The organism is Virgibacillus salexigens (assembly GCF_014905415.1).
GTDB lineage: Bacteria > Bacillota > Bacilli > Bacillales > Amphibacillaceae > Virgibacillus > Virgibacillus salexigens.
On record NZ_BNEO01000002.1, the window covers coordinates 230,686 to 461,371 of the forward strand.

The 230,686-nt window shown below is 36.7% G+C and carries 235 protein-coding genes and 1 other annotated feature (2 of these 236 running past the window's edge); of the genes, 214 read left to right on the top strand and 21 right to left on the bottom strand.

Annotated features, from left to right (window positions below; genetic code table 11):
• The 3 genes from JKP73_RS08695 to JKP73_RS08705 form a co-directional block, all read left to right on the top strand.
• A protein-coding gene (locus tag JKP73_RS08695) for an ABC transporter ATP-binding protein (RefSeq protein ID WP_021291734.1) crosses the window boundary here: on the top strand, positions 1-577 show its final stretch. 1,175 nt of this gene lie to the left of the window's left edge; 577 of the gene's 1,752 nt are visible here — the last part of the coding sequence; its start codon lies off the left edge, out of view; it ends in the stop codon at positions 575-577.
• Between the two features lie 14 nt (positions 578-591).
• Positions 592-2,430 (top strand): ABC transporter ATP-binding protein, encoded by a 1,839-nt coding sequence (locus JKP73_RS08700; RefSeq protein ID WP_021291733.1) that lies wholly within the window; start codon positions 592-594, stop codon positions 2,428-2,430.
• 103 nt (positions 2,431-2,533) lie between these two features.
• Positions 2,534-3,199, top strand: coding sequence for a potassium channel family protein (locus JKP73_RS08705; RefSeq protein WP_021291732.1), 666 nt, complete (start codon positions 2,534-2,536; stop codon positions 3,197-3,199).
• A gap of 36 nt (positions 3,200-3,235) precedes the next feature.
• Here JKP73_RS08705 and rnjA read toward each other — a convergent pair whose 3' ends face one another.
• The gene (gene rnjA / locus JKP73_RS08710) at positions 3,236-4,903 is read right to left on the bottom strand and encodes a ribonuclease J1 (RefSeq protein ID WP_021291731.1); all 1,668 of its coding nucleotides are present in this window, start codon (positions 4,901-4,903) and stop codon (positions 3,236-3,238) included.
• Positions 4,904-4,906: 3 nt separating this feature from the next.
• A complete protein-coding gene (locus JKP73_RS08715) occupies positions 4,907-5,116 on the bottom strand; it encodes a DNA-dependent RNA polymerase subunit epsilon (RefSeq protein WP_021291730.1) in 210 nt (69 codons plus the stop codon).
• Between the two features lie 507 nt (positions 5,117-5,623).
• On the opposite strand from JKP73_RS08715, the gene JKP73_RS08720 reads away from it, so the two are divergent.
• Positions 5,624-6,397, top strand: coding sequence for a Cof-type HAD-IIB family hydrolase (locus JKP73_RS08720; protein WP_160807237.1), 774 nt, complete (start codon positions 5,624-5,626; stop codon positions 6,395-6,397).
• A 198-nt stretch (positions 6,398-6,595) separates the two neighbouring features.
• On the opposite strand, the gene def is transcribed toward JKP73_RS08720, so the two are convergent.
• Positions 6,596-7,147 carry a peptide deformylase gene (def, locus tag JKP73_RS08725; RefSeq protein WP_021291728.1) on the bottom strand — a complete coding sequence of 184 codons (552 nt, stop codon included), beginning with the start codon at positions 7,145-7,147 and terminating at the stop codon, positions 6,596-6,598.
• Between the two features lie 185 nt (positions 7,148-7,332).
• On the opposite strand from def, the gene JKP73_RS08730 reads away from it, so the two are divergent.
• The 5 genes from JKP73_RS08730 (at position 7,333) to lpdA (ending at position 13,245) form a co-directional block, all read left to right on the top strand.
• Positions 7,333-8,022 carry a YkyA family protein gene (locus JKP73_RS08730; protein WP_021291727.1) on the top strand — a complete coding sequence of 230 codons (690 nt, stop codon included), beginning with the start codon at positions 7,333-7,335 and terminating at the stop codon, positions 8,020-8,022.
• A gap of 479 nt (positions 8,023-8,501) precedes the next feature.
• On the top strand, positions 8,502-9,545 hold the full coding sequence (gene pdhA, locus JKP73_RS08735; protein WP_231378701.1) for a pyruvate dehydrogenase (acetyl-transferring) E1 component subunit alpha: 1,044 nt from the start codon (positions 8,502-8,504) through the stop codon (positions 9,543-9,545).
• A gap of 3 nt (positions 9,546-9,548) precedes the next feature.
• A complete protein-coding gene (locus JKP73_RS08740) occupies positions 9,549-10,526 on the top strand; it encodes an alpha-ketoacid dehydrogenase subunit beta (RefSeq protein ID WP_021291725.1) in 978 nt (325 codons plus the stop codon).
• Positions 10,527-10,550: 24 nt separating this feature from the next.
• A complete protein-coding gene (locus JKP73_RS08745) occupies positions 10,551-11,834 on the top strand; it encodes a dihydrolipoamide acetyltransferase family protein (RefSeq protein ID WP_038244524.1) in 1,284 nt (427 codons plus the stop codon).
• A 4-nt stretch (positions 11,835-11,838) separates the two neighbouring features.
• Complete coding sequence (gene lpdA / locus JKP73_RS08750; protein ID WP_160807236.1) at positions 11,839-13,245, top strand: dihydrolipoyl dehydrogenase; 1,407 nt, start codon at positions 11,839-11,841, stop codon at positions 13,243-13,245.
• Positions 13,246-13,486: 241 nt separating this feature from the next.
• Here lpdA and JKP73_RS08755 read toward each other — a convergent pair whose 3' ends face one another.
• Positions 13,487-13,861 carry a hypothetical protein gene (locus JKP73_RS08755; protein WP_160807235.1) on the bottom strand — a complete coding sequence of 125 codons (375 nt, stop codon included), beginning with the start codon at positions 13,859-13,861 and terminating at the stop codon, positions 13,487-13,489.
• A 162-nt stretch (positions 13,862-14,023) separates the two neighbouring features.
• Complete coding sequence (locus tag JKP73_RS08760; RefSeq protein WP_021291721.1) at positions 14,024-15,553, bottom strand: glycine betaine uptake BCCT transporter; 1,530 nt, start codon at positions 15,551-15,553, stop codon at positions 14,024-14,026.
• A gap of 265 nt (positions 15,554-15,818) precedes the next feature.
• Here JKP73_RS08760 and JKP73_RS08765 point away from each other — a divergent pair, with 265 nt between their 5' ends.
• The 3 genes from JKP73_RS08765 to JKP73_RS08775 all read left to right on the top strand — a co-directional run bounded on the left by JKP73_RS08765 (position 15,819) and on the right by JKP73_RS08775 (position 17,586).
• Complete coding sequence (locus JKP73_RS08765) at positions 15,819-16,667, top strand: polysaccharide deacetylase family protein (protein WP_234447089.1); 849 nt, start codon at positions 15,819-15,821, stop codon at positions 16,665-16,667.
• A gap of 196 nt (positions 16,668-16,863) precedes the next feature.
• Entirely contained in the window at positions 16,864-16,977 is a 114-nt protein-coding gene (locus tag JKP73_RS08770) for a GapA-binding peptide SR1P (protein WP_021291719.1), read from the top strand.
• 339 nt (positions 16,978-17,316) lie between these two features.
• Complete coding sequence (locus tag JKP73_RS08775) at positions 17,317-17,586, top strand: UPF0223 family protein (RefSeq protein WP_021291717.1); 270 nt, start codon at positions 17,317-17,319, stop codon at positions 17,584-17,586.
• A 42-nt stretch (positions 17,587-17,628) separates the two neighbouring features.
• On the opposite strand, the gene JKP73_RS08780 is transcribed toward JKP73_RS08775, so the two are convergent.
• The gene (locus tag JKP73_RS08780) at positions 17,629-18,246 is read right to left on the bottom strand and encodes a YktB family protein (RefSeq protein ID WP_038244516.1); all 618 of its coding nucleotides are present in this window, start codon (positions 18,244-18,246) and stop codon (positions 17,629-17,631) included.
• Between the two features lie 235 nt (positions 18,247-18,481).
• Here JKP73_RS08780 and JKP73_RS08785 point away from each other — a divergent pair, with 235 nt between their 5' ends.
• Both JKP73_RS08785 and JKP73_RS08790 read left to right on the top strand, forming a co-directional pair.
• Entirely contained in the window at positions 18,482-18,661 is a 180-nt protein-coding gene (locus JKP73_RS08785) for a YkzI domain-containing protein (protein ID WP_498370533.1), read from the top strand.
• A gap of 237 nt (positions 18,662-18,898) precedes the next feature.
• Positions 18,899-19,708 carry an inositol monophosphatase family protein gene (locus tag JKP73_RS08790; protein ID WP_200411128.1) on the top strand — a complete coding sequence of 270 codons (810 nt, stop codon included), beginning with the start codon at positions 18,899-18,901 and terminating at the stop codon, positions 19,706-19,708.
• 156 nt (positions 19,709-19,864) lie between these two features.
• Here JKP73_RS08790 and JKP73_RS08795 read toward each other — a convergent pair whose 3' ends face one another.
• On the bottom strand, positions 19,865-20,035 hold the full coding sequence (locus tag JKP73_RS08795) for a DUF5325 family protein (RefSeq protein ID WP_021291713.1): 171 nt from the start codon (positions 20,033-20,035) through the stop codon (positions 19,865-19,867).
• 169 nt (positions 20,036-20,204) lie between these two features.
• On the opposite strand from JKP73_RS08795, the gene JKP73_RS08800 reads away from it, so the two are divergent.
• Positions 20,205-20,513, top strand: coding sequence for a YlaH-like family protein (locus JKP73_RS08800; protein ID WP_021291712.1), 309 nt, complete (start codon positions 20,205-20,207; stop codon positions 20,511-20,513).
• Between the two features lie 48 nt (positions 20,514-20,561).
• On the opposite strand, the gene JKP73_RS08805 is transcribed toward JKP73_RS08800, so the two are convergent.
• Positions 20,562-20,765 (bottom strand): YlaI family protein, encoded by a 204-nt coding sequence (locus JKP73_RS08805; protein ID WP_021291711.1) that lies wholly within the window; start codon positions 20,763-20,765, stop codon positions 20,562-20,564.
• Positions 20,766-20,947: 182 nt separating this feature from the next.
• On the opposite strand from JKP73_RS08805, the gene JKP73_RS08810 reads away from it, so the two are divergent.
• Positions 20,948-21,235, top strand: coding sequence for a YbyB family protein (locus tag JKP73_RS08810; RefSeq protein WP_038244510.1), 288 nt, complete (start codon positions 20,948-20,950; stop codon positions 21,233-21,235).
• Positions 21,236-21,268: 33 nt separating this feature from the next.
• Here the strand turns inward: JKP73_RS08810 and JKP73_RS08815 are convergent, their stop codons facing one another.
• On the bottom strand, positions 21,269-21,871 hold the full coding sequence (locus tag JKP73_RS08815) for a YhcN/YlaJ family sporulation lipoprotein (protein ID WP_234447090.1): 603 nt from the start codon (positions 21,869-21,871) through the stop codon (positions 21,269-21,271).
• Between the two features lie 123 nt (positions 21,872-21,994).
• Positions 21,995-22,480: a hypothetical protein gene (locus tag JKP73_RS08820; protein ID WP_021291708.1), complete on the bottom strand. Its 486-nt coding sequence runs from the start codon at positions 22,478-22,480 to the stop codon at positions 21,995-21,997.
• 161 nt (positions 22,481-22,641) lie between these two features.
• Here JKP73_RS08820 and JKP73_RS08825 point away from each other — a divergent pair, with 161 nt between their 5' ends.
• The 3 genes from JKP73_RS08825 to pyc all read left to right on the top strand — a co-directional run bounded on the left by JKP73_RS08825 (position 22,642) and on the right by pyc (position 27,678).
• The gene (locus JKP73_RS08825) at positions 22,642-22,923 is read left to right on the top strand and encodes an Fpa/YlaN family protein (protein ID WP_031335609.1); all 282 of its coding nucleotides are present in this window, start codon (positions 22,642-22,644) and stop codon (positions 22,921-22,923) included.
• Between the two features lie 148 nt (positions 22,924-23,071).
• Positions 23,072-24,256 (top strand): putative lipid II flippase FtsW, encoded by a 1,185-nt coding sequence (gene ftsW / locus JKP73_RS08830; protein ID WP_021291706.1) that lies wholly within the window; start codon positions 23,072-23,074, stop codon positions 24,254-24,256.
• Positions 24,235-27,678, top strand: a complete 3,444-nt coding sequence (pyc, locus tag JKP73_RS08835) for a pyruvate carboxylase (protein ID WP_160807233.1) — start codon at positions 24,235-24,237, stop codon at positions 27,676-27,678. Before ftsW ends, pyc begins: the two co-directional genes overlap by 22 nt.
• A 36-nt stretch (positions 27,679-27,714) precedes the next feature.
• Here pyc and JKP73_RS08840 read toward each other — a convergent pair whose 3' ends face one another.
• Positions 27,715-28,677: a COX15/CtaA family protein gene (locus JKP73_RS08840; RefSeq protein ID WP_021291704.1), complete on the bottom strand. Its 963-nt coding sequence runs from the start codon at positions 28,675-28,677 to the stop codon at positions 27,715-27,717.
• A 482-nt stretch (positions 28,678-29,159) separates the two neighbouring features.
• Between JKP73_RS08840 and cyoE the strand changes: the two genes are divergently transcribed.
• The 7 genes from cyoE (at position 29,160) to JKP73_RS08875 (ending at position 35,716) form a co-directional block, all read left to right on the top strand.
• Positions 29,160-30,104 carry a heme o synthase gene (cyoE, locus tag JKP73_RS08845; RefSeq protein ID WP_160807232.1) on the top strand — a complete coding sequence of 315 codons (945 nt, stop codon included), beginning with the start codon at positions 29,160-29,162 and terminating at the stop codon, positions 30,102-30,104.
• A gap of 63 nt (positions 30,105-30,167) precedes the next feature.
• Complete coding sequence (gene coxB, locus JKP73_RS08850; protein WP_021291702.1) at positions 30,168-31,220, top strand: cytochrome c oxidase subunit II; 1,053 nt, start codon at positions 30,168-30,170, stop codon at positions 31,218-31,220.
• A 40-nt stretch (positions 31,221-31,260) separates the two neighbouring features.
• A complete protein-coding gene (gene ctaD / locus JKP73_RS08855) occupies positions 31,261-33,114 on the top strand; it encodes a cytochrome c oxidase subunit I (protein WP_021291701.1) in 1,854 nt (617 codons plus the stop codon).
• A gap of 1 nt (position 33,115) precedes the next feature.
• Entirely contained in the window at positions 33,116-33,739 is a 624-nt protein-coding gene (locus tag JKP73_RS08860) for a cytochrome (ubi)quinol oxidase subunit III (protein WP_021291700.1), read from the top strand.
• Positions 33,740-33,742: 3 nt separating this feature from the next.
• A complete protein-coding gene (ctaF, locus tag JKP73_RS08865) occupies positions 33,743-34,057 on the top strand; it encodes a cytochrome c oxidase subunit IVB (protein ID WP_021291699.1) in 315 nt (104 codons plus the stop codon).
• Between the two features lie 197 nt (positions 34,058-34,254).
• The gene (gene ctaG, locus JKP73_RS08870) at positions 34,255-35,163 is read left to right on the top strand and encodes a cytochrome c oxidase assembly factor CtaG (protein ID WP_160807231.1); all 909 of its coding nucleotides are present in this window, start codon (positions 34,255-34,257) and stop codon (positions 35,161-35,163) included.
• Positions 35,164-35,260: 97 nt separating this feature from the next.
• Entirely contained in the window at positions 35,261-35,716 is a 456-nt protein-coding gene (locus tag JKP73_RS08875; RefSeq protein ID WP_021291697.1) for a DUF420 domain-containing protein, read from the top strand.
• 32 nt (positions 35,717-35,748) lie between these two features.
• Here JKP73_RS08875 and ytvI read toward each other — a convergent pair whose 3' ends face one another.
• Complete coding sequence (ytvI, locus tag JKP73_RS08880; protein ID WP_160807230.1) at positions 35,749-36,807, bottom strand: sporulation integral membrane protein YtvI; 1,059 nt, start codon at positions 36,805-36,807, stop codon at positions 35,749-35,751.
• A 210-nt stretch (positions 36,808-37,017) separates the two neighbouring features.
• Complete coding sequence (locus JKP73_RS08885; protein WP_021291695.1) at positions 37,018-37,383, bottom strand: YugN family protein; 366 nt, start codon at positions 37,381-37,383, stop codon at positions 37,018-37,020.
• Between the two features lie 200 nt (positions 37,384-37,583).
• Here JKP73_RS08885 and JKP73_RS08890 point away from each other — a divergent pair, with 200 nt between their 5' ends.
• The 7 genes from JKP73_RS08890 (at position 37,584) to coaD (ending at position 41,628) form a co-directional block, all read left to right on the top strand.
• Entirely contained in the window at positions 37,584-38,651 is a 1,068-nt protein-coding gene (locus JKP73_RS08890) for a CAP domain-containing protein (protein WP_160807229.1), read from the top strand.
• 60 nt (positions 38,652-38,711) lie between these two features.
• Positions 38,712-39,167 carry a spore coat protein YlbD gene (ylbD, locus tag JKP73_RS08895; RefSeq protein ID WP_234447091.1) on the top strand — a complete coding sequence of 152 codons (456 nt, stop codon included), beginning with the start codon at positions 38,712-38,714 and terminating at the stop codon, positions 39,165-39,167.
• Positions 39,168-39,178: 11 nt separating this feature from the next.
• Positions 39,179-39,412 (top strand): YlbE-like family protein, encoded by a 234-nt coding sequence (locus JKP73_RS08900; RefSeq protein ID WP_021291692.1) that lies wholly within the window; start codon positions 39,179-39,181, stop codon positions 39,410-39,412.
• Between the two features lie 51 nt (positions 39,413-39,463).
• Entirely contained in the window at positions 39,464-39,901 is a 438-nt protein-coding gene (locus JKP73_RS08905) for a YlbF/YmcA family competence regulator (protein WP_021291691.1), read from the top strand.
• Positions 39,902-39,938: 37 nt separating this feature from the next.
• Positions 39,939-40,214 carry a YlbG family protein gene (locus tag JKP73_RS08910; protein ID WP_038244490.1) on the top strand — a complete coding sequence of 92 codons (276 nt, stop codon included), beginning with the start codon at positions 39,939-39,941 and terminating at the stop codon, positions 40,212-40,214.
• 352 nt (positions 40,215-40,566) lie between these two features.
• Entirely contained in the window at positions 40,567-41,127 is a 561-nt protein-coding gene (gene rsmD, locus JKP73_RS08915; protein ID WP_021291689.1) for a 16S rRNA (guanine(966)-N(2))-methyltransferase RsmD, read from the top strand.
• 15 nt (positions 41,128-41,142) lie between these two features.
• Positions 41,143-41,628, top strand: coding sequence for a pantetheine-phosphate adenylyltransferase (coaD, locus tag JKP73_RS08920; RefSeq protein WP_031335607.1), 486 nt, complete (start codon positions 41,143-41,145; stop codon positions 41,626-41,628).
• Positions 41,629-41,660: 32 nt separating this feature from the next.
• Here the strand turns inward: coaD and spoVV are convergent, their stop codons facing one another.
• The gene (gene spoVV, locus JKP73_RS08925; RefSeq protein WP_021291687.1) at positions 41,661-42,866 is read right to left on the bottom strand and encodes a dipicolinic acid transporter SpoVV; all 1,206 of its coding nucleotides are present in this window, start codon (positions 42,864-42,866) and stop codon (positions 41,661-41,663) included.
• Positions 42,867-43,054: 188 nt separating this feature from the next.
• On the opposite strand from spoVV, the gene JKP73_RS08930 reads away from it, so the two are divergent.
• The gene (locus JKP73_RS08930) at positions 43,055-44,065 is read left to right on the top strand and encodes a SepM family pheromone-processing serine protease (RefSeq protein ID WP_200411129.1); all 1,011 of its coding nucleotides are present in this window, start codon (positions 43,055-43,057) and stop codon (positions 44,063-44,065) included.
• A 33-nt stretch (positions 44,066-44,098) separates the two neighbouring features.
• Here JKP73_RS08930 and JKP73_RS08935 read toward each other — a convergent pair whose 3' ends face one another.
• A complete protein-coding gene (locus JKP73_RS08935) occupies positions 44,099-45,313 on the bottom strand; it encodes a nucleotidyltransferase (RefSeq protein ID WP_021291685.1) in 1,215 nt (404 codons plus the stop codon).
• A 211-nt stretch (positions 45,314-45,524) separates the two neighbouring features.
• Here JKP73_RS08935 and JKP73_RS08940 point away from each other — a divergent pair, with 211 nt between their 5' ends.
• The 3 genes from JKP73_RS08940 (at position 45,525) to JKP73_RS08950 (ending at position 47,010) form a co-directional block, all read left to right on the top strand.
• Positions 45,525-46,055: a YceD family protein gene (locus tag JKP73_RS08940; protein WP_021291684.1), complete on the top strand. Its 531-nt coding sequence runs from the start codon at positions 45,525-45,527 to the stop codon at positions 46,053-46,055.
• Between the two features lie 42 nt (positions 46,056-46,097).
• Positions 46,098-46,271 carry a 50S ribosomal protein L32 gene (gene rpmF, locus JKP73_RS08945; RefSeq protein WP_021291683.1) on the top strand — a complete coding sequence of 58 codons (174 nt, stop codon included), beginning with the start codon at positions 46,098-46,100 and terminating at the stop codon, positions 46,269-46,271.
• A 238-nt stretch (positions 46,272-46,509) separates the two neighbouring features.
• Positions 46,510-47,010 (top strand): RsfA family transcriptional regulator, encoded by a 501-nt coding sequence (locus JKP73_RS08950; protein ID WP_160807227.1) that lies wholly within the window; start codon positions 46,510-46,512, stop codon positions 47,008-47,010.
• 230 nt (positions 47,011-47,240) lie between these two features.
• Here the strand turns inward: JKP73_RS08950 and JKP73_RS08955 are convergent, their stop codons facing one another.
• Positions 47,241-47,723, bottom strand: coding sequence for an N-acetyltransferase (locus JKP73_RS08955; RefSeq protein ID WP_021291681.1), 483 nt, complete (start codon positions 47,721-47,723; stop codon positions 47,241-47,243).
• A gap of 143 nt (positions 47,724-47,866) precedes the next feature.
• On the opposite strand from JKP73_RS08955, the gene JKP73_RS08960 reads away from it, so the two are divergent.
• The 40 genes from JKP73_RS08960 (at position 47,867) to pyrE (ending at position 90,896) form a co-directional block, all read left to right on the top strand.
• The gene (locus JKP73_RS08960) at positions 47,867-48,247 is read left to right on the top strand and encodes a DUF3397 domain-containing protein (RefSeq protein WP_021291680.1); all 381 of its coding nucleotides are present in this window, start codon (positions 47,867-47,869) and stop codon (positions 48,245-48,247) included.
• Between the two features lie 80 nt (positions 48,248-48,327).
• A complete protein-coding gene (gene bshC, locus JKP73_RS08965) occupies positions 48,328-49,956 on the top strand; it encodes a bacillithiol biosynthesis cysteine-adding enzyme BshC (protein ID WP_234447092.1) in 1,629 nt (542 codons plus the stop codon).
• A gap of 195 nt (positions 49,957-50,151) precedes the next feature.
• A complete protein-coding gene (gene mraZ, locus JKP73_RS08970) occupies positions 50,152-50,583 on the top strand; it encodes a division/cell wall cluster transcriptional repressor MraZ (protein WP_021291678.1) in 432 nt (143 codons plus the stop codon).
• 86 nt (positions 50,584-50,669) lie between these two features.
• Complete coding sequence (rsmH, locus tag JKP73_RS08975) at positions 50,670-51,647, top strand: 16S rRNA (cytosine(1402)-N(4))-methyltransferase RsmH (RefSeq protein ID WP_200411130.1); 978 nt, start codon at positions 50,670-50,672, stop codon at positions 51,645-51,647.
• Positions 51,647-52,021, top strand: coding sequence for a cell division protein FtsL (ftsL, locus tag JKP73_RS08980; protein ID WP_021291676.1), 375 nt, complete (start codon positions 51,647-51,649; stop codon positions 52,019-52,021). The genes rsmH and ftsL overlap by 1 nt, the downstream gene beginning before the upstream one ends.
• Positions 52,022-52,049: 28 nt before the next feature.
• The gene (locus tag JKP73_RS08985; RefSeq protein ID WP_021291675.1) at positions 52,050-54,281 is read left to right on the top strand and encodes a penicillin-binding protein; all 2,232 of its coding nucleotides are present in this window, start codon (positions 52,050-52,052) and stop codon (positions 54,279-54,281) included.
• 82 nt (positions 54,282-54,363) lie between these two features.
• Positions 54,364-56,295 carry a stage V sporulation protein D gene (locus JKP73_RS08990; protein ID WP_021291674.1) on the top strand — a complete coding sequence of 644 codons (1,932 nt, stop codon included), beginning with the start codon at positions 54,364-54,366 and terminating at the stop codon, positions 56,293-56,295.
• A 122-nt stretch (positions 56,296-56,417) separates the two neighbouring features.
• Positions 56,418-57,890: a UDP-N-acetylmuramoyl-L-alanyl-D-glutamate--2,6-diaminopimelate ligase gene (locus tag JKP73_RS08995; RefSeq protein ID WP_021291673.1), complete on the top strand. Its 1,473-nt coding sequence runs from the start codon at positions 56,418-56,420 to the stop codon at positions 57,888-57,890.
• Entirely contained in the window at positions 57,887-59,254 is a 1,368-nt protein-coding gene (locus JKP73_RS09000; protein WP_308436490.1) for a UDP-N-acetylmuramoyl-tripeptide--D-alanyl-D-alanine ligase, read from the top strand. The genes JKP73_RS08995 and JKP73_RS09000 overlap by 4 nt, the downstream gene beginning before the upstream one ends.
• Positions 59,255-59,284: 30 nt before the next feature.
• A complete protein-coding gene (gene mraY / locus JKP73_RS09005; RefSeq protein ID WP_021291671.1) occupies positions 59,285-60,271 on the top strand; it encodes a phospho-N-acetylmuramoyl-pentapeptide-transferase in 987 nt (328 codons plus the stop codon).
• A complete protein-coding gene (gene murD, locus JKP73_RS09010; RefSeq protein ID WP_021291670.1) occupies positions 60,268-61,617 on the top strand; it encodes a UDP-N-acetylmuramoyl-L-alanine--D-glutamate ligase in 1,350 nt (449 codons plus the stop codon). Before mraY ends, murD begins: the two co-directional genes overlap by 4 nt.
• 80 nt (positions 61,618-61,697) lie before the next feature.
• A complete protein-coding gene (gene spoVE, locus JKP73_RS09015; RefSeq protein WP_021291669.1) occupies positions 61,698-62,816 on the top strand; it encodes a stage V sporulation protein E in 1,119 nt (372 codons plus the stop codon).
• Between the two features lie 186 nt (positions 62,817-63,002).
• The gene (locus JKP73_RS09020; protein WP_021291668.1) at positions 63,003-63,812 is read left to right on the top strand and encodes a cell division protein FtsQ/DivIB; all 810 of its coding nucleotides are present in this window, start codon (positions 63,003-63,005) and stop codon (positions 63,810-63,812) included.
• 295 nt (positions 63,813-64,107) lie between these two features.
• Positions 64,108-65,394, top strand: a complete 1,287-nt coding sequence (gene ftsA / locus JKP73_RS09025; RefSeq protein WP_021291667.1) for a cell division protein FtsA — start codon at positions 64,108-64,110, stop codon at positions 65,392-65,394.
• A gap of 105 nt (positions 65,395-65,499) precedes the next feature.
• Positions 65,500-66,666 carry a cell division protein FtsZ gene (gene ftsZ, locus JKP73_RS09030; RefSeq protein ID WP_021291666.1) on the top strand — a complete coding sequence of 389 codons (1,167 nt, stop codon included), beginning with the start codon at positions 65,500-65,502 and terminating at the stop codon, positions 66,664-66,666.
• Between the two features lie 660 nt (positions 66,667-67,326).
• A complete protein-coding gene (gene spoIIGA / locus JKP73_RS09035) occupies positions 67,327-68,247 on the top strand; it encodes a sigma-E processing peptidase SpoIIGA (protein WP_021291665.1) in 921 nt (306 codons plus the stop codon).
• A 13-nt stretch (positions 68,248-68,260) separates the two neighbouring features.
• Positions 68,261-68,980 (top strand): RNA polymerase sporulation sigma factor SigE, encoded by a 720-nt coding sequence (gene sigE / locus JKP73_RS09040; RefSeq protein ID WP_021291664.1) that lies wholly within the window; start codon positions 68,261-68,263, stop codon positions 68,978-68,980.
• A gap of 124 nt (positions 68,981-69,104) precedes the next feature.
• A complete protein-coding gene (sigG, locus tag JKP73_RS09045) occupies positions 69,105-69,890 on the top strand; it encodes an RNA polymerase sporulation sigma factor SigG (RefSeq protein WP_038244470.1) in 786 nt (261 codons plus the stop codon).
• A 121-nt stretch (positions 69,891-70,011) separates the two neighbouring features.
• Entirely contained in the window at positions 70,012-70,290 is a 279-nt protein-coding gene (locus JKP73_RS09050; protein WP_021291662.1) for a YlmC/YmxH family sporulation protein, read from the top strand.
• A gap of 56 nt (positions 70,291-70,346) precedes the next feature.
• Positions 70,347-71,156: a peptidoglycan editing factor PgeF gene (pgeF, locus tag JKP73_RS09055; protein ID WP_021291661.1), complete on the top strand. Its 810-nt coding sequence runs from the start codon at positions 70,347-70,349 to the stop codon at positions 71,154-71,156.
• Between the two features lie 27 nt (positions 71,157-71,183).
• On the top strand, positions 71,184-71,852 hold the full coding sequence (locus JKP73_RS09060; RefSeq protein ID WP_021291660.1) for a YggS family pyridoxal phosphate-dependent enzyme: 669 nt from the start codon (positions 71,184-71,186) through the stop codon (positions 71,850-71,852).
• A 10-nt stretch (positions 71,853-71,862) separates the two neighbouring features.
• Positions 71,863-72,297: a cell division protein SepF gene (locus JKP73_RS09065; RefSeq protein WP_021291659.1), complete on the top strand. Its 435-nt coding sequence runs from the start codon at positions 71,863-71,865 to the stop codon at positions 72,295-72,297.
• Positions 72,298-72,303: 6 nt separating this feature from the next.
• Entirely contained in the window at positions 72,304-72,570 is a 267-nt protein-coding gene (locus tag JKP73_RS09070) for a YggT family protein (protein WP_021291658.1), read from the top strand.
• Positions 72,571-72,582: 12 nt separating this feature from the next.
• Positions 72,583-73,359 (top strand): YlmH family RNA-binding protein, encoded by a 777-nt coding sequence (locus JKP73_RS09075; protein WP_038244469.1) that lies wholly within the window; start codon positions 72,583-72,585, stop codon positions 73,357-73,359.
• 90 nt (positions 73,360-73,449) lie between these two features.
• Positions 73,450-73,953, top strand: coding sequence for a DivIVA domain-containing protein (locus tag JKP73_RS09080; RefSeq protein WP_021291656.1), 504 nt, complete (start codon positions 73,450-73,452; stop codon positions 73,951-73,953).
• 66 nt (positions 73,954-74,019) lie between these two features.
• Positions 74,020-74,236, top strand: a binding site (T-box leader).
• A 46-nt stretch (positions 74,237-74,282) separates the two neighbouring features.
• Positions 74,283-77,039, top strand: coding sequence for an isoleucine--tRNA ligase (ileS, locus tag JKP73_RS09085; protein WP_038244466.1), 2,757 nt, complete (start codon positions 74,283-74,285; stop codon positions 77,037-77,039).
• 264 nt (positions 77,040-77,303) lie between these two features.
• Positions 77,304-77,783 carry a DUF2975 domain-containing protein gene (locus JKP73_RS09090; protein WP_021291654.1) on the top strand — a complete coding sequence of 160 codons (480 nt, stop codon included), beginning with the start codon at positions 77,304-77,306 and terminating at the stop codon, positions 77,781-77,783.
• 10 nt (positions 77,784-77,793) lie between these two features.
• Positions 77,794-78,015 (top strand): helix-turn-helix domain-containing protein, encoded by a 222-nt coding sequence (locus JKP73_RS09095; RefSeq protein WP_021291653.1) that lies wholly within the window; start codon positions 77,794-77,796, stop codon positions 78,013-78,015.
• Positions 78,008-78,820, top strand: a complete 813-nt coding sequence (locus JKP73_RS09100) for a DUF817 domain-containing protein (protein WP_234447093.1) — start codon at positions 78,008-78,010, stop codon at positions 78,818-78,820. Before JKP73_RS09095 ends, JKP73_RS09100 begins: the two co-directional genes overlap by 8 nt.
• Before the next feature lie 337 nt (positions 78,821-79,157).
• Positions 79,158-79,628 carry a signal peptidase II gene (gene lspA / locus JKP73_RS09105; RefSeq protein ID WP_021291651.1) on the top strand — a complete coding sequence of 157 codons (471 nt, stop codon included), beginning with the start codon at positions 79,158-79,160 and terminating at the stop codon, positions 79,626-79,628.
• Positions 79,625-80,536 (top strand): RluA family pseudouridine synthase, encoded by a 912-nt coding sequence (locus tag JKP73_RS09110; protein ID WP_021291650.1) that lies wholly within the window; start codon positions 79,625-79,627, stop codon positions 80,534-80,536. The genes lspA and JKP73_RS09110 overlap by 4 nt, the downstream gene beginning before the upstream one ends.
• A gap of 196 nt (positions 80,537-80,732) precedes the next feature.
• Positions 80,733-81,284, top strand: coding sequence for a bifunctional pyr operon transcriptional regulator/uracil phosphoribosyltransferase PyrR (gene pyrR / locus JKP73_RS09115; protein ID WP_021291649.1), 552 nt, complete (start codon positions 80,733-80,735; stop codon positions 81,282-81,284).
• A gap of 190 nt (positions 81,285-81,474) precedes the next feature.
• Entirely contained in the window at positions 81,475-82,404 is a 930-nt protein-coding gene (locus tag JKP73_RS09120; RefSeq protein ID WP_160807222.1) for an aspartate carbamoyltransferase catalytic subunit, read from the top strand.
• Positions 82,358-83,641: a dihydroorotase gene (gene pyrC, locus JKP73_RS09125; RefSeq protein ID WP_200411132.1), complete on the top strand. Its 1,284-nt coding sequence runs from the start codon at positions 82,358-82,360 to the stop codon at positions 83,639-83,641. The genes JKP73_RS09120 and pyrC overlap by 47 nt, the downstream gene beginning before the upstream one ends.
• Positions 83,638-84,729 carry a carbamoyl phosphate synthase small subunit gene (locus JKP73_RS09130; protein WP_021291646.1) on the top strand — a complete coding sequence of 364 codons (1,092 nt, stop codon included), beginning with the start codon at positions 83,638-83,640 and terminating at the stop codon, positions 84,727-84,729. Before pyrC ends, JKP73_RS09130 begins: the two co-directional genes overlap by 4 nt.
• Positions 84,722-87,922: a carbamoyl-phosphate synthase large subunit gene (carB, locus tag JKP73_RS09135; RefSeq protein ID WP_200411133.1), complete on the top strand. Its 3,201-nt coding sequence runs from the start codon at positions 84,722-84,724 to the stop codon at positions 87,920-87,922. The genes JKP73_RS09130 and carB overlap by 8 nt, the downstream gene beginning before the upstream one ends.
• Complete coding sequence (locus JKP73_RS09140) at positions 87,919-88,677, top strand: dihydroorotate dehydrogenase electron transfer subunit (RefSeq protein WP_021291644.1); 759 nt, start codon at positions 87,919-87,921, stop codon at positions 88,675-88,677. The genes carB and JKP73_RS09140 overlap by 4 nt, the downstream gene beginning before the upstream one ends.
• Positions 88,674-89,582: a dihydroorotate dehydrogenase gene (locus JKP73_RS09145; RefSeq protein ID WP_188941874.1), complete on the top strand. Its 909-nt coding sequence runs from the start codon at positions 88,674-88,676 to the stop codon at positions 89,580-89,582. The genes JKP73_RS09140 and JKP73_RS09145 overlap by 4 nt, the downstream gene beginning before the upstream one ends.
• Complete coding sequence (gene pyrF, locus JKP73_RS09150; protein WP_308436491.1) at positions 89,579-90,286, top strand: orotidine-5'-phosphate decarboxylase; 708 nt, start codon at positions 89,579-89,581, stop codon at positions 90,284-90,286. Before JKP73_RS09145 ends, pyrF begins: the two co-directional genes overlap by 4 nt.
• On the top strand, positions 90,279-90,896 hold the full coding sequence (gene pyrE / locus JKP73_RS09155; protein ID WP_021291641.1) for an orotate phosphoribosyltransferase: 618 nt from the start codon (positions 90,279-90,281) through the stop codon (positions 90,894-90,896). Before pyrF ends, pyrE begins: the two co-directional genes overlap by 8 nt.
• Positions 90,897-90,949: 53 nt before the next feature.
• On the opposite strand, the gene JKP73_RS09160 is transcribed toward pyrE, so the two are convergent.
• Positions 90,950-91,717, bottom strand: coding sequence for a class I SAM-dependent methyltransferase (locus JKP73_RS09160; RefSeq protein ID WP_200411134.1), 768 nt, complete (start codon positions 91,715-91,717; stop codon positions 90,950-90,952).
• A 161-nt stretch (positions 91,718-91,878) separates the two neighbouring features.
• Here JKP73_RS09160 and JKP73_RS09165 point away from each other — a divergent pair, with 161 nt between their 5' ends.
• Positions 91,879-92,739 carry a LysR family transcriptional regulator gene (locus JKP73_RS09165; RefSeq protein ID WP_021291639.1) on the top strand — a complete coding sequence of 287 codons (861 nt, stop codon included), beginning with the start codon at positions 91,879-91,881 and terminating at the stop codon, positions 92,737-92,739.
• Between the two features lie 69 nt (positions 92,740-92,808).
• Positions 92,809-93,228, top strand: a complete 420-nt coding sequence (locus JKP73_RS09170) for an organic hydroperoxide resistance protein (protein ID WP_188941882.1) — start codon at positions 92,809-92,811, stop codon at positions 93,226-93,228.
• A 36-nt stretch (positions 93,229-93,264) separates the two neighbouring features.
• On the opposite strand, the gene JKP73_RS09175 is transcribed toward JKP73_RS09170, so the two are convergent.
• Positions 93,265-94,980 (bottom strand): Rqc2 family fibronectin-binding protein, encoded by a 1,716-nt coding sequence (locus JKP73_RS09175; protein ID WP_200411135.1) that lies wholly within the window; start codon positions 94,978-94,980, stop codon positions 93,265-93,267.
• Between the two features lie 121 nt (positions 94,981-95,101).
• On the opposite strand from JKP73_RS09175, the gene JKP73_RS09180 reads away from it, so the two are divergent.
• The 15 genes from JKP73_RS09180 (at position 95,102) to spoVM (ending at position 111,261) form a co-directional block, all read left to right on the top strand.
• On the top strand, positions 95,102-97,756 hold the full coding sequence (locus JKP73_RS09180) for a calcium-translocating P-type ATPase, SERCA-type (protein ID WP_200411136.1): 2,655 nt from the start codon (positions 95,102-95,104) through the stop codon (positions 97,754-97,756).
• Positions 97,757-97,920: 164 nt separating this feature from the next.
• Positions 97,921-98,805 carry a YicC/YloC family endoribonuclease gene (locus JKP73_RS09185; protein WP_021291635.1) on the top strand — a complete coding sequence of 295 codons (885 nt, stop codon included), beginning with the start codon at positions 97,921-97,923 and terminating at the stop codon, positions 98,803-98,805.
• A gap of 73 nt (positions 98,806-98,878) precedes the next feature.
• Positions 98,879-99,142, top strand: coding sequence for an extracellular matrix/biofilm regulator RemA (gene remA, locus JKP73_RS09190; RefSeq protein WP_021291634.1), 264 nt, complete (start codon positions 98,879-98,881; stop codon positions 99,140-99,142).
• 11 nt (positions 99,143-99,153) lie between these two features.
• The gene (gene gmk / locus JKP73_RS09195; RefSeq protein ID WP_021291633.1) at positions 99,154-99,771 is read left to right on the top strand and encodes a guanylate kinase; all 618 of its coding nucleotides are present in this window, start codon (positions 99,154-99,156) and stop codon (positions 99,769-99,771) included.
• Positions 99,771-99,974: a DNA-directed RNA polymerase subunit omega gene (gene rpoZ / locus JKP73_RS09200; protein ID WP_021291632.1), complete on the top strand. Its 204-nt coding sequence runs from the start codon at positions 99,771-99,773 to the stop codon at positions 99,972-99,974. Before gmk ends, rpoZ begins: the two co-directional genes overlap by 1 nt.
• 126 nt (positions 99,975-100,100) lie before the next feature.
• Positions 100,101-101,339, top strand: a complete 1,239-nt coding sequence (gene coaBC, locus JKP73_RS09205; protein WP_200411137.1) for a bifunctional phosphopantothenoylcysteine decarboxylase/phosphopantothenate--cysteine ligase CoaBC — start codon at positions 100,101-100,103, stop codon at positions 101,337-101,339.
• On the top strand, positions 101,336-103,744 hold the full coding sequence (gene priA / locus JKP73_RS09210; protein ID WP_021291630.1) for a primosomal protein N': 2,409 nt from the start codon (positions 101,336-101,338) through the stop codon (positions 103,742-103,744). The genes coaBC and priA overlap by 4 nt, the downstream gene beginning before the upstream one ends.
• 31 nt (positions 103,745-103,775) lie before the next feature.
• On the top strand, positions 103,776-104,720 hold the full coding sequence (gene fmt, locus JKP73_RS09215; protein ID WP_021291629.1) for a methionyl-tRNA formyltransferase: 945 nt from the start codon (positions 103,776-103,778) through the stop codon (positions 104,718-104,720).
• A gap of 5 nt (positions 104,721-104,725) precedes the next feature.
• On the top strand, positions 104,726-106,081 hold the full coding sequence (rsmB, locus tag JKP73_RS09220; RefSeq protein ID WP_200411138.1) for a 16S rRNA (cytosine(967)-C(5))-methyltransferase RsmB: 1,356 nt from the start codon (positions 104,726-104,728) through the stop codon (positions 106,079-106,081).
• Positions 106,082-106,154: 73 nt separating this feature from the next.
• On the top strand, positions 106,155-106,916 hold the full coding sequence (locus JKP73_RS09225) for a Stp1/IreP family PP2C-type Ser/Thr phosphatase (protein ID WP_021291627.1): 762 nt from the start codon (positions 106,155-106,157) through the stop codon (positions 106,914-106,916).
• Positions 106,910-108,943 (top strand): Stk1 family PASTA domain-containing Ser/Thr kinase, encoded by a 2,034-nt coding sequence (gene pknB, locus JKP73_RS09230; RefSeq protein WP_200411440.1) that lies wholly within the window; start codon positions 106,910-106,912, stop codon positions 108,941-108,943. Before JKP73_RS09225 ends, pknB begins: the two co-directional genes overlap by 7 nt.
• Entirely contained in the window at positions 108,944-109,825 is an 882-nt protein-coding gene (gene rsgA / locus JKP73_RS09235) for a ribosome small subunit-dependent GTPase A (RefSeq protein ID WP_200411139.1), read from the top strand.
• 2 nt (positions 109,826-109,827) lie between these two features.
• Positions 109,828-110,484, top strand: coding sequence for a ribulose-phosphate 3-epimerase (gene rpe / locus JKP73_RS09240; RefSeq protein WP_021291624.1), 657 nt, complete (start codon positions 109,828-109,830; stop codon positions 110,482-110,484).
• A 9-nt stretch (positions 110,485-110,493) separates the two neighbouring features.
• On the top strand, positions 110,494-111,147 hold the full coding sequence (locus JKP73_RS09245; RefSeq protein WP_031335598.1) for a thiamine diphosphokinase: 654 nt from the start codon (positions 110,494-110,496) through the stop codon (positions 111,145-111,147).
• 30 nt (positions 111,148-111,177) lie between these two features.
• Positions 111,178-111,261 (top strand): stage V sporulation protein SpoVM, encoded by an 84-nt coding sequence (spoVM, locus tag JKP73_RS09250; RefSeq protein ID WP_021291622.1) that lies wholly within the window; start codon positions 111,178-111,180, stop codon positions 111,259-111,261.
• Between the two features lie 121 nt (positions 111,262-111,382).
• Here the strand turns inward: spoVM and rpmB are convergent, their stop codons facing one another.
• Positions 111,383-111,571, bottom strand: coding sequence for a 50S ribosomal protein L28 (gene rpmB / locus JKP73_RS09255; RefSeq protein WP_021291621.1), 189 nt, complete (start codon positions 111,569-111,571; stop codon positions 111,383-111,385).
• 269 nt (positions 111,572-111,840) lie between these two features.
• Here rpmB and JKP73_RS09260 point away from each other — a divergent pair, with 269 nt between their 5' ends.
• Positions 111,841-112,203 carry an Asp23/Gls24 family envelope stress response protein gene (locus JKP73_RS09260; RefSeq protein ID WP_021291620.1) on the top strand — a complete coding sequence of 121 codons (363 nt, stop codon included), beginning with the start codon at positions 111,841-111,843 and terminating at the stop codon, positions 112,201-112,203.
• Between the two features lie 111 nt (positions 112,204-112,314).
• A complete protein-coding gene (locus JKP73_RS09265; RefSeq protein WP_038244419.1) occupies positions 112,315-113,976 on the top strand; it encodes a DAK2 domain-containing protein in 1,662 nt (553 codons plus the stop codon).
• A 351-nt stretch (positions 113,977-114,327) separates the two neighbouring features.
• Here the strand turns inward: JKP73_RS09265 and JKP73_RS09270 are convergent, their stop codons facing one another.
• On the bottom strand, positions 114,328-115,605 hold the full coding sequence (locus JKP73_RS09270) for an NCS2 family permease (RefSeq protein WP_021291618.1): 1,278 nt from the start codon (positions 115,603-115,605) through the stop codon (positions 114,328-114,330).
• A 286-nt stretch (positions 115,606-115,891) separates the two neighbouring features.
• Between JKP73_RS09270 and sdaAB the strand changes: the two genes are divergently transcribed.
• From sdaAB to rnc, 9 genes are all read left to right on the top strand, one after another.
• Positions 115,892-116,554: an L-serine ammonia-lyase, iron-sulfur-dependent subunit beta gene (gene sdaAB / locus JKP73_RS09275; protein WP_038244418.1), complete on the top strand. Its 663-nt coding sequence runs from the start codon at positions 115,892-115,894 to the stop codon at positions 116,552-116,554.
• 26 nt (positions 116,555-116,580) lie between these two features.
• Entirely contained in the window at positions 116,581-117,456 is an 876-nt protein-coding gene (gene sdaAA, locus JKP73_RS09280; RefSeq protein ID WP_021291616.1) for an L-serine ammonia-lyase, iron-sulfur-dependent, subunit alpha, read from the top strand.
• Positions 117,457-117,479: 23 nt separating this feature from the next.
• Positions 117,480-119,510 (top strand): ATP-dependent DNA helicase RecG, encoded by a 2,031-nt coding sequence (recG, locus tag JKP73_RS09285; RefSeq protein WP_200411140.1) that lies wholly within the window; start codon positions 117,480-117,482, stop codon positions 119,508-119,510.
• 81 nt (positions 119,511-119,591) lie between these two features.
• On the top strand, positions 119,592-120,164 hold the full coding sequence (gene fapR, locus JKP73_RS09290; RefSeq protein ID WP_021291614.1) for a transcription factor FapR: 573 nt from the start codon (positions 119,592-119,594) through the stop codon (positions 120,162-120,164).
• Positions 120,165-121,166, top strand: a complete 1,002-nt coding sequence (gene plsX / locus JKP73_RS09295) for a phosphate acyltransferase PlsX (protein ID WP_021291613.1) — start codon at positions 120,165-120,167, stop codon at positions 121,164-121,166. It abuts the gene before it with no gap.
• 2 nt (positions 121,167-121,168) lie between these two features.
• A complete protein-coding gene (gene fabD, locus JKP73_RS09300) occupies positions 121,169-122,107 on the top strand; it encodes an ACP S-malonyltransferase (protein ID WP_021291612.1) in 939 nt (312 codons plus the stop codon).
• Complete coding sequence (fabG, locus tag JKP73_RS09305) at positions 122,107-122,847, top strand: 3-oxoacyl-[acyl-carrier-protein] reductase (RefSeq protein WP_021291611.1); 741 nt, start codon at positions 122,107-122,109, stop codon at positions 122,845-122,847. Before fabD ends, fabG begins: the two co-directional genes overlap by 1 nt.
• Positions 122,848-122,882: 35 nt before the next feature.
• The gene (acpP, locus tag JKP73_RS09310; RefSeq protein ID WP_021291610.1) at positions 122,883-123,119 is read left to right on the top strand and encodes an acyl carrier protein; all 237 of its coding nucleotides are present in this window, start codon (positions 122,883-122,885) and stop codon (positions 123,117-123,119) included.
• Positions 123,120-123,184: 65 nt separating this feature from the next.
• Positions 123,185-123,868, top strand: a complete 684-nt coding sequence (gene rnc / locus JKP73_RS09315; RefSeq protein ID WP_021291609.1) for a ribonuclease III — start codon at positions 123,185-123,187, stop codon at positions 123,866-123,868.
• A 37-nt stretch (positions 123,869-123,905) separates the two neighbouring features.
• Here the strand turns inward: rnc and JKP73_RS09320 are convergent, their stop codons facing one another.
• On the bottom strand, positions 123,906-124,136 hold the full coding sequence (locus JKP73_RS09320) for a DUF1128 domain-containing protein (protein ID WP_021291608.1): 231 nt from the start codon (positions 124,134-124,136) through the stop codon (positions 123,906-123,908).
• Between the two features lie 197 nt (positions 124,137-124,333).
• Between JKP73_RS09320 and smc the strand changes: the two genes are divergently transcribed.
• From smc to mutL, 109 genes are all read left to right on the top strand, one after another.
• The gene (smc, locus tag JKP73_RS09325) at positions 124,334-127,900 is read left to right on the top strand and encodes a chromosome segregation protein SMC (protein ID WP_200411141.1); all 3,567 of its coding nucleotides are present in this window, start codon (positions 124,334-124,336) and stop codon (positions 127,898-127,900) included.
• A gap of 12 nt (positions 127,901-127,912) precedes the next feature.
• Complete coding sequence (gene ftsY, locus JKP73_RS09330; RefSeq protein WP_021291606.1) at positions 127,913-128,911, top strand: signal recognition particle-docking protein FtsY; 999 nt, start codon at positions 127,913-127,915, stop codon at positions 128,909-128,911.
• Between the two features lie 76 nt (positions 128,912-128,987).
• Complete coding sequence (locus JKP73_RS09335) at positions 128,988-129,311, top strand: putative DNA-binding protein (RefSeq protein ID WP_021291605.1); 324 nt, start codon at positions 128,988-128,990, stop codon at positions 129,309-129,311.
• Between the two features lie 13 nt (positions 129,312-129,324).
• Positions 129,325-130,668, top strand: a complete 1,344-nt coding sequence (ffh, locus tag JKP73_RS09340) for a signal recognition particle protein (protein WP_021291604.1) — start codon at positions 129,325-129,327, stop codon at positions 130,666-130,668.
• Positions 130,669-130,808: 140 nt separating this feature from the next.
• Positions 130,809-131,087: a 30S ribosomal protein S16 gene (rpsP, locus tag JKP73_RS09345; protein ID WP_021291603.1), complete on the top strand. Its 279-nt coding sequence runs from the start codon at positions 130,809-130,811 to the stop codon at positions 131,085-131,087.
• 9 nt (positions 131,088-131,096) lie between these two features.
• Entirely contained in the window at positions 131,097-131,324 is a 228-nt protein-coding gene (locus tag JKP73_RS09350; RefSeq protein ID WP_021291602.1) for a KH domain-containing protein, read from the top strand.
• A 78-nt stretch (positions 131,325-131,402) separates the two neighbouring features.
• Positions 131,403-131,792 (top strand): YlqD family protein, encoded by a 390-nt coding sequence (locus JKP73_RS09355; RefSeq protein ID WP_021291601.1) that lies wholly within the window; start codon positions 131,403-131,405, stop codon positions 131,790-131,792.
• A 12-nt stretch (positions 131,793-131,804) separates the two neighbouring features.
• Positions 131,805-132,320 (top strand): ribosome maturation factor RimM, encoded by a 516-nt coding sequence (rimM, locus tag JKP73_RS09360; protein ID WP_200411142.1) that lies wholly within the window; start codon positions 131,805-131,807, stop codon positions 132,318-132,320.
• The gene (gene trmD, locus JKP73_RS09365; protein WP_200411143.1) at positions 132,320-133,054 is read left to right on the top strand and encodes a tRNA (guanosine(37)-N1)-methyltransferase TrmD; all 735 of its coding nucleotides are present in this window, start codon (positions 132,320-132,322) and stop codon (positions 133,052-133,054) included. The genes rimM and trmD overlap by 1 nt, the downstream gene beginning before the upstream one ends.
• 125 nt (positions 133,055-133,179) lie before the next feature.
• On the top strand, positions 133,180-133,524 hold the full coding sequence (gene rplS / locus JKP73_RS09370; protein WP_021291598.1) for a 50S ribosomal protein L19: 345 nt from the start codon (positions 133,180-133,182) through the stop codon (positions 133,522-133,524).
• A gap of 160 nt (positions 133,525-133,684) precedes the next feature.
• Entirely contained in the window at positions 133,685-134,257 is a 573-nt protein-coding gene (gene lepB / locus JKP73_RS09375; protein WP_200411144.1) for a signal peptidase I, read from the top strand.
• A gap of 8 nt (positions 134,258-134,265) precedes the next feature.
• Positions 134,266-135,117, top strand: a complete 852-nt coding sequence (ylqF, locus tag JKP73_RS09380; protein WP_038244388.1) for a ribosome biogenesis GTPase YlqF — start codon at positions 134,266-134,268, stop codon at positions 135,115-135,117.
• A 132-nt stretch (positions 135,118-135,249) separates the two neighbouring features.
• The gene (gene rnhB, locus JKP73_RS09385) at positions 135,250-136,020 is read left to right on the top strand and encodes a ribonuclease HII (protein WP_200411441.1); all 771 of its coding nucleotides are present in this window, start codon (positions 135,250-135,252) and stop codon (positions 136,018-136,020) included.
• A 21-nt stretch (positions 136,021-136,041) separates the two neighbouring features.
• Positions 136,042-137,691, top strand: a complete 1,650-nt coding sequence (locus JKP73_RS09390; RefSeq protein WP_200411145.1) for a TP0910 N-terminal domain-containing protein — start codon at positions 136,042-136,044, stop codon at positions 137,689-137,691.
• Positions 137,688-137,957, top strand: coding sequence for an EscU/YscU/HrcU family type III secretion system export apparatus switch protein (locus tag JKP73_RS09395; RefSeq protein ID WP_021291593.1), 270 nt, complete (start codon positions 137,688-137,690; stop codon positions 137,955-137,957). The genes JKP73_RS09390 and JKP73_RS09395 overlap by 4 nt, the downstream gene beginning before the upstream one ends.
• A 119-nt stretch (positions 137,958-138,076) precedes the next feature.
• Positions 138,077-139,237, top strand: coding sequence for an ADP-forming succinate--CoA ligase subunit beta (gene sucC / locus JKP73_RS09400; RefSeq protein ID WP_200411146.1), 1,161 nt, complete (start codon positions 138,077-138,079; stop codon positions 139,235-139,237).
• Between the two features lie 54 nt (positions 139,238-139,291).
• A complete protein-coding gene (gene sucD, locus JKP73_RS09405) occupies positions 139,292-140,194 on the top strand; it encodes a succinate--CoA ligase subunit alpha (protein ID WP_021291591.1) in 903 nt (300 codons plus the stop codon).
• Positions 140,195-140,259: 65 nt separating this feature from the next.
• Positions 140,260-141,147 (top strand): DNA-processing protein DprA, encoded by an 888-nt coding sequence (gene dprA, locus JKP73_RS09410; protein ID WP_038244334.1) that lies wholly within the window; start codon positions 140,260-140,262, stop codon positions 141,145-141,147.
• Between the two features lie 318 nt (positions 141,148-141,465).
• Positions 141,466-143,544, top strand: coding sequence for a type I DNA topoisomerase (gene topA / locus JKP73_RS09415; RefSeq protein WP_021291589.1), 2,079 nt, complete (start codon positions 141,466-141,468; stop codon positions 143,542-143,544).
• A gap of 109 nt (positions 143,545-143,653) precedes the next feature.
• Positions 143,654-143,968 carry a hypothetical protein gene (locus JKP73_RS09420; RefSeq protein WP_021291588.1) on the top strand — a complete coding sequence of 105 codons (315 nt, stop codon included), beginning with the start codon at positions 143,654-143,656 and terminating at the stop codon, positions 143,966-143,968.
• 297 nt (positions 143,969-144,265) lie between these two features.
• Entirely contained in the window at positions 144,266-145,162 is an 897-nt protein-coding gene (gene xerC / locus JKP73_RS09425; protein ID WP_200411442.1) for a tyrosine recombinase XerC, read from the top strand.
• 26 nt (positions 145,163-145,188) lie between these two features.
• Positions 145,189-145,734, top strand: coding sequence for an ATP-dependent protease subunit HslV (gene hslV / locus JKP73_RS09430; RefSeq protein WP_308436493.1), 546 nt, complete (start codon positions 145,189-145,191; stop codon positions 145,732-145,734).
• An 18-nt stretch (positions 145,735-145,752) separates the two neighbouring features.
• Positions 145,753-147,147, top strand: coding sequence for an ATP-dependent protease ATPase subunit HslU (hslU, locus tag JKP73_RS09435; protein WP_021291585.1), 1,395 nt, complete (start codon positions 145,753-145,755; stop codon positions 147,145-147,147).
• Between the two features lie 26 nt (positions 147,148-147,173).
• Positions 147,174-147,953, top strand: a complete 780-nt coding sequence (gene codY / locus JKP73_RS09440) for a GTP-sensing pleiotropic transcriptional regulator CodY (RefSeq protein ID WP_021291584.1) — start codon at positions 147,174-147,176, stop codon at positions 147,951-147,953.
• A gap of 405 nt (positions 147,954-148,358) precedes the next feature.
• Entirely contained in the window at positions 148,359-148,754 is a 396-nt protein-coding gene (gene flgB, locus JKP73_RS09445) for a flagellar basal body rod protein FlgB (RefSeq protein ID WP_021291583.1), read from the top strand.
• 1 nt (position 148,755) lies between these two features.
• On the top strand, positions 148,756-149,205 hold the full coding sequence (flgC, locus tag JKP73_RS09450) for a flagellar basal body rod protein FlgC (protein ID WP_200411147.1): 450 nt from the start codon (positions 148,756-148,758) through the stop codon (positions 149,203-149,205).
• An 18-nt stretch (positions 149,206-149,223) separates the two neighbouring features.
• Positions 149,224-149,529, top strand: coding sequence for a flagellar hook-basal body complex protein FliE (fliE, locus tag JKP73_RS09455; RefSeq protein WP_200411148.1), 306 nt, complete (start codon positions 149,224-149,226; stop codon positions 149,527-149,529).
• 56 nt (positions 149,530-149,585) lie between these two features.
• Positions 149,586-151,160: a flagellar basal-body MS-ring/collar protein FliF gene (gene fliF / locus JKP73_RS09460; protein ID WP_200411149.1), complete on the top strand. Its 1,575-nt coding sequence runs from the start codon at positions 149,586-149,588 to the stop codon at positions 151,158-151,160.
• 12 nt (positions 151,161-151,172) lie between these two features.
• Complete coding sequence (gene fliG, locus JKP73_RS09465) at positions 151,173-152,186, top strand: flagellar motor switch protein FliG (RefSeq protein ID WP_200411150.1); 1,014 nt, start codon at positions 151,173-151,175, stop codon at positions 152,184-152,186.
• Positions 152,179-152,925: a flagellar assembly protein FliH gene (gene fliH / locus JKP73_RS09470; protein ID WP_021291578.1), complete on the top strand. Its 747-nt coding sequence runs from the start codon at positions 152,179-152,181 to the stop codon at positions 152,923-152,925. The genes fliG and fliH overlap by 8 nt, the downstream gene beginning before the upstream one ends.
• Positions 152,922-154,235 (top strand): flagellar protein export ATPase FliI, encoded by a 1,314-nt coding sequence (gene fliI, locus JKP73_RS09475; protein ID WP_021291577.1) that lies wholly within the window; start codon positions 152,922-152,924, stop codon positions 154,233-154,235. The genes fliH and fliI overlap by 4 nt, the downstream gene beginning before the upstream one ends.
• Positions 154,236-154,241: 6 nt before the next feature.
• The gene (fliJ, locus tag JKP73_RS09480; RefSeq protein WP_021291576.1) at positions 154,242-154,688 is read left to right on the top strand and encodes a flagellar export protein FliJ; all 447 of its coding nucleotides are present in this window, start codon (positions 154,242-154,244) and stop codon (positions 154,686-154,688) included.
• A 5-nt stretch (positions 154,689-154,693) separates the two neighbouring features.
• The gene (locus tag JKP73_RS09485) at positions 154,694-155,287 is read left to right on the top strand and encodes a MotE family protein (protein WP_021291575.1); all 594 of its coding nucleotides are present in this window, start codon (positions 154,694-154,696) and stop codon (positions 155,285-155,287) included.
• Positions 155,288-155,317: 30 nt separating this feature from the next.
• Positions 155,318-156,553: a flagellar hook-length control protein FliK gene (locus JKP73_RS09490; RefSeq protein ID WP_200411151.1), complete on the top strand. Its 1,236-nt coding sequence runs from the start codon at positions 155,318-155,320 to the stop codon at positions 156,551-156,553.
• A 12-nt stretch (positions 156,554-156,565) separates the two neighbouring features.
• A complete protein-coding gene (gene flgD, locus JKP73_RS09495; protein WP_038244301.1) occupies positions 156,566-157,042 on the top strand; it encodes a flagellar hook assembly protein FlgD in 477 nt (158 codons plus the stop codon).
• Entirely contained in the window at positions 157,035-157,421 is a 387-nt protein-coding gene (locus tag JKP73_RS09500; protein WP_021291572.1) for a TIGR02530 family flagellar biosynthesis protein, read from the top strand. The genes flgD and JKP73_RS09500 overlap by 8 nt, the downstream gene beginning before the upstream one ends.
• A gap of 81 nt (positions 157,422-157,502) precedes the next feature.
• Positions 157,503-158,294, top strand: a complete 792-nt coding sequence (gene flgG / locus JKP73_RS09505; protein WP_021291571.1) for a flagellar basal body rod protein FlgG — start codon at positions 157,503-157,505, stop codon at positions 158,292-158,294.
• Positions 158,295-158,337: 43 nt separating this feature from the next.
• Complete coding sequence (locus JKP73_RS09510) at positions 158,338-158,556, top strand: flagellar FlbD family protein (protein ID WP_021291570.1); 219 nt, start codon at positions 158,338-158,340, stop codon at positions 158,554-158,556.
• Positions 158,540-158,968: a flagellar basal body-associated protein FliL gene (fliL, locus tag JKP73_RS09515; protein WP_232620904.1), complete on the top strand. Its 429-nt coding sequence runs from the start codon at positions 158,540-158,542 to the stop codon at positions 158,966-158,968. Before JKP73_RS09510 ends, fliL begins: the two co-directional genes overlap by 17 nt.
• A gap of 38 nt (positions 158,969-159,006) precedes the next feature.
• Complete coding sequence (gene fliM / locus JKP73_RS09520) at positions 159,007-160,005, top strand: flagellar motor switch protein FliM (RefSeq protein ID WP_021291568.1); 999 nt, start codon at positions 159,007-159,009, stop codon at positions 160,003-160,005.
• On the top strand, positions 159,998-161,122 hold the full coding sequence (gene fliY, locus JKP73_RS09525) for a flagellar motor switch phosphatase FliY (RefSeq protein WP_021291567.1): 1,125 nt from the start codon (positions 159,998-160,000) through the stop codon (positions 161,120-161,122). The genes fliM and fliY overlap by 8 nt, the downstream gene beginning before the upstream one ends.
• A 31-nt stretch (positions 161,123-161,153) precedes the next feature.
• On the top strand, positions 161,154-161,519 hold the full coding sequence (locus JKP73_RS09530) for a response regulator (RefSeq protein ID WP_021291566.1): 366 nt from the start codon (positions 161,154-161,156) through the stop codon (positions 161,517-161,519).
• Positions 161,520-161,534: 15 nt separating this feature from the next.
• On the top strand, positions 161,535-162,182 hold the full coding sequence (locus JKP73_RS09535) for a flagellar biosynthetic protein FliO (protein ID WP_021291565.1): 648 nt from the start codon (positions 161,535-161,537) through the stop codon (positions 162,180-162,182).
• Positions 162,175-162,840: a flagellar type III secretion system pore protein FliP gene (fliP, locus tag JKP73_RS09540; RefSeq protein ID WP_021291564.1), complete on the top strand. Its 666-nt coding sequence runs from the start codon at positions 162,175-162,177 to the stop codon at positions 162,838-162,840. The genes JKP73_RS09535 and fliP overlap by 8 nt, the downstream gene beginning before the upstream one ends.
• 26 nt (positions 162,841-162,866) lie before the next feature.
• Positions 162,867-163,136 carry a flagellar biosynthesis protein FliQ gene (fliQ, locus tag JKP73_RS09545; protein ID WP_021291563.1) on the top strand — a complete coding sequence of 90 codons (270 nt, stop codon included), beginning with the start codon at positions 162,867-162,869 and terminating at the stop codon, positions 163,134-163,136.
• 3 nt (positions 163,137-163,139) lie between these two features.
• Positions 163,140-163,919 carry a flagellar biosynthetic protein FliR gene (gene fliR, locus JKP73_RS09550; RefSeq protein ID WP_200411152.1) on the top strand — a complete coding sequence of 260 codons (780 nt, stop codon included), beginning with the start codon at positions 163,140-163,142 and terminating at the stop codon, positions 163,917-163,919.
• Between the two features lies 1 nt (position 163,920).
• On the top strand, positions 163,921-165,000 hold the full coding sequence (gene flhB / locus JKP73_RS09555) for a flagellar biosynthesis protein FlhB (protein ID WP_021291561.1): 1,080 nt from the start codon (positions 163,921-163,923) through the stop codon (positions 164,998-165,000).
• A gap of 19 nt (positions 165,001-165,019) precedes the next feature.
• Positions 165,020-167,053, top strand: a complete 2,034-nt coding sequence (gene flhA / locus JKP73_RS09560) for a flagellar biosynthesis protein FlhA (RefSeq protein WP_200411153.1) — start codon at positions 165,020-165,022, stop codon at positions 167,051-167,053.
• A gap of 2 nt (positions 167,054-167,055) precedes the next feature.
• On the top strand, positions 167,056-168,171 hold the full coding sequence (gene flhF, locus JKP73_RS09565; protein WP_234447115.1) for a flagellar biosynthesis GTPase FlhF: 1,116 nt from the start codon (positions 167,056-167,058) through the stop codon (positions 168,169-168,171).
• Positions 168,161-169,027 (top strand): MinD/ParA family protein, encoded by an 867-nt coding sequence (locus JKP73_RS09570; protein WP_200411154.1) that lies wholly within the window; start codon positions 168,161-168,163, stop codon positions 169,025-169,027. Before flhF ends, JKP73_RS09570 begins: the two co-directional genes overlap by 11 nt.
• A 6-nt stretch (positions 169,028-169,033) precedes the next feature.
• A complete protein-coding gene (locus JKP73_RS09575; RefSeq protein WP_200411155.1) occupies positions 169,034-170,080 on the top strand; it encodes a protein-glutamate methylesterase/protein-glutamine glutaminase in 1,047 nt (348 codons plus the stop codon).
• A gap of 15 nt (positions 170,081-170,095) precedes the next feature.
• On the top strand, positions 170,096-172,102 hold the full coding sequence (locus JKP73_RS09580; RefSeq protein WP_200411156.1) for a chemotaxis protein CheA: 2,007 nt from the start codon (positions 170,096-170,098) through the stop codon (positions 172,100-172,102).
• A gap of 15 nt (positions 172,103-172,117) precedes the next feature.
• The gene (locus JKP73_RS09585) at positions 172,118-172,588 is read left to right on the top strand and encodes a chemotaxis protein CheW (protein WP_021291555.1); all 471 of its coding nucleotides are present in this window, start codon (positions 172,118-172,120) and stop codon (positions 172,586-172,588) included.
• Between the two features lie 5 nt (positions 172,589-172,593).
• Entirely contained in the window at positions 172,594-173,226 is a 633-nt protein-coding gene (locus tag JKP73_RS09590; RefSeq protein ID WP_021291554.1) for a chemotaxis protein CheC, read from the top strand.
• A complete protein-coding gene (locus JKP73_RS09595; protein ID WP_021291553.1) occupies positions 173,219-173,716 on the top strand; it encodes a chemotaxis protein CheD in 498 nt (165 codons plus the stop codon). Before JKP73_RS09590 ends, JKP73_RS09595 begins: the two co-directional genes overlap by 8 nt.
• Before the next feature lie 32 nt (positions 173,717-173,748).
• Positions 173,749-174,528, top strand: coding sequence for a FliA/WhiG family RNA polymerase sigma factor (locus JKP73_RS09600; RefSeq protein WP_021291552.1), 780 nt, complete (start codon positions 173,749-173,751; stop codon positions 174,526-174,528).
• Positions 174,529-174,591: 63 nt separating this feature from the next.
• Positions 174,592-175,029, top strand: coding sequence for a DUF6115 domain-containing protein (locus tag JKP73_RS09605; RefSeq protein ID WP_021291551.1), 438 nt, complete (start codon positions 174,592-174,594; stop codon positions 175,027-175,029).
• 214 nt (positions 175,030-175,243) lie between these two features.
• Positions 175,244-175,996, top strand: a complete 753-nt coding sequence (rpsB, locus tag JKP73_RS09610) for a 30S ribosomal protein S2 (RefSeq protein WP_021291550.1) — start codon at positions 175,244-175,246, stop codon at positions 175,994-175,996.
• 92 nt (positions 175,997-176,088) lie between these two features.
• Positions 176,089-176,973 (top strand): translation elongation factor Ts, encoded by an 885-nt coding sequence (gene tsf / locus JKP73_RS09615; RefSeq protein WP_021291549.1) that lies wholly within the window; start codon positions 176,089-176,091, stop codon positions 176,971-176,973.
• A gap of 101 nt (positions 176,974-177,074) precedes the next feature.
• Positions 177,075-177,797 carry a UMP kinase gene (gene pyrH / locus JKP73_RS09620; RefSeq protein WP_021291548.1) on the top strand — a complete coding sequence of 241 codons (723 nt, stop codon included), beginning with the start codon at positions 177,075-177,077 and terminating at the stop codon, positions 177,795-177,797.
• Positions 177,798-177,799: 2 nt separating this feature from the next.
• Entirely contained in the window at positions 177,800-178,348 is a 549-nt protein-coding gene (frr, locus tag JKP73_RS09625) for a ribosome recycling factor (protein WP_031335588.1), read from the top strand.
• A 202-nt stretch (positions 178,349-178,550) separates the two neighbouring features.
• Positions 178,551-179,318, top strand: a complete 768-nt coding sequence (gene uppS / locus JKP73_RS09630) for an undecaprenyl pyrophosphate synthase (protein WP_021291546.1) — start codon at positions 178,551-178,553, stop codon at positions 179,316-179,318.
• A gap of 11 nt (positions 179,319-179,329) precedes the next feature.
• On the top strand, positions 179,330-180,118 hold the full coding sequence (locus tag JKP73_RS09635) for a phosphatidate cytidylyltransferase (RefSeq protein ID WP_021291545.1): 789 nt from the start codon (positions 179,330-179,332) through the stop codon (positions 180,116-180,118).
• 87 nt (positions 180,119-180,205) lie between these two features.
• Positions 180,206-181,471, top strand: a complete 1,266-nt coding sequence (gene rseP, locus JKP73_RS09640) for an RIP metalloprotease RseP (RefSeq protein ID WP_021291544.1) — start codon at positions 180,206-180,208, stop codon at positions 181,469-181,471.
• A gap of 121 nt (positions 181,472-181,592) precedes the next feature.
• Positions 181,593-185,879 carry a PolC-type DNA polymerase III gene (locus JKP73_RS09645; RefSeq protein WP_038244255.1) on the top strand — a complete coding sequence of 1,429 codons (4,287 nt, stop codon included), beginning with the start codon at positions 181,593-181,595 and terminating at the stop codon, positions 185,877-185,879.
• A gap of 309 nt (positions 185,880-186,188) precedes the next feature.
• Positions 186,189-186,659, top strand: a complete 471-nt coding sequence (gene rimP, locus JKP73_RS09650; protein ID WP_038244251.1) for a ribosome maturation factor RimP — start codon at positions 186,189-186,191, stop codon at positions 186,657-186,659.
• A gap of 15 nt (positions 186,660-186,674) precedes the next feature.
• On the top strand, positions 186,675-187,769 hold the full coding sequence (gene nusA / locus JKP73_RS09655; protein WP_021291541.1) for a transcription termination factor NusA: 1,095 nt from the start codon (positions 186,675-186,677) through the stop codon (positions 187,767-187,769).
• Between the two features lie 12 nt (positions 187,770-187,781).
• Positions 187,782-188,063, top strand: a complete 282-nt coding sequence (gene rnpM / locus JKP73_RS09660; protein ID WP_038244245.1) for an RNase P modulator RnpM — start codon at positions 187,782-187,784, stop codon at positions 188,061-188,063.
• Positions 188,050-188,352: a L7Ae/L30e/S12e/Gadd45 family ribosomal protein gene (locus JKP73_RS09665; protein ID WP_021291539.1), complete on the top strand. Its 303-nt coding sequence runs from the start codon at positions 188,050-188,052 to the stop codon at positions 188,350-188,352. Before rnpM ends, JKP73_RS09665 begins: the two co-directional genes overlap by 14 nt.
• A 19-nt stretch (positions 188,353-188,371) precedes the next feature.
• Positions 188,372-190,522: a translation initiation factor IF-2 gene (gene infB / locus JKP73_RS09670; protein ID WP_038244239.1), complete on the top strand. Its 2,151-nt coding sequence runs from the start codon at positions 188,372-188,374 to the stop codon at positions 190,520-190,522.
• Positions 190,519-190,797 carry a DUF503 domain-containing protein gene (locus JKP73_RS09675; RefSeq protein WP_021291537.1) on the top strand — a complete coding sequence of 93 codons (279 nt, stop codon included), beginning with the start codon at positions 190,519-190,521 and terminating at the stop codon, positions 190,795-190,797. The genes infB and JKP73_RS09675 overlap by 4 nt, the downstream gene beginning before the upstream one ends.
• A gap of 48 nt (positions 190,798-190,845) precedes the next feature.
• On the top strand, positions 190,846-191,187 hold the full coding sequence (rbfA, locus tag JKP73_RS09680; RefSeq protein WP_031335584.1) for a 30S ribosome-binding factor RbfA: 342 nt from the start codon (positions 190,846-190,848) through the stop codon (positions 191,185-191,187).
• A 77-nt stretch (positions 191,188-191,264) separates the two neighbouring features.
• Positions 191,265-192,155, top strand: a complete 891-nt coding sequence (truB, locus tag JKP73_RS09685) for a tRNA pseudouridine(55) synthase TruB (protein ID WP_021291535.1) — start codon at positions 191,265-191,267, stop codon at positions 192,153-192,155.
• A 21-nt stretch (positions 192,156-192,176) separates the two neighbouring features.
• The gene (locus JKP73_RS09690; RefSeq protein ID WP_038244229.1) at positions 192,177-193,121 is read left to right on the top strand and encodes a bifunctional riboflavin kinase/FAD synthetase; all 945 of its coding nucleotides are present in this window, start codon (positions 192,177-192,179) and stop codon (positions 193,119-193,121) included.
• 126 nt (positions 193,122-193,247) lie between these two features.
• Entirely contained in the window at positions 193,248-193,517 is a 270-nt protein-coding gene (rpsO, locus tag JKP73_RS09695; protein WP_021291533.1) for a 30S ribosomal protein S15, read from the top strand.
• Positions 193,518-193,854: 337 nt separating this feature from the next.
• Complete coding sequence (pnp, locus tag JKP73_RS09700) at positions 193,855-195,975, top strand: polyribonucleotide nucleotidyltransferase (RefSeq protein ID WP_021291532.1); 2,121 nt, start codon at positions 193,855-193,857, stop codon at positions 195,973-195,975.
• Between the two features lie 133 nt (positions 195,976-196,108).
• Positions 196,109-197,056 (top strand): polysaccharide deacetylase family protein, encoded by a 948-nt coding sequence (locus JKP73_RS09705; protein WP_200411157.1) that lies wholly within the window; start codon positions 196,109-196,111, stop codon positions 197,054-197,056.
• A gap of 30 nt (positions 197,057-197,086) precedes the next feature.
• A complete protein-coding gene (locus JKP73_RS09710) occupies positions 197,087-198,304 on the top strand; it encodes a M16 family metallopeptidase (protein ID WP_200411158.1) in 1,218 nt (405 codons plus the stop codon).
• A 79-nt stretch (positions 198,305-198,383) separates the two neighbouring features.
• Positions 198,384-198,626: a YlmC/YmxH family sporulation protein gene (locus tag JKP73_RS09715; RefSeq protein WP_021291529.1), complete on the top strand. Its 243-nt coding sequence runs from the start codon at positions 198,384-198,386 to the stop codon at positions 198,624-198,626.
• Positions 198,627-198,792: 166 nt separating this feature from the next.
• Positions 198,793-199,662 carry a dipicolinic acid synthetase subunit A gene (gene dpaA / locus JKP73_RS09720; protein ID WP_021291528.1) on the top strand — a complete coding sequence of 290 codons (870 nt, stop codon included), beginning with the start codon at positions 198,793-198,795 and terminating at the stop codon, positions 199,660-199,662.
• A 123-nt stretch (positions 199,663-199,785) separates the two neighbouring features.
• Positions 199,786-200,376 (top strand): dipicolinate synthase subunit B, encoded by a 591-nt coding sequence (dpaB, locus tag JKP73_RS09725; protein WP_021291527.1) that lies wholly within the window; start codon positions 199,786-199,788, stop codon positions 200,374-200,376.
• Between the two features lie 63 nt (positions 200,377-200,439).
• Complete coding sequence (locus JKP73_RS09730; RefSeq protein WP_021291526.1) at positions 200,440-201,492, top strand: aspartate-semialdehyde dehydrogenase; 1,053 nt, start codon at positions 200,440-200,442, stop codon at positions 201,490-201,492.
• Positions 201,493-201,502: 10 nt separating this feature from the next.
• A complete protein-coding gene (gene dapG / locus JKP73_RS09735; RefSeq protein WP_021291525.1) occupies positions 201,503-202,729 on the top strand; it encodes an aspartate kinase in 1,227 nt (408 codons plus the stop codon).
• Between the two features lie 19 nt (positions 202,730-202,748).
• Complete coding sequence (gene dapA / locus JKP73_RS09740) at positions 202,749-203,621, top strand: 4-hydroxy-tetrahydrodipicolinate synthase (RefSeq protein ID WP_038244208.1); 873 nt, start codon at positions 202,749-202,751, stop codon at positions 203,619-203,621.
• A gap of 122 nt (positions 203,622-203,743) precedes the next feature.
• On the top strand, positions 203,744-204,478 hold the full coding sequence (locus JKP73_RS09745; protein WP_021291523.1) for a ClpP family protease: 735 nt from the start codon (positions 203,744-203,746) through the stop codon (positions 204,476-204,478).
• Positions 204,475-204,678 carry a YlzJ-like family protein gene (locus tag JKP73_RS09750; protein ID WP_021291522.1) on the top strand — a complete coding sequence of 68 codons (204 nt, stop codon included), beginning with the start codon at positions 204,475-204,477 and terminating at the stop codon, positions 204,676-204,678. Before JKP73_RS09745 ends, JKP73_RS09750 begins: the two co-directional genes overlap by 4 nt.
• Positions 204,679-204,812: 134 nt before the next feature.
• Positions 204,813-207,092, top strand: a complete 2,280-nt coding sequence (locus JKP73_RS09755) for an FtsK/SpoIIIE family DNA translocase (protein WP_021291521.1) — start codon at positions 204,813-204,815, stop codon at positions 207,090-207,092.
• 243 nt (positions 207,093-207,335) lie between these two features.
• Entirely contained in the window at positions 207,336-208,064 is a 729-nt protein-coding gene (locus tag JKP73_RS09760; protein ID WP_200411159.1) for a GntR family transcriptional regulator, read from the top strand.
• A gap of 167 nt (positions 208,065-208,231) precedes the next feature.
• Positions 208,232-209,326, top strand: coding sequence for a BMP family lipoprotein (locus tag JKP73_RS09765; protein ID WP_160807207.1), 1,095 nt, complete (start codon positions 208,232-208,234; stop codon positions 209,324-209,326).
• Positions 209,327-209,422: 96 nt separating this feature from the next.
• Positions 209,423-210,961, top strand: coding sequence for an ABC transporter ATP-binding protein (locus JKP73_RS09770; RefSeq protein WP_200411160.1), 1,539 nt, complete (start codon positions 209,423-209,425; stop codon positions 210,959-210,961).
• The gene (locus JKP73_RS09775) at positions 210,948-211,994 is read left to right on the top strand and encodes an ABC transporter permease (protein ID WP_021291517.1); all 1,047 of its coding nucleotides are present in this window, start codon (positions 210,948-210,950) and stop codon (positions 211,992-211,994) included. The genes JKP73_RS09770 and JKP73_RS09775 overlap by 14 nt, the downstream gene beginning before the upstream one ends.
• Positions 211,995-212,954, top strand: coding sequence for an ABC transporter permease (locus JKP73_RS09780; RefSeq protein WP_021291516.1), 960 nt, complete (start codon positions 211,995-211,997; stop codon positions 212,952-212,954).
• A 127-nt stretch (positions 212,955-213,081) separates the two neighbouring features.
• The gene (gene yfmF, locus JKP73_RS09785; RefSeq protein WP_021291515.1) at positions 213,082-214,377 is read left to right on the top strand and encodes an EF-P 5-aminopentanol modification-associated protein YfmF; all 1,296 of its coding nucleotides are present in this window, start codon (positions 213,082-213,084) and stop codon (positions 214,375-214,377) included.
• Positions 214,370-215,653, top strand: a complete 1,284-nt coding sequence (gene yfmH / locus JKP73_RS09790) for an EF-P 5-aminopentanol modification-associated protein YfmH (RefSeq protein ID WP_021291514.1) — start codon at positions 214,370-214,372, stop codon at positions 215,651-215,653. The genes yfmF and yfmH overlap by 8 nt, the downstream gene beginning before the upstream one ends.
• 6 nt (positions 215,654-215,659) lie before the next feature.
• Positions 215,660-216,373 (top strand): elongation factor P 5-aminopentanone reductase, encoded by a 714-nt coding sequence (gene ymfI, locus JKP73_RS09795; RefSeq protein ID WP_038244203.1) that lies wholly within the window; start codon positions 215,660-215,662, stop codon positions 216,371-216,373.
• Between the two features lie 78 nt (positions 216,374-216,451).
• The gene (locus JKP73_RS09800; protein ID WP_021291512.1) at positions 216,452-216,712 is read left to right on the top strand and encodes a DUF3243 domain-containing protein; all 261 of its coding nucleotides are present in this window, start codon (positions 216,452-216,454) and stop codon (positions 216,710-216,712) included.
• A gap of 156 nt (positions 216,713-216,868) precedes the next feature.
• A complete protein-coding gene (locus tag JKP73_RS09805) occupies positions 216,869-217,660 on the top strand; it encodes a DUF3388 domain-containing protein (protein WP_021291511.1) in 792 nt (263 codons plus the stop codon).
• 5 nt (positions 217,661-217,665) lie between these two features.
• Positions 217,666-218,610 (top strand): helix-turn-helix domain-containing protein, encoded by a 945-nt coding sequence (locus tag JKP73_RS09810; protein WP_234447094.1) that lies wholly within the window; start codon positions 217,666-217,668, stop codon positions 218,608-218,610.
• A 75-nt stretch (positions 218,611-218,685) separates the two neighbouring features.
• Complete coding sequence (pgsA, locus tag JKP73_RS09815) at positions 218,686-219,264, top strand: CDP-diacylglycerol--glycerol-3-phosphate 3-phosphatidyltransferase (protein ID WP_021291509.1); 579 nt, start codon at positions 218,686-218,688, stop codon at positions 219,262-219,264.
• The gene (locus JKP73_RS09820) at positions 219,261-220,508 is read left to right on the top strand and encodes a competence/damage-inducible protein A (RefSeq protein ID WP_308436494.1); all 1,248 of its coding nucleotides are present in this window, start codon (positions 219,261-219,263) and stop codon (positions 220,506-220,508) included. Before pgsA ends, JKP73_RS09820 begins: the two co-directional genes overlap by 4 nt.
• Positions 220,509-220,681: 173 nt before the next feature.
• Positions 220,682-221,719, top strand: a complete 1,038-nt coding sequence (recA, locus tag JKP73_RS09825) for a recombinase RecA (RefSeq protein WP_021291507.1) — start codon at positions 220,682-220,684, stop codon at positions 221,717-221,719.
• A 249-nt stretch (positions 221,720-221,968) separates the two neighbouring features.
• On the top strand, positions 221,969-223,531 hold the full coding sequence (rny, locus tag JKP73_RS09830; RefSeq protein ID WP_021291506.1) for a ribonuclease Y: 1,563 nt from the start codon (positions 221,969-221,971) through the stop codon (positions 223,529-223,531).
• A 112-nt stretch (positions 223,532-223,643) separates the two neighbouring features.
• Complete coding sequence (gene ymdB, locus JKP73_RS09835; RefSeq protein WP_021291505.1) at positions 223,644-224,441, top strand: 2',3'-cyclic-nucleotide 2'-phosphodiesterase; 798 nt, start codon at positions 223,644-223,646, stop codon at positions 224,439-224,441.
• 106 nt (positions 224,442-224,547) lie between these two features.
• Positions 224,548-224,808: a stage V sporulation protein S gene (locus JKP73_RS09840; protein WP_021291504.1), complete on the top strand. Its 261-nt coding sequence runs from the start codon at positions 224,548-224,550 to the stop codon at positions 224,806-224,808.
• Positions 224,809-225,003: 195 nt separating this feature from the next.
• Positions 225,004-226,572, top strand: coding sequence for a tRNA (N6-isopentenyl adenosine(37)-C2)-methylthiotransferase MiaB (gene miaB / locus JKP73_RS09845; RefSeq protein WP_038244181.1), 1,569 nt, complete (start codon positions 225,004-225,006; stop codon positions 226,570-226,572).
• A gap of 1 nt (position 226,573) precedes the next feature.
• Positions 226,574-227,002 (top strand): YlbF/YmcA family competence regulator, encoded by a 429-nt coding sequence (locus JKP73_RS09850; protein WP_021291502.1) that lies wholly within the window; start codon positions 226,574-226,576, stop codon positions 227,000-227,002.
• Positions 227,003-227,129: 127 nt separating this feature from the next.
• A complete protein-coding gene (gene cotE, locus JKP73_RS09855; RefSeq protein ID WP_021291501.1) occupies positions 227,130-227,693 on the top strand; it encodes an outer spore coat protein CotE in 564 nt (187 codons plus the stop codon).
• Between the two features lie 141 nt (positions 227,694-227,834).
• A complete protein-coding gene (gene mutS, locus JKP73_RS09860) occupies positions 227,835-230,423 on the top strand; it encodes a DNA mismatch repair protein MutS (RefSeq protein WP_200411161.1) in 2,589 nt (862 codons plus the stop codon).
• A gap of 14 nt (positions 230,424-230,437) precedes the next feature.
• Positions 230,438-230,686 carry the 5' portion of a DNA mismatch repair endonuclease MutL gene (gene mutL, locus JKP73_RS09865; protein WP_200411162.1) on the top strand. 1,626 nt of this gene lie beyond the right edge of the window, so the window shows 249 of its 1,875 coding nt (coding positions 1-249); the start codon lies at positions 230,438-230,440; its stop codon lies beyond the right edge, outside the window.

Below are 230,686 nucleotides of genomic sequence, written 5' to 3' on the forward strand. Positions count from 1 at the left end.
TCGTATTGATGGTAGGCCGGTATCAGATTACCAACTAAAGACGTTACGAAAAGCAATTGGCTTCGTACTACAGGAACCTTTTTTGTTTTCAACCTCGATAAAGGCTAATATAGCTTACGGTGCTCCGGATGTATCTGAAGAACAGATAATTGATGCAGCAAAACGAGCGCAAGCTCATGACTTTATTATGAAAATGCCGAATGGCTATGAAACAATGCTAGGTGAGAGAGGGATGGGATTATCAGGTGGTCAGAAGCAGCGAATTGCTATCGCAAGAGCAATCTGTATAAATCCAAGCATTTTAGTTTTAGACGATGCAACCTCTGCTGTAGATATGGAGACGGAATTCAAAATTCAACAAGCATTAAAAGAAGTAATGAAGGGGAGAACTTCTTTTATCATTGCACATCGTATTTCTTCTTTAAAACATGCAGATGAAATTCTAGTGTTGGAAGACGGCGAAGTAATTGAACGAGGGACACATGATTTTCTCGTGGAAAATCAAGGAACATATCAGCGAATATATAATATCCAATATCGGGATCGGGAAGAAATTATGAAGCGACAACGTGCTTAAAAAGGGGGATTGTTATGGCTAAAGGATCCAATGAAGTAGAAAGTAAGCATTTGCAGCGCTTTCATTATACGTTAGATCAAGCGATTGAGAAGCCATTTAATTGGAAACAGATGTGGCGATTATTAGTTTATTTAAAGCCTTATTCCAAAAATTATTTACCTGCTGCAGTAATAGCTATGCTTATATCGACTGCGGTGAGACTAATTGTTCCAATCTTAATTGGTAAGGTAGCAATTGATGTGGCAATTGCTGATAAGGATATAACCATGTTAACCTACCTAGTTATTGGTATCGGGGTATTGTATTTATTAAGTTATGTAGGAAATGTATATCGAATCAAGTGGGTAAATATTTTAGGACAAAACGTGATTTATGATATAAGGCAGCATCTATTTTCTCATATTCAACGATTGTCTCATCGCTTTTTTGATTCAAGATCAGCTGGATCGATCTTGGTCAGGATTATGAATGATATTAATTCTCTTCAAGAGTTATTTACAAACGGTATTATAAACTTACTTATGGATGTGGTCACACTTGTTGGGATTATTGTAATTCTATTTGTATTGAGCCCTAAACTAGCATTAGCCATTATGGTAATCTTACCGTTGATGTTTTATCTAACTACAAAATTGAGACGAATGATTCGACGGTCATGGCAATCGGTGCGCATCCAACAATCTCGTATGAACTCTCATTTAAATGAAGGATTACAGGGGATGCGTATCACGCAATCATTTTCTCAGGAAGCAGAGAATGGTGAATATTTTCATGGGGTAAATACCGATAATTTCAATAGTTGGAAAGATGCTACTAAAAAAAGCGCTATGTTTCGCCCTTTTGTAGAAATGAGTAATGCGATTGGCACAATTATTTTAATAGCTTATGGATCTTATTTAATTTTAGTAGGAGTTGAAAACGGAGGAATTGAAATCGGTGATTTTGTCACTTTCGCCTTTTTTATTGGAATGTTTTGGGACCCTATTTCTAGATTAGGCCAGATGTATAATCAAATGTTAATGGCAATGGCAGCATCTGAACGGATTTTTGAATTTCTCGATGAACGTCCGAATGTGAAAGAGCAAGAGGGGGCTCATGAGTTTATAGATATGATTGGGGATATCGAATTCGATAAAGTCGAATTCTCTTATGACCAAGAACGCATCGCATTACATGAAATTTCGATTCATATTCAAGCTGGTCAAACTATTGCATTAGTTGGACATACGGGAAGTGGGAAGTCTACCATTGCTAACTTAATAAGCCGGTTTTATGATCCTACAAAAGGAACGGTAAAAATAGATGGCTATGATTTAAAACAAGTAACGCTAGCGAGTTTACGTAGCAAAATAAGTGTTGTACTGCAAGACACATTTATATTTTCAGGTACGATTATGGAAAATATTCGTTTTGGAAACCCCAATGCTACGAATGAAGAAGTCATTCAGGCAGCAAAGGTAGTAGGAGCAGATGAGTTTATACAGCGATTGGCAAACGGGTATGAAACAGAAGTAGAAGAAAGAGGGAATATATTATCGGCAGGAGAGAGGCAACTCTTATCATTTGCTAGAGCATTGTTAGCAAATCCGAGCATTCTAATATTAGATGAAGCAACGGCAAGTATTGATACAGAAACAGAAGTGAAAATTCAGGAAGCATTGGGACGGTTACTGAAGGGGAGGACTGCAATTATCATTGCACATCGTCTATCTACTATACGTGAAGCAGACACAATATTTGTTTTAGAGCAGGGGCGTGTTTTAGAAAGTGGAAGTCATGAAGAATTAATGGATAAACGTGAAGAGTATTTCAGTCTTGTGAAGTCACAATTTCAAATGTTGGATGCGATGTAGTAAATAGAAAGGGAGCTTGTAAAGTAAAGCTCCCTTTCTTGCTTTTAACTTTCGTTAAAACTATGGTAAGCTATGGATATAGCTAAGTGATGGAGGAACTAGAATGAAACGAGAATTTGCAGTTATTGGACTAGGGAGATTTGGTGGAAGTATTTGTCGGGAGTTAAGTATGGAGGGAATGGAAGTTCTCGCTATTGATAATAATGAAGATCGAATAAATGAATTTAAGAACATTGCTTCACACGCCGTTATTGCTGATTCGACCGATGAAGCATCTCTTAAAGAATTAGGCATTAAGAATATTGATCATGTGATTGTTGCCATTGGTGATGATATTCAAGCAAGTATTCTTACCACGGTTATATTAACAGATCTTGGCATTAAAAAGATTACGGTAAAGGCACAAAATGATTATCATGAAAAGATACTTAATAAAATTGGGGCGAATCAAGTAGTTCATCCTGAACGAGATATGGGGAAACGCATTGCGCATAATATCATTTCCAATAATATTTTAGATTACTTAGAATTATCAGATGATCATAGTATCGTTGAAGTTAAAGTCGGAAATAAAATGCTTGGGAGAACGCTTGCAGATTTAGATATTCGTGCTAATTATGGTTGTAACGTTGTCGCTGTAAAACAAGGGAAGGATATTAACGTTTCTCCAAGTGCTGACCACAGTTTTTCAGAAGGGGATGTTTTGATTGTAATAGGCGCTGATAAGGACATTTCCAGATTTGAAAAACATTTAGTTATCGAGGATTAAAAAAACAGCCAGATGTAAGCCATCTGGCTGTTTTTTTTAAACTTCCATAATGATAGGTAGTACCATCGGTCTCCGTTTTGTTTTTTCATAAAGAAATGGTGCAATTGTGTCTGTAATTTCATTTTTAATTTCTGACCACTGGGACGTTTTGCGTTCCATTACTTTATCTAAATGATTGGAGACAAGTTTTTGTGCTTCGTTAATTAGATCTTCAGATTCTCTCATATAAACAAATCCACGAGAGATAATATCTGGACCTGCAGATATTTTAAATTCTTTCATGTTGATGCTAACAACAACGATTACCAATCCTTCTTCAGATAGAATTCGGCGATCGCGAAGCACAATATTTCCAATATCGCCAATTCCGCTTCCATCTACATAAATAGATCCAGAAGGTATTTTGCCTGCGATAATAGCGGTATCTTTTCCAAGTGCCAGCACATCACCGTTATCCATTATAAATGAATTTGCTGGTTCAACATCACAGGATTCTGCTAATTTCATATGCTCTTTCAGCATACGATATTCACCATGAATCGGCATGAAATGTTTAGGCTTAATTAGTCTTAACATTAATTTTTGTTCTTCTTGGCTACCATGGCCAGAAGTATGAATATTGCTTAATTTTCCATGAATGACATCTGCACCTGCACGATACAATTTATTGATTGTACGACCGACGCTAATTGTATTTCCAGGGATTGGAGAAGAAGAAAATACAACTGTATCACCAGGGATAATTTGGATTTGCCGATGTGTCCCATTTGCAATTCGAGAAAGAGCTGCCATTGGCTCACCTTGTGAACCCGTACAAAGTATGGTTACCTCTTGTGCAGGCAATCGATTGATTTGATTCGCATCGATAAATGTGTTTTTAGGAGCCTGAATATAACCTAACTCTTGTCCAAGGTTGATAGCTGATTCCATACTCCTGCCAAAAACAGCAATCTTTCTATTGTTTTTAACAGCTGCTTCTACAACTTGTTGAAGTCGGTAGATATTCGATGCAAATGTAGCAAAAATTACTCTACCATCTACTCTGCTGAAAATATCCTTTATGTTGCTTCCAACTACTTTCTCAGACATAGTAAAACCTGGAACTTCACTATTGGTACTGTCTGATAATAAACAGAGGACACCTTCATTGCCGATTTCTGCCATTTTAGATAAATTAGCAGGTTCACCAACAGGAGTAAAATCAAACTTGAAATCACCTGTATGCACTATATTTCCAGGGGGTGTTTTTACAACAATACCATAAGCATCGGGAATACTGTGTGTCGTTAAGAAAAAGCTTACGGAAGTTTTACGGAATTTAATAATATCGTCTTCTTGAATGGTATTTAATTTAGCATTTCTTAATAGACCGTGTTCGTCTAATTTGTTTCGAATTAATCCGATCGCAAGTTTACCAGCATAAATTGGCACATTAATTTCACGCAGAAGATATGGGATTCCCCCAATATGGTCTTCGTGTCCATGAGTGATAAATAATCCTTTGATTTTATCTTGGTTCTGCACGAGATACGTATAATCAGGAATGACATAGTCAATTCCGAGTAATTCATCTTCAGGGAATTTAATTCCTGCATCAATTAAGATGATTTCATCCTGAAATTGCACCCCGTACGTGTTTTTACCGATTTCACCAAGGCCGCCTAACGCAAATACAGCAGCCTGGTCATTCTTTACAAATTTCATTGGTTAGATATTCTCCACAGTAAAATCGTCGGATAGCTTTTCATAGTCTAAATGTGCGTCATTCACTTCTTGGATAAATTCGATATTATACTTGCGTTCGTTTAATTTTGTTCTTACTTGTCTTACGGATTCGCCTTCTACATAAACACTTTTTGTACGTTCACGAACTGGAATTTCATCAGGCAGTTCTTGATATAATACTTTATAAATCATCTCATCTCTCCTTGAATATTCACTCTTATTTTTCTTTCTTAATAACACGATTTTGATTTGCTAAATTATTGATATACCTTCAAACAAGAAATCACGAGTGAAAAGGTATTCCGTCAGTTTCCGATATTCCGCTTTATTCGATTTCCGATATTATGATACCTTTATTGTTGTGATTGGTAATATCAATGGTAGTCTTTCTTACAAGTTGTAGGTACACGTCCTTGGCCTAAAAAGTCTTTCCAGCGTTTCTTGAGCTTTTCTTTTAGGCGTTTCAACATGACGTTACAGCTCCTTTCACATAGTTAAGAAAAGCAAGAAAAACGTTCTACCGATCCAATCCCTCTTATCTATAGTATAGTATGAGTAGAGGAATATTGAAATAAAAATACTTTATTTCTTTAAAAAAATATTTATTATTGCTTCACAGACTTCTTTCTGATACACTGCTATACTTAGTTTTAACAGAGAATGAATTCTTATACATCAAGATATAAAGGAGAGTATATTATGCATAACAAAATCGTATTTTTTGATATTGACGGCACTATTTTAGATCACGATAAGCAAATCCCGCTGTCTACAAAAAAATCAATCCAAAAATTGAAGGAGAATGGTGTTTATGTTGCTATAGCTACTGGCAGAGCGCCATTTATGTTTGAAGATATTCGAAAAGAACTTCAAATCGAATCCTATGTTAGTTTTAATGGTCAATATGTTGTGTTTGAAGGAGAAACAGTTTACGAAAATCCAATTGCTAAAGAGGAGTTAACAAATTTATACCGAAAAACGGCACAGATGGAATATCCGATCGTCTTCATGAATAACCAGGAAATGCGTGCTTCTGTCGGAAATCATCCATTTATCACGGAGAGTATGGGTAGTTTGAAATTTGATTACCCAAAAGTTGACCCTGAATTTTATCAATCAAATAAAATACACCAAGCATTGTTGTTCTGTGAAAAAGAGGAAGAAGCACCGTTTGTTCAAAGCCATGATCAACTTCACTTTTTACGCTGGCATGATTATTCATGTGATATTCTACCTAGCGGTGGTTCAAAAGCAGTCGGGGTAGAGAAGTTAATTCAGGCCAGTGGATTAGATATAAAAGATACGTTTGCATTTGGTGATGGACTAAATGATATTGAAATGATAAAAGAAACTGGAACAGGTATTGCAATGGGGAATGCTGTACCGGAATTGAAAAAGGTTGCTGATTTCACAACAGATTCAGTTGATCTTGACGGTATTCAAAAAGGATTAGCGTATTTCCAGTTAGTCTAAAATGGCGCTGAAATATTATGAAACCGAATATTCTAATAGAGGAGGTTTTCTCCAGCAGGGTCTTGGCAAATGGGCAAGGGGCTAATTTGTTAAACAACAAATTTATAAATCCGAACTATTCGTACGAGGTATTTGGTATCCTCAGATGATAGTTCGGATCCTTTTCTAAACTATTTTGCGTTAACAGAGTACAAGAGGTTATTCAACTGGTGTTGCATTTTCAGGAACTGCGAACGGCTGCTCTTGATTAATATGATCATAAAACATAATTCCATTTAGGTGATCAATCTCATGTTGAAATACAACAGCCGCATACCCTTTTAATCGCAGTTTCAACGGATTGCCTTCTTTATCAAAAGCTTTAACTGTAACTCTGGCATGTCTAGGAACATAGCCTTCAACTGGACGGTCAACAGATAAGCATCCCTCACCAGTTGATAAATATGACTTTTCAACCGAATGGCTAATGATTTTAGGGTTGACTAGTCCGTAACTATAATGTTTCCCATTCGGGTCTTCAAAATGTACTGCAACGAGCCGTTTGTTTAATCCAAGTTGCGGTGCAGCAAGGCCTACCCCAGCGCGTAGCTGATACTTTTCTGCAATCTCTTCATCTTGACTATTTTTTAAAAACATCAACATATCTTCAATTAACTGTTTATCCGACTCATTTAATGGAATATCTACTTCGTCAGCTACTTCTGTCAAGGAAGGATGTCCTTCTCTGACAATATCTTTCATGGTTATCATGAGTACCACTCCTAATCATTATTACTCTATTTCTATGTTACAATTTCATATTTTATCATATTTACGTTATATTAATCATAGCTTGACTATATAAACTAGTATAGTTTTTTATAATCCAATAGAGTTCGCTTTGTGTTATACTAAAACTCGTACGTATGATGCAATGATGTAGGAGGTAGAAAATCATGCCGATGAAAAAGTCTGTCCTTATTGTAATCAGCTTTTTGCTTTTTATGATGGCAGCATGCAGTAGCGAAACGACGGAAGAACAGATACAAGGGCATTTAGAAGAAGCTGTTTCATTAGAAAAGGATTTTGAAGAGCAACAAAGTAAGATTACTGAATTAGAAAAACAAGAACAGGAATTATACAGTAAAATTATAAATCTTGGAATGGATGAAATGGATAAGATTAAAGAACTTTCCGGACAAGCAATTGATTCAATTGAAAAACGTTCAGAAGCAATAAAAACGGAGAAAGCAAGTATTGAAAAAGCAGAAGAAGAGTTCGCTGAAACAGAAGATTTAATAGCCGAAATAGAAGATGAGAAATTAAAAGAAACAGCAACATCAATGACTGAAGTGATGCAACAGCGATATGAAACATATCATCAATTAAATGATGCGTACAAAAACGCACTAGCCTTAGAAAAGGAAATGTACAACATGTTGCAAAAAGAAGATTTAGAACAAGAAACCTTGACTCAGCAAATAAACGAAATTAATGAAAGTTACCAAAAGGTAATTGATTTAAATAATTCGTTTAATGAGCATACCGTTGATTACAATGAACAGAAAAAAGCTTTCTATGAACAAGCAGGTATGGAAGTGAATTACGAGAAAAATCCTACCGGAAATAAATCAAAAGAAGAATAATTAGGTTGAGTAAAATACAGCGCCTTGGAGCAACCCTAACTACAGGGGGAGGATCCATAGGCGTTTTTTTGTTTGAAGATAGGTAACTGAAAGATTGATTACGGAATGATGTTAATAATACAGTTTGCAAAAACGATTATAACAGAATAATAAGAAGCAACATATTTTGTTAGCCAAGCCTCGTTCAAATTAAAATAATTAAATGAGAACAAAGTGTTTGACCAATAGAAATAATTAAGCTAGAATTTACATGAAAAGAAATTGTACTAGTGATTTTTGCTTTATTTATGTAACAGTTTATATACATCATTTTTTGATTAATAGCAAATAAAAAAGGGAACATAGGGTAAGAGCAAAAAGTACAGATTTTTTTCTTATTTTGGGTAGGCTAGAAATGACAATACTATTAAGGATATAAAGAAAGGAAGAGGTGAACTATTTTGAAACACGTACTAGAAAGTGTTGAAAGTCAGTTCGAAATGTTCCAAATTCTTAACGAAGATGGAAAGATTGTCAATAAAGATGATATGCCCGATCTTTCAGATGACGAATTAAAAGAGCTTATGCGCCGAATGGTTTACACACGCGTATTGGACCAGCGCTCTATTGCTCTAAATAGACAAGGACGTCTAGGGTTTTATGCACCTACAGCAGGTCAAGAAGCTTCTCAATTAGGAAGTCAGTTCGCACTTGAAGAAGAGGACTTCTTATTACCTGGATATCGTGATGTTCCACAGCTAATTTGGCAGGGACTTCCATTATACCAAGCATTCCTATTCTCAAGAGGTCATTTCCATGGGAACCAAATGCCTGAGGGTGTTCATGCAGTAAGTCCACAGATTATTATTGGAGCACAGTACGTACAAACCGCCGGTGTAGCATTAGGAATTAAAAAACGCGGCAAAAAGGCTGTAGCTGTAACTTATACTGGTGACGGTGGTACTTCGCAAGGAGATTTTTATGAAGGAATCAACTTTGCAGGTGCATATAAAGCACCAGCACTTTTCTTTGTTCAAAATAACTACTTTGCGATTTCTGTACCAGTTGAAAAACAAACAAATGCTAAGACTTTGGCTCAAAAAGCTGTAGCGGCTGGTATTGAAGGAGTACAAGTTGACGGAATGGATGTACTTGCTGTTTATGCTGTTACAAAAGCTGCCCGTGAACGCGCAATTAACGGGGAAGGCCCAATGCTAATTGAAACGTTAACGTATCGTTATGGACCTCATACAATGGCTGGTGATGATCCTACTCGTTACCGTACGGATGACCTTGACAATGAATGGGAGAAAAAAGACCCACTTGTTCGTTTCCGTAAATTCTTAGAAGAGAAAGATCTATGGTCTGAAGAAGACGAAAACAAAGTTATTGAAGAAGCAAAAGATGAAATCAAAAAAGCAATAAAACAAGCGGATGAATATCCAAAACAAAAAGTAACGGATTTCATTGGCAACATGTTTGAAGAACTTCCATCTCACTTGCAAGAACAAATGGAAGAATATAAAGAAAAGGAGTCGAAGTAAATCATGGCACAAATGACAATGATTCAAGCCATCACAGACGCATTGCGCACGGAATTAAAAAATGATGAAAATGTGCTTGTATTTGGGGAAGACGTTGGTCAAAATGGTGGCGTATTCCGTGCTACTGAAGGACTGCAAGATGAATTCGGTGAAGAGCGTGTATTTGATACGCCCTTAGCTGAATCTGGCATCGGTGGTCTTTCTATCGGTCTTGGATTACAAGGCTATCGACCAGTACCGGAAATTCAATTCTTCGGCTTCGTTTATGAAGTAATGGATTCCATTAGTGGACAAATGGCTCGTATGCGTTACCGTTCTGGAGGTTCACACCATTCTCCAATCACGATTCGTTCACCTTTTGGTGGTGGTGTTCATACACCAGAACTTCATGCTGATTCATTAGAAGGATTAATTGCTCAGCAACCAGGAATAAAAGTAGTTATTCCTTCATCACCATATGATGCAAAAGGATTGCTTATCTCTGCTATTCGTGATAACGATCCAGTATTATTCCTAGAACATATGAAACTTTATCGTTCTTTCCGTGGGGAAGTGCCAGAAGAAGATTATACCATTGAGCTAGGAAAAGCAGAGGTTAAACGTGAGGGTACGGATGTAACGCTTATCTCTTATGGTGCAATGGTTCATGCTTCACTAAAAGCAGCAGAAGAACTGGAAGAAAAAGGAGTAAGTGCAGAAGTTGTTGACTTACGTACAGTATCTCCATTAGATGTGGACACAATTATCGAATCGGTTAAGAAAACAAATCGTGTTGTTGTAGTTCAAGAAGCTCAACGCCAAGCTGGGATAGCTGCTAATGTGATTTCTGAAATACAAGAGCGTGCCATCTTACACTTGGAAGCTCCTGTATTACGTGTTACAGCGCCAGATACGGTTTATTCATTCTCAGCAGCAGAAGAAGTATGGTTACCAAACCATCAAGACATCATTGAGAAAGTGGATCAAGTAATAAACTTTTAATTAAGAAGATAGGAGGTCATTCGTATGGCATTTAATTTTAAGTTGCCAGACATCGGTGAAGGAATTCACGAAGGCGAAATTGTTAAATGGTTTGTTAAAGAAGGCGACGAAATCAAAGAAGATGATGTATTGTGTGAAGTCCAAAACGATAAAGCAGTCGTGGAAATCCCATCTCCAGTTGATGGCACCGTAGAAAAAGTACATGTGGAAGAAGGCACTGTTGCAGTCGTAGGAGACACTATTATTACATTCGATGCAGAAGGTTATGAATCGAATGATGATGAAGAAGAGGCTCAAGACGATAAGGAAGCTGAAAAAGAAGAAGCTTCTAAATCTGAAGACAAGCAAGTAGAGGAAAAATCACAACCAGCAAGTGATTCTGGTGATAATAAACGCGTTATTGCTATGCCATCTGTAAGAAAATATGCACGAGACAATGATGTGAATATTTCAGAAGTTACTGGTTCGGGTAAAAATGGTCGTATTCTAAAAGAGGATATCGATAGCTTTAAAAATGGTGGCCAAGCAACTACGGAAACATCTGAAGCGACTGAGGAAAAAGCAGAACCTAAGAAAGGGACGACTGCGCCTGTATCAGAAGGTGATTTCCCTGAATCTCGTGAAGCAATGAGTGGCATTCGTAAATCAATTGCAAAAGCAATGGTTAATTCGAAAACAAAAGCACCTCATGTTACACTCTTAGATGAAGTTGATGTAACGGATCTTGTTGCACATCGTAAGAAATTTAAAGCAGTAGCTGCAGAACAAGAAATTAAATTAACCTATTTGCCATATGTAGCTAAAGCGCTAGTATCAGCTTCTAAGAAATTCCCGATTTTAAATGCTGCAGTGGATGATGAAACAAACGAAATTATTCACAAGCATTATTATAACATTGGAATTGCTGCTGACACAGACAAAGGACTACTTGTCCCAGTAGTTAAAAATGCTGATCGTAAATCGATTTTTGCAATTTCTCAAGAAATTAATGAATTGGCAGATAAAGCTAGAAGTGGTAAACTATCACCTGAAGAGATGAAGGGTGCTTCCAATACAATTACAAATATTGGATCTGCAGGTGGCCAATGGTTTACACCAGTATTAAATTATCCTGAAGCTGTTATTTTAGGAATTGGCCGTATCGCAGAGAAGCCAATTGTTCGCGATGGAGAGATTGTAATTGCACCGGTACTCGCATTATCATTAAGCTTTGATCATCGTATTGTTGATGGTGCTACTGCACAGTTAGCTCTAAATCAAATCAAGCGATTATTAAGCGATCCACAATTAATTATGATGGAGGCGTAGGTTTATGGTAGTAGGAGATTTCCCAATTGAAGTAGATACACTTGTTGTTGGAGCTGGACCTGGTGGTTATGTAGCCGCTATTCGTGCTGCACAACTAGGACAAAAAGTAACAATTGTAGATAAAGGAGCACTTGGGGGAGTTTGTTTAAATGTTGGATGTATTCCATCCAAAGCGTTAATTCAAGCTGGACATTTAACAGAACATGCTCACGGTAATGAAGAACTTGGAATAAAAACCGAAAATGTTACTGTAGATTTCACTAAGGTTCAAGAATGGAAAGGAAGCGTAGTTAAAAAGCTAACTTCCGGCGTAGAAGGTTTATTAAAAGGAAACAAAGTCGATATTGTAAAAGGTGAAGTTTATTTCGTTGATAATAAAACGGTTAAAATTATGGATGATAAAAACTCTCAAACCTATACTTTTAACAACTGTATTATTGCAACGGGTTCTACACCAATTGAAATCCCTAGCTTTAAGTTCTCTGACCGTGTACTTGATTCTACAGGAGCATTAAATCTAAAAGAGATTCCTGGAAAAATGGTTGTTATCGGTGGAGGATATATTGGTACTGAATTAGGAACTGCATACGCTAATTTCGGTACGGAGGTAACAGTTCTTGAAGGAACAAAAGATATTCTTGGCGGATTCGAAAAGCAAATGAAACAAGTTGTTAAGAAGCGTCTGAAAAACAAAGGTGTTAACATCATCACGGAAGCAATGGCAAAAGGTGTAGAAGAATCAAAAGACGGCGTAAAAGTTTCTTATGAAGTAAACGGTAAAGAAGAAACAATTGAAGCTGATTATGTATTAGTAACAGTCGGTCGTCGTCCTAATACGGAAGAACTTGGTCTAGAACAAGTTGGTATTGAAAAAGATGACCGTGGATTAATTAAAATCAATAAACAATGCCGTACAAACGTAGAAAATATCTATGCAATTGGCGATATCGTAGAAGGTATGCCACTAGCTCATAAAGCTTCTTATGAAGGAAAGGTTGCTGCTGAAGCAATTAGTGGAGAGAAAGCAGAAATCGACTACGTAGGTATGCCAGCAGTAGTATTCTCTGATCCTGAATTAGCGACAGTTGGATATACAGAACAAGAAGCTAAGGATGCTGGATATGACGTAAAAGCAGCTAAATTCCCATTTGCTGCAAATGGTCGTGCACTTTCATTAAATGATAGTGATGGTTTCATGAAGCTGATCACACGCAAAGACGATGGACTCGTTATTGGTGCCCAAATTGCAGGTCCAAATGCGAGCGATATGATTGCTGAAATCGGCTTAGCAATTGAAGCAGGGATGACTGCTGAGGACATCGCGCTTACCATTCATGCACATCCTAGCTTAGGAGAAATTACAATGGAAGCTGCGGAAGTTGCGTTAGGTACTCCTATTCACATGATGTAAGCTAGTAATCGTCTAGTGTAGCATAATGAAAATTAGTCCGGATATTGATGTTTAAGTCAATATTCGGGCTTTAATTTGTAAAAGGACTTATTTTACACAAAAAAACAATGGCTTATAATGGCCATTGTTTTTTTATATAAAAATACGTGCGTAGACTTATTATCCCTAGTTAGCCGGATAGTAATCCTTTATGAGAAGACGTTTGCGGTACAAAGAAGAAGACTGCCTAGCGGTTAAAAAATTACTTTATAATCCCTTCAAGCTTTTCCTTGATTTCATCTTTCTCCATCTCACCAGATAGGCTTTCAATTGTTCTACCATCTTTGGTAATTAATAATGCAGGTGTTTCTTGCTCCGTTACATTTTCTATATCTTCTATCGTTGTTTCGTTTGTTTGTACTTCACTAAAAGCATGCGGATATTCTGCCTTCACTTCGATAATTGCATCATAATAGATATTTTCTAACGCACTATTTGTTTTATCAGTAAGAAACATAACATCATATTCTTTTGGCTGAAAAGTAATAACGTCAATCAATGGTGACGATTGACAGGCACTTAGTAGCAAAATCATTATGCTAATTAGAGGGATGATTGCGCGTTTAATTTTACTCACCTTCCTGCTAATTATCAGTGTATACTCATAGTTTAACAAAAAGATGCGTGCAAAGTCGGGATGTTATAGAACTGTTAATGGTTTGAAATAGTTATGTTGGATTAGTAATATAGTTACAAATGAAAAGTTATGAACTGTAAAAAAGGTTAGAGCAAATGAGCTCTAACCTTTTCTTCTACTACTTAAGTCCACCTCTTTGGCCTCTTGTTTAAATGATTTAATTAAGGAGAATACGACAAGTATCATGATAATCGCAAATGGAAATGCTGCAATAATAGATGCCGTCTGCAATGCATTTAATCCTCCTTGCCAAAGTAACACTGCTGCTGCACCTGATTGAATAACTCCCCATACAAACTTAACCGAATTCGGTGGATACAAGCTACCGCCAGTCGTTTGCATTCCTAATACGAAAGTCGCTGAGTCAGCCGATGTGATAAAGAAAGTGCAAATAAGCAAGATCGCTATAATAGAAATAAATCCGCCAATTGGGAAATTCTCTAATAAGGCAAACAATGCTACTTCCTCACCAGTATTATTAATATGTTGCATAATATTGACGCCTTCAAAGCTTTCCAGGTGAATAGCTGAACCTCCAAAGACTGCGAACCAAAGCGCACCAAAGATTGTTGGTACAAGTAGTACACCTAAAACAAATTCACGAATTGTTCTACCTCTAGAGACCCGGGCAATAAACGTACCAACAAATGGTGCCCATGCAATCCACCATGCCCAATAGAATATAGTCCAACCATTAATCCATCCAGCATTATCTTCGCTAAACGGAGTCATACGTAAACTCATACTAGGCAAGTTTTGTAGGTAGCTTCCGAAAGACGTTGTAAAAAAGTTCATAATAAAGTTCGTCGGTCCAAGAATAAGAACAAATACTAGAAGTAAGAAAGCTAATATAAGATTGGTATTACTTAAATACTTTATTCCTCTATTAAGACCGGTCATTGCCGATGTCATATATAGAACGGTAACAATAGCAATAATAATTAGTTGTAAAGTGATCGTTGATTCCATTCCTGTTACAAAGGATAAACCACCACTTATTTGAATGGCACCTAAACCAAGTGAGGTTGAGACGCCGAAAATAGTAGCAAATACAACGATGAAATCAACAACCGTTCCCCATGTACCCTTGATTCGATCACCAAACAATGGCTCAAGGATTGCACTTACAACACCAGGTGCCTGTTTACGGAATTTGAAGTAAGCTAGTGCTAAAGCGATCGTTGCGTAGATAGCCCATGGATGGAGACCCCAATGAAAGAAGCTATATTGCATTGCTGTTTTAGCTGCCTCATTCGTTTCAGCATCTCCATACGGAGGAGTATGGAAGTGAGATAATGGTTCTGCGGCCCCCCAGAACACAAGTCCAATTCCCATACCAGCACTGAATAACATAGCAAACCAAGTTAAATAACTATATTCTGGCTTATCACCAGGCTTACCTAATTTAATATTTCCATATTTGGAAAAAATAAGATAGATTGCAAAAATGACAAATGCAGTTGCACTAATTAAATAAAACCAGCCAAATTTATCTACCAAAAAACCTTGAACAATCGTGGTTACATTATCTAAATTTGCATTTGGCCATACATCTTTAGGGATGATCCCCCAAATAATAAATAGTACTGCTATAAATGCAGAAATATAAAAGACTCGTGTTACTTTTTTCACATAAATTATCCTTTCTTTAATTATTTTCAGGCATTATATATGTAGGCACACTTATTGTATTAAAACATAATGAAATAATTTGTTCAAATCTCAACGCTTGATTTTACTATTCCCGAGGCATAGAAATATCATACTATTTATTTTACTACCCATTCTAGAGCGAGTTTAAACAATTGTCTTTTTTTGTTTAAATTTGTATTGCCAGTTAATTTCCAGGAACTTATAATAGACTTGATAGAATGAATGGTAACTGGGGAGGGGTAGCTTGAAAAAAGTAATTACTATTCTAATGTTGATCTTAGTGCTAGCTGCTTGTGGGGAAAGTGCTCAACCTGTCAGCGAAAAGCAATCTGAAAATGAAAATCAAACACCGGAACAAACATCTGGAGAAGAGAGAGAACAACAACCGAATCAACAGGATACTGAATCAAAGCCAACTGAAAAAATGGAAGAACCGAAATATAAAGTTTCAGATGATGCAACCATTGTACCTTTGAAGGAAGGGATAAATGAAAAAGTCGTACTTTTAACGATTGATGACGTGCCAGATAAATATGCTGTTGAAATGGCTAAAACATTAAAAAAGTTAAATGTACAGGCGATTTTCTTTGCCAATGGGCATTTTTTAGAAACGCCTGAGCAAAAAAAACAATTAAAAGAAATACATGAGATGGGCTTTATAATCGGAAACCATACATATAGCCATGCGAATCTAACAACATTGTCTGAAAAAGAGCAAACAGAAGAGATTGTAAAAGTTAGTGATCAAATAGAAGAAATCATCGGAGAACGGCCAAAATTTTTTCGAGCACCACATGGTATGAATACCGATCATTCAAAACAAGTGGCGAAAGAAGAGAATATGGTGCTAATGAATTGGACGTATGGCTATGATTACTTTGAGCCATATATGAATGTAGAAAAATTAACCAATGCTATGATAACAGGAGAAGGACCAGAGGTAGATATAGACTATTCTCTATTAAAGCCTGGTGCAAATCTGTTAATGCATGATAGAGAATGGACAAATAAAGCATTGGCAGATATCGTAAACGGGTTAAGAGATAAAGGTTATGAAATGGTAGACCCACATCAAATTAAGACAATTGATTAGCGCTACAAACTAAGGCATGTCTTTACAACAAGCACATGCCTTAGTTTTTTATTTTTGATCATTTCAAGTGAGACAGGTCCATGCAAATAACAAATAAAATAAATATGACATACTAAATAGGGTTGATTTTTCCAATGTGTTATATTATAATGTGAATACGCTATCATAAAATATCATCACAAAGGAGTTGGGCCAGATGGGCACCATTGTTTGTCAGGATTGTCAAAAAGTTATTGAACAGTTTGATGATGAAAAAGTCACTACCCTATACGGTACTTGTCCGACTTGTCGTGAAATAATAAATAAATAACTATAAGGTAATCATAAAGCTGCCGTCCAACTTGAAACGGCAGCTTTATTTGCATATGATACGTTTATTACTTGTAACGATTCTGAAGATTCATCTATCAATCCTATACAAGTACCCCCCCAATTTTTTGTGAATGTATTGCTAACCTCCTCCGTCATACAATAGGATGAATCCTCATTGATTCAGTTTACCGATGCATCCTTATAAGCATCTTACTTGAAGTCGATCTTACGTACGATCAAAAAGAGTCAACAAATACGAGATAACATGATATCATTAAAATGCTGTTTGTGGATCGTTAAACGTAGGGAAAAATGATCTTGAAGGGAGGAGTTATAAGTGAATTATCATTATCCTATTGATGAAACATGGTCGAAAGAAGAAGTTATTCAGGTTGTGCAATTTTTTTCCTTGGTTGAACAGGCGTATGAAAAAAAGATAGATCGTGATGTCTTTCTAGCTGCATATCGTGAATTTAAAAGAATTGTACCGTCTAAAAGTGAAGAAAAGAAATTATTTAGTTCGTTTGAACAGGGTTCTGGTTATTCTAGTTTTCAAGTTGTTAAACAGGCTAGAAATTCCAACGATACGAGCATTTCTATTGGATAAAAAAAGCAGCACACTTCGATCTCTGTGCTGCTTTTATCTATATTATTTACTATTCAACGCTTTATTATAAAACGGTAGTAATTGATTCATTGTCTCCTTTGCAGTATGAAGGAATGCTTCTCCATCAAAAACTCGCGCATCATTCTTTGGTAAATGTTGACCGATCAGAAATTCGGCCTTTTTAACATCACGGAATCGTTCTAAATCTTTTAATTCAAGTTCGTTTAATTGTTTCGCTTCCTTTTTCATATGATCAAGGGAAACAACAAAATTCGACGGCAATTGCTTGATTTCGTCATAGCTATCGATAAAGGTATTGGCAATTTCCGTTTTGTGATCCAATTCATAAATTAATGCTAACCAAATAAAAACATGGTCATCGAATAAGCCTACTTGAAAGTGAGGGTGCTTTTTATATCCACGTTTATTATCAGCTATTGCTAACCAAGTATCTTTAGGAGGATTAACCGTTCTCCTAGCATGTTTAGCAATATGTACAAAAACTTCATTACCTAATTCCATGGATAAATAATCTGCTAAGTAATTACCAATTTCCTGAAATTTAGGTTGAATTCTTGTTTGGATTGCTTCCATCCGAGCATCTAACCCGTTAATTAAGAATGTATCAAAATCACTTTTCTTAAAGCCATTAAACGTCATTATATCAACCTTTCTCTTGATGATAATTAATTATTATTTATAATAATTATTAATTATGGTTATACGGAAGTCAAGTTAAAAACATAATGCATAAAAATAATGTTTAAACAAGCAATTTTTTGGGGAATGTAATACAATAATTCGCGGATTTTTAAGAATTATTGAACCAAATTGTAAGAGAGCTCATAAATATATTAAAAGCGATCGAAAGGTTGTGTACAATTTGAAATACGTGATGGAGGCATTACGTCGTAAAGAAGCACTGGAAAAGCTGCCTGTTATTCGTATGGAAATTGATTATGAACTTGTAACGCTTTATGATGCTATGAAAAACGAGGATACTGTTGGAATAATAAAAAGCAAGGAACGACTTAAACAATTAAGAAGACAATGGTTAGAGATTGATCATGCATAAAATAAAACCTTCATTAAAGCGTTGCTTTAATGAAGGTTCTTTTTTAGTAAGTAACTTACATTTAAAGAATGATGCATATAGGGTATCTAAAAGATATTCGCCCAACCCACTTTAGAACAATGTGACACTTTCTATGAACAATGTATAAAGTACTGTCAAAGAAGTACGAATCCAATGACTTGCTATTATTAATTTGGTAGTATAGGTGATATACAGAACATATTGGAGGGTATACAAATGAATACAGAGGTGCGTGAAACGATTTTTCAGCATGCTTTGGAATGGGTATTGGAAGCTGGTAAAATGATTAGAGCTCATATGAATGACCCTTTAACCATTAATACGAAATCAAATGCAAATGATCTAGTAACCACAATGGATAGAGATATAGAAGCCTTTTTTACTAGTAATATCAAGCAAATATTTCCCGACCATTTTATTTTAAGTGAAGAAGGATTTGGAGATCAGCTTGATACAATGGATGGAACGGTTTGGATTATTGATCCAATTGATGGGACGATGAATTTCGTACATCAAAAACGTAATTTTGCAATATCTGTGGGAATATATCAGGATGGTATCGGTGAAATTGGGTTCATTTATAACGTGATGGAAGATGTTTTATATAGTGCGAAACGTGGAGAAGGAGCATATAAAGGAAATAAGAAACTCCCTGCATTAAATGACAATCTTAACTTTCATGAGTCGATTATAGGGTTAAACCACTTTTGGTTATGCGAGAATCGTTTAGTTGATGAAAGGGTCATGCAACAATTAGTGAAAGATGTAAGAGGTACGAGAACGTATGGTTCTGCAGCGTTAGAATTTGCTTCTGTGGCTGAAGGGATTTTAGATGGATATTTGACACTTAGTCTCTCTCCCTGGGACTTAGCTGCAGGGATGGTAATCGTTAATGAAGTAGGAGGAATGACGACCACCATAGATGGAGAGAAGATTAATATGTTGGGTAATAACTCTGTTTTTACATGTAATTCCAAGATTCATCAAAGAATACTAGAAAGCTATTTACAAGAAGCGAGAAAATGACGGTGCAGATGAAATGAAAAAACATTTCTTCTATGAAGCGCCTACATAGAAATAGCCAGCTACAAGAACGCGCTTAATGAAGAGGCATAAAAAAAGCGAAACGAAGCTACCGTTAATCTAAGTTGACTTCTACAGACATAGCAAGTGACAAGGTTGTCACTTGCTTTTTTTCTTTAATCCAATGCCGTAACCCATAAAACCGAAACCTAATATTAAAAATAATAGGACAAGCCAGATATTTCGGTATGCAATAGAAATACCGATACCAGCAAACATTAGTATAACTAAAGTAGCTAATAAAAGCATTGGGAAGTTTATATTTTTCATGATCTCCACCTCTTTTGCCTTAATTCTAGTATATAAGAAAGCGCTAAATTGATCAAAGAATTGTTTCTAGTTATCCCTGTAATTTAGCTGGCGATATGGGAAAATATTTAGTATGATAAGACAAGAGTTTATGAAAAGGATTTATTATAGAAGGTAGTGGGGGATATACATGGAGAACACTAATTTCACGTTGATTTTTGACTTTGTACTCGATCAATTTGGAACAGATGTAAATATTTTTTGGGTTTTTTATATCTTAAATTTAATTTTTAGTATCATTGCTTATAAACTTGGGTTTGCTCGTAAACTTCCAATGTTAAAGTCAATTGTCGTTTATATTTTATTAGCCATTGGTGTCTATATATTAACGATTTTTAGCATTTTCCAAATGCCGATAACGGAAAGTTTGGTTGTTATTTCTATTGTTCTTGGCATTTATCGGTTTCGATTACATAGAGAAAGAAGCTCACAAGAATAAAGCAAAGCGCCTAGAGGTAAATACTTTGGGCGCTTTTTTATGTGCAGATTAAATATAATCATCTGTAGGTTTTTTTTCTTCATATAGTTGAAACTTCCCTGTTGCATGTCGTTGCTTTGTTTTATATTCGATACGATCATAACAGGATTTACATAAATACATATGAATTCTTCGGTTTCGTAATCGTTTTGCTTCAAAGGAGTCGTCCTCTATGCTTTCTATATTGTCACAAATCGTGCACTTGACCTGCATAATTTCACCTCAATATCAAAAAATAAATATATCTAAAAAACAATATATGCTATCTTTGGCTTTCATGAATCTGTCTCTAGTGTATCATAAGATAGTTCCATTCAAGAAATATCTGCCATGTTTATTTTAAATTATATAGGGGAAAACTTCACTAAACAACAATCCAAAGAAAGGGCGATTCGATGAAAAGACGATATTTATATTCTGCTGGTGCAGCAAGTGTGATTGGTGCTACCGTAGCCGGGTTTTTTTTGAAAGATAAGGATAATCGAGACAAGGTAAAACAAAAAATAAAAAATTATCAAGACGGTATTCGATCAACATTTGAAGATGCAGGGGTACCAGATCAGTCTGCAAATCAAGATTTAGCTCAATTAGAAAATGCTAAAATGGTTTCAGAAGGTTCTCAATTTGGAGTGCAATATTATACGGAAAATAAAGAAAAAAATACGAGCGAACAGCAACAATAAGAAAAGCGTTTCCGCAAAACGGAAACGCTTTTCTTATTCGTTATTATGTTGATTGGATTGTTTTTCTTCCGTATCTTCTAACTTTTGTTTATCTTCTTTTGGTATTACTTCTTTGTTTTGGTCTGGTTCTTGTGGGCGGTTTTCGCTAATAGGAAAATCGGGCATATAACGACCGACAATTGCAGCTACTTCGTCTACAACCGCATGAACTGGATGTCCTTGGCTAATCTTATCAGCCATTCCTCTAATTCTTTCATTACCATCTGCATCAGCCACTACGACGGCAGTTTTGCCATATGGATCATGATATAAAGCCTCTAATACACTGTATTTAATGGTGCCAACTCGTGATCGATCAAGGTCTTTGTCGACATCAATACCGACAACTGCATAAGGACCTGCAACGACGGAAGTAGCACTGTTAACATTTGGTACATTACTAGCTATATTGGCCAAATGATCAGCAATTTCATTATTTGAAAGATTTTTTTGTTGGGTAGGGTCTGAATTTTTAACTTGAATCATTTGATTATTCTTTTCTTCATCGGATAATGGTTTCTCTTGACTTTGCAGTTGGCATCCTGCAAATATAACAATACTTACCAACATAATTGTATATAACGGTATCTTGTTCACCTAAAATTCCTCCATCCTATTTAAGCCGATTACTTTTATTTTGGATGAAAAAATATAAATTATGCAGAAGTTATAGCGGATGTGATTTAACTAAAAAAAGAGCTTGTTTGTAAACAAGCATCTTTATTGAAACCTTACAGCCGTAATGTGTTTAATTGGATTTTCGCGGTTGGAACCATCTTTATAATATAAATGGACCGGGCCGTCTGCATGTAATGGTTTGCCCTCTTTAGAAAAAAGAAAATAACTATTATATAAATCCGAAATAGGGATCGTTATATCTCCTTCTTTTGTTACGAGGATAGCTGAAGTAGCCTCATCTTCAATCTCTGCATTATTCAGAAAATCATCTAAAGGGATTACATACGAACTTTTTAGCATTTTCTCACGCTCAAATTTCTTTATACTCCGATTTACAGGTGGTTTGCTAAGCTGGGAAACTTCTCTATCCCATCTTTCAGAGACACGCTTTAATTCATCGGATTCTTCAGAATGAGATGCTTCAGATTCAAACGCTTTCTCAAATTCGATTTTTCTGTCATCAAAAATCCATACGGTTGGATCTAGTGTAATGGGATAAGTAACTTTCCCGGTAATTGGTACGATCATTTATATCACCTCTTAATAGTTGTCCTAGTCAAGGATAGCAGAACTAGAATTTTTTTTCACTTCTAATAAATAATATTTTATTTTAATTTTATTTGCATTTTATCGATGCTAACGATAATATAATATAGAAAGAAGTCTTTTACTCGGAGGGGATAGATTTGATTCATGAGGTGACAGTAAATCATCGCGAAAAAGCCCATGCCCTTCTTAAGGCTGATGCTGAAAAAATTTTGCGACTAATTGAAGTTCAGATAGATAACCTCACTATGCCACAATGTCCATTATATGAAGAGGTATTAGATACACAAATGTTCGGGCTTTCAAGAGAAATTGATTTTGCTGTTCGTTTGAACTTAATCAACGAAGATGAAGGTAAAGCACTCCTTGAAAACTTGGAGAGGCAGCTAAATATACTGCATGAAGCAGCGCAAAATTCCGTTTGATTCAACCTTGATCGGCCTTTGCGGTTGAACGAAGAAGCAAAAACTTTGCCTACATACCATCATGGCAAGGTTTTTTTGTTTCATCATTCGATTTATATAGAGAAAATAGAAAAAACCGCTTGTATCACATGAAGTAGGGAGAAGGACAATGTTACAAAAATTAAAAAATTACGATTTTACATTAATGATTACACCAATCCTATTAGCCGCATTTGGATTAGTCATGATCTATAGTGCAAGTATGGTATTCGCGGTAGTTCAAGAGTACTCAGCGACACATTATTTAACCCAGCAATCGATTCGGTTCGCAATGGGACTTGCCGGTTTTATCATATGCTGTTTATTTCCATATAAATATTATCAAAAATTGATGAAGCCATTAATTTTGGGTGTTATTCTATTATTAATAGGTGTGTTACTATTTGGATCGAGTGTTAATAATGCTCAGTCGTGGTTTTTGGGAATCCAGCCCGCAGAATTTGCTAAATTAGCACTAATTTTGTATTTAGCTTCGGTTTATTCTAAAAAACAAGATTACATAAATGAGTTTAGTAAAGGTGTTCTACCACCGCTTATTTTAACAGGGATTATTTTAGGTTTAATTGTGATGCAACCAGATATCGGTACAGCTTCGATTATCTTCTTCATTGCTTGTTCTGTCATTTTTAGTTCTGGCATCCGTTTCAAACATTTATTTATTTTAATTGGAATAGGTGTAGCTTTACTGTTATTAGCAACGCCTTATATGATTACGGATGAGCGGCTATCGCGTTTTACAGGCGCCTATCAGCCATTTCAAACACCAGATTCTGATGGATATCAACTAATACAATCCTATGTAGCTATTGGAAATGGCGGTTTACTAGGAGAAGGGTTAGGGCAGAGTGTACAAAAACTTGGTTATTTAACTGAAGCTCACACCGATTTCATTATGGCTGTTGTGGCTGAGGAGCTTGGTTTTGTTGGAGTTGTAATTGTTATAGGAATGTTAGCCATTATCGTGATAAGAGGAATTGTTATTTCCAGAAAAGCACAAGACAGCTTTGCTGCATTGTTGGCTATTGGAATTTCTTCGATGGTAGGCTTACAAGCATTCATTAATCTAGGGGCAATTAGTGGCTTACTTCCGATTACAGGGGTACCACTTCCATTTGTTAGTTATGGCGGTTCATCTCTTTTGGTGCTAATGATATCAATGGGGATTTTAAATAATATAGCAATGCATGTGAAGAAAAGAGAGTTAGAACCAGCAGAAGAAAAACAAGAAGACAAAGAAAACAGAGTACTACAAACCTATCGAGGAGGAAAAACATGGAAGAACACAAGCAGATAAATAAAATATTAGTTGCGAACCGTGGGGAAATAGCAATACGCGTTTTTCGAGCTTGTACTGAATTAAATATCCGTACCGTTGCAATTTATTCAAAAGAAGACTCAAGCTCTTATCATCGCTATAAAGCAGATGAGTCTTATCTGATTGGGGAAGGAAAAAAACCCATTGATGCATATCTTGATATAGAAGGAATCATTTCACTTGCTAAACGAGTAGGGGTAGATGCGATTCACCCGGGGTATGGTTTTCTATCTGAAAATATCTTGTTTGCTAAACGTTGCGAAGAAGAAGGAATTACTTTTATTGGACCAACAAGTAGACATTTAGATATGTTTGGGGATAAAGTGAAGGCTAGGACCCAAGCTATTCATGCAGGGATTCCCGTAATTCCAGGAAGTGATGGTCCAGTACATTCACTAGATGAGATTGAAACGTTTGCTGAAAAGCATGGGTTTCCGTTGATGATCAAAGCTTCACTTGGCGGAGGCGGCCGTGGTATGCGGATTGTCCGCAGTAAAGAGGGCTTAGCCGAAGCTTATGATCGAGCGAAATCCGAAGCAAGAGCTGCATTTGGTAATGATGAAATTTATATAGAGAAGTTAATTGAAAATCCTAAGCATATTGAAGTACAAATACTTGGTGATCATGCAGGAAATACCGTACATTTATTCGAACGGGACTGTTCTGTTCAACGAAGACATCAGAAAGTAGTAGAAGTAGCACCAAGTACCTCGCTACCCGAAGAATTAAGAATGAGAATTTGTGAGGCCGCTGTTAATTTAATGGCCAATGTAGAATATGTGAATGCAGGAACGGTGGAGTTCCTTGTGACAGATAATGAATTTTTCTTTATTGAAGTCAATCCACGAGTTCAAGTTGAGCATACGATAACAGAAATGATTACAGGGATTGATATTGTACAAACACAAATTAAAATCGCTGAAGGCCAAAAGTTACATGACCGATCCATCGGGATCCCCATTCAAGAACAAATTGTCACAAATGGATTTGCCATTCAATCTCGAGTAACGACGGAAGATCCTTTAAATAACTTTATGCCGGATACTGGGCGCATTATGGCTTATCGTACTGGTGGAGGGTTTGGAGTTCGATTAGATGCTGGTAATGGCTTTCAAGGAGCAGTTATATCCCCGCATTATGATTCACTCTTAGTAAAAGTTTCTACATGGGCACTTACATTTGAGCAAGCTGTACAAAAAATGGTCAGAAACTTAAAAGAATTTCGGATACGTGGAATAAAAACAAATATCCCATTTTTAGAAAATGTTATCTTGCATGAGCAGTTTTTATCTGGTGTCTATAACACTACGTTTATTGATCATACACCGGAATTATTTGTTTTTCCGAAGCGTAAAGACCGTGGAACAAAAATGTTGACTTATATTGGTCATACGACTATCAATGGTTTAGATAAAAACGGCAAGAAGGAAAAACCGGAGTTTCCTAAACTGCAAATTCCGAATTTTGATGCAACAGAAAAAATTCCGGCAGGAACCAAGCAGATCCTCGATGAGAGAGGCCCTGAGGGACTTGCGAATTGGATGAAAGAACAAAAAGAAGTTTTATTGACAGATACCACTTTTCGGGATGCACATCAATCGTTACTTGCAACCCGAGTAAGAACAAAAGATTTAAACCAAATAGCTGAACCAACAGCGAGATTACTACCTAATTTATTTTCAGTAGAAATGTGGGGAGGAGCTACGTTTGATGTTGCGTATCGTTTCTTAAAAGAGGATCCATGGGAACGTCTATTAAAGCTTCGTGAAAAAATGCCAAATGTTCTTTTTCAAATGCTATTGCGAGCAAGTAATGCCGTAGGATATAAAAATTATCCTGATAATTTAATCAAAGAATTTGTTGAGAAAAGTGCGACTGCGGGAATTGACGTTTTCCGAATTTTTGATAGCTTAAATTGGGTTGAGGGAATGCAATTAGCAATTGAATCAGTGAGAGAAAATAATAAAATCGCTGAAGCTGCTATGTGTTATACAGGAGACATTCTTGATGTTGGACGCTCGAAATATGATTTAGACTATTATAAGAATTTAGCGAAAGATCTTGAGCGTTCTGGAGCCCACGTTTTGGGTATTAAAGATATGGCAGGCCTATTAAAACCAGAGGCTGCTTATCAGCTTATAACAACGTTAAAAGAAACAATAAGTTTACCGATTCATTTGCATACCCATGATACCAGTGGTAATGGAATTTACCTTTATGCTAGAGCCATCGATGCAGGTGTAGATGTAGTAGATGTAGCGGCTGGCCCCATGGCTGGTATGACATCACAACCGAGCGCACAAACGTTATATCATGCGTTAGAGACACATGAAAGACAACCGAAAATAAATGCAGCTTCCTATGAAAAACTATCCCATTATTGGGAAGGTATCCGTAATTACTATCGTGATTTTGAAAGTGGTATGAAGGCGCCACATACAGAAATATATATGCACGAAATGCCTGGGGGACAATATAGTAATTTGAAACAACAAGCAAAGGCAGTTGGGTTAGAAGAAAGATGGAATGAAGTTAAGTCCATGTTCCGAAAAGTGAATGATATGTTTGGTGATATTGTTAAAGTAACGCCTTCTTCAAAAGTAATCGGAGATATGACATTGTTTATGGTTCAAAATAATCTGACAGAAGATGATGTCTATGAGCAAGGGGAATCCATTGATTTTCCTGACTCGGTTATTGAATTTGCGCAGGGCTATATTGGTCAACCATATCAGGGATTTCCTCAAGAATTACAACGAATTATTTTAAAAGGGAAAGAACCATTAAAAGTTCGGCCAGGAGAATTACTTGATCCAATTGATTTTACACAGCTAAAAGAAACATTATTTAAAACATTGGATCGGCCAGTTACGAGTTTTGATATGATTGCTTACGCTCTTTATCCTAAAGTATATATGGATTATCATAGGTTCTATGATACGTATGGAGACATGTCTGTCTTAGATACACCTACCTTTTTCTATGGTATGAATTTAGGAGAAGAAATAGAAGTAGAAATTGAACAAGGAAAGACATTAATTGTAAGACTAGTATCCATATCAGAAGCTCGCGCAGATGGTACACGAGTAATCTACTTTGAATTGAATGGACAAACTCGAGAAATTGTTGTAAAGGATGAAAGCATCCAGTCTGAAATAGAGGTACGTCCAAAAGCTGATAAAACAAATGAAAAACATATAGCTGCAACGATGCCGGGAACGGTAGTTAAAGTGCTTCGTAATGTTGGAGATAAGGTAGATAAGGGAGATTATCTATTGATTACCGAGGCGATGAAAATGGAAACAACTGTCCAGGCACCGTTTAGTGGAACAATTAAAGGCATCCAAGTCTCAGACGGAGATACGATTGCTGTGGATGATTTATTAATCGAATTTGAATAATAAAAAACCGAGCAGTTTATCGAACTGCTCGGTTTTTTACTTACTGCTGTGTTGTACAGAAGTAGCTTGACTTGTAGTATGTATCTGTTTTGCATATCTTCCACTTCGATTGGCTAATAGGACAAAATATGTAATCATAGCAAAATAAAGGGAGATAACTAATGCATGCATTAATGCAGTTCCAAGGTGTAATCTCGTAAAGATAATCATAGCTCCAAAGAATACTTGTAATGATATAAGCAATAAGACTGTGATCCAGCCCCAATACATAACTTTATTGCTACGATAATGCAGTAACATTTTAAAGACTAAGGTAACTGTCCAAATAAACAATAAACCAGCTGCAAGACGATGCCCCATTTGAATCCACTGAGGGAAGGTATAGGCTGAGAAACCAAAAGGTTCATTGTTATTACAAAATGGCCATCCACCGCAAACTAGATTAGATTCTGTGTGCCGAACTAAAGCTCCTGTATATACAACCAACATGGTGTAAATGGTCAATGCATAAATTTCAAAACGATGTGCCTTTTTTATAAATAAAGCCTTTGCATCATATTTTTTATCGACTTCAAAAACAAGTAACATCAATAGAAAGACAGATGCAAACGAAATAAGTGAGATGCCAAAGTGTGCAGCCAATATAAAATCAGATTGTCCCCACATCACTGCCGCAGCTCCAATCAGTGCTTGTAGCACAAGAAATAAGACAGATAAGACAGATAAGAATTTTACTTCCCTAATATAGCCGATTTTCTTCCACGCTAAAATGGCTAATCCTACTACTGCAAATCCAACAATACCAGTAACCATCCGATGGCTTAATTCGATAATAAGCTCAGGTGTTATCGTGGATGGTACAAATTCCCCTTCACATAGTGGCCAACTGTCACCGCAACCATCGCCTGACCCCGTTTTGGTAACAAGTGCTCCGCCCAGCAATACAAACATCATTCCAACCGTTGCAATTACAGAAAGCCACTTTAAGATTTTGATCATAAGTATAGCCTCACTTTATTTACGTTAAAAATAGTATGTTTACAAATCCGCTAGATTCATCATAATATTAATACCTAACAAAAAGCAATGGGATGTCCTCAAAATAGATTGAGTTGACACACAATTGTTATAGTATCATGTTTTCATTGCATTTTCACTATGGAAATACAAAAAACGCTTGCATTGTTCCCTGTTGTTTGCTAGAAATAGTGTAGAGACTTTGCATTGATGTGTTTTCGAATAACTACTACATACATAATGGATGAAAAAATTGTAATCATTTTGATTTTGTGACAATTAATTCACAAAATCGTCACAAAAAGAAATAGGAATTACAGTAAAATAAAACTGAGTAGTTATTAGATTGTAAAACAATTCCATGATACAATGAACGCTGGGGATACTTTGAAAAGGTTTTATTTTTAATAGGTATACCTTTGTCTTATTATGCCTTGGAGGTATTTGAAGGGGGGGATATAAGCATGGATAAAGTAGAAACAGCTACTTCTCAAGTAGTCGGTAATGCGAATGTTGCTGATGAACAACGGTCAGCTTCTCTGTTAACAGATATAAAATCATTGATAAAAGTAGGAATTATAAACTCTAATTTAATTACTGTATTTGCAGGGTTTTGGCTTGCATTATACTTTACTGGTTTATCGTTTGTAGCTAATATTGGAACATTTGCATTAACGATGGTTGGAAGCGCTCTTGTTATTGCTGGCGGCTGTATGTTAAATAATTGGTATGATGCCGATATAGACCCAATCATGACAAGGACAAAATCACGTCCTACTGTTACTGGTACGATCTCGCTTCAAACCGTTTTGACACTTGGCATATTAATATCTGTGCTAGGATTTGGTCTATTACTATTCACATCTGTACAAGCGGCATTATTTGCCTTTATGGGCTGGTTTGTATATGTCGTTTTATATACGATGTGGTCGAAAAGAAAGTATACGCTTAACACCGCAATTGGAAGTTTTTCTGGAGCAGCACCGCCATTAATTGGTTGGTCAGCCGTCGAGCCTAATTTTCATATTGTTCCGTTTATATTATTTCTAGTTATGTTTATTTGGCAAACACCTCATTTCCTTGCATTAGCCATGCGGAAAAGTAAAGAATATAAAGCAGCAGGTATACCAATGCTACCAGTAGTACATGGTTTTGAATTTACAAAGCGACAAATTGTAGTATATATCGCTTGTTTATTGCCTTTGCCATTTTATTTGGCATCACTAGGTACTACTTTTGTTGTCATAGCTTCCATACTAAATGTTGGATGGCTGATAATAGGGCTTAGCGGCTTTTTTATGAAAAATGATTTGAAATGGGCAAATTTCATATTTATCTATTCCTTAAACTACCTAACGATCTTTTTCTTAATGATGGTAGTAGTTACATGGAATACAACATTTAGTTAACTTATGTCCTTAATTAAATTTAAATATAAGGAGCATCAAGAAAAGAAAGAGAGGTATGGATACATGAAAGGTTGGATGGGAAAAGTCAAATCTGTATTCCTTTTAAGTTTACTTGCGCTAGTGTTAGCTGGTTGCGGTAAGGAAAACTTAACTGCCTTTGTACCTAAAGGGTATGGTGCAGAGTCTTCCATGAATTTAATCATTTTATCTTCACTTATTATGTTGTTTGTTTTTATTATCGTATTTTTGGTTTACGTTATTACCCTTGTCCGTTTTCGCAAGAAGAAAGGACAAGAAGATTTCGTTCCAAAGCAGGTAGAAGGTAATAAAACACTTGAAACAGTATGGACAGTAATTCCAATTATATTAGTACTTGTCCTTGCAGTACCAACAGTTGCTGCTACATTTGATTTGGCAGATGAATCTGGGGCAAAAGACGGTATTAATATCGACGTCACTGGTAACCAATATTGGTGGCACTTCAGTTATGCAGGTGAAGAAATTCAAACAAGTCAGGATTTATACATTCCAACAGGAGAAAAAGTTTACTTAAACATGCAATCATCTGATGTGATCCATTCATTATGGGTTCCAAGTATTTCTGGTAAGATGGATGTCAGTCCTGAAAATGAAAACACCATGTATATTGAGGCAAATGAAGAAGGGGTTTATTGGGGAAAATGTGCAGAGCTATGTGGTCCTTCGCATTCTCTAATGGATTTCAAAGTGGTAGCAGTTAGCCCAGAGGAGTATGAACAATGGGTGGAAGAAATGAAAAAGGTTGATCCAGAAGCTCAACCACAAGATGCTGTAGCCCAAGATGGTAAAGCAGCATTTGAAGAAAATAATTGTATGAGTTGTCACGCAATTGGATCATCACCTGCAGCAGTTGGACCCAACTTAACTAATTTTGGAGATCGCTCGAAAATCGCAGGTATATTAGAACCTACGAAAGAAAACTTAGTTCAATGGATTAGAGATCCTGAATCCATTAAGCCCGGAAATAAGATGACGGGGAATTATCCTGAGCTATCTGAAGAAGAAGCAAGTAATATCGCAGAGTATTTGCTGCAATTGCAGCCATCTGAGATAACACCAGAGAGTGCAGGTAACTAATAAACTAAAGGGTGGAAGATGTAAAAGGGAGGTTTGAAATTTGAGTATTGCAGCTGCTCAAAAAAAGGGCTTCGGAGCTTTCATTTGGGATTACTTAACCACGGTTGACCACAAAAAAATAGCGCATTTGTATTTAGTTGGTGGTGGTTTTTTCTTCCTACTTGGTGGTTTGGAAGCAATGTTTATTCGTATTCAACTTATTAAACCTGAAAATGATTTTTTAAGTGCAGGTTTATACAATGAAATGATTACCATGCATGGTACAACGATGATATTTCTGGCAGCCATGCCGCTATTAATTGGTTTAATGAATGCCATCATGCCATTACAAATTGGGGCTCGTGATGTAGCGTTTCCATTTTTGAATTCACTTGGCTTTTGGTTATTTATGTTTGGAGGAATTTTACTAAATTGTAGTTGGTTCTTAGGAGGAGCACCTGATGCAGGGTGGACGTCTTATACACCATTGTCTACACAATCTCCAGGTCATGGAGTTGACTTTTATGTTCTAGGTCTACAGATTTCAGGGGCAGGTACCCTCATGGGGGGCATAAACTTCTTAGTAACGATTGTTACAATGCGTGCACCAGGTATGACCTACATGCGCATGCCGCTATTCACCTGGACAACATTTGTTACAAGTGTACTCATCCTTTTCGCGTTTCCAGCTTTAACTGTTGGATTGTTCTTATTAATGTTTGATCGGATGTTCGGCTCTGCATTTTTTGATGTGGCATTAGGTGGTAACGCCGTTATCTGGCAGCATTTATTCTGGATATTCGGTCACCCAGAAGTATACATACTGATCTTACCTGCATTTGGGGTATTCAGTGATATCTTATCAACCTTCTCTAAAAAACGTTTATTCGGATACACAGCAATGGTATTTGCAACCATTCTAATTGCGTTTTTAGGATTTATGGTATGGGCGCACCATATGTTTACCGTGGGATTAGGGCCTGTCGCCAATGCTATTTTCGCCATTGCAACAATGGCCATTGCCGTACCAACGGGTATTAAAATATTTAACTGGTTAGCAACCATGTGGGGCGGAAGTATAACAATAAATTCAGCAATGCTTTGGTCGCTAGCATTTATTCCTTCCTTTACTATAGGTGGAATGACAGGGGTAATGCTTGCTTCAGCAGTTGCCGATTATCAGTATCACGATACGTATTTCGTTGTTGCGCATTTCCATTATGTCATTGTAGGTGGGGTTGTATTTGGTATCCTAGCAGCGCTTCATTATTGGTGGCCAAAACTTTTTGGGAAAATTCTTAATGAAGCAATGGGTAAATGGGCATTCTGGTTATTCTTTATTGGATTCCATTTAACGTTCTTTATTCAACATTTCCTAGGTTTAATGGGGATGCCACGTCGTTATTGGGTATTCTTAGAAGACCAAGGGCTTGATACCGGTAACTTGGTTAGTACGATTGGCGCTCTACTAATGGGTCTAGGTGGTTTAATCTTTGTTATTAATATTATTTATACGGCATTTAAAGGAGAGAATGCATCTGGAGATCCTTGGGATGGTCGTACGTTAGAATGGGCGATTCCTTCACCACCTCCATTCTATAACTTTAAACAGACGCCACTTGTTCGTGGTTTAGATCCATTATGGATTGAGAAAACAGAAGGAAAAGGTGAAATGACTGGTGCTGAACCGATTGGTGATATCCACATGCCAGATGGATCGATTTTACCATTTATTATGTCGATTGGTTTCTTTATCGCTGGTTTCGGGTTTATTTATCAAACGGATCAAAAAGCATGGTTACTGGCAGTATTTGCTGGAATGGGGATAGCACTACTATGTATGCTTATTCGCTCATTAAAAGATTACCATGGCTATCATATCACCAAAGAAGAACTAGAAAGGGAGGCTGACTAAGATGAGTCACGATCATTCCTTAAATCCAGAAACAATGCCTCAAGAACCAGAAAAAGCTACCCTGGAAGGCAAGAATAAATTTCTTGGGTTATGGTTTTTCTTAGGCGGTGAAACAGTCCTATTCGCAAGCTTATTCGGTACCTATCTCGCGCTTAGGAATTCAACCGCAAATGGTCCAACTGCACAAGATTTATTTGGACTTGAGCTTGTTTTCATCATGACAATGTTACTTTTAACTAGTTCATTGACCAGTGTATATGCAATGTATCATATGAAGAACAACGATTTTAAAAAAATGCAATTATGGCTAGGAATAACTGCTTTCCTTGGTATAGGTTTCTTAGCCTGTGAGATCTATGAATTTTATCACTATATCCATGAATATGAATTCACTTTTCGATCATCCGCATTTGGTTCAGCTTTCTATACACTAGTTGGCTTCCACGGTGGACACGTGGCATTCGGGTTAAGCTGGTTAATTGCTATTATGGTAAGAAATGCAAAACGAGGATTAAATCTTTACAATGCACCTAAATACTACACATTTAGTTTATACTGGCACTTCATCGATGTGGTATGGGTATTTATCTTTACAGTCGTATATCTAATGGGAAAGGTGGGTTAATTCATGCCGGATAACACCAATACCAACTCATTTCAAAAGCAGAAAAATAAAGATGAAATGAAGAAACAATTAATTTCGTTTGCTTTAATGATTGGTTTTACCATTATTGCATTCGCGATTGTAGCTGCAGAAGTAATGGATAAAATGTTTGCTGTACCTTTACTGCTAGTACTGGCGGTAGTGCAAGTAGCATTTCAATTTTATTATTTTATGCATATGAAAGATCGGGGACATGAGTTTCCTGCTATGATGATTTACGGTGGTGTTTGGGCAGCTGTATTAACAATAGCGGCCCTTGTAGCTATCGTATGGTGGTAGATAGAATAAAGAAAGGTCGGGGGCATTGATTTCCCGACCTTTTTAAATGGTTTTTGGAAGGGATTAGCGGTTCAGTTACCGAATCTATATTCATATTTGTTGCTTTGTTTCTAAAAGTCGTCACATTATACACGTGTGTTATTGTTTCTTATAAGTTATAATGGTGGGGACAATCCTTTGATTTGAGGTGAATCGAGATGTGGTTAGAGTTGCAGATCTTTGGGTTTCGTGGGTTATGGAGTCCATACTTTCTATTATTTATCATCGGATTAAGTGTTGCCTATTTTCTAATAACAGGACCATATCGGCATAAAATTGGCGGAACAGATAAGCCAACAAATAAACAACAGGTAATGTTCTATACAGGGATGGTTCTTCTTTACGCAGTCAAAGGGTCGCCAATTGATTTATTATCCCATATCATGTTGTCGGCACATATGATTCAAATGGCGATTTATTACTTAGTTTTTCCGATATTATTAATTCAAGGTATTCCTGTTTGGATTTGGAAAAAGGTGATTTACGCACCAATTATTCAACCAATATTTAAATTAGTTACAAAACCATTAATTTCATTATTATTATTTAATGCATTATTTTCTATTTACCATATTCCTGCCGTATTCGATTTTGCAAAATCAAACACGGTGGCACATACATCGATTTCTTTAACTATTCTAATCACCGCGTTTATTGTATGGTGGCCAATTTTATCACCAATTAAAGAGCTAGATACAATGCGGCCGCTTGTCAAAATTGGTTATATCTTTGCAAATGGTGTATTAATTACACCTGCATGTGTTCTAATCATCTTTGCAGACCATCCGTTATTTGCTGCTTATAGCCAAGACGGTGCATGGTTACAAGCCTTAGCTTTGTGTGTACCTGGAGAAGTTCTACAAGGAATTTCTTTTAGTATATCAGGACCAGAAATGTTCTCACCAATGAGTACACTGGAAGATCAGCAACTAGGTGGAATTATTATGAAAATTATGCAGGAAATAACATATGGGATTTTGTTGGGAAGAATATTCTTTAAGTGGTTTAATAACGAAAGTTTGAAAGTCGATCCATTACCAAAAGATGTACAGCATGAACTTCGCTAAAGAAAAAATTCCCGTTTTTCTTTACATAAACGGGAATTTTTTCTATGAAGTGTAATTGCATTTTTGTTACTATGCTATAGAGAAGGGAGTTAGCAAGATGCCTATCTTACCATCAATCAGTACATTCTTTATTGTACTAAGTGGTATCTTAGTAGCTATCGGGTGGCGTTATATTGTAAAAGGTAATGCCAAAAAACATAAGAAGACAATGATAGCTGCTGCTATTAGTGCTTTGATCTTTTTTATCATTTATGTATCACGCACGATTTTTATTGGTAATACTAGTTTTGGAGGACCTGATGATTTAAAAATATACTATACCATTTTTCTAATCTTTCATATCACATTAGCAACAACGGGTGCTATTTTTGGAATTGTAACGTTAACGTTAGCTTTTAAGCGAAAAATTAGGATACATAGAAAGATTGGGCCAGTAACTAGTATCATTTGGTTTTTTACAGCAGCAACGGGTACCGTTGTTTACCTTCTTTTATATATTTTGTATGAGGGTGGAGAAACAACGAGTTTAATTAAAGCGATACTAGGAACATAATAAAAGGGTTGGAGTTCAAAACTCCAACCCTTTTATATTTTAACGTTCCAAGTAATAATACCTGCTTCTTTTGCAGAATTAAATGCGATAACTAATAATGGACCAAGAATGAAACCAAACAGTCCTAATAACTTTAGACCGATAAACATGGATATTAGTGTCGCTAATGGGGATAACCCAATGTGTTGCCCCATTACCTTTGGTTCAACAGTTCGTCTGATCGCTAATAAGATAATAGCCAGTACTGCTAATTGTATCCCCATGTTCGTATCTCCTGCTAAAAACATAAAAATAGACCATGGTCCGAGAATTGCTATGGAGCCAATTATTGGGATGAGGTCAACAATCCAAATAATCAGTGACATAATAATGGCAACTTCAGGTGCAATGAAGAAAAGTCCAATTAGGGTCACGGCTAATATTATTAAGCTTACTAGGAACTGAGCCTTAAAGAATCCGAGAAATACACTTGTCAGTCTTGCATTCATAAAGGAAACTTTTTCGGCTGTTTCTTTTGTCATTAAGTGGTACATCTTTGCTTTAAGTATTGGTAATTCAAGCATAAATAAGAATAAAGCAATTAAATAGACGATGAAGCTAATCAAGTATTGAGGCACTTTTGCAAATACTTGAGCAATATTTTCTAATGTAATGGTTTCTTGAGCAGTTCTACTAAGAGCATTGAGATTTGATTCAATACTATTGGATACTTGGTCGACAAATTCTTTGGGTAAGTTATCCGTATATTGTTGAATATCTGATTCCCAATTTTCATAGATACGATTTAATTCATTAAAATGGGAAGGAACATCTTCAACAAAATTGACAACTTGTGTTACTGCCCTAGTAACTGTAAATGTCCCAGCTACTGCTAAAACTACAAGAAAAAGTAAAAAAACAATCGTTACCGATATTTTACGATTTAATCTCAGTTTTCGCTGTATCATCCGTACAATTGGATTTAGGAAAAGGGCTGTAAAAAAAGCAACGATTAATGGGATTGAAATCGGTAAAATAAAGATGAAAAGCAGGATGGCAATGATACATAATAAGATGATGGTCCAATGGCGTTTTGTAATATTACGAAACAACGTATTACGATGGCTCCTTTCCTCATAAACAAACAGATTCATATACTATACAAAATATAGCATTTCTTTACTTATTTGAACAGAATTACGGATGCGATAGATAATAGAGGGGTAATCTATATTGGACTCATAACCGTGCAACCATAAGAAAAATCATGATAAGTGTAAAAAACCGGCTACTTTTTCCATGGAAGTAGTCGGCTATCGTATTCAAGCATTAAATTGATCGATTTCTGTTTTTACTTTGCTAACTAAATCATTTGCCCGTTCTACTAAGTTCTCCGGGAATATTTCTTCTTCTCCATATTCTACACCATGTGGGTAGTAGTGTTTCCCTAACAATGGGGTCATTAATTTAATGACTGCGTTTCCACGATCAACATCGCCTTCAATTGCATATCCTTGGATCCGGATATAGTATGTAATGTTTTTTTCTTTCGAGTCCATTCGATAATCATACGTAACACGTTCATAATCCCATTGCCCAGCCCGAATAAATGCGTGTTTTGCAGTTAAATGGTCCAGTGGTTTTAAATCAATAACCTTGTCTTCTAATCCAGTATTTTCTAATCTCATTTTATCCACCTCACCTAAAGAGTCCTCATTATCTTATATTAGTATGAATTCCAAAAACTTGCAATCGAAAAGGCTACCAAAGTGTATTGTTTGCTGTGCTACTTTATTTTTATTATGATACGTATAAATAATAGAGAAGATAGCATTGTTTATCTATGTTTTGCATATACATACGATAAAAACGATAAGGAGACCAAGTGATGCGATTTATTCGAAATCTAATTCTTTTATCTCTAGTAGCAGTCGTAGGATTTTATTTTTTGGAACGAAATGATGTGTCTCCAGAAGCTACCATTCAATCCATTAGTCAGACTGTAAAAGAGAAGAAACAAATGCTTGAATCAAAAGTTGTTCCAGAACGAGAGGAAGAAGTGCCTTTAGAAGGGGAATTATTTCAATGGTTTGGAAAATCGTCCGATGACTTAGAACAACAGTTAGGAGATCCAAATAGAAAAGATCCCAGTGCATATGGATATACTTGGTGGGTTTATACAGATCAATCAGAACAATATGTACAATTTGGTGTACAGAACGGTGAAATAAAAACGATCTATGCTACAGGGAATCAATTAAATATGAAACCTGTATCCATTGGTGATTCATATGAAGAAATTGGTAAGGAGTTTTCATTTACGGAAGAAGTGAATTATCGAAATGGTCTGGCTTCTTATACATTCAAGCTGAAAGAAGAAGACCAAAATATGCGTCCACTTGTAAAAATATCAGATTCGATTTTTATGCAACTCTATTTCGATACATTTACAAATAAGTTATCCTCTGTACGTGTATTAGACGCTGATACACTATTAAAGCATCAGCCATATGAACTAAAGTATCGTGGAGATATGCCGTCAAAACCAGATTTATCTAATGAAGAATGGCAGAAAGTTGAAGAGGGAATGGAAAAGCAGATTTTCGATATAACGAATGTTATGCGGAACCAGTATGAGAAAGACCAATTAAAATGGGAAGCATCCGTTGGCGAAGTTGCATTTTTGCATAGTAAGGACATGGAGAACAATAATTATTTCTCTCATTCAAGCCAGGATGGAAGAGGATTAAAGGAACGACTAGATGCAGGAGACGTTTCTTTTACTTCAGCTGGAGAAAATATCGCGGCGCAGTATCCAGATGCTGCAGCTGCAATGGAAGGATGGCTTAATAGCGAAGGTCATCGGGAAGCATTGTTAAGCGATAAATTCACGCATTTGGGTGTGGGGGTATATCGGCTATATTATACACAGAATTTCCTAGCGAAGCCTTTTTAAGTAGATGGAGAGGAAAAGCTTACCACATAAAAAACGTGGTAAGCTTTTTTCACATCTATCATGATGGAACATAAAATGAATAGTACAGATGACCATATAAAAGAGGTGATGAGGATGAATGATACGAACTTGCATCCTTCAGTTAGTGAATTTAAACAGTTTATTAATCAACATCCCAAGCTGATTAAGCATATTAGAAAAAATGGCAGGCCGTGGCAAGAAATGTATGAAAAATGGGTGTTATTAGGAGAGGACGACCCATATTGGGAATCATTTAAAAGCGATAGTGAAGACAACAAAGAAGAAAAGAAAGAAAGTAAAAAAGATAAAAACTCGGAACTGTTTAGTCAGTTAGTGAAAATGACGGAGTCCATGGATTTGGATAAATTTCAAAAACAAATGGATCAATTCAGCTCGTCATTAGGAACAATTCAAGAATTGATAGGGCAATTTCAGAAGACAAAAGAAAACAAACAACCCCCAATTAATGAACGCATGGGCTGGTTCCGTGATTAAGGAGATAAATAATGGATCGAATGTGTTATGAATATTTACAGCGTAACCCGGAATTAAAACAGTTTGTTCGACTAAATCCTGTATGGTATCGTTATTTATCCAGAGATCCAAGTCTAATACCTGAGATGAAAAAAGAAGCAAAACGGTATTATGGAAAGACATTTCCCCAACAAGTTGAAAAGGTGAATAACCAAGTGCAAATGATTGGAATGCTTATGCAGTTCGCTGGTGCGATGAAAGATTAGTTATTTCCAGATCTAACAAAAGATGATAAGATGAAAGTGGAGGTGTATAGGATGATAGCGACAATGGAGTATGTAGATATTCTAGATCGTTCTGAGGAATTAGGAAGAATGGTATTGGATTCAGACGTTATGGAAGCCTATAATCAATCCCAAAAAGAACTTAATCAGGACCCTAAAGCACAAGAGCTAATTCAAGCGTTTAGTGATATAAAAACTCATTATGAAGATGTACAGAGATTTGGCAGGTATCATCCGGATTACAATTCAATTATGAAAGAAGTACGCAAAGCGAAAAGAGAAATGGATATGAATGATAAAGTAGCTTCTTTCAAAATAGCTGAACGTAATCTGCAGCAATTATTGGATGAAATCAGTAATTATGTTGCACATAGTGTCAGCGAACAAATTAAAGCACCTAAAGACGGCGCAGCATTGACTGATAGTGGTTGTGGCTGTGGAAGCGGTGGAGGCTGTGGATGTGCCTCTTAAGTTAAAATCTTAATTGTTGTTAGTGAGGATAAATGATATGCGGACAAAACGTCAAGGAATTATCGTTTGGTTTCAACATATGAAGAATCTGAAACAAATTAAACGTTATGGTCATTACCTATATAGTTCAAAGAAAATGAAGTATGCTGTCTTGTATATTGATCAGGATCAGATAGAAGTGATAGAAGCTAAACTATTAAAGCTTTCTTTTGTTTCGAAAGTCGATCGTTCGTATAAGCCTTTTATAAGAATAGATTTTGAAAATGCGAAACCAGACAAGGCTAAACAATATGATTATAAGATGGGCATTTAATCGATAAAAGCTGCGATATCACTCGCAGCTTTTATCGTGTACATGAATTTTACTTAAAAAAAGAAAAAACCTGCAGAAATAAATTATCTACAGGTCCCTTTGTTTTCCTGTTAGAAAACAAAAAGGCAAAGGGAGAGGAGAAACCGGAAGAAGAACTTATGGGGAAGAGTAAGTCTTCTCCGTGTTTGAAACAGCTAAGCTAATATATTAGCTGTTACATTAACCTAGTATGTACGTTGAAAAGAAATTTATACGCTTTCAAATAATATTTTTCTGAAGAATAATTCTTATTTTAGTTTCTTAACTTTTGTGGTAGGATAAATGTCGAATAGTAGTTAATTGAGGTGGAGTTATGCGCATAATTGCAGGAGAGCATAAGGGGAGACAACTAAAGTCTGTCCCCGGAAAGATGACCAGACCAACTACTGATAAAGTAAAAGAGGCTGTTTTCCAAGTGATTGGCCCATTTTTTCAAGGTGGGATAGTTTTAGATCTTTTTGCAGGTAGTGGAGGGCTAGGAATAGAAGCTTTGAGTCGGGGAATGGACAAGGCAGTATTTGTAGATAAACAGCCAAAAGCGATACATACGATTTATGAGAATATTAAACAATTTGGACTCGAAGAGAGAGTGGAAGTATTTAGAGCGGACGCATATCGTGCGATGCAAGCTGCTGCTAAACGTAATCTACAATTTGATTTGGTTTTGCTTGATCCTCCCTATAAAAAAGTTCATTATGAAAACCTACTACATGAACTTATCAAGCTCGATCTATTGAAACCAGAAGCTAGGATCTATTGTGAGCATGATCTATCCGAAAAGCTACCAACAGATTTGAGAGAGCAACACTTAGAGATTGTTAAACAGTCGAATTATGGTGGAACGATAGGAATCACGATTTATAAAAAGAATTAGAAGGGAGCACTTATCTTGACCAGACTGGCAATATGTCCTGGGAGTTTTGACCCGGTGACTTATGGACACTTGGATATCATTCAACGAGGCGCAAAGATATTTGACCATGTGATTGTAGCTGTATTTAATAATCAATCGAAATCACCTTTATTTACGGTAGAAGAACGAATTGATTTATTGGAAAAGTGTACTACTGATTTACCAAATGTTACGATTGATTCTTCTAATGGTTTATTGATGGATTATGCCAAATCGAAAAACGCCCAAGCAGTTATTCGGGGGCTTCGGGCTGTAAGTGATTTTGAATATGAAATGCAAATAACATCGATGAACCGAAAGTTAAATAAAGATATTGAAACCTTTTTTATGATGACCAATAACCAGTATTCGTTTCTAAGTTCGAGTATTGTGAAGGAGATCGCCAAATATCGTGGTAATGTAAGTGATCTAGTACCTGATGCAGTAGAAGCAGCACTAGAAAGGAAATTTAAACAGCTTTAAAGTAAAAGAGTCGAACAGACATTTTGTGTACTTCATCTAATGTCTGTTCTTTTTCTATAGGCAATAATTAGCGCTGCGCATAGAGATAGAATAGTTACCATAGGTCCTATTTCTGCTAATTGATTCAAAATTGTAACCCATAAACTATCACTTGTGCTTATCGATACTGGGATATCATTTGTATCAAAAGCTTGCTTATCTAAATACAATGGTTTGTAAAGAATGATTGTTAGAATGCTTGCAATAACACCATGAAGAATACGAGCAAAGAAGTAGGGAGCAAATCGTATATCCGTTTTTGCTAACACACTAGCAACCTGTGCTTGGACACTAAAACCATTAAACCCTAAAATAAAGCTAACAAGGATAGCTTGTATGAGTAATGTATCATTAACATGGGAAATGCTTTGTGCTCCAATTGTAATTTCAAATAGCCCGGAAAGTAATGGTAAAGCAAAGTCAGGGGACATTGAAAATAGCTGTAAAAGCTGTTCAAAGAAGATGCCGATAATAGAAGATAGTCCTACTAAAAAGAACAGTTTCGTTAAAACTGAAAATAAAACAATGAATCCTCCTACGGTTACTAGTGTTTTAACCGAATTAATCACTGAATCGCCTAAGATCTCGCCCAGTGGGCGTTTATCGCCTAACCTGGTTTGATGCATTTCGTGAAAAGCGGCAGTTAGCGACACTTTTCCTTTATGTTTTTTACTAAGCTTGTCTTGCTTTCTACCATAAAATCGCATGCATATCCCAACGATTGCATTACTGATATAATGACAGGCAGCTAATAAAATTCCGAGTTTTGTATCATGAAAAAAACCGACGGAAATGGCTGCAAAAATAAACAAAGGACTAGAAGCATTTGTAAAGGATACAAGCCTTTCTGCCTCGATTTGAGATAACTGTTGTTCTTCTCTTAACCGACTAGCAATTTTAGCCCCAGTCGGATAACCGCTGGCCATCCCCATCATCCAGCCAAAACTGCCAACTCCTGGTAGGTTAAACAGCGGGCGCATGATTGGTTCAAATAACACACCAATAAACTTCACAACACCAAAACTGATTAAAAGTTCTGCGGTTATGAAAAAAGGCAATAACGAAGGGAAAACAACTTCCCACCAGATATTTAAGCCACGAATGCTTGCTTCCAGTGCTTGATCTGGAAATTTTATTAAGGAAAATGCAATAAATGCAGTAATACTAGAAAATAAAATGGTTTTTAGTATTTGTGTCAATGTTGCGCCTCCTAAATCATTAGCCTTACTCTGTACTTATTCGGATGATAGTAGTAGAATTGGAATATCGTTGTTAGGGCTTTCTTTAATAAATGTACAAGTCTATTTAAATATACGCACATACATATTAATTTTATGCCATACACTTTTTAAACAGGGATGTTAATGGTGGTAGTGGAGGGTAAGAAATGACAAAAAAAAATTTAGCTAGCTTGCTACTGGTAATCGTCGCTGTCTATTTTTTGGCAGTTTATCAGCTCCCGTATTATATTTATAAACCGGGCGGAGCAGATGCTCTAAACCCAATTGTCGAAGTTGAACAAGGTTATGACAGTAAGGGAGACATGCATCTCGTGACAGTCAGTGGTGGACAAGCTACGGTTACGCAATACATATTAGCAAAGGTACTACCACATCATCAGGTAGTTCCAATAGAAGATGTATTCCCAGAAGGGGTTACGGATGATGAATATATGCATGTACAATTACAAATGATGGAAAATTCCCAAGAGGCTTCGACCGTTGTTGCTTACGAAGCAGCAGAAAAAGATATTACCATTGATTATAATGGAGTTTATGTTGTTTCTGTAGTGGAAGGAATGCCGGCTGAAGGCAAGCTTGCAATGGGTGACAGGATTAATGGTATTGATGGTAAAGAAATAAATGAAGCAGATGATTTAATAGAATATGTTGAAGGAAAGAAAGCAAATGATACCATTACCGTTGAATTTGTTAGAGATGATAAACAAATGACAGAAGAAATCGTCCTGAAAAAATTATCCGATTTAGGAAATAAACCAGGGATCGGAATTCAATTGGTAACCGACCGTGCTGTATCAGTGAATCCAGAGGTTCATTTTTCTAGCGGTAATATCGGAGGACCAAGTGCTGGCTTAATGTTTTCTTTAGAAATTTATGATCAATTAACAGAAGCGGATTTGACGCATGGATATGAAATTGCCGGTACTGGCGAAATTGACTATGATGGGAATGTACATCGAATTGGAGGAATTGATAAAAAGGTAGTAGCTGCCGATAAAGAAGGCGCAGATGTCTTTTTTGCTCCAAATGAAGAAGCTGGTGAAGAATCAAATTATCAAGTAGCTCGTAAGAAAGCAGAAGAAATTGATACCGATATGAAAATCGTTCCAATAAGAACATTTGACGATGCATTGCAATATTTACAGGATTTAAATTAAATAATAACAGGCCCTCCTTCTCTAGGGGGCCTGTTATTTCGTTTGTATTGGTGGATTTATTTCCTGTCTACGCAAGGTAATTTTATTTGTTGGTGGTAGAATGCTATAATAAGCATTACTTGCGCGTTCTTCGATTTCTAGCATCGGATGCATATGACGGCCGATTTTTTGAATAATTGGAACTTCCATCTGTTTCTTTTGTTGATGGATATAGGCTTGACCTGTTCTGTTAAAGCCAAGAATGCGTACATAAGGCAACTTTGATGGAGTGGATAAAATATCAATTTCCTTCTTTTTGGTATTGGTAAGAATATGTACAAACATGCGCTGTAATCTTGTCCAAGTATAACGCTTGGTTTTTAACTTCTCCATCCATTCGTTAAAGGAGCATACATTTCTGGCTGTTTTTTTAAGGCGATGTTCGAGCCCCTCATCAACTCCTTGAATCAGGGAAAGCTCTTGCAAGGATAATGTCAACACACGGTAATGAATATAAGAGAAATAATGATCCCAAGAATGCCATAACGATGCCTTGCTTTTATATTCCTCTATTTGCAATTTGGTAGCGTCAGGTATCGCATTCGTAATTGATGTTGTCAGTCTATTTTTATTTGAAAGTGTTTTTCGAATACTTGTTGCACTAGCGATCGTACCTGTTATGGATTGATCATGATAGCCACTTTGGCTTCGCTTGATGGTTAGAGGTGTAATTGACAAATTATAATCTAATATTGTCTTAACATAACTGAACCCTAGGATATTATTGGGTTTCGTCAAATCCATTTCTTCAGTGGAGATGTTGGTCTGCTGATAGGCTAAGCTGCTCGCTTCTGGAAATGACGCTCCATCTGCTAAATGACGCTTTAGTGTTTGTTGGTATTGATTTCGTTTTTCTTTAAAAAGGTGATAACTTCGAATAAAATGGGAAGTATCTCCAGATTCACTGCCAAAGCATAAACTTGTAATTCCAAGTTCTTTTAGTGTTAATATAGACCCTTTGGCAAATAAATCACTACTTTGCACCGCAAATGGATAAGGGAGTTCTACAACAATGTCAACCCCATTGCTAAGTGCCGCCTTTGTTCGAGAAAACTTATCAATAATAGCCGGTTCGCCGCGTTGTAAAAACGGACCGCTCATGACTGCAATTATACAGTCTGCCTGTGATGCTTTTTTTGCTTGCTCCACATGATATACATGACCATTATGGAACGGGTTATATTCAACTATTACTCCACATGCTTTCATTTCACCATCTCCCTGTAAGTATGTGTTTTATTGTAGCAGAAAGTTTAGACATTCGCATTATCAAGGTGTAGGATGACTATTGTAAAGAATTAAGGGAAGACTTTTTAAAGATAGAATGAAGTATTGATAAGGTTAAAATCTGTAAAGAAAATATGTTGACAAAAGACGTGTTTTCTTTTAAAATTACTCTTGTTGCCTTGAGGTGATTAAAATGAAATTTGCATTGGCTCAGTTGAAAAAAAGTGCTTACAATGAACCATTCACTTTTAATGAAAAAGTAGATGTTTCTGAACTGGAAAAAATGAATAATGATATTCGTCAGATTAAACCTGTGGACGTCTATGGACAGTGTTTTTTCCAAGGAGATAAAATTATCTTTTCCTTTCATATTACAGGAGAAATGATTCTCCCTTGTGCACGGACATTAGTAGATGTACCATATCCGTTTGATATACAAGCTGATGAAGTCTTTACGACATCATCCTTTATTACAAAAGAAGAGGCGGAAGATGAAATTCATCCAGTTGAGGGGGAAGTGCTTGACTTAGCCCCGCATATAAAGGAAAATGTTCTATTAGAGGTTCCGTATCGAGTATTTTCTAATGAAACAAATAACCAGCAGAATCCTCCTTCCGAAGGGGAAGGCTGGGAATTTATTTCGCAAGAAAAGAACGAAAAGACGATAGATAAGCGTTTTAAAAAATTGGAATCATTACTGAAAGATGACGAGACGGAAAAGTAATAACGCTCGGTTTTCTTATCTTCTATGAAGGAGGTGTAAGTCATGGCAGTACCTAAAAGAAGAACTTCTAAAAAAGTAAAAAATCAACGTCGTACTCATAAAAAATTACACGTACCTGGCATGGTAGAATGTTCAAATTGTGGGGAATTGACAAAACCACATCATGTATGTAAATCATGCGGACAATATGACGGGAAAGAAGTAGTAAGTAAGTAATTTGGAATAATTTAAAATTACGAGTAAACAGGTCACAGTAAGTGATCTGTTTTTATTTTTGTTAAAATATAGTTTGTCTATTTGCTGTAGGGAAAAACTAATAGTTGCTACTTGTATTGACGAAGAATGGGCATGAAAACGGCACGAAATTATTTAAAAATGAAAAAACTGTTAAAAATACATTCTATCACTCCTAGTTTTCGCATACATTGATAGCAAATGTATAAGGAGGGATGATATGAATGCAACGCGACAAGATGCCTGGACAAAGGATGAAGATATTTTACTTGCTGATACAGTCTTACGCTATATAAGAGACGGGAAGACACAATTAGAGGCCTTTAAAGAAGTAGCTAATAAGCTATCAAGAACTGCTGCTGCTTGTGGGTTTCGATGGAATGCTTCTATTCGCAAGCAATATCAGGATGCTATACAAACAGCGAAAGAAGAAAGAAAACAAGGAAATCGAAAAGATATTTGGAGTTTTTCTGAACCGCATGATCATGAAAGAGAAACAATAGAGACAGCTATTTTGTTATTGGAGCGCATGAAGTCCAACTTTGGAATTACGAATGAAAATCATCTAAAAGCACATCAAGAGAAGACAGAACAATTAGAAAAAGAAAATGCCCAATTAAAGGAAGTATTGGCTCGTTATGAAAATGCCTGGGAAGAAATGGGGAAACTTTGGAACTGGGTAAAACTAGAACCAGAAAAGGATTTACAAAAGTTGAAGTGAAAATAGAATGTGGAATTATTTATAGAACTTTTCTTCACGTTTATACATCCATTTACTAAATCAGTGTAAAGAAGACAATCTCTCGTATTTAAACACATCACTTTAAATAGACAATTAGTGTCTATACTGTTAAGAGGGATGATTTTCTTTTAAAACAAAACCTTGCCTGTTAAAAAAAGACATGAATGCATTCACACATTCATGTCTTTAGTTGTATATGGACGCCATATTTAATTAGTGTGTTCTTGTTCTTTAACACCTTCAGGTAGCCAAATTAACGGATTTTCCCCTAAATCCCTTTCCATTTCATAGTGAGCTTTTTGGAAGCCCATTTTTTCCCAAAAACCATGAGAATTAATGCGTGGATTTGTTTTAATTGGTATATTGTATCCTTTGGCAAAATCGACAAGTACTTTACCGTAGCCTTCCCCTTGATATTCAGGTAAGACTTCTAATTTCCACAGAGTTAAATAATCTTGGGCTGGCTCAAAGTAAAAATCGTATTTTTTGTTTATTTTATAAAGACTCATGCGGGCAATTAGACTGTCACCAATATAAATTCCGTAAAATGGTGAATCGTTTTGATTCTCGATCATATTGTTTTCAAGATCTTCAAGCATCGATAATTCTTGATTTCCATACTCCTTAAAATGTTTAAACTTTTCAAGTGTTTTATAATTGATCATGAGTTTTTCCACTTTCACAGCTTGCATAATAACTCCCCCTCGTATCTGTGGTGTATGGTTTTGTGAAATTATTTTTGCTTTTCTATATATTTATTATAATATAAAAAGAGGACAGATGAAATAAAAGAATGATAAAAGACCAATAATGGCATTTTTGTGGAGGGATTAGAATGGGGAATGGTCTTATCTATATTTTCGCATTTTTTATTACAGCTCCAATCGTAATTACATTTATTATTTATGTGATTGCTTATATGGCAAGCAATTACCGATTGAAAGCCTTCCATCATGCAGTAAATTGGACAACATGGTTATACATTATTTCCGTGATTGTTTTAACAAAAATGATCTTCGGAGTGCAAATGGTTGGTATCGTCATTGTATTATTGCTAATCATACTAGGTGCTATTATGTTTTCGCAATGGAAAATACAAACAGAAATCATACTGAGAAAAGCTTTGAAAATTATGTGGCGATTTTCTTTTTTATTGTTTGCATTTCTATATATTGGACTTATTTTGATTGGTGTTATTCAAAAGATAGTCAGTTAGCATTTGCTTATAAACAGATGACATGAAATTTTCGTTTTTTTTATGTACAATACATGAAGGACATTACATATAGAAGGAGCATGGGATCTATGCAGGTCGACCCTATCGTTTTGGAAAAACAAAACAAACTAGTAAAAGATTATCGAGATAATGCGGGGCAAATCACCGCTTTTTTTGACTATCCAATACCAAATAAGTTTTATCAGAGGTATCAAGATCTCAAAGAACGATGTTTTAAGCGAGAAGCGCTAAGCCAAGTACTACGTACGATTAATAAGCAGTGGGGTGCTCCGTCATCTACATATCATAATATCGATCGACTTGAAAGAGAAGATAGTGTTGTGGTTATTGGTGGACAGCAAGCTGGATTATTAACTGGTCCAATGTATACCATTAATAAAGTGATATCGATTATCCAACTTGCGAAAGAACAGGAAGAAAAATTGCAAGTTCCGGTGATTCCTGTTTTTTGGATTGCCGGAGAGGACCACGATTTTGAAGAAGTAAACCATGTATTTTTACCACATGAACAACAGATGAAAAAATTCAAGTTGCATGATCAAAATTGGGAAAAACGATCGTTGTCTGAAAAGGCAATCGATCACAACAAAATGGAAGAATGGCTCGACTCCTTGTTTGTTCAATTATCAGAAACAGATCATACGAAGGGTTTGCATGAACGAATTAAACAGTGTTTGTCTCAGTCTAATACCTATGTAGATTTCTTTTCAACGTTAATTTATCAACTATTTCCTGATCATGGATTAGTATTGATCGACTCAGGAAACCATCTCGTGCGTAAACTAGAAAGCGAGTATTTTATTCAATTAATCGAAAATCAACCCAAAATTAGTGAAGGGGTATGCAATGCGTTAATGGGTTTAGATCAATATGGTTATTCAGTATCGTTAGAAGTTGAAAAATCAGATGCGCATCTATTCTTTCATAAAGATAATGAACGAATCCTACTCCGACGAACAGCAGATGGACAGTGGCAGGGAAAACAAAATGAAGTGCTATTATCGACAGAGGAAATAATCTCAGTTGCCAAAGAAAATCCAGAGAGTTTAAGTAATAATGTAGTAACAAGGCCAGTAATGCAAGAGTTAGTCTTCCCCACTCTAGCTTTCATTGGTGGTCCGGGTGAGATAAGTTATTGGTCTGCTTTAAAACCAGCTTTTCATGCACTGGAAATAAATATGCCACCAGTATTACCACGTCTTTCCTTTACTATTATTGAGCGGCAAGTGGAAAAGTTATTAAAGGAATATCATATTTCTGCCCACTATGCAATCAACTATGGGACAATGGATGAGAAAAAGCAGTGGTTTGAAGAAAAGAATCAACCTGCCGTTGACAAAGTAGCGCAGCAAGTTAAAAAAGCTGTTGAAGAAGCACATGTACCGTTAAAAGAATTGGCTAAAGGCATGGGTAATGATTTAGGTGATTTAGCTGATAAAAACTTATATTACTTGAAAGATACGATAAACTTTTTAGAAGATCGGTTGATAAAAGCGTTAGAAGAAGAGCATTCAGAAGAGTTAGCAGCATTTAATTCCCTACACTGTACACTACAACCAGAAGATGGGTTGCAAGAACGAATATGGAATCCACTACCTTGGCTAAATCGTTATGGTTTAGAAATTATAAAAGAAATTACTGATCACTCTTTCCCACTTGAGAATGAACACTATGCTATTTATTTGTAATAATAGGGATAATCCCCCACTTTCATTTTATTTTATAAATTAAAGCCGTTATACCTTGGTATAACGGCTTTTTTGTTTGTTTTAAATTAGTGCTTAATGGTTAATTTTATGGCAGAAATAAATAAATTTAAAAAACTAGTGGTGAATAGTGGGGCAATGTGGTAATATAGATTGTACGAAGGTGGGGCGGACTATATGTTCATGGGTGAATACCAACATAACATTGATACTAAAGGTAGAATCATTGTCCCTTCTAAGTTCCGTGAAGAGCTTGGAGAAAACTTTGTTGTGACTCGTGGACTGGATAAATGTCTGTTTGCTTATCCAATGGAAGAATGGAAATTATTGGAAGAAAAGTTAAAAAAACTCCCACTTACAAAAAAAGATGCAAGAGCTTTTACACGGTTTTTCTTCTCTGGGGCTATTGAATGTGAAATAGACAAACAGGGAAGGATAAACATTCCACAAACTTTACGAAACTATGCTGCTTTAGAAAAGGAATGTGTCGTGATTGGAGTATCAAATCGAATTGAAATTTGGTCCAATGAAAATTGGGAAACGTATTTTTCTGACTCAGAGGAATCTTTCACAGAAATTGCTGAAAACCTCATGGACTTTGACATTTAAGTGATGAATTTTCATTTCAACTCAGATTACCGATTATGGATAACAAATGCAATCAAAAGCGGCAAGGGTAGAAATGGGTGTATGACATGTTTGAACATTATAGTGTCTTAAAAGAAGAGACGATTAAAGGGCTGAATATTCAACCGAACGGTATATATATTGACTGTACGGTTGGTGGAGGCGGTCATTCTGAAGCAATCGCATCACAATTAGGTGAGAATGGGTTATTGATTGCTTTTGATCAAGACCTAGAAGCTTTAGAGGCGGCAAAACATCGATTAGCTGCTTACCAAGGTCGCATTTTATTTATTCATTCCAATTTTAGCCAACTTGAAGAAGCATTGACTAAACAACAAATTAAACATATTGACGGTATTTTATTTGATTTAGGCGTATCTTCTCCTCAATTGGATAGAGGAGAGAGAGGTTTTAGCTATCAACATGATGCGAAGCTTGATATGCGAATGGATCAAACAAAAGACTTAGATGCATATCAAATCGTAAACCATTGGGAATATAACGACTTAGTGAAAATTTTCTTTCGTTATGGAGAAGAAAAGTTTTCAAAGCAAATCGCCAGGAAAATTGAAGCATTCCGTAAAAACAAACCAATTCAGACAACACATGAGTTAGTAGAAATTATTAAAGAAAGTATACCTGCGCCAGCAAGACGAAAAGGCGGACATCCTGCGAAGCGCATCTTTCAGGCGATACGAATTGCTGTTAATGATGAACTAGGTGTTTTTAATGAAGCTCTTCATCAAGCAGCACGATCGATTGCTGTTGGAGGAAGAATTACGGTAATAACCTTTCATTCTTTGGAGGACAGGCTATGCAAACAAGCCTTTAAGAAATGGAGTACTCCGAAAGAGACACCAAGGAATTTGCCTATTTTGCCTAAAGAAAATCAAGCACCATTTCGTCTAATTACAAGAAAACCAATTGTTGCAAACGATGAGGAGTTAGAAGAGAATCGTAGATCACGGTCTGCAAAGCTGCGTATCATTGAAAAAGTGACGGACTGGAACGAACAATTTACGTATGAGGAAGGGTGGAGAAAATAATGAGTGCAAATCATGCAAGAACTTGGGAACCGACAAAACCGCAGCAAACGCCAAGCCAAGAACAATCTACAACTGTAAGGGTTCATAGACAGGGGTGGATAACGAAAGGAGAAAAATTAATATATTCCATTGTAGCAGTCTGTATTATTATAGCAGGTATATACATGGTTTCTTTTTCTTCGTCAACGGACACGGTAAATCGTGAAATGCAGCAATTAGAAACTCAAGTAAACACACAAAAATCAGTCAATGAACAGTTAAGCTTTGAAAAAAAAGAATTAAGCCGTCCTGAACGTATAACAAAAATCGCAAAAGAAAATGGGTTGAAAATCCAAGATGCTAAAGTAAAACAAGCACACGAGATGAACAACTAAATAACTAATTACTCAAGGAGAACATGTTATGAGGAAAAATAAAACTACTCACTTCATGGCAGGGATTCTAATTATCTTTTTTGTTGGTATATTCTTGACGTTGACAGGGCGTTTTCTTTATATACAAGCAACCGGAGAAATTAATGATGTTTCATTGGAGGAATGGGCAGATAAAAAACGAACAGCTTCTTATACATTACCTGCTGAACGTGGAAAAATATATGATAGTAATGGAATGACTTTGGCGTATGATCGGCCAACATATCGTTTATACGCCATTGTTGATGAAGCTTATTCCGAAGATTTAGAGGAGCCAAAGCATGTTAAAGATCCGGAGAAAACTGCGGAAATGCTGGCTCCTCTATTAGATATGGAAGAAAGTGATATTCTTAAGCGTTTAAAGACAGGAATTGAAGAAGATAGGTTCCAAGTGGAATTCGGTACGAATGCGAGAGAACTTTCACAACAAAAGAAAGATGAAATTGCTGCCTTAGACCTGCCAGGAATTAATTTTGAGGAAGAAGCAGTGCGATTTTATCCAAATGGGATGTTTGCTTCACAAATCATTGGTTTTGCTAGGGAACTTGAGCAAGAAAATGAGAATGGTGGCACAACACAGGAAATCAAAGGAATTGCCGGTATGGAAAACCAGATGAATGCCTTGTTAAGTGGAAAAGATGGTCGTATTTCTTACCAACGTGACAATTATAATACAAAGCTACTTCATCCTGAAGAAGTGGTTACAGAACCAGAGGATGGAGATGATGTTTACTTAACAATTGATCAAAAAATACAGATGTTGTTAGAGGATACCTTAACACAAGTGGATGAAGAATATAATCCAGAAAGAATTTCAGCTGTAGTTATGGACCCGAAGACTGGAGAAGTTGTAGCTATGAGTAACCGTCCTAGTTACAATCCAAATAATCCTGAGGATGTAGAAAATTGGTATAATGATGTTGTCTCTACACCGTTTGAACCAGGTTCAACCGTTAAGATGTTTACTTGGGCGGCGGCAATTGAAGAAGGTGTCTATAATGGGAATGACACGTTTAAATCCGGAAGTTATCAACCGAATGAACAAATAAAGCCAGTACATGATCATAATGGTGGTGAAGGATGGGGGACGATCACGTATGATGAAGGTTTTCAACGGTCGTCTAACGTCGCTGCTTCTAAATTAGCATGGGAAAAGATCGGTCCAGATAAGTACTTAGAATATCTAAAGGCATTTCAACTGGATCAAAAAACCGATATTGATTTACCGAATGAAACGGCTGGCGAGATATTATATAAATGGCCTGCTGAAAAGCTGACAACCGCTTTTGGGCAAGGTACAACATTAACACCGATTCAACAAATGAAGGCAGCGACAGCTATTGCAAATGATGGTAAAATGTTACAACCCTATGTGATAGATAAAATAGTTGATTCTAACTCTGGAGAAATATTAAAAGAGAAATCACCAAATGTGGTAGGTCAACCTATTTCAAAAGATACTTCTGAACAAGTGTTAAAACTCCTAGAATCTGTAGTAAATGGTGAAAAAGGTACCGGAAAAATGTATAAACTAGATGATTATACTGTCGGAGGTAAAACAGGTACTGCGCAAATTCCAAATCCAGAGGGTGGTTATCTAACAGGCAATGAAAATCATATCTTTTCATTCCTAGGTATGGCACCAATAGATGATCCACAGTTAATGATGTATGTATCTGTGAAACAACCAAAGCTTGAGCCAAAAGAAGACGGTACGATACCAACAGGTTCCGAACCCGTATCCTTTATATTTAAAAATGTAATGGAAAATGGTTTGCATTACTTAAATATAAATCCGGATAAAGAGAAGACGGAAGGTGTGAATAGAGTTGAAATTCCTTCCCTTATTGGAAAGAATGCAAAAGATATTGAAAAAGAATTATCTGAGAAGGGATTACAAGTAACAGTAGCTGGTAAAGGGGAAATTACTGCAAGTAATGTAACGGAAGGGGATAGTGTATTACCAAATGATCATATTATTTTGGTAACAGAAAATCCAAAGATGCCTAAAATTATTGGCTGGTCATTAAGAGATGCTTTACAACTAGCTAATCTATTGGAATTAAAAACAGAGACATTTGGTAATGGTTATGTTGTAACACAGAATATAGAATCAGGAAAAGCAGTCAAAAAAGGTGATTATTTAGGAATTGAGTTAGAGCTCCCTAATCAAGAACAACAAAGTGAGGAAGAAGCAGAAGAAGAAAATAATGAAAGTTAAAACCAGTAGAGAAACAGTGTTCTAATCCAGTTTCTTTGTTCATATAGTGGATACAAGCATGTCTACGAAAAGGAGATGTACTATGAAACGTGTATCCGCTGTAACGACGAAGAAAAGGATAGTCGCTGTTTTTCTTATTGGCGTATTAATTTTTACGGTTATTGATATTCGCTTGGGCTATGTCCAATTTATGATAGGTGATAAATTAATGGGACAGGCTACTGAACTATGGACAAGAGATATCGAATTTGAGCCGGAAAGAGGAAATATCTTAGATAGGAATGGTGAAGTACTTGCAGAAAATGTTACAGCTCCTTCTGTAGTCGTCGTACCAAGACAAATTGTGAATCCAAAACAAACTGCTGAAAACTTAGCGTCTATTCTAGACATATCTTATGATAAAGCATATGCGTATGTCACTAGGGATGCTTCGAGTGTCAACATCCATCCAGAGGGACGAAAGATTAATGAAAAACAAGAAAAAGCTATACGTACACTAGATATGAGTGGTGTTTACTTAGCAAAAGATTCGAAGCGACATTATCCATACGGAGACGATCTTTCTCATGTATTGGGTTTTGCCGGGATCGACAATCAAGGATTAATGGGCCTGGAGCTATATTATGATGAAAAATTAAGTGGAGAGAAAGGCAGCCTTTCGTTTTATTCCGATGCTAAAGGGAGAAGATTAGATCGATTAGCAGACGACTATTCCCCGCCAGAAGATGGATTAGACTTAAAAACAACAATTAATACGAAGGTCCAAACAATTATGGAACGTGAATTAGACTTGGCTGTATCTAAGTATAATCCAGATGGCGCGTTAGCAATTGCTGTTAACCCTAAAACAGGTGGTGTATTAGGGATGACAACAAGACCCAATTTTTATCCAGAAAATTATCAAGAAGTAGATTCCGATATCTTTGATCGAAATTTACCAATTTGGAGCACATATGAACCAGGTTCCACATTTAAAATTATTACGCTAGCGGCTGCTCTGGAAGAGGATGTAGTAGATTTAGAAAACGACCATTTTCATGATGATGGGGATATTTCTGTTGGTGGTGCCGAACTACATTGCTGGAAAAGCGGTGGGCATGGACATCAAAGCTACTTAGAAGTAGTACAAAATTCATGTAACCCTGGCTTTGTAAGTCTAGGACAAATGTTAGGTACAGAAAAGCTATTCTCTTATATTCATAATTTTGGGTTCGGCCAAAAAACCGGAATTGATTTGCAGGGCGAAGGTAATGGGATACTATTCAAACCAGAAAATGTGGGTCCAGTAGAATTAGCTACAACAGCATTTGGCCAAGGGGTATCTGTAACACCGATTCAGCAAGTTATGGCTGTAGCGGCTGCTGTAAATGGAGGCTATCTATATGAGCCTTATATAGCAAAAGAATGGGTTAACTCAAAAACTAATCAAGTTACTGAAAAAATAGAACCAACACTCAAGGAGCGTGTGATCTCAGAATCCACTTCAAAAGAAATTCGAAATGCCTTAGAGAGTGTTGTCGCAAAAGGAACAGGTCGTCCGGCTTATGTTGATGGTTACCGAGTAGGCGGAAAAACTGGAACCGCCCAGAAAGTTGGACCGGATGGAAGATACATGGAAAATAATTATATTGTATCATTTATCGGATTCGCACCTGCAGATGACCCGGAAATTGTGGTATATGTTGCAGTAGATAATCCGAAAAATACCGTGCAATTCGGTGGTACTGTCGCAGCACCAATTGTAGGAAACATTATTGGAGATAGTTTACCAGCTATGGGAGTTGAACCTCGAACTGGAGGGTTGGATAAAGAGTATCAATGGCCAGAACAACCTAAGGTCGAAGTACCAGATTTAATGGGGCTAGAAAAGAAAGAGTTATCCGAATACATGACGAACTTATCTATTCAAACAAGTGGTCAAGGCGATTATATTGTGGATCAAGAACCGAGTCCTGGTACAAAAGTGGAACAGGGCTCAAAAATCAGGATATATTTATCGGAAAATAATCGTTAAACAAGTGGAAATTTGCTATAATAGATAAGCAGAAATCAATAAGAGGGTGATACCACCCTCTTAAAAATTGTTATCTATGAGAATACATATGTGGGATATTATTTTAGAATGGGATGTTACGAATGAATTTAGCAGAATTAATAAGCGCATTACCTTTTTATGAAACGAATGCAAGACTGGATCAAATTGAAATTTCGAATATTGTCATGGATTCACGTGCTGTAAAACCAGGCAATTTATTTGTATGTATTAATGGTTATACCGTGGATGGGCATGACTTTATAGTGCAAGCAGTACAAAATGGAGCACAAGCGATTATTGCTGAAAGACCTGTAGAGGCGGAGGTACCAACCATTGTTGTACCTGATACACAACGTGCCTTATCTATGATAGCAGTGAAATTTTACCACAATCCTTCCACGAAACTTCCATTAATTGGTATTACTGGTACGAATGGGAAAACGACAGTTACTTATATATTAGAAAAGATTTTTAATGAATTTAAAAGAAAGACAGCAGTTATTGGAACCATTCAAATGAAAATAGGTAGTGAAACATATCCGGTTACAAATACAACTCCTGATGCGTTACTACTACAGCAATCTTTTAAAAAAATGCTTGATAAAGGTGTAAACCAAGTAATGATGGAAGTGTCTTCCCATGCGTTAGTCCAAGGCCGTGTCTATGGTTGTGATTATGACATTGCAATTTTTACGAACTTATCGCAGGACCATCTAGATTTTCATAAGGATTTGGATGATTATTTACGAGCAAAGAGTCTGTTATTTGCTCAATTAGGAAATACCTATAGCGAAGAAAATCAAAAGTATGCTGTAATTAATCAGGACGATGATGCTAGTACGCTTCTTAAAAGCAGTACTGCCCAACATGTTATCACCTATGGAGTGAAGCATGCTTCACAAGTCATGGCAAATAATATTACCCTTGGTTCAGGTGGAACAACTTTTCAATTACAGACACCTATTGGTGAAATAATGATTCAGAGTAAATTAATTGGAATGTTTAATGTCTATAATATGCTAGCTGCTAGTGCAGCTGCAGTTTGTTCGAATGTTCCGTTGTCCGTTATCCAAGCCGCGTTAGCGAAGATATCTGGTGTAGATGGTAGGTTTGAGCCAGTAGATGCAGGTCAATCATTTGCAGTCATCGTCGATTATGCACATACTCCAGATTCGTTGGATAATGTTCTGCAAACCGTTAAAGAATTTGCTGAGAATAATGTATTTGTGATTGTTGGTTGTGGAGGAGATCGTGATCGATCGAAGCGTCCTATCATGGCAGAAATTGCTTTGAAATATGCAGATCAAGCAATCTTTACATCCGATAATCCACGTACAGAAAATCCACAGGCAATTTTAGATGACATGACAAACGGTCTGCATCAAGATGAAAATTACCAAGTTATTGTTGATAGGAAAGAGGCGATCCATGTTGCAGTATCGCAGGCAAAAGCCGGTGATGTAATTCTTATTGCTGGTAAAGGCCATGAAACATATCAGCAAGTTGGAAATACGAAATATGATTTTGACGATCGCGAGGTCGCTAAAGAAGCGATTCAAATTAAGGAGAAATGATGATGTTTACGTTAGAATGGCTAGCTAGTTTTTTACAAGAATTCACTGGACAGTTAAAGAACCGATCTATCGACCATGTGTACACAGATAGCAGACTAGAGAAGCAGAATGGGTTATTTATACCAATTATTGGAGAGAACTTTGATGGTCATGACTTTGCAGAACAAGCAATTGACAATGGAGCAACCGCCATTCTATGGGATACAACGAAGAAGCTTCCAGCGAATATACCGAGTACCTTTCCTGTATTTAAGGTGGATAACACCATAAATGCGCTCCAACAAATTGCATTTCACTACCGACATGAGGTTAACCCAACTGTGATTGGAATAACTGGTTCTAATGGTAAAACATCAACAAAAGATATTGTAGCTGCAGTTATGAATAGGAAATATCGTACACATTTTACAGATGGTAATCTAAACAACCATATTGGACTGCCGTTGACTATTTTAACGATGCCTACAAATACGGAAGTGTTAGTATTAGAAATGGGAATGAATAATTTTGGAGAAATACAAACACTTTCTGAGATAGCAAATCCGGATTATGCGGTCATTACAAATATTGGTGAATCACATATTGAGTTTCTTGGTTCTCGCGAAGGAATAGCTAAAGCAAAACTCGAGATTACCAGTGGACTTGCGGAGGAAGGTCAGCTAATTGTTGATGGTGATGAAGCATTATTACAACATGTTCATCACAAGCGGAATGTTCAAACATGTGGTTTTCATAAAAATAACCAAAAGCGAATATCGTCTGTACAATTAAAGCATCAGCAAACGATCTTTAAATTAAATGACGAACCATACACGATTCCTTTTTTAGGAGAACATCATGCCAAGAATGCTGCTTTTGCAATACTATTGGGTGAACTTCTTCATATAGAGAAAGAGGAAATACAAACTGCTTTTTCTAACATGGAAAAAACGGCTATGCGTTTTGAGTGGATTACAGGTAGAAATGAAGCTACACTAATTAATGATGCCTATAATGCATCACCCACATCAATGAAAGCAGCCATTCGAGTTGTAAAGCAGTTAGCTCACTTTCAGGAAAAGATTCTTGTACTTGGGGATGTATTAGAGTTAGGTGAACAATCTGAAAGCTATCATCGTTCCATCGCTGAGGAGATTACTAAACCAATTACGAAAGTATTCACATTTGGTAACGATGCGAAATATATTACAGAAGCACTGAAAGCAAAGCAGATGACAGATGAAATTTTGGCAATGCATTATACTAGTCAGGATGCATTAGTGACAGATTTGAACCCATATTTAAATCAAAACACGGTAATATTATTTAAAGCTTCAAGAGGGTTAAGGTTAGAAGCAATTATCAATCAATTAATTGAATATTAGTTGGACGGTTTTGAACAAGGAGGAGAAATAATGAATATTTCCGTTTTATTAATAACTATAGCAATAGCGTTTCTAATTACCGTCCTTTTCTCTCCAATTTTTATTCCATTTTTACGACGATTAAAGTTTGGACAAAGCATTAGGGAAGAAGGACCACAATCTCATATGAAAAAGACTGGGACTCCAACGATGGGCGGCCTAATGATAGTGTTTAGTGTTATCATTACTTCAATTATAATGGCTGCTAAAACTAGTCCGGATGGTATTGGCTATGAGCTGTGGGTATTACTTCTGGTATTAATCGGCTACGGCCTTTTAGGGTTTTTAGATGATTTTATAAAGGTTGCAATGAAGCGCAACCTTGGCCTTACTTCAAAACAAAAAATGCTGGGCCAATTAATTATTGCACTCATTGTTTATTTCATTTTAAGAGACCAGGGCTTTCCTACTTATATTTCTATACCTGGAACTTCTGTTCAATTAGAATTAGGCTGGGGGTATGCTTTATTAATCATTTTCATGCTTGTTGGTGCATCAAATGCTGTTAACCTAACCGATGGTTTAGATGGATTGCTCGCAGGAACTGCCGCAATTGCATTTGGAGCTTTTGGTATATTAGCATGGTACGGTTTCCCTCAAAATGAAGTTACCATTTTTTCATTAGCTGTAGTCGGTGCATTATTAGGTTTCTTAGTCTTTAATGCACACCCTGCGAAAGTCTTCATGGGAGATACTGGTTCACTGGCACTAGGTGGGGCAATTGCAGCCATTGCAATTTTAACCAAATTAGAGATATTATTAGTTATTATTGGCGGTGTTTTCGTCATAGAGACATTATCAGTAATTATTCAAGTAATTTCTTTTAAAACAACAGGAAAAAGGGTGTTTAAAATGAGCCCACTTCATCATCATTATGAATTATTAGGATGGTCAGAATGGCGTGTAGTTACTACTTTTTGGCTAGTTGGTCTCATTTTTGCAGCTTTAGGTATTTATATTGAGGTGGGCTTAAATTGAGGAAACTTAAAAACTTTCCCTATCAACATGTATTAGTTTTGGGGTTAGCCAAAAGTGGTACAGCTGCTGCAGAAGCTTTATTGAAGAATGGGAAAACAGTACGAATAAATGATAAAAAGGCAACGAAAAATGATCCAGAAGTTATTCGATTGGAAGAGATGGGCGCAGAGGTAGTTATTGGCTCCCATCCTATTGATGTGCTTGACGGCATAGACATTCTTGTCAAGAACCCAGGAATATCTTATGAGAATATTATTGTTGATGGAGCAGTCCAACGTGGAATTCCAGTGATTACTGAAATAGAAATTGCTGCCCAATTAACGGATGCCAATATTATTGGAATCACTGGTTCAAATGGAAAAACGACAACAACAACCTTAACAGCAGAGATGCTAACACAAAGCAAGCAGCCTGTAAAAGTTGCTGGAAACATAGGAATTGTTGCCACTGAGGTAGCTCAAACCATAAACGAAACAGATAACCTCGTGCTAGAACTATCTTCATTTCAATTAATGGGAATTCAAAACTTTAAACCAAATATTGCTGTGCTATTGAATATATTCGAAGCACATTTAGATTATCATAAGACACTTGAAAATTATAAACAAGCGAAGTTTAATATCTTTAAAAATCAAACAAGTGATGATTACTTGGTGTACAATGCGAATGATGAAAGTATCATAGAAGCTGTAAAAGCGTCTTACGCAATAAAAATTCCATTTTCCGTTAAAGAAAAGGTAGCAGATGGGGCATGGATGGATGAGAATTCCTTGTATTTTCAAAATGAAAAAATAATTGACCGATTGGATATCGCTTTATTAGGAGAACATAATTATGAAAATATCCTAGCATCGATTGCTGCTGCAAAATTAAGTGGTGCAACGAATGAAGGGATACAAAATGTCTTATCTATTTTTACTGGTGTAAAGCACCGACTTCAATTTGTAGGTAAGCACAAAGAACGGATGTTTTATAATGATTCAAAAGCAACAAACATTTTAGCTACTCAGAAGGCGTTATCTGCTTTTGAAAAACCAGTTATTTTGTTAGCTGGCGGTTTAGATAGAGGCAATGAATTTTCTGAGTTATTACCATACTTAAATCGCGTGAAAGCAATGGTATTATTTGGCGAGACGGCTGAAAAAATTAAAATGTTAGGGGAAGAGGCAGGGATTTCATCCATTTGTTTAACGGATAATGTACAGACTGCTGTACAAGAAGCATATAATATATCGGAAGAAAAAGATATCATTCTTTTGTCACCAGCATGCGCTAGCTGGGATCAGTATCGAACATTCGAGGAAAGAGGAGACATGTTTATACAAGCCGTGCATACATTAGTATAGGGGCTTGTTTAAAGACATGATAAAAATGAATAACACTTTAAACAACACCCCTAGTTTCAATTATGAAGAGGGGTGTTATTTTGCTGGAAAAATTAAAGAATTCCAAATCACATGCCTCACCTGATTATTTCTTATTAGGTGTTATTATTAGTTTACTTTTAATAGGAGTTATTATGGTTTACAGTTCGTCTTATGTTTGGGCGGAATACAAATTCGGGGATGCTTGGTACTATGTGAAAAGACAAGTATTGTTTGCTGGTGCAGGAATAATAGCAATGCTCTTTACGATGCAAGTACCTTATACCACATGGAAAAAATACGCAAAGCTAATTCTACTGGCATGTTTTGTTTTGTTATTCTTAGTACTTATTCCTGGTATAGGAATGGTTCGTGGCGGTGCACAAAGCTGGATAGGGATTGGAGCCTTTAGTATTCAACCATCTGAGTTTATGAAATTAGGATTGATTATTTTTCTGGCTACTTATCTAGCAGCTAACCAAAAATATATCACTTCGTTCAAAAAAGGTTTCATTCCCTCTATTTTATTAATATTTACTGCATTTGGCCTAATCATGCTACAGCCGGATTTAGGTACTGGTATGGTACTCGTACTCACTTGTATGATTATGGTATTTACTGCTGGTGCTCGTTTATCTCATTTTTTTGGACTAGCAGCATTAGGGTTAATCGGTTTTATTGGTCTAATTGCTTCTGCTCCTTATCGGATTAGTCGGATAACGGCTTTTTTGAATCCTTGGGAAGATCCATTAGGGGATGGATTCCAAATTATACAGTCTTTATATGCGATTGGACCGGGTGGTTTAATGGGTCTAGGATTCGGGAATAGTTTACAGAAGTATTTCTATTTACCTGAACCACAAACTGATTTTATTTTTGCTATATTAGGAGAGGAACTAGGCTTCATTGGAGGTACTATTGTATTGTTGCTTTTTTTACTCCTTTTATGGCGTGGTATCAAGGTTTCACTTGAAGCACCTGATAATTTTTCCAGATTTTTAGCATTAGGTATTGTCTCTATGCTTGCGATTCAAGCAATGATTAATATCAGTGTTGTAATCGGCTTAATTCCTGTTACAGGTATTACGTTGCCGTTTTTGAGTTATGGCGGCTCCTCTTTAACACTAATCCTGTGCTCTGTTGGGATATTGTTAAATATTAGTAAGTATACCAAATTATAAGCAAATACAAGCGAATAAAAGCCGTTTTCTGGTAGAGTAAGATTTCAGTGAGATTAAAATCTTGTTTTTACCTTAACTCTACTACATCAAGTAAGGGATAATGTGATATACTCTTTATAACAGTGAAGAAATGGCATTTTTTGTGCCATTTCTTATTGTTAATTTAGTACAAAGGAAGAAATGGAGATGGCTAAAAAAAAGATTGTTTCGATAGAAGATCGTATTCCGAAGTTGAAACAGGCAAGGAAGAAAAAAGCAAATCGACGATTAATATTTTATCTTTCAATTTTTTTCTTTTTAATTTCCATCATTGTTTATCTGCAATCTCCATTAAGTCAGGTGCGAACGATTGAAATAAAAGGAAATATTTTCCTGACAGATGAACAAGTGCGAGAACAAAGTGAAATAACGGAAGGTATGAATATTTGGACGATGGATAAATCTGCAAATGAAAAAGCCTTAAGTAATAATCCTATCGTTGCTTCCGTTGACATCAATCGCCATTTACCCTGGACAGTATCTATAGAAGTGGAAGAGTATCATCGTGTTGGATATATACAAAAAGATACGAGTTATTATCCAATTTTGGGAAATGGAACAATGCTTCAAAGTATGGAAACAGGAACGTTCTATGGGGACGCTCCATTAATTACCAATTTTGAAGAGGAAAGTTATTTACATAGGATGACAAGTGAGCTTGAGAAGTTACCAAAAAGCCTTCTTAAATTAATTTCAGAGATTCATTGGGCACCAACAGATGATAATAAAAATAAAGTCGTATTATACATGAACGATGGTTTTATGGTAGATGCAACGATACGTAACTTTGCTGAAAGAATGGAAGTGTATCCTTCTATCGTTGCTCAACTAGATGAAGAAAGTAGAGGAATTATCCATATTGGCGTAGGTGCCTACTTTGAATCATTTGATAAGGGTACTAGTTCAGAAGAATCAGAAGCGGAAGTTAATGGAGAAACAGAGGAAAATCAAGAATAGGTAATTAAATTACCGACGAAAGTCATAAGTTCCGCTTTGTTTACGAAATAGTTTAATAGAAGTGGCATGCTTATCGACTTCCTGATTAATAGGATGATTCTCTACGAATTGAGAAATTTGCTTCATTTTTTTAAAAAAATACCGAAAAATAAAGGGAATCCTTTGTTTTATGTGGAATAACCTATATATATTTTATTTTTAGGGAAAGTCTATACTATTATCATATCAGGATAATTACAGAAATGGATAGAGAGAAGTTTGCATGAAGCAACTTCTGAAATAGGGGGTGCCTTACTTGAACAACAATGAAATATTAGTAAGTCTTGATATAGGTACATCAAAAATCAAAGTAATTATAGGTGAAGTGTTAAATGATTCACTAAATATTATTGGAGTCGGTTCTGCAAAATCAAACGGCATGAAAAAAGGTGCTATTATTGATATTGATCAGACGGTCCAATCGATTAGAAATGCGGTTGAACAAGCCGAAAGAATGGTCGGTATGCAAATTGATCGTGTTGTAGTGGGAATTAATGGTAGTCATATACAACTACAACCTTGCCATGGAATAGTAGCGGTTCAAAGTGAAAACCGCGAGATCGATGATGAAGATATAAATCGAGTTATTGATGGAGCACAAGTTATGTCTATTCCTCCGGAGCGAGAAATTATTGATGTGATACCTAAACAGTTCATCGTAGACGGGTTAGATGAAATCAATGATCCTAGAGGGATGATCGGTGTACGATTAGAAATGGAAGGTACGATAATTACTTGTTCCAAGACAATCTTACATAACATTTTAAAATGTGTAGAACGAGCAAACCTACAAATAGCTGACATTTGCTTACAACCGCTTGCTGCCGGTACAATTGCATTATCCAAAGATGAAAGGAATATGGGAGTTGCACTGATCGATGTTGGAGGCGGCTGTTCAACGGTCTCTGTATTTGAGAATGATCAGTTAGTCTCTACAAGTGTCATTCAGCTTGGTGGCGACAATATAACAAAAGACCTTTCAATTGGACTCAGAACATCAACTGAAGAAGCCGAAGATGTTAAATTAAATCATGGACATGCTTTTTATGATTATGCATTAGAGGATGAAGTTTTTGATGTGTCAATTATTGGAAGCAATTCGAAACAAACGTATAACCAACTAGAAATTGCAGACATGATTGAAGCACGAATGGAAGAAATTTATGCATATGCAGAGCGTGAAATCAGGAAAATGGGATATCAGGGACTGCCAGGCGGGTATGTGCTAACTGGTGGTACAATGGCAATGCCAGGAGTACTAGAATTGGCAGAGGATTTATTCCATTCCAATGTACGTATTGCTATACCTGATTACATTGGGGTAAGAGAACCACAATTCACTGCTGGTGTAGGAATCTTGCAATTTGCCTATCGTAATGCGAAAATACAAGGAAAAGAGTTATTTCCTACAGTTATAAGACAAGATCATCAAGAAAATCAACAACCAAAACGAGTGAAAAAGCAACAGAAATCTAATGAACCGAAAGAGAATAAGAAAAAGGAATCTGGGATTGCTAATTTGTTTAAGTACTTTTTTGATTAATTACTTATTCTACGTAAACTAGTTTTAGATATGAAGGTTTATAGTAGATTTAAATGATTAGCTATCTAGAACGCTTGTAATTTTGCATATTAGGAGGAACGAGATATGTTGGATTTTGATACAAACATGGAAGAATTAGCTACAATAAAAGTAATCGGAGTTGGCGGTGGCGGGAATAATGCCGTTAACCGTATGATTGAACATGGTGTTGAAGGCGTTGAATTTATTGCTGTTAACACAGATGCTCAAGCGTTGAATCTATCAAAAGCAGAATTAAAAATACAAATTGGCGGTAAATTAACACGTGGTCTTGGTGCGGGTGCGAACCCGGAAGTCGGGAAAAAAGCTGCGGAAGAAAGTAAAGAGCAATTAGAAGAAGTGCTACAAGGAGCAGATATGATCTTTGTTACTGCCGGAATGGGTGGAGGCACAGGAACGGGTGCTGCACCAGTTATTGCACAAATTGCTAAAGATCTTGGTGCTTTAACGGTTGGTGTCGTTACACGTCCTTTTTCATTTGAAGGAAGGAGACGTTCTACACAAGCTATCTCTGGAATCGAATCATTAAAAGGTGCAGTAGATACATTGATTGTCATTCCAAACGATCGGCTATTAGAAATTGTAGATAAAAACACTCCGATGTTAGAAGCCTTCCGTGAAGCGGATAATGTTCTACGCCAGGGTGTTCAAGGGATTTCTGATCTAATTGCTAAGCCAGGTTTAATTAATGTGGACTTTGCCGATGTAAAAACAATCATGTTTGATAAAGGTTCAGCTCTTATGGGGATTGGGGTTGCTACTGGTGAAACAAGAGCAACGGAAGCTGCTAAAAAGGCAATTTCCTCACCATTACTAGAGACATCAATCGATGGTGCACATGGTATTTTAATGAATATTACTGGTGGTACTAATCTAAGTCTCTATGAAGTTCAAGAAGCAGCTGATTTGGTAACATCAGCTGCTGATAATGAGGTAAATGTCATCTTTGGTTCGGTTATTAATGAGAATCTAAAAGATGAGATCGTGGTTACTGTGATAGCTACAGGTTTTGATGAAACGAATAAACAAATGGAGCAACAAGCCAAACAGCAACGTCCTGTAATTAATCATAAGCAGCATGCTGCAACTCGTATGAATGATGATTTACCAACACGAGATAATAGAGAGCGTGAAACAGAAGTGCCTCAACAACAGAACCGTCCACGTCAAGAAGAAGATGGGTTGGATATTCCGACTTTCCTTCGAAATCGAAACCGAAATCGGAATCGTTAATTCGATGATGGATTTAAAAGCAAGTGTCTATATGGACATTTGCTTTTTTATGGAAAATTTTTTCTAATTGTTTCATGGTAATCAGGCAAGCGCCTTTCCCAATTGCAATTTTCAACATAGTTTAAGTAGTAGGTATTAGTACACTCTTCGTCCGTACCCACCAATTCGGTTGCGCCAGATCCAGTTCCAGGGGCCAAACCTAAATGATGTTTGCTACTTTCTAAATAGTACTTGTTCGTCAATGGATTTACAGATGAAGAGTCACCACGGTTTAGGGAATGTCCCAAGAGATTAATCATTGTTGAGCCAAGAAATTTAGTTTATGTAAGGCTTAGTGATGGCACCATTGTGGTGATTAATGAAAGCAATTATGAAGTTTTAGGGACAATAATCTTGGAAACTACCTACTGAAATTGATGTTTTGCCATAGTTTTTAAAACGACTACCTTTACCTTTTCGGTTTCTAGAAGCCACTTGCTGGCTTCTTTTTTTATTTCAATTTTACCCGACAATCTTTCTAATAACTCGGTAAAATTAGTCAAGTAGTTCGTACAGGAAATGACAGACTTTGCTTATTTGCTCCGTTATACTTTAGACACTATAAATTGAATAAAATATCTAATCTTTCAAATGACAGAATACGTGAAAGGAAGGAAAGGTGTGACTATTTATCTGGATGCTGTTTGGGCATTAAATTTTTTAATTGATTTAATGCTTATCATGCTAACTCAGGCTTTAGCAAGAGATAGTACACGAAAGCGTCGGCTAATTAGTGGAGGATTTGTAGCCTCTTTACTTGTGCCGATTTCTATTTATTTTCCTGACTCGTTTTTGACAACTGTAATAGGAAAATTGTTATTTTCCTGTTTAATTATTTATACGGCATTCGGATTTAAAAATTTTTACCGTTGGAGCAAGCTTGTATTCATATTCTATTTCGTCACCTTTGCTATTGGAGGTGGATTAATCGGTATTCATTTTTTATTCCAACAACCATTTAATATTGACAATAATGGTTTTTTAACCTTTCATAGTGGGTTTGGCGATCCAGTTAGTTGGATGTTTGTATTTATTGGATTTCCAATTGTTTGGCTTTTTACAAAATCCCGTATGGACAAGCATGCTGTGGAAAAAATACGCTATGACCAATTATACCCAGTTTCCATCGTATTAAATGGCAACAGTTTTTCTACTACTGGTTATATAGATAGTGGAAATCAATTGACCGATCCGATAACGAAGAAACCAGTTATTCTTTGTGATGAGCCCTTTTTAAAACAATGGTTTTCAGAAGACGAGTGGGAACAATTAAAAAAATGTAACGAATCATTGCAAATAGAAAATCTACCAACGAAATGGGAGAGCTCTATACAACTGGTACCCTATCAAGGAGTTCAAGGTAGCAGCATGTTTTTACTTACCTTACGTCCTGACAAATTAATTGTCTATTATGGCGAACAAAGAATTGAGACATCGAAAGTATTAATTGGAATACAATTTGCGGAACTAACGAAAGACAGAAGTTATCATTGTTTATTGCATCCACAAATTATAAACCTAGCCACAATCCATTCTGCATAAAGGGGAGATAGTATTGAAATTAATAAAATTACGGTTACGTCTGTGGTGGTATAAGGTATTAATTAAATTAGGTATCAAATCAGAAGAAATCTATTACATTGGAGGAAGTGAAGCTCTTCCACCACCCTTATCAAAAGAAGAGGAACAAGAACTTCTTGCGTTACTACCAAAAGGTGATAAATCAGCACGAGCTATATTAATTGAACGTAACTTACGATTGGTTGTTTATATTGCTCGTAAATTTGAGAATACAGGTATTAATATTGAGGACTTAATAAGTATTGGAACAATTGGGCTTATAAAGGCTGTAAATACATTTAATCCCGAGAAAAAAATAAAATTAGCAACTTATGCCTCACGCTGTATTGAAAATGAGATATTAATGTACTTAAGACGAAATAATAAATTAAAATCCGAGGTTTCTTTTGATGAACCATTAAATATTGATTGGGATGGCAATGAATTGCTTTTATCCGATGTGCTGGGAACAGATGAAGATATTATTACCAGAGATTTAGAATCAAGTGTAGATAAAAGTTTATTAAAAAATGCGCTTTCGCAGTTAAATGCACGCGAAAAACAGATTATGGAATTGCGGTTCGGGCTTATTGGCGAAGAAGAGAAGACACAGAAAGATGTTGCTGATATGTTAGGTATTTCTCAATCATATATTTCACGGTTAGAGAAGAAAATAATTCGGCGACTAAAAAAAGAATTTAATAAAATGGTCTAGCCTTGTGGCTCTAAGTTAAATCGATTATTATTGCTTCTTTAAGAAAAAGGATTCTGCATAAAAATCTTTCCAGTCGGAGATACTGTCCATGAACAGCATCACCAACTGGGAGGGTTGAACGTAGATGACAAGACATAAAGTTGAAATATGTGGTGTTGATACATCGAAGCTACCTGTACTAAAGAATGAAGAAATGCGGGAATTATTTAAAAAATTGCAGCAGGAGGATGGAGATTCATCTGCGCGGGAAGAACTGGTCAATGGTAACCTAAGACTTGTTTTAAGTGTAATTCAGCGCTTTAATAATCGCGGAGAATATGTCGATGACCTGTTTCAAGTAGGTTGTATCGGACTAATGAAATCCATAGATAATTTTGATTTATCCCATAATGTGAGATTTTCCACTTATGCTGTTCCAATGATTATTGGGGAAATCAGAAGGTACCTGAGAGATAATAATCCAATTCGAGTCTCTAGATCTCTACGAGACATTGCTTATAAAGCTTTACAAGTTAGAGAAAAACTTATAAGCAAAACATCAAAAGAACCAACACCAATGGAAATAGCTGAAGAAATGGGAATCCCTCATTCAGATATTGTATTTGCATTGGATGCTATTCAAGATCCAGTATCTTTATTTGAACCCATTTATAATGATGGCGGCGACCCTATTTATGTAATGGATCAGATAAGTGATGATAAGGATAAAGATTCAACATGGCTTGATAAACTATCATTAAAAGAAGGGATGTATCAATTAAACGAACGTGAAAAAGATATATTAAATAAACGGTTTTTTCAAGGGAAGACACAAATGGAAGTTGCCGATGAAATTGGTATCTCCCAAGCGCAAGTATCTCGTTTAGAAAAAGCCGCAATTAAACAAATGAATAAGCAAATGTTCGAATAACACTTATTTTATAAGTACGAGACAATAGGGAAGAAAATTCACTCTTTCCTATTGTTTTTTTGTGTTCCATGAAAGATTGACTTTCAAGCGCATATATATAAAGTAAGGTGAGGTGAATAACATGATAAAATTATCCGAGTTACAAATTAAAGAGGTTATTATTATCGATAGTGGCAGAAGGCTAGGTCATATTAGCGATTTAGAGATTGATACGAATAATGGTAGAATCCTTGCTATCGTAATTATTCCTAAGGATAAGAAAAGTGGTTTATTTGGTAAGTCAGAGGAGTTCGTTATCCATTGGAATCAAATTGTTCGAATTGGTTCAGATGTTATCCTCGTAAAGGATGTAGAGAAACCGAAATTATATAATGAGCCAATCGTACAAGAAAGAAAATAAAAATACCTAAATCTGTGGTAAAATAGATCAATAAGTAACTTCAGGGAGGAATAACGTTGAAAGATGCCTTTATTAGACAACATGAGACATGTTTACATATCGAAAAATGGCAGCAATTACATCCCAAATTAGTTGCTGGTTTTACCACAAGAAACGGTGGTGTCAGCTCCGCCCCTTATCAATCTTTAAATGGAGGGTTACATGTCAATGATGATCCGTATCATGTCCTGACCAATCGAGAACGTGTAGGTGAACATTTAGGCTTTCCACTAGATAAGTGGGTTTGCGGGGAACAGGTACACCAAACAAATATTAAAGTTATTGAAGACACGGATAAAGGAAAAGGAGCCTCTGAACTATCGACCGCAATTCAAGGAGTAGATGGGTTAATTACAAATAAGACAGATATACTATGCACAGCTTTCTTTGCTGATTGCGTTCCTTTGTTCTTTTATGATCCAAAAACGTCCTTTGTTGGTATTGCTCATGCTGGTTGGAAAGGGACAGTCAATCAAATTGGAGTTGAAATGGTAAGCGCGTTAAAACAGCAAGGTGTGATATCCAGTAATTTAATGGTGGCAATTGGACCATGTATAACGAAGAATTATTATGAAGTAGATCAACACGTCATTAATCATATTCCGCTAGAGTGGAGAGAGAATGCTGTTTCTTCTAGAGAAGGAGGTCGATATTTGCTTGATTTAAAACAGTTAAATATAGATATCCTTTTACAAGCTGGGGTTTTACGTAATAATATAGATGTAACCAATTACTGCACATTTCGTGATGAAGACTTATTTTTTTCACATCGAAGAGATCATGGAAGAACAGGTCGAATGTTAGGATTTATTGGCTTTTCTTCATGATTATACGAGGGAGGAGAATTGGGAACAATGGATGTAGCAACAAATCTAGAACAAATCCAGCAGAAAATTAGACAGGCATGTCTGAATACTAGCCGAAATCCAGAAGATATTACAATAATTGGTGTGACAAAATATGTTACAATAGAGCGAACAAGAGAAGCAATTGAGGCTGGGGTTACGAATCTTGGTGAAAATCGTCTAGAAGGTTTTCAGCAAAAATACGATTCTTTTCAAGATAAAGCCATTTGGCATTTTATTGGGACATTACAATCTAGAAAAGTAAAAGATGTTATTCAGCAAATTGATGTATTGCATTCCTTAGATCGTATTTCCTTAGCAAAAGAAATCAATAAACGAGCAGAACGCAAAATCGACTGTTTTGTACAAGTGAATGTAAGTGGTGAATCATCAAAGCATGGACTTGCACCAGACGAAGTAGCTAATTTTATTAAGGAAATCGAAAAATATCCTCACGTACGCGTCATTGGTTTGATGACAATGGCACCTCATATTAAAGATGAAGATCGCTTGCGTTCGATATTCAAACAACTAAAAAAGTTACAATTACACATTCAGGATAAACAGCATGCTCACGCACCTTGTATGTATTTATCGATGGGAATGAGTAATGACTATCAGTTGGCAATTGAAGAAGGTGCCACTCATGTTCGAATTGGAACAAATTTAGTAGGGTGAGGTGAACGAAATGAGTATTAAAAATAAGATTAAGAATTATTTTACGATGGATGATGAGTATGAATATGAATATGTTGATGTAGATGAATTTGATAACGAGCAACAGCAGTCTTCATCAAAAGAGAAGCATAGAAATGTCGTCAACTTGACCAGTATGCAAAATCCTACATCTAAAGTCGTACTGTGCGAACCAAGAACGTATAATGAAGCTCAAGAAATTGCAGATAACATTGTTAATCGCCGAGCGGTAGTCATTAATTTACAACGCCTTGACAGTAATCAAGCAAAACGAATCGTGGATTTTCTTAGTGGTACCGTATATGCTGTAAATGGAGATATCCAGAAACTTGGAGCACAAACGTTTCTTTGTACTCCGGATAATGTGAATGTTTCTGGTACCATTACAGATGCATTCTCAGAAGATGAATATGAAAAAGGATGGTAGCAGCAGATGTTTGAATTATACCGTATATTAGATTTAGCGTTTGTGATTTATAGTTACGCGTTAATTGTTTATATTTTTATGTCTTGGTTCCCTGGAGCACGTGAGTCCTCATTTGGAGAAATGTTAGGCAAAATATGTGAACCATATTTAGAGCAATTCCGTAAGTTTATTCCACCACTTGGTATGATTGATTTATCTCCAATTGTAGCGATATTTGTATTGTATTTAGCTAGAATGGGGTTAGGTCAATTTTTCCAAATGTTTGTTTTCTAGAGGGTACATAGGATGGATATATATCAGCATTTTAGAAAAGATGAAGAAGCTTTCATAGACCAGGTTTTTTCTTGGCGAGAGCAAGTATCGAAATCTTTTCAGCTTAAACTAACCGACTTTCTTGATCCACGTGAACAGCAGATTGTGGACATGCTGATGGGGACAAAGGAATCAGATATTCAGGTCATGTTTTTCGGTGGAAATCCACATACCGAAAGAAAACGTGCAATTATTGCTCCCTTTTATGAACAGATTGCAGAAAAAGATTTTCAATTGACGATGTTACAGACCAAGTTTCAAAGTAAATTTGTTAGTCTGACCCATCGCGATGCAATGGGAGCTTTTCTATCTTTAGGAATAAAACGAAAAAAGCTTGGTGATATTTTAGTAGAAGATGGTATTATCCAAATTGTTGTAGCTGAAGAAATTGCAGCTTATGTGATGGCAAATCTAAATGCAATAAAAAAAGCAACGTTACAATTAGAGGAAAAACCTTTAGACTTCCTACAGGTTAAGCAGCTAAATTGGGAAGAAACGGAAAGTACGGTTTCTTCTTTGCGATTGGATACTATCGTTAAAGAAATTTATCGTATTTCTAGAAAAGATGCTGCGGAATATATAAAAAAAATGTATGTAAAAGTGAATTTTAAAGTTGTAGAAGATGGGAAATTCCAATTGCAAGAAGGGGATTTAATTTCATTAAGAGGAAAAGGAAGAAGTAAGGTCGTAGAAGTGAGAGGAAAAACAAAAAAGGACAAGCTAAAACTTACAACTGCAATCTTAAAATAAATTGCAGGACTTAGCAGATATTTGTCGAATAGACATGGTAGGATGTGATGATTCGTTCTTTGATCTAAATTAAAATAGGAGGTGGCTATCGTGCCATTAACACCATTAGATATTCACAATAAAGAATTCACAAGAAGCTTTCGTGGATATGATGAAGATGAAGTAAATGAATTTTTGGATCAAGTAATTAAGGATTATGAAATGGTCATTCGCGAGAAAAAAGACCTACAAGAACAAGTCGATCATTTAAATGAAAAGCTTGGTCATTTTACTAATATTGAGGAAACATTGAATAAATCCATATTAATTGCTCAAGAGACTGCTGAGGAATTAAAAGGAAGTGCCTCAAAAGAATCGAAATTAATCATTAAAGAAGCAGAAAAAAATGCAGACCGTATTATTAATGAGGCATTAACCAAATCGCGTCGGATATCGATGGATGTAGAGGAATTAAAAAAGCAAGCAAAAGTATTCCGTACACGATTAAAAATGCTTGTTGAAGCCCAATTAGACATGATCGATACGGACGATTGGGACCAGCTATTTGATACTGAGCTTGGTGAGGACTTAGATTTAGTTGAAAATGAGTCATAAGCCTTGACGGTTGTTGATATTTTACATATAATTCATAAACAGATAGCTTTACTAAAACAAAATTGTTTAAAAGCAAAGATAGAGCCAGTATAGAAGTGTTAAACTGTTAAGCGAGCTAGGGTATGGTGAAAGCCTGGTACAGATACGCTTTTAGAATATCACTCTTGAGCTTTCATTATGAAAGTAGTAGTAATGAACGGTTATTCACGTTACGAATGCTAAGTGGATTTGACAGGTATGTCAAATTTATAAGGGTGGTACCGCGAGCCTTCTCGTCCCTTTTGGGGATGAAGAGGGCTTTTTTTGTTTAATTCAAAGGAGGAATTAATATGGAGTATAAAGATACATTACTTATGCCAAAAACAGGCTTCCCTATGCGAGGGAATCTGCCGAATAAAGAACCGATACGACAGGCTGCATGGGAAGAAAATAATATTTATGAAAAAAGTTTAAATCGAACAAAAGGCCGTCCGCTATTTATTCTTCACGATGGACCACCATATGCAAATGGAGATTTGCACATTGGTCATGCATTGAATAAAATTTTAAAAGACTTTATTACCCGTTATAAATCAATGAGTGGTTATTATGCTCCATATGTTCCAGGATGGGATACACATGGACTGCCAATTGAAACGGCATTAACGAAGAATAAAAAAATTAAACGTAAGGAATTGAGTATTGCTGAATTTCGTAAGTTATGTGCGGAGTATGCATTAAGTCAAGTAGATAATCAACGAGAACAATTCAAAAAATTAGGTGTCCGCGCAGATTGGGATAACCCATATATTACGCTTACCAAAGATTATGAAGCTGCCCAAATTAAGGTTTTCGGGGAAATGGCTAAGAAAGGATATATTTATAAAGGCTTAAAACCGGTATATTGGTCTCCTTCTTCTGAATCAGCACTTGCTGAAGCAGAAATCGAGTACCATGATAAACGGTCCCCTTCTATTTATGTTTCCTTTGAAGTAACCGAAGGAAAAGGATTACTAGAAGATGGAGAAAAATTCATTATTTGGACAACAACGCCATGGACGATCCCTGCAAATTTAGGTATAAGTGTTCATCCTGATTTGGATTATGCAGTAGTTGCAGTTGGAAGCGAAAAGTATGTTATTGCTCAAGCACTCATAGAAACGGTAGCAGAAACGCTCGAATGGCAAAATCCTGAAGTAGTTAAAACATTTAAAGGTGAAGAAGCAGAGAAAATTGTGGCAAAACATCCATTTTACGATCGAGAATCTCTTGTTATGTTAGGAGACCATGTAACTACAGATGCAGGTACAGGTTGTGTACACACAGCACCAGGGCATGGGGAAGATGACTTTTATGTATCGAAGCGCTATGGGATTGATGCATTATGTCCAGTGGATGAAAAAGGTGTATTTACCGACGAGGCACCAGGTTTTGAAGGTCTATTCTATGATACCGCAAATAAAAATGTATCAGAAAAACTAGAAGAAGCAGGTGCATTACTAAAGCTTGCATTTATTACACACTCTTATCCACATGATTGGCGTACCAAGAAACCAACCATATTCCGAGCAACATCGCAATGGTTTGCCTCTATAAAGGATTTTAGACAAACCATTTTGGATGAAATTAAAGCAATTAATTGGTACCCGCAATGGGGAGAGACACGGCTATATAATATGGTAAGAGATCGAGAAGATTGGTGTATTTCTCGTCAGCGTACGTGGGGAGTACCAATCCCAGTATTTTATGCAGAGGATAAAACACCAATTATTACAGATGAAACGATTACGCATGTGTCCAACTTGTTTAAGGAACATGGATCTAATATTTGGTTTGAATGGGAAGCAAAGGATCTGTTGCCAAAAGGATATACTTCCGAGCATAGTCCAAACGGCAACTTCACAAAAGAAACAGATATTATGGATGTATGGTTTGATTCTGGCTCTTCACATGAAGCAGTATTGTTAGGTAGGGAGGATCACTATCGACCAGCGGATGTGTATCTAGAAGGTAGTGACCAATATCGTGGATGGTTTAATTCTTCTCTGTCTACATCAGTAGCTGTAACAGGAAAATCACCTTATAAAACGGTTATAAGTCATGGGTTTACCCTGGACGGTAATGGTCGAAAAATGAGTAAATCATTAGGGAACGTTATTCGTCCTGCAAAGGTTCAAAAGCAACTTGGTGCTGATATTTTACGTTTATGGGTCTCTTCTGTAGACTATCAAGCAGATGTTCGGATTTCGGATGATATATTAAAGCAAATTTCAGAAGCTTATCGAAAAATTCGTAACACAATCAGGTTTATGCTAGCAAACTTGGCAGATTTTGATCCGAAGCAGGATCGTGTTCCAAATGAAGAATTAGAAGAAGTAGATAAATATATGCTTCATCGCCTGAAGAAATTAGTAACAGAGGTTCGTAACAACTATGATAATTATGAGTTCTCACCTATCTTTCACCAAATTCATAATTTCTGTGCGGTTGATCTTAGTTCATTCTATTTAGACTTTGCAAAAGATATTTTATATATTGAGGCTGCGAATAACCAGCGTAGACGTAGTATTCAAACAGGATACTTTGAAATCGTTACTGCGCTTGTAAAATTATTAACACCGATTATTCCTCATACAACTGAAGAAATATGGGAATATATTCCAGGTGCAGAAGCTGAAAGTGTTCAATTAACGGATATTCCGAACCCTGAAGAAATGTCAACGTTTAATGATACAGCTGAAAACTGGGATCATTTCATGCAAGTTCGTGACGATATCTTAAAAGCGTTGGAAGAAGCTAGAAATGAAAAGGTAATTGGAAAATCTCTTGAAGCAAAATTAACCATTGTTCCAAAAGATGAACAAACGAAAACCATCTTATCATCGATGGATCAGCTTCATCAGTATCTCATTGTTTCACAAGCAGATATTAGTGAAAATGCATCTAATACGAAAGCTTATGAATATGTTGATGTAGCTGTTGAAAAGCATCCTGGTGAAACCTGTGAACGTTGCTGGGTATCTTCTAATACCGTTGGGGAGGATGAAGCACATCCTACCTTATGTACGCGTTGTGCAACAGTTGTAAAAGAGCATTATCAACAATAAATCTTCTGATCTAGGATCATGAATTGCGATACAAAAAGCCCCCTGAATTATTGTTTTACAGGGGGCTTTTTATGTTTCGTTGATACATACGCAAGTAATAAGTGGCATCGAACAGTTTTAGTTATGAACAATGCTTTTCGATTTATTGAATGCAATAAATATAAGTAAAGCAATAAAATAATAATGAATTTAGATAATTATTTATTGTAAAACGATAAATATATTGGTAAAATTGAATTGACGATAACTAAGCGAGGTGCTTTTATGAAACGAGAAACACTCTTCTTAAGGGTAGTTGTATTTATTCTTGGAATTCCGATTCTTGGTTTGTGTATAGTTGGATTACCTAGATTAGCCCAAATATATAATTCATGGCTCCCTGAGTTGGCTTATCTACAATATCCTTTGCTTATTGTTTTGTATGCTACGGCAATTCCTTTTTTCTTTGCTCTGTATCAGACATTAAAACTTTTAACTTACATTGATAAGAACAAAGCATTTTCGGAATTATCGGTGATGGCCTTGAAGAATATAAAGCACTGTGCAACTACAATCAGTGCCTTGTATGTATTAATTATCCCAATTTTATATCTAATGGCAGAGATAGATGACGCTCCAGGTATTGTTTTGCTCGGCTTGGTGATCATTTTTGCTTCCATTGTTATTGCGGTCTTTGCTGCTGTTCTTCAGAAGTTGTTAAAGAATGCCATAGAAATAAAATCAGAAAATGATTTAACGGTCTGAGGTGAATAACATGGCGATTATAATTAATATTGATGTGATGTTGGCGAAACGAAAAATGAGTGTAACAGAACTATCTGAACGGGTTGGTATTACAATGGCTAATCTTTCTATTTTGAAAAATGGAAAGGCAAAAGCGGTTCGAATATCAACTTTAGACGCAATTTGTAAGGCATTAGAATGTCAGCCTGGAGATATTTTAGAATACCGAAGAGATGAAGATAGTCATGATTAATAAAATTGGGACACTTAACATGAAAAGAAAGGGAAAAATCGTTATAGCTCTACAGCAACTTATTCGTTTTGGGTGGCAACAGGCCATGTCTTGTTTATTTCCTGTCGTTATCTTTGCCTCTTTAGCTTTGACGCAAGTCATTCCACTTCCTTTTCTCCCAAGGTATGACTGGTTACTCCTGATCTGTTTACTAATGCAGTGGTGGATGGTGTATTCCGGGCTAGAAACCAAGGATGAACTAAAGGTGATTACATTGTTTCACGTTATTGGACTTGCGCTTGAACTTTTTAAGGTGCATATGGGTTCCTGGTCTTATCCAGAGGAGGGGTATGCCAAGATTTTGGGGGTGCCTTTGTACAGTGGATTTATGTACGCAAGTGTAGCAAGTTATCTTTGTCAGGCATGGAGGAGGCTAGAGGTTGAACTGGTTAGATGGCCATCGTTTTTGATAGTTGTACCGCTGGCAGCTGCGATTTATTTGAATTTTTTTACCCATCATTATTGGTTTGATATTCGTTGGGTTCTATCTGGTCTTATAATTATCGTTTTTTGGAAATCATGGGTTATATACGAAATTAATGGGACTCAATATCGTATGCCAATCGTATTTTCTTTTACCCTCATCGGATTTTTTATATGGGTAGCTGAAAATATTGCAACGTTTTTTGGAGCCTGGGAATATCCCAATCAGGCCGATGCATGGAGTATCGTTCATCTAGGGAAGGTGAGTTCCTGGCTGTTATTGGTTATTGTTAGTTTTCTTATTGTAGCGACATTAAAGCAGGTGAAAAAAATAAGCAATTAAACAATAGGCCTGCCATTGGGGATCTTACGTTTATTTTGGGATACTCTAATTCTTTAAACACGCATAAAATATTTTCAATATACACTTATGCGTGTATTATATTTTATAGAATGAAGAGGGGCGTAACTATCTATCTTCTTCATACCTTTTATTTTCTAGTAGTTATTTTTATTCTCTCTATTTCTAGGAATGAATGTAGGTTATGAATCATATTTAAGAATTGGTAGCAACTATGAAAGATGCTTGTGCTTTTGCTTGATTGTGATATATTGAAAATACTTGATGAAACCATTATGCTATTAAGGGATACAAATTAGAATAAATCGGGGGAAAAACAATGTATTGGTACTACTTGATTGCACTAATAATGATATCCATTGATCAACTAACGAAATGGATAATTGTTAAAACAATGGAGCTTGGTGATCAAATTACGATTATTGATAACTTTTTTTACATAACCTCACATCGAAATACAGGAGCAGCATGGGGAATATTAGAAGGTCAGATGACATTTTTCTATATCGTAACCGCTATTGTGGTCATCGTCGTTATCTATTATATGCAAATGTATGCAAAAGAGAGTAAATGGCTTGCAATCGCGTTAAGCTTGGTGTTAGGAGGAGCCATTGGTAATTTCATTGATCGTTTATTTCGTCAGGAAGTAGTTGATTTCTTTGATTTTATTATATTCGGTTATGATTTTCCGATATTTAATGTAGCTGATTCAAGTCTCGTTATTGGTGCATGCCTGATTATCTTGGCAATGATTATGGATGAAGTAAAGAAAGGAAAAGTCAAATCATGACAACATTTGAACATACTGTAACTGAAGAGCAGCATCGTACCCGGATTGACAAAGTATTAGCTGATTTAAATAAAGATATATCTCGATCACAAGTGCAGACGTGGATTGCTCAACAATTCGTTTATGTAAATCATGAAGTCACGAAGGCTAATTATAAATGTCAATCAGGTGATATTATTCAATGGTCGATTCCAGAAGTTGAACCGTTAAATCTTACACCAGAAGCAATCGACTTAGATATTGTGTTTGAAGATAGCGATTTATTAGTCGTTAATAAACAAAAAGGAATGGTTGTTCATCCATCTCCTGGTCATCAACATGGTACACTTGTACATGCCTTATTGTATCACTGTGATGATTTATCTGGAATAAATGGTGTGGAACGTCCTGGGATCGTACATCGAATCGATAAAGATACAAGCGGTTTATTGGTTGTTGCTAAAAATGACCAAGCACATCAGCGTTTAGCAGAACAATTGGCAAATAAGGATATAAAACGAACCTATCAAGCAATGGTTCATGGTGAAATTCCACATGAAAAAGGAATGATTGATGCCCCTATTGGGCGGGATCCTAAAGACCGTCAAAAAATGGCAGTTGTGGACAATGGGAAAGCAGCGATAACCCATTTTCAAATACTAGATCGATTCCCGGGTTATACACATGTCGAATGTCAACTAGAGACGGGAAGAACCCATCAGATTCGTGTTCATATGAAATATATTAATCATCCATTAGTAGGTGACCCAAAATACGGTCCAAGAAAAACAATTGATGTAAACGGACAAGCATTACATGCAAAAGAGATAGCATTTACCCATCCAACCACGAAGGAATATATGCACTTTGAAGTAGACTTACCAGATTATTTTCAGGAATTAATTGCCTATCTTCATAAAAAATATTGACATTCGAATTATCTTTTGTAATAATTAAACAGATGAATTGATAAGGCCCTTTAATAATAGTCCCGTGAGGCTAGAAAGGATACGGAAATGATTCGAGTAAAGAATCCTAATCCCTTTTTTCCTCATGGAAAAGAGGGATATTTTTGTAAGTAGAGGGCCTGTAGGAAAAGTTTTCAAACGATTGGTTGGTGGCAGAATGAAGAAAAAAACGGATATCTTAGATAAGCCGTCAATAAACAGAGCATTGACAAGAATTGCGCATGAAATACTGGAAAAGAATAAAGGTGGGGACGATCTAGTACTTGTTGGAATTAAAACAAGAGGAGTTCCGCTTACCAAACGATTACAGGAAAAGATAAAGCAAATAGAAAATATGGATGTGCCAATCGGTGAATTAGATATAACTTTATATCGTGACGACTTGGATAAGGCTACAGATGGAGAAGATCCAAAATTAAAAGAGACGAATATTCCTGCAGATTTGACTGGGAAGAAAGTCGTTTTGCTAGATGATGTTCTATTTACCGGTCGTACAGTTCGAGCTGCTATGGACGCAGTAATGGATATTGGCAGACCTTCACAAATTCAACTTGGTGTATTAGTAGATAGAGGTCATCGAGAATTGCCAATTCGGGCAGATTATGTAGGTAAGAATATCCCAACTTCTGATAAAGAAATTATTATGGTGAAGCTGGAAGAAATTGATGGCATGGAAGACACTGTTTCAATATATGAAAAGAATCAATAAGATAATACTAAACCTTTAATTAGGTCCGAGAGATCTGAAAGGTTGCCCAGACATACGTGTATCGTTTTACATGTATACCTCTTTGCGACCTCTAGGCAAAGAGGTTTTTTTATGGATTTATATCTTACAATCATTTGCACGTTTCTTTTACAACATCAGTTAGTCAAAATTATTCACTTAAGGAGGATCTATGCGACATTTCTTTTCTGTAAATCAGTTAGATGAAGTTGAAATTATGGAGATATTACGTATGGCAGAACAATTGCAGCAAAAGCAGTGTGCAATTGAACAGCAGAGGTTTGCTGCGAATTTATTCTTTGAACCTAGTACCAGGACAAAAATGAGTTTTTTGGTAGCTGAACGTAAATTAGGAATGGAAGTACTTGATTTTCATCAAGAAACCTCTAGTACGCAAAAGGGGGAATCATTATATGATACGGCAAAAACCTTTCAAGCTATTGGAGCTGACCTATTAGTAATTCGTCATCCGGCGGATGATTGGTTTCATGAACTAAAAGATCAACTCTCCATTCCGATTATCAATGCTGGTGCAGGTAAAGAAGAACATCCGACTCAGTGTATGCTTGATCTATTAACGATCTATCAAGAATTCCAACAATTCAATGGAATTAATGTTGTTATCTCAGGTGATATCTTGCATAGTCGGGTTGCAAAATCAAACGCTCAAACTTTAAAAAGACTGGGAGCAAACGTATATTTATCCACTGTTGATGGTTGTAAGGATGAAACGCTTGATTTTCCTTATATAACCATGGATGAAGCTGTAGAGATCTGCGATGTTTTAATGCTATTAAGAATTCAACATGAGAGACATCAAGAAGTCGCCATAGATCAAAGTAGTTATTTAAGGAAATTTGGTTTAACGAAAGAAAGGGAAAGAAATATGAATCCTAGTGCTATTCTTCTACACCCAGCTCCAATTAACCGAGGGGTAGAAATAGATTCGGATCTCGTAGAATGTGAACGTTCTAGAATATTTAAACAAATGAATAATGGTGTATATATACGTATGGCTATTATCACAAAACTATTACGAGCATGGGGGATATCGTATGAAGCAAATACTCAAAAACGTGAAAAAGTTGTCATCAACGGGTGATTTTGAAGCATGTGAATTATTCATAGATGGTAAGTACATCTCAAAGGTAGATACAAAGATTTCAGAACCGGCTGATCAAATAATTGATGGCAATGGACATCTTCTTGTTCCAGGATTTATCGACGTACATGTTCATTTACGTGAACCTGGAGGGGAGCATAAGGAAACAATTCGAACAGGCACCATGGCAGCAGCAAAGGGTGGCTATACAACCATTTGTGCAATGCCAAACACCAATCCAGTTCCAGATACTAACGATACGATAGAAAGTTTATTCGGGAAAATTGAAACAAATGCACATATTCGAGTATTGCCTTATGCAGCAATCACGAAAAATTTGCAGGGAAAAGAATTAACAGATATGGAGGAATTATCGAGAAAAAATTTATTTGCCTTTACAGATGATGGAGTTGGGGTTCAAACAGCTGATCAAATGCTTCAGGCTATGAAGCTAGCAAAAGCAGGGAATAAAGCAATTGTGGCCCATTGTGAGGATAATTCCATAGTTTATGAAGGGGTCCTGCATCACGGCGAAGTAAGTGAGCGGATGCAAATGCCTGGGATACCTTCTTTGAGTGAATCTGTCCAAATTGCTAGGGATGTCTTATTAGCAGAAGCAACTGGTTGCCATTATCATGTATGTCATGTTAGTACGAAAGAATCTGTCAGGGTTATACGAGATGCCAAACGAGCAGGGATTCATGTATCAGCAGAAGTTACACCACATCATTTAATACTGAATGAAACGGCGATACAGACAGATGATGCAAATTATAAAATGAATCCGCCTTTACGTGCAAAAGAGGATCAGCAAGCATTACTGGAAGGATTATTAGATGGCACCATTGATTTTATTGCGACAGATCATGCGCCACATGCAACAAATGAGAAAGAACAGGGGTTTTTAAAAGCACCCTTTGGTATCGTTGGACTGGAAAATGCTTTTTCATTGCTTTATACACATCTTGTTCAACCAGGTAAGATAACGCTTCAACAACTTATTAATTGGATGACGGTAAAACCTGCAGAAACATTCCAATTGCCATATGGCAAGATGGAAGCTGGCTGCATAGCCGATCTAACTTTGATTGATTTGCATGCAACTGCTTCAATTAATAAGCATGATTTTTATTCAAAAGGAAAAAATACACCTTTCCATCAATGGGAAGTAACTGGATTGCCAGTGTTAACGATGACAGAAGGTAATATTGTTTATGAAGGGGAGCTGATCGGATGAAAAGACAACTCGTATTAGAAGATGGCACCGTGTTTGTTGGCAATAGTTTTGGAAGTGAAAAAGAGACCGTTGGTGAATTAGTATTCAATACTGGAATGACTGGCTACCAAGAAATCATTACAGACCCTTCTTATTGTGGGCAGATTGTCATGATGACCTATCCGTTATCAGGTAATTACGGTATTAATCGGGATGATTTTGAAACAGTTACCCCATTTATACATGGATTTATTGTTAAAGAAGTAGCAGAACATCCTTCTAATTTCCGTAATGAAGAAACACTTGATCACTATTTGCGAGCAAATGACATTCCTGGTATTTATGGAATTGATACACGCCAGTTAACAAAAATTATTCGAAGATATGGAACGATGAAGGCAAAGATCGTGGATGCTGCTATCCCTGCTAAGGAAGTAGTAAATCAGCTAAATGAAAGTAAATTAGCTACAAATCAAGTATCCCAAACTTCAACCATTAAACCATATGTAGTTCCTGGAAGGGGAAAACGAGTGGTCGTTGTTGATTGCGGTATGAAGCATGGGATTTTGCGAGAACTAACCAAGCGAGATTGTCACATCACGGTTGTTCCCTATAACTACAGCGCAGAAAATATGTTGCGGTTAAAAGCGGATGGTATCATGCTGACAAACGGACCAGGAGATCCAAAGGATGTCCCAGAAACGATTGAAATGATTAAGCAAGTGTTAGGGAAAGTACCGATCTTTGGTATTTGTTTAGGCCATCAACTATTAGCACTGGCTTGTGGTGCAGATACGGAAAAGATGAAGTTTGGTCATCGTGGTTCGAATCATCCAGTAAAAGATCTTCAGACAGATCGAACCTATATTACGTCACAAAATCATAGTTATGCTGTAAAACAAGCTTCATTATCAGGAACAGAGCTAAAATTAACTCAAATAGCTTTGAATGATCATACCGTTGAAGGAATTGAACACGCAAGATATCCTGCATTTTCTGTACAGTATCATCCAGAGAGTTCACCGGGGCCTGAAGATACCAGTCATTTATTTGATTCATTTTTAACAATGATGGAACAGGGGAAAAAGGAGGAAGTAGTCTATGCCTAAAAACACAAACATAAATAAAATATTAGTAATTGGTTCAGGGCCTATTGTCATAGGACAGGCAGCAGAGTTTGACTACTCAGGGACACAAGCATGCCAAGCACTTAAGGAAGAAGGATATACGGTAATATTGGCAAATTCAAATCCAGCTACAATTATGACAGATCATACCGTAGCGGATAAGGTATATATGGAACCATTGACAGTAGAATTTCTAACAAAAATAATTCGTACCGAGCAGCCGGATGCTTTGTTACCTACACTTGGTGGACAGACAGGGCTAAATCTCGCTGTCGCTTTAAATAATACAGGTATATTACAAGAATACCATGTCGAATTATTAGGAACTTCTTTAGAAGCTATTCAAAAAGCAGAGGATAGGGAAAAGTTTAGAAATTTAATGAATGAATTAAATGAACCCGTTCCAGCAAGTCAAATTATCAATACGGTGGAGCAAGCCTGTAATTTTGCCGATTCCATTGGTTATCCAGTAATTGTTCGACCAGCCTATACACTTGGTGGAACTGGCGGCGGAATGTGTAACAACGAAACCGAACTAAGAGAGATTGCTCGTAATGGCTTGTCACTATCTCCTGTTACTCAATGCTTAATAGAGAAGAATATTGCTGGATATAAAGAGATTGAATATGAAGTTATGCGAGATAAGAATGATCAAGCTATTGTTGTTTGTAACATGGAGAATATTGATCCTGTAGGTATTCATACAGGAGATTCGATGGTTGTTGCTCCTTCCCAAACATTAAGTGACCGAGAATATCAATTATTACGAAATGCGTCGTTAAAAATTATTCGAGCACTGGAAATTGAAGGAGGATGTAATGTTCAACTTGCAATCGATCCAGATAGCTTCCAATATTACATTATTGAAGTAAATCCTAGAGTAAGCAGGTCGTCAGCACTTGCCTCAAAGGCAACAGGTTATCCAATTGCTAAAATGGCAGCAAAGATTGCTATTGGTCTAACCCTAGATGAAATAATCAATCCGATTACTGGCAAAACATACGCTTGCTTCGAGCCTGCGCTTGATTATGTTGTAACCAAAATACCTCGCTTCCCGTTTGATAAATTTACTGCAGGAGATCGCAATTTAGGAACGCAAATGAAGGCAACGGGAGAGGTAATGGCAATTGGACGAAATTTTGAGGAATCTTTATTAAAAGGGATTCGATCTCTTGATATAGGAACGGATCAACTATGGATTAGTAGTTTACAAGATGTCAATAATTCAATTCTGTTCGAGCGAATGCAAAAAGCAGATGATGAGCGGATCTTTGTTTTAGCAGAAGCTTTACGACGAAATATATCCGTGGAACGTATTTTTGAACATACGAAAATTGACCGCTTCTTCTTAATGAAGTTAAAGAAACTAATCGATATGGAAGAGCAGCTGAAATATAATAAGCAGGATAGTGAAATTGCCTTAGCTGCTAAGCGACTGGGATTTTCAGATGCACATATTGCCCGACTTTGGGAACAGTCAGAAGATGCTGTTTACAACTATCGCATTAATAACGATATTTCTCCCGTTTATAAAATGGTAGATACATGTGCAGCAGAATTCGAATCCGAAACACCTTATTTTTATAGTACGTATGAATCTGAAAATGAATCCATCCCGTCTAGCCGAAAAAAAGTTCTTGTCCTTGGCTCAGGTCCAATCCGTATTGGCCAGGGAATTGAATTTGATTATGCTACTGTTCACTCTGTATTAGCAATTAAAGAAATGGGCTATGAAGCAATTATTATGAATAATAACCCAGAAACTGTCTCTACTGATTTTAGCATCTCTGATAAGTTATACTTCGAACCCTTAACATTGGAAGATGTTATGCATGTTATTGACTTAGAAGATCCAGTAGGTGTCATTGTTCAATTTGGTGGTCAAACTGCTATTAATTTAGCAGCTGGGCTGGAACGTCGTGGTGTTAAAATTTTAGGCACCAATTTAGAGGCGATTGATCGGGCTGAAGATCGTGACAAGTTTGAAGTGCTGGTTGATGACTTACAATTGTTACGACCAGATGGCAAGACGGTTTTGAATATGCGAAAAGCGAGAGAAGTAGCAGATTCAATTGGTTATCCCGTTCTTGTTCGACCTTCCTATGTTATTGGTGGAAGTCGAATGGAGATTGTTTATAACGAGGATGAATTGGAAACGTATCTTGCTAAAACAAATCACGTGTCCGATGCGCATCCAATTTTAATCGATAAATATATCACTGGTATGGAAGTAGAAGTAGATGCTATTAGTGATGGTGAGACAGTAATTATTCCTGGAATTATGGAGCATATTGAGCGGGCAGGAGTTCATTCAGGTGATTCCATTGCTGTATATCCGCCACAGCGAATAAGTAAAGTAGTCAAGCAAAAATGTTTAGAAGCTGCGACACGTATTGCTCATGCGTTACAGGTCAAAGGACTTATTAATATCCAGTTTATTGTTTGTGATCAAGAAGTATATGTACTAGAGGTGAATCCTAGAGCAAGTAGAACGATTCCATTTTTAAGTAAAATTACTGGAGTAACAATGGCAAATATAGCTACAAAATGTATACTTGGGCAAAAATTAAGTGATCTAGGGTATACTACTGGCATTCTTCCTGAAGATAATCAAGTTTCTGTTAAAGTTCCAGTATTTTCATTTGAAAAATTACGAAGTGTAGACACCATTTTGGGACCGGAAATGAAATCTACCGGAGAAGCCATTGGCTATGATAAGACATTAGAAAAAGCATTATACAAAGGGTTAATTGCATCAGGCATTAAACTGCCGCAAGAAGGAGCGGTTCTATTAACAGTTGCCGATAAAGATAAGGAAGAAATGCTTGGTAATGCAGCAAGATTCCATCAATTAGGCTTCCAGTTATACGCTACAGAAGGAACGGCAGCATATATAAGGGATGCTGGAATACCAGTAACCAAAGTTGAAAAAATTGGAGTTGCAGAACCAAATGTACTGTCCATTATTGAAAATGGTGATGTACAGTATGTTATTAATACATTGACTTCCGGTCAGCAGCCGCGGTCGGATGGCTTCCGTATTCGTAGAGAGTCCGTAGAACACGGGATTGCTTGCTTAACTAACTTAGACACAGCGAATGCAATCCTAAATGTAATTGATTCCATGACGTTTCAAGCTAAACCAATGGTGGATAAAGAGGTAGCCAGCTTATGATGCGAAAAGAAAACATGATCATTAAACACACTAGAATAATCGCATTAGATACAATAGAAATGGTGTTAGAAAATGAATATATAAGTCAGAATGCTGTTCCGGGACAATTTTTACATCTTCTATTAACAGGACATATGTTAAGGCGGCCAATATCAATTGCACAAGTGAATAAACAAGAAAATACGGTGACAATTCTTTTTAAAGTTGTCGGTGAAGGAACAAGGACATTAGCTTCAAATTCCATAGGAAGCACAATTAATGCATTAGGACCAAGCGGAAATGGGTTTCCGCTTGAACCTAATGCTCATTCAACAGCACTTATTATAGGTGGTGGTATTGGTATACCTCCACTCTATTATCTGGCCAATGAGTTAACGAAAAAAAAGATTAATATTGTATCCGTGTTAGGTTTTCAATCCAAAGATTATGTTTTCTATGAGAATAAATTCAAGCAGCTAGGTCGCTCAATAATTGTAACAAATGATGGATCTTACGGGGAAAAAGGGTTTGTAACTAACGTGCTGGATCAGATCGGAGCATTTGATTGTTTTTATTCGTGTGGACCTTTACCGATGTTAAAAGCTATAACGACACAACTCAAGGACATACCTGGATATATCTCTTTGGAAGAACGAATGGGATGTGGTGTAGGTGCTTGCTTTGCTTGTGTTATCCCTGCAGTTCCATCTGGAGGTTATAAAAAGATATGTCATGATGGACCTGTCTTCCATACGAAGGAGGTACAGTTATCGTGAGTTTAGCAGTAGAACTACCAGGTCTATCATTAAAAAATCCAATCATGCCTGCCTCTGGATGTTTTGGATTCGGTAGAGAATATAGCGAATTCTATGATTTAAATAGATTAGGTGCGATTATTATGAAAGCTGCCACCAAACAAGCTCGATTCGGAAATCAAACTCCCCGAGTCGCGGAAACTGCTGCTGGTATGTTAAATGCTATTGGTTTGCAGAATCCAGGGGTAGATAAAATTATAGAAAACGAAGTACCATTTCTAGCAAACTATGCTACTCCGATAATTGCGAACATTGCTGGCAGCACATTAGAAGAATACAAAGAGGTAGCATCAGCGTTTAATGCAGTAAAGGAAGTGGCAGCCTTAGAATTAAATATCTCTTGTCCAAACGTAAAAGAAGGTGGTATTCAGTTTGGTACAGATCCAGAAATGGCTGCAAAGGTAACCAGCGTTGTAAAGGAGTCAAGTAATTTACCGGTCTATGTAAAGCTTTCCCCAAATGTAGTAGATATCGTAGCCATGGCTAAAGCTGTGGAGCAAGCAGGAGCGGATGGTTTATCTATGATTAATACGGTAACTGGGATGCAAATTCACTTACCATCAAAACAACCATTACTTGCTAATCAAACGGGGGGGTTGTCTGGACCCGCTATTAAGCCAATAGCCATTCGAATGATTTATGAAGTCAAACAATGCGTTAGCCTTCCAATTATAGGAATGGGAGGTATTACTACTGCAATTGATGTTCTCGAATTTTTACTGGCAGGGGCTAGTGCTGTAGCTGTTGGAACAGCAAACTTTCAAAATCCGTTTGCTTGTACAGAGATCATTGAAGAATTACCAAATACATTGCAAACATATGGTTTTGCATCGGTGAAAGATGCAATTGGAGAGGGGATTAAATGATGGACATACCTATTTTTCTTGCACTGGATTTCCCAGATCTGGATAGAACAAATATGTTTCTAGAGCAAAATAATTTGCAGGGAGTACCTGTAAAGGTAGGCATGGAATTATTTTATCGAGAAGGCCCAAAGATCATTGAAAAGTTAAAAGAAAAAAATCATCCTATATTTCTTGATTTAAAACTTCATGATATCCCCACCACGGTAAATCGTGCGATGCAGAATATTGCCAAACTAGAAATAGAGATGGTTAATATTCATGCATTAGGTGGCAGTGAGATGATTTTACAAGCAAAAGAAGGGTTATTAAAAGGCAATCCCAATCATGATACAAAGTTATTGGCTGTTACTATATTGACTTCTATGAATAGAACAATCATGAATGATCAGATGTTAATTCCTGGAGACATTCAAGCGAATGTGATGTATTATTCACAGTTTGCTAAGCAAAACGGTGCAGATGGAGTAGTCTGTTCTGTTCATGAAGCAGCTAAAGTAAAAGAAGTATGTAGTCAATCCTTTTTAACAGTTACACCTGGCATTCGTTTGTCCCAATCTAGTAAGAATGACCAAAAACGGATTGCTACCCCTTCTTTTGCTCGAAAAAATGCAGCAGATTATCTTGTGGTTGGTAGAAGTATAACCAAAGCTGATAACCCCTATGAGGCATATCAGCAATTAAAAAGGGAGTGGGAGAATGAATAAGTATCATGACATTACCCGTGAGTTACTTCGTATTCAAGCAGTGCAAATAAAAACAAAAGGATATTTCACGTGGACCTCAGGTATTCAATCTCCTATCTACTGTGATAACCGATTGACAATGTCTTATCCTGATGTACGCCAAAAAATTACCGCTTCCTTTATTCAATTAATGGAGGAGCGGCAACTAACCCCCGATATTATTGCCGGATGTGCTACTGCGGGGATCCCCCATGCAGCATGGTTAGCACAAGAACTAAACCTACCGATGATCTATGTTCGTTCAAAACCGAAAGGTCATGGCAAAGGGAATCAAATCGAAGGAGAGCTGGCAGAAGGAAAGAAAGTACTTGTAATTGAAGATCTTATTTCTACAGGAGGATCATCAATAGAAGCAGCTGAAGCAATTGAACATGCGGGAGGCACAATAAGTGCGGTATTTTCCATTTTCACTTATGGACTTAAAAAAGCAACAGATGCCTTCTTGGAATCAGGTTTTTCCCAATATAGCCTTACAGGATTTGATCAATTAATTGAAGATTTGAGAATAAACCGTGAGATTAATGAACAAGAAGCCGTAGAATTATTAACATGGAGAAATAAATTAGCATAACAACCACATTTCTTGGAGATATTCTTTCTCTGAGAAATGTGGTTGTTACTATGTTATAGCAGTTTTTGAGCAACGACCATCCATTCGTCGATCGTGAATTGTTGGATCTTTCCATTGGCTTGCTTGAATTCAAAGTAGGACTGGATTTCTTGATCTGCCTTTAACATATACTGATGCACTTTTTCTTTAGCTGGAAATTGATGTAATGTTCGATTTATCCAATTAGTATAATTTAATTTTTTCTTACGATATTCTTGTTGAATAACTGTTAAATGATTCTCTTTAAACAAGTGATTCCATTCATTCACGGACAAGCAACGTACATGACTATAATCCCGCATTTTCTCCAATCGATTCAAAAAGGATGCATATCGGGGTACTTCAGGAACGGTATTATCAATAAATAGAAATTTACCATTTGGTTTTAAAACACGATTCACCTCTTGAATAAACTGTTCTGGATGTGGAAAATGATGTGCAGCTATACGGCAGGTTACCATATCGAATGTAAGATCTAAAAAAGGGAGATTCTCTGCATCAGCAAGAACATATTTAATATTCGCATATGCTTGTAGATGTTGTCTGGTATTTTCTAGCATCGCTTTTGTTATATCCGTTGCGAAAACTTCTCTAACAGATGGTGCAAGACGTTTTGCAGCATGCCCTCCGCCTGTAGCAATATCAAGTACCGCCATTGTCGGATCTGGATCTAACCAGGTTTCCATTTTTAATAAATCATCCCCATATGCATGGGTTGAGCTTGTAACATAGGCATGCTTGTTCTTTGAGAAAACTCGTTTCACATTGTCTTTTTCGTTCATTTTCCATCTCTCCTAAAAAAATATGTGCTTTATCACATGCACACACCCCTTGGATAAAGAACATCTTTATTACTATTAGTTTATGTAATATAATGCAATAAGTAAAATATTAAATTATAATCATGATAGATAATTAAAAATTATCAAAAGGGATGGTGAATATGAAAATTGATGATTATGAACTTCTGTTAAAGCTTAGCGAAATCGGAACAATACGAGGAACAGCTAAGGCAGTACTTATTTCTCAGCCTGCAGTAACACAACGCTTAAAGTATATTGAAGAATATTTTGGGCATCAGGTGTTTATTCGAACGCCTAAACGATTACTACCTACACCAGAAGGAGAAATTGTTCTCAAACATGCAAAAGAAGTAATTGATGGTGAAAGGTCTCTAAAGAATCAATTGGCCCAATCCAGTGAAGATGTTCAGGGGACCCTGTCTATTGCATGTTCATCGCTGATTAGTCAGCGTTTTCTGCCAGCTATACTGGGGAACTTCACTGCACTTTATCCGAAAGTAGCCATTGATTTAGTTACTGGAATTAGTGAAGATATTAAGCGAGATCACAAAAACTATCATGTTTGTATTATTCGTGGGGAAAAATTAAAAGAAAGTACGTGTATTCAACTTTTTGATGATCCACTTTACATATTTGATACGGAACCTTTTCCACATGATTCTTTAAAAGAAAGACCGCTTATTTCGTTTAGTACAGATGATAGTATGCATGAGCTTGTCGATAATTGGTTATATGCCCATCAGGATAAGATGAAACCAGTAAAGACCATTACAGTTGATCAAATCGAAACATGTAAACAATTTATGAAACAAGGTTTAGGCATGGCCGTACTTCCTGAAAGTGTGTCTGATACCATGCGCGAAGAGTACCCTAATCTGCCTTTAACTTTGAATAACCAAGTTGTTTCTCGTCATACTTGGGTTTGTTTTCAAGAAGGGGTTCGAGCGTTACCGCAAGTAGATCATTTTATTGATAAACTAGTAGAACTATTATCGACTTGAAAAGGGATGTTTAAAATATCGCTAGAAAAGGTATACCATTATTAGATTAGAAAAAGGGAGTGTTAGATCATGAAAGATGTTATTTTTACATCAAATGCAACAGCAAAAAACGGTCGAGATGGACATGTTAAATCTGACGATGGATTAATTGATTTAAAACTAGTAAACCCAGCGAATAATAAAGAAGATAAAGGTTCTAATCCGGAACAGCTATTTGCTGCAGCTTATTCTGCTTGTTTTGATGGAGCTTTAAATTTGGTAGCATCAAAAGCGAAAAAAAACATCGACTCAGAGACGACTGCGGCAGTCAGCTTTTTAAAAGACCCTGAAGATAATGGATTTAAAATCAGTGTAGAGCTAACGATTAAAATAAAAGGTGTCGAGCAATCAGAAGCAGAAGAGCTTGCTGACAAAGCACATCAAGCTTGTCCATATTCAAAGGCGACGAGAGGGAATATTGAGGTTCAATTGAATCCACAGGCAGTATAGTTTGTAAACAAAGAAGGATGATCCAGTTATCATGGATCATCCTTCTTTTATTTTTAATTTCGTAACGAGTGCTTCACTTGGAGTAACAAAAACCGTTTTTTGATTATCATACGTAACATATCCTGGTTTTGCTCCGTTTGGTTTTTTCACATGACGAATTTTTGTGAAATCGACCGGTACTGTTGAAGAATGACGGGATTTACTAAAATAGGCTGCTAAAATAGCTGCTTCCTGAATGGTTTCTTCACTTGGATCTTTAGTCCGAATAACAACATGTGAGCCAGGAATATCTTTTGTATGAAGCCAGATATCATCACGTGCTGCTAATTTCATTGTTAAATATTCATTCTGTTTATTGTTTTTGCCGACTAGCAGCTCTGTACCATCTGATGACCGGTATTTTTCTAGTGTTGGTTTTGACGGTTTTTTCTTCGCCTTCTTTTGTTTGGTTTGTTTCTTTAAATATCCTTCTTCACGAAGCTCTTCACGAATTTCTTCAATATCCGCCATGCTAGCAGCATCAATTTGCTGAATTAGTTGCTCCAGATAAGCGATTTCTTCTTTTGTTTTAATAATCTCTTTCGAAACGATTTGTTCTGACGTTTTCAGTTTTTGATAGGTTTTATAGTAGCTTTGTGCATTCTCACTTGGAGATTTATTGGGATTTAACTCGATATTCAGTTCAGACTGGTTTGGATCATAATAGTCGATTACTTTTACTTGTTTATCCCCAGGCGAGATAAGATGCATATGCGCCGTTAATAATTCCCCTATTTTTTGATAGTGTTCCTTGTTTTCTGCTTTTTTAATCGTCTGTTCATGTTTTTTTAATTTACGCTTATTTTTGTCTTTCTCATTTTTAAAAAATCGATAAAGGTCTTTCGCTTGTTGTTTAACACGATCCCGTTCAGCTTTTCCTGTATAGTAGTCATCTAACATTTTGTTGGTGGAAGCATATGTGATCACTTCCCCGGGACATGAATGTATGGGTATGACATGAAATTCTTCTTTTTTGTCTATATATATAGCTGGTGTGTACTCGGATTGAAGTAACTGCGTTTGTACCGTGTTAAAAACTTGTTTATACGTATTAGCTGAACCAAGATTGGCGCGACTCACTAGTTCTTTAGCGATAAATGGTGAAAAGCCGATAAGATTTTGGACAATTTGTGTATCTAACTTACCAGCATTAAAGTCTAATCGCTTGATAAATTGTTCTTCATTGATATGAAGTGGATTTAACTTATCTGGTTGTGGGGGCATTTGATATGGATGTCCAGGTAATATGGTGCGATGCCGGTTTTGGGCCATAGAAATATGTTTCAAACTATCTATAATGTGATTTTGTTCGGCATCAACTAACATAATATTACTGTGCTTTCCCATTAATTCAATCACTAATTTTTTAGTTGTCAAATCACCAATTTCATTTCTTGTCTTTATCGTGAAAGAGACAATTCGCTCCAATTTGTACTGTTCTATATCTTCAATGATTGCTCCTGAGAGATGCTTTCTCAACACCATACAAAACATTGGCGGCTCTTTCGGATTATCGAAACTAGCAGCTGTTAAATGAAATCTCGCATAAGAAGGATGAATGGATAATAACAAGTTTACATTGTTACCTCTACTTCTTACTGTAAACAACAACTCTGTATTGGTGGGCTGATATATTTTAGTTATTTTTCCAGGAATAATGTCTTTATTCAATTCCTCTGTTACTGCGTGTGTAACGATACCGTCAAATGGCATAAAATCACCTCAAGCGCAATTATAGCATTTTTTGGGACAAGTCTGCATATATATCCATTAAAGACATGAAAAACATCGAAACTAACATAGAAACAAGCGCTATGATTTGGAGGAATGAGGAATGAATTGGTATCAATTGGATGTAGAAAACGTAGAACAAAAATTACATGTTACAGCGAATCGTGGGTTAAATGATAGACAGGTAGAAAAGAGACGGAAACAATACGGAACCAATGCATTAGAAGCTCAGAAAAAGGTACCGAAGTGGCTAATCTTTTTGAAACAATTTCAAGATTTTATGGTACTTGTTTTATTAGCGGCTACATTAGTTGCTGGGCTGCTTGGTGAATATATTGATGCGATTGCCATTATGGTAATTGTACTTGTTAATGGTTGTATCGGTTTTTTCCAAGAACAAAAAGCGGAGAAATCGTTAGATAAATTAAAAGAACTATCTGCTCCAATGGCTCATGTTTTACGTAATGAAAAATGGAGTAAGATTCCTTCACAGCATGTAGTTGTTGGAGATGTGGTTCGAATTTCCAGTGGAGACCGGATTCCTGCAGATGTTCGTATCGTTAAATCAAATAGTTTAGAAACAGAGGAGTCTGCTCTAACTGGGGAATCTTTACCCGTTATGAAACACGCCACTGCGATTAGGAAAGATAAGCTAGATGCACAAGACCAAGTTAATATGGGATTTATGGGGACATTGGTTACAAGAGGAACAGGAGTAGGCATAGTTGTTGGTACGGGAATGAATACAGTAATGGGACAAATCGCTTCTTTGATGGGAAACACAAAGAAAATATTAACACCATTGGAGCGGAAATTATCGGAATTAGGTAAGATATTAATTGTTGTTGCGTTATTATTAACAGCGCTCGTGGTAGTCTTAGGCGTATTACAAGGTCACCCAGTGTATACCATGTTTTTAGCAGGTGTATCATTAGCTGTTGCAGCTATTCCAGAAGGATTACCAGCTATTGTTACAGTGGCCCTATCTCTGGGTGTTCAACGGATGATACGTAAAAAAGCGATTGTAAGAAAACTGTCTGCAGTAGAAACACTTGGATGTGCTTCGGTTATTTGTTCAGATAAAACAGGAACGATGACGGAAAATCAAATGACAGTAAAAGAACTGTATTTAAATGAAAAACAAATCTATGTAACTGGTGATGGGTATGATATACGTGGTGATTATTTCATCGATAAACAAAAGGTAGATCATACATTTCCGAATATGCAATCGATGCTTTTATATGGCATGCTTTGTAACCAGGCGTCGCTCATAGTAAAAAAAGGGAAATATTTTATTGATGGTGATCCAACTGATGGTGCTTTACTTGTCGCTGCACGAAAAATCGGGCTAACTGTTTCAGATGAGGAATCGTATAAAGTAATAAAGGAGTTTCCGTTCGATTCAGAAAGAAAGCGGATGAGTGTGGTGCTTGAGGATTCTAATGACCGACGATTTTTAGTAACAAAAGGTGCACCTGATGTTTTATTGCCTCGATCCTCGTTTCATATGAATGAAATTGGAAGGCAGTTATTAAAAACAACCGATCAACGTAACATTGAACATGCCATCGATCATATGGCGGCTAAAGCGCTGCGAACATTAGCCATTGCTGTTAAACCATTATCTAAACAAGATGACTTGGAATCATCCATGTTAGAGAAAGATCTAACGTTTATTGGTCTATATGGAATGATAGATCCTCCAAGAAAAGAAGTGAAAAAGGCCATTGCTGAATGCCGAAATGCAGGTATTAAAACAGTAATGATTACTGGTGATCATGTAAAGACTGCTCGCGCAATTGCGCAGAGTCTTGATTTACTGCCCAATCATGGACAAGTGTTAGAGGGGTATCAAATAAATGAAATGTCAGATACGGAATTAGAAGATATAATTGAAGACTCGTACGTTTTTGCTCGAGTGACACCTGAACATAAATTACGTATTGTTCATGCTTTCCAAGAGAAAGGCCATGTTGTAGCCATGACAGGAGATGGGGTTAATGACGCTCCGGCTATTAAAGCTAGTAATATAGGTGTGAGCATGGGAATGGGTGGTACAGATGTAACCAAAGAAGCATCGTCACTTATTCTTATGGATGACAATTTTGCTACAATTAAATCAGCTATTCAAGAAGGACGTAATATATATGAAAATATTAGGAAATTTATCCGTTATTTGCTAGCATCCAACGTTGGAGAGATATTGGTAATGTTGTTTGCCATGATGCTTTCGTTACCACTCCCACTAGTTCCCGTCCAAATTCTCTGGGTGAATCTTGTAACAGATGGATTACCGGCAATGGCACTAGGACTGGATAAACCAGAAGGAAATGTGATGACACGTCGACCAAGAAGTTTACAAGAGGGTGTGTTCGCAAGAGGGCTTGGTTATAAGATTATTAGTAGAGGAATTCTAATAGGGATAGTGACGTTAATAGGCTTTATGACTACGTATCAAAATGATCCAGAAAATTTAATTTATGCGCAAACAATTGCCTTTACAACCCTAGTGATGGCTCAGCTGATTCACGTGTTCGATTGTCGAAGTGAAAATTCTATTTTTTCACGAAATCCGTTTGAAAACCTTTATCTCGTATTTGCGGTACTTTCATCGCTATTACTTTTACTAATTGTAATCTATTGGGAGCCATTACAACCTGTCTTCCATACAACTTCCTTAAGTATTAGAGATTGGATGTATATTGGTGTATTAAGTGCCTTACCAACCGTGCTATTTGGATTCACTAAAAAATAAAATAACAAAATATCATCTACTAATTTTTGACCTGCCTCTATTTGAAAGGGCAGGTTCTTTCATTTAAATAACATTATTTTATAATCGAAAATAACGGAAAATGTAAACATAACACTTTTCAAATTGTATTCCATCCGCTTATAATTAGATGTGGAGTGATTTTAATGGCCTTTAGTATGACTGGATATGGAAGAAGTAGTATTTCATTTGAACAAACAAATATTACGGTAGAGATGAGAAGTGTTAATCATCGATTCTTAGATGTTAGTGTGAAATTACCACCTTCTTTTTTATTTATGGAAGATAAAGTGAAGAAAATGGTACAGTCTTTATTTCATAGAGGAAAAATGGAAGTGTTTATTCGTATTGAGGGAAATGACCTTATTCAAAGGCGTCTAACAACAGATTGGAATCTTGTTGACCAATATATGAATGAAATGAAGCGAATGAAACAACATTACGATCTCAATGATCATGATATTCCCCCAACGATTATTACAGCGCTTCCCGAAGTGTTTACAGTACAGGAAGAAGAAACACAATCCGATCATCTTAAAAAGGAAATACTAGCTGTTGTTAAAGATGCATGTCATCAGATAGTTGAAATGCGCCAAAGTGAAGGTGCGTACTTAATTACTGATTTGCAACATCGACTACATACGATGGAAGCTACGATCGATAAAATTAAAATGAGGCGATCTGTAGTGATTCAAGAATATCGTGAACGGATAAAAAATAGAGTAGAACAGCATTTAACAGATGAAATAGACTTGGATAATTCTAGAATCCATCAAGAAATCGTGCTTCTAGCTGAAAAAGGAGATATTTCTGAAGAAGTAACTCGGTTATTCAGTCATATTTCTCATTTTAAACGTACGATGGTATTAGAGGGTGCCATTGGCAGAAGACTAGATTTTATTGCTCAGGAGATGCATCGAGAAGCAAATACAATCGGTTCAAAATCAATGGATGGGATGATAAGTGAGCATACAGTAGCATTAAAGAGTGAAATTGAAAAATTAAAAGAACAAGTACAAAATATCGAATAATATTTGAGTTTTGGGTCCTATTTTACGTATAATGATACTAGAATAGAGAGTAAGAATATACGGAGGGTTCATTTTGAGTTTACGATTAATTAATATTGGTTTTGGAAATGTTGTTTCAGCAAATCGAGTAATTTCCATAGTTTCTCCGGAATCAGCTCCTATCAAACGAATTATTACGGTAGCAAGGGATAATAATAAGTTGGTAGACGCTACATATGGAAGAAGAACAAGAGCCGTTATTATTACAGATAGCGACCATGTCGTGTTATCAGCTGTTCAACCTGAAACGGTAGGGCAGCGTGTATTAAGTCATGAGGAAGTATCGGACGAAAATTAGGAGGAAATGTTTTGATAGAAGAAAAAGGAATCCTTTTTATTCTTTCCGGGCCTTCCGGTGTTGGAAAGGGAACAGTTAGAAAAGCACTTTTTAGTCGGGATACGGATTTAAAATACTCAATTTCGATGACTACTCGTCAGCAAAGGCCTGGTGAAAAAGATGGCGTAGATTATTTCTATAAAACAAAAGAAGCATTTGAAGCGTTGATTGAGCAGAATCAACTACTAGAATACGCAAAATATGTCAATAATTATTATGGCACGCCTCGTAATTATGTGGAAGAAACATTAGCGGCAGGTCATGATGTGTTTTTGGAAATCGAAGTCCAAGGTGCACTTCAGGTAAAGGAAAATTTTCCTGAAGGTGTTTTTATCTTTCTGTTTCCCCCAAGTTTGGAAGAGTTAAAGAATCGCATCGTCCATCGAGGCACGGAGTCCGCGGAGCTTGTACTAAATCGATTAAAAGAAGCGAGAAAAGAAATAGAAATGATGGATGCTTATGATTATGTTGTAGTAAATGACCATGTAGATCTTGCTGTTGAAAAAATACAATCGATTATACAAAGTGAACATTTAAAGCGTGAAAGAATAGCAAAACAATATAAACAATTATTGGAGGATGAATTGTAATGTTAGAACCGTCTATTGATTTACTGCAGACTAAAATTAATTCAAAATATACACTTGTAACCTTATCGGCCAAGCGTGCAAGACAGATTAGTGAAACAAAAAAGGTATTGGTTGATAATCCTAAGTCGCATAAGTATGTGGGCATGGCACTTGAGGAAGTGTATGCAGAAAAGCTTTATTTAGAAGAGGAGTTATCAATATAGCCGGTCATAAACAAGTACCCTCGCGATGTATAAGCGAGGGTTTTTTCTTCTACTTTTAGTTTGTGTTATAACTATTAATAGAGAAAACCGTTTATGTATGGAATGTAGAAAGGGGATTTGAGGTCAATGGTCAATCAAAAGAATATTCTGCTCGGTGTTACTGGAGGAATTGCAGCATATAAAGCTTGTGCACTTACAAGTAAACTAACGCAAAAAGGTGCGAATGTAAAAGTTGTAATGACAGAAAATGCAACTAAATTTGTATCTCCTTTAACTTTCCAAGCGCTTTCTCGTCACGCTGTCTATACAGATACGTTTGATGAAAAAGACCCTGCTAAAATTGCACATATTGATATTGCTGATTGGGCTGATATAGCTATATTAGCGCCAGCAACTGCTAATGCTATTGGGAAACTTGCAAACGGAATTGCGGATGACATGCTATCCACCATCTTATTAGCTACGCAAGCAGATGTTTATATTGCTCCAGCGATGAATGTACATATGTATGCACATCCAGCAGTAATTCAAAATATGAAGCAATTAGACGGATGGGGATACCACTTTATTGAACCTGGAGCCGGATATTTAGCTTGTGGCTATGTTGGTAAGGGGAGGTTAGAAGAACCAGCAACCATTATTGAGACAATAGAATCTCATCAGTTATCAAAAAAGGCAGAAGGCAATGTTGTCGACAAAGAAAGGTTTTTACAAGGTAAACATGTTTTGATCTCTGCTGGACCGACTAGAGAAAAGGTTGATCCAGTACGTTTTTTCACAAATCGTTCCTCAGGAAAAATGGGGTTTGCTCTAGCGGAAGCAGCTGCTCAAGCAGGGGCTGAAGTTACTTTGATAGCTGGGCCAACTTCGCAAGTTGTCAGCCACCCTCAAATAAACCGAATTGATATTTTAACGGCTGAAGAAATGTATCAAGCGATGCATGCGAACTTTGCAAGTAATGACATTGTTATTAAAGCAGCTGCGGTAGCAGATTATCGCCCAAAAATAATCTATGATCAAAAGATGAAAAAGCAAGATGGTGAATGGCAAGTGGCCATGGAAAGGACTAAAGATATATTACATTCGCTTGGTGAACGAAAAGAAGGTCAATTTCTCGTGGGTTTTGCTGCGGAGTCCGAAGAACCAATTGAGAATGGATTGAGGAAGTTAGCATATAAAAATTTAGATGCTATTGTTATTAATAATATTGCAGCAGAAGGTGCAGGGTTTGAAGGAGATACGAATGTAGTCACGTACATCAATAAGCATCAAAACACGGAATCGATTCCTTTAGCATCAAAAAAAGAAATTGCTACACAGTTATTAACATTAATTGCAAACGATTTGAAGGATGAGGTCGTGTGAATATAGCCAATGTAATTGTTGATGTGCCTGCAGCTTCGATTAACCAAACCTTTGACTATAGAGTCCCTGATAAATTTAAAGATATAGCAACAATAGGTATGCGGGTAATTGTTCCGTTTGGTCCTAGGAAAGTGATGGGTTTTATTGTTGGTGCTACTGAAAATTCTTCGTATAATAGCTTGAAGTCGATTATTGATGTGTTGGATCTTCATCCTGTACTAACAAAGGAGTTATTAGATTTAGGGAAATGGCTAGCCAATCAAACGGTAAGTTTACAGATTACTGCATTACAAGTGATGCTTCCACAAGTATTAAAAGCCACATATAAAAAAGAGATTGTGCGTAATACCGAAGCGTTGCTTTCTAAAGAATTGGAAGCCTTATTTGCTGGTAGAGATAGCATCGCCTACGAGGAATTTACTGCGTCAACCTTAAAATACGGGGTTCTTTCTAAAGCTGTGAAGGATGGTGATGTATCCATCGAGTATTTGGTTAAATCGAGAATCACAAAAAAATTTCGAACCATGCTCAAACCAGCAAAGCAGCTGCATGAACTAGAAGAGCAATTGCTCGATTTACCAAAGAATGCTAAAAAGCAAAGGCAGCTCGTAAACCATTTTTTGGAAAATCCAAATCCAATAGAAAAACAAAAACTGCTAAAAAAAGTTCAAACAACGGCTAATACAGTTAATATATTAAAGGAAAAAGGATTAATAGAAAGTTATCAAACCGAATTATTCCGTAACCCTTATGAGAATCACCTTTTTTCACAGACAACTGCTTTACCCTTAACAGACCAGCAAGCAGCCGCTATAAAGCCGATGAAAGAAGCAATTGCTGAAAATGAACATCATGTTTTCCTGCTGCACGGTATAACTGGTAGTGGTAAAACGGAAATATATTTACAGGTTATTCAAGATGTCATTCATAAAGGAAAAGAAGCAATTGTATTAGTGCCGGAAATATCACTAACTCCACAAATGGTTAAACGATTTAAGGGAAGGTTTGGATCTAATGTCGCGGTCATGCATAGCGGTTTATCTGCGGGTGAGAAATATGATGAATGGCGCCGTATTCAACGAAAAGAAGTGCAGGTAGTAGTAGGAGCGAGGTCAGCTATATTCGCTCCATTTGAACAGATTGGTGTCATCATTATTGATGAGGAACATGAAACTAGCTATAAACAAGAAGATCAGCCTCGTTATCATGCGAGAGATGTGGCCATCTATAGAGGAGAAACACATCAGTGTCCAGTCATCTTAGGTAGTGCTACACCGACTTTGGAATCCTATGCTAGAGCCATGAAGGGTGTCTATAAGTTAGCTACTTTGGATAAACGAACGAATAATAAGATGCTTCCTCCAGTCGAGATTGTTGATATGCGTGATGAGCTTCATGCTGGAAACCGCACGATGTTTTCGAGAAAACTGAAAGAGGAGATACAGCAATGTATCCAAAAAGGAGAGCAGATCGTATTACTTTTAAATCGTAGGGGTTATTCTACTTTTGTTATGTGTCGGGATTGTGGACATGTAAATGAATGCCCGCATTGTGATATTGCACTTACTTACCATAAGAAAAGCAGCCAGTTAAAATGTCATTACTGTTCTTACGAAGAAAAGGTTCCTGTGCACTGTCCGGAATGCGGAAGTGATACCATCCGTTATTTTGGAACGGGGACGCAGCGAGTAGAAGAAGCATTAACGCAATTGATACCAGAGGCCCGTGTAATAAGAATGGATGTAGATACAACTAGACGTAAAGGAGCTCATGAAAAGCTTTTAAATCAATTCGCTAACAAAGAGGCGGATATTCTATTAGGTACGCAAATGATCGCTAAAGGCTTAGACTTTGAGAATGTAACTCTAGTAGGAGTTCTTACTGCAGATTCAATGCTGCATTTGCCAGATTTTCGCTCATCTGAAAAAACATTTCAAATCTTAACTCAAGTAAGCGGACGAGCTGGCCGTCATGAATTGACAGGAAAAGTAATTGTTCAAACCTATACACCAGATCACTATAGTATTGAACTTGCAAGCAAATATGATTTTATGACGTTTTATAAACAAGAAATGCAAATGAGGAGAACATTTCAGTATCCGCCTTATTATTTTTTGGCACTTATAACAATCTCTCATCCTAATCAAGTTAAGGTAGTTCAAACGACGCAGCGTTTTGTTCAAATGTTAAACAAATTGGTGAAAGACGAGACGATAATTTTAGGTCCAACTCCTTCTGCTATCCCGCGTATTAAGGATAGATATCGTTACCAATGCATGATAAAATACAGAAATGAACCAGAGTTGCGAGGGTATTTAGCCAAAATTTTAGATCAATTCTCTGCTGATATTCGGAAAGAAGATATTCTAATCACCATAGATATGCAACCATATCATCTCATGTAAACAACCCCAAAACCAGAAAGTAGGTAATAAGATGAAACGAATTGTTTTTATGGGAACACCAGATTTTTCTGTTCCAGTTCTTCAAACACTCATTCATTCCCCTTATGAAGTGGTACTCGTTGTAACACAGCCTGACCGCCCGAAAGGAAGAAAGCGTACGATTACTCCTACACCTGTGAAACAAGAAGCATTACAGCATGATCTGCCGGTTTTTCAACCAGAAAAATTAAAGAATAATTATGAGGAGATTCTTGCATATCAACCTGATTTGATTGTAACAGCAGCGTATGGTCAAATCCTTCCAAATGAATTATTAACCACACCGGAATATGGATGTATTAATGTACATGCTTCATTACTTCCAGAATTACGTGGTGGTGCTCCGATACATTATGCGATTTTACAAGGGAAAAAAGAAACAGGTGTAACCATTATGTATATGGTGGAAAAGTTAGATGCTGGTGATATATTAACACAGCAAAGTGTCCCGATTGATGCTGATGATCATGTAGGGATACTACATGATAAACTTTCAAAAGCCGGTTCACAATTGTTAGAACAAACCATTCCAAAGCTTTTCAAAAAACAAATTCAACCAATACAACAAGACAATGATAAAGCTACCTTCGCAAGAAATATAAGACGGGAAGAAGAAAAAATTGATTGGAGTAAGAATGCAGAACAAGTCTATAATCATGTTCGAGGTTTGCATCCGTGGCCTGTTGCATTTACGAACTATGAAAAAAAGCCAATGAAAATTTGGTGGGGCAAGCCAGTAAAAGATAGGAATAACGGGTATACTGCTGGTGAAATTATTGATAAGCCAAACAATGCAAGTATTGTTGTAGCATGTGGACATCAACAGGCTTTTGAGATTACGGAGATACAGCCTGCTGGTAAAAAGCGGATGACTGTAAAGGATTATCTGCAAGGTAATCCAGATCGAATTAAAATCGGACAAATAATGGGTGAATAATTTAAATGCAAACAAATCAGTTAAGAAATTCAATTTTAGATGTGCTTATACGTATTGACAAAGACCAAGGGTTTAGCCATCTTGTTTTAAATGAGGAATTAAAGTCTGGAAGAATTCTTGCGAAAGATGAAGGTTTATTTACCGAAATCGTGTATGGGACGATACAACAAAAGATGACGTTGGACTTTTATTTAGAAGCATTCGTCAAACAAGGGAAAAAGGTACAGCCTTGGGTGAAAATGCTATTACGCATGTCGATATATCAGATGGTATACTTAGATCGGATTCCAGACCATGCAATCATACATGAAGCTGTAGAAATTGCTAAAACACGGGGGCATAAAGGAAGTGCTTCTTTTGTGAATGGAGTACTACGGTCGATTCAACGGAAAGGTGTACCTGAAACAAATCAAATTCAAGATAGGAATAAAAGAATAGCAATAACTACAAGTCACCCTATGTGGTTAGTCAATCGTTGGATTGATCAATATGGATTAGAGATTACCGAAGAAATGTGCAAGACCAACACGAAACACAAGCCAATAACCGTACGTGTTCAACCCTTAAAAGTAACCCGAGAGAAAGCCATACAGCAGTTGACTAGTGAAGGATTAGAAGTTGAACCATCACTCTTCTCACCTCAAGGTATAATTATCGTGGATGGAAATATCTTGAAGAGTAAATTATTTACAGAAGGTTATGTTACTATACAGGATCAAACTTCCATGTTGGTTGCTGAGATTCTCCATCCTGAACAAAATATGAAAGTATTGGATGCATGCAGTGCGCCAGGCGGTAAAGCAACACATATTGCAGAAAAGATGCGCAATCATGGAGAAGTTTATGCACATGATCTCCATGCGAAAAAAGCAAAATTGGTTAAGGAAAAGGCAGATCAATTACACTTAACCAATATTCAAGCTTTAGCCTATGATGCTAGGAAATTACAAGAGTTGTATCCTGTTCATACGTTTGATCGTATTTTGATCGATGCTCCTTGTTCAGGATTAGGTGTGATTAGAGGGAAACCGGAAATTAAATATCATAAAACCGAAAATGACATTGAAAAATTGTCCTCTATTCAATTGGATATTCTAAATCATGTCTCTACATTATTAAAAGAAGAAGGAACTATGGTTTATAGTACGTGTACAACCGATAAACTAGAAAATGAAACCGTTGTAAGACGGTTTTTGGGCCAAAATGAATGCTGGCAAGTAGATAAAACGTTTTTTGATGAGTTGCCGGAACCATTACGTGGTTCAATTGGCATTAGTTCAGTTGGACTTCAGATTTTCCCTCATACATTTAATACAGATGGCTTTTTCCTTACAAGATTGAAGCGAAAAAGTAGTGAATAGACTTCTTTTATTACAAAGATTGTGTAATACTGTAAGTTAACAAGGTTATTGGATGAACAAAAGGGGTGAAATAATGAAAGCTCATTTTTTAACTGACCGGGGACTGGTTAGAACACATAACGAAGACTCTGGCGGGATTTTCTACAATACATCCGGCCAATTTTTAGCAGTAATAGCAGATGGAATGGGAGGACATCAGGCCGGAGATGTAGCAAGCCAGATGGCGACCTCTTTATTAGAAGAAAAATGGGAACAGAGTGGAAAATTACATACACCAGAAGCGACAGAAACGTGGATTAGCAATGTAATGATTGAAATAAATGCCTCCATTTTTCAGCATGCTCAAGAAAACGAAGAATGCCACGGAATGGGCACTACAATTGTTGTAGCTATTGTTATCGGAGATTTTATGACAATTGCACATATTGGTGATAGCAGATGTTATTTTTATACAGAAGAAGGTTTAAAGCAGGTTACTGAGGACCATTCTCTTGTCAATGCGCTTGTACAATCCGGCCAAATTTCAAAAGATGATGCAATAAGTCATCCACGAAAAAATGTGGTTTTAAGAGCATTAGGAACGGAAGAAGAAATTGATAGTGATGTTAAAACCCTAGGATTAGAAGAAGATGATAAACTCTTATTATGTACAGATGGCTTAACAGATAAAGTGCTTGATGAAGAATTATTTGAATTAATGCAAACAACAGATGGGTTATACGAAGCCGGTGAAAAAATGATAGCTCTAGCAAATGAACGTGGTGGAGAAGATAATATTTCCCTTATTCTATTTCAGTATACCGCTGCTGAGGAAGAAGGTGAATGGTTATGTTAAACGGCCATCTACTTAGTGATCGTTATCAAATTAAAGATACAATTGGTGGCGGAGGGATGGCGAATGTTTATTTAGCAAGAGATATAATCTTAGAAAGAGATGTTGCTATTAAAGCGCTGCGATTAGAGTATGCAAATGATGAGGAGTTTATTGCTCGTTTTGATCGAGAGGCTCATTCAGCAGCAAGTCTTTCCCATCCGAATATTGTTAACATATATGATGTAGGTGAAGAAGATAGTCTTCTCTACATGGTAATGGAATACGTAGATGGTATGACACTTAAGGAATACATACAAAAGAACGGTCCGTTAGATGTTCAGGAAGCACTGGACATTATGAAACAGATAGCGGCAGCAATTGCTCACGCTCATGCTAACGATTTAGTTCATCGTGACATTAAACCGCAAAATATCTTAATTGATGCATATGGTCAAGTAAAAGTAACTGATTTTGGTATTGCGATTGCTTTAAGTGCTACGGCATTAACACAAACAAATTCTATCCTCGGCTCGGTCCATTATTTATCACCTGAACAAGCCAGAGGAGGAATGGCTACGAAAAAATCTGATATATATTCAATTGGGATTGTACTATATGAGTTATTAACTGGGAGGCTGCCTTTTTCTGGGCAATCTGCCGTTTCGATTGCATTAAAACATTTACAGAGCGATACACCATCTGTTAGGAAATATAACCAGGATGTACCTCAGAGTGTGGAGAACATTGTATTAAAAGCAACTGCAAAGGATCCGTTCCATCGTTATGAGACAATTTATGATTTAGAAGAAGCACTGGAGGTCGCGTTGCATCCAGCGAAACTAAATGAGGAGGTATTTACACCTCCATCGGAAGCTGGTGAAGAAACAAAGGCTATTCCAATCATAACGGATGATGTCGGAGACAATGTAAATGATGGAGATACAATCATTCATCAGACCAATGGGCCAACCAAACCTTATAAAGAACCGGACAAGCCGACTTCAAATAAGAAAGCAAAAAAACAAAAGAAGAAGAAAAACAAAAAGGCAAAAAAGCAACAAAGGAAAAAAAAGAAATGGGTAATTCCAGTCATTGTACTGCTATTATTAGTAGCAACTGCTGTTACCTTATTTGCGTTTCCTGATTTATTTCAGCCAAAAGATGTAACTATTCCCGATGTAACGGATAACTCATATACGGATGCAGTTAGCGAATTAGAGGAACTAGGACTGGTTGTTAACCGCGAAGAAGTATTCTCGGAAGATATAGAAGAAGGCAATGTAGTTAGAACGAGTCCTGAAGCTAGCAGTACGGTAAAAGAGGGGTCGAATATTACCGTATTTATTAGTAAAGGAAAAGAAAAAGTAACGTTTGAGAATTATGAAGGAAAGGATTTTGATCAAGTAAAAAGACTCTTGGAAGATGAAGGATATGAAGTTCTAGATCCATATGAAGAAAATTCGGACCAACCTGTTGGTGAAATTATCAATCAGATTCAACCTACAGCAGATAGTGAAGTAGTCCCAAGCGAAACAAAAGTTATATTTCGTGTGAGTAGTGGACCGAAGACCATTAATTTAAATAATCTTAAAGGAATGACTGAGGCAGAGGCAAGAGATTATTTAGAAAGCAATAATTTAACTATGGAAGTTGTAGAGGAAAATTCGGAAACGACACCGGAAGGGGAAATTATTCGTCAAGATCCAGGTACGAACACGGAGTTAGAAGAAGGTCAGTCAGTAACTGTTTATATTTCTACAGGACCAGAGAAAAAGCCTCCAGTTTCACATACAGTCACATTTACTGTACCTTATAACCCAGATACATCAGGAGAAATAGATGAAGAACCAATCGAACAAACGGTCCAAATTTATATTGATGATATGGAACATGATATATCAGAAGTATATAAAGAAGATACAATTACTGAAGATACAGAGTATGAATTTACATTGACAATTGCTCCGGATAGTAAAGCAGAATATATTATAAAGCGCGATGACGATACGATATCAGAGAAAACAGTAACTTATGAAGAAGGTGAATAAATGGCAACAGGCAGAATTACAAAGGCTTTGAGCGGATTTTATTATGTTGAATCAAAAGAAGGCGAAACATATCAGTGTAAAGGCAGGGGGGTATTCCGTAAAAGGAATATTACCCCACTTGTCGGTGATATGGTGACCTTTGATATTAGCGGACAACATGAAGGATATATTGTAGAAATACATCCACGAGAAAATGAACTGGTTAGACCGCCGATTGCCAATATAACTCAGGCTATTATTGTCTGTTCTGCAATGAAGCCAGCCTTTAATACGACCTTGCTTGATCGGTTTCTTGTATTAGTGGAATCAAAGGATATTCAACCGGTTATTTTTCTAACCAAAATGGATATTGCAGGTCAAGAAGAAGCAAATCTTGTCTCTTATCAACGTGACTATGAAAATATCGGCTATCAGGTGGAGATGCTTTCTGTAGAGAATATCGAAACACTTTCCGTTGTTGAAAGTTATTTTAAAGATAACATTACTGTAATTGCGGGACAGTCTGGTGTGGGCAAATCTTCATTATTAAATGCTATTGAACCGTCTTTATTATTAAAAACAGGAGAAATTTCCGATAGTTTGGGTAGAGGGAAGCACACTACTAGACATGTTGAATTAATTCCACTGTATGGAGGGTTGGTAGCAGATACCCCTGGATTTAGTTCTTTAGACTTTCAAGATATATCATTAGAAGAATTGGCAGATTGTTTTCCTGAAATAAGAGAGAGAAGGCAAGGTTGTAAATTTCGAGGATGTATGCATCATAAAGAGCCCAAATGTGCTGTGAAAGCAGCGGTAGAAGAAGGCGAAATTCCCAGCTATCGCTATGACCATTATTTACGTTTTTTCGAAGAAATACAAACAAGAAAGCCGAGGTATTAGTAATGACAAAAATTGCACCATCTATTTTATCAGCGGATTTCGCAAAGCTTGGTAAAGAGATCAACGACGTAGAATTGGGAGGAGCAGATTATATACATGTAGATGTGATGGATGGTCGTTTCGTACCGAATATCACTCTTGGTCCATTAGTGGTAGAAGCAATTCGTCCAACAACGAAGCTACCGCTAGATGTTCATTTAATGATTGAAGATCCAGATCGTTATATTGAGGAATTTGCAAAGGCAGGAGCAGATATTATTACCGTACATCAAGAGGTAAGCCCTCATCTACATCGAACCATTCAATTAATCAAGGATCAACAAGTAAGAGCCGGTGTAGTAATTAACCCAGCCACCCCAGCTGAATTATTATTACCAGTTTTAAGTGATATTGACATGGTATTAATTATGACTGTAAATCCAGGGTTTGGTGGGCAGTCATTTATCGAAAATACGGTTAAAAAGATTAGACAAGTTGCCCAATGGCGTAAAGAACAAGGACTTGAATTTGAAATTGAAGTGGATGGTGGAATTAAAGCATCTACTGCTAAATTATGTTCCGATGCGGGTGCTGATGTACTAGTAGCAGGGAGTGCCATCTTTTCTCAGCAAAATCGTCGACAAGCGATTGAAGATATTAAAGCGGCATTAAAGGAGTAAGTATTGAAAGTGAAAACTATTGCTATAATTGGAAATGGTCCAGAGTGGTACCCTGATTTTTCTAGCTTACGGAACACCGTTGACTTTTGGATAGGTGCTGATCGTGGGGCATTATCAGTCATTAAACATCGGTTACAACTGGAATATGCAGTTGGTGACTTTGATTCCACAACAGATGAAGAGAAAGCAACAATCATTTCCTATGCCAATTATTTTAACGAATATCCGTCTGACAAAGATGAAACAGACTTAGAGATTGCATTGAATAAAGCGTTCGAGCTAGAACCTGATATCATTTATTTAATTGGTGTTACTGGTGGAAGGATGGATCATGAGCTCATTAATATTCAATTACTATATGAAATCGCTCGTAAAGGTATAAAAGGGATCATTCTGGATAAAACAAATTATATTGAATTAACATTTGCTGGAGAATATTCTATCGAATATGACGATACCTATCCCAACATCTCGTTTGTTCCGTTTTCGCACGAAGTTAAAGGGCTTACCTTATCAAATTTCTATTATCCATTGATGGATGCGACCGTTACATGGGGGTCCACACTTTGCATATCAAACAAGCTTATTGGAAATAGTGGTACTTTTTCGTACAACGAAGGCATACTATTATTAATAAAGAGTCGTGATACGATTCCTAGATAGCTTTGTTTGTTAAAAGAGGAGGGCGAACTCATGAAATTTTATACGATTAAGCTCCCAAGATTTATCGGTGGATTTGTCAGAGTTATTATTGGTACCTTCAAGAAAGAGAAGTAAAATTGAATTTGCTTTTGTCAGATGACAGAAGCTTATTTTTTTCTTAATGCATAGAAACAAGCACCTTTTATTCAAAAGGTGCTTGTTTCATAACTAATGTGATAAGTGGTATTTTCGTATATTAAACGCGCTCTACTTTTCCTGACTTTAAGGCACGTGCAGAAACATAAACTTTTTTCGGTTTACCATCTACCATAATACGTACTTTTTGTACATTAGCTTTCCATTTACGCTTATTGGAATTCATAGCGTGAGAGCGTTGGTTTCCACTGCGAGTTTGACGTCCAGTTACAACACATTTTCTGGCCATGTTATCCCTCCTACTTTTCCATGTAATTGCATTTTCATACTTATACAATTTACCATAACTCCTGTTAGAATGCAATGAATCTTTTTCTACTCAATCCATGAGAATAACATTATTTCACATATCAAGAGAAAAGCCTTGACAGATTAACGTAAATCGTACATTGTTATAAGGGGTATTTTTTATATACGTTTATCTTTACTTTTAAAATGGTTCTGCATGTAGTAGAATGTTTTTAGGTAATGTGAGCAGGTATTATAAGGAGGATTCATATGTCCATTGAACTTCATACAAATGATGGTCAAGTAACAATAACGAATGAGGTTATTGCCACAATCGCCGGCGGTGCGGCAGTTGAGTGCTATGGTATAGTAGGGATGGCATCTAAAAGTCAAATTAGAGATGGAATTGCTGAAATATTAAAGAAAGAAAATTATTCCAAAGGAGTAATTGTACGTCAAGAAGACAATAACTTACATATTGACATGTATATTATTGTAAGTTATGGAACAAAAATATCTGAAATTGCGCATAATGTTCAATCGCAAGTAAAATATACGTTAAGTCAATCATTAGGATTAGAAATTGACTCTGTTAATATTTATATTCAAGGAGTTCGCGTTTCACAAGAGTAAGTTACCGAAAGAATCGCACTAGTATTCATTTTAACCGTATGGAGTGTCGGCTCTGACGTTTGTTATAAATTAGTCGTGAAAGCTCTTGTTTATAGAGGAGGAAATATAAAAGTGAGTTTACAGAAGATTGATGGCTCGGATCTGACCCAAATGTTCCTGTCCGGAGCACATCATTTATCAAATAATGCAAAAAACATTGATGCTTTAAATGTATTCCCTGTTCCGGATGGTGATACAGGAACAAATATGAATTTGACGATTACATCTGGTGCAAATGAGGTTAAGCAAATTAACAGCACCAATGCTTCCGTTGTGGCTGAGGCATTCGCGAAAGGATTATTGATGGGAGCTAGAGGCAACTCTGGAGTGATTTTATCCCAAATTTTTCGCGGATTTTCAAAAGGGTTAGAAAAAAAAGAAGCGGTTACATCAGACGAACTTGCTAAGGCGTTTGAAAGCGGGGTATCTACTGCTTATAATGCTGTAATGAAGCCTGTTGAAGGAACGATCTTAACAGTGGCAAAGGATTCAGGTAATCAAGCTGTTGCCATTGCCAAGAAAGAAAAGGATATTATCCAGTTAATGGATCAAATTGTAGTTGAAGCGAAAGCATCTCTAAAACGGACACCTGATCTGCTTCCTGTATTAAAGGAAGTTGGCGTTGTTGATTCTGGTGGCCAAGGTTTGGTAACTATATATGAAGGGTTTTTAGCTGCACTAAAAGGTGAAGAACTTACAGAGGATAATTCGAACATTGATATGGATGAAATGATTAATGCGGAACATCATAAAGTCACACAAGATTTCATGGATACCTCTGATATAGAATATGGGTACTGTACAGAATTCATGGTTAAATTTGAAGATGAAAAATTAGCGGAGCACCCTTTTGATGAAACTACTTTCCGTAACGAACTTAGTGAACATGGAGATTCCCTATTGGTAGTTTCAGATGATGAACTTGTAAAAGTCCACATCCATGCCGAATACCCTGGGGACTGTCTAACGATGGGACAACGGTATGGAAGCCTAGTCAATATGAAAATCGAAAATATGCGTGAACAGCACACCGCTCTTGTCGGAAATAAAGATAAATCACAAGTATCAACAGAAAAAGGAAATTATGCAATTGTGACAGTTGCTATGGGCAAAGGATTGAAAGAGCTTTTAGAAAGTCTTGGAGCGTCTGTCGTAATTGAAGGTGGACAAACCATGAATCCAAGTACTCAAGATATTACAGATGCAATCCAACAAGCCAATGCAAAAAATGTACTCATCTTGCCAAACAATAAGAACATTTTAATGGCTGCTGACCAGGCAGCTGAATTAGCTGATGAAAATGTACGAGTTGTACCTACAAAGACTATCCCTCAAGGTATTAGTGCAATGCTTTCTTTCCATCCTGATGCAAATCTAGATACTAATCAGCAAGCAATGGATGAAGCTCGAAAACAGGTTAAGACTGGTCAGGTTACTTATGCAGTTCGAGATACACAGATAGATGGAATTACCATTGAAAACGGTAATTTTATGGGGATTGAAGATGGAAAAATTATTGCTACAGACCCAGATAAACTAGAAACAGTGAAGTTACTACTTAATAAGATGATTTCCGAGGAAGACGAGATATTAACAATTCTTCAAGGGGAAGACGTTGAAGATAAGGAAGTTCAAATATTAGTTGAATATATTGAAGAAACCTATGAAGATATAGAGATTGAAGTACACAATGGCAATCAGCCGATATATTCTTATATTTTTTCTGTAGAGTGAATGACAAGACTGGCGAAACGCTTTCGCCAGTCTTGTTTTTAGTTATTTTCTGAAACTTAATTTATTAGAACGCTTAAGTGTTGGGGCTGAGTTGTTTCGATCATGGAACAGGCGATGAAGACAGTGATTGTCGAAATATAACATTTTAGGACTAATTAAGGAGCGAAGGCACCTTCCACTTTGCACTGGAACGAGTGAGCGGAGCCGAAATCACCTAACGTAGGCTTTACAAAGAATGCGCTTATCCATGGGAAAGAGAATGATTTGTACTCCTAATAGCAAGAAAAAAGCTTGTAGCAAAACAACTGTGTGTTCTCTACAAGCTGAAATCGCCCAAATAAACGGCAATTTTCATATTCCGATAATCTTCATGATGAAATCAAATAGGAATAAACCAGATATAACAACTAATGCTGTTGATAATTCGCGTTGTTTTCCAATCGCAAATTTCACGATAGGGTATGCAATAAATCCAAATGCCATACCGTCAGCAATGCTATACGTGAAAGGGATCATGACAACAATTAAAAAAGCTGGAAGAGCTTCTGATAGATCATCTAAAGGTAAGTGACGGATATTTTGCACCATTAGAAAGCCAACAATAATTAGAATTGGGCTGATTGCAGTATTGGGAATCATTGTAATCCAAGGTATAATGAATAATGTTCCTAAAAACAATACTCCTGCAATCACAGCTGTTTTTCCAGTTTTCCCTTTGGAAGCAATCACAGCAGCATTTTCAGCAGCTGATACAGTTGGTGAAGTGCCGAAGAATGCGCAAGTAATTGTTGAAAATGCGGTGACTTGATATGCTCGTTTATAGCTTTTATCACGTTGCAACATGTCAAGCTGTCCATGTAATAGACCCATGTTTTCGAAAATTAGGATCATCGCCAATGGAAATACCGCAAGCCAAAAAGAGAGCTCATTAATCGCTGAAAAGGAAGGAAGAAACAGCAGCTCATCCCAAGTAATTGATAGAGCTTTATTTCCAGTTTCAATAATACCTGCAATGGATGCAAGGATCGTACCTGCTATCATTGTTAGCAAAAAGTTAGCTGGGATATTCTTTACAAATAAGAAAATGGCAAGGAACAATGTTAATAAACTAACAATTACGGTTGGAGAAGTAAAGTCTCCAATTGCAACGATGGTATTCGTGCCACTCTTAACTAATCCGCTTTTTTCTAAACCAATTAAGATAAGAAAAAAACCTAAGCCAACTGTAATTGCATGCTTTAAAGAGCTAGGAATAGCGTCTTTTAAGATCACACCTAATTTAGTAAATGCCGTTATTAGAAAGATAACAGCAGCAATTAGAATGACGGCTAAGCCTTCCTGAAATGATAGGTTTGTTCCTTGTACAATGGAGTACGCAAATAAAGCGTTGATTCCCATTCCTGGTATAAGAATTAACGGAAGCTTCCCTACGATTCCCATGATTAAAGTGCCAACAAAGCTTGCAAGAATGGTTGCGATCATGCCGCTTTCAATGGAAATACCTGCCTCACTAAGAATTGATCCATTAACAACAATGATATACATTGTTGTTAAATAACCAATAATACCAGCAATCAACTCTTGCTTTAAGTTTGATTGCAGATGATCTTGGTGTTTACTATCAGGCATATTAACTCCTCATTAAATTCCTGTCCCTCTCCCACCCGATTATAAACGTATAATCCACAAATTAATATTATAGCTTTTTTATTAAACTTCGTCAATTTCCCTTATACTGAAGTGGAATTGCAACCACGCATACAATTTCATTCGTTTATAATAATAACGAAAATGATTATTAATCGTTTTTTTGTTATAATTTAAAGAGGGAATATATCATATAACGAAATTTTAGTTGCAGTTTTTAAATGTTCCCAGTAAGTTGATTAAACGTGTAAATGGGCGGTGGTTAATAATGAAATATAATTCAGTTTTTGATATTATTGGTCCGGTAATGATTGGGCCTTCTAGTTCACATACAGCCGGAGCAGCTAGAATTGGAAAGGCTGCAAGATCTCTATTTGGAAAAGAACCAACATGGGCAAAAATTCATTTATATGAATCCTTTTCCAAAACATATAAGGGTCACGGTACCGATTTCGCATTAGCTGGTGGCCTTTTAGGTTTTGATACAGATGATCCACGTATGAAAGATGCCCTGGAGCTAGCAAAAGAGCAGAATCTTAAGATTGAATTTATTGAGGATAGCGCTGCAGTTGATCATCCTAATACAGCTCGTATTATAGTTGGAAATGACACAGAATCTCTTGAGTTAGTAGGAATATCCATAGGTGGTGGAAAGGTAGAAATTACAGAACTAAATGGATTTGAACTACGTTTATCTGGAAATCATCCAGCTATATTAATTATGCACAACGACCGATTTGGAGCAATCGCTTCGGTAACAACGATCCTAGCTAAGTATCAAATTAATATTGGTCATATGGAAGTTAATCGGAAAGACGTAGGAAAAGAAGCACTCATGGTAATTGAAGTTGATCAGAACATTGATGATTCGATATTGAAAGAATTGGATAATGCAGATCATATTATACAAATCTCAAAAATTGTCAGCTAGATTTTAACAGGAAAGGTGGGAATCTTATGTTTCGTACGGTAAAGGAATTAGTGGAATTTGCAGAGAAAGATAGCATTTCGATCTCTGAGGTAATGATTCGCCAGGAAATGGAAGTAAAGGAAAAGACACGTGAACAGTTATTTGAAGAGATGGAAACGAATCTACAAGTAATGGAAAATGCAATTGAAGATGCGTTAAAGGGAGTTGAATCAGTAACAGGTTTAACCGGTGGAGACGCCGTCTTAATTCAAAATTATATGAAAGAAAAAACCCCGTTGTCTGGTAACTTATTGATGGATGCAGTTAGTAAAGCAATGGGAACAAATGAAGTTAATGCCGCGATGGGAACAATTTGTGCCACTCCGACAGCTGGAAGCGCAGGCTGTGTACCTGGGACACTATTTGCGGTTAAAAACCAACTTCATCCATCAAGAGAACAAATGATACGTTATTTATTTACAGCAGGCGCTTTTGGGTTTGTGGTTGCTAATAATTCATTTATCTCTGGTGCAGCAGGTGGGTGTCAGGCAGAGGTAGGTTCAGCAGGAGCGATGGCATCTGCTGCTATTGTTGAAATGGCTGGAGGTACTCCGCAGCAATCTGCTGAGGCTTTCGCAATGACATTAAAGAATATGCTTGGTCTTGTTTGTGACCCTGTTGCTGGATTAGTGGAGGTTCCTTGTGTAAAACGAAATGCAGGGGGTTCATCATTAGCTATAGTTTCAGCAGATATGGCATTAGCAGGTGTTACTAGCAGAATACCATGTGATGAAGTTATCGGTGCTATGTATCGTATTGGTAAGCAAATGCCTTCAAGCTTACGTGAAACTGGCGAGGGTGGACTAGCAGATACCCCAACCGGACGTTTTCTAAAGGATAAATTATTCGGAATAACAAGTTAGAAGAGTGGAAAAGAGTGATTGTCATGCTACTAGATCCCGTAACAAATGTAAAAGGAATCGGAGGGAAATTCGCAGAAAATCTTGCATTATTGAATATTTATTCGGTTGAAGATTTATTAAACTATTTCCCCTACCGATACGATACATTTGAAATAAGACCACTTAGTGAGTTGGTTCATGAAGATAAAGTTACGATTGAGGGAAGGGTGATTCATGATCCTTCTCTTACTTTTTATGGAAAGAAGAAATCAAGACTCGTTTTTACTGTTGAAGTAGAAGGAGTTGCAGTTAAAGCTGTAATGTTTAATCGGGCATTCGCCAAAAAGCAATTAAAACAAGGTGATACGGTGACGTTAACAGGAAAATGGGATGCACACCGATTGCAAATTACGGTTAGCAATTATAAAAAGGGGCCAGCAAGTCAACAAGCGGAAATTCAGCCCTTCTATTCCTTGAAAGGTGATATTTCTAATATTAAATTAAAAAAGGCAATTCAACAAGCTCTCTCTTCGTATGCCGATCGCATACAAGAAATTTTACCAGAAACCTATTTAATAAACTATAAGCTGCCATTAAGGAAAGATGCGTATCAGTCCATGCATTTTCCTTTAAATCGTGTTGATTTAAAACATGCTAGGCGCCGATTTATATACGAGGAATTTTTATTGTTTCAATTAAAAATGCAATTATTACGGAAATTAAAACGTGAGGCGACGACAGGAAATGCACAGCAATATAAATCGGATCTTGTTCAGGACTTTATAAAAGGTTTTCCCTTTACACTAACTGCTGCCCAACAAAAATCGCTAAACCAAATACTTGCTGATATGAAATCCTCGTATCGAATGAATCGCCTGTTACAGGGGGATGTAGGTTCAGGGAAAACAGCGGTAGCTGCCATCTGTTTATATGCTTCGATTACAGCCGGAAAGCAAGGTGCCCTCATGGTGCCGACTGAGATTTTAGCTGAACAGCACTTTCACTCATTAGTGGAACTGTTTAAAGATAAAGCGAAAATTACATTACTCACAGGTTCAGTAAAAGGGAAAAAGAGAAGAGAAATTACTGAACAAATTAGAGAGCATCAAATACATATTGTTGTTGGAACACATGCATTAATTCAAGAGGATGTCGTTTTTAATGACCTTGGATTTGTTATTGTGGATGAGCAGCATCGCTTTGGTGTAAAACAAAGGCGAGCACTACGTGAAAAAGGGCTGTTTCCAGATGTGTTATTTATGACAGCTACGCCAATACCCAGGACTTTGGCGATTACTTCATTTGGTGATATGGATGTATCGGTGATTGATCAAATGCCTCAAGGACGAAAGGAAATAGAAACATATTGGGTGAAAGAAAATACATTAGATCGTGTGCTGCAGTTCATCGAAAATCAAGTTGCGAAGGGAGAACAGGCTTATGTAATTTGTCCACTTATCGAAGAGTCTGATAAATTAGATATTCAAAATGCTGTCGACGTTTTCCATCAATTACATAGTTTCTATTCAGAAGAAGTGAAAATTGGATTAATGCATGGAAGATTATCGACCGACGAAAAAGATGCGGTTATGAAAGAGTTTGCTGAGAATAAAGTACAAATCCTTGTTTCGACAACGGTTGTTGAAGTTGGGGTGAACGTTCCAAATGCAACTGTAATGGTTATTTATGATGCGGAACGATTCGGGCTATCACAATTACATCAATTACGCGGACGAGTTGGTAGAGGAGCTAAGCAGAGCTATTGTATATTAATTGCTGATCCTAAGGGGGAAACAGGAAAAGAGCGAATGCGGATTATGGCGGAGACTACTGACGGATTTGCCTTATCGGAACAGGACCTGCAATTACGAGGTCCAGGGGATTTTTTCGGGAGAAAGCAAAGTGGTGTTCCAGAGTTTAAGGTTGCTGATATGGTCCATGATTATCGAGCTTTAGAGACGGCTAGGAATGATGCTCAATGGATTATTGAAAACAATTTACTCGATAAGCCAGAGTACCAGTATCTTCAGCGCTATGTAGAAAATAATGCTGCTTTTAAAGAAAAGTTAGACTAAAGAAATATTTGCATAAACAGAAAAGGTATTATATATTACTATTAGGACCAAGTCATAAATAATGATATGGACGGTGCAAGAATGAAGCGACCAAAGGCTGATCGGCAACGATTATTAAAAGATACAATAGAACAAACCCCATTTATAACGGATGAAGAATTAGCGAAGAAATTTGAGGTTAGTATTCAAACCATACGTTTGGACCGAATGGAACTGTCTATTCCAGAATTACGACAACGCATAAAGTCAGTTGCGACGGATCAGTGGAATGAAACGGTAAAAGCATTACCATTGGAAGAAGTTATTGGTGAAGTCATAGATCTTGAATTGGATAGCCGTGCTATTTCTATCTTAGATATTGGATCGGAGCATGTATTTTCTCGTAATAAGATTGCGCGTGGTCACCATTTATTTGCGCAAGCAAATTCATTAGCAGTAGCTGTAATAAACGATGAATTAGCATTGACGGCTAAATCTGAACTGAAATTCACGAGACAAGTAAATGAAGGAGAACGTGTTATTGCTAAGGCTACCGTAGAAGGAAAAGCGAAAGGGTTAACACTTGTTCAAGTGCAAAGTTTTGTAGAGAATGAAATGGTGTTTACAGGCAATTTTCATATGTATCAATCCAACGAGCATAAAGGAGAACACTAAATGAAAATAGCAATAGATGCAATGGGAGGCGATCATGCTCCAAAAGCAGCCGTTTTGGGTGCCATGGAGGCGGTCTCCCAGATTGAAGCATTAGAAATTACGTTAATCGGTGATGAAGAACAAATTAATCAGTACCTAACAAATGCAACAAATATCCATGTCTTACATACCAAAGAAGTAATTACTTCAGAAGATGAGCCTGTGCGCGCTGTTCGCAGGAAAAAAAATGCTTCCCTTGTATTAATGGCTCACGAAGTTAAAGAGGGTAACGCAGATGCTTGTATCTCAGCAGGAAATACAGGAGCGTTAATGAGTGCTGGCCTATTTGTTGTGGGAAGAATTAACGGTATCGATCGTCCAGCTTTAAGTCCAACTTTACCAACGATTGATGGACAAGGTTTCCTACTGTTGGATGTCGGGGCAAACGTTGACGCAAAGCCTAACCACTTACTTCAATATGCAATAATGGGATCCATTTATGCTGAAAAGGTTAGGGGGATTAAACATCCAAGAATAGGCTTATTAAATGTTGGTACCGAGAATGGTAAAGGAAATGATCTTACCAAAAGAACTTTTCAGCTATTACAAGATGCCCCTCTCCATTTTGTCGGAAATGTAGAAGCAAGAGATGTCTTAGCAAATGTTGCGGATGTCGTCGTGACAGATGGTTTTACAGGAAATATAGCTTTAAAAACAATTGAAGGTACAGCTGAATCCATGTTTTCTATGATAAAGGACACATTTATGACATCAACGAAAACAAAGATTGCCGCAGGATTAATGAAAAACGATCTAAAAGCTCTGAAAGGTAAGTTGGACTACTCGGAGTATGGGGGTGCTGGCCTTTTTGGTCTGGCTGCTCCTGTAGTTAAAGCACACGGATCCTCTGATCAACGAGCTATCCTGAATGCAATTAAACAAACTTGTCATATGGTTAATAACCATATAACAGATACAATTAAGCAAACAGTGGAGACAATGGAATTGGATAAGGAGGATTAATCATGAAAAAAGTAGCTTTCATGTTTCCCGGACAAGGGTCTCAAGAAGTAGGAATGGGAAAAGAGTTATATGAAACATATCCAGATATGAAACAGCTATTTGAAGAGGCAGATCGTACGCTTAATACAGATTTAACCAAAATAATGTTTGAGGGGCCGAAGGAAAGATTAACAGAAACAGAGAATGCCCAACCTGCTTTACTTTTAATGAGTGTAGCACTCCACACACTTTTGTTAAAACATGAGGTACAACCAGTTATGACCGTTGGACATAGCTTAGGGGAATATAGTGCATTAGTAGCCGCAGGTGCTATCTCATTAGAAGAGGCACTTCCGTTAGTAGCAACACGTGGTAAGCTAATGGAACAAGCTTTCCCAAAAGGACAAGGGACAATGGCGGCTGTATTGGGATTAGATGTCGAAACTATTCAAGCAGGATTAGACGAAATAGATGATGAGATTGTAGATCTTGCAAATTTAAATTGTCCTGGACAAATCGTTATTTCTGGATCTGTTAAAGGAATAGAACAAGCTACAACTATACTAAAATCTAAAGGTGCAAAACGGGTCATGCCATTAAATGTTAGTGGGCCATTCCACTCTCGTCTAATGAAGGCTGCAAATGAATCATTCGCTAATTATTTAAATGAAGTGTCGATTAAAGATGCAACCATACCGGTATATGCAAATGTTTCAGCTTCACCTGTTCGCGAAAGTAATGAAATCAAGGATTTATTAATTAAGCAGCTTTATTCGCCAGTTCGTTTTGAAGAATCGATAATGAATATGATGGACCATGACATGGATGCATTTGTAGAAGTCGGAAATGGTAAAGTATTGAGTGGTTTGGTTAGGAAAATAAATAGAAGAACAAAAACATTTGCGGTCCAAGATACAGCGTCTTTAGAAGAATTCATAGCTTGGTATAGGGAGGATATTTAATGCTTAACGGGAAAAATGCGCTAGTAACAGGAGCTTCACGTGGTATTGGTCGTGCAATTGCATTAGAATTAGCAAAGCAAGGTGCAAATGTTGCCATTAATTATTCTGGGAATGAGGCGAAAGCCCAAGCAGTAGCTGAAGAAATTAAACAAATGGGAAGAGAAGCATTCATTGTACAGGCTGATGTTGCAAGTGAAACAAGTGTAAAAGATATGATGAAAGAAGTAGTATCTCAGTTTGGATCATTAGATATACTTGTTAATAATGCTGGAATTACGAGAGACAATTTATTAATGAGAATGAAAGAAACTGAATTTGATGAAGTTATAAATACCAACTTAAAAGGCGTATTTGTTTGTACAAAGGCTGTTACCAGACAAATGATGAAACAACGATCTGGGAAAATTGTGAATGTAGCTTCTATTGTAGGTATTAGCGGCAACCCTGGACAAGCAAATTATGTTGCTGCAAAAGCAGGAGTAATTGGGCTAACAAAAACAACTGCGAAAGAGCTAGCTTCCAGAAATATCCATGTTAATGCAGTTGCGCCTGGGTTTATTTCGACAGATATGACGGACGCTCTTACAGAAGAACAACATAATCAGATGTTGCAGATGATACCTTTGGAAAAACTAGGGGAACCAGAAGATGTTGCTAAAGTCGTCCGCTTCTTAGCAAGTGATGATGCTAATTATATTACCGGTCAAACGATTCATATCGATGGCGGCATGGTTATGTAATCATCCATTTACTAATTGAAAGGAGGTGAAATGCCGTGGCAGATGTATTTGATCGTGTAAAAGATATGATTGTTGATCGTCTTGATGTGGAAGAGTCAAAAGTAACTATGGAGGCATCTTTTAAAGATGATTTAGAGGCAGATTCATTAGACGTTGTTGAACTAGTAATGGAACTGGAAGACGAATTTGATATGGAAATTGCTGATGAAGAAGCTGAAAAAATAAATACAGTAGGAGATGCTGTTAACTACATAAATAACATTAAGGGTTAACAGTTGAAGAAAGTCTCGCATGAAGCGAGGCTTTCCGTATATTTTTAACAAATTGAGGTGCCGACATGAATATTGCTCAGTTAGAACAACAATTGGATATTCAGTTTCGAGATCATAATTTAATAACGCAGGCATTTACGCATTCATCCTATGTGAATGAGCATCGTGATGAAGGATATGCTGATAATGAGCGTCTGGAATTCTTAGGAGATGCTGTATTGGAACTAGGCGTTTCCCAATACTTATTCCGGGAGCATCCGCATATGCCAGAAGGAGAAATGACTAAATTACGCGCCTCTATTGTTTGTGAACCTTCGTTAGCAAGTTTTGCTAGAGGATTAGAATTGGGGCAGTTTATTCGTTTAGGGAAAGGTGAAGAACAAACAGGCGGCCGTGATCGCTCCGCTTTACTAGCAGATGTTTTTGAAGCTTTTCTAGGCGCCTTATATTTAGATAAAGGATTTAATGCGTCTTTACAATTTCTTGAAACGTTTGTTTTTCCTAAGATAATAAATGGTGCTTTTTCCCATGCGATGGATTACAAAAGTCAATTGCAAGAGTTAATTCAACAGGTGCGAAACCAGTCCGTGTCTTATAAGATTGTCGAGGAAAGAGGGCCTTCACACCATAAAGAGTTTGTTGCAAATGTATTTTTGAAGGACGAAGTATATGGTTCAGGTGTAGGCAGAACCAAAAAAGAAGCAGAACAGCGTGCCGCCAAAGCAGCGATAGATAAGTATAATGTTTAGAAAAAGGCTGTACCAAAATACAGCCTTTTTCTATGCATTATGATGATTGTTTCCGTACAGCTCTTAATTCTTCAATGAATGCTTGCGTTTCTTGTGCACTTAAATGGCCTTTTTGGTTAATCATATCATACATGAGCTTTAATTCATTATACTTGTTTAAGTCATAATCTTTTGGATCCATAATCGTGCGATTAACGACATCTAATCGTTCTGCAATCCCATCCAATAGTATTTTCAGATTTTCCTCTGTTGGTTGCTCTAAGTTCAATATTCCCCACTCCTTCCATATAAACTTGAGTATGTATAGCATCATCTCTTCTTTTGTTCCTATGTTTATGATAAAATAAATGCGGTAAAAAGCCAAATTGTATTATTTAATATTAATAAAGTATATTGTAATAGTTTAATGAGAATCTTCGTAAGTAAAATTGAAGATGTTCTTTAAGATAAATAGGAGAATGTAATATGTATTTAAAAAGGCTGGAAAGTGTAGGCTTTAAATCTTTTGCTAAACGGATAAATGTTGATTTTGTACCTGGTGTTACGGCAGTAGTAGGACCAAATGGCAGCGGGAAAAGCAATATAACGGATGCCATTCGGTGGGTGCTTGGAGAACAGTCAGCAAAATCCTTACGAGGATCGAAAATGGAAGACATTATTTTTCAGGGCAGCGATACACGAAAAGCATTGAATGTAGCAGAAGTTACATTGGTACTCGATAATCACGATCAACAACTTCCATTGGATTATGAGGAAGTAAGTGTTACGAGGCGTGTTTTTCGATCTGGTGAAAGTGAATTCTTTATTAATAATCAGGCTTGTCGATTAAAGGATATTGTAGATTTATTTATGGACTCTGGGCTCGGGAGAGAAGCATTCTCGATTATTAGTCAAGGAAAAGTTGAAGAAATATTAAGTTCCAAAGCCGAGGAACGAAGAACGATATTCGAAGAAGCTGCTGGGGTATTAAAATACAAACAAAGAAAAAAGAAATCGGAATATAAATTAGCAGAAACACAAGAAAACCTGAATCGTGTAGAAGATATTATTCATGAAATTGAACAACAAATTGAACCATTAAAAGCGCAGGCAGACACAGCCAGTAAATATTTGCAATTAAAAGATCAGTTAAAAGAAAAAGAGATAGCTTATTTGCTAGCTGAAATAGAAGTACTACATAAACAATGGGAAACCAAACGAAATGAATTAGAACAAGCAAAACAAAAAGAACAACATATAAAAGCATCCATTGAACAAAAAGAAACAGCCCAAGAAGAACGACGACAAATGATCGAGCAAATAGATGAAGCGATTGAAAAATTACAAGCAGATTTGTTAGCAGCTACGCAAACATTAGAAAAATACGAGGGAAAAAAACAGCTTTTTCTTGAAAAGAACAAGCATTTTGAAGAAAATAAAACAAAATTAGAGGCACAGAAAGACGATACTTCAGTTCGAATTGGAAAATTACATGATGAAGTAATACAAGAAAAGAAGCATTTGGCTGAACTAGAACAGACGAAACAAGAAACAGCGGGTATAGTAAATCAATTAGATCAGAAACTCCAATTAGGTAAAGAAAACTTAGAAGAGAAAATAGAAGATTTAAAGTCGGAATACATTGAGTATCTAAATAAACAAGCAGTAAAACGGAATGAAAGACAATCGATCGAAGAGAGACTTCAACAACTGAATGGTAAAAAAGAAAAACAGGAAACGAAATTCGCTGATCTCGTTCAGGAAAGAGAAACACTTCAACAGCAATTGCAACAAATAAGCAAAGACTTACAAATACAAGAAGCCACTTCTTATGAAAAAGAAAACAAAGTAAAGGCATTAAAACAAACATTGGAAATGAAACGAAATGAGTTTCAAGATGCACAAACGAAATTATATCAAGGCTATCAATATGTAGAAAAAATAAAATCAAAAAGAGAAATGTTAGAAGAAATGAAAGAAGACTTTCAAGGGTTTTTCCATGGCGTTAAAGCTGTGTTAACGGCTCGAGAGAATGGTAAATTATCGGATATCTACGGAGCTGTCATTGAACTCATAGAGGTCCCCAAACCTTATATTACTGCAATTGAAACCGTGTTAGGCGGGCAAGCACAACATATCATCGTAAAAGATGATAAAGCTGCAAGAAAGTCAATCGGCTGGTTGAAACAAACCAATAGTGGTCGAGCAACGTTTCTTCCATTAAGTACGATTCAAGAACGATCTATACCAGAGAATACGGTCCGTAACATAGAGGAACATGCGGGTTATATTGGTATCGCTGCGCAATTAATCGATACGACTAACCACTATCAAAAAGCAATTAATCATTTAATGGGGCATGTGATTATTGCTCAATCATTAAAGGATGCAAATGAAATTGCCAACATGGTGATGAGACGTTTCCGTATTGTTACATTGGAAGGAGATGTGGTTAATCCTGGAGGTTCAATGTCTGGTGGGGCACAAAAAAAGACCAACCAGTCATTGTTTACTCGAGAGAAAGATTTACAGGAAATGACCGAGAAGCTAACAGAATTCCAAGAAAAAATCTTGCGTTTTGAACAAAATCTTCGTGAGCAAAAACAAGCTGTTCAAGAGGTAGAACGTCAATTAACACTTGCTGAGTCGTCACAACAATCGGAGCAGCAGCATTTACAGGAATTGCAATCCCAACATCGTGAATTGGAAATGAAAATACAGACGATGAATGAAAACTTACAATTGTATGATCAAGATAAGCAGCAATTTGATGAAGACACTGTACAAATGAACAAAAGGCAAACAGCTATCGATCAAGAACTACAACAACTAACTGTCAATGCAAAAAATCTAGAGCAGGAGATCGAAACCTTAACGAAGCAGCAAACAGAGGTTAAAGAAAATAAAGAAAAACTTCAGGAAGAGATGCATCGTAATCAAATTCTCCTTGCAGAGCAAGATGAGCGAGTGAAGAGCCAACGAAATAAAACAAGTACGGTTCAAAAACAACTGACAGAATTACAGAATCAATACGATGCTTTCCAAGAAGAAATACAGCAGTTACTAGGTTTCCAAGAATCAAATGAAACCGAAGAAGAAATTGATGAAACGATTACAGTGCAAATGGATAACAAAGCGCAAATCACCAATGAAATCCAGGAGCAAAAAACAAAACGAGCAGAGCAATCGCAACAATTACAAGATAAAGACCATGATTTAAAGCAAGACACAAAGCAGTACGAAATAATCAGGCAAGATATTCAACAGAAAGAAGTCCAGTCAAATCGAATGGATGTCGAACTAGAGAATCTTCTATCGCATTTGCAAAATGAATATACGATCAGCTATGATAAAGCGAAGCAATCCTATGAAAAAGCTAAAAATAAAGAGGAAGCTCAAGCTATAGTAAATCAACTAAAACAACAAATTGAAGGTTTAGGTACTGTTAATTTAGGTGCAATTGATGAATATGAGCGAATTGCTGAACGTTACAACTTTTTAACGGAACAGCAAACAGATCTAGTAGAGGCAAAGCAAACATTATATACCGTAATTGCTGAAATGGATGAAGAGATGATCAAACGATTTGGGGAGACGTTTACCAAGATAAAAGACGAGTTTGCAATTGTATTTCAGCAGCTTTTTGGTGGTGGACATGCGGAATTAAAATTAACCGATCCTCAAAACTTATTAGACACAGGAGTCGACATCGTTGCACAGCCACCAGGAAAGAAACTACAGCATTTAGGATTATTGTCTGGTGGAGAAAGGGCACTAACTGCAATAGCACTACTTTTCGCGATTTTACGCGTTCGTCCAGTTCCATTTTGTGTCTTAGATGAAGTAGAAGCTGCTTTGGACGAAGCTAATGTAGTTCGATTCGCTAAGTATATTAAGTTATTTAGTCAAAATACCCAGTTTATCGTAATAACTCATCGTAAAGGAACAATGGAAGAAGCGGATGTACTATATGGTGTAACGATGCAAGAATCCGGTGTATCAAGGCTTGTGTCTGTGCGCTTAGAAGATACGGAAGAATTAGTAAATGCTTAAGGAGGCGGTTTTATGGGATTCATGGACAAATTAAAGAATAAATTCCAAAAAAGTGAAGAAGAAGTAGAAGAAGTATCAGCCAAATATAAAGATGGAATGAAAAAGTCACGCCAAACGTTTTCTGGGAAGATTAATGATTTAATCGCCCGTTATCGTAAAGTGGATGAGGAGTTTTTCGAGGAATTAGAAGAAGTTTTGATCTCTGCTGATACGGGTGTTGCCACTGTAATGGATTTAATTGACGAATTAAAAATGGAAGTAAAGCGCCAAAATATAAAGGATTCTGAACAAATGAAGGAAGTAATTTCAGAGAAGTTGGTTGAGATTTACTATGGAGATGAAGATCCTAAAACGGAAAAGCTTCAATTACAAACAGGTCAATTATCCATTATTTTAGTTGTTGGTGTGAACGGTGCTGGAAAAACTACATCAATCGGAAAGCTAGCTCATCAATTAAAAAGCGAAGGGAAACAAGTTATACTTGCAGCTGGTGATACGTTTAGAGCAGGTGCGATAGAACAACTGGATATTTGGGGAGAACGAGCAGGCGTCGATGTCATTAAGCAAACTGCGGGGAGCGATCCTGCTGCGGTGATCTATGACGGAATTAAAGCTGCTAAGTCTCGGAAGGCAGATGTATTAATTTGTGATACAGCAGGTAGGTTACAGAACAAAGTAAATTTAATGAATGAATTAGCGAAAGTAAAACGAGTTATTGAACGTGAGGTTCCCCAGGCACCTCACGAAGTATTATTGGTTTTAGATGCAACCACTGGTCAGAATGCACTAAATCAAGCAAAAACTTTTGCTGAAGCTACAGATGTTTCTGGTATTGTATTAACGAAATTAGACGGCACAGCAAAAGGTGGCATTGTCTTAGCCATTCGCAATGAATTACAAATACCGGTTAAGTTTGTAGGACTTGGAGAAGGTATGGAAGATTTACAGGAATTTGATGCACATGCATTTGTGTATGGATTATTTGCGGACATGTTAGAAGAGGATGAATGAGTCATTGCTTGACACGTAAACGTATCGTTCGTTATTATAATTGTAAAGGTAAATCACTTAACAAGGGGTGTGGATTATGCTAGAAAAAACAACACGTATGAATTATCTTTTTGATTTTTACCAGGCATTACTAACACCCAAACAGCGCAATTACATGGAAATGTATTACTTGGAAGATTATTCTCTAGGTGAAATATCAGAAGTGTTTCATGTATCCAGACAAGCTGTCTATGATAATATAAGACGAACGGAACATATGTTGGAAACATATGAAGAAAAGCTTTTACTGTACGATAAGTTTCAGCAGCGTCTACAAGTTATGGAAAGCTTAGAAGAATTAGTAAGGGATAAAGATAATCAGATACAACACCTTATTGATAAATTAAAAGAATTAGATTAGGGGGACACCTTCTATGGCATTTGAAGGCTTGGCCGACCGTTTGCAAAGTACAATCAAAAAAATTACTGGTAAAGGAAAAGTTTCTGAGCAAGATGTTAAAGAAATGACAAGGGAAGTACGTCTTGCCTTACTTGAAGCCGACGTAAACTATAAAGTAGTAAAAGATTTAATTAAAAGAATTAAAGAAAGAGCTGTTGGTCAGGAAGTAATGGATAGCCTGACACCAGGTCAGCAAGTAATTAAGGTAGTAAAAGATGAATTAACCATATTAATGGGTGGAGAACAAAGTAAAATTGCCGTCGCTGATCGAGGTCCAACGGTTATAATGATGACTGGTCTGCAAGGTGCTGGTAAAACGACAACTTCAGGTAAATTAGCTAATCTACTTCGTAAAAAGCATAATCGTTCGCCATTACTTGTTGCTTGTGATGTGTACCGGCCGGCTGCGATTAAACAATTAGAGACACTTGGTCAACAGCTTGATATGCCCGTATTTTCTATGGGAACCGAAGCTGATCCGGTGGATATTGCGACAAAAGCGATTGAAAAAGCAAAGGAAGAACATCATGATTATGTCATCATTGATACAGCAGGACGTTTGCATGTTGACAATGAATTAATGGAAGAATTACAAGATATTAAAGCAAAGGTCAACCCTGAAGAGATTTATCTAGTTGTTGATTCTATGACAGGACAAGATGCAGTGAATGTTGCTGAAAGCTTTAATGAGCAGCTGGATATTACTGGAGTTGTCTTAACCAAATTAGATGGTGATACACGTGGTGGTGCTGCTCTTTCAATTAAAGCTGTTACCGACAAGCCAATCAAATTTGCTGGTATGGGAGAGAAGTTGGATGAATTAGAAGCATTCCATCCGGATCGCATGGCCTCGCGTATCCTAGGTATGGGAGACGTACTTTCGTTAATAGAAAAAGCACAGACCAATGTAGATGAAAAGCAGGCAAAAGAATTAGAAGAAAAAATGCGTACGATGTCATTTACTTTTGATGACTTTTTAGAACAAATGGGACAAGTAAAAAACATGGGACCTTTAGAGGATCTAATGTCTATGATCCCTGGTGCAAATAAAATGAAGGGTCTAAAAAATGCCCAAATTGATGAAAAGCAAATTACGCATGTAGAAGCTATTATTCAATCAATGACTAAAAAAGAGCGTCAAGATCCAAGCTTAATGAACGCAAGTAGAAAAAAACGAATTGCAAAGGGTTCCGGAACTTCTGTATCACAAGTTAATCGGTTGTTAAAGCAATTTGATGAGATGAAGAAAATGATGAAGCAAATGACAAACATGCAAAAAGGAAAAAAAGGAAAGGGAATGAAATTTCCGTTTATGTAAGACTGTATTCGTTTAGATTGATGAAAACTTTTCTTGATAGACGGCGTTATAACATTGTAATGCAAAAACACTTTACAGACTTTTAGTTTTCTGCTAAAATCTAAAAATGTGTTAAATATTTATTTTGGAGGTGCAAGTACATGGCTGTTAAAATTCGTTTAAAACGTATGGGATCTAAAAGAAATCCATTTTATCGTATTGTTGTAGCTGATTCACGTTCTCCTCGTGATGGACGTTCTATTGAACAAATCGGAACTTATAATCCTGTTGTAAATCCAGTTGAAGTTAAAATAGATGAAGATAAAGCACTTGACTGGATGACAAAAGGTGCAAAACCTAGTGACACAGTTCGTAATCTATTCTCTAAAGAAGGCATCATGAAGAAATTCCACGAGCAAAAAAATCAAGTTGCAAAGTAGTGTGATATCATGAGAGCCCTTATTGAATCTATTATTACGTCACTTGTAGATCACCCTGAAGACATTAAAATTACAGAAACGGAAGAAAATGCTAAAATGGTTTATCATCTCTCCGTTCACCCTGATGATGTTGGTAAGGTGATTGGAAAAAATGGACGAATTGCTAAAGCAATCCGTACGGTTGTCTATGCAGCAAAAACAGATAGCAATAAGCGTGTTTATTTAGATATTATGTAAAGGGAAAGGGGGAAATCCTTTCCCTTTTTACACATTACCTGCAAATATATTGATGTTTTGTGAGAGCGAGGAATAATTGTGAAGATAATCAAAAAAGTCCTAATCAAGCAAATAATCACAGAGAAAAGTAAAGAGAAATTAAAAGCTAATTTTCATGATCATAAAATGCGACTTGAACAAGAGTGTCAACAGCTTCTGTTCGAACAAAGAAAATTACAAAATAAAGCAGGAATATCAAAACCAGAGGTTAATGAACGATTTCAGCAAGAAATTAATAATCGTAAGGAAAAGATTAAGCTTGCTGATTTTAAAATGGAACAGTTGGACATGTTAGAATTGGGAAGCGAAATTACGGAAAAAGAAGTTGAAGCTCTTGTTGAGGTCTCTGAAGGTTCGCATTGGGAAGAAGTAATGGGAGAACGTGCTATCGTTATTAAAGATGGTATTGTCATTCGAATTGATGAATAGCAGGTGAGAATAATGACAGATAAAATGTTTACAGTAGGAAAAATAATTAATACACACGGAATTAAAGGGGAAGTCAAAGTACTGCGTATAACAGATTTCGAGGAACGATTTGAAATTGGAAATACCCTTTATATTATAAGAGCTAATGATGATCCTCTTACAGTGACCATTACTGGTCATCGCATGCATAAAGGATACGATCTTCTTCAATTTAAGGAGTTTACAGATATAAATGATGTTGTTGGATTTAAGGGATTAGAGTTAAAGATTACTGAGAAACAGTTAACCGAGCTAGGTGAGACTGAATTTTATTATCACCAAATAATTGGATGTAAGGTATATACCCAAGAAGATAAAGAAATTGGGACGATTAAAGAAATCCTTTCCCCAGGCGCTAATGATGTATGGGTGGTAGGAAGGCATTCACGAAAAGATGTATACATTCCATACATTACAGATGTCGTGAAAGAAGTTGATGTTCAATCCCAAAAAGTAATGATTGAACCAATGGAAGGACTGTTGGATTGATGCATATTGACGTATTGACATTATTTCCCGAAATGTTTAATGGTGTGTTACAATCCTCCATTTTAAAAAAAGCACAAGATAAAGGCAAATTCACTTACCAATTAGTTAATTTTCGAGATTATACAGTAAATAAGCATCATAAAGTGGATGATTATCCCTACGGTGGCGGAGCTGGGATGGTTTTAACCCCACAGCCGGTATTTGATGCGGTTGATGCAATTATGAAAGGCAAAGAATCAAAACCAAGGGTTGTACTAATGTGTCCACAAGGTGAAACCTTCAATCAAAAGAAAGCGGAAGAATTGGCCAATGAAGAGCACCTAGTGTTTATTTGTGGTCATTATGAAGGATATGATGAGAGAATTCGAGAATATCTTGTTACAGATGAAATTTCAATTGGAGACTACGTCTTGACCGGCGGAGAATTAGGTGCGATGGTCGTAATGGATAGTGTCGTTCGGTTACTTCCTCAAGTATTAGGAAATGATACCTCAGCTCCTCAGGATTCATATTCAACCGGACTGTTGGAGCATCCCCATTATACAAGACCAGCAGATTTTCGAGGGATGAAAGTTCCGGAAGTTCTGTTATCAGGGAACCATGCTAAAATCGAAGAATGGCGGAAAAACCAGTCATTACAACGGACATATCAACGCCGAAATGATTTATTACATGATTATCCTTTAACAGAAAAAGAAAAACAACTTCTAAACGAATGGAATACAAATAAGTAGTTGAAGTCTATTATTTCATATGGTATATTAAATGTTGTGCTTAAAGTTTCGTCTTTAGGTACTATAAACGATGTTCCGCTGTCCCTTAGGAGATAAGAGCATTGGTTTGGAAGGAGTGAAGCAGAATGCAAAAAATTATTGAAAACATTACGAAGGATCAATTACGTACAGACCACCCTGATTTCCGCCCAGGAGATACAGTAAAAGTACACGTTAAAGTTGTAGAAGGTAGTCGTGAACGTATTCAGGTATTCGAAGGTGTCGTTATTAAACGTCAAAACGGTGGAATTAGTGAAACATTTACTGTAAGAAAGCTTTCTTATGGTGTAGGTGTAGAACGTACATTCCCAATGCATTCACCTCGTATTGATAAGATAGAAGTATCTCGTCGTGGTATTGTTCGTCGTGCGAAACTATACTACCTACGAAATCTTCGTGGTAAAGCAGCTCGTATTAAAGAACGTCGCTAGTCGGAAAACGCATGTATACGAGTAAGGTAAATTCTTTTAGAAAGGAGCTTGGCAAATGTGCACAAGCTCCTTTTTTGCACATGAATTTAATGGCAATAGTCTCATACACTAAATAAGTAGTATAAGTAATTATTTTGCCAACAAAGTTGGAGGGGGAAATATGCCAAAACGGAAAAAAGAAAGTAAGAATGAATGGTTGGACTGGTTAAAGGCTCTATTGATAGCTTTTGGTATAGCGTTTATTGTTCGCATGTTTTTCTTTGCCCCTATTGTCGTTGACGGACCATCCATGTTGCCAACTTTACATAATGGTGATCAATTAATTGTAAATAAATTTACGTATCATTTACATAAACCAGAACGTTTTGATGTGGTTGTTTTTCATGCGTCATCCAAAAAAGATTTTATTAAACGTGTGATCGGTCTGCCTGGAGAACATGTTGAAGTGAAAGATAATGTATTGTACATTAATGGAGAAGAGGTAAAAGAACCATTCTTAAAGTCCAATGAAGGCAAGTCTCAGCCTTTTCAAATTCATACCGAAGATTTTACATTGGAAAATCTTCCAGGTGGATATCAAGAAATTCCAGCAGACCATGTTTTGGTATTAGGTGATAATCGTGGGAATTCAACAGATAGTCGAGTGATTGGCGTAATTCCAATGGATCAAATTGTTGGTAAGACTAGCTTACTGTACTGGCCGTTAGATAGAATGCAAATGATGGGAAAGTAGGTTAAATAATGACCATACAATGGTTTCCCGGGCATATGGCAAAAGCTCGGAGAGAAGTAGAAGAAAAATTAAAGCTTGTTGATTTTGTGATGGAGTTAGTTGATGCAAGGGTGCCTTTATCATCACAAAATCCAATGTTGCAACAAGTATTACAAAATAAACCAAAAATGATTGTTATGATGAAAAAGGATTTAGCAGATCCAGATATTACAAATCAGTGGATAAATTATTTTTCAGAAAAACAAATTCCTGCTATCGCAATTAATGTTAATGATAAAACCGATATAAAGCAGGTTATCCAGCTAGCAAAGGCACAGGCCCAAGCAAAAATGGATAAATTACGTAATAAAGGAATACAACCACGGGCAGCTCGTGCCATGATTGTTGGTATACCAAATGTCGGTAAATCGACATTGATTAATCGATTAGCAAATAAAAAAATTGCTAAAACGGGGGATAAACCAGGTGTCACGAAGCAACAAATTTGGATTAAAGTAAAAAACGACTTTGAATTACTTGATACGCCTGGAATACTGTGGCCAAAATTCGAAGAGGAAATTGTTGGGTATCGACTTGCGGCGATAGGGACAATTAAAGATCAATTATTATCATTGCAGGATATTGTGGCTTATGTAATTACCTATTTGCAGAAGCATTATCCTGAAAATCTGGAAAACCGCTATGTCATTAATCGAAACATGGAAGATATGTGGGAAATATTTGTCCATATCGGCAAACAAAGAGGCGCTTTAGGGAGTGGTGGTAACGTAGATTTTGCAAAAGTTTCCGATATCGTAATGAGAGACTTACGGACTGGAAAACTAGGTAGAATTTCTTTGGAAACACCTGCAGAAGTATAATACCGTTCATAAACCATAAGGCATGCATCTATTGATGGATGTCTTGTTTCATGTAACGGGTAGTTTTTTGAAATTATAGTCCTTAACATTTATTGCTATATCACCGATACTAAATAGAGAGATGGTGTGATGATGAATAAACATTCAATAACTGTATTAAAACAATTATTTGAAGCTGGAGAATTAAGTGAAGAATTAATTGCTAACTTGCGTTCCGATGAACGAAAAGGTGTTCAACAATTAATAGCGAGTTATGAAAAGAAACAGCAAAAAAACAAGGAATTGCAGGAGAAATTTTTACAAATGTCAAGTTATGAACAAAATTGTTTTGCAAAAGGAATGGAATATATTGCTGGAGTTGATGAAGCTGGCAGAGGTCCTTTAGCTGGGCCAGTAGTTGCTGCTTCAGTGATATTACCTGCGAATTTTGAACTGCTTGGTCTTAATGATTCAAAGCAGTTAACGGAATCCGCTCGAAATCGGTTTTACCAAACAATTAAAGAAAATGCGATAAGTTACGGTATATCTATTGTAAATAGTGAAACAATCGATCAAGTGAATATATATGAAGCTGCAAAGCTAGCAATGAGGGATGCAATTAAGCAACTGCGTCCATCCCCAGAGCATGTATTAATTGATGCTGTTGAGTTGGACAAGCTTTCATGCCCATTTGAATCCATCATTAAAGGAGATGCAAAAAGTATTTCCATTGCAGCTGCAAGTATCCTAGCAAAAGTAACCCGAGATCATTATATGAAAGCATTACATAGTGAATACCCCATGTATGATTTTGCTTCTAATATGGGGTATGGTACCAAACAACATATGGAAAATATAAAGAAATACGGGGTTTGTCCTTATCACAGGCGTTCATTTGCACCAGTTAAACATGTTGTCTCTTAATCGTAAAGGAGGAAGGGCTCTGTGCATGTATCTAGCCTTCATCGTCAATTTATATCCAATCCCGCTTTGTTGACGAAGCCTTTAAAACCAGGGCAAATTGTGCAAGGGAAAATTACTACCATATATCCAGATAATCAAGCACAGATTCAACTAGGTAATCAGCGCATCATTGCTCAATTACAAGCCTCCCTAAAGCTTGGCGGCAATTATCATTTTCAAGTCCAAAGCATGGATGAAATTTTGGTGTTAAAGGTTTTAGGAGAACATAATAATTCACAATCAAAACGAAGTTTTCCATTGTTAGATCAAGTAGGATTGAAAGCATCTAAGTATGCTGTATTGCTGATGGAGCAATTAATACGGGACCATATCCCTTTTGACAAAAACCAATTAAAGCAAGCATTTGAGTTATTGTCAAAACGCAAAGATAAAGGACAGGCAATCCTAACACTCAAAGAGATGATACGATTTCAGTTTCCAATTACTTCAGCAGTGTTCGAGGCTTTGCATGCGAAGCGAACGATTTCATTGACGCGACAGATGCAAGGGCTATTGGACTTTATCCAAAAACAAGAAGAACAGCACGCTCCGTTGCTAGAAAAACAATTGATGCAATTGCTCCGACCTTCTGCTAATACAAATCTTGTTGTACAACAGTTTTTAAGTCGAGCTTTAGCAAAGCAACCAAACTTACATGTATTGTTACAGCATATAGGATTTACAAACAATGAGCGTTTGAATAGGAGTAATTTAATTTCTAACTTATATGGATTAATTATAGATAAAGGTTTAAACATAGATAAAGCAGCATCCATTCTAAATAACTGGGAAAAGCAACTTATACTTTCTAAGAATAATCCATCTGTTTTCACCAAAGGAGAATGGCAACAATTCAAGCAACAAGTTATGGAGTCATTTCCACAACTGCAAAACATCAACTCTACAGGTGATATTGCTGAAGGGCGGCTTTTAGATACTTTAAAGTTGTTGCAAAAGCAAGATGTATATTCAGAATTAAAAGATGTCTTGCTACTGATTCAAAGACCAAATCATTTGCCATTTCCAAAGGAACAATTCTTATCTTTATTAAACCAGTACTTACATGTATCTGGGATGGATTATGAACATGGCTTAGTTAATAATAAGCTGCAAGAAGCAAGCATCAAAGGAAACTTGCTATCCCTGTTGCGTAACAGCGAAGGTATATTTCATGAGCGTATACAGCAAATACTCCATGGAATAAATGGCATACAAGTACAATCCGTAATGGAGTTAGAAAGTAGTTTCTTGCAATCCCATTTAATCGTTCCCGGAAGTAAATTAGGGTTCAAAAATGATATAGAACTAAACATAGAGGGGAGAAAAACGAAACAGGGTAAGATTGACCCTGATCATTGTCGAATACTATTTGTTCTCGATCTCATGCAGATGAAGGAAACGATGATTGAAATGCATATTCAAAATCGACATATTGCAATCACGGTATTTAATAATCATAAAAAACTGCATGAACTTTCAAAATCTCTCCAACCGTTATTAAAAACCGGATTACAACAGATGAAGTATACGCTAACTTCTATTTCATTTAAACCTATTGAAAATGCCGAAGACAACAAGCAATCATTAGATAGGCAGGTTTACCATACTCAAGGAGTGGATTACAAAGTATGACTGGCAAATATAGCAAGGCAGCAGCTCTTCGATACGATGAAACGAAACAAGCAGCTCCAGTTGTTTCAGCAGTGGGTAAAGGGTGGGTAGCAGACGACATCATAGAAAAGGCAAAAGAATATAATGTCCCTGTATTAGAAGATGCTACGTTAGTAGAATTAGTAGCACAGCTGAATATTAATGAATCAATTCCTGAGGAATTATACGAGGCCGTAGCAGAAGTATTTGCCTTTATTTATCGAATGGATCAACAGCTAGAGCAGTAAATACTAATAGGAGGTACAATATTCGACATAACATTGACAATAAATTTCGGTAATTCTTGTGAAATTTATTGTTTTTTTATACAATGGAAATGCAGTGAAATTTGATGGGAGGATTAAGGATGAACATTCATGAGTATCAAGGCAAAGATATTTTGCGAAAATATGGTGTTAATGTTCCTAATGGATATGTTGCATATACGGTTGACGAAGCTGTAGAAGCTGCAAAAAAATTAGGAAGTGACGTCACAGTAGTAAAAGCACAAATTCATGCTGGTGGACGTGGTAAAGCCGGTGGGGTAAAAATCGCAAAAAATTTAAATGATGTGCGTACATATGCAAATGAAATACTAGGTAAAACATTGGTAACACATCAAACTGGACCAGAAGGAAAAGAAGTGAAACGCCTTTTAATTGAAGAAGGCTGCGATATTAAAAAGGAATACTATGTTGGGGTTGTACTTGATCGCGCAACTTCTCGTGTTGTTATGATGGCATCAGAAGAAGGCGGAACAGAAATTGAAGAAGTTGCAGCAGCAACTCCAGAGAAAATATTCAAAGAAGTAATTGACCCAGTTGTTGGATTATCAGGCTATCAAGCTCGTAGACTTGCATTCAATATTAATATTCCAGATGAATTAATTGGTAAAGCTGTCAAGTTTATGACAAGCTTATACAATGCTTTTGTTGATAAAGATTGTTCAATTGCAGAGATCAATCCATTAGTGACAACAGGAGATGGAGAAGTACTAGCTCTAGACTCGAAATTAAATTTTGATGATAACGCTTTATTCCGTCAAAAGGATGTGGTTGATTTACGTGATCTAGACGAAGAAGATGAAAAAGAAATCGAAGCTTCCAAATATGATTTAAGTTATATTCCGCTAGATGGAAACATCGGCTGCATGGTAAATGGAGCTGGTTTAGCTATGTCTACCATGGATATTATTAAACATTATGGTGGCGATCCAGCAAACTTCCTAGATGTTGGTGGCGGTGCAACAGCAGAAAAAGTAACGGCAGCATTTAAAATCATTCTTTCAGATGCCCATGTCAAAGGAATTTTTGTGAATATTTTTGGTGGTATTATGAAATGTGATGTTATTGCTGAAGGTGTCGTAGAAGCTACGAAACAAGTTGGACTTGAAATTCCATTAGTCGTACGTCTTGAAGGTACGAATGTTTCAAAAGGGAAGCAAATTCTTGAGGAGTCTGGATTAAATATTACATCAGCGAATTCAATGGCTGATGGAGCAGAAAAAATTGTCTCCATGGTGAAGTAATAAATAGAATACGATTGACGTTATTATCAGATCTTGCGGAAAGGACGGACGAAGATGAGTGTATATATTAATAAAGATACAAAAGTAATTGTCCAAGGGATTACTGGTGGTACTGCAAAATTTCACACCAAACAAATGCTTGATTATGGCACGAAAATTGTTGGTGGTGTTACTCCAAAAAAAGGTGGTACTGAGGTAGAAGGTGTCCCTGTATTTAATACTGTACAGGATGCAATTGACGAAACTGGTGCTACAGCTTCGGTTATATATGTACCAGCCCCATTTGCTGCGGATGCTATCTTAGAAGCTGTGGATGCAGAACTTGATTTAGTAATTTGTATTACTGAGCATATTCCCGTAATGGACATGGTAAAAGTGAAACGTTATATGGAAGGGAAAAAGACACGTTTAGTTGGACCGAATTGCCCAGGAGTAATTACTGCTGATGAAAGTAAAATTGGTATCATGCCAGGCTATATTCATAAAAAAGGTCATATAGGTGTTGTTTCTCGTTCAGGAACATTAACTTATGAAGCTGTTCATCAGCTATCTGAGGAAGGATACGGACAGTCTACTGCCGTTGGTATTGGTGGGGACCCAGTAAATGGTACGAACTTTATTGATGTACTAGATGCGTTCAACCAAGACCCAGAAACATATGCTGTAATTATGATCGGTGAAATTGGTGGAACAGCGGAAGAAGAAGCTGCTGAATGGGTAAAAGCAAATATGAAAAAACCAGTTGTCGGATTTATCGGTGGTGCTACTGCTCCTCCAGGAAAACGTATGGGTCATGCTGGTGCCATTATTTCAGGTGGAAAAGGTACTGCTGACGAAAAGATTCGTATCATGACAGAATGTGGCATTAAAGTAGCAGAAACGCCTTCTGTAATGGGCGAAACGATGATTAAAGCTCTTGAAGAAAATGGCATTAAAGAAAAGTGTAAAACACATTAAGAAAACATTAGGGAACTCAATCAAGGTTGGGTTCCCTCTATACTATTGGAAAAGGAAGTGTCAAATTGAATGATCAACAAATTCGACTTCTTCATCTGAGCAGATGTCGAGGTGTCTCGCGAGCGTGGTTACGCAAATGGTGGGATGATCTCTGTTTAACAGAGTTATATCACCTAACACCTCAACAAATTTGCCATGATTTTCAAATGCCTTTAAAGAACGCTATTGTGCTTCAAAATGATCTACATCACTATCCCCTCTTACGTCAAATTGAAAAAGATATAGCCAATTATCAGGTAATTACAATACTTGACGATAATTATCCCCCTATGTTAAAAGCTATTAAAGATGCACCACTTGTGTTATACGCATCCGGAAATCTCTCATTAATAAATCAGCTTCCGTTATTAAGTGTAATCGGTACGAGACTGCCATCAGGTGAAGCAATGAAGAAGGTAATTAAAATATTACATCCCTTACTGCTACAAGAATGGGTGATTGTCAGTGGAATGGCCAAAGGAATAGACAGTTATGCACATGAGGTTACTTTGAATAAAAATGGGTATACAATAGCTGTATTAGGTGGTGGATTTCATCATATTTACCCAAAGGAGAACACAAGTTTATTTCAACAAATTAGTAATCGTGGATTAGTTCTTTCTGAATACGCCCCTGAATCCCCTCCTGCAAAATACCATTTTCCTGAAAGAAATCGAATCATAAGTGGCTTGAGTTTTGGCACATTAGTGATTGAAGCTAAAGAAAAGAGTGGGACATTGATTACGGTTGAGCAGGCATTAGATCAAGGAAGAGAAGTTTTTGCCGTCCCAGGTTCTCCATTAAGCTTACAATCCACAGGCTGTCACAAAATGATTCAAGATGGTGCGAAACTAGTAACGAAAGCACAAGATATTTATGAAGAATGGGAAACGATGAAACATGCATACGTATAACCGTAATGATGATGAAAGGATAAAAAATAAAATATATTCTAATGAACCCTTAAAATCCTTTGACAACAATGGATTTAGAAAAGGAAAATCTTTACAAATTTGCGTTACTTTTATATGTGTATGTTTGACAAATGTACTGTATATATTTAATATTAGTGAAGATTTCTAAATTTTTTCGATTGAATGGGTTTGCATATAAAATAGTTATATTGTAGAAACAATCCAGTAATAAATGAAATAAGATTATACTATCACCTTATAGTTCTATGTGATAGTTCATGGTTTTCTATTGATAACCTCATTTTGGGAGGAAATGTTATGTCAGATTATCTAGTAATCGTCGAATCACCTGCAAAAGCAAAGACGATTGAACGTTATTTAGGAAAAAAATATAAAGTGAAAGCTTCAATGGGACATGTCCGTGACTTACCAAAAAGTCAAACGGGCATTGATACAGAAAATGGTTATGCTCCTAAGTATATTACGATACGTGGTAAAGGCGATGTTGTAAAAGAATTAAAATCAGCAGCAAAGAAAGCAAAAAAAGTATACCTTGCAGCCGACCCTGATAGAGAAGGTGAAGCGATTGCGTGGCATCTTGCTCATATTTTGAATATTGATGGGGAATCTGAATGCCGTGTAGTATTTAATGAGATTACCAAGGATGCTATCAAGAATTCGTTTAAACATCCACGTTCGATTGACATGGACCTTGTCGATGCGCAACAAGCCAGAAGAATCTTGGATCGTTTAGTCGGATATAATATTAGTCCTTTACTATGGAAGAAAATAAAAAAAGGGCTTAGTGCTGGAAGGGTTCAATCTGTAGCAGTAAAACTAATCATTGATAGAGAGAAAGAGATAGAGAACTTTAAACCAGAAGAGTATTGGTCCATTGAAGGACAATTTCAAAAAGACAAAGATGCTTTTGAAGGATCTTTTTACGGCGTAGATGGGAAAAAGAAAGAATTGAAAACAGAAGCGGATGTTCAAGAAATACTTCAATTAATAAAAGGGAAGACATTCTCTGTTAATAAAGTGAACAAGAAGGAACGTCGGCGTAATCCAGCGCAGCCTTTTACTACTTCATCCTTGCAACAAGAAGCAGCTAGAAAGTTAAATTTTAAAGCGAAAAAAACGATGATGGTTGCGCAACAATTATATGAAGGAATAGATTTGGGCAAAAAAGCAGGAGGAATTAATGGTTTAATTACGTACATGCGTACGGATTCAACACGTGTATCTGATGCAGCAAAAGATGAAGCAAAAACATATATTAATGAACAATATGGAAAGGAATTCCTTGGTGTAAATAAGAAACAGAAAAAATCAGAGGGGGCGCAAGACGCGCATGAAGCAGTTCGTCCCACTTCGGTTGCCAGAGATCCAAAATCGCTAAAAGCTAGTTTATCCAGAGATCAGTTTCGTCTTTATAAGTTAATTTGGGAACGTTTCTTAGCAAGTCAAATGGCACCAGCAATCATGGATACAATGACCGTGCACTTATTAAATAATCATGTTGAATTTAGAGCAACTGGGTCAAAAGTAAAATTCAAAGGGTTTATGAAAGTTTATATAGAAGGTACGGATGATAAGAAAAAAGAAGAGAATAAATTTCTCCCTGCTTTATCTGAAGGGATGGAAGTGGAAGCGAAGGAAATTAAGCCGAATCAACATTTCACACAGCCTCCTCCAAGATATACCGAAGCTAGACTTGTACGAACAATGGAAGAATTAAGCATTGGTAGACCGTCTACGTATGCACCTACTTTAGATACAATACAACGACGAGGTTATGTAAGTATTGATAATAAACGGTTTAGCCCAACAGAACTTGGTACCATCGTCACAGAAGTGATGGAAGAATTTTTTCCAAAGATCATCGATGTCGATTTCACTGCAAAAATGGAAGGTGATTTAGATGCTGTTGAAGAAGGGAAAACCGAATGGTTCATCATTATTGATCAATTTTATAAAGAATTTGAGAAACGATTAAAAAAAGCAGAAGAGGAAATGGAAAAAATAGAGATAAAAGATGAACCGGCAGGAATTGAATGTGAAAATTGCGGCCATGAAATGGTATATAAGATGGGACGATACGGGAAATTCCTTGCCTGTTCTAATTTTCCTGAATGCAGAAACACCAAGCCGATTCTCAAAGAAATTGGTGTAAAATGTCCGAAGTGTAAAGAAGGAAATGTAGTAGAAAGGAAATCAAAGAAACGCCGCGTATTCTACGGTTGCGATCGATTTCCAGAATGTGATTTTATATCATGGGATAAACCAATAGCTCGTCCTTGTCCAAAATGTGACTCCATGCTTGTAGAGAAAAAAGCTAAAAAAGGTACACAGATTCAATGCACAAATTGTGAGTATAAAGAAGAAGCTCAAACTTAACTGCTCGTACTACACGAGCAGTTTTCTTTTTGCAAAAATATACACATTCATTTCAAAAGTTTGAGTTTAATTAAAAAAGGATACATAGCTAATAAGGGAGGCGCTAAACATGGCGGATAAAAAACATTATTTTATAACTGTAGATACCCAAGATATTCGAGAGTTCTCCGTGCCTGGAAGTGGTGTAGAATATGAAATCATTGCAGATACAAGTGATATTGAAGAAATGAAAAAGTTATTTATGAATAAGGATAAATACGCTGTTAATGCTGTTGAGTATTTAGCGAAGCCTTTTGATGAATGGGGAGCAGATGACGAACGTGATGGGTATAGTGAATATTTAGTGAAAATTTATCAAGAATTATACCGTTTAGGGACAATTGAAACGAAAGCAAAAATAGATGAGTTAGGCATTTTAAAGTAGCAAAATAGAGGGAGTAGACGGATTCGGTAAGGTGTAGAAAATTTCTTTTTTTCAATATAGATGTAAATTGTTGACTTACTATCTCGAAACAGATATAATTACGCATTGGTAAGGATAATTACTTGACAGTAAGAAAATGGAAGTATGTCAAAATAAATTCATCAAGCATGTTAGTAAATAGCTTGGGGTGACATCAATTCAGAATTTTGTTACAATTTAGTTAAGTTTATTGCTTATCACTATTTTCTATGTTATGATTTATTCGCTGCTTAACGGGGTGAAATTTTGAATAATTACATGAATTATTGGCAATCCTTTAAGGAGTATTTGCAAATAGAAAAAAATGCTTCGCCTTATACTGTTAAATATTATCTGAATGATCTGGAAATATTTTTCGATTTCCTGAATTCAGAAGGTATAGCTGATTTAAAAGATGTAGACCAAAGGGTTGTTCGTTTATTCCTTAATCTATTGTATGACAGGAGGTTAAGTAGAAGATCCGTTTCAAGAAAAATATCAACGCTTCGTACTTTCTTTAAATATCTAGAAAGGGAAAACCTAAGCGCAGGTAACCCATTTGTGCATATTCATTTACCGAAGACAGATACGGCAATACCGGGTTTCCTATATAAAGAAGAGTTGAAGAAATTATTTGAAGTCAGTGATCTTACTAAACCACTAGGTCAACGCGACCAAGCAATTTTAGAGCTTCTGTATGCTACAGGAATGCGAGTAAGCGAATGTCAACAGTTAACCATAGGCAACATTGATTTTTTTATAGGCACCGTATTTGTTAAAGGTAAAGGCAGAAAGGAACGCTATATTCCTTATGGTAAGTTTGCCGAAATTGCCCTGGAAACATACATACAGGATGGTAGAAAAGCGTTACTGTCGAAATCAAACCAAGCAACGAATGCTGTCTTCCTGAATCATCGTGGTACGCCTATTACTACTAGAGGTATTCGCAATTTGTTGAATAAAATGGTAGAAAAGGCGGCTCTTACTGTGCATGTACATCCGCATAAATTACGCCATACATTTGCCACACATCTCTTGAATGAGGGAGCCGATCTCCGAAGCGTTCAGGAATTACTAGGTCATGAAAATTTGTCTACTACACAAATCTATACCCACGTAACAAAGGATCATTTGCGCAGCGTATATATGAAAAGTCACCCAAGAGCAAATGATTAATTTATGGAGCGAAAGAGGTGAGAGGTGTGACCAATGAAATGCATGCCACCACAATTTTTGCCATAAGGCATAACGATCAATGTGCAATGAGTGGTGACGGTCAAGTAACGTTAGGAAATGCAGTTGTTATGAAACATAAAGCTAAAAAAGTCCGTACTTTATATAAAGGGCAGGTGCTAGCAGGCTTTGCCGGTTCTGTAGCAGATGCATTTACGTTATTTGAAAAATTCGAAGGTAAATTAGAGGCATTTAATGGAAACCTTCCTCGAGCAGCGGTTGAACTTGCAAAGGAATGGCGAAGTGATAAAGTATTAAGAAAACTAGAAGCAATGCTCATTGTAATGAACAAAGACAATATGTTTTTAGTTTCAGGTACAGGAGAAGTAATTGAACCGGATGACGGGATATTAGCGATTGGGTCTGGTGGGAATTATGCACTTAGTGCTGGTAGAGCGCTAGCTAGATATTCTAGTCAAATGACAGCAAAAGAGATAGCTCAATCAGCATTAGAAATTGCGGGAGAAATCTGTGTGTATACGAATGATCATATCACACTTGAGGTGCTTGAATAAAAGGAGGCCTTTTGGCATATGGGTATTGATTACACACCGAAGCAAATTGTTGGACAGTTAGATAAGTATATTATTGGACAGAACAGCGCGAAGCGTTCCGTAGCTGTAGCTTTACGAAATAGATATCGAAGAATGCAGTTAGAAGAGTCTTTAAAAGATGAAATTGTTCCCAAGAATATCTTAATGATTGGTCCGACGGGTGTTGGTAAAACAGAAATAGCAAGAAGGTTGGCGAAACTAGTTGGAGCCCCTTTTGTTAAGGTGGAAGCTACCAAATTTACCGAAGTAGGTTATGTTGGTCGCGATGTTGAATCAATGGTAAGAGATTTAGTAGAAATGGCTTTGCGTATGGTAAAAGAAGAAAAAATGAAAGAAGTTATGGGCAAAGCTGAAAAAGAAGCGAACAAGAAATTAGTTAAACTGTTGGTCCCACAAGCGAAAAAAGACAATAATGCAAGAAATCCTTTTGAAATGTTATTTCCATCACAGTCTAATGATGAAAGTGATGAAGAAAACGAACCTAAAGAAGAAGAAATTCGTAATAAGCGGCAGCGAACCGAACACCAATTAGCATTAGGGGAGCTGGAGGATCATATCGTAACCATTGAAATCGAAGAACAAAGTCCTTCGATGTTCGATATGCTTCAAGGCTCAGGAATGGAACAAATGGGCATGAATATGCAGGATGCATTTAGTCAGTTTATGCCAAAGAAGAAAAAGAAAAGAAAATTACCAGTATCAGAAGCCAGGAAGGTTTTAACACAACAAGAAGCTAGTAAGCTTGTTGATATGGAAGAAGCTGCACAGGAAGCCATTCAGCGTGCAGAGCAGTCAGGTATATTATTTATTGATGAAATAGATAAAGTTGCTGGCAAACAAGAAAACAGTGCAAATGTTTCTCGCGAAGGTGTGCAGCGTGATATCCTTCCTATCATTGAAGGTTCAACAGTTGTAACCAAGCATGGTGCTGTGAAAACAGACCATATGTTATTTATAGCAGCTGGGGCTTTTCACATGTCTAAGCCCTCTGATTTGATTCCTGAGCTTCAAGGAAGATTTCCAATACGGGTAGAACTTGACAAACTTTCAACCGAAGATTTCAAGCGCATTCTGAAGGAACCTTCAAATGCATTAATTAAACAATATAAAGCTTTATTGAAAACGGAAGGTATAAATGTTACGTTTACAGACGATGCTGTAGATAGATTAGCCGAAATTGCTTATGAAGTAAACCAAGAAATGGATAACATTGGTGCAAGAAGGCTTCATACAATTTTAGAAAAACTATTGGAAGATCTATCATTTGAAGCACCTGAAGTAAATATGGATACAATTGACATAACTCCAGCTTATGTTGACGAAAAATTAAGTACTATCGCTAAAAATAAAGATTTAAGCCAATATATATTATAATTACAAAGATCGAATGGAGGATCCTTATGGAACTATTAAATCGTGCAAGAAAAATTAATGCTATGTTGCAAAAATCTACCGGAAAGTCAGTTGATTTTAATGACATGTCTGCTTCGCTAAGGGAAGTAATTAAGGGGAATGTTTATATTCTTAGCAGACGCGGTAAACTATTAGGGTTTGCAATTAATCAAGAGATCGAAAATGAGCGAATGAAATCAATGCTAGAAGACCGTCAGTTCCCTCAAGAATATACAGAAGGATTATACAATATTCATGAGACGACAGCGAACCTTGATATTGACAGTCCTCAAACTGTATTCCCTGTAGAAAACCGTGAGTTATTTAAATCTGGTTTAACGACGATTGTTCCAATAATCGGTGGCGGGGAAAGATTAGGCACACTAGTGCTTGGACGTCTCACAGAAAGTTTCAGTGAAGATGATTTACTACTAGCAGAATATGGTGCAACGGTAGTTGGTATGGAAATTCTTCATGAAAAGACGGAAGAAATTGAAATGGAAGCTAGAAGCAAAGCTGTTGTACAAATGGCAATTAGCTCCTTGTCATACAGTGAACTAGAAGCAATTGACCATATTTTTGAAGAATTGAATGGCAATGAAGGATTACTAGTGGCAAGTAAAATCGCTGATCGTGTTGGTATCACAAGATCAGTTATCGTAAATGCATTAAGAAAACTGGAAAGCGCAGGAGTAATTGAGTCTCGTTCTTTAGGTATGAAAGGTACGTACATTAAAGTACTTAACAACAATTTCCTAGTAGAATTAGAAAAATTACGTTCAAGATAAGTTGTAAAATTACATTTAATTTTAGCCAGAGCATAGAATGCTCTGGCTTTTTTGTCGTTCATAATTTTAGTGTCGAATTTATGAATATTTCAGGACTTTTTATATAAGGGATTTCTGTTACATATGAACTAGCAAACAAAAAGAAAATCAATTTTTCTTTCGTTTTTAACATAAAAACGGCAATTTCACTTACACTTTAAAAGTGAATATTTAATGATTAGTAAAAAAAGGTAGATAAATAGTAAATATTACCTATTATAAATTAACCATATTTTGTTCTTTCTGAGGAAAATGTCGAAAAGTAATAGACTTTGTTAAATATATGACTTAAACTGTTCGTAGATAATTGATTTTTTTTGGCTGTTGTTAACAATTTGAAACAGGTACATTTTGGGAGGTTATGTTATGAGTTTATTTAGTGGAACAATACATACACTAGAAAATTCGTTAAATTACGCTACAGCAAAGAATCGAGTGATTGCACAGAATCTTGCAAACATCGATACGCCTAATTACAAAGCAAAAGATGTAGCATTCAAGAAAGTTTTGTCGGATGCATTAGATTCACCATTGCAAGCAAGACAAACAAATTCAAAGCACATACCGTTTAACCAAGAATCTACTAGCGTATACCAAACAGTTACTAATTCTGCTACATCTTATAACCATAATGGCAATAGCGTTGATGTAGATAAAGAAATGTCGGAGCTTGCTGAGAATCAAATTTATTACCAGGCGTTAACCGATCGGATTAATGGGAAATTTAATAGTTTACAAACAGCGTTAAGAGGAGGAAGCTAAGATGTCCATATTCCACGCACTCGAATCTAGTGCAAGCGCACTAACTGCTCAAAGACTACGAATGGATGTCATTTCCTCGAATATTGCTAATGCTCAATCTACGAGAGCAACGGTAAATGAAAATGGGGATTATGAACCATATCGAAGAAAAATGGTTACAATGCAGTCTGAATCAACCAACTTTAAGTCTTTGTTAAACCGTGCGAAGAATTCTGGACAGCCAGGAGGAGTAAAGGTAACAGAAATAACGGAAGACGAGACGCCGTTTAAATTCGTTTATAATCCTTCACATCCAGATGCGAACGAGAATGGATACGTTCAATTACCAAATGTCGAGCCTTTAAAAGAAATGGTAGATTTAATGAGTGCCACAAGATCGTATGAAGCGAATATTACGGCATTAAATGCGAGTAAATCAATGTTAATGAAGGCGTTGGAAATAGGAAAATAATCGAAAGGAGTATTCGTAATGATTCAGTCTATTAATAATCAAATACCGCAGCAAGCAGTACATAATAATGGGTTAGAAGCTCAGGCAACGGTGGGAGAAGCACAAGCTAATTTTGCGTCTATGTTGAAAACGGCCATTGATGGAGTGAACCAAACACAAGTCGCCTCTGACCAGCAAACAAAGGCTTTAGCTAATGGCAGGGTAGACGATTTACATAATGTGATGATAGCAGCACAAAAATCTAGTATAACATTAGAAGCGACCGTACAAATCCAGAAGAAGGTAGTAGATGCCTATAAAGAAATGATGAGCATGCAAGTTTAGTTGTTCACAAACAGTCAGGAAGGGTATTTACACTTAGCACGTTAGTGGGGGAAGTCATGAACGAGAAAATAAAAAAATTCAAAAACACTACTACGGCTTTCTGGACCGATCGTACCAAAAGTCAGAAGCGGATTTTTATAGGAACTATGATCATTATTGTACTACTTATTACGGCAATTTTATTATTTGCCTTTCATTCTAAGTTCGTACCGTTATACAACAACTTATCCGTTCAAGAAGCAGGGCAGATTAAAGCGGAATTAGATACACGAGGTGTTCCTTATGAATTACAAGAGAATGGAACAACAATACTGGTTCCTGATGAACAAGTAGATAGCTTACTAGTTGATTTAGCAGGTCAAGGGATCCCTAATAGCGGCAATATTGATTATTCATTCTTTAGTGAGAATGCTTCATGGGGTGTTACCGAGAATGAATTTAATGTGATGAAGCTGGATGCAATGCAAACAGAATTAGCAAATTTAATGAAGGGAATTGACGGTATAAATGATGCTCAAGTGATGATCAATATGCCAGAGGAAGCGGTTTTTGTTAATGATACACAACAAAATGCAAGTGCTTCGATTGTATTGAATACAAAGCCTGGTTATCAATTTCAAGAAGGGCAAATTAATGGTTTGTATCATATGGTATCCAAAGCAGTACCAAATTTACCAATAGAAAATATAGCGATAACAAATCAATATTTTGAGAGTTTTGAACCTGGTAACACGACTGGAAATGTACAAGACACTTATACATATCAACAGCAGGTTAAGCAAGATATTGAGCAGGATATTCAAAAACGTCTACAACAAATGTTAGGTGCCATGGTGGGACTAGAAAATGTGATCGTGTCGGTTACTTCTGATATTGATTTTACGCAAGAGAATCGTACAGAAGAAATTGTCGATCCTGTAGATTTAGAAAATATGGAAGGTCTTCCTGTAAGTATTGAAACCATCCAAGAAACATATACAGGTGACGGTGCGGCTGCAGCTGGGTCACCTGCTGATGAAGGAGATATTCAGACTTTTCAAGGTACAGACGAAGGGGATAATGGCGAGTATGAGATGGTGAAAGAGACGATCAACAATGAGTTCAATCGAATTCGAAAGAATATTGTTGAGAGTCCATACAAAGTAAGAGACTTAGGAATACAAGTGGCTGTGAACGCTGTGAAAAATGAGAATGGCAGTGAAGTAGAGTACTTAACACAACAAGAGGAAGCGACGGTGGAAGAAGGAATGAATTCCATTATTACTACTTCTATCGATAGAGAATATGTAGAAAATATAGAACCTGAAGAGAAAGTATCGATTGTTTTTCAAGAATTCACAGGTAAGCAAACGGCATCATCAGCTACAACACCAGTTATTCCTGCGTGGGTTTATATCGTAGGAGGAATTGTACTTCTAGCAATCATTATTCTTGTGATTAAATTACTTCGCAACAGAAAAGCAGAAGAGGTTGAGGAAGAAATTGACAGCGAGGAACCAATTAATGTTCCAAATATACCAGAAAAAGAAGAATCTGAGTCAATGGTTAGAAAAAGACAATTAGAAAAAGTTGCAAAAGAAAAACCGGAAGATTTTGCGAAACTATTAAGAAGCTGGATCGGAGAAGATTAGGAGGTAGTTGATATGGTAAGACAGATAGGCGTATTAACAGGAAAACAAAAAGCAGCAATACTTTTAATCTCCCTGGGTCCAGATGTTTCCGCACAAGTCTATAAGTATTTATCAGAGGAGGAAATTGAGAAATTAAGCCTAGAAATTTCCTCCGTAAAGAAAGTAGATAATGAATTAAAAGATGAAGTATTAGACCAATTTCATCAAATTGCTGTAGCACAGGATTACATATCGCAAGGCGGGATAGGTTATGCCAAGACGGTTTTAGAAAAAGCTTTTGGTAAACAGGAAGCTTCTAATATTATTAATCGGCTAACATCTTCCTTGCAAGTGCGTCCATTTGATTTTGCTAGAAAGGCGGATCCTCACCAGGTTTTAAATTTTATTCAAGGTGAGCATCCACAAACCATTGCATTAGTACTTTCTTATTTAGATGCTGAGCAATCCGGGCAAATATTATCTTCATTGCCACAGGAAATGCAAGCGGATATCGCGAAGCGAATTGCTACGATGAGCTCTGCATCACCGGAGATTATTTCTCAAGTTGAAGAAGTCTTAGAAAAGAACTTATCTACCTCCCTGACGGAAGATTATACACAAACTGGTGGTATCCAAGCCGTTGTTGAAGTATTGAATGGTGTAGATAGGAGTACGGAAAGAACCATTTTGGATGCATTAGAAATTCAAGATCCGGAGTTAGCTGAGGAAATCAAGAAACGAATGTTCGTGTTTGAAGATATTGTTATATTGGATAACCGAGCCATTCAGCGGGTTATCCGTGAGGTGGAAAATGAAGACTTACGGTTATCATTAAAGGTTGCAAGTGATGAAGTAAAGGATATTGTATTTAAAAATATGTCTCAACGAATGGCGGAAACATTTAAAGAGGAAATGGAATATATGGGGCCAGTACGTCTTCGTGATGTAGAGGAGGCACAAACAAGGATTGTTGGGATTATCCGAAGGTTGGAGGATGTTGGCGAAATTGTAATTGCTAGAGGTGGAGGTGACGATATTATTGTCTGACGATACGAACCAATCAACTAGGCAAATTAAAATCAAGCCGGTCCATTTACTAACAAATCAAACATCAACCACGGATGAATTAGCGAGAATGCAGACAGATGTTAACGAGGAAGTTCATAAAGCCCAAGCACAATTAGAACACATAAAGGTAGAAAGTGAAGAGTTACTGAGGCAAGCTCGGGAACAAATTAATAAAGAAAAAGAATTGTGGCAGCATGAACGTCAGTCCTATATAGAAGAAGCGAAGAAACTAGGATATGAAGAAGGGTTCTCTACTGGTGAAAAGGAGAGTAGAAGCAAGTATCAAACTGATTTAGAGAAAGCAAATCAAATTATTACAGCAGCCAGAAGAGACTACCACTCGTTGATTGATGAAAATGAAGAAGCCATTTTAACACTTGCGATACATACAGCTGAAAAAATAATGAAGCAAATGATTAACCAACATCCCACATCATTCCTTCCTATTATTAAGTCAGCAATCAAAGAGCTAAAAGATCAATCCATTATTTCCATCTACCTTCATCCCAATCAATTTGAATTTGTACTTCAACATAAAGATGAATTGAAATCTATTCTTGAGAATGATGCAAAGCTATCCTTTTATGTGAATGAAGAATTGGATGAGTATGGATGTAAAATAAAACATCCATTCGGACAAATGGATGCAGGTATTGATACACAACTGCAAGAGCTTCGACAAGTGCTATATGAAATTGTGGGTGAAAAGAATCAATGAACGTGTCGACATATTTAGATGCTATTGATATGGCTGACCCATACAAGCGTTATGGGAAAGTTTTACGTGTGGTGGGAATTATGATCGAATCCAAGGGACCAGCTGCTAATGTAGGAGAAGTTTGCTATATTCATCCAGCCAAAAACCGTAATTCCCCAATCATCTCAGAAGTTGTCGGTTTCAATAATGAAAAAATTCTATTAATGCCATACTCTGAAGTTTCAGAAATTGGACCGGGCTGTCTTGTAGAATCTACCAAAAAACCATTAACTGTAAAAATTGGCAGAGGTTTGATTGGAAAGGTAGTTGATTCTTTAGGAAATGCTTTAGATGAAACGCCGTTACCAAAAGGATTGACTCATTATTTGACTGAACAATCTCCGCCAAACCCAATGCTTCGGCCGCCTATTGAGAAGCCGATACAAGTAGGTGTAAAGGCAATTGATTCGTTATTAACGGTTGGAGAAGGCCAACGAATTGGGATCTTTGCTGGAAGCGGCGTTGGTAAGAGTACATTATTAGGGATGATAGCTCGTAATAGCAGCGCCGATATAAATGTCATTGCATTAATTGGGGAAAGAGGTAGGGAAGTAAGGGAATTTATTGAAAAAGACCTCGGAGAACAGGGATTACAAAAATCAATTGTCGTTGTTGCAACATCTGATCAACCAGCGTTAATGCGAATCAAAGGTGCCTATACTGCTACAGCAATCAGTGAGTACTTTCGTGATCAGGGATATCGGGTGAATTTAATGATGGACTCGGTAACAAGGGTTGCTATGGCACAACGAGAGGTAGGGCTGGCTACAGGGGAACCACCAACTACTAAAGGGTATACTCCTTCTGTATTTGCTACATTACCAAAGTTACTAGAACGTACGGGAACTAATGAAAAAGGAACGATAACTGCCTTTTATACCGTATTAGTTGATGGCGATGATATGAATGAACCGATTGCTGATACAGTTAGAGGGATTCTTGATGGTCATTTTGTCATGGACCGTAAATTAGCAGAGCGTGGTCATTACCCGGCAATTAATATCTTAAAATCGATTAGTCGAGTAATGAATCAAGTTATTAATAGCACACATAAACAAACAGCTAATGAAGTACGGTCTCTAATTGCAGCATATGAAGAAAATAGGGAACTGATTCAAATTGGTGCTTACAAACGAGGTACAGATAAGGAAATAGATCGAGCCATTTCTTATTATCCAAAGATACAGTCGTTTCTCAACCAAGATATCTATGACAAAAGTTCGCTATCGGAGTCTATTGAACAAATGATGGATGTACTAAACGGGAGGTAAACATGAATGGCAGAAACCGTTGTTCTAAATAAACTATTACATGTCCGAGAAAGGGAAAAAATCGCTGCTCAAAAAGTATATCAGCAATCGATTGATTTCTTTGAAGCAATTGGAACACAACTATACGAGTTATTAAAAAAGAAAGAAGCAGCAGAGGCGTCTTATGAAGCATCACTTTCGGATATGACAACACTTGAAAAGTTAAGAGAACAGGTTAGATATATTGAAGAATTAAATCATCATATTGTCCGCTTGCAGGAAGAGGTTAATCAAGCAAGAAATAATATGGAGTCAAAACAAGAGCAGTTAACGAATGCGCATATCGAGATGAAGAAGTTTGAGAAACTGATTGAAACGAGAGAAAAGAATGAAATAGAAATACAGCAAAGAAAAGAAAAAGCATCAATGGATGAATTATCGATTTATCAATTCTTAAATCATAAAAATAGGTGAAGTGCATGGTCAAAAAATACGATACGGATAAGAAAAAAATGAATCCTGTTCTTTGGTTTTTATTTGCAATTGTCATTCCGATTACTGTCACAATTACACTTGTATTAATCATATTAAGTGTCGCTGGAATTGATGTAACAGGATGGATGAAGGAAAAAGCGAATGGGATTCCGGTTGTTTCGAATGTAATTGACACAGAAGATGAAGCAACGATACAGCATGAACAAGAACGCATCCAGAACCAATTAGACAAAAAAGATGCAGAAATGAAGCAACTTAAATCAGATCTTAATGATAAAGAAGCTGCGGTCGAACAATTAGAGCAAGAAATTCTTAAACTGGAAAATAGTCAGAAAGAAAATAAAGAATCAGAAACTGCTCAAGGTGAAGAAGAAATAAGTTCTGTTAAAACAATGGCTAATTCGTTTAAAGATATGGATAAAGAGCAAGCTGCATCAATTATTCAAAATTTAGATAATGAGATTGCCTTAGCCATATTAAAAGAAGTATCCAATGAAGTACGTGGAGAAATCCTTGAGGCAATGGATTCCAAGGCAGCTGCTGCATTAACGCAGCAATTTATTCAAAGTGAAAATTAACTTTTGATGAAGGTGAAAGGAGGTGAAGGCATGAACAATGGGGCTACTCACATATTTCAGCAATTACAATCGTTACCGAAGTTGATGAATCCATCAAAAAACAGTCAATTATCGAATGAAGCGCGGCCATTTCTGTTTCAACAAATTCTAGGTAAACATCATGCTTCTGATGATACGCTAACAAAACAAGCATTTGCTAAGGGCGAAGCACCGCAGCAAGTTATGGGTGAATTACCCTTAATGATAACTGCGAAACAATGGGAGGATATCCAATCAGAAAGTTCTAAACAGGTTAATAAGAATCTGACTTTGGAAATGGAAAGTGCTTCTGAACAAGTCGAATGGATGGGACATGTCAATGGGTCGTCTGAAAAATGGAAGCATATCCAATCAGATAATGTATTTATGCAATTATTTGCTGAGGTGAAGGAAATACTTGGGTCTTTAACAACGATACAAGAAACTTCCAAAGTTGCTCCAAAAGTACTTCAGCTTTTACAGAAATGGACAAATGAAGTAAATAAAAATGGGGCCCACATTTCAAAAGACCAAATACCTTTGCTGTCTAAAACAAACTCCAAAGAAGCAGCTATTTGGCAAAATTTCGTCCAAGCTTTTGCAAAACGAAACCAATTAGTCCAAAAACAGCAATATAATAGCGACGCAAAAGTGACGGTTCAAGATGTGGCAAAGTGGTTATCGAATACGTTAGAACAACAAGGAATGAAGGATACTGTTGGAGGATTAGCTTATTCATCAACGGTTCCTAGTGCGAAAATTGAACAACATGCAATTTATATCAATCCGACTCAACAGAGCTCAAACAGCACGGGAAAACAATTCATGGAACAGTTTCAACATATTATTAAGTCCAGTCGGTTTATGGCTATGCCTAATGGTACGAATCAACTCAATATATCGATAAGACCTCAGAACTTAGGGGAAATGATCATCCGTTTAACGCAAGTTGAGGGAGAAATGACGGTTCGAATACTTGTAAGTTCACAAGCAACGAAAGACATGCTTGAATCAAATATGCAGCAATTGCGCCATATGTTTTCTCCACAGCAAGTTGTTGTCGAGAAACAGGACTTCCAGTCGCAACAACCATCACAACATATGCAAAAACAGCCTGATACGAATTCAGAACAATATTCAGATCAAGACCAGCCAAAGGAAAACCTGGAACAGGAACAACAGGAACATCCATTTAATGATGATTTTGATACCCAATTGAAGGAATTACTAATAAACGAACAAGCATAGGAGGTGTAAGAAATGGCGAAAATTGATCCTTCATTATATTTAAACAACCAAGCAACTAGAACTCCTAGTCCCGATCTTGGGAAGGATGAGTTTCTTAAGATATTAATGACTCAATTACAAAACCAGGATCCAACCAATCCAATGGACGATCGTGAGTTTATTTCTCAAATGGCACAGTTTTCTTCGTTGGAACAGATGATGAATATGACGAATTCTATTGACACGCTCGTTCAAAGTCAGCTTGTCTCTCCAGTAATAAAGTACAGCCACATGATTGGTAAACAAATATCTTATCAAGCTTATGATGAGGAAACAGGAGAAAAACTTGATATTGAAACAGGTAAGGTAGTGGCTGTGAGTCAGCAAGATGGATGGGCGATATTAGAACTTGATAATGGAGAAAAAATCTATGCCGATGCTGCACTTGAAGTAAGAGATCCAACCGACTCTGAAAGCAATAATAATCAAGGTGATGAAGCAAATGAGTAATGTGGATCATCGGATTCACCAAATTTCAAAACATGCAATGCAACCTCTTTATAAAACAGATAAACGAACGGAGGGGGCAAGCTTTAAGGATATTCTTGCTTCACAGCAGCAAGAAATCAAAGGGCTGACTATTAGTAAGCATGCAACAGATCGATTACAGGAAAGAAATATTCAAATAACCGAAAAACAGTGGAGAATGATCGAAAACAAGGTAGCTGAAGCGAAGGAAAAAGGGATTACTGATTCTCTTGTTGTGCTGGAACAAGCATCTCTGCTAATTAGTACAAAGAATAATACAGTAGTCACCGCGATGGATCGAAATGATGCAATGAATAGAATCTTTACCAATATAAATGGAACAATCTTAATTGAAGAATAGGCTGGACCCTATTGGGAAGCCAATTAGCTGTTGACTGATGGATACAGTGTAGTTAAAAAATAACGAAAAGGGGTTACGAAGATGTTACGTTCAATGTATTCAGGTATTTCAGGTATGAAAGGATTTCAAACGAAGTTAGATGTGATTGGTAATAACATTGCCAATGTTAATACTTCCGGGTTTAAAAAAGGTAGAGTAACGTTTCAAGACATGATGAGTCAAACTACCGCAGGTGCTCAAGGACCGACAGCTGGTAGAGGAGGAGTAAATCCTTCACAAGTTGGTTTAGGCTCTCAGCTAGGGTCCATTGACAACATACACACACAAGGCTTCCGTCAAACAACAAATAACCCACTCGATCTAGCGTTAGAAGGTGATGGCATGTTCGTATTAGAGGGAAATGGAACGACTTATTATACACGTGCTGGAAATTTCTACTTAGATGATAATGGAGCTATTGTGAATGCAGATGGTTACTACCTTCAAGATATGAACAATGAAGCGATAACTATTCCAGAAGATGCGAAGAGTTTCAGTATCCAATCTGATGGTACCGTTAGTTATATTAATGCAGATGGGGAAAGTCAAGAAGCTGGTCAAATTGCTTTAGCAAATTTTTCGAACCCAGCCGGTCTTGAAAAAGCAGGAAGCAACCTTTTCTTAACGAGTGAAAATGCCGGCTATAATGGCATAACGACACCTGAAACAGAGGGTACTGCTTCGATCGTTAGTGGAGCTCTAGAAATGTCAAATGTTGACTTATCCGAAGAATTCACGGAAATGATTACTGCCCAACGTGGTTTTCAAGCAAATACGAGAATTATTACAACTTCTGATGAAATCCTTCAAGAATTAGTAAATCTAAAACGTTAGTAAGGGGGGAGGGGGTGTTTTAAAAGACACTCCCGCCTATAAGATGATTTCGTTAACACGTTTAAATGGAGAAGTTTTTACATTAAATGCAATTCTAATTGAACAAATTCAGGAATTTCCTGATACTACGATTACGTTAACAAATGGAAAGAAATTGGTTGTTAACAATAAACAAGATGAGGTACTCCAGTTAGTCAAGAATTACTATCAGCAAATCGGACTCGTAGTTACACAGAAGGAGGTCAATGACCAAAGTGAGTAGATTGGTGAAAACGATGATGATTTCAGTAGCTATATTAGCTATTGGCGGAATCGCTGCGTTCATGATCTTTTGGAATATGGATCCGAATAACCACAAAGGGAGTGCAGCATCTATAAAAAAAATAGAAGATTATGCTTATGAGACTCCCGAAATTACAACGGATCTTAATGATGACAGCTTTGTTCGCATTCAATTTCAAGTCATTACAGATAGCAAAGAAGCAAAGGAGGAGTTGGGTAACCGTGATTTTCAATTAAAAAATATACTGATCAAAGAACTAACTACAATGGAAGAGGAAGATTTCAAAACAGGTTTAACAAACTTAGAAGAAAAAGTAAAAACCAAAATTAATGAAGTAATGACGTCAGGGAAGGTCACAGATGTTTATACAATTAATAAAATCTTGCAATAAAATTACGTATTTGAACTCCATAATGGAGGTGAAATCAATTGGCAGATGAAGTTCTTTCTCAAAACGAGATTGATGCACTGTTATCCGCTCTTACATCAGGAGAAATGGACGCCGAAGAATTAAAGAAGGAAGATAAGGAAAGAAAAGTTCGAGTTTATGATTTCAAGCGTGCCTTACGGTTTTCTAAAGACCAAGTTCGAAGTATCTCGCGAATTCATGAGAATTATGCACGTTTACTGACCACTTTCTTATCTGCAAAATTAAGAACATATATTCATATTTCAGTTGCATCCGTTGATCAAATCCCTTATGAGGAATTCATTCGATCTATACCGAAAATGACGATTCTTAATACATATAGCGTTTATCCATTAGAAGGAAGACTAGTAATGGAAGTTAACCCTAATATAGCTTATGCCATGCTTGACCGCACACTTGGAGGAGCAGGAAGTGGTCTAAATAAAGTAGAGAACTTAACAGAAATTGAGACCATTTTAATGTCACAGCTGTTTGAAAAAGCAAGTGAAAAACTGAAAGAAGCCTGGGCATCTATTGTAGAGATTGATCCGGTCCTTGAAGAATTTGAAGTAAATCCGCAGTTTTTACAAATGGTATCTCCAAATGAAACAGTGGTTGTAGTCTCATTAAATACAACGATTGGAGAAGCTACAGGGATGATTAACATATGTATTCCTCATATTGTCTTAGAACCAATTATCTCTAAACTTTCTGTACATTATTGGATGCAAACATCTAGTAAGGACAGAGATGAGGCTGCATACGAGAAATTAACAAAGAATGTTCAGCAAGCAGCCATAGAATTAAAAGCTGTACTTGGTGAAACCGATATTTCGATAGAGGAATTTTTACAGCTAAATAAAGATGATGTGATTCGTTTAAATAATACGATAGAAAGTCCACTTACTTTAGCAGTAAACAACCAACCAAAATTCTTCGTACAACCAGGTACTTATAAAAATAGATTGTCTGTACAGATAATGGAAGAATTTAAAGAGGTGAACGAAGGTCATGAATGATGGAATGCTTTCTCAAGAAGAAATTGATGCACTATTGAAAGTTAGTGCAGAACAAGATAATGAATCTGACAATAAATCCGACACAGTGCAGTATTTAACGAGCATAGAAGAAGATACACTCGGTGAAATTGGAAATATTTCATTTGGTAGCTCTGCAACTACTTTATCAACGTTATTAAATCAAAAAGTTGAAATTACTACACCGAAAGTCTCTGTGATGGAGCAGCAAGAATTAGAAGCTTTTACATTTGAACCAGTTAGTATTCAAGTGAACTATGTGGAAGGCTTCACTGGGAAAAATGTGTTTGTAATTAAAGCCGAGGATGCTGCAGTTATTTCCGATATTATGCTTGGTGGTGATGGTACGAACCCCACAGATGAATTGAACGAAATTCATATTAGTGCGGTACAGGAAGCGATGAATCAAATGATGGGGGCCGCTGCTACGAGTATGTCTACGGTCTTTCAGAAAAAAGTAGATATCTCACCTCCAACCATTCATTTAGAAAATCCTGATAATCAATCGGAAATTGCCTTAGATGGAAACCCATTTGTTAAAGTATCGTTTCAATTAAAGGTTGGTAATTTAATAGATTCGAATATTATGCAACTAATGCCAGTCCAGTTTGCTAAGGAACTTGTTAATCAATTATTACATGAAGAACCAGCGGAGAAAGAATCTTCAGCTGCGTTGGAGCAAGTGGAGGTGCCTATGTTTAATCACGAACAAAGTCAATCACTTACATCCGAACAAAAAGATGAAACGCATGTTTTAGGGAATGCAACAACTTATCAACAATCGATCGAGCAAGCGAATTTTTCTGAATTTGAACCAATCCAATTATCTAATAAAACACAACGTAATCTAGACATGCTGTTAGATATTCCACTAAAAGTTACTGTCGAGTTAGGAAGAACCAAACGTTCTATTAAAGATATTTTAGAATTATCCTCTGGATCAATTATTGAACTAGACAAACTAGCCGGTGAGCCAGTAGATATTTTAGTAAATGAGAAATTAATTGCAACTGGTGAAGTTGTCGTTATTGATGAGAACTTTGGCGTGCGAGTTACGGATATTGCTAGTCCGACAGATCGAATAATGAAATTAAAATAATCAATGAATAGATTCATAGGAGGAAGTTAAAATGGCAAATCGTATTTTAATTGTAGATGATGCAGCTTTTATGCGAATGATGATTAAAGATATCTTAACAAAGAATGGATTTGAAGTAGTGGCTGAGGCGCAAGACGGAGGCGAAGCGGTAGAGAAGTTCGAGGATGTTTTACCTGATCTAGTCACCATGGATATTACCATGCCAGAGAAAGATGGAATAAGTGCTTTGAAAGAAATAAAAGCAAAACATCCAAACGCAAAAATCATTATGTGCTCAGCCATGGGACAACAGGCAATGGTCATTGATGCCATTCAAGCAGGAGCAAAAGATTTTATTGTTAAGCCATTCCAGGCAGAACGCGTGATTGAAGCAATTCAAAAGGCATTGCATGAATAAAGTGAGTGAAGAATATTGAGAAAATATATCTGTTTCTGTAGCATCATTTTATGTTTCTTTATTCTGATACTGACACCAAGAGAAATAGCTGCAGAAACAACATCTGTAAATGATTGTATTGAACAACAGAAAGATTGTGAACAAACAGAAGAAGCACCTACGTCGAATTCGGAAAATGAGAGTGAAGTGAAGACACAGACTGACCCATTATGGTTAAGTATGGTGAAGTTAGTATTTGCATTATTGCTCGTATTGGGACTGATTTATCTCCTGTTACGATTTATCAAAAAACGAAATGTTTTATTCAGTCAAGTGAAGACGTTGGAGAATCTTGGTGGTATATCACTTGGGCAGAATAAGTCCATACAAATTATTCGCGTAGGTAATAACTATTATTTAATCGGTGTAGGCGAAAATGTGGAGTTATTACGAGAAATTACAGACCAATCATTTATTGATGAATTAACTCGAAGAAATAGCTCCAATTCGGATGATGGATTCTTTTCATTGTTTCATAAAATAGGAGTAAATGGGAGACCCCATAGCTCAAAAGGAAAAGAAAGTTTTGATGGTCTTTTTGCAAAGGAACTGGATAAACTCAAGCAAAATCGAACTGACTTAATAAAACAATTCAACAAGCAAAAGGAAGATAAGCATGAATGAATTTATCGATATGTTTTCTGGTTCCGATCCGACAAATGTAGCAACTTCGGTTAAGCTTGTACTCTTACTCACAATTTTGTCACTTGCTCCGAGTATTTTAATTTTAATGACAAGTTTTACTAGAATCATTATTGTACTGTCATTTGTACGAACTTCTTTAGCGACGCAACAAATGCCACCGAATCAAGTGTTAATTGGCTTAGCTCTTTTCTTAACCTTTTTTATTATGGCTCCGGTGTTTAATGAGATTTACGACGAAGCCTTAGAACCATTATTTAAAGAAGAAATTTCGCTAGATGAAGCCTATGAAGGGGCTAGTTTACCCATTAAAGAATTTATGGCTGAACATACGAGACAAAAGGATTTGGCACTGTTTTTGAATTATGCTGAATTGGAGCAGCCAGAATCAGTACAAGCGATTCCACTTACTACGTTAGTACCGGCATTTGCCATTAGTGAATTAAAAACGGCGTTTCAAATGGGGTTTATGATATTTGTACCATTTTTAATTATAGATATGGCAGTAGCTAGTGTTTTGATGTCAATGGGAATGATGATGTTACCTCCTGTAATGATTTCATTACCATTTAAGATTTTATTATTTGTCTTAGTGGATGGCTGGTATTTAATTACGCATTCACTACTAGATGGTTTTTAAGAAAGCATTAAAGGGGGATCTATTCGATGAGCAGTGAGTTTGTTTTAAGTCTTGCTGAAAAAGGCGTATTTACAATCTTGTTAGTGACAGGTCCATTATTAATTTTAGCATTGGCGGTTGGATTGTTAGTGAGTATTTTCCAAGCGACAACACAAATACAAGAACAGACCTTGGCCTTTATCCCGAAAATTGTTGCTGTATTAGTTGGCCTGATTTTCTTTGGACCATGGATGCTGACGGAAATGGTAGAGTTTACTTCCGATTTATTTCAAAATATAAATCAGTTTGTAGGGTAATGTATGTTAGATGTTATTGATGTTAATAGTCTTCCAGTTTTTTTATTAATTTTAGTACGTGTTGTAGCCTTTTTTGCAACGATGCCATTATTCTCATATCGTACTATTCCTAGACCGTTTAAGCTTGGTCTTAGCTTCTTCTTGGCTTTCCTCATATTTTATACAGTAGATGGAGGAAGTATTGCCTTTGATGGGACCTATTTGTTTTTGATTATGAAAGAGGCGCTAGTGGGCCTTCTAATCGGTTTAATTGCCTATATCATTCTTTCCGCTGTACAAATTGCTGGTGGTTTTATTGATTTTCAGATGGGATTTGCAATTGCTAATGTAATTGATCCGCAAACAGGCGCTCAGAGTCCGTTAACCGGCCAGTATTTTTATATTATTGCTTTATTATTCTTATTATCGGTGAATGGCCATCACATATTAATAGATGGAATAGTAAATAGCTATCATTTTATACCTATCGATAGGTTCATTCCTTTTCAAAACGAAAACATTGCTCAATTTGTAATAGAAACGTTTAATCAAATGTTTTTAATAGCTTTTCAAATAGCGATACCTATTGTGGGCTGCTTATTTCTTGTAGATGTAGCCCTGGGCATTGTGGCAAAAACTGTACCACAATTAAATGTATTTGTTGTTGGTCTCCCATTAAAGATATTCGTTAGTTTTGTAGCTTTATTGTTTTTTATGAGCTTATACATTGTTTTAGTAAAGCATTTATTCGAAATACTATTCACTACTATTCGAGGTTTAATGCAATTATTCGGAGGTGGATAGCATGCAGCTAAAAATAGATTTACAGTTTTTTGCTGGGGAAAAGACTGAAAAGGCCACTCCAAAAAAGAGACAAGATGAACGTAAAAAGGGTAAGGTAGCTAAAAGCCAAGATGTAAATACCGCGATTTTATTATTATTTTCATTTATCGTTCTTTTTGTGTTTGGAAGCTCGATGAAGGATGGAATGACTTCCTTATTTGAACATACATTTACAGAATTCATTCATTGGGATGTTACAGAGGCAACGGTACATCAATTGTTTACTGGGGCTACTGTTGAAATTGCTAAAATCTTAGCGCCAATTATGCTGATTGCATTAATTGCAGGAATTGCCTCCAACTTTTTGCAAATCGGATTTCTGTTTACTACAGAATCGATAAAATTTGATTTAAAGAAAATTGACCCAATTCAGGGAGCGAAGCGGATTTTCTCCGTGCGCGCTTTAGTAGAATTACTAAAGTCATTATTAAAGATTGTTTGTATTGGTGCAGTTACGTTTGCGGTTATTTGGATTTACAAAGATGATATGATGATGCTTGCTTTTAAAACGGCCGATAGCGCCCTTGCTTTCTTTGGTCAGGTAACGATGGTGATGGGGATTACGGCTACAATTGTTCTACTAGTTCTATCTGTGCTTGATTATGTTTATCAGCGTTACGACTATGAAAAAAACCTGAGAATGTCAAAACAAGATATTAAAGACGAGTATAAAAATATTGAAGGGGATCCTTTAATTAAATCTAAAATAAAAGAAAAACAAAGGCAAATGGCAACTCGTAGAATGATGAGTGAAGTTCCGCAAGCTGATGTAGTTATAACAAACCCAACTCATTTTGCGATAGCGATTAAATACGATGAAGCAAAGGCAAGTGCACCTTATATTCTTGCTAAAGGTGCAGATGAAGTCGCCTGGAAGATTAAAGAAATAGCTAAGGCAAATGAGATTATTACTGTAGAAAACAAGCCGCTTGCCCGTTCCTTATATGGTTCGGTGGATATCGGTGAAGTGATTCCCGAAGAATTTTTTAAAGCTGTTGCAGAAATATTAGCTTATGTATACAAGCTGGAGAACAAAGTTTAGGCATTAAGGAGAGACCTCAATGAAAGCAAAAGACTTATCCGTCCTTTTAGGTGTTATTTTAATTATTATTATGTTAATTATTCCATTACCAGGATGGATGCTAAGTGTACTTATTCTATGTAATATTTCTTTGGCACTTATTGTAATTTTAGTATCAATGAATACACAAGAAGCTCTGCAGTTTTCTGTATTTCCAACACTTCTTTTGCTATTAACATTATTTCGTTTAGGTCTGAATGTTTCGACCACTCGATCCATTTTGTCGGAGGCAGATGCTGGAGGTGTTGTTGATACATTCGGTTCTTTTGTTATAGGTGGAAACCCCCTTGTTGGGTTCGTTGTTTTTGTTATTTTAGTGATTATTCAATTTCTTGTAATTACCAAAGGATCAGAGAGAGTTTCTGAAGTTGCTGCGCGTTTCACTTTAGATGCGATGCCAGGTAAACAGATGAGTATCGATGCTGATTTAAATGCAGGGTTAATCTCAGAACAACAAGCAAAGGAGCGCCGTGAAAAAATAGAGAAAGAAGCGGACTTTCATGGGTCCATGGATGGTGCCAGTAAGTTTGTTAAAGGGGATGCTATTGCAGGTATTATTATCGTTTTAATTAATATTATTTTTGGATTAATTATCGGCATGGTTCAAATGGATCTGTCATTTCAAGAAGCGATTAATACCTTTATGCGTTTGACCGTAGGGGATGGTTTAGTTAGTCAAATACCAGCACTTCTTATTTCTACTGCTACGGGTATTGTGGTGACCAGAACGGCTGGACAAGGCAATTTAGGTACGGATGTTACTGGACAGCTTATGCAATATCCTAAGTTATTATTTATTGCTGCGGGTACCGTCTTTTTACTAGGTTTAACGCCAATTAATTTCTTTTTAACAACGATCTTAGCTGGTTTACTCGCTTTAAGCGGATACATGTTATTAAAACAATCTGAAACAGTTATTCAACCTGATGTAGAGGAAGAGGATCAGACAGAGAGCTCTGCGATGAAGTCTCCAGAAAATGTCGTACATTTATTAAATATGGATCCAATTGAGTTTGAATTTGGCTATTCATTAATCCCGCTTGCAGATGCGAACCAGGGTGGAGATCTGCTTGATCGAATTGTCATGATTCGCAGGCAATTAGCAATTGAACTAGGAATTGTAATACCGGTCGTACGAATTAGAGATAATATTCAGTTAAATCCAAACGAATATCGTCTTAAAATTAAGGGCAATGAAGTCGCTCATGGTGAATTGCTACTTGATCATTATTTAGCCATGGCACCTGATATTGAAAATGATAACATGGAAGGGGTAAACACAACAGAACCAGCTTTTGGTCTTCCTGCAAAATGGATAAATGAAGAGGTAAAGGATGAAGCTGAATTATCGGGATACACCGTAGTAGACCCACCGTCCGTTGTATCGACTCATTTAACCGAGGTAATTAAACAACATGCGCATGAGCTACTAGGTAGACAAGAAACAAAACAGTTAATTGATCATTTAAAAGAATCTTTTCCAATTTTGGTAGAAGAAGTAACCCCAGAGCCCTTAGCAGTGGGCGAATTACAAAAAGTATTAAGCAAATTATTAAAAGAAAAAGTTTCCATAAGAAATTTACCTATCATTTTTGAAACACTTGCAGATTTTTCAAAGTTAACGAATGATACCGAATTACTAGCAGAGTATGTCAGGCAATCCTTATCTGCACAGATTACCAAGCAGTATACCGAAGCAGATAAAAGCCTAAAAGTAGTGACACTGTCAGCGCAGGCTGAAAAGGCAATCGCTGATAGTATTCAGCAAACAGAGCATGGCAGCTATTTATCAATGGAACCAGATATCCAACAGAAGTTGATTGAGCAGACACAAGGAGAGGTAGAAAAGCTAACGTTGCAAGAAGAAAATGCACTCCTCCTATGTTCACCAGCAGTACGTATGTATGTAAAACAATTAATCGAACGCTTTTTACCACAGGTGGTTGTCTTATCCTTTAATGAGTTAGAACCGAATGTACAAGTACAAAGTGTTGGGGTGGTGAATATTGCTTGAAGGTGAAAAAATATGTGGCTCATTCGATGCCGGAAGCTATGAAACAAATCAGAAAAGAGTTAGGTAAGGACGCAGTTATTCTACATTCTCGAGAGGTGAAGCGGGGGAGCCGTATCTTTGGGCTTGGCAAAAAAACGAAAATTGAAGTTGTAGCTGCGAAAGATTCTGACCCGCTGATTTATAACCAAACCCGTCAAGAAGGATTGACTGCAGAGAAACGGCAGGCGAAGGAACCAAAACAAGAATCTAACTCAAATGTATTAGAGGAATTACAACAAGTAAAAAAGCTTTTATTTCAATCTTCGCTTCAAGGTATCCAATACCCAGTTGATTTTCAAGTAGTATATAATCAATTACTTGAGCAAGAAGTTGAGGTTGAAATAGCAACCTCCATCATGGAAGCAGTTATCGAGCGAGAAAAAACAGCAAAGATCCATCATTCATCTTCTGAGCTTGCTGAAGAAGTGAATAAGGAGATTGAAAGGCGGTTGCAATCCACTCATTTTGAAGGTATATCAGAACAAAGCCAAATTATCTATTTTGTAGGGCCAACTGGTGTTGGCAAAACTACAACATTAGCAAAAATTGCTGCAACATCCAAATTACAGGAGCATAAAAGTATTGCCTTTATAACAACAGATACATATCGAATCGCTGCTGTAGAACAATTAAAAACGTATGCTCAATTATTAAATGTACCTTTAGAAGTAGCGTATTCAAATGAAGAATTACAAAAAGCGATTATGAAATTCGCTGCCTATGATCTCATATTTGTTGATACTGCAGGTAGGAATTTTCGAAATGATCAAGATGTAATTAACTTCCAAGAAGGTTTACCAACGAACGAAGCATCCGAAGTATTTTTAGTATTATCCTTATCCGCTAAACCAAAGGACATTCTAGATGTCTATGATCAATTCAGAAGTATCGCAATAAAAGCAGTTATTGCTACGAAAATGGATGAGACGAGACAATATGGAAGTTTATTAAATATTACTTTAGGAAGAAAAATAGGGATTGCCTATATTACGAACGGGCAAAATGTACCTGATGACATAACGCGACCTGATGCCAAAATGATCTCCAACTTTATCTTAGGTGAACATAATGAAATATGATCAAGCGGCGATACTTCGTCAAAAGATGCAAACGTTCAACCAACTGTATAACTCAAAAACGATAGCTGTACTAAGCGGAAAAGATGGAGTTGGAAAGTCGAATATAACCGTTAATTTCTCCTTGGCGCTAATAGAGAGCGGTAAAAAAGTTCTGGTTGTTGATATGGATATAGGAATGGGGAATAGTGATATTTTATTGGGGTTGCAGGTAGAAAAAACAATGATTGATATGTTCGAGGATAATCTTTCTCTTTTTGAAATTATTCAGACCGGCCCCCGAAACCTTGACTATATCGCAGCAGGTTCAGGTTTATCTTCTATTTTTTCCATGAAGGATCATCATAAACAACTGTTTTTCAATCAATATGGCCAAGTTATAGGTCTTTATGATTACGTTATATTCGATATGGGGGCTGGAGTCACCCGGTATGCAATGTCTTTCGTGTTAGCATCAGACGAATGTTTTATTGTAACCACACCAGAACCAACAGCTATTACTGACGCATACAGTATGATAAAACATATTCTTCATTATAATCATACCATTCCTATACAGGTTATAATGAACCGCTCCCAATCAGGGAACAAAGGTTGGAAGCTGTTAGAACGGTTTACAAAGGTTGTCGATCAATTTCTTCATGTTCAAATTGGTGCATTAGGTGTACTTCCATATGATAAAACGGTAAATCAGGCAGTTATTAACCAGACACCGTTTTTCGTTGAAAAAGAAAGGTCTACTATTTCTAAAGCGATGAGGAAAATGGCAGGCGATTATCTTAAAACACAGAATAATAGACAGGATTTCACTTCCTCCTCTTTTTTACAGAAGTTAAAACAGATCGTGAAAGAAAGGTAATCTTATATGCACTTCATACGAGTTATTATTATTGATGATTCTGCGTTTATGCGTAAGGTCCTTACAGACATGTTACACAGCGATGATCGAATAGAAGTAGTTGGTACAGCTAGAAATGGAGAGGATGGGCTTAAAAAAGTAAAAGAGCTGCGCCCTGATGTTGTCACGCTGGATATTCAGATGCCAATTATGGATGGGATTACAACGCTAAAGGAGTTGATGAATCTATATCCAGTCCCTGTAGTTATGTTGTCCAGTGCTACGAATGATTCTACGAAACAAACAGTCCAAGCCATCTCAAGTGGCGCAGTAGATTTTATCGAAAAACCTTCTGGTCCAATATCTTTAGATATTGAGTCAATGAAACAAGATATTATTCAAAAAGTGGTTATGGCTTCAAGAATAACCTTTCCAGTCGGTGAACGAAGTAAAAACAATAGAATGACTGTTTCAAAATTAGAAGCATTCTCTACGAACTACAAAAAAAATATTGTAGCAATCGGAACTTCTACTGGCGGCCCGCGAGCGTTACAACAAATTATCGCTCGTTTACCAGCAACAATTAATGCTCCGATCCTTGTCGTACAACATATGCCTGCGGGGTTTACAAAGTCACTTGCCATACGATTAGATCAATCATCTGCACTGAAGGTAAAAGAGGCGATTCACGGTGAAGTTATAGTGAATGGCACCGTATATATAGCACCTGGTAATTTACATATGAAACTTAAAGTCGTTGGAGCAACTACCTCAATTGTTCTTACGAAAGAAGCGGTGGTAAATGGACATCGTCCCGCTGTTGATACGTTATTTCATTCGCTTGCTGAAATAGAAAGCGTGAATAAACTAGCGATTATTCTAACGGGAATGGGAAGTGATGGGACGAATGGAATAAAAAAATTAAAGGAAACAGACGAAAACACGATGGTTATCGCGGAGTCTGAAGAGACGGCGATTGTACATGGAATGCCAAAAGCAGCGGTTCGGACAAATTTAGTTAATCAAGAATTGCCTTTACTAGAAATAAGTAGGTTAATTACCAAATTAGTATAAATGGAGGGGAAATAGGTGGATACAACGGAATACTTGGGTGTCTTTATTGATGAAAGTAACGAACACTTAGAAGTTTTGTATAATCAATTATTAGTGTTAGAAAAGAAACCGCAGGATAAATCGATTGTTGAAGAAATATTTCGTGCTGCTCATACATTAAAAGGGATGTCTGCCACGATGGGTTACAATGATCTAGCTAATTTAACACACAAGTTAGAAAATGTGTTTGATGCAATTAAAGAGGGTAACGTAGTCGTCAATGCCGAAGTAATTGATATTTTATTTGATGCAGTTGATCATCTGAATGCAATGGTAGAACATATTTCTACTGGGGGAGATGGATCCCGTAATGTAGAACAAATTGTTGATCAATTAAAGCGGATTGAAACAGATGAAGCAGTGACAATATCCAGTACAAGTAAAACATCAACCATTGAAAAAAAGAAGCAATATTTGCATGAAGTAGATGAATTTGAGTTAACCATATTAAAAGAATCAGCTGATCGTGGATATACGAATTTTGAAATAACAGTAACATTAAGAGAAGACTGTTTATTAAAAGGTGCGAGAGTATTTATGGTCTTCGAGGTACTCGAAAAAATGGGAGAGATTATTAAATCGGAGCCTAGTGTTAATCAGTTAGAAGAAGAGGAATTCGATCAATCATTTACCGTTTTATTCATATCGGAACATTCAAAAGCGTATATTGCGAGCAGTATCAACAAAGTCTCGGAGATTGAAAAAGTGGATGTTTGTCCTTTCTCTGTTACAGCTTATGAAGAAAATCTGGAAAAGTCGAAGGAACTGAGAAATCAAGAGAAAGAGACAACCAAGGATATCACTGATGGGACAAAGAACCAGACGAAGACTGCTACGCATAAAACAGTCCGTGTAAATATTGAACGATTAGATATACTAATGAATTTATTTGAAGAACTTGTTGTGGATCGAGGAAGATTAGAGCAATTAGCAGTTGATTTAGAACATGCTGATTTACAAGAAACAGTAGAACATATGTCACGTGTATCGAATGATTTACAAAATATTATCCTAACGATGCGTATGGTGCCAATTGAACAAGTATTTAATCGATTCCCAAGAATGATAAGACAATTAGCAAGAGATTTACAGAAAAACGTGGACATAGAAATTATTGGTGCAGAAACAGAATTAGATCGAACCGTCATTGATGAGATTGGGGATCCTTTGGTTCATTTAATTCGAAATGCAATTGACCATGGTATTGAGAAGCCTGAAGAGCGACTAACAAAAGGGAAACAAGAAAAAGGAACCATAAAGCTAGAAGCATATCATAGTGGAAATCATGTATTTATTGAGATAAAAGATGACGGGGTCGGCATTAATAAGGAGAAAGTTTTATCAAAAGCATTGAAGAAGGGGATTATTACAGAAAATCAAGCTGAATTATTAACGGATCAACAGGTGTTTGAGTTAATTATGGCTAGCGGATTTTCTACAGCTGATACAGTTTCAGATATATCAGGAAGAGGTGTGGGGCTAGATGTGGTTAAGAATACGATTGAGTCATTAGGCGGTCGAATTCAAATCGATGCTAAGCAAAATCAAGGTTCGACATTCTCCATTCAGCTGCCATTAACACTCTCAATCATTTCCGTTTTACTGATTGAATTGCAACAAGAAAAATATGCGATACCACTATCCTCAATTATTGAAACGGCAATTATACATCGAGATGACATTATGCATGCACATAACACAAAAGTAATTGACTTTCGTGGGAAAGTCGTCCCGCTTTCTTTTCTTAATGATATTTTTGAGGTACCTACTACAGATGAAGAAGACCCGTACCTTTCTGTAGTAATTGTTAAAAAAGGGGAGAAGTTGACAGGGTTAATTGTCGATTCCTTTATTGGACAGCAAGAAGTTGTACTAAAATCATTAGGAAACTATTTATCCAATACATTCGCTATCTCAGGAGCAACCATTCTTGGAGATGGGGAAGTTGCTCTAATTATTGATAGTAACTCTTTAATTAAATAAGATGGAGGGATTAACATGGAAAATGAAGTAATGAGTAATCGAAAAGTAATTGTTTTTCAACTAGGAAATGAGGAATATGCAGTATCTGTATTACAAGTAGGATCAATAGAAAGAATGATTCCCATTACCAGAGTTCCGCAAACAGCAAATTTTGTGAAAGGTGTCATTAATTTAAGAGGAGTAGTCACGCCCATTATCGATTTGCGGTTGCGCTTTGGGATGGAGGAATCCGCTTTTAATGAATCTACACGAATTATTATTGTTTATGTAGATGACATGGAGGTTGGCTTAATCGTTGATGCAGCAAATGATGTGATCGATATTCCGGAAAGTGAAATAGAGCCAGCACCAGAAGTAATAGGGTCCGTTGATGCGGATTATATTGAAGGTGTAGCCAAACTAGAAACTCGTCTACTTATACTTCTTGATTTACAGAGTGTATTAACAGAAGATGAAATTCACGAATTAAAATCTGTTGAAGGATAGTAGAAATGGAAATATCAAACTTAACCATGTTACAAAAAGATGTTCTGCGTGAGATTGGTAATATTGGAGCAGGAAATGCGGCAACTTCTCTTTCTAAGTTAGTTAATAGAAGGATTGACATGCAAGCCCCGGTAATCAAAATGGTGAATTATGAAGAAATAATGGGTTTGATAGGCGGACCTGAAGAAATTATAACGGCAATTGTTTTTCGAATAGAAGGGGAGGCACCAGGAACAGTATATTTCATCTTATCGGTTAACGAAGCAGAAAACTTAATTCAAGAGATCATTCAAAAGCCAGAAGTGAAATTATCGGATTCGCCATCTAATACATTAGCCATTTCGGTCTTAGAAGAAGTAGGTAATATACTAACAGGTGCTTATATATCAGCTTTATCTGATTTGACACAGATCAATATGTACCCATCTGTCCCTTATTTTAGTTTAGATATGGCTGGAGCAATATTAACAGCAGGCTTAGTAGAGTTATCACAAATTACTGACTGCGCGATTATTATTGATACAAAAATGAACCCTTCTACTTTACAGGATGAAATTAACGGTAGCTTTCTATTTGTTCCCGATCCAGATGCATTCCATGAACTATTTCAGTCCTTAGGAATTAATGAACATGAATAAAACAGAGAATGTAATTAAAGTCGGCATTGCTGATTTACATGTTATAACAGTTCCGAATATAATACGCACTTCTGGTCTAGGTTCTTGTATTGGAGTAGTGATTTATGATGAGGGTATACAAGTGGCTGGCTTAGCGCATATCTTATTACCCAATTCAAAGCTTGCTAGACAAAGTAATGCCAACCCATATAAATACGCGGATACAGCTATTGAATCTTTAATTCATCAACTTGTGGCAAATGGTGCCCGAAAAGATTATTTAAAGGCAAAGATTGCTGGAGGAGCGCAAATGTTTCAGTTCTCTAAAGGGTCTAATTTAATGAGTATTGGTTCTAGGAATACAGAAGCTGTTCAAACACAATTAAGTGACCTTCATATTCCAATTATTTCTTCTGATGTAGGTGGTAACACTGGAAGAACGATAGAATTTGATCCAGCAACAAGTAAGTTGAAGATAAGAAAGGTAAATTGTGAGGCTGTCTATATATAATTGCTAAGTATATTGTAAGAGGAGTGAATGGAATGACCGTAAATGAAACTCTTCATGAACAGAAACTATGGGATTATTGGGTAAATGATCAAGATCAAAATGCTGCTAATATGCTAATTGATAAATATATGTATCTAGTAAGTTTCCATGTGGAGAGAATTGCAAGTCATTTGCCGAGTAATGTTCAAAAGTCAGATGTAAGGAGTTTTGGGTTAATTGGGCTATACGATGCATTAAAGAAATTCGATGTAAGCAGAGAACTGAAATTTGATACATATGCCTCTTTTCGAATTAAAGGCGCAATCATGGATGGATTGAGAAGGGAAGACTGGTTACCGCGATCATTACGGGATAAAACCAAAAGAATTGAACAAGTATCTCAACGATTAGAGCAGGAAAAAAATCACAATCCAAGCGTAGCAGAAATTGCAGAGGGAACAGGAATGTCAATTAAAGAAGTAGAAGCTGCTATTCGTGACTCACTTGTAGCGAATATCCTTTCAATTGAAGAAAAACCGAATGATCAGAAACTAAAATTAAAAGAAGGAATTGGTTACACGATCCCTGATGGCACAGCAACTACTCCTGAGGAAGAATTACTAAAAAATGAATTAAAAGAGGAATTAATGGAAGGAATTACTTCGTTGAATGACAATGAACAACTGGTTATTAGTCTTTTCTATCACGAAGAATTGACGTTGACGGAAATTGGACAAGTACTCGGATTAACCACGTCTCGAATCTCACAAATACACAAAAAATCGATCGTAAAGTTACGAGCGACTTTGCAAAAGATACAAGCCTTATCTTAATCGCTTGCGATAAATTTGTTTACACATAATAGTATAGAAATAAAGCTCAAAGGGAAGGATTTAATGACTTCATTCTTATTAATTATTAGTTTTCTGTTACATGGTATCTCTTTTATCACCATCTATTATTTGTTAAAGTTAAGTCGATCCCAACAAGTGAATGCCAATGAATTACAAACACTATTGGCATCTTATCTAGATGAAATTAAAACGGAAAATCAGCATCTAGAAAGACAGCTATCACAGGGAGTTACAAATGAGGCCAATTATTCGAAAGAGCAAATAGCTGCTAACCCGGATGCAGCAGGTGAACAATCAAATGAAGAAAATATAGACTTGCCTATAAGCGAAATGGATCAAGTAGAAGCCTCGCTACAAGCAAGAGTATTACAAATGTATTCAAATGGAAAATCAATTACTGAAATTGCTAGAGAGTTAAATTGTGGAAAAACAGAGGCAGAATTGATAATTAAATTTCAGTATCACCAATCCATTCGTTAAATAATGCCATTTATTACGAAAATTTGTCATTACTACTTGATAACCTTCATGCATTATGATATATTATTTTTTGGTGTGAATACTATGTTCATAGAAAGAACAAGTACGTAATTACACACGTTCAGTAATTTATAATTAGGGTGCCTTTGATTGAAAGGTCTGTTTATGAAGATGATCTGAACGGAGGATAAAAACCAATTAGGAGGAATTTTTAATGTCAGCAATTTCAATGAAACAGCTGCTTGAAGCTGGTGTGCATTTTGGACATCAGACACGTCGCTGGAATCCAAAGATGAAAAAGTACATCTTTACAGAACGTAACGGAATCTATATCATTGACCTACAAAAAACAGTGAAGAAGGTTGATGAAGCATACAATTATGTGAAGGAACTTGTTGCAGATGGCGGAACCATCTTGTTTGTTGGAACGAAGAAACAAGCGCAAGATTCTGTTCGCGACGAAGCAACGCGTTCTGGAATGTTCTTTGTGAATCAACGTTGGTTAGGTGGTACACTTACGAATTTCCAAACAATCCGTAAACGTATTAACCGTCTAAAAGACATTGAGCGTATGGAAGAGGACGGTACTTTTGAAGTACTACCGAAAAAAGAAGTCGTTGATTTGTTAAAAGAAAAAGATCGTTTAGTTAAATTCCTTGGTGGAATTAAAGAAATGAACAAATTACCTGATGCGTTGTTTGTTATTGATCCACGTAAAGAACGTATTGCGATTGCAGAAGCACATAAGTTAAACATTCCAATTATCGGAATTGTGGATACCAACTGTGATCCTGATGAAATTGATTATGTCATTCCAGCTAATGACGATGCAATTCGCGCAGTCAAGCTTTTGACTTCAAAAATGGCGGATGCTATTTTAGAAGTGAAACAAGGAGAAGAAACAGAAGTAGTTGAAGCTGAAGAAGAGCAAGTGGTAGCTACTGCTTCTGAAACTGAACAAGAGTAATTCAATTGAAAGGTGAGGGTGATAAGAGGATGAGAGCCTTTTATCACCCTTTTTAAAGAAAACATTGTCTATTTCTTAAGGAGGATTTTTGAATGGCTATTACTGCAAAATTAGTAAAAGAGTTACGTGAAAAAACTGGCGCAGGAATGATGGATTGTAAAAAAGCACTACAAGAAACAGATGGAAATATTGAAGCAGCCGTTGACTATTTACGTGAAAAAGGTATTTCTAAAGCTGCCAAAAAAGCAGATCGCATTGCTGCTGAAGGGGCTACCCACATCGCCGTTGATGGTAATGTTGCTGTATTACTTGAAGTAAACTGTGAAACGGATTTCGTAACAAAGAATGATCAGTTTAAACAATTGCTTCATGACTTAGGAAAACAATTGCTTAACAAACAGCCAAATACGGTTGAAGAAGCGATGCAACAAGAAATGGAAGGCAGCGGAGAAACTGTCGAAAACTTTATTAATTCTGCAGTTGCAAAAATTGGAGAAAAACTTTCCCTTCGTCGTTTCACTGTCTTAACGAAAACAGACAATGATGCCTTTGGTGGATACTTGCATATGGGTGGACGTATTGGCGTACTTACATTACTAGAGGGAACAACGGATGATCAAGTAGCTAAAGATGTTGCTATGCATGTAGCTGCAGTAAATCCTCGTTATGTTTCTCGTGATGAAGTATCTGAAGAAGAAGTCAATAAAGAACGTGAAGTACTGAAAACGCAAGCTTTAAATGAAGGTAAACCAGAAAAAATTGTTGAAAAAATGGTTGAAGGCCGTCTCGGCAAGTTCTTTGAAGAAATTTGTCTGCTCGATCAAAACTTTGTAAAAGACCCTGATCAAAAAGTGAAAACATACGTAGCGGATAAAGGTGCCTCTGTGAAGACCTTTACTCGTTATGAAGTTGGCGAAGGTATGGAGAAACGAGAAGAAAACTTCGCAGATGAAGTAATGAATCAAATCAAAAAGTAAATTATTGGTCAGGTAGGGAGCACATTTGTTTGTTGTTCCCTATTTCTCCATATATCCTCAAAACAATCAACTACAAAAAAATATTTTCTATGGAGGTTATTATGACAACAGCTCGTTACCGTAGAATCGTACTTAAATTAAGTGGAGAAGCTTTGAGTGGCGAAGAAGGGTATGGCATTGAGCCTAAAATAATTCAGTCCATCGCTAATCAAGTCAAAGAAGTCGCAGAACTAGGTGTAGAAACTGCTATTGTTGTAGGTGGTGGCAACATCTGGCGTGGCAAAGTTGGCAGTGAAATGGGTATGGATCGTGCTACTGCTGATTATATGGGAATGTTGGCAACAATCATGAATTCGCTCGCCCTTCAGGATGGACTTGAAAATATTGGCATTCCTACTAGAGTACAGACATCAATTGAAATGCGACAAGTAGCAGAGCCATACATACGAAGAAAAGCAATTCGTCATTTGGAGAAAAAGCGTGTTGTCATTTTTGCTGCTGGTACTGGAAATCCATTCTTTTCAACAGATACAACTGCAGCATTACGTGCTGCTGAGATAGAAGCAGAGGTTATTTTAATGGCTAAAAATAATGTGGATGGAGTTTACACCGACGATCCTAAGATTAATAAAGATGCAGAGAAGTATGAAAACCTATCTTACATGGAAATGCTTAATGAAGGGCTCGGTGTCATGGATTCTACTGCTTCCACATTATGTATGGATAATGATATCCCATTAGTTGTGTTCTCAATCATGGAAGAAGGAAATATTAAACGCGTGGTCCAAGGCGAAGTTATTGGAACCACAATAAGGGGGAAATAATGATGTCTGATGACATTATGAAGCAAATGAAAGACAAAATGGAACAAGCTGTTCAAGCTTTTTCAAAAAATTTAGCTACGGTTAGAGCAGGTCGAGCGAACCCGAATTTATTAGATAGTGTTTTTGTAGAGTACTACGGAATGAATACACCGCTAAATCAGTTGGCGTCTGTAACAGCTCCGGAGGCGAGATTACTTGTAATTACCCCATTTGATAAATCAGCGATTTCAGATATTGAAAAGGCGATACAAAAGGCTGACTTGGGAATTTCACCATCAAGTGATGGTAATATCATTCGGATTAATATCCCGACGTTAACGGAAGACCGTCGTAAAGATCTAGTTAAAGTGGTAGGCAAGTATGCAGAAGAAGCAAAAGTACAGGTCCGAAATATTCGCCGAGAAGCAAATGATCAATTGAAAAAAGCGGATGGGCTTTCTGAGGACGATGTACGTGGTGCACAAGATAATGTACAAAAAGCAACAGACAACCACATAGCTAAAATAGATCAACTAGCTAAAGATAAAGAAAAAGAAATTATGGAAGTTTAGTCCAAGACCATGTAAAATAAGATGTATTAGCCCTCTTGTTTAAGGGGGCTTTTGTATTCTTACGCAAAAATCGTTATAATATTAAATGATTTGAGTGAATAACGATGATTTATCCAATGGATTTCATAGAATCAACATTTACGACATATAGATAATATGGTAGAAATGACATGGATAATCAACAGCATTCGGAGGACAAAAAATGTCAATAAGACTTCCTTTTATAAAAAATAAACAAAAAGAACTAAGTCAATTAACTACAATTGATAAAGAGAATACTCCAGATCATGTAGCTATCATCATGGATGGAAACGGAAGATGGGCAAAACAAAGATCTTTACCGAGAATTGCTGGGCATAAAGAAGGTGTTAATTCAGTTGTAAAGGTGGTAAGGGCAGCTCATCAATGCAATATAAAAGTGTTAACACTCTATGCATTCTCTACTGAAAATTGGAAAAGGCCAAAAAAAGAAATTGATTTCTTAATGAAATTGCCGAAGGAATTCCTGCATGTTCATTTACCGGAATTAATGGAGAAGAATGTGAGGATTCAAACAATAGGGGATTTTGAGGCTCTCCCCAAGCATACGAAGGACACCATTCAACATGCAATGAATAAAACGAAGAATAATGATGGATTATTGCTTAATTTTGCTTTAAACTATGGAAGTAGAGACGAAATCATGCATGCGATCAAGAAAATTATGGAAGATGTTAATGGAGCAAAAATTTCAATTGATTCCTTAGATGAACAAGTTTTTTCAAAGTATCTGTATACGCGAGGGCTTAGTGACCCTGATCTATTAATCCGTACGAGCGGAGAACAGCGGTTAAGTAATTTTCTGCTATGGCAGTTAGCTTATACAGAGTTTTGGTTCACAGATGTTCTATGGCCAGATTTTTCTGAGGAAGTATTTCAACAAGCAATTGAGGAATATCAACAACGTCAACGACGCTATGGCGGAATTTAGGTGAGAATCGTATGAAACAACGGATTATAACAGCTATCATAGCACTAATTTTGTTCGTACCCTTTGTCATCATTGGAGGGACGCCGTTTAATCTCTTTGTTTATGTAATGGCAACAATTGGTTTTTTGGAATTAATTAGAATGGGGAGTATTGCAAAGTACTCGATCCCTTCTTTATTAGGAATCGGTCTTTTATGGACCTTTTTATTAAGTGAACGTATAGACTTAGCTTGGTTAACAAAATCAGACATCCTTATGTTAATTGTACTTTTACTATTATCGTACACCGTCTTAGTTAAAAACAAGTTTACCTTTGATCATGCAGGTGTTGTCTTACTTTCTGCCATCTACCTAGGAATGGGTTTTTATTATTTAACTATTGCTAGAGGAGAAGGGATAGAGGGCTTAGCTACAATCTTATACATCTTTTTAATTATATGGGCAACAGATACAGGAGCTTATTTTTTTGGACGAGCTTTCGGTAAACATAAGCTATGGCCAAAAATAAGTCCAAATAAGACAGTAGAGGGTGCATTAGGTGGTGTAGCACTCGCAGTACTAGTCGGTGTTATTTTTCAGTTTATTTACCCAGTCGAGAACACATTCATTGGAATTATTTGTGTATCCATATTGGCATCGGTTTTTGGGCAAATTGGTGATTTAGTTGAATCTGCGTTTAAGCGGCATTATGGCGTGAAAGATTCCGGCAATGTTCTTCCTGGTCATGGAGGGATTTTAGACCGATTTGATAGCTTATTATTTGTGATGCCTATTTTACATTTCGTTGGATTTTTTAACTAAGCAATGACAAATATTTAGAGTTGCAAGGGAATATAATGAGAATGAAGCTATAAAAGATTAATACTTCTTTAAAGGAAGGTGCTCTATTTGACTACAGTTATCGCGTTTATATTGATGTTCGGGCTACTTGTATTTATTCATGAATGGGGCCATTTAATTTTTGCTAAACGCGCTGGAATGCTGGCTCGTGAATTTGCAATTGGATTTGGCCCGAAAATATTCTCGTTCACCAAAAATGAAACAGTATATACCATTCGTCTCCTTCCGATTGGTGGATACGTAAGAGTAGCTGGTGAGGATCCAGAAATTATAGACTTAAAGCCAGGTCATCATGTCGGTCTTGAGTTTAATGAATCTGGAAAAGTAGATAAGATAATCGTCAATCATAAATCAAAGCATCCAAATGCTCGAATTATTGAGATTGAAGAATCAGATTTAGATCATAAACTACAAATTAATGGTTATGATGTAGATGATCAAGAGGAAAGGTTATGTTTTGAAGTTGATCCAAAAGCATCATTTGTGATGGACGAAAGGGAAACACAAATAGCTCCTTATGACCGTCAATTTGCTTCTAAATCAGTTGGACAAAGGGCAATGCAGTTGTTTGCTGGTCCAATGATGAACTTTGTGCTTGCGATTGTTATCTTTTTAATCCTTGGTGTTATTCAAGGTGTCCCTGTTGAAGAAGCGAAAATGGGACAAATACAACCAGATAGCCCTGCACAAGAAGCAGGTATAAAAAGCGATGACGAGATAATTCAAATTGAAGATCAACCTATTTCAACATGGGAAGAATTCACTACGATTGTACGAGATAATCCTGGTGAAGAGTTAGATATAGTTGTTCAACGTGAAGGAGATGAAGTACCATTAACAGTAGTACCTAAAGAAGTACCAGCTACGGAAGGACAACCGGCATTTGGCCAAATTGGTGTTTACCAAGCGTTTGAAAAGTCACTTTTAGGTACGGTCACATATGGTTTTACACAAACTTTTGATACAACAAAACTAATCCTGACAAATCTAGGAATGTTAATTACTGGACAATTACCGATCGAGACGCTTTCTGGTCCCGTTGGAATCTACGATGCAACGGATCAGATAGTGCAAACTGGCTTTATGAACTTCCTGATGTGGACAGCGATGTTAAGCATTAACTTAGGAATCGTCAACCTAGTACCATTACCAGCGTTAGATGGTGGGCGCTTATTATTTGTTGGCCTGGAAGCGGTGCGGGGAAAACCCATTTCTCCCGAAAAAGAAGGTCTCTTTCACTTTGTGGGCTTTGCATTGTTAATGCTACTCATGATTATTGTAACTTGGAACGACATTCAACGATTATTTTTATAACAATTGAAACGAGAAAACCCTTGTCAAAGATGTGCAGGCAGGGGTTTTCCATCTTTATAATAGATGTGTTATTTTAAGACTAGAGAATCATTTGATTCGTTGACGGTACAGGAGGATGAAAATGAGTATTTCAAGGAACGAGAAAATGGATGTACTGTTAGAACAATTACAGATCTCAGATGATCATTTACCTTATTTCTCTGGCAGCTATTTAAATAAATTGGAAGTGTATAAACAGACGAAATCATGGCATTTTCATATTTATACAAAACAAGTACTTCCTTGGGAAGTGTATCAAGTTTTTAGTAGTAAATTAAAAGAGAGCTTTCAGCAAATAGCGGAAGTGGATTTATTTATTGAAGCAGAAGATAAAACATGTGATGTAGAAACAACTTCAAAGTACTGGCAGCATTTTATACAATCATTTACCAACCTTTCACCTGCCTACAAAGAAATGGTCCAGAACCAAACTCCTCGGGTTGAAAATAATAATATTATGTTAACTGCAAGAAATGAAGCCGAGGCTACGGCTTTAAAAAAACGTTTAGAGGAAACATTTAGGCAGTATTGCTCCAAGGCAGGCTTGTCCACGTATTCTTTACGAATTGAGGTCAAAACCGAAGAAGCAGATTTTCAAAAGTTTAAAGAGCAAAAAGCATTAGAAGATCAGCAACTCGTTCGTAAAACTGTTCAAGAGAAGGAAAAGCGTGATCAGAATAAAACGCAAAATGACAATAAGCCAGTTATGCTTGGCTATAAAATTCAAGATGAGCCGATTTCGATGGAAGAAATCCTTGAAGAAGAGCGTAGAATTACCGTGCAAGGCTATATATTTTCCGCTGAGATTCGAAAATTACGTTCAGGTCGTAGTCTACTAATTATAAAGGCTACAGACTATACGGATTCACTACAAATTAAAATGTTCTCTAAAGGCGATGAAGATGCTGAAAAATTTGAAGCTGTTAAGGAAGGCATGTGGGTTAAAGCAAGGGGCAGTATTCAAACAGATATGTACACAAATGAATTAGCCATGATGGCTAATGATATACATGAAGTAAAAGTAGCCCCCCGTAAGGATCTTGCTCCAGATGATGAAAAGAGAGTTGAGTTGCATGCTCATACGACAATGAGTCAAATGGATGCGGTAGTCTCACCAGCAAATTTAATTAGTCAAGCAGCGAAGTGGGGACATAAAGCAGTTGCCATTACGGATCATGGTGGAGTACAAGGATTTCCCGATGCATATGCAGCAGGTCAGAAACATGATATAAAAGTGCTGTATGGAGTAGAAGCAAACCTAGTCGATGATGGTGTACCTATCGCCTATAACGAAAGTGATTTGGATTTAGAAACAGGTACATATATTGTATTTGACGTAGAAACTACTGGATTATCTGCAGTGTATGACACTATTATTGAGCTTGCCGCAGTTAAAGTTCACCAAGGTGAAATCATAGATCGTTTCGAATCTTTTGCTAATCCACATCATCCACTATCACAAACGACGATAGACCTTACTGGGATTACAGATGATATGGTAGAGAATGCACCTGAAGTAGACGATGTAGTAAAAGACTTTCATGAGTGGATGGGTGATGGTATTCTCGTAGCACATAATGCTAGCTTTGATATGGGCTTCTTAAATCAAGGTTTTAAAAAAATAAATTATGAAAAAGCTAGCAATGCTGTTATTGATACATTGGAATTGGCAAGATTCTTATTCCCACAATTAAAAAATCATCGATTAAATACATTATGTAAGCATTTAGACATTGAACTTACCCAGCATCATCGAGCCATTTATGATGCTGAAGCAACGGGCTATTTATTGTGGAAACTAGTACAAGCATTGTTGAAAAAAGAAATTATAAATCATAATCAACTTAATAATCATATGGGAGAAGGAAATGCTTATCAACGATCCCGACCATTTCACTGTATTTTACTGGCCCAAACACAAGAAGGGCTTAAAAATATTTATAAATTAGTATCACATGCACATATTGATTATTTTTATCGCGTTCCACGAATCCCGAGGTCGTTAGTACAAAAAATGAGGAATGGGATTCTTATTGGATCAGCATGTGATCAAGGCGAAGTTTTCGAAACGATGATGCAAAAATCCGAAGAAGAAGCTGAAAGTGTTGCTGATTTCTATGATTATATTGAGATTCAGCCACCAGCAAACTATTCCCATTTGATTGAAAAAGACCTCGTACAAAATGAAGCACAAATCATGGATATTATTAAAAAACTAGTTAAATTAGGGGAACGCATAGAAAAACGTGTGGTAGCAACAGGTAATGTGCATTACCTTGATGATCATGATAAAGTCTACCGACAAATTTTAGTAGCTTCTCAAGCTGGAAATCCATTGAATCGAGTAACATTACCGGAAACACCGTTCCGAACAACAAATGAAATGGTAGAAGCTTTTCATTTTCTCGGTGCAGAGAAAGCGAAAGAAGTAGTTGTTACCAATACATCACTGATCGCGGAAGAAATTGAATCTGTTTCGCCAGTGAAAGATGGCTTGTACACACCTACGATTGAAGGTGCAGACCAAGAAATGCGTGATTTATGTTATGCGCGTGCGAAAAAAATTTATGGGGAACCTGTTCCCGAAATTGTTACGAATCGATTAGAAAAAGAATTAGAAAGTATTATCGGTCATGGATTTGCAGTAATCTACCTGATTTCCCATAAACTTGTTAAAAAATCGTTAGATGATGGCTACTTAGTAGGCTCACGTGGATCGGTTGGATCTTCTTTTGTAGCAACGATGACCGAGATTACAGAGGTGAACCCATTACCTCCACATTATGTATGTGAAACCTGCCATTATAATGAGTTTATTACGGACGGTTCAGTTGGTAGTGGATTTGATTTACCGGATAAAGAATGTCCTAACTGTCAAACACCACTTACAAAAGATGGTCAAGACATACCTTTTGAGACGTTTCTTGGATTTAAAGGGGATAAGGTTCCAGATATCGATTTGAATTTTTCTGGTACGTATCAACCCCGCGCCCATAATTATACAAAAGAGCTGTTTGGGGTGGAAAATGTTTACCGTGCAGGAACAATAGGTACAATAGCTGAGAAAACAGCATATGGCTATGTGAAAGGATATGCGTCCGATAAACAGCTCGTCTATAAAAATGCAGAGGTAGATCGACTAGTTCAAGGTTGTACTGGGGTGAAGCGAACGACTGGGCAGCACCCTGGTGGAATCATTGTGGTACCGGAAGACAAAGAAATTTTTGATTTTACACCAATTCAATTTCCTGCTGACGATCGTACAAGTGAATGGAGAACAACCCATTTTGATTTCCATTCGATTCATGACAATTTGTTAAAGCTAGATATTTTAGGACATGATGATCCAACCGTAATTAGGATGCTTCAAGATTTAAGCGGAATAGATCCTAAAACCATCCCCACAGATGATCCTGATGTCATGACGATTTTTTCGGGTCCAGAAGCACTTGGGCTAACTGCAGATCAAATTAATTGTAAAACAGGAACATTGGGTGTTCCTGAGTTTGGAACAAAATTCGTACGACAGATGTTAGAAGATACGAAACCAAATACATTTGCAGAATTAGTGATCATTTCCGGGTTGTCGCATGGTACAGATGTATGGCTAGGTAATGCGCAAGAGTTAATAAATGATGGGATATGTGAATTACCTGACGTTATCGGATGTCGTGATGATATAATGGTATATCTCATGCATAAAGGGTTGGACGCTTCATTAGCATTTAAAATTATGGAATTTGTACGAAAAGGGAAAGGCTTGCAGGATGAATGGATAACAGAAATGAAGAAACATGATGTACCAGATTGGTATATTGAATCTTGTAAGAAGATTAAATATATGTTCCCGAAAGCTCATGCTGCCGCCTATGTTTTAATGGCTGTACGAATTGCCTATTTCAAAGTACATCATCCGATTTTCTTTTATGCTGCATATTTTACTGTTCGTGCTGATGATTTTGAATTAGATACGATGATTAAGGGTTCTCAAGCTATTCGTAAGCGTATGGAAGGGATTACTGCTAAAGGAAACGATGCATCTCCAAAAGAAAAAAGTTTATTGACCGTTTTAGAAATTTCATTAGAAATGTGTGAAAGAGGCTTCTCCATCAGCAAAGTTGATTTATATAACTCTAGCGCTACAGAATTCATTGTTGATGGTGATAAACTAATTCCGCCATTTAATGCTGTAGATGGCTTAGGAACGAATGCTGCTATTAATATAGTAAAAGCAAGGGAAGAAGGAGAATTCTTATCAAAAGAAGATCTTCGTGAGCGTAGTAAAATATCTAAAACGGTATTAGAGTATCTAGATAATCATGGATGTTTAGAAGGAATGGCAGAACAAAATCAATTATCTCTTTTTTAAATAGGAAGCATAGATTAGTAGAAAAAATCATGTTTATTATAAACCGAACTTGGAAATAGTGATAATAGAGCTGATAAGCTTGCGTGGTTTGTAACCGTATGGTATACTTATTTTGGTAAGTAATGATACGAACTTTTTGAAAGAGTGGGTCTATGCCCACTCTTTCTTCATACCTCTTTTCAACTTTTGTTTATTGCCCCCTTGCCACAACTCTCGGCAGGGGTTTTATATTGAAATAAGGTTATGAAAATGAAAATACAAATAGTTGTCTATACTAGTATGTAAAAACAGCATAAAGGAGGATATGAGTTGAGTTCTCAAGTTATTAAAACAACTGAAGAATTAGTTCTTCCTATCCTGGAACAAAAGAATCTTGAGTTAGTTGATATTGAATATGTAAAAGAAGGTCAAAATCGTTTTCTCCGAGTTTATATTGATAAGGATGGTGGTGTCGATATTACAGAATGTGGAGAGGTATCTGAGGAACTAAGTGAGAAGTTAGATCAAGCAGACCCAATTACGAATGCTTATTTCCTAGAAGTATCTTCACCTGGTGTGGAACGACCGTTAAAAACGAAGGAAGACTTTGAAAAACATGTAAATCAAAATGTTTATGTTAAACTGTATGAGCCAATCGATGGCGAGAAAGTGTATGAAGGAATACTTAAGGATTTTCAAAACAATGTATTAACCATTGAATATAAATCAAAAACGCGTAAATTATCAGTAGAAATTCCATATGACAAGGTGGCTAAAGCCAGACTTGCTGTTACGTTCTAAAGGGGGAGAAAAAAGGTGAGCACGCAGTTGTTTGATGCAATTGATCATTTAGCAAAAGAAAAAGGTATTGATAAGGATATTCTATTGGAAGCGTTAGAAGCAGCTCTAATTTCTGCTTATAAAAAGAACTTTAAATCAGCGACTAATGTTCGTGTTGAGTTGAATGAAGAGACTGGTAAAATGGGTGTGTTTTCCAGAAAAACGGTTGTTGAAGAGGTAGATGACAATCAAGAAGAAATAACCGTTGATGAAGCAAAAGAAATAAATCCTAATTATGAAGTCGATGACGTTGTAGAAGTTGAAGTTACACCGAAAGACTTTGGGAGAATTGCTGCTCAAGCTGCTAAACAAGTAGTTACACAGCGAGTAAGAGAAGCTGAACGCGGTGTCATCTTCTCGGAATATTCAGATCGAGAAGAAGATGTAATGACTGGTATTATCCAGCGGAAAGATTCTCGATTTGTTTATGTGAACTTAGGAAAGATTGAAGCTAAACTTGCCGAAGCGGAACAAATGCCAACTGAAGAATATTATATACATGACCGAATTAAGGTATTTGTTACAAAAGTAGAAAACACGAGTAAAGGTCCACAAATTTATATTTCTAGGTCGCATCCAGGTCTATTAAAACGTCTATTTGAGATGGAAGTGCCTGAAATATATGATGGTATTGTTGAGATTAAATCTGTTGCAAGAGAAGCTGGAGACCGCTCAAAGATATCTGTGCATGCGCCAGATCCTGAAATAGACCCAGTTGGTTCTTGTGTTGGACAAAAAGGACAACGTGTACAAACGATTGTGAATGAATTAAAAGGCGAAAAAATAGATGTAGTCGAATGGTCAGAGGATCCGACCGTCTATGTATCAAATGCGCTAAGTCCGTCCAAAGTTGTTGAAGTATTAGTTGATGAAGAAGAAAAAGCAACAACCGTAATTGTTCCTGATTATCAACTATCATTAGCAATTGGGAAACGTGGTCAAAATGCGAGGCTTGCTGCTAAATTGACCGGCTGGAAAATTGATATTAAGAGTGAATCAGAAGCGCGTGAAGAGGGGCTTCTAAATGAAGAAGAAGCCTACTCTAATAACGAAGAAGACATTTTTGAATAAGGGGGATATGACGTGGCACAGAAAAGAAAAATCCCTACTCGGAAATGTGTAGTTACAAATGAATTGAAACCAAAAAAAGAATTAATACGCATTGTGCGTAACAAAGAAGGAGAAGTCTTTGTTGACCCAACAGGAAAGAAAAATGGGAGAGGCGCTTACCTATCTAAAGATATAGGCGTAATTGACAAAGCTGAAACTTCAAATATTCTTAGTAGACATCTCAATGCGGAAGTGGATGCTTCATTGTTTGATGAGTTACGAGAGTTTGTGAGTAATCAAAATGAATCAAAATAAATATTTAAATCTTATAGGTTTAGCTTTTCGTGCGGGTAAATGTTCAATTGGAGAAGACTCCATTCTTAAACATATCCGATCAAATCGTGCAAAGCTTGTCTTGATTGCAAATGATGTTGGTCCTCAAACAAAAAAGAAACTAACAGACAAATGCAAATCCTATAATGTTCCATTTGCCATAGTTGATGATAGAGATACACTGTCTAATGCTATTGGAAAAACCCATAGAGTAGCAATTGCCATTTTAGATGCAGGGTTTGCTGATAAGATAAGATCGTTACTTGGGTAATAAATTCGGGGGTGAACGTATGAGTAAAATGCGTGTATATGAATATGCAAAACAAAATAACATATCCAGTAAAGAGGTAGTATCCTTTTTAAAAGAGCAAGGCGAAGAAGTAACAAATCACATGTCAACGATATCTACAGAAGTGGTAACAAAATTAGATAATCAATTTAAGAAAGCTAAACAGCCAGAACAAAAGGAAGCGCCGAAACAACAAGATGCAAAACCGGCTGGTAAGAATGGTTTTCATAATACGCAGAACAAACAGAAACAGGCACCAAAAGATCAAAAGAAAAAACCAAATAAGCCAAATAAACATCAGCAAAAACCTCATGGGAAAAATCAAAAAGGTAAAAAAGGCAAAGGGAGTAATAAGCCTGCTGGTAAACAACAACAGCAGCAACCTGAAAAGAAAGAGACACCGAAGCAAATTACTTACCATGGTACGTTAACGGTAAGTGAATTAGCAGAGAAATTGAATAAAGAGGCTTCGGAAATAATTAAAAAATTAATGTTTCTAGGTGTAATGGCTACTAAAAACCAGGATCTTGATGATGATTCAATCGAACTTATATGCGATGAATTTGGGGTAGAAGTTGAGAAAGAAATTATTTTAGAAGATACTGATTTTGATAAATATATTAAAGAAGATAAGCCTGAGGATTTGGTAGAAAGACCAGCAGTTGTCACTATTATGGGGCATGTTGACCACGGGAAAACGACACTCTTGGATTCCATCCGTCATACAAAAGTAACTGCAGGGGAAGCTGGTGGAATCACACAGCATATCGGTGCCTATCAAGTAGATAATGATGGCAAAAAAATCACGTTTCTTGATACACCTGGTCATGCTGCCTTTACTAGCATGCGTTCACGTGGTGCGCAAGTAACAGACGTAGCAATTCTAGTAGTAGCCGCTGATGATGGTGTTATGCCGCAAACCGTTGAGGCGATCAACCATGCTAAGGCTGCAGAAGTACCGATTATCGTCGCTGTAAATAAAATGGATAAAGAAGGGGCTAACCCAGATCGTGTGATGCAGGAATTAACAGAATATGAACTGGTTCCCGAAGACTGGGGTGGAGATACTATTTTTGTGAACCTTTCAGCAATAAAAGGGGAAGGTATTGATGATTTACTAGAAATGATTGTACTTGTTTCAGAAGTAGAAGAATTAAAAGCCAATCCGAATACTACTGCATTTGGAACAGTTATTGATGCCCAACTTGATAAAGGGAGAGGCTCTGTTGCTACCCTACTTGTTCAAAACGGGACATTACATGTAAGTGATTCGATTGTTGTAGGAAATACGCATGGGCGTGTTCGAGCGATGGTAAACGAGCTTGGTAAACGTGTTACAGATGCTGGGCCATCGACACCAGTGGAGATCACTGGATTAAACGATGTTCCTCAAGCAGGTGATCAGTTCCTTGTCTTTAAAGATGAGAAAAAGGCGCGTCAAATTGGGGAGGCCCGTCAACAAAAACATATTCAAGAAAATCGAAGTGAACAATCGAAAGTTAGTCTAGATGATTTATTTGAACAAATTAAACAAGGTGATATGAAAGAAATTAATATCATTATTAAAGCAGACGTACAAGGTTCTGCAGAGGCGCTTGCTTCTTCTTTACGAAAAATTGAAGTAGAAGGCGTCAATATTAAGATTATTCATACTGGGGTCGGTGCAATTACGGAATCAGATATTATTCTTGCAGCTGCTTCAAATGCGGTCGTGATCGGATTTAACGTACGACCTGATGCAAATGCGAAGAAGGCTGCCGAATCTGAAAAAGTAGATGTAAGGCTTCACCGAGTTATATACAAAGCAATCGAAGAGATCGAAGCAGCGATGAAAGGTTTACTTGATCCAGAATATGAAGAAAAAGTAATTGGCCAAGCTGAGGTAAGAGAAACATTTAAAGTTTCGAAAATAGGTACGATTGCGGGTAGTTATATTACAGATGGAAAACTAACCAGAGATTCAGGTGTACGCCTCATTCGCAATGGTGTTGTGTTATTCGAAGGCGAAATCGCAGCATTAAAACGATTTAAAGATGACGTCAAAGAAGTAGCCCAAAATTACGAGTGTGGCGTAACAATCAAAAATTTCAATGATATTAAAGAAGGAGATGTCATTGAAGCATTTGTAATGGAAGAAATTGAGCGCAAATGATCCTATATGCTGAAGTAGAGTGCATGTTGTATGAGGGACGTTCTTTAAAGCAAAAGCGCTCCGTTATTAAACGGTTAATCTCGAAGTTAAAGCATGATTTTAATGTAGCTGTTACTGAATTGGATTATCATGACTTGTGGCAACGCACAAAGCTTGGCATTGTGACAATTTCTACCGAGCAGAAACATGCAGAACAAGTGATTCAGGGAGTATTACGCGTAATTGATTCATATACTGAACTTGAACGAACAATTACCGATGTGGAAAAAATCTAACTTACAGCTCCCTTGTTCTGTAAGGAGTTCAATGACGAGGTGATGGAAATGGCAGATTTACGTTCAAACAGAGTAGCTGAACAAATGAAAAAAGAGCTTGGTGAAATTTTAACTCGAAAGATCAAAGATCCACGCGTGGGATTTGTGACGGTAACTGATGTGGAAGTTACTGGTGACCTGCAGCAAGCTAAAATATTCATATCTGTATTAGGGGATGAAAAACAAAAGCAGGACACATTATTAGGCTTAGCAAAGGCAAAAGGATTTATCCGCTCTGAAATAGGCCAACGGATTCGTTTGCGAAAGACACCAGAGTTAATGTTTGAATTTGACGAAGCTTACGAATATGGAAATCGAATTGAAACCATTCTTCGCGATTTAAATAAATAATGTCTTCAAAAAATCTGACCTATGATAGGTCAGATTTTTCCTTCATCCCAGTAAAGAAAATGGAGGTACAATAATAGATGAATGGAATATTGTCGTTATGGAAGCCGAAAGGATTAACTTCTCATGATTGTGTGGTTAAAGTAAGGAAATTATTCCAAACGAAAAAGGTTGGTCATACTGGCACATTGGATCCAGATGTAGAAGGTGTATTGCCAATATGTATTGGACAAGCTACTAAAATTGTACCCTTCTTAACAGACACCAGAAAAACATACACGGGTAAGCTAAAATTAGGCATATCAACCGAAACGGAAGATGCTTCTGGCGATATTGTAGATAAAAAAAAGGTAACTACGTTTCCAAGCTCAGGTCAAACAAAAGCGGTTTTTCAAGGATATACTGGTTCCATTAAACAAAAACCACCAATGTATTCTGCAGTAAAAGTAAAAGGCAAAAAATTATACGAATATGCTCGGGCAAATGAAGTTGTTGAACGGCCTGTGAGAGATGTAACTATATTCAAGTTAGAACTTATTCAGCAAGAAGAAGAAGAGAATTGCATATCTTTTCGGGTTGAATGTTCAAAAGGTACCTATATACGCACGCTTTGCGTTGATATTGGTAAATCACTTGGATATCCTGCTCATATGGTCTCATTAACAAGAGAAAAAACCGGTGCATTTTCAAAGAAAAATGCAGTTACATTTGCTACAATAGAAGAGGCAGTCGAACAACAGAAAGAATCTGAACTTTTATATCCCTTACAAAAAGGGCTTTCTCATCTTGATTGCCTTTATGTAAACCATGAGCTTATGGAAAAAGTACTTCATGGACAAAAACTAATCCGTACGAATGAAATGCATACGGATCCATTTACGGTAATGTATCAAGATAGGGTTCTAGCTATATACCAGGTTCATCCTGAAAAACCAGCGTATATAAAGCCAGTTCGGGTTTTCAGTAAATAATAAAAGTGCAGGTGAAACACGGTGCGAACATTTGAATTAAAATACCCGCATTCTTTAGCTTTGGCAGATCTACCAGAGACTGTAACAGCAATTGGTTTCTTCGATGGCATACACAAAGGACATCAACATGTTATCCGAACTGCTGTCTCAAAAGCAAAAGAAAAAGGTATGGAAAGTGCTGTTATTACATTTTATCCGCATCCCACTGTCGTATTAAAAAAAGATGTACAGCACGTCAGATACATAACTCCCTTGCGTGAGAAAAAGGAAATTCTTAAAAGGCTGGGTGTCGATCGACTTTATATCATTAATTTTAATCATGACTTAGCAGCTCTATCACCACAGGATTTCGTTGATCATTTTATTAAAGGCCTTCACATCAAACATGTTGTAGCTGGGTTTGATTTTTCCTATGGTCATAAAGGGAAAGGAAACATGGATACAATTGCAGAACACGCTGCGAATGCATTTACAACTACCACAATTAGTAAAGTAGAATTAGATGATAAAAAAGTCAGCTCTACAAGAATTCGTGAGTTGTTAAGCATAGGAAATGTTAAAAAGGCGAATGAATTGCTTGGTCGCCCACTGACAGTGGATGGTATCGTTGTTAAAGGGGAACAGCGGGGAAAAGAAATGGGGTATCCAACTGCGAATATTGATACAAATACAGAAGCGTTGCTACCCAAACCAGGAATATATGCGGTAAAAGTTATATATAAGAATGAAAAATATGAAGGAATGGCAAGCCTTGGATTCAACCCTACCTTTGATACCGGTTTAACCGAACCTGTACTCGAAGTGAATATTTTTGATTACAATAATGACTTATATGGTGATGAATTGTTTGTAGAGTTTCATAAATTCATACGTGATGAAGAAAAATTTGCTAGCATAGAGCAATTGATCACAGAATTAGATCAGGATGAAGTAATAAGTCGTAGTTTTTTTTCCAAGCCGCATTAACGAAATTACTTGCATTTTTGCTAAAAAAATTGTACGATAAGGTACGTGGAACCATCGCTTGGCAAAACGTAACTCCGACGTTTGCTAGGGGAATGGGGATAAAAATAATATTAGGAGGTGAGCCAGATGGCTATTACACAAGAACGTAAAAATGAAATTATTAATGAATACAAAATTCATGATACGGACACTGGTTCTCCAGAGGTACAAATTGCTGTACTTACTGAAGAAATTACCAAATTAAACGAACATTTACGTGTTCATAAGAAAGATCATCATTCACGTCGTGGTCTTTTGAAAATGGTTGGTAAACGTCGTAATTTATTAAATTATTTACGTAATAAAGATGTTACACGTTACCGTGAACTAATTAAAAATCTTGGCCTACGCCGATAGATGTAAAAAGCAGGAGAGATCCTGCTTTTTTTATACATTAAGAACATTCTCTATCTAACCCGCTTTTGTCTTAAAACATGTTTAGATCGTTGGTAAGAAATTAGATGGCAGATAGTTACTGTGTAAGCTTTTTTACATGAAAATTGACATTTTATCGTATGGATCTTATCCTTTTCTTTTACTTTCTTGCACCTATTTGTATAAAATAGTGCATGGGTGATTGTTTAAAAGGTGTGTAATCATAAAAATAGTTAATTATCTACATAAAATTTACAATCATGCTTATAAACTATAGAATGAAGGTTAGAATGGTTAATTGAAAGGAGTACTTAAACTAATGGCAGAAGAAAAACACCTATTTTCTACCGAAATTGCCGGTGAAAAATTTACCGTCGAGATAGGCGAGTTAGCAAAACAAGCAAATGGCGCTTGTATGGTACATTATGGTGATACGTCTGTATTGTCTGTAGCAACTGCGTCAAACGAACCAAAGGACCTGCCCTTCTTCCCGTTAACGGTAAATTATGAAGAACGGCTATATGCAGTTGGCAAGATCCCAGGAGGGTTTATTAAACGAGAAGGAAGACCAAGTGAGAAAGCTATTTTGTCATCACGATTAATTGATCGTCCGATTCGTCCATTATTTCCAGATGGCTTCCGAAATGAAGTACAAGTAATTAGCACCGTTATGAGTGTAGATCAGGATTGTCCATCTGAAATGGCAGCGATGATTGGATCATCGATTGCATTAAGCGTTTCTGATATCCCTTTTGCGGAACCAATTGCTGGCGTAAACGTTGGTCGTGTTAATGGTGAATTTGTAATTAATCCTACCATCGAACAAGAAGAACAAAGTGATATTGAACTAACCGTTGCTGGTACGAAGGATGCCATCAATATGGTAGAGGCAGGAGCTAACGAAGTACCTGAAGAGGTAATGTTAGAAGCAATTATGTTTGGTCATCAAGAAATTGCTCGTTTAGTTTCCTTCCAAGAAGAAATTGTACAAGCCGTTGGAGCAGCTAAAAAAGAAGTTATTTTATTTGAAGTTGATGATGAGCTGGCTACAAAAGTTGAAGCTGAAGCTTCCACAAAACTGCTCAATGCAATTCAGGTGAAAGAGAAGCATGCGCGTGAAGAGGCAATCAGTGCGGTGAAAGACGAAATTCTCGAAGCTTATGATGAAGAAGACAAGGAACAATATACACAAGTCAAGGCTGTTCTTGACAAAATCGTTAAGGAAGAAGTACGCAGACTAATAACGAAAGAAAAAATTCGCCCTGATGGACGTAAAATTGATGAAATTCGTCCATTGTCTTCACGAATTAATGTATTACCAAGAACACATGGATCTGGATTATTTACAAGAGGGCAAACCCAAGCGTTGAGTGTTTGTACATTAGGCGCTCTCGGAGATGTTCAGATATTAGATGGGCTTGATTTAGAAGAGTCTAAACGATTTATGCATCACTATAACTTCCCTCAATACAGTGTAGGTGAAACAGGACCGATTCGAGGACCAGGTCGTAGAGAAATTGGTCATGGTGCATTAGGTGAACGTGCTTTAGAGAAAGTCATTCCTTCTGATAAAGACTTCCCTTATACTATTCGTCTTGTTTCTGAAGTGTTAGAATCAAACGGTTCGACATCACAGGCTAGTATTTGTGCATCTACGTTAGCGATGATGGATGCTGGAGTTCCAATCAAAGCACCTGTTGCAGGTATAGCTATGGGGTTAGTTAAATCAGGAGACGATTACACAATTTTAACTGATATTCAAGGAATGGAAGATGCCTTAGGAGACATGGACTTTAAAGTAGCTGGAACTGCTAAGGGTGTTACTGCATTACAAATGGATATTAAGATTGAAGGTCTTTCTAAACAAATATTAGAAGAAGCATTAACTCAAGCAAAACACGGACGTATGCAAATCCTTGATTCCATGCTTGCAACGATTAAAGAACCAAAAAATGAACTATCTGAATACGCTCCTAAGATTTTAACGATGAAAATTAATCCAGATAAGATTCGTGATGTTATTGGCCCAAGTGGTAAACAAATAAACCAAATCATTGATGAAACTGGTGTTAAAATTGATATTGAACAAGATGGCAGTGTGTTCATTTCATCTACAGATGCAACGATGAACGATAAGGCGAAAAAGATTATCGAAGATCTTGTACGAGAAGTAGAAGTTGGACAAATGTATCTTGGAAAAGTGAAGCGTATTGAGAAATTTGGAGCATTTGTTGAATTATTTAAAGGAAAAGATGGGCTCGTCCATATTTCAGAATTGGCCGAGGAGCGAACAAATAAAGTGGAAGATGTCGTTTCAATTGGCGATGAAATAATGGTTAAAGTCAAAGAAATTGATAATCAAGGCCGGGTTAACCTTTCTCGAAAAGCTGTGTTAAAAGAAGAGCGGGAAAGAAAAGAAGCTGCAGAATCTCAATCCTAATAATGAACGAAAACAAGAAGCTGGCCGCCCAGTTTCTTTTTATTTTTTAAAAATGGAGATGCATACAAACGCTACAAAGTTAATCATACCTTGTCCCTCTTACTCATATATATGAGTCAAGGGAGGGATATGGATGTACAGATATCGGCAATTGATTCATTTTTTTGTATTTATCATTTTAGTCGGATTAACGTTTGATTTAGGGACAACTCCTGTTGCAAATATAAAAGAAACACCAGAAATAATGGAAGCCGTGAAAACAGAAGATGTGTTATATAAGGAAATTGAAGCAAAGGCGAGGGAATTTGAAGAAGCGCCCCAAAATGCTTATATTGATAGAGTTTGGAAAAAAACACCTGGAAGAAATGGTTTACAAGTCAATATTGAAAAGTCCTATGATAAGATGAAAGATAAAGGGGAATTCGATAAGTCATTATTGGTGTTTGATCAAGTTACTCCTGAAAAAAATTTAGAGGAATTACCTGCATCGCCTATTTATCGTGGTCATCCAGAAAAACAAATGGTGGCATTTTTAATTAATGTCTCTTGGGGAGAGGAATATGTACCTGAAATTTTATCTGTATTAAAAGATAATAATGTAAAAGCTACGTTTTTTATTGAAGGAAAATGGGCAAAGAATAATGCTGAGTTAGTAAAAATGATTCATGAACAAGGGCATGTCATTGGGAATCATGCATATAATCATCCAGATATGTCTAGAATGACAAATCAGCAAATTTTGGATCAAATCGTTCAAACGAATGATATTATTAAAGCAATAATTGGTAAAAGCCCAAAGTGGTTTGCACCGCCAAGTGGCAGCTTTAATGAACATGTGGTTCAAGTTAGTCATGAATTAAACATGCAGACGATACTATGGACCGTCGATACAATTGATTGGAAGAACCCATCCGTTTCTGTTATGATTAACCGAGTTAATACTAAAATCCATCCAGGTGCAACGGTGTTAATGCATCCTACAGAAGCTACAGAACGAGGTCTTGATTCGCTTATTAAGGCAATTAAAGCGAAAGAATTAAAAATCAATACGATTGAGAAGCTTATAGAATCCCAACGATAACATCTAGCTAATCACTTAGGAGGAAAAATCTTGATAGAAAAACATTCGTGTAAAAACGGTTTACGTGTCGTATTAGAACGTGTACCAGCAGTTCGTTCAGTAACCATTGGTATATGGGTGTTAACTGGATCTAGAAATGAAACAGAAGAAAATAATGGCATCTCTCATTTTTTAGAGCATATGTTCTTTAAAGGAACTAAGAATCGTTCCCCTCAAGATATCGCAGAAGAGTTTGACGCAATTGGTGGACAAGTAAACGCCTTCACGTCTAAAGAATATACATGCTTTTATGCAAAAGTTTTGGATACACATAAAGATGCTGCATTAGAAATCCTTGCAGATATGTTTTTTAATTCCACATTCGATGAAGATGAAATGGAAAAAGAAAAGAAAGTAGTATATGAAGAGATTAAAATGTACGAAGATACACCAGATGATATTGTACATGACTATTTAGCAAAAGCGTCATATGGTAGCCATCCTTTAGGGTATCCAATCCTAGGGACAGAAGGGCATTTAAAGTCATTTACACCAGAAAAGCTAAGAAATTATATGAATAAACGATATACACCAAAGAATATTGTGGTTTCAGTAGCTGGAAATGTTGATTCTTCATTTATACAGTCCATCGAATCATTTTTTGGCAGTTATCAAACCTCGAATCAACCTACGGAAATTACAAAACCAACATTTATCAGTGGGAAAATCGAGCGTCAAAAAGATACGGAACAAGCACATCTGTGTATGGGATATGATGGTCTAGCTGTTGATGAAGAAAATATTTATAGTTTAATTATTATGAATAATGTCTTGGGAGGTAGTATGAGCTCAAGGCTATTTCAAGATGTAAGAGAAAAACAAGGATTGGCGTATTCCGTTTTTTCTTACCATTCCTCTTTCATAGATAATGGCTTATTAACGATTTACGCAGGAACAGGGAACGATCAATTAGAACGTTTAACCGACGTCATAAATAAAACAATCGAAACATTTATTTCAAATGGGTTAACCGATAAAGAATTACAAAATAGTAAAGAACAATTAAAAGGGAGTTTATTATTAAGTTTGGAAAGCACAAACAGCCGCATGAGTAGGAATGGGAAGAATGAATTAATCTTACATGAACATCGTACATTGGACGAGATGGTACAGGTTATCGATGCGGTAAATCATAGCTCCATACAGCAAGTAATGGAAACGTTATTTAAACAAGATCCCTCCATCGCTTTAATTGCTCCAAGTCGATAAAAATAACCTATATCAACATAGGTTGATTTTTTTTGCATATACTTGGTAATAACCACGTTAAGAAGGGGTGAAGAGCGGTTTGCGGTATAAAGATATAAGTGGCAAAGAAATTGTTAATGTAAATGAAGGATCACGATTAGGTGTTTTAGGACAAACTGACCTAGAAATAAATGAAAATACCGGTCAAATCGAAGCATTCATTATTCCGAATTATAAATGGTTTGGTTTGAAAAAAGAAGGAGAAGAAACAAAGATTCGCTGGAATGCAATTAAAAAAGTTGGCGAAGACATGATTATTATTGATACGGAGAAAATAAACTAAAAAAGAATGAGAAAAACATAAAATCTTTTATAGGCTGGTGTCCCGACAGGGGATACTAGCCTTTTTTCTTGTCCATATACGAAAACCTAATCACTAACATGCTTCAGGCACATAAGCTATAAAGAAATATGAATTAAAATTGTACGTTTGGAGGGTGTTCACAAGAATGAGTCAAACAATTGCAGTTATTGGTGGAGATGCCCGTTATCTAGAATTAATTCGGCAGCTTCAAGCCTTGACTGAAACCACAATTGTGCTTGTTGGTTTTGATAAATTAGAACAAGGGTTTACTGGTCTTAAACAATTAGATATATATGATGTCGAACCAAGTAAGCTAGATGCTGTTGTGTTACCAATAACTGGTATTGATCAGGCAGGGCGTGTAGAAGCTGTTTTTTCTGAAAAACCAATTTATTTAACATCTGACTGGTTTCAACAATTGCAAGAGTCAACGCTCGTATTTACTGGGATTACGAATAGCTATTTAACCGAAGCAGCAGAAAAAGCTTCCATTCAATTGATACCATTATTAGATCGAGATGATGTTGCTATTTATAATTCGATACCTACAGCAGAAGGTACCATAATGATGGCAATTGAGCATACTGATTTTACCATCCATTCCTCTCGGGTAATGGTTGTCGGTTTTGGAAGAGTTGGCAACACCGTAGCTAATAAATTTTCTTCTTTAGGTGCAAAAGTATCTGTAAGCGCAACAAGGATTAAAGATTTAGCACGTATTACAGAAATGGGGTTAACAGCAGTACCATTAGAAGCATTAGCTGATCATATGCAGGAATGTGATTTATTAATTAACACGATTCCTGCTCCAGTCGTTGAAAAAGATGCAATGAAGCATTTACCATCCCATGCTGTCATTATTGACTTGGCATCAAAACCTGGTGGTACAGATTTTCAATATGCAAATCAACGTGGGATAAAAGCAATATTGGCTAAAAGCTTACCGGGTATTGTTGCTCCAAAAACCTCAGGGAAAATTCTAGCAGATGTTATCAAACAATTTATAACGAAATAAGAGTTAAATTGCTTTTTAAAAACATAATAACGAACATTCAGAAAGGCTGTATTAAAGCCATTCTGAATGAAGTTTTATGTCACTCACACTAGATGAATGATAAACCTTTTGGGAGGCGATTAGATGGATTTAGCAGGTAAAAGAATTGGATTTGGTTTAACAGGATCGCATTGCACATATGATCAAGTTTTTCCGCAGATTGAACGATTAGTAAAGCAAAAGGCAGAAGTTGTACCGATTGTAACGTATACTGTGCGTACTACTGATACAAAGTTTGGCGAAGCAGCAGACCATATCGAAAAAATTGAATCAATTACTGGTAAACGTGTGATTACTACAATGCCTGAAGCAGAACCATTGGGGCCGCAATATCCGTTAGATTGTATGGTTATTGCACCTCTAACAGGTAATTCTTTAAGTAAAATGGCAAATGCATTAACGGATAGTCCCGTACTCATGGCCGCTAAAGCAACGATGAGAAACCAACAACCAGTTGTGTTGGGGATATCTACCAATGATGCACTTGGATTAAATGGAGTTAATTTAATGCGTCTAATGGCAAGTAAATTTATTTATTTTGTTCCTTACGGGCAAGATGATCCATATAAAAAACCAAATTCACTTGTAGCTAAAATGGATCTATTATCTGAAACAATTGAATCTGCATTGGAATTTAAACAACTTCAGCCGGTTATTGTTCCTCATAACAGCTGATCTATGATAAAATGATAAGCTAGAAGTCTATTAAACTTGTATTTGAAGGGAGCAATAGGAGAGATGCCACAAAAATCAGCATATAATGTAGCGGTAGTAGGAGCAACAGGTGCAGTTGGGCAAAAAATAATCCAATTATTAGAAGAGAAGGATTTTCCAATAAATGAATTAAAGCTGTTGTCTTCCAAACGTTCAGCAGGATTAAAACAATTATTTAAACAAACCGAAATTACAGTCGAAGAGGCTACTCCTGAAAGTTTTGCTGGGGTGGATATTGCGTTATTTTCAGCTGGAGGCTCTGTATCTAAGAAATTAGCACCGGAAGCGGTGAAACATGGAGCTGTCGTTGTTGATAATACGAGTGCCTTTCGCATGGATGAAGATGTGCCATTAGTAGTACCTGAGGTGAATAAAGATGATCTCCTTAAGCACCAAGGGATTATTGCTAATCCAAATTGTTCAACCATTCAAATGGTAGCAGCTCTAAAACCATTGCAGGATGCATTTGGCCTTAAACGTGTTATCGTTTCTACTTATCAAGCTGTTTCAGGAGCAGGTAATGAAGCAAATAACGAGTTAGCACAGCAATCAAAAGATTATCTTGATGGCAATGAGACAGAAGCGAATATTCTTCCGGTTAAAGGTGATGAAAAGCATTTTCAAATTGCGTTTAATGCATTACCACAAATTGATGTGTTTCAAGATAATGGATATACCTTTGAAGAAATGAAAATGATTAATGAAACCAAAAAAATCTTACATTCGAAAGAATTGCCTGTAGCAGCTACTTGTGTACGTCTGCCATTCTTCACCTCGCATGCGGAAAGTGTTTATATTGAAGTAGATAAGCAAGGATTAACTGTTCCTAAAATATGGAAAGAGCTTGAAAATGCAGATGGTGTGGTTGTAGAAGATGATCCGACTTCACAGGTCTATCCAACGCCTTTAAGTGCGACGGATAAGGAAGATGTATTTGTCGGCCGTGTTCGAAAAGATCCAGACCAAGAAAATGGGTTCCATCTTTGGGTTGTATCCGATAATTTATTGAAGGGTGCAGCATGGAATACGGTTCAAATTGCTCAAACATTAATTGAAAATAATTGGCTGCAACGATAGAGGTGTTACCATGGGAATATTAGTCCAAAAATTCGGCGGTACTTCCGTACAATCAGAAGAAAATCGCGAACATGTCATTAAACATATAAAAGATGCATTAATGAAAGAATATAAACTGGTGGTTGTTGTTTCAGCATTAGGGAGAAAACCTGATCCTTATGCTACGGATACGCTATTAGGTTTAGTTGACTTTCCAGCAAATAAGAATTCAACTCGTGAATTAGATATGCTCATGTCTTGTGGAGAGATTATTTCATCTGTCGTATTATCAAATGAATTGCAAAAGCATCATATAACTGCCACAGCATTAACTGGTGCTCATGCAGGCTTTGTTACGACAGATGATCATACCCAGGCAAAAATAAAAGAGGTTCAGCCGGATCGAATTTTAAGAGAGTTAGAATCACATGATGTTGTCGTTGTTGCTGGTTTTCAGGGAATTACTCCCGAAGGTGATATCACAACCATTGGAAGAGGAGGTAGTGATACAACAGCAGCTGCGCTTGGAGTTGCATTAGATGCAGAACGTATTGAAATTTTCACTGATGTAAATGGAATTATGACCGCAGATCCACGTGTAGTGGAATCAGCTAGGCCACTCGATATCGTAACCTATACGGAGATCTGTAACTTAGCTTATCAAGGAGCGAAAGTAATTCATCCAAGAGCGGTTGAAATAGCGATGCAAGCAAAGATACCGATGCGTGTTCGTTCAACTTATTCACAAGAGGAAGGGACGTTAGTAACTTCATCACGAGTAGATGGGATGGATGTTATTGATCGATTAATAACTGGGATCGCTCATATTTCCTCTATCACGCAAATACGTGTGCAGACAAAAGAAGAAGCGTATGGGATGCAATCAGATGTATTTAAAGCAATGGCAGAAGCTGGAATATCTGTTGATTTCATTACGATTTCTCCTACAGGGGTAATATATACAGTACCTAATGCTTTTACTGAAAAAGCAGTCCATATATTAGAAACGCTTGGTTTTCACCCAGAGATAACAGAGAACTGTGCGAAAGTTTCTGCCGTAGGTGCAGGAATGACTGGAGTACCGGGTGTTGCTGCTAAGATTGTGCAAGCATTAACGGATGCAAATGTCCAAATTCTTCAATCCGCAGATAGTCATACTACCATTTGGGTATTAGTACAAGATAAAGATTTGAAGACAGCAGTTAATGCGTTACATGATGTTTTTGAATTAAGTGATGCAGGCAGTCCTGCTAATTAACTGAAAAAAGGTGATAAGAATGAACTTTGGTCAGGTACTAACAGCGATGGTTACACCATTTGATGCTAATGGAAATATCGATTATGACCAAACAACGGTGCTTATTGAATATTTGCTAAGTAATGGCACAGATGGTTTAGTAATTGCAGGTACAACAGGAGAATCACCAACTTTAACAGCGGATGAAAAGATCAACCTGTATAACCATGTTGTAAAAACAGTTAATAAACGTGTACCTGTTATTGCCGGGACTGGAGGTAACAATACAAAAGCTTCGATTGAATTATCGAAAGAAGCACAACAATGTGGTGTCGATGCAGTAATGTTAGTGACACCATATTATAATAAACCAAATCAACTTGGTTTATATCAACATTTTCGTACGATTGCCGAGCAAACTGAATTACCGATCATGCTTTATAATATTCCAGGTAGATCGATCATTAACCTAACTGCAGAAACGACAATTGCATTAAGTAAACTGAGTAATATCGTTTCTATTAAAGAATCGAGTGGAGATTTAGATCAGGTCTCGGAAATCATAGAAGGTACAGAACATGATTTTAGTGTTTATAGTGGTGATGACAGTATGACATTGCCAATGCTTTCTATCGGTGGTTCAGGTATTATTTCTGTTGCTTCACATATTATCGGAAAAGAAATGCAAGAAATGGTAACATTTTTTAAAGAAGGTAATGTAAGAAAAGCAGCACGCCTGCATCGAAAATTGTTACCGATAATGAAGGGCTTATTTTCAGCTCCTTCGCCTTCGCCAGTAAAAGCAGCATTGCGCCTGAAGGGGATTGAAACTGGCGGCTTAAGGTTACCGCTAGTCGAGCTTTCTGATCAAGAAATACAACAATTAAAAATGGTAATAAAAAATACCGACTAATATTAGTCGGTATTTTTCTGTCTACACTACATAGGAATAATACTTTCTGGAATTTAAATGCATGCAGGTTGTTATTTACGCTCATACTAATGGAAGTTATAACAATTAAGGAGTGTGCATAAATGAATAAAGAACCGGAAAAGAAAGATGACCAAAATCAAGAGAATAATTCTTCTGCCTTGGTTCAAAAGATTCAACAATTAGGACAATCCAATGTACCTCAAGCTCCAGATTCCAATATCCATGTATTATCGATTATTGGACAAGTAGAAGGTCATGTACAATTGCCACCTCAAAATAAAACAACCAAATACGAACACTTATTGCCTCAACTCGTTGCCATTGAACAAAATCCTAAGATTGAAGGGGTAATTATCTTACTTAACACAGTTGGTGGGGATGTAGAAGCGGGATTGGCATTATCTGAAATGATTGCTTCCATTTCTAAACCGACAGTATCTATCGTACTGGGAGGCGGTCATTCTATCGGGGTGCCAATAGCTGTAGCAACGAATTACTCATTTATTGCTCCAACAGCAACAATGACGATTCACCCTGTCCGATTGACAGGTTTGGTAATTGGTGTACCGCAAACGTTTGAGTACCTTGATGAAATGCAGAATCGTGTTGTCGATTTTGTAGTAAACCATTCTAATATTAAAGAAGAGAAATTCAAAGATTTAATGTTTGCTAAAGGGAACTTAACAAGGGATATTGGTACAAATGTAGTAGGAAAAGATGCAGTTGAGTATGGATTAATTGATGGTGTCGGTGGGGTAAAAGAAGCAATGGAAAAAGTAAATGAACTTATTAAAGAAAATGGAAATGGTAACCAAGAAGCACAGGTGATTCAATGATTTTATATACACCACTTGCAAATGAGGATGTTTTTCCACCGGCTAATGATAATAGTAATCGGCTTACGATTGCTTATGAAGGCAGACATATGTATTGTGAACAAAAGACGGATGGATCTTATGAAGTATTACAATTGCTTTCTACCGATCCACAAGATTTTTTAAACGAAAAATATCAACCTGGAACAATTTTATCGTAAATCACGATATCCAATATTTTCATACAGCTGTTTTATGATATAATCAAAAGTAAATGCTGTGTAGGACCCTTGCCATTTTTTGGGCAGGGGTTTATTCTTCTTGTATAGTTGCCAAGATAGATTGAGGTGAGATAATGGCAAAAAAACGCAAGAAACGCAAAACCAAATTTAAAAAACAGCTGAAACTAGAGTTGATTGGTTTAGTGTTTATTTTTTTGGGAATATTTGGTAGTGGAGCCAGTGCGATCAGTGATGGCGCAATACCTGGAGGGCTAGAACATTTATTTCGGTTTTTATTAGGAATATGGTATTTTGTTGCGTCAGTACTATTACTTATTACCGGTTTTATTCTTGTAGTCAAGCGTAGATTTCCAGACTTTGCGAATAAAAAATTAATTGGGTTTTATATTGTTTTTGCAGGTATACTATTATTAACGCATATTCAAATGTTCGATGAAGCAATAGCAACAAATTCAAACCTTTCGATTATCGGCACCACTTGGGAGAATTATTCAGAATTTCTAAATAGCCAACTAACCTCTGGATATTTAGGTGGGGGGATGGTTGGTGCATTATTACTAACATTTTCTTATTATTTATTTTCACTTGCTGGTGCAAAAATAGTTGCTGTCTTTTCCATTGGTATTGGGATTATTTTTATGACAGAACTATCTGTTGGTGATATCTTTTCTAAGTTTTGGAAACGAATATCGACAACCATGAAGCAGGCAAATGAAGCTAGAAGGGAAAAACGAGAAGCAAGGCAAGCTAAATCAGAAACTCCTTCTAAAGAAGTAGAAGAGCAAGCAGATGATGAGGTCGTCTATCATATAGATGAAGAGCCGGTAATTCAAGATTTTACGGATGTAGCCTATTCAGGTCAGGAACCTGTACCTGAGTCACCCACTCCATCAGAACCGGTTGATGTGACGCCAAATCAAGAGAAAACAGAGGATGCTCTTGAAAACATGCCAATGACAGAAACAGAAAACTATGAATATGTATTGCCATCAATGAAATTGCTGGCGGAACCTGCTCATAATTCACAGCAGCAAGAAAAATCACAAATCCAGGCGACAGTTAGAAAATTAGAGCGTACATTTACTAGTTTTGGGGTTAAGGCGAGGGTAACCAAGGTACATGTTGGACCAGCAGTTACCAAGTATGAGGTTTATCCAGAAGCAGGAGTTAAAGTAAGTAAAATAGTCAGTCTTCATGATGACTTAGCACTAGCTTTAGCAGCAAAGGATATACGTATTGAAGCACCAATACCAGGGAAATCAGCAGTGGGAATTGAAGTACCGAATCAAGAAGTTGCGATGGTTTCATTACGAGAAGTACTTGATAGTATGGGAAGTAAGGAGTCAAAACTATTATTCGCTTTAGGAAGGGATATTTCGGGAGATGCGATAGTTTCAGAGTTAAATAAAATGCCGCATTTACTTATCGCAGGTGCTACTGGTAGCGGTAAGAGTGTATGTGTGAATGGAATTATCACTACCATTTTAATGCGTACCAAACCACATGAAGTAAAAATGATGATGATCGACCCGAAGAAGGTTGAATTGAATGTGTATAACGGGATTCCACATCTATTGGCACCAGTTGTAACGGATCCGAAAAAGGCATCTAGAGCATTGAAAAAAGTTGTTTCCGAAATGGAAAGAAGGTATGAATTATTTTCTGACACAGGGACCAGGAATATTGAAGGTTATAACGAATATATTCGGAAGCATAATCAACGTGAGGGCGATACGCAACCGAATCTACCATATATTGTTGTTCTTGTAGATGAACTCGCAGACCTCATGATGGTTGCTTCTAATGATGTGGAGGACGCGATTACACGATTGGCTCAAATGGCCAGGGCAGCTGGTATTCATTTAATTATTGCAACTCAAAGGCCTTCTGTAGATGTTATTACTGGTGTGATTAAGGCAAATATCCCATCAAGAATTGCTTTTAGTGTATCCTCATCAACAGATTCAAGAACGATACTTGATTCTGGAGGAGCAGAGAAGTTATTAGGAAGAGGAGATATGTTATTCCTACCAGTTGGTGCATCCAAGCCTACTCGTGTTCAAGGAGCCTTCTTGTCCGATGAAGAAGTAGAACGAATCGTTGATCATTGTATTGAGCAGCAAAAAGCATCCTACCAAGAAGAAATGATCCCAGAGGAAACAAACGAGGTCGTTGATGAGGTAGATGATGAATTATTTGATGATGCCGTACAATTGATTACGGAGATGCAAAGTGCAAGTGTGTCCATGCTACAACGGCGATTTAGAATTGGTTATACACGTGCAGCACGATTAATTGATGCCATGGAACAACGTGGAATTGTAGGGCCATATGAAGGTAGTAAACCTCGTACAGTTCTCGTTAGTCAGCCGACAGAAGAGCAGTCTTCTTAGAAAGGGCAGTATAATACCAGTGCTGGTATTATACTGTTTTTATATTTTTTCTTTCATACGATTATACATTCGGGGTCTTTTTGTCGATGGATGTCAAAATTGGAAGAAAATTTTTAAGGAATTTGTCCTAGAAGTATTTATTTATTAAGTAATACATGATATGATTTATGACGAATAAACCAGTCAAACGTCAGATGTCGGATTTCTTGATGTAAGAAATGATTTTGTAAGGAGGGATACAGCTTGTCTATCAAAACCGATTCGAGGCACTTATATTTACAAGTAATTGATGAAATTAAACGTGATATTGAAAACGGTAAGTATAAAGAGAAAGAAAAACTACCTTCTGAATTTCAATTATCAAAGCAATTAGGTGTGTCCCGTGCAACATTAAGAGAAGCATTACGAATACTAGAAGAAGACAACATTGTTAATCGCAGACACGGTGTTGGGACGTTTGTTAACCCAAAGCCAGTTTTTTCTTCAGGTATAGAGCAGTTAACCAGTGTAACGCACATGATTGAACAATCTGGTAAATCTGCTGGTTCACAATATTTATCAACAGAAATCATTGACCCAACAAATGAAGATAAGCGTAAATTTGGCCCAAAACGTATGAATCGATTAGCAAAAATTGAGAGGGTTCGTACCGCAGATGACCAACCTGTCGTTTTTTGTATCGATAAAATACCCGAAAACTATATACCAATGGATAGGGTGCATAAATCGGATTCTATCTTTAGTCTGATGGAAGAATACGCAAATAAACGAGTTGCTTATGCTGTCACATATATTGAAGCAATAGGTTACCATGATCGAATATACGATATACTGAACTGTCATCCGGAACAAACGCTCTTATTATTAAAGCAAATGCATTATACCGAAGATGATGAACCCGTACTTTATTCTGCGAACTATTTTCGATCCGATATGTTCAGTTTCCATGTTTTACGAAAACGACTCTACTGAATCCCCGATTAAAAAAATGAAGCTTTACTCAATATGTAACGGCTTCCATTTTTTTAAATATATTTTTCCTAATTTTTTAAAAATTAAGGAGGTGATCTTACATAATTGATAGGAAGGATTAGATGATTCAAACGTAAGATGAAAAAACATAACAGGGGGGCTTTTAAGTGAAGAATCGTACATTTATTTTACTATTTGCAATTATGGCGAGTGTCGCTGTTGTTCTTTCCGCTTGTGGTGGAAACGAAAGTAGTAACAAAGATAATGCAGCTGCAAATAAGAGTGAGTCCGAAGATTATTCAGTAGCGATTGTTACGGATGAAGGCGGTGTCGATGACAAATCTTTTAATCAATCATCTTGGGAAGGCTTGAAAGCATGGGGAGAGGAACAAGGATTATCGAAAGGGAACGGATTTGACTACGCGCAATCTTCTGATGAATCCGACTATCTGCCGAATTTAACTCGGTTAACGAGAGATGGTTATAATCTTATTTTTGGAGTGGGCTTTTTATTACAAGATGCAGTTACAAAAGTAGCTGAGCAAAATCCAGATACGAATTACGCTATTATTGATACGGTAGTAGAAGCGCCAAATGTTGCAAGTATAACATTTGCTGAGCATGAAGGATCTTTTCTGGCAGGTGTAGCTGCTGCTATGAAAACAAAAACAGATAAGCTTGGTTTCATTGGAGGAGTGGATTCAGACTTAATCAATAAGTTTGAGGCAGGTTTTGAGGCAGGAGCAAAATCAGTGAATCCGGATATTGAAGTGGATATACAATACGTAGGTAACTTTAGCTCGGCGGCTGATGGTAAGCTAATTGCCACCCGCATGTACGAAAATGATACGGATATTATTTATCATGCTGCAGGTGCAGCTGGTAATGGGGTGTTTGCTCAAGCTAAAGACTTGAAACAGAATGATCCAGATCGTGAAATTTGGGTCATTGGTGTTGATCGTGATCAACATGAAGAGGGCAAAATCGGTGAACATAATGTTACCTTTACATCTATGGTAAAACGTGTCGATTTATCGGTTCAGGAAGTCAGCGATATGGGAGCAAAAGATGCATTTCCTGGTGGTGAAGTGCTTGAGTTTGGTTTAGTAGATGATGGGGTGTCTCTTGCAAAAACAAATGAAGAAGCAATGAGTGATGATATCATATCCGCTGTTGATGAATGGAAAGAAAAAATTACGAATGGCGATGTGACCGTTCCAAAAACGAGAGATGAATTAAAGGAATTCGAAGAAAGCTTATAATATAAAACGGAGGCTGGATAGCCAGCCTCTTTATATGTACATATTTTTTCGGAAAAATAGCAATCATTTGTCTTTTAAAAAGGGGGCAGCAATTGAATGGAATACGTCATCGAAATGTTAAATATAAGAAAAGAATTTCCTGGAATCGTTGCCAATGATAATATTACTGTTCAACTAAAATCTGGTGAAATACATGCACTATTAGGAGAAAACGGTGCTGGAAAATCAACTTTAATGAATGTGTTATTTGGATTGTATCAACCTGAACAAGGAGAAATACATGTAAAAGGTAAAAAAGTAAACATTTCAGATCCAAACGTCGCAAATGATCTAGGGATAGGAATGGTCCATCAGCATTTTATGTTGGTAGAACCGTTCACAGTCACCCAAAATATTATTTTAGGAAGTGAACCAACAAAAAAAGGGAAAATTAATCTAAAAAAAGCAGAAAAAGAAGTACAAGAATTATCCGATAAATACGGATTGCGAGTCGATGCGACTGCGAAGATAAGCGATATCTCGGTAGGTATGCAACAGCGAGTTGAAATATTAAAAACACTTTATCGAGGAGCAGATGTGTTAATTTTTGACGAGCCTACGGCGGTGTTAACTCCTCAAGAAATAACCGAGCTTATTGAAATTATGCATGCTCTAGTGGCTGAAGGTAAATCGATTATTCTAATTACGCATAAGCTAAAAGAAATCATGCAAGTGTGTGATCGGTGCACTGTAATCCGTAAAGGGAAAGGGATTGGTACCGTCAATGTCGAAGATACCAATGTTAATGAGTTAGCATCATTGATGGTTGGTAGAGAAGTTTCTTTTAAAACAGAAAAAAAACCCGCGGAACCAAAGGAAACGGTACTTGAAATTAAGAATTTAATTGTAAAAGATACAAGGAAAGTAGAAATGGTAAAAGGGCTGAATTTAGATGTGCGAGCTGGGGAAATTGTAGGTATTGCCGGAATTGATGGCAATGGTCAAACGGATTTAATAGAAGCCATTACTGGCTTAGCAAAATCTAGTTCAGGTAGCATTCAATTAAATAATAAAAAAATAACGAACCTCTCACCTCGAAAAGTAACAGAAAGCGGAGTTGGCCATATCCCTCAAGACAGGCATAAATTTGGACTTGTACTTGATTTTCCAATTGGTGAGAACATGGTGTTGCGAACGTATTACCAAAAACCGTATTCCAAATATAAGGTGCTGAATTATAAAGAAATTTACCAAAAAGCTAAAACACTAATTGCTGAATATGATGTACGTACGCCAAGTGTGTATACGAAAGCAAGGGCGTTATCCGGGGGAAATCAGCAAAAAGCTATTATTGCAAGGGAAGTGGATCGTTCTCCCGATCTGCTGATCGCCGCCCAACCTACTAGGGGCCTTGATGTAGGAGCTATCGAATTTATTCATCAAAAATTAATTGAAGAGCGGGATAAGGGAAAGGCAATTTTGCTACTGTCCTTTGAATTAGACGAGATATTAGATGTAAGTGATCGGATTGCTGTTATTTTTGATGGAAAGATAGTAGCAGATGTTCATCCTGATGAAACCAGCGAACAGGAATTAGGTTTATTAATGGCTGGCAGTAAAACCAAAGAGGCAGGTGATCATCATGCATTCGAATAAATGGTTTAACATTTTGGTTCCAATTATTTCTGTCATCATTGGACTATTGTCTGGTGCAATTATTATGCTTGTCTCCGGATATAACCCGATACAAGGCTATGTCGCTTTATTTAATGGGGCATTTGGTGACCTGTATTTCTTTGGAGAGACAATTCGTCAAACAACGCCGTATATATTAACTGGACTTGCGATCGCTTTTGCTTTTAGAGCGGGGTTATTTAATATCGGGGCAGAAGGCCAGGTAATAGTAGGCTGGTTAGCAGCTGTTTGGATAGGTACCTCAATGGAAGCACCTATGTATATTCACCTTCCATTAGCCTTATTCGTAGCAGCATTGGCCGGAGCATTTTGGGGATTCATCCCAGGTTTATTAAAAGCACGCTTAGGTGTTCACGAAGTTATTGTTACTATTATGATGAATTATATTGCTTTATATAGCGCCAATGCCATTATTCGTCGTGTATTAACAGATAGTGCAGATAAAACTGAGACCATTGCTTCCAGTGCATCATTGGCATCTGAATGGTTAGAAGGATTAACATACTTTTCTCGCATGCACTATGGAATTATGATTGCTTTATTTGCAGCAGTGATTATGTGGTTTATTATAGAACGAACAAATATCGGTTATGAACTTAAGTCGGTTGGTTATAATCAACATGCATCTAAATATGCAGGGATGAGTGTAAAACGGAATATCGTATTAGCAATGGTTATCTCAGGGGCTTTTGCAGGTTTAGCAGGATCAATGGAAGGGTTAGGTACTTATGGTAATATGACCGTTAGCTCTGGTTTTTCCAATATTGGCTTTGATGGTATTGCTGTCGCTCTTTTAGGAGCAAATACGGCAATTGGTGTGGTACTGGCAGCATTTTTATTTGGTGCATTAAAAGTTGGAGCGCTTAATATGCCAACACATGCTGGCGTCCCAAATGAATTAGTAGATATTATTATTGCATTGATTATTTTCTTTGTAGCATCTAGTTATATTATTCGGTGGATAATACTTCGCTTTAAAAAGGAGGAGAAATAAATGGGGGTTATTGAATTATTGCAATCGATTATCCCAACTGCATTATTTTATTCTGCACCTTTAATTTTCACAGCTTTAGGCGGAGTATTTAGTGAGCGCTCCGGCGTCGTGAACATCGGTTTAGAAGGATTAATGGTCATGGGGGCTTTTGTTGGAATTGTATTTAATCTGACATTTGCGGATGTGTTGGGAGCTTGGACACCTTGGGTGTCGATTATAGTCGCTATGATCGTTTCCGCACTGTTTTCTATTATTCATGCCGTGGCATCTGTTTCATTTCGCGCAGATCAAGTAGTTAGTGGGGTCGCAATTAACTTTCTCGCATTGGGATTGGGTGTATTTTTAACAAAGCAATGGTATGACAAGGGACAAACAGATATGGTAAGTCAACCATTCTATACAACTGACATTCCATTACTAGCAGATATTCCAATTATTGGGTCGATTTTCTTTGAAGGGATATATATTACCTCATATGTAGCGATCATCCTAGCTTTTTTTGCATGGTATGTATTGTATAAAACGCCTTTTGGTTTAAGACTTCGAGCAGTAGGTGAACATCCGATGGCAGCGGATACAAACGGTATTCATGTTTATAAAATAAGGTACATTGCCGTGATTATTTCTGGTGCAATGGGGGGACTAGGCGGTTCTGTGTTTGCTTTAACGATCGCTCTAAATTTCTCTCATGCTACTATTGTAGGGCAAGGTTTTATGGCGTTAGCAGCTGTTATCTTTGGAAAATGGCATCCATTAGGAGCAATGGGCGCTGCTCTTTTCTTTGGGTTTGCACAAAGTCTAAGTGTTATTGGAGCCGGAATTCCTTTCCTTGCAGATGTACCACAAGTATTTCTGTTAATCGCACCATATGTCCTAACGATATTAGCATTAGCCGGTTTTATTGGCCGGGCAGAAGCACCGCGAGGGAATGGAGTACCTTATATTAAGGGAAGTAGATAAGTTATTACATTTACGGTTTGCGTATTATATTCGCAAGCCGCTTTTTTTTACTTTATAATGGATGATAAATGGAAAATTTGTGAAGAATAAATAAGTAAAAAATTATCAAGTATACAGGAGGATGGTTATGCGTGAAATCACCGAAATTGTAAAGGACATGGATGGATCACAGCTTCATCTTATTCCCAATAAAAAATATAAAACCATAACTTTAGTGATTAAATTAAAAGCACCATTAACGAAAGAAACAATAACTAAACGTGCGCTGCTTCCATATATTCTCAAGCAGGGAACAGAGAAATATCCTACCAAGCAAAAATTGCAACTCAAGCTTGATGAATTATACGGGGCTTCTATTTCCATTGACGGTGCCAAAAAAGGTGAGAATCATATTATAAGTCTGCGTCTGGAAATAGCGAATCCTAAATTTCTCAAAGATGCGTCTACGATTGTAGATGAAGGCATTCATTTATTACACGAAGTCTTATTTAATCCAAATATCGAAGGCTCAGGATTTGAACCAACCATTTTTAATCGAGAAAAGGATACACTAAAACAAAAAATACACGCAATTAAAGATGATAAGATGAGTTATGCAAATATGCGATTAATGGATGTAATGTGTGAGGGTGAACCCTATCAATTACATGTACATGGTTATTTAGAAGACTTAAAGGATATTACTCCGGAAACGCTTTATACTTACTATCAAGAGATGCTCGTATCCGACCGAATAGATATCTATATGCAAGGTGATATGGATGAGCAGCTGATGGAAGAAAAAATAACTACAGTCTTTGAACGCTTAACATCAAATAATTCAATCGTTAAAAAGACAAGGACATCTTCTGTTTCTAGTGATAAGCAACCAAAGGAAGTCATCGAAACCGATCAGATTCAACAAGCGAAATTGCATATTGGGTATCGCACGAATGTTACATTTGAAGATGAGGCATATTACGCCTTGCATGTATTTAACGGTATTTTCGGCGGTTTTCCTAGTTCAAAACTATTTATAAACGTACGTGAAAAGAATAGTCTAGCATACTACGCTGCTTCTCGAATGGAAAGTCATAAAGGATTATTACTTGTATTTAGCGGCATTGCTCCTAGTGATTTTGAAAAAGCAAGAGAAATTATTCGAGAACAAATGGTTGCGATGAAACAAGGGGATTTTACAACAGAGGCATTAGAGGAAACGAAAGCGTTAATAACGAATCAATTATTAGAAACCATGGATCATCCACAAGGCACAATTGAATTCTTATACCAGCAAGTATTATCCGACAAGCAAGTAGAGCCATTAACATTTATTGAAAAAATTAAACAAGTAACCAAAGAAGATGTCCTTCATGTTGCCCAGCAAATCCAAGAGGATACACTGTACTTATTAACTTCTGCGAAAGGAGATACCCATGAATAAACATACGTATCAAGATATGGATGAAACTTTGTATACGAATAAATTAGATAACGGTCTTACCGTGTGTTTACTGCCAAAACCTGAAATGGCTAAAACACATGCATTATTTACAACAAATTATGGCTCCATCGATTTACATTTTACTCCCATCGGGAAAGAACAGGTTATCTCTGTGCCAGAAGGGGTTGCCCACTTTTTAGAACATAAGCTGTTTGAAAGTGAGAAAGGGGATGTATTTGCTGATTTTTCAAAGCAAGGAGCTTCTGCAAATGCGTATACATCATTTACGAAAACGGCTTATTTATTTACGGCCACGGATCAAATTGAAAAGAATGTAGAAACGCTAATCGATTTTGTTCAAGATCCTTATTTTACGGAAGAATCCGTAGAAAAAGAAAAGGGAATCATCGCACAAGAAATAAAAATGTACGATGATCAGCCAGATTGGCAATCGTTTATGGGAACGATTAAAGCAATGTTTAAGAATCATCCAGTAAATGTTGATATTGCTGGTACAGTAGATTCAATTAATCAGATTACAAAAGATGATTTGTATACCTGTTACAATACGTTTTATCATCCAGAAAATATGATTTTGTTTGTTGCTGGGAATTTTAACCCAGAAGATATGATGAAGTTAATTGAGCGAAATCAAGCGAAAAAATCATTTAAGGAAATGGAATCATTAAAACGAGAGTTCCCAGAGGAACCTTCTGCAGTTGCTGCGAAAACGAAGAAAATTACGATGCCTGTCTCGATTGCTAAATGTACGGTGGGCATTAAAAATCTAGCTAATGGTCTTTCAAGTGATGCGTTCTTAAAAAAAGATATCCTCCAAGACATGATCATGGACCACTTCTTTTCGAAAGGTGGCGCATTTTATCAACAGCTTTATAGCGAGCAACTAATTGATGATAGCTTCTTTTTTGAAACCAATTTAGATCGTGACTTTGGTTATACCTTAATTGGTAGTAACACCGAGCAACCTGAAGCATTTGCATCATTATTGAAAAAAATGTTACTAGAAATGAAAAACACGACACTTTCACAAGCAGAATTTGATCGTATGAAAAAGAAAAAAATCGGTCAATTGCTTCGTTCCATGAACCGCTTAGAAAATGTAGCTAATGCTTTTACACATTATCATGCAGCAGGAATCGATTTTTTCTCCATTCTGCCAGCAGTCAGAAATCTAACATTAGAAGATGCTCAGCAATTTGTGAAGCAATGGATAGATGAAGAGCGTTTGGCAGTATGCACGATTGCTCCGGAGTAATAAGTCATGGGGAAAAATATTTTAATCGTTGGGGCAAGCGGTGATATTGGAATGGCAATAGCTAACCAATTAGTTATCGAAGGTTATCAATTGCTGCTTCATTATCATCGTAATAAACAAGAAGTAGATCGGATTATAACAGAATATCCGACTTCAATTGTAGCGATGATTGAAGCAGACTTAAGCTCTCAAGCAGGTTGTAAACATTTTCTTAACCACCTTGTATTTACAATTGATGGGGTAGTGTTTGCAAGTGGTAGAGGAGAATACGGGTTATTTCAAAACACAGATGAAACCGTTATGGACGACATGATACAATTGCATGTGAAATCCCCATGGATGATTACCAAACAAGTTTTACCGGCAATGATCAAGCAGCAGGCTGGGAAGTTTATATTTATAACGTCTATATGGGGTGAACAGGGCGCTAGTAATGAAGTGATCTATTCTTCTGTAAAAGGCAGTCAAAATAGTTTTGTTAAAGCACTGGCAAAAGAAGTTGCACCTAGTGGTATTTCTGTTAATGCAATTAGTCCAGGTTTTATAAATACGAAGATGAATCAGCATTTATTGCCAGGAGAAAAAGCCGAAATATTTGCTGATATACCAATGAACCGTGCTGGAAAGCCGCAAGAAATTGCTGACATGGTATCTTTCCTATTATCGAATAAAAGCAATTATATCCAAGGAGAAGTAATTAATATTACAGGCGGCTGGTAATTTTCTTCTGCCTACATGTATAAACTAGGAAGTATTTCAAATACTATGCATGTATAAATTGAGAAGGAGGAGAAAAGTATGTCAGTTCTTGATAACTTTGATTCATGGAAAAGCTTTCTTTCCAGCAAACTTACACAGGCGCAGCAGCAAGGAATGAGCGACAAGACCATTCAAAATGTAGCCCAAGAAGTAGGCGATTATCTTGCACAGAATGTAGATGCTAAAAATAATGAAGAAGCAGTGTTACGTGATTTATGGAATGCAGCATCTGAAGATGAGCAACAAGCGATCGCAAACACAATGGTTAAATTTGTTCAAAATCAAGGAAACCAACAGTAAACAATATGTCGATACGCTGAAAGAAGCTGTTCAAAAGCAGCTTCTTTTTAATTTTTTGGATAATCACTTTTCACATTAGGGAAAATCCTTTATTATATATTTAGATAGTATCAAAAAAGAAGGCTCATAAGTAAAGTCTCGGTAAAGGAGCTTTATATGGAAAAAACAGAGTGGTATCTTGAATATGAAATTCAAATTAATCGACCTGGTCTATTAGGTGATATATCTTCTTTATTAGGTATGCTATCCATTAATATTATTACGATAAACGGTGTGGAAAATGCTCGTAGAGGAATGCTTTTACTTTCCAAGTATGACGAAAACATAACACGATTAAAATCCATTTTGCAAACCATGGACATGATTCAGGTCACAAAACTGCGGAAGCCTAAGCTTCGAGATAAGATGGCAGTACGTCATGGAAGATACATACATAGAGACGTAGATGATCGCAAAACGATTCGTTTTGTACGAGATGATCTTGGCCTGTTGGTCGATTTTATGGCAGAACTTTATAAAAAAGATGGTCATAAATTAATTGGTATTCGAGGAATGCCCAGAGTAGGTAAAACAGAATCAATTGTTGCCGCAAGTGTATGTGCAAATAAACGATGGTTGTTTGTATCCAGTACCTTATTAAAACAGACCGTCCGTAGCAAATTAATTGAAGGGGAGTATAACCCTGATAATATTTATATTATCGATGGAATGGTGTCGACAAGACGAGCGAATGAGCAGCACTGGCAATTAATTCGGGAAGTCATGCAGCTTCCTGCTATTAAAGTGGTAGAACATCCAGATATATTTGTACAATCAACAGAATACAAAATGGATGATTTTGACTATATTATTGAATTACGAAGTCATGAAGAAGAAGAAATTACTTATGAACCTGTTCAAAGACAACAATTTGGTCAAGAAGATGGTTTTTCGATGTTTGATTTTTAAATTGGATGGTGTTTGGAATGGAAATTGGAGCAAGACTAAAAGAGGCAAGGGAGGCAAAAAACCTCTCTTTGGAAAGCCTACAAGAAACAACAAAGATACAGAAAAGATATCTAATTGCAATTGAGGAAGGCAATTTACATATTCTTCCTGGAAAATTTTACGCAAGAGCTTTCATAAAAGAGTATGCCAATGCAGTAGGGGTAGATCCAGATGAACTAATGGAAGAATTCAAAGAAGAAGTTCCAAAAACGGAAGAACCGACGGAGGAGCATTACAGTCGGATGCAGCGATCGCGTAAAAATAACAATACCGATAAGCCATCATCTAACTTTTCCTTATTTCCTACCGTAATTGTAGTATTATTGATTGTCGGTATTATTCTTGTTGCCGTATTTTTTATTTCTCAAAGTATGTTTGGTAAGGGAGAAAATGAGCCTATTAATCAAGATGGGGATGAGGATGTCATTATTAATGATGACACAAGTCAAACGCAGGACTCCGAAACAGCTAGTGACGAAAACGAAGAAAACAAGGACAGTGCAGCGAATGAAAAATCGGAGGATGCATCTATTGATGATGAAGCAAGTCAAGAGGAAACAGAACCGAAGGGTGAATTTTCTACTGTAGAAAAGGGAACAGGAAATACGCCTGAATCAATTGTAGCATATAATTATGCAGGTGAAGAAGTTACTGCAACCTTAGAAGCAGAAGGAGATACTTGGCTTGGAGTGAAATCGGAAAGTGATGAAATTTTCTTTGAAGAAGCTATGTTCAATGAAGAAAAGTCACCACTTGAAATCGATCTAACAGGACAAGAGCGTGTATTTTTCAAAATCGGTAATGCTTCTGTATTAACGATTACGGTTAATGGGGTTGAGATGGAATATCCTGTGGATTCAAGTACTGTAAGACAAAATATTTGGATAGAATTGAATCAAGAAGCTGAATAAATCAATTGACCCTTCCTTTCAACTTTTTGGAAGGGTTTATCACTTTTCGTTGAAATACTAGGAGGATAAAAACAAATGAATATACCGAATAAAATTACCATTTCTCGTATCCTATTAATTCCAATCTTTATCATTCTTATGAGTGTACCGTTTAATTGGGGAACATGGAATATTGGAGAAGCAGAGCTACCCGTATCTCATTTTATAGCTGGGCTGTTATTCATTATAGCAGCAGCAACAGATTGGGTAGATGGTCACTATGCCAGAAAATATAATTTAGTAACGAATTTAGGGAAATTCCTAGACCCGCTAGCAGATAAATTACTTGTATCCGCAGCACTAATTATTTTAGTTGAAGTGGGGGTAGCCCCTGCATGGGTTGTTATCATCATTATTAGTCGAGAATTTGCTATAACTGGACTCAGACTTGTTGCTGCGGGTGAGGGAATTGTGTTAGCAGCGGGTAGCATGGGGAAATTAAAGACAGCTACACAAATGGTGGCAATTGCTGTTTTACTGCTTCATAATTTTCCATTTTCCTATATTGGCTTCCCTTTTGGAGAAGTGATGCTATATATTAGTCTTCTATTCACTGTCATATCTGGTGTTGACTATTTTGTGAAAAATTGGCATGTGATGAGGGATTCTAAATGATAAAACAAGTGAAAGCAGAAATTGTTGCGGTTGGAACCGAATTATTGCTTGGACAAATTGCAAATACGAATGCTCAATGGCTTTCTCAGCAATTAGCCAACTATGGAATTAATGTCTATAACCATGTGGTTGTTGGTGATAACCTCACGCGTGTGGAGGAATCGTTCTATCAGGCACAGCAGCGATCTGATCTGATTATTGTAACTGGTGGTCTTGGACCAACCGATGATGATTTAACTCGGGAAGCTTTTCAAAACATCAGCCAACTTTCCATGATCGAACATCAACCATCCATGGAAAAGATAACAGCATATTTTGCCAAACAACAAGCAACAATGACGCCAAATAATCGGAAACAAGCAAGAGTATTTGAAGGTGCTGAGGTTTGGTTAAACAATGCTGGTATGGCTCCGGGGATGTGTGTGTCTTTTCAAAATAGAACATGGATCTTCTTACCTGGTGTGCCAAGAGAAATGAAAGCATTGGCAATGGAGCATCTGTTCCCGCTCGTTCAACAATTAGTAGGAAAAAATGAAATTATTAAGTCGAAAGTGTTGAAGTTTATTGGTATTGGAGAATCTAAATTGGAGCATGAATTGAAAGATATTATTCAAGCTCAAACAAATCCAACGATTGCCCCGCTAGCTCAGGATGATGGGATTGTCATTCGCTTAACTGCTAAGAGTGAGTCAGATCTTCAAGCTAGTCAACTAATTGAACATACAGAAGACCAGATAATAAATCGAGTAGGCTCATATTTTTATGGATCTGATCAAGACACGTTAGAAGGGAAAGTGATCGACCTTCTAATAAAGAAACAGAAAAAACTTGCAGTAGCTGAAAGTATAACTGGAGGTTTATTTACAGGGAAAATATCTTCTGTTTCTGGCGTTTCTTCTGTTTTTGAAGGTGGAATCGTCAGTTATGCTGCGCATGTTAAGCAACATGTATTAGATATTTCGGAAGAGACATTGACCGACAAGGGTACCATTAGTGAAGCATGTGCACTTGCCATGGCTAAAAATGTTGCTGCTAAGCTAGGAGTGCCTGTTGGAATAGGATTTACTGGTGTTGCTGGACCGGATGAGGTTGAGGGACAACCTGTAGGGACCGTGTATATCGCTATCTATGATGATGGAAAAGAACAAGTAGAAAAATGGATGTTTCAAGGTGATCGTAATACGATTAGAAATAGAGCCGTATTAAAGGGAATGGAACTTCTCTACAAATGGCTAAAATCATAAAATATAAGTATAAATGATTATCATTTTAAATAATTTCATTACTTGGGTTAGCTGTAAATCTATTTTTATCTCATTTCCGCTTCAGAAAAAGGGAACATTTATTCGATTTATTGCTTGGCAAACGATGAAAAAGCATGTATGATAGAACTAGATTATTAAAGGAGGACGACGCTTTGAGTGATAGAAAACAAGCTTTAGATATGGCGTTAAGACAGATAGAGAAACAGTTCGGTAAAGGGTCTATTATGAAACTAGGCGAACAAGCAGAACAAAAAGTGGCAACCATCCCTAGTGGTTCATTAGCATTAGATGTAGCTCTTGGAATTGGTGGGTATCCTCGTGGCCGAGTTGTTGAGATTTATGGTCCGGAATCCTCTGGTAAAACAACCGTAGCGTTACATGCTATAGCTGAAGCACAACGTCAAGGGGGACAAGCCGCTTTTATTGATGCGGAACATGCGTTAGACCCTACTTATGCACGTGCTTTAGGTGTTAATATAGAAGAACTTTTACTTTCACAGCCAGATACTGGCGAACAGGCCTTAGAAATTGCTGAAGCACTTGTGCGTAGTGGTGCAGTCGATATTATTGTGGTGGATTCAGTTGCTGCCCTTGTGCCAAAAGCTGAAATTGAAGGTGAAATGGGTGATTCCCATGTTGGGTTACAAGCTAGGTTAATGTCACAAGCCTTACGTAAATTATCTGGAGCAATTAATAAATCAAAAACGACGGCGATATTTATTAACCAAATTCGTGAGAAAGTTGGCGTTATGTTTGGAAATCCTGAGACTACACCTGGTGGACGGGCGCTGAAATTCTATTCCTCCGTTCGATTAGAAGTACGACGAGCAGAGACGTTGAAGCAAGGGAACGAAATGGTAGGAAATAAAGCAAGAATAAAAGTAGTTAAGAATAAAGTTGCCCCGCCATTTAAACAAGCAGAAGTAGATGTCATGTATGGTGAAGGGATATCTAAAGAGGGCGAAATTATTGATATTGGCTCCGATTTAGATATTGTAAACAAGAGTGGTGCTTGGTATTCTTATAATGAAGAACGTCTTGGTCAAGGACGGGAAAATGCCAAGCAGTTCCTAAAAGAGAATACTGATATGATGGCAGAAATACATGCAGCAATTCGAGAGCACTATGGTTTAGACGAAGAGCCGAAAGAAGAAGAACAACAAGTTGGTCAAGAAAGCTTAGATGTATAATGCTATTTACATCCCCTTGCGATAGAAGCAAGGGGATTTTTACTATAAGAATAATGTATTACCAATATTTTCAATCAATATGAGGTGAAGTTGTGACGTTTCCTTGACATTCGTATAGTACACAATTAAAATTAAATTTGTATAGATTTATCATATCAATGATATAATTTATTGTTATTACACGCATTAAAACTGTTACATGCCGACAATAATGAATTGTACAATTTTATAGCAATAGGAGGTGAAATCATGGACAGTCTTATACTCATCTCCATTTTGCTTGTAATCCTAATCGTCGGTATTGTTGTTGGTTATCTGATTCGTAAATCTATTGCAGAAGCAAAAATCTCTAGTGCAGAAACATTAGCAAAGCAAATCGTTGATGAAGCACATCGAAATGCTGACGCTTCCAAGAAAGAAGCGCTTCTTGAAGCAAAAGATGAAAACCATAAGCTTCGTCAACAAACGGAAGACGAACTTCGTGAACGGAGAAATGAAGTTCAAAAGCAAGAAAATCGTCTGATGCAAAAAGAAGAAAATCTAGACAGGAAAAGTGAGTCACTAGATAAGCGTGAGCTTATGTTAGAAAAGAAAGAACAGTCTCTAACAGAAAAACAACAACAAATTGAAGAAATGGAAAGCAAAGTGGAAGCTATGATACAAGAGCAGCAAACGGAGCTTGAGCGCATTTCGGGATATACTACAGACCAGGCTAGGCAGATTATTTTAGAACGAATTGAACAAGATGTTGCACATGAATCAGCATTATTAATCAAAGAAGCAGAAAATCGTGCAAAAGAAGAAGCGGATAAGAAAGCTAAAAACATTCTATCATTAGCTTTACAACGCTGTGCTGCTGACCACGTTGCTGAAACAACCGTATCGGTTGTTAATCTTCCTAATGATGAGATGAAAGGACGTATTATTGGTCGTGAAGGTCGTAATATTCGAACACTTGAAACGCTGACAGGAATTGATTTAATTATTGATGATACACCGGAGGCAGTAATACTATCTGGATTTGATCCAATTCGTCGAGAAACTGCTCGTATAGCGTTAGAGAAACTCGTACAAGATGGGCGTATTCACCCGGCTCGTATTGAAGAGATGGTGGATAAAGCAAGACGCGACGTCGACGAATATATACGTGAAATCGGGGAAGAAACAACATTTGAAGTGGGAGTGCATGGCTTACATCCCGATTTGATTAAGATTCTTGGGCGTTTAAAATATCGTACAAGCTATGGACAAAATGTCTTGAAGCACTCAACGGAAGTAGCATACTTATCAGGTTTGCTTGCTGCTGAACTTGGTGAAGATGAAACATTAGCAAGAAGAGCTGGCTTACTGCATGATATCGGAAAAGCAATCGATCATGAAGTAGAAGGAAGCCACGTTGAAATTGGTAAAGAGTTGGCTGTTAAATACAAGGAGCATGAGGTTGTTATTAATTCAATAGCTTCTCACCATGGTGATGAAGAGCCTACTTCGATTATTTCCGTGTTGGTAGCTGCAGCGGACGCGCTTTCTGCGGCTAGACCTGGAGCTAGAAGTGAGACGCTAGAGAATTATATTAAACGATTAGAGAAATTAGAAGAAATTTCGGAATCGTTCACAGGTGTAGAGAAATCATTTGCTATTCAAGCTGGTAGAGAAATTCGAATTATGGTGAAACCAGATGAAATTGATGATGTAGAATCTGTTCGAATCGCACGAGATATTCGTAAGCGTATCGAAGGAGAACTTGATTATCCAGGTCATATCAAAGTAACTGTAATTAGAGAAACGAGAGCAGTTGAATACGCAAAATAAAAAGTGGTCTGAGGGCCGCTTTTTATTTTGCGGTGGAATCAAGCTATGCTTTGACAATACATACCCATTGTGGAAAACTGAAAGTACTATAATAGATAGGATGATTGAATAAATGAAGATATTATTTATAGGAGATATCGTTGGATCTCCAGGAAGAAATATGGTACAAGAATACCTACCAAAATTAAAAGAAAAATACAAACCAAACCTAACAATCGTAAATGGAGAAAATGCAGCCTCAGGAAAAGGGATTACCGAGAAAATATATAAACAGTTATTAGATTGGGGAGCTCAAGTAGTAACTATGGGTAATCATACTTGGGATAAAAAGGAAATATATGACTTCATCGATGATGCTTCGAATATGATTAGACCAGCAAACTTCCCTGAAAACAATCCAGGAAAAGGAATCATTTATATCAATATTAATGGTGTGGAAGTTGCGGTAATTAATCTACAAGGAAGGACGTTTTTGCCGCCAATTGACGATCCCTTTACAAAGGCTGATGAATTAATAGAAGAAGCAAAACAAAGAACAAACATCATTTTTATCGATTTTCATGGTGAGGCAACCAGTGAGAAACAAGCGATGGGCTGGTATGTTGATGGTAGAGTAAGTGCTGTAGTAGGTACCCATACCCATACACAAACAGCAGATGAACGTATATTACCAGCAGGAACCGCATATATATCTGATGTAGGAATGACAGGCCCGTATGATGGTATACTGGGAGTTGATAGAGAATCGGTAATGAACCGTTTTTTAACTTCTATGCCAGTACGTTTTGAAATTACAAAAAAGGGAAGAAGTCAATTAAATGGTTTTTTTGTTACCATTGATGATAAAACGGGAAGGGCAAAAAGTGTAGAACGTATTTTAATTAATGATGACCATCCGTTTTTCATTTGATTATTTGAATGTTTTGAATTATTAATGCATAATAGGGTAATAAGCTAACATCTCCAGGAATATAGTAGGTATAGAACTATAATAGTAAATGAAGGAGGTACTAGTAATGGAAGTATTAAAAGTGTCAGCAAAATCAAATCCCAATTCAGTAGCAGGTGCACTTGCGAACGTCTTAAGAGAACGTGGATCAGCAGAAATTCAGGCCATCGGAGCTGGTGCACTAAACCAAGCTGTGAAGGCAGTAGCAATCGCCAGAGGATTTGTTGCACCTAGTGGAGTAGACCTTATCTGTATTCCAGCTTTTACTGATATTTTAATTGATGATGAAGAACGTACCGCAATCAAATTAATTGTAGAACCTAGATAGATATGACGGAAGAATAGAAAATAAAAGTGTTACGACTAATCGTAGCACTTTTTTTATGACAATAAGGAGATATAACTTATCTGATAGATGTCTTTTTATTGGAAGGCATCAGATTAATATTGTTAAAATAAATAGAAACGTTTATACTGTAATAATGGGAAAATTATCTTCCAATCAATAGAAAGGAGATATATCATGAACGAAGAACAGCGTAATCATCAAGCGCAAATTAAACAGGTCGATCCAATGGACAAAAGATCCAGTCAAGATAAACCTTTAAGTGAAAAGACTAGTGCAGATTTTGCGAAGTATTTTGAAACTACCTATGAACCACCAAATTTAAATAAAGCTAGAAAACGTGGTCGCGATAAAGTAAATGTTCATTATGATTTTGGTATTCCTGAAGATATGGAAAATATCGGTAAAGGCAAAAAGTTTTTAATACGTACATATGGCTGCCAAATGAATGAGCATGATACGGAAGTAATGGCGGGAATATTAACAGAAATGGGCTATGAACCTACTTCTGAAACCAATGAGGCAGATATTATCTTATTGAATACTTGTGCAATCCGAGAGAATGCTGAGAATAAGGTGTTCGGTGAAATCGGTCATTTAAAGCCGCTAAAGTTAGAAAAACCTGACTTGATTTTAGGAGTGTGCGGCTGTATGTCGCAGGAAGAATCCGTTGTAAACCGGATTATGAAGAAACACCAACATGTTGATCTTATATTCGGAACACATAATATTCACCGCCTGCCGCACCTTGTAAAAGAAGCAATGTTCGGTAAAGAAAAAATTGTTGAAGTATGGTCAAAAGAAGGCGATGTTATTGAAAATTTACCGAAAGCTAGAAAAGGAAAGATTAAAGCTTGGGTAAATATTATGTATGGTTGCGATAAGTTTTGTACATATTGTATCGTACCAATGACTCGCGGAAAAGAGCGAAGCCGCTTACCAGAAGATATTATTCAAGAAGTACGTCATTTAGCAGCTCAGGGTTATCAGGAAATCACTTTGTTAGGACAAAATGTAAATGCCTATGGAAAAGATTTAGAAGATATGGAATATGGCCTTGGTGATTTAATGGATGATCTTCACCGGATTGACATCCCAAGAATTCGATTTACTACCTCTCATCCAAGAGATTTTGATGATCGACTAATCGAAGTGTTAGCCAAAGGTGGTAATCTTCTTGATCATATCCACCTTCCTGTCCAATCTGGGAGCAGTGAAATATTGAAGAAAATGAACAGAAAATATACCAGAGAATCCTATTTGGAACTCGTTCGCAAAATAAGAGAAGCCATGCCTAATGCAACCTTGACAACTGACATCATTGTCGGATTCCCAAACGAAACCGAAGAGCAATTTGAAGAAACAATGAGTTTAGTTGAAGAAGTAGGTTTTGAAGCTGCTTATACCTTTATTTATTCTCCACGTGAAGGAACACCAGCAGCACGTAAAAAAGACGATGTTCCAGAAGAAGTAAAAAAACAACGGTTATATCGCTTGAACGAGTTAGTAAACAAACAATCTGCTGAATCAATGAAGAAGTATCAAGATAAAGTAGTTAAAGTCCTTGTGGAAGGTGAAAGTAAGAAAGATCCAGATATTTTAGCCGGTTATACAGAGAAGAACAAATTGGTTAATTTTAAAGGACCAACGTCTTCAATTGGTAAGATTGTAGAAGTAAAAGTAACAGAAGCGAAAACGTGGTCATTAAATGGTATAATGGTAGAAAAAACAGTTGAGGTGGAGTAGTATGGCTGAATACACACGAAAACAAGTACTTGATGAGGCCAAGAAATTAGCAGGCATGCTTGCAAGCACAGAAGAAATTGACCGCTTTAAGCAAGTCGAGGCTAAAATTAATGAAAACAAAAAAGTACAGCAGTTAATTACAAAGATAAAAGCATTGCAAAAACAAGCAGTTAATTTACAGGCTTATGGAAAAAAAGAAGCTTTAAAACAAGTAGAAGAGCAAATAGATATTTTTCAAGCTGAGATTGATGCTATTCCAGTAGTTCAGGAATTTAAAGAATCACAAGTGGTAGTAAATGATGTATTGCAGCTTGTTTCTGGAACCATCGCAAGAGAGGTTACGAATAATGTTATAGAATCAACTGGTGGCGATATCCTAGCTGGAGAAACAGGGTCTAAACTAAAAAACAAATCCGGCTGCAGCCATTAACAATTGGACAGGAAAATAATTTCCTGTCTTTTTTTCCATCCTTTCTTCCTTTTTCATAAATAGCTATGCACTTTAGGTATTTGTCTTGCATAAAATGACTATGAAAAAAGAGGAGGTAAAGGTAATTATGAGTTTTCTAGATAATGAATATAGAGAGATCATTACGAAAGCGGTATGTGGCAAAGGTCGCAAATTCTCACAAGAAACACATTCCATTTCGCCATCACATAGACCTTCAAGTATTCTAGGATGCTGGGTAATTAATCATTTATACAATGCAAAGAAAAAGTCCAAAGACACAGTTGAAATCAATGGCAGCTACGATATTAATATTTGGTATTCGTATAATGATAATACAAAAACAGAGGCAATTACAGAGCGTGTAACTTATTGCGAAAAGGTTCCATTGTCTGTAAAAGATGACCACTGTTTAAATGATGACTTTGATGTGATTGCGAAAGTGATTCAACAGCCTAATTGTCTAAACTGTAATATTGAAAATAAAGGGCATAAAATTGTGGCGGAAATTGAGCGGGAATTTATTGTGCAAGTAATTGGCGATACGAAAATAGCCGTTCGTGTAGACCCTAAACGGGAAAAATTTGAAGATGACGATGACCATGTTTGGGATTATGAATTAACCGATGATGAACTCGAAGAAGTAGAACCAGATTTTCTTCATAAAGATTAAATAAAATTACGAGGGATTCTATTCCTCGTAATTTTTTTGTTTTGTGAAATGTGAATGATCGATCGTATCGATTCATCGAATGTCTGCGATATTATATGCTATAATAGCAGAAGAATACTTGGGATTTTTGGGGGATAAAACATGACAAAGAATACACCAATGATGGAACAATATTTAAAAATTAAAGCGGAGCATCAGGATGCATTTCTTTTCTTTCGATTAGGCGATTTTTATGAAATGTTCTTTAATGATGCGATTGAAGCGGCTAGAGAACTAGAGATAACTTTAACGAAGCGAGATTCAGTCAAGCAAGAACCGATCCCAATGTGTGGTGTTCCATATCACTCTGCAGCGAATTACATAAAAGTATTAGTTGATAAAGGATATAAGGTTGCTATTTGTGAACAGGTGGAGGATCCCAAGTCTGCAAAAGGCGTAGTTAAACGAGAAGTTATTCAATTGATTACACCTGGAACAGTAATGGAAAAGAATATGTTAAATGAGAAGGAAAATAACTTTATAGCGAGCCTATCCCATTTTAATCATTCCTACGTGATCGTTTATAGTGATTTATCAACGGGGGAAAATCGCTTGGTTCTATTCGAAAATGGGTGGGATGCCGTCCTTCATGAATTATATCATCAGCCAATTAAAGAAATTGTAATATCCTCCGATTTACCCGAGGGATTGCAGAACCAATTGCGTGAACGGCTTCATGTCACCCTATCTTATCAAGATGAAGTAACTTTTAATGCTGAATATCGCAGTCTTTGTGAGAATTTACATGATGATCGTCTGTTAACATCACTAAGTAGACTGTTAAATTATATACAGTATACGCAAAAACGATCACTTGAACATATGCAGCCAGCAGAAATAATTCATTTGAGTTCCTATTTATCATTGGACATGTATTCCAAACGGAATTTAGAGCTTACAGAAACAATGATGAAGAAAGAAAAATACGGGAGTTTGTTATGGGTATTGGATAAGACGGTAACAGCAATGGGAGCAAGAATGCTTAAAAAATGGTTAGAGCGCCCATTGTTGAACAAACAGCTGATAGAAGAGAGACTTGAAATCGTCGATCGTTTTTATCAGCAGTTTATGGATCGTGATGATTTACGGGAGACCTTAAAGTCAGTGTATGATTTAGAAAGACTCGCAGGAAGAATCGCATTTGGCAACGTGAATGCACGTGATCTCCTACAATTAAAGGAATCATTATCAAAGGTTCCTCGATTAAAAACGATTTTAAAACAATTTTCACAGCCTGTTGTCCAAAATCTGGCAGATCAGTTTAATTACCCGGAAGCGGTTGTTGATTTATTAGAAACGAGTTTAGTAGGGGATCCTCCCATTTCTATTAAAGAGGGAGGGATCATTAAAGACGGCTACCACCAACAACTTGATACTTATCGTGATGCTTCGAGAAACGGAAAACAATGGATAGCGGAACTCGAACGGAAAGAAAAAGAAGAAACAAATATAAAATCATTAAAGGTAGGATATAATCGAGTATTTGGCTACTATATAGAAGTAACTAAAGCCAATTTACATCTGCTTCCTGAGGGGAAATATGAACGAAAACAAACCCTAACAAATGCAGAAAGGTATATTACTCCAGAATTAAAGGAAAAAGAACAATTAATATTAGAAGCGGAAGAAAAGAGTGTCGAGTTAGAATACCAATTATTTATTGATATTCGTGAAAAGATGAAAGAACATATCCCTGCATTACAGCAATTAGCCGAAGCGGTAAGTTATGTAGATGTCTTACAAGGATTTGCTACGGTAAGTGAAGCGAATAATTATGTACGTCCTACTTTTGTAGAGAATCAGTTATCCATTGAAAAAAGTAGGCATCCAGTTATTGAACAAGTAATGAAAGAAGGTACCTTTGTTCCAAATGATATTGTCTTAAATGAGGATAAAAGTATTCTATTAATAACTGGTCCAAATATGTCCGGAAAGAGTACATTCATGCGTCAATTGGCGCTAACGGTAATTATGGGTCAAATTGGCTGTTTTGTTCCTTGCGCGTCCGCTGATTTACTTTTATTTGATCAAATCTTTACGCGGATTGGAGCGGCTGATGATCTTGTAGCTGGACAGAGTACTTTTATGGTAGAGATGCTTGAAGCAAATCATGCTATTTCGAATGCGACAGATCGCAGCCTTATCTTGCTTGATGAAATTGGCAGAGGGACTAGTACGTATGACGGTATGGCCTTAGCACAAGCAATTATTGAATATATCCACAATCATATTCATGCAAAGACGCTTTTCTCTACACATTATCACGAATTAACTGATCTGGAGCAAACCTTGCCAAGGTTGAAAAATATTCATGTTCGTGCTGAAGAGTATGAAGGGAATGTTGTCTTCTTACACCAAATTAAAGAAGGAGCGGCTGATGAAAGTTATGGCATTCATGTTGCTAAGTTAGCTGAACTACCACCGTCATTAATTGAACGTGCCAGTTCGATATTACAAGAATTAGAAGGTACAGCTAAGTCACAACTATCTGTTCAACAGTCAGAGACAGCTGCAACCGAGGAATCGGGACAGCTATCCTTTTTTATAGAAGAAGGGAAACAAAAACCAAAACAGCATACAACCGAAGAATCTGATATTGTACGTGATTTAAAAGATATTGATTTATTTGATATGACACCGATGGACGCCATGAATGAATTGTACCGATTGCAGAAGAAGCTTAGAAAGTAGAAAGGATTGTTTGCATGAAAATTATGCAGATGCCAGATGCACTTGCTAATAAAATTGCTGCTGGGGAAGTAGTGGAGCGACCTGCTTCTGTGGTAAAGGAACTAGTAGAAAATAGTATAGATGCAAACAGTACATGGATAAAAATTGACATAGCGGAAGCAGGCTTACAAGAAATTAAAGTAACAGACAATGGTGAAGGGATGTCGGAAGAAGATTGTGAACATGCATTTCTCAGGCATGCCACAAGTAAAATAAAGAACGAA

Excerpts from the sequence above, each read along its gene's own strand:
- frr (WP_031335588.1), top strand. The coding sequence starts at position 177,800 with ATGTCTGATGACATTATGAAGCAAATGAAAGACAAAATGGAACAAGCT.
- fliQ (WP_021291563.1), top strand. The coding sequence starts at position 162,867 with ATGAGCAGTGAGTTTGTTTTAAGTCTTGCTGAAAAAGGCGTATTTACA.
- JKP73_RS08790 (WP_200411128.1), top strand. The coding sequence starts at position 18,899 with ATGAATACAGAGGTGCGTGAAACGATTTTTCAGCATGCTTTGGAATGG.
- flhB (WP_021291561.1), top strand. The coding sequence starts at position 163,921 with ATGCAGCTAAAAATAGATTTACAGTTTTTTGCTGGGGAAAAGACTGAA.
- JKP73_RS09090 (WP_021291654.1), top strand. The coding sequence starts at position 77,304 with ATGAAACGAGAAACACTCTTCTTAAGGGTAGTTGTATTTATTCTTGGA.
- tsf (WP_021291549.1), top strand. The coding sequence starts at position 176,089 with ATGGCTATTACTGCAAAATTAGTAAAAGAGTTACGTGAAAAAACTGGC.
- JKP73_RS08785 (WP_498370533.1), top strand. The coding sequence starts at position 18,482 with ATGGAGGCATTACGTCGTAAAGAAGCACTGGAAAAGCTGCCTGTTATT.
- JKP73_RS08890 (WP_160807229.1), top strand. The coding sequence starts at position 37,584 with ATGCGATTTATTCGAAATCTAATTCTTTTATCTCTAGTAGCAGTCGTA.
- ymfI (WP_038244203.1), top strand. The coding sequence starts at position 215,660 with ATGGGGAAAAATATTTTAATCGTTGGGGCAAGCGGTGATATTGGAATG.
- JKP73_RS09095 (WP_021291653.1), top strand. The coding sequence starts at position 77,794 with ATGGCGATTATAATTAATATTGATGTGATGTTGGCGAAACGAAAAATG.
- JKP73_RS08780 (WP_038244516.1), bottom strand. The coding sequence starts at position 18,246 with ATGACGTTTAATGGCTTTAAGAAAAGTGATTTTGATACATTCTTAATT.
- mraZ (WP_021291678.1), top strand. The coding sequence starts at position 50,152 with ATGTTCATGGGTGAATACCAACATAACATTGATACTAAAGGTAGAATC.
- ylqF (WP_038244388.1), top strand. The coding sequence starts at position 134,266 with ATGACCATACAATGGTTTCCCGGGCATATGGCAAAAGCTCGGAGAGAA.
- JKP73_RS09665 (WP_021291539.1), top strand. The coding sequence starts at position 188,050 with ATGAATCAAAATAAATATTTAAATCTTATAGGTTTAGCTTTTCGTGCG.
- rnhB (WP_200411441.1), top strand. The coding sequence starts at position 135,250 with ATGAATAAACATTCAATAACTGTATTAAAACAATTATTTGAAGCTGGA.
- rsmD (WP_021291689.1), top strand. The coding sequence starts at position 40,567 with ATGCGCATAATTGCAGGAGAGCATAAGGGGAGACAACTAAAGTCTGTC.
- JKP73_RS09185 (WP_021291635.1), top strand. The coding sequence starts at position 97,921 with ATGGCCTTTAGTATGACTGGATATGGAAGAAGTAGTATTTCATTTGAA.
- spoVM (WP_021291622.1), top strand. The coding sequence starts at position 111,178 with ATGAAATTTTATACGATTAAGCTCCCAAGATTTATCGGTGGATTTGTC.
- ylbD (WP_234447091.1), top strand. The coding sequence starts at position 38,712 with ATGATGGAACATAAAATGAATAGTACAGATGACCATATAAAAGAGGTG.
- sucD (WP_021291591.1), top strand. The coding sequence starts at position 139,292 with ATGAGTGTATATATTAATAAAGATACAAAAGTAATTGTCCAAGGGATT.
- JKP73_RS08730 (WP_021291727.1), top strand. The coding sequence starts at position 7,333 with ATGCCGATGAAAAAGTCTGTCCTTATTGTAATCAGCTTTTTGCTTTTT.
- JKP73_RS09000 (WP_308436490.1), top strand. The coding sequence starts at position 57,887 with ATGATGATGTTTACGTTAGAATGGCTAGCTAGTTTTTTACAAGAATTC.
- miaB (WP_038244181.1), top strand. The coding sequence starts at position 225,004 with ATGAACGAAGAACAGCGTAATCATCAAGCGCAAATTAAACAGGTCGAT.
- JKP73_RS09395 (WP_021291593.1), top strand. The coding sequence starts at position 137,688 with ATGACTGGCAAATATAGCAAGGCAGCAGCTCTTCGATACGATGAAACG.
- ftsY (WP_021291606.1), top strand. The coding sequence starts at position 127,913 with ATGGGATTCATGGACAAATTAAAGAATAAATTCCAAAAAAGTGAAGAA.
- JKP73_RS08795 (WP_021291713.1), bottom strand. The coding sequence starts at position 20,035 with ATGAAAAATATAAACTTCCCAATGCTTTTATTAGCTACTTTAGTTATA.
- topA (WP_021291589.1), top strand. The coding sequence starts at position 141,466 with ATGTCAGATTATCTAGTAATCGTCGAATCACCTGCAAAAGCAAAGACG.
- fliY (WP_021291567.1), top strand. The coding sequence starts at position 159,998 with ATGAATGATGGAATGCTTTCTCAAGAAGAAATTGATGCACTATTGAAA.
- truB (WP_021291535.1), top strand. The coding sequence starts at position 191,265 with ATGAATGGAATATTGTCGTTATGGAAGCCGAAAGGATTAACTTCTCAT.
- rpmB (WP_021291621.1), bottom strand. The coding sequence starts at position 111,571 with ATGGCCAGAAAATGTGTTGTAACTGGACGTCAAACTCGCAGTGGAAAC.
- JKP73_RS09510 (WP_021291570.1), top strand. The coding sequence starts at position 158,338 with ATGATTTCGTTAACACGTTTAAATGGAGAAGTTTTTACATTAAATGCA.
- JKP73_RS09850 (WP_021291502.1), top strand. The coding sequence starts at position 226,574 with ATGGCTGAATACACACGAAAACAAGTACTTGATGAGGCCAAGAAATTA.
- hslU (WP_021291585.1), top strand. The coding sequence starts at position 145,753 with ATGGGTATTGATTACACACCGAAGCAAATTGTTGGACAGTTAGATAAG.
- JKP73_RS09800 (WP_021291512.1), top strand. The coding sequence starts at position 216,452 with ATGTCAGTTCTTGATAACTTTGATTCATGGAAAAGCTTTCTTTCCAGC.
- coxB (WP_021291702.1), top strand. The coding sequence starts at position 30,168 with ATGAAAGGTTGGATGGGAAAAGTCAAATCTGTATTCCTTTTAAGTTTA.
- ffh (WP_021291604.1), top strand. The coding sequence starts at position 129,325 with ATGGCATTTGAAGGCTTGGCCGACCGTTTGCAAAGTACAATCAAAAAA.
- JKP73_RS09170 (WP_188941882.1), top strand. The coding sequence starts at position 92,809 with ATGAAAGATGTTATTTTTACATCAAATGCAACAGCAAAAAACGGTCGA.
- rpsB (WP_021291550.1), top strand. The coding sequence starts at position 175,244 with ATGTCAGCAATTTCAATGAAACAGCTGCTTGAAGCTGGTGTGCATTTT.
- ctaF (WP_021291699.1), top strand. The coding sequence starts at position 33,743 with ATGCCGGATAACACCAATACCAACTCATTTCAAAAGCAGAAAAATAAA.
- JKP73_RS08820 (WP_021291708.1), bottom strand. The coding sequence starts at position 22,480 with ATGATCGTACCAATTACCGGGAAAGTTACTTATCCCATTACACTAGAT.
- JKP73_RS08715 (WP_021291730.1), bottom strand. The coding sequence starts at position 5,116 with ATGATTTATAAAGTATTATATCAAGAACTGCCTGATGAAATTCCAGTT.
- fmt (WP_021291629.1), top strand. The coding sequence starts at position 103,776 with ATGAAACGAATTGTTTTTATGGGAACACCAGATTTTTCTGTTCCAGTT.
- JKP73_RS09225 (WP_021291627.1), top strand. The coding sequence starts at position 106,155 with ATGAAAGCTCATTTTTTAACTGACCGGGGACTGGTTAGAACACATAAC.
- flgD (WP_038244301.1), top strand. The coding sequence starts at position 156,566 with ATGGCGAAAATTGATCCTTCATTATATTTAAACAACCAAGCAACTAGA.
- JKP73_RS09675 (WP_021291537.1), top strand. The coding sequence starts at position 190,519 with ATGATCCTATATGCTGAAGTAGAGTGCATGTTGTATGAGGGACGTTCT.
- ymdB (WP_021291505.1), top strand. The coding sequence starts at position 223,644 with ATGAAGATATTATTTATAGGAGATATCGTTGGATCTCCAGGAAGAAAT.
- flhA (WP_200411153.1), top strand. The coding sequence starts at position 165,020 with ATGAAAGCAAAAGACTTATCCGTCCTTTTAGGTGTTATTTTAATTATT.
- JKP73_RS09500 (WP_021291572.1), top strand. The coding sequence starts at position 157,035 with ATGAGTAATGTGGATCATCGGATTCACCAAATTTCAAAACATGCAATG.
- JKP73_RS08740 (WP_021291725.1), top strand. The coding sequence starts at position 9,549 with ATGGCACAAATGACAATGATTCAAGCCATCACAGACGCATTGCGCACG.
- yfmH (WP_021291514.1), top strand. The coding sequence starts at position 214,370 with ATGAATAAACATACGTATCAAGATATGGATGAAACTTTGTATACGAAT.
- JKP73_RS09120 (WP_160807222.1), top strand. The coding sequence starts at position 81,475 with ATGCGACATTTCTTTTCTGTAAATCAGTTAGATGAAGTTGAAATTATG.
- JKP73_RS08905 (WP_021291691.1), top strand. The coding sequence starts at position 39,464 with ATGATAGCGACAATGGAGTATGTAGATATTCTAGATCGTTCTGAGGAA.
- JKP73_RS09335 (WP_021291605.1), top strand. The coding sequence starts at position 128,988 with ATGCTAGAAAAAACAACACGTATGAATTATCTTTTTGATTTTTACCAG.
- JKP73_RS08950 (WP_160807227.1), top strand. The coding sequence starts at position 46,510 with ATGAATGCAACGCGACAAGATGCCTGGACAAAGGATGAAGATATTTTA.
- plsX (WP_021291613.1), top strand. The coding sequence starts at position 120,165 with ATGAAAATAGCAATAGATGCAATGGGAGGCGATCATGCTCCAAAAGCA.
- cyoE (WP_160807232.1), top strand. The coding sequence starts at position 29,160 with ATGGATAAAGTAGAAACAGCTACTTCTCAAGTAGTCGGTAATGCGAAT.
- JKP73_RS08960 (WP_021291680.1), top strand. The coding sequence starts at position 47,867 with ATGGGGAATGGTCTTATCTATATTTTCGCATTTTTTATTACAGCTCCA.
- pyc (WP_160807233.1), top strand. The coding sequence starts at position 24,235 with ATGGAAGAACACAAGCAGATAAATAAAATATTAGTTGCGAACCGTGGG.
- JKP73_RS09165 (WP_021291639.1), top strand. The coding sequence starts at position 91,879 with ATGAAAATTGATGATTATGAACTTCTGTTAAAGCTTAGCGAAATCGGA.
- coaBC (WP_200411137.1), top strand. The coding sequence starts at position 100,101 with ATGGTCAATCAAAAGAATATTCTGCTCGGTGTTACTGGAGGAATTGCA.
- JKP73_RS09050 (WP_021291662.1), top strand. The coding sequence starts at position 70,012 with ATGATAAAATTATCCGAGTTACAAATTAAAGAGGTTATTATTATCGAT.
- JKP73_RS09770 (WP_200411160.1), top strand. The coding sequence starts at position 209,423 with ATGGAATACGTCATCGAAATGTTAAATATAAGAAAAGAATTTCCTGGA.
- xerC (WP_200411442.1), top strand. The coding sequence starts at position 144,266 with ATGAATTATTGGCAATCCTTTAAGGAGTATTTGCAAATAGAAAAAAAT.
- JKP73_RS09750 (WP_021291522.1), top strand. The coding sequence starts at position 204,475 with ATGATTTTATATACACCACTTGCAAATGAGGATGTTTTTCCACCGGCT.
- pdhA (WP_231378701.1), top strand. The coding sequence starts at position 8,502 with ATGTTCCAAATTCTTAACGAAGATGGAAAGATTGTCAATAAAGATGAT.
- rpe (WP_021291624.1), top strand. The coding sequence starts at position 109,828 with ATGACAAAAATTGCACCATCTATTTTATCAGCGGATTTCGCAAAGCTT.
- ftsL (WP_021291676.1), top strand. The coding sequence starts at position 51,647 with ATGAGTGCAAATCATGCAAGAACTTGGGAACCGACAAAACCGCAGCAA.
- JKP73_RS09180 (WP_200411136.1), top strand. The coding sequence starts at position 95,102 with ATGAATTGGTATCAATTGGATGTAGAAAACGTAGAACAAAAATTACAT.
- fabG (WP_021291611.1), top strand. The coding sequence starts at position 122,107 with ATGCTTAACGGGAAAAATGCGCTAGTAACAGGAGCTTCACGTGGTATT.
- carB (WP_200411133.1), top strand. The coding sequence starts at position 84,722 with ATGCCTAAAAACACAAACATAAATAAAATATTAGTAATTGGTTCAGGG.
- JKP73_RS08935 (WP_021291685.1), bottom strand. The coding sequence starts at position 45,313 with ATGAAAGCATGTGGAGTAATAGTTGAATATAACCCGTTCCATAATGGT.
- dapG (WP_021291525.1), top strand. The coding sequence starts at position 201,503 with ATGGGAATATTAGTCCAAAAATTCGGCGGTACTTCCGTACAATCAGAA.
- fliF (WP_200411149.1), top strand. The coding sequence starts at position 149,586 with ATGAACGAGAAAATAAAAAAATTCAAAAACACTACTACGGCTTTCTGG.
- flgG (WP_021291571.1), top strand. The coding sequence starts at position 157,503 with ATGTTACGTTCAATGTATTCAGGTATTTCAGGTATGAAAGGATTTCAA.
- JKP73_RS08720 (WP_160807237.1), top strand. The coding sequence starts at position 5,624 with ATGCATAACAAAATCGTATTTTTTGATATTGACGGCACTATTTTAGAT.
- sigG (WP_038244470.1), top strand. The coding sequence starts at position 69,105 with ATGACAAGACATAAAGTTGAAATATGTGGTGTTGATACATCGAAGCTA.
- def (WP_021291728.1), bottom strand. The coding sequence starts at position 7,147 with ATGATAACCATGAAAGATATTGTCAGAGAAGGACATCCTTCCTTGACA.
- ctaG (WP_160807231.1), top strand. The coding sequence starts at position 34,255 with ATGTGGTTAGAGTTGCAGATCTTTGGGTTTCGTGGGTTATGGAGTCCA.
- rpmF (WP_021291683.1), top strand. The coding sequence starts at position 46,098 with ATGGCAGTACCTAAAAGAAGAACTTCTAAAAAAGTAAAAAATCAACGT.
- cotE (WP_021291501.1), top strand. The coding sequence starts at position 227,130 with ATGAGTTTTCTAGATAATGAATATAGAGAGATCATTACGAAAGCGGTA.
- lepB (WP_200411144.1), top strand. The coding sequence starts at position 133,685 with ATGCCAAAACGGAAAAAAGAAAGTAAGAATGAATGGTTGGACTGGTTA.
- JKP73_RS09110 (WP_021291650.1), top strand. The coding sequence starts at position 79,625 with ATGACAACATTTGAACATACTGTAACTGAAGAGCAGCATCGTACCCGG.
- JKP73_RS09730 (WP_021291526.1), top strand. The coding sequence starts at position 200,440 with ATGCCACAAAAATCAGCATATAATGTAGCGGTAGTAGGAGCAACAGGT.
- JKP73_RS09160 (WP_200411134.1), bottom strand. The coding sequence starts at position 91,717 with ATGAACGAAAAAGACAATGTGAAACGAGTTTTCTCAAAGAACAAGCAT.
- pyrE (WP_021291641.1), top strand. The coding sequence starts at position 90,279 with ATGAATAAGTATCATGACATTACCCGTGAGTTACTTCGTATTCAAGCA.
- JKP73_RS08885 (WP_021291695.1), bottom strand. The coding sequence starts at position 37,383 with ATGAGATTAGAAAATACTGGATTAGAAGACAAGGTTATTGATTTAAAA.
- JKP73_RS09600 (WP_021291552.1), top strand. The coding sequence starts at position 173,749 with ATGACCGTAAATGAAACTCTTCATGAACAGAAACTATGGGATTATTGG.
- fliL (WP_232620904.1), top strand. The coding sequence starts at position 158,540 with ATGACCAAAGTGAGTAGATTGGTGAAAACGATGATGATTTCAGTAGCT.
- rny (WP_021291506.1), top strand. The coding sequence starts at position 221,969 with ATGGACAGTCTTATACTCATCTCCATTTTGCTTGTAATCCTAATCGTC.
- JKP73_RS09140 (WP_021291644.1), top strand. The coding sequence starts at position 87,919 with ATGATGCGAAAAGAAAACATGATCATTAAACACACTAGAATAATCGCA.
- codY (WP_021291584.1), top strand. The coding sequence starts at position 147,174 with ATGGAACTATTAAATCGTGCAAGAAAAATTAATGCTATGTTGCAAAAA.
- JKP73_RS08990 (WP_021291674.1), top strand. The coding sequence starts at position 54,364 with ATGAAACGTGTATCCGCTGTAACGACGAAGAAAAGGATAGTCGCTGTT.
- rbfA (WP_031335584.1), top strand. The coding sequence starts at position 190,846 with ATGGCAGATTTACGTTCAAACAGAGTAGCTGAACAAATGAAAAAAGAG.
- pknB (WP_200411440.1), top strand. The coding sequence starts at position 106,910 with ATGTTAAACGGCCATCTACTTAGTGATCGTTATCAAATTAAAGATACA.
- JKP73_RS08700 (WP_021291733.1), top strand. The coding sequence starts at position 592 with ATGGCTAAAGGATCCAATGAAGTAGAAAGTAAGCATTTGCAGCGCTTT.
- trmD (WP_200411143.1), top strand. The coding sequence starts at position 132,320 with ATGCATATTGACGTATTGACATTATTTCCCGAAATGTTTAATGGTGTG.
- JKP73_RS09805 (WP_021291511.1), top strand. The coding sequence starts at position 216,869 with ATGGAAAAAACAGAGTGGTATCTTGAATATGAAATTCAAATTAATCGA.
- lspA (WP_021291651.1), top strand. The coding sequence starts at position 79,158 with ATGTATTGGTACTACTTGATTGCACTAATAATGATATCCATTGATCAA.
- JKP73_RS08840 (WP_021291704.1), bottom strand. The coding sequence starts at position 28,677 with ATGATCAAAATCTTAAAGTGGCTTTCTGTAATTGCAACGGTTGGAATG.
- JKP73_RS09065 (WP_021291659.1), top strand. The coding sequence starts at position 71,863 with ATGAGTATTAAAAATAAGATTAAGAATTATTTTACGATGGATGATGAG.
- JKP73_RS08940 (WP_021291684.1), top strand. The coding sequence starts at position 45,525 with ATGAAATTTGCATTGGCTCAGTTGAAAAAAAGTGCTTACAATGAACCA.
- fliR (WP_200411152.1), top strand. The coding sequence starts at position 163,140 with ATGTTAGATGTTATTGATGTTAATAGTCTTCCAGTTTTTTTATTAATT.
- JKP73_RS09575 (WP_200411155.1), top strand. The coding sequence starts at position 169,034 with ATGCACTTCATACGAGTTATTATTATTGATGATTCTGCGTTTATGCGT.
- JKP73_RS09075 (WP_038244469.1), top strand. The coding sequence starts at position 72,583 with ATGGATATATATCAGCATTTTAGAAAAGATGAAGAAGCTTTCATAGAC.
- dpaB (WP_021291527.1), top strand. The coding sequence starts at position 199,786 with ATGGATTTAGCAGGTAAAAGAATTGGATTTGGTTTAACAGGATCGCAT.
- JKP73_RS09605 (WP_021291551.1), top strand. The coding sequence starts at position 174,592 with ATGACTTCATTCTTATTAATTATTAGTTTTCTGTTACATGGTATCTCT.
- mutS (WP_200411161.1), top strand. The coding sequence starts at position 227,835 with ATGACAAAGAATACACCAATGATGGAACAATATTTAAAAATTAAAGCG.
- ftsZ (WP_021291666.1), top strand. The coding sequence starts at position 65,500 with ATGTTGGATTTTGATACAAACATGGAAGAATTAGCTACAATAAAAGTA.
- JKP73_RS09530 (WP_021291566.1), top strand. The coding sequence starts at position 161,154 with ATGGCAAATCGTATTTTAATTGTAGATGATGCAGCTTTTATGCGAATG.
- JKP73_RS08770 (WP_021291719.1), top strand. The coding sequence starts at position 16,864 with ATGGGCACCATTGTTTGTCAGGATTGTCAAAAAGTTATTGAACAGTTT.
- JKP73_RS09270 (WP_021291618.1), bottom strand. The coding sequence starts at position 115,605 with ATGCCTGATAGTAAACACCAAGATCATCTGCAATCAAACTTAAAGCAA.
- JKP73_RS08745 (WP_038244524.1), top strand. The coding sequence starts at position 10,551 with ATGGCATTTAATTTTAAGTTGCCAGACATCGGTGAAGGAATTCACGAA.
- fapR (WP_021291614.1), top strand. The coding sequence starts at position 119,592 with ATGAAGCGACCAAAGGCTGATCGGCAACGATTATTAAAAGATACAATA.
- fliP (WP_021291564.1), top strand. The coding sequence starts at position 162,175 with ATGAATGAATTTATCGATATGTTTTCTGGTTCCGATCCGACAAATGTA.
- dapA (WP_038244208.1), top strand. The coding sequence starts at position 202,749 with ATGAACTTTGGTCAGGTACTAACAGCGATGGTTACACCATTTGATGCT.
- JKP73_RS09645 (WP_038244255.1), top strand. The coding sequence starts at position 181,593 with ATGAGTATTTCAAGGAACGAGAAAATGGATGTACTGTTAGAACAATTA.
- JKP73_RS08985 (WP_021291675.1), top strand. The coding sequence starts at position 52,050 with ATGAGGAAAAATAAAACTACTCACTTCATGGCAGGGATTCTAATTATC.
- JKP73_RS08910 (WP_038244490.1), top strand. The coding sequence starts at position 39,939 with ATGCGGACAAAACGTCAAGGAATTATCGTTTGGTTTCAACATATGAAG.
- JKP73_RS08900 (WP_021291692.1), top strand. The coding sequence starts at position 39,179 with ATGGATCGAATGTGTTATGAATATTTACAGCGTAACCCGGAATTAAAA.
- JKP73_RS09100 (WP_234447093.1), top strand. The coding sequence starts at position 78,008 with ATGATTAATAAAATTGGGACACTTAACATGAAAAGAAAGGGAAAAATC.
- JKP73_RS08995 (WP_021291673.1), top strand. The coding sequence starts at position 56,418 with ATGAATTTAGCAGAATTAATAAGCGCATTACCTTTTTATGAAACGAAT.
- JKP73_RS08860 (WP_021291700.1), top strand. The coding sequence starts at position 33,116 with ATGAGTCACGATCATTCCTTAAATCCAGAAACAATGCCTCAAGAACCA.
- fliG (WP_200411150.1), top strand. The coding sequence starts at position 151,173 with ATGGTAAGACAGATAGGCGTATTAACAGGAAAACAAAAAGCAGCAATA.
- yfmF (WP_021291515.1), top strand. The coding sequence starts at position 213,082 with ATGCGTGAAATCACCGAAATTGTAAAGGACATGGATGGATCACAGCTT.
- smc (WP_200411141.1), top strand. The coding sequence starts at position 124,334 with ATGTATTTAAAAAGGCTGGAAAGTGTAGGCTTTAAATCTTTTGCTAAA.
- dpaA (WP_021291528.1), top strand. The coding sequence starts at position 198,793 with ATGAGTCAAACAATTGCAGTTATTGGTGGAGATGCCCGTTATCTAGAA.
- rpoZ (WP_021291632.1), top strand. The coding sequence starts at position 99,771 with ATGTTAGAACCGTCTATTGATTTACTGCAGACTAAAATTAATTCAAAA.
- JKP73_RS09590 (WP_021291554.1), top strand. The coding sequence starts at position 172,594 with ATGGAAATATCAAACTTAACCATGTTACAAAAAGATGTTCTGCGTGAG.
- JKP73_RS09810 (WP_234447094.1), top strand. The coding sequence starts at position 217,666 with ATGGTGTTTGGAATGGAAATTGGAGCAAGACTAAAAGAGGCAAGGGAG.
- JKP73_RS09570 (WP_200411154.1), top strand. The coding sequence starts at position 168,161 with ATGAAATATGATCAAGCGGCGATACTTCGTCAAAAGATGCAAACGTTC.
- JKP73_RS09175 (WP_200411135.1), bottom strand. The coding sequence starts at position 94,980 with ATGCCATTTGACGGTATCGTTACACACGCAGTAACAGAGGAATTGAAT.
- JKP73_RS09595 (WP_021291553.1), top strand. The coding sequence starts at position 173,219 with ATGAATAAAACAGAGAATGTAATTAAAGTCGGCATTGCTGATTTACAT.
- mraY (WP_021291671.1), top strand. The coding sequence starts at position 59,285 with ATGAATATTTCCGTTTTATTAATAACTATAGCAATAGCGTTTCTAATT.
- JKP73_RS09745 (WP_021291523.1), top strand. The coding sequence starts at position 203,744 with ATGAATAAAGAACCGGAAAAGAAAGATGACCAAAATCAAGAGAATAAT.
- flgB (WP_021291583.1), top strand. The coding sequence starts at position 148,359 with ATGAGTTTATTTAGTGGAACAATACATACACTAGAAAATTCGTTAAAT.
- rpsO (WP_021291533.1), top strand. The coding sequence starts at position 193,248 with ATGGCTATTACACAAGAACGTAAAAATGAAATTATTAATGAATACAAA.
- JKP73_RS09755 (WP_021291521.1), top strand. The coding sequence starts at position 204,813 with ATGGCAAAAAAACGCAAGAAACGCAAAACCAAATTTAAAAAACAGCTG.
- rsmH (WP_200411130.1), top strand. The coding sequence starts at position 50,670 with ATGTTTGAACATTATAGTGTCTTAAAAGAAGAGACGATTAAAGGGCTG.
- infB (WP_038244239.1), top strand. The coding sequence starts at position 188,372 with ATGAGTAAAATGCGTGTATATGAATATGCAAAACAAAATAACATATCC.
- JKP73_RS08800 (WP_021291712.1), top strand. The coding sequence starts at position 20,205 with ATGGAGAACACTAATTTCACGTTGATTTTTGACTTTGTACTCGATCAA.
- rplS (WP_021291598.1), top strand. The coding sequence starts at position 133,180 with ATGCAAAAAATTATTGAAAACATTACGAAGGATCAATTACGTACAGAC.
- JKP73_RS09775 (WP_021291517.1), top strand. The coding sequence starts at position 210,948 with ATGCATTCGAATAAATGGTTTAACATTTTGGTTCCAATTATTTCTGTC.
- pyrR (WP_021291649.1), top strand. The coding sequence starts at position 80,733 with ATGAAGAAAAAAACGGATATCTTAGATAAGCCGTCAATAAACAGAGCA.
- fabD (WP_021291612.1), top strand. The coding sequence starts at position 121,169 with ATGAAAAAAGTAGCTTTCATGTTTCCCGGACAAGGGTCTCAAGAAGTA.
- rpsP (WP_021291603.1), top strand. The coding sequence starts at position 130,809 with ATGGCTGTTAAAATTCGTTTAAAACGTATGGGATCTAAAAGAAATCCA.
- fliJ (WP_021291576.1), top strand. The coding sequence starts at position 154,242 with ATGGCAGAAACCGTTGTTCTAAATAAACTATTACATGTCCGAGAAAGG.
- fliE (WP_200411148.1), top strand. The coding sequence starts at position 149,224 with ATGATTCAGTCTATTAATAATCAAATACCGCAGCAAGCAGTACATAAT.
- pyrH (WP_021291548.1), top strand. The coding sequence starts at position 177,075 with ATGACAACAGCTCGTTACCGTAGAATCGTACTTAAATTAAGTGGAGAA.
- bshC (WP_234447092.1), top strand. The coding sequence starts at position 48,328 with ATGGGATCTATGCAGGTCGACCCTATCGTTTTGGAAAAACAAAACAAA.
- JKP73_RS08875 (WP_021291697.1), top strand. The coding sequence starts at position 35,261 with ATGCCTATCTTACCATCAATCAGTACATTCTTTATTGTACTAAGTGGT.
- JKP73_RS09070 (WP_021291658.1), top strand. The coding sequence starts at position 72,304 with ATGTTTGAATTATACCGTATATTAGATTTAGCGTTTGTGATTTATAGT.
- ftsW (WP_021291706.1), top strand. The coding sequence starts at position 23,072 with ATGTTACAAAAATTAAAAAATTACGATTTTACATTAATGATTACACCA.
- rnjA (WP_021291731.1), bottom strand. The coding sequence starts at position 4,903 with ATGAAATTTGTAAAGAATGACCAGGCTGCTGTATTTGCGTTAGGCGGC.
- sdaAB (WP_038244418.1), top strand. The coding sequence starts at position 115,892 with ATGAAATATAATTCAGTTTTTGATATTATTGGTCCGGTAATGATTGGG.
- JKP73_RS09485 (WP_021291575.1), top strand. The coding sequence starts at position 154,694 with ATGGTCAAAAAATACGATACGGATAAGAAAAAAATGAATCCTGTTCTT.
- JKP73_RS09130 (WP_021291646.1), top strand. The coding sequence starts at position 83,638 with ATGAAAAGACAACTCGTATTAGAAGATGGCACCGTGTTTGTTGGCAAT.
- pnp (WP_021291532.1), top strand. The coding sequence starts at position 193,855 with ATGGCAGAAGAAAAACACCTATTTTCTACCGAAATTGCCGGTGAAAAA.
- JKP73_RS09780 (WP_021291516.1), top strand. The coding sequence starts at position 211,995 with ATGGGGGTTATTGAATTATTGCAATCGATTATCCCAACTGCATTATTT.
- lpdA (WP_160807236.1), top strand. The coding sequence starts at position 11,839 with ATGGTAGTAGGAGATTTCCCAATTGAAGTAGATACACTTGTTGTTGGA.
- ileS (WP_038244466.1), top strand. The coding sequence starts at position 74,283 with ATGGAGTATAAAGATACATTACTTATGCCAAAAACAGGCTTCCCTATG.
- JKP73_RS09350 (WP_021291602.1), top strand. The coding sequence starts at position 131,097 with ATGAGAGCCCTTATTGAATCTATTATTACGTCACTTGTAGATCACCCT.
- recG (WP_200411140.1), top strand. The coding sequence starts at position 117,480 with ATGCTACTAGATCCCGTAACAAATGTAAAAGGAATCGGAGGGAAATTC.
- JKP73_RS08810 (WP_038244510.1), top strand. The coding sequence starts at position 20,948 with ATGAAAAGACGATATTTATATTCTGCTGGTGCAGCAAGTGTGATTGGT.
- rnc (WP_021291609.1), top strand. The coding sequence starts at position 123,185 with ATGAATATTGCTCAGTTAGAACAACAATTGGATATTCAGTTTCGAGAT.
- JKP73_RS09635 (WP_021291545.1), top strand. The coding sequence starts at position 179,330 with ATGAAACAACGGATTATAACAGCTATCATAGCACTAATTTTGTTCGTA.
- fliI (WP_021291577.1), top strand. The coding sequence starts at position 152,922 with ATGAACGTGTCGACATATTTAGATGCTATTGATATGGCTGACCCATAC.
- JKP73_RS09420 (WP_021291588.1), top strand. The coding sequence starts at position 143,654 with ATGGCGGATAAAAAACATTATTTTATAACTGTAGATACCCAAGATATT.
- JKP73_RS09840 (WP_021291504.1), top strand. The coding sequence starts at position 224,548 with ATGGAAGTATTAAAAGTGTCAGCAAAATCAAATCCCAATTCAGTAGCA.
- uppS (WP_021291546.1), top strand. The coding sequence starts at position 178,551 with ATGTCAATAAGACTTCCTTTTATAAAAAATAAACAAAAAGAACTAAGT.
- rsmB (WP_200411138.1), top strand. The coding sequence starts at position 104,726 with ATGCAAACAAATCAGTTAAGAAATTCAATTTTAGATGTGCTTATACGT.
- sdaAA (WP_021291616.1), top strand. The coding sequence starts at position 116,581 with ATGTTTCGTACGGTAAAGGAATTAGTGGAATTTGCAGAGAAAGATAGC.
- JKP73_RS08805 (WP_021291711.1), bottom strand. The coding sequence starts at position 20,765 with ATGCAGGTCAAGTGCACGATTTGTGACAATATAGAAAGCATAGAGGAC.
- JKP73_RS08955 (WP_021291681.1), bottom strand. The coding sequence starts at position 47,723 with ATGCAAGCTGTGAAAGTGGAAAAACTCATGATCAATTATAAAACACTT.
- pyrC (WP_200411132.1), top strand. The coding sequence starts at position 82,358 with ATGAAGCAAATACTCAAAAACGTGAAAAAGTTGTCATCAACGGGTGAT.
- JKP73_RS09060 (WP_021291660.1), top strand. The coding sequence starts at position 71,184 with ATGGATGTAGCAACAAATCTAGAACAAATCCAGCAGAAAATTAGACAG.
- JKP73_RS09260 (WP_021291620.1), top strand. The coding sequence starts at position 111,841 with ATGTCCATTGAACTTCATACAAATGATGGTCAAGTAACAATAACGAAT.
- pyrF (WP_308436491.1), top strand. The coding sequence starts at position 89,579 with ATGATGGACATACCTATTTTTCTTGCACTGGATTTCCCAGATCTGGAT.
- sucC (WP_200411146.1), top strand. The coding sequence starts at position 138,077 with ATGAACATTCATGAGTATCAAGGCAAAGATATTTTGCGAAAATATGGT.
- pgsA (WP_021291509.1), top strand. The coding sequence starts at position 218,686 with ATGAATATACCGAATAAAATTACCATTTCTCGTATCCTATTAATTCCA.
- JKP73_RS09705 (WP_200411157.1), top strand. The coding sequence starts at position 196,109 with ATGTACAGATATCGGCAATTGATTCATTTTTTTGTATTTATCATTTTA.
- rsgA (WP_200411139.1), top strand. The coding sequence starts at position 108,944 with ATGGCAACAGGCAGAATTACAAAGGCTTTGAGCGGATTTTATTATGTT.
- JKP73_RS08930 (WP_200411129.1), top strand. The coding sequence starts at position 43,055 with ATGACAAAAAAAAATTTAGCTAGCTTGCTACTGGTAATCGTCGCTGTC.
- JKP73_RS09490 (WP_200411151.1), top strand. The coding sequence starts at position 155,318 with ATGAACAATGGGGCTACTCACATATTTCAGCAATTACAATCGTTACCG.
- JKP73_RS09585 (WP_021291555.1), top strand. The coding sequence starts at position 172,118 with ATGGAAAATGAAGTAATGAGTAATCGAAAAGTAATTGTTTTTCAACTA.
- rimM (WP_200411142.1), top strand. The coding sequence starts at position 131,805 with ATGACAGATAAAATGTTTACAGTAGGAAAAATAATTAATACACACGGA.
- flgC (WP_200411147.1), top strand. The coding sequence starts at position 148,756 with ATGTCCATATTCCACGCACTCGAATCTAGTGCAAGCGCACTAACTGCT.
- JKP73_RS09820 (WP_308436494.1), top strand. The coding sequence starts at position 219,261 with ATGATAAAACAAGTGAAAGCAGAAATTGTTGCGGTTGGAACCGAATTA.
- JKP73_RS09020 (WP_021291668.1), top strand. The coding sequence starts at position 63,003 with ATGGCTAAAAAAAAGATTGTTTCGATAGAAGATCGTATTCCGAAGTTG.
- JKP73_RS08705 (WP_021291732.1), top strand. The coding sequence starts at position 2,534 with ATGAAACGAGAATTTGCAGTTATTGGACTAGGGAGATTTGGTGGAAGT.